203 protein-coding genes, 1 tRNA gene, 4 pseudogenes and 2 riboswitches (2 of these 210 only partly in view) are annotated in these 228,365 nt (G+C 68.9%); of the genes and pseudogenes, 115 read left to right on the top strand and 93 right to left on the bottom strand.

Annotation, left to right across the window (positions count from 1 at the left end; all coding sequences use genetic code 11):
• From ACQUSX_RS06225 to coaA, 4 genes are all read left to right on the top strand, one after another.
• Positions 1–3,319: the 3' portion of a SpaA isopeptide-forming pilin-related protein gene (locus ACQUSX_RS06225; RefSeq protein WP_428906085.1), read on the top strand. 119 nt of this gene lie to the left of the window's left edge; only the last 3,319 of its 3,438 coding nucleotides appear in the window; its start codon lies beyond the left edge, outside the window; it ends in the stop codon at positions 3,317–3,319.
• 88 nt (positions 3,320–3,407) lie between these two features.
• Entirely contained in the window at positions 3,408–4,931 is a 1,524-nt protein-coding gene (locus tag ACQUSX_RS06220) for a SpaH/EbpB family LPXTG-anchored major pilin (protein WP_428906084.1), read from the top strand.
• Between the two features lie 78 nt (positions 4,932–5,009).
• Positions 5,010–5,930 (top strand): class C sortase, encoded by a 921-nt coding sequence (locus ACQUSX_RS06215; protein ID WP_428906083.1) that lies wholly within the window; start codon positions 5,010–5,012, stop codon positions 5,928–5,930.
• A gap of 3 nt (positions 5,931–5,933) precedes the next feature.
• Positions 5,934–6,878, top strand: coding sequence for a type I pantothenate kinase (gene coaA, locus ACQUSX_RS06210; RefSeq protein ID WP_428906082.1), 945 nt, complete (start codon positions 5,934–5,936; stop codon positions 6,876–6,878).
• Between the two features lie 50 nt (positions 6,879–6,928).
• Here the strand turns inward: coaA and ACQUSX_RS15925 are convergent.
• Positions 6,929–7,240: pseudogene (locus tag ACQUSX_RS15925) on the bottom strand (LCP family protein); the annotation flags it as partial.
• A 265-nt stretch (positions 7,241–7,505) separates the two neighbouring features.
• On the opposite strand from ACQUSX_RS15925, the gene glmS reads away from it, so the two are divergent.
• The 10 genes and pseudogenes from glmS to ACQUSX_RS06155 all read left to right on the top strand — a co-directional run bounded on the left by glmS (position 7,506) and on the right by ACQUSX_RS06155 (position 16,699).
• Entirely contained in the window at positions 7,506–9,353 is a 1,848-nt protein-coding gene (glmS, locus tag ACQUSX_RS06200) for a glutamine--fructose-6-phosphate transaminase (isomerizing) (RefSeq protein WP_428906081.1), read from the top strand.
• 151 nt (positions 9,354–9,504) lie between these two features.
• Positions 9,505–10,683 carry an ROK family transcriptional regulator gene (locus ACQUSX_RS06195; RefSeq protein ID WP_428906080.1) on the top strand — a complete coding sequence of 393 codons (1,179 nt, stop codon included), beginning with the start codon at positions 9,505–9,507 and terminating at the stop codon, positions 10,681–10,683.
• A 54-nt stretch (positions 10,684–10,737) separates the two neighbouring features.
• The gene (locus ACQUSX_RS06190) at positions 10,738–11,100 is read left to right on the top strand and encodes a holo-ACP synthase (protein WP_428906079.1); all 363 of its coding nucleotides are present in this window, start codon (positions 10,738–10,740) and stop codon (positions 11,098–11,100) included.
• 112 nt (positions 11,101–11,212) lie between these two features.
• Positions 11,213–12,307, top strand: a complete 1,095-nt coding sequence (gene alr, locus ACQUSX_RS06185; protein ID WP_428906078.1) for an alanine racemase — start codon at positions 11,213–11,215, stop codon at positions 12,305–12,307.
• The gene (gene tsaE, locus ACQUSX_RS06180) at positions 12,304–12,783 is read left to right on the top strand and encodes a tRNA (adenosine(37)-N6)-threonylcarbamoyltransferase complex ATPase subunit type 1 TsaE (RefSeq protein ID WP_428906077.1); all 480 of its coding nucleotides are present in this window, start codon (positions 12,304–12,306) and stop codon (positions 12,781–12,783) included. Before alr ends, tsaE begins: the two co-directional genes overlap by 4 nt.
• A gap of 69 nt (positions 12,784–12,852) precedes the next feature.
• The gene (tsaB, locus tag ACQUSX_RS06175; RefSeq protein WP_428906076.1) at positions 12,853–13,434 is read left to right on the top strand and encodes a tRNA (adenosine(37)-N6)-threonylcarbamoyltransferase complex dimerization subunit type 1 TsaB; all 582 of its coding nucleotides are present in this window, start codon (positions 12,853–12,855) and stop codon (positions 13,432–13,434) included.
• Positions 13,434–13,850, top strand: a pseudogene (rimI, locus tag ACQUSX_RS06170) (ribosomal protein S18-alanine N-acetyltransferase); the annotation flags it as partial. The gene tsaB and the pseudogene rimI, both read left to right, overlap by 1 nt.
• 186 nt (positions 13,851–14,036) lie before the next feature.
• Positions 14,037–15,104, top strand: a complete 1,068-nt coding sequence (tsaD, locus tag ACQUSX_RS06165; RefSeq protein ID WP_428907602.1) for a tRNA (adenosine(37)-N6)-threonylcarbamoyltransferase complex transferase subunit TsaD — start codon at positions 14,037–14,039, stop codon at positions 15,102–15,104.
• On the top strand, positions 15,101–15,535 hold the full coding sequence (locus ACQUSX_RS06160; RefSeq protein ID WP_428906075.1) for a hypothetical protein: 435 nt from the start codon (positions 15,101–15,103) through the stop codon (positions 15,533–15,535). Before tsaD ends, ACQUSX_RS06160 begins: the two co-directional genes overlap by 4 nt.
• 3 nt (positions 15,536–15,538) lie before the next feature.
• On the top strand, positions 15,539–16,699 hold the full coding sequence (locus ACQUSX_RS06155) for a hypothetical protein (RefSeq protein WP_428906074.1): 1,161 nt from the start codon (positions 15,539–15,541) through the stop codon (positions 16,697–16,699).
• On the opposite strand, the gene ACQUSX_RS06150 is transcribed toward ACQUSX_RS06155, so the two are convergent.
• Positions 16,700–17,983: a class I SAM-dependent methyltransferase gene (locus tag ACQUSX_RS06150; RefSeq protein WP_428906073.1), complete on the bottom strand. Its 1,284-nt coding sequence runs from the start codon at positions 17,981–17,983 to the stop codon at positions 16,700–16,702. It lies immediately after the preceding gene.
• A 127-nt stretch (positions 17,984–18,110) separates the two neighbouring features.
• On the opposite strand from ACQUSX_RS06150, the gene groES reads away from it, so the two are divergent.
• From groES to ACQUSX_RS06125, 5 genes are all read left to right on the top strand, one after another.
• Positions 18,111–18,407, top strand: a complete 297-nt coding sequence (gene groES, locus ACQUSX_RS06145) for a co-chaperone GroES (RefSeq protein WP_067242196.1) — start codon at positions 18,111–18,113, stop codon at positions 18,405–18,407.
• A gap of 198 nt (positions 18,408–18,605) precedes the next feature.
• Positions 18,606–19,835: a hypothetical protein gene (locus tag ACQUSX_RS06140; protein WP_428906072.1), complete on the top strand. Its 1,230-nt coding sequence runs from the start codon at positions 18,606–18,608 to the stop codon at positions 19,833–19,835.
• A 112-nt stretch (positions 19,836–19,947) separates the two neighbouring features.
• Positions 19,948–20,172: a hypothetical protein gene (locus tag ACQUSX_RS06135; protein ID WP_428906071.1), complete on the top strand. Its 225-nt coding sequence runs from the start codon at positions 19,948–19,950 to the stop codon at positions 20,170–20,172.
• Positions 20,173–20,200: 28 nt separating this feature from the next.
• Positions 20,201–22,075 (top strand): dynamin family protein, encoded by a 1,875-nt coding sequence (locus ACQUSX_RS06130; RefSeq protein ID WP_428906070.1) that lies wholly within the window; start codon positions 20,201–20,203, stop codon positions 22,073–22,075.
• A complete protein-coding gene (locus ACQUSX_RS06125; RefSeq protein WP_428906069.1) occupies positions 22,072–23,703 on the top strand; it encodes a GTPase in 1,632 nt (543 codons plus the stop codon). Before ACQUSX_RS06130 ends, ACQUSX_RS06125 begins: the two co-directional genes overlap by 4 nt.
• 463 nt (positions 23,704–24,166) lie before the next feature.
• Here ACQUSX_RS06125 and ACQUSX_RS06120 read toward each other — a convergent pair whose 3' ends face one another.
• The 3 genes from ACQUSX_RS06120 to ACQUSX_RS06110 all read right to left on the bottom strand — a co-directional run bounded on the left by ACQUSX_RS06120 (position 24,167) and on the right by ACQUSX_RS06110 (position 29,615).
• Positions 24,167–25,012: an IniB N-terminal domain-containing protein gene (locus tag ACQUSX_RS06120; RefSeq protein ID WP_428906068.1), complete on the bottom strand. Its 846-nt coding sequence runs from the start codon at positions 25,010–25,012 to the stop codon at positions 24,167–24,169.
• A gap of 134 nt (positions 25,013–25,146) precedes the next feature.
• Positions 25,147–27,681, bottom strand: coding sequence for a LuxR C-terminal-related transcriptional regulator (locus ACQUSX_RS06115; protein ID WP_428906067.1), 2,535 nt, complete (start codon positions 27,679–27,681; stop codon positions 25,147–25,149).
• 23 nt (positions 27,682–27,704) lie between these two features.
• The gene (locus ACQUSX_RS06110; RefSeq protein WP_428906066.1) at positions 27,705–29,615 is read right to left on the bottom strand and encodes an Hsp70 family protein; all 1,911 of its coding nucleotides are present in this window, start codon (positions 29,613–29,615) and stop codon (positions 27,705–27,707) included.
• Between the two features lie 130 nt (positions 29,616–29,745).
• Here ACQUSX_RS06110 and rarD point away from each other — a divergent pair, with 130 nt between their 5' ends.
• The 3 genes and pseudogenes from rarD to ACQUSX_RS06095 all read left to right on the top strand — a co-directional run.
• The gene (rarD, locus tag ACQUSX_RS06105) at positions 29,746–30,711 is read left to right on the top strand and encodes an EamA family transporter RarD (protein ID WP_428906065.1); all 966 of its coding nucleotides are present in this window, start codon (positions 29,746–29,748) and stop codon (positions 30,709–30,711) included.
• Positions 30,712–30,764: 53 nt separating this feature from the next.
• Positions 30,765–32,003 carry an ABC transporter substrate-binding protein gene (locus ACQUSX_RS06100; protein WP_428929957.1) on the top strand — a complete coding sequence of 413 codons (1,239 nt, stop codon included), beginning with the start codon at positions 30,765–30,767 and terminating at the stop codon, positions 32,001–32,003.
• Positions 31,978–32,211, top strand: a pseudogene (locus tag ACQUSX_RS06095) (ABC transporter ATP-binding protein); the annotation flags it as partial. The gene ACQUSX_RS06100 and the pseudogene ACQUSX_RS06095, both read left to right, overlap by 26 nt.
• Positions 32,212–32,333: 122 nt before the next feature.
• Here the strand turns inward: ACQUSX_RS06095 and ACQUSX_RS06090 are convergent.
• Genes ACQUSX_RS06090 through ACQUSX_RS06075 form a run of 4 tightly spaced genes read right to left on the bottom strand, consistent with a single transcriptional unit; the run spans position 32,334 to position 36,365 of the window.
• Positions 32,334–33,098, bottom strand: coding sequence for an ABC transporter ATP-binding protein (locus ACQUSX_RS06090; RefSeq protein WP_428906063.1), 765 nt, complete (start codon positions 33,096–33,098; stop codon positions 32,334–32,336).
• Positions 33,095–34,087 carry an ABC transporter ATP-binding protein gene (locus ACQUSX_RS06085; protein WP_428906062.1) on the bottom strand — a complete coding sequence of 331 codons (993 nt, stop codon included), beginning with the start codon at positions 34,085–34,087 and terminating at the stop codon, positions 33,095–33,097. The genes ACQUSX_RS06090 and ACQUSX_RS06085 overlap by 4 nt, the downstream gene beginning before the upstream one ends.
• On the bottom strand, positions 34,077–35,054 hold the full coding sequence (locus tag ACQUSX_RS06080) for a branched-chain amino acid ABC transporter permease (protein WP_428906061.1): 978 nt from the start codon (positions 35,052–35,054) through the stop codon (positions 34,077–34,079). Before ACQUSX_RS06080 ends, ACQUSX_RS06085 begins: the two co-directional genes overlap by 11 nt.
• A gap of 3 nt (positions 35,055–35,057) precedes the next feature.
• Positions 35,058–36,365: an ABC transporter permease subunit gene (locus ACQUSX_RS06075; protein WP_428907601.1), complete on the bottom strand. Its 1,308-nt coding sequence runs from the start codon at positions 36,363–36,365 to the stop codon at positions 35,058–35,060.
• Positions 36,366–36,663: 298 nt separating this feature from the next.
• Here ACQUSX_RS06075 and guaB point away from each other — a divergent pair, with 298 nt between their 5' ends.
• The 6 genes from guaB (at position 36,664) to ACQUSX_RS06045 (ending at position 43,974) form a co-directional block, all read left to right on the top strand.
• Positions 36,664–38,166 (top strand): IMP dehydrogenase, encoded by a 1,503-nt coding sequence (guaB, locus tag ACQUSX_RS06070; RefSeq protein WP_428906060.1) that lies wholly within the window; start codon positions 36,664–36,666, stop codon positions 38,164–38,166.
• An 85-nt stretch (positions 38,167–38,251) separates the two neighbouring features.
• Positions 38,252–38,527, top strand: a complete 276-nt coding sequence (locus ACQUSX_RS06065; protein WP_428906059.1) for a DUF2277 domain-containing protein — start codon at positions 38,252–38,254, stop codon at positions 38,525–38,527.
• An 81-nt stretch (positions 38,528–38,608) separates the two neighbouring features.
• Complete coding sequence (locus tag ACQUSX_RS06060) at positions 38,609–39,160, top strand: OsmC family protein (RefSeq protein WP_428906058.1); 552 nt, start codon at positions 38,609–38,611, stop codon at positions 39,158–39,160.
• 65 nt (positions 39,161–39,225) lie between these two features.
• Positions 39,226–40,608, top strand: coding sequence for an MFS transporter (locus ACQUSX_RS06055; protein WP_428906057.1), 1,383 nt, complete (start codon positions 39,226–39,228; stop codon positions 40,606–40,608).
• Positions 40,605–42,080 (top strand): pyridoxal phosphate-dependent decarboxylase family protein, encoded by a 1,476-nt coding sequence (locus ACQUSX_RS06050; RefSeq protein WP_428906056.1) that lies wholly within the window; start codon positions 40,605–40,607, stop codon positions 42,078–42,080. The genes ACQUSX_RS06055 and ACQUSX_RS06050 overlap by 4 nt, the downstream gene beginning before the upstream one ends.
• 208 nt (positions 42,081–42,288) lie before the next feature.
• A complete protein-coding gene (locus ACQUSX_RS06045; protein WP_428907600.1) occupies positions 42,289–43,974 on the top strand; it encodes an ABC-F family ATP-binding cassette domain-containing protein in 1,686 nt (561 codons plus the stop codon).
• A 215-nt stretch (positions 43,975–44,189) separates the two neighbouring features.
• Here ACQUSX_RS06045 and ACQUSX_RS06040 read toward each other — a convergent pair whose 3' ends face one another.
• Positions 44,190–45,035: a DUF559 domain-containing protein gene (locus tag ACQUSX_RS06040; protein WP_428906055.1), complete on the bottom strand. Its 846-nt coding sequence runs from the start codon at positions 45,033–45,035 to the stop codon at positions 44,190–44,192.
• 256 nt (positions 45,036–45,291) lie between these two features.
• Between ACQUSX_RS06040 and ACQUSX_RS06035 the strand changes: the two genes are divergently transcribed.
• From ACQUSX_RS06035 to ACQUSX_RS06005, 7 genes are all read left to right on the top strand, one after another.
• Positions 45,292–46,410, top strand: coding sequence for a GuaB3 family IMP dehydrogenase-related protein (locus ACQUSX_RS06035; protein WP_428907599.1), 1,119 nt, complete (start codon positions 45,292–45,294; stop codon positions 46,408–46,410).
• Complete coding sequence (locus tag ACQUSX_RS06030; protein ID WP_428906054.1) at positions 46,407–47,219, top strand: SURF1 family protein; 813 nt, start codon at positions 46,407–46,409, stop codon at positions 47,217–47,219. Before ACQUSX_RS06035 ends, ACQUSX_RS06030 begins: the two co-directional genes overlap by 4 nt.
• A 174-nt stretch (positions 47,220–47,393) precedes the next feature.
• Positions 47,394–52,097: an ExeM/NucH family extracellular endonuclease gene (locus tag ACQUSX_RS06025; protein ID WP_428906053.1), complete on the top strand. Its 4,704-nt coding sequence runs from the start codon at positions 47,394–47,396 to the stop codon at positions 52,095–52,097.
• Positions 52,098–52,175: 78 nt separating this feature from the next.
• Positions 52,176–52,676: a DUF3817 domain-containing protein gene (locus ACQUSX_RS06020; protein ID WP_428906052.1), complete on the top strand. Its 501-nt coding sequence runs from the start codon at positions 52,176–52,178 to the stop codon at positions 52,674–52,676.
• Positions 52,673–54,259 carry a glutamine-hydrolyzing GMP synthase gene (gene guaA / locus ACQUSX_RS06015; protein ID WP_428906051.1) on the top strand — a complete coding sequence of 529 codons (1,587 nt, stop codon included), beginning with the start codon at positions 52,673–52,675 and terminating at the stop codon, positions 54,257–54,259. The genes ACQUSX_RS06020 and guaA overlap by 4 nt, the downstream gene beginning before the upstream one ends.
• A gap of 107 nt (positions 54,260–54,366) precedes the next feature.
• Positions 54,367–54,792, top strand: a complete 426-nt coding sequence (locus ACQUSX_RS06010) for a YciI family protein (RefSeq protein ID WP_428906050.1) — start codon at positions 54,367–54,369, stop codon at positions 54,790–54,792.
• Between the two features lies 1 nt (position 54,793).
• On the top strand, positions 54,794–56,068 hold the full coding sequence (locus ACQUSX_RS06005) for an RNA polymerase sigma factor (RefSeq protein WP_428906049.1): 1,275 nt from the start codon (positions 54,794–54,796) through the stop codon (positions 56,066–56,068).
• Between the two features lie 3 nt (positions 56,069–56,071).
• Here ACQUSX_RS06005 and ACQUSX_RS06000 read toward each other — a convergent pair whose 3' ends face one another.
• Positions 56,072–56,344, bottom strand: coding sequence for a GlsB/YeaQ/YmgE family stress response membrane protein (locus ACQUSX_RS06000; RefSeq protein WP_428906048.1), 273 nt, complete (start codon positions 56,342–56,344; stop codon positions 56,072–56,074).
• Positions 56,345–56,510: 166 nt separating this feature from the next.
• Positions 56,511–57,434 (bottom strand): Bax inhibitor-1/YccA family protein, encoded by a 924-nt coding sequence (locus ACQUSX_RS05995; RefSeq protein WP_428906047.1) that lies wholly within the window; start codon positions 57,432–57,434, stop codon positions 56,511–56,513.
• 88 nt (positions 57,435–57,522) lie between these two features.
• Here ACQUSX_RS05995 and ACQUSX_RS05990 point away from each other — a divergent pair, with 88 nt between their 5' ends.
• Positions 57,523–58,509, top strand: coding sequence for a glycerophosphodiester phosphodiesterase family protein (locus ACQUSX_RS05990; RefSeq protein WP_428906046.1), 987 nt, complete (start codon positions 57,523–57,525; stop codon positions 58,507–58,509).
• Between the two features lie 22 nt (positions 58,510–58,531).
• Here the strand turns inward: ACQUSX_RS05990 and ACQUSX_RS05985 are convergent, their stop codons facing one another.
• The gene (locus ACQUSX_RS05985; protein ID WP_428906045.1) at positions 58,532–58,909 is read right to left on the bottom strand and encodes a YccF domain-containing protein; all 378 of its coding nucleotides are present in this window, start codon (positions 58,907–58,909) and stop codon (positions 58,532–58,534) included.
• Between the two features lie 36 nt (positions 58,910–58,945).
• Here ACQUSX_RS05985 and ACQUSX_RS05980 point away from each other — a divergent pair, with 36 nt between their 5' ends.
• Together ACQUSX_RS05980 and ACQUSX_RS05975 are read left to right on the top strand one after the other, a co-directional pair.
• The gene (locus ACQUSX_RS05980; protein ID WP_428929956.1) at positions 58,946–59,950 is read left to right on the top strand and encodes an ABC transporter ATP-binding protein; all 1,005 of its coding nucleotides are present in this window, start codon (positions 58,946–58,948) and stop codon (positions 59,948–59,950) included.
• The gene (locus tag ACQUSX_RS05975) at positions 59,947–60,966 is read left to right on the top strand and encodes an ABC transporter permease (RefSeq protein WP_428906043.1); all 1,020 of its coding nucleotides are present in this window, start codon (positions 59,947–59,949) and stop codon (positions 60,964–60,966) included. Before ACQUSX_RS05980 ends, ACQUSX_RS05975 begins: the two co-directional genes overlap by 4 nt.
• 15 nt (positions 60,967–60,981) lie before the next feature.
• On the opposite strand, the gene ACQUSX_RS05970 is transcribed toward ACQUSX_RS05975, so the two are convergent.
• On the bottom strand, positions 60,982–61,377 hold the full coding sequence (locus ACQUSX_RS05970) for a pyridoxamine 5'-phosphate oxidase family protein (protein WP_428906042.1): 396 nt from the start codon (positions 61,375–61,377) through the stop codon (positions 60,982–60,984).
• A gap of 57 nt (positions 61,378–61,434) precedes the next feature.
• Between ACQUSX_RS05970 and ACQUSX_RS05965 the strand changes: the two genes are divergently transcribed.
• The 4 genes from ACQUSX_RS05965 (at position 61,435) to ACQUSX_RS05950 (ending at position 66,705) form a co-directional block, all read left to right on the top strand.
• The gene (locus ACQUSX_RS05965) at positions 61,435–63,897 is read left to right on the top strand and encodes an ATP-dependent helicase (RefSeq protein ID WP_428906041.1); all 2,463 of its coding nucleotides are present in this window, start codon (positions 61,435–61,437) and stop codon (positions 63,895–63,897) included.
• Between the two features lie 38 nt (positions 63,898–63,935).
• A complete protein-coding gene (locus ACQUSX_RS05960) occupies positions 63,936–65,081 on the top strand; it encodes an SseB family protein (RefSeq protein ID WP_428906040.1) in 1,146 nt (381 codons plus the stop codon).
• Between the two features lie 63 nt (positions 65,082–65,144).
• Positions 65,145–66,212, top strand: a complete 1,068-nt coding sequence (locus ACQUSX_RS05955; protein ID WP_428906039.1) for a DNA polymerase domain-containing protein — start codon at positions 65,145–65,147, stop codon at positions 66,210–66,212.
• A complete protein-coding gene (locus ACQUSX_RS05950; RefSeq protein WP_428906038.1) occupies positions 66,205–66,705 on the top strand; it encodes a nitroreductase family deazaflavin-dependent oxidoreductase in 501 nt (166 codons plus the stop codon). The genes ACQUSX_RS05955 and ACQUSX_RS05950 overlap by 8 nt, the downstream gene beginning before the upstream one ends.
• On the opposite strand, the gene ACQUSX_RS05945 is transcribed toward ACQUSX_RS05950, so the two are convergent.
• Together ACQUSX_RS05945 and ACQUSX_RS05940 are read right to left on the bottom strand one after the other, a co-directional pair.
• Complete coding sequence (locus tag ACQUSX_RS05945; RefSeq protein ID WP_428906037.1) at positions 66,678–67,718, bottom strand: ATP-dependent DNA ligase; 1,041 nt, start codon at positions 67,716–67,718, stop codon at positions 66,678–66,680. The two genes, ACQUSX_RS05950 and ACQUSX_RS05945, sit on opposite strands and share 28 nt — an antisense overlap.
• Entirely contained in the window at positions 67,715–69,166 is a 1,452-nt protein-coding gene (locus ACQUSX_RS05940; RefSeq protein ID WP_428906036.1) for a phytoene desaturase family protein, read from the bottom strand. Before ACQUSX_RS05940 ends, ACQUSX_RS05945 begins: the two co-directional genes overlap by 4 nt.
• Positions 69,167–69,247: 81 nt before the next feature.
• Between ACQUSX_RS05940 and ACQUSX_RS05935 the strand changes: the two genes are divergently transcribed.
• Entirely contained in the window at positions 69,248–69,754 is a 507-nt protein-coding gene (locus ACQUSX_RS05935; RefSeq protein WP_428906035.1) for a hypothetical protein, read from the top strand.
• Positions 69,755–69,756: 2 nt separating this feature from the next.
• Here the strand turns inward: ACQUSX_RS05935 and ACQUSX_RS05930 are convergent, their stop codons facing one another.
• The gene (locus ACQUSX_RS05930; RefSeq protein WP_428906034.1) at positions 69,757–70,416 is read right to left on the bottom strand and encodes a TetR/AcrR family transcriptional regulator; all 660 of its coding nucleotides are present in this window, start codon (positions 70,414–70,416) and stop codon (positions 69,757–69,759) included.
• 128 nt (positions 70,417–70,544) lie between these two features.
• Between ACQUSX_RS05930 and sucC the strand changes: the two genes are divergently transcribed.
• Complete coding sequence (gene sucC, locus ACQUSX_RS05925) at positions 70,545–71,711, top strand: ADP-forming succinate--CoA ligase subunit beta (protein WP_428906033.1); 1,167 nt, start codon at positions 70,545–70,547, stop codon at positions 71,709–71,711.
• Between the two features lie 19 nt (positions 71,712–71,730).
• On the top strand, positions 71,731–72,633 hold the full coding sequence (sucD, locus tag ACQUSX_RS05920) for a succinate--CoA ligase subunit alpha (protein WP_428906032.1): 903 nt from the start codon (positions 71,731–71,733) through the stop codon (positions 72,631–72,633).
• A 131-nt stretch (positions 72,634–72,764) separates the two neighbouring features.
• On the opposite strand, the gene ACQUSX_RS05915 is transcribed toward sucD, so the two are convergent.
• Complete coding sequence (locus ACQUSX_RS05915; RefSeq protein WP_428906031.1) at positions 72,765–74,243, bottom strand: NCS2 family permease; 1,479 nt, start codon at positions 74,241–74,243, stop codon at positions 72,765–72,767.
• Positions 74,244–74,332: 89 nt separating this feature from the next.
• Here ACQUSX_RS05915 and ACQUSX_RS05910 point away from each other — a divergent pair, with 89 nt between their 5' ends.
• The gene (locus ACQUSX_RS05910) at positions 74,333–75,607 is read left to right on the top strand and encodes a cell division protein PerM (protein ID WP_428906030.1); all 1,275 of its coding nucleotides are present in this window, start codon (positions 74,333–74,335) and stop codon (positions 75,605–75,607) included.
• 6 nt (positions 75,608–75,613) lie between these two features.
• Here the strand turns inward: ACQUSX_RS05910 and ACQUSX_RS05905 are convergent, their stop codons facing one another.
• Positions 75,614–76,543 (bottom strand): LLM class F420-dependent oxidoreductase, encoded by a 930-nt coding sequence (locus ACQUSX_RS05905; RefSeq protein ID WP_428906029.1) that lies wholly within the window; start codon positions 76,541–76,543, stop codon positions 75,614–75,616.
• Positions 76,544–76,642: 99 nt separating this feature from the next.
• On the opposite strand from ACQUSX_RS05905, the gene purN reads away from it, so the two are divergent.
• Together purN and purH are read left to right on the top strand one after the other, a co-directional pair.
• Positions 76,643–77,224: a phosphoribosylglycinamide formyltransferase gene (gene purN, locus ACQUSX_RS05900; RefSeq protein WP_428906028.1), complete on the top strand. Its 582-nt coding sequence runs from the start codon at positions 76,643–76,645 to the stop codon at positions 77,222–77,224.
• A 50-nt stretch (positions 77,225–77,274) separates the two neighbouring features.
• Positions 77,275–78,882, top strand: a complete 1,608-nt coding sequence (gene purH / locus ACQUSX_RS05895) for a bifunctional phosphoribosylaminoimidazolecarboxamide formyltransferase/IMP cyclohydrolase (protein ID WP_428906027.1) — start codon at positions 77,275–77,277, stop codon at positions 78,880–78,882.
• Positions 78,883–78,909: 27 nt separating this feature from the next.
• Here purH and ACQUSX_RS05890 read toward each other — a convergent pair whose 3' ends face one another.
• Positions 78,910–79,341 carry an Lrp/AsnC family transcriptional regulator gene (locus ACQUSX_RS05890; protein WP_428906026.1) on the bottom strand — a complete coding sequence of 144 codons (432 nt, stop codon included), beginning with the start codon at positions 79,339–79,341 and terminating at the stop codon, positions 78,910–78,912.
• A gap of 122 nt (positions 79,342–79,463) precedes the next feature.
• On the opposite strand from ACQUSX_RS05890, the gene ocd reads away from it, so the two are divergent.
• From ocd to ACQUSX_RS05870, 4 genes are all read left to right on the top strand, one after another.
• Positions 79,464–80,501 carry an ornithine cyclodeaminase gene (ocd, locus tag ACQUSX_RS05885; protein ID WP_428906025.1) on the top strand — a complete coding sequence of 346 codons (1,038 nt, stop codon included), beginning with the start codon at positions 79,464–79,466 and terminating at the stop codon, positions 80,499–80,501.
• Positions 80,498–81,415 (top strand): citrulline utilization hydrolase CtlX, encoded by a 918-nt coding sequence (ctlX, locus tag ACQUSX_RS05880; protein ID WP_428906024.1) that lies wholly within the window; start codon positions 80,498–80,500, stop codon positions 81,413–81,415. Before ocd ends, ctlX begins: the two co-directional genes overlap by 4 nt.
• A gap of 68 nt (positions 81,416–81,483) precedes the next feature.
• Positions 81,484–82,983 carry a DNA-3-methyladenine glycosylase 2 family protein gene (locus tag ACQUSX_RS05875; protein ID WP_428929955.1) on the top strand — a complete coding sequence of 500 codons (1,500 nt, stop codon included), beginning with the start codon at positions 81,484–81,486 and terminating at the stop codon, positions 82,981–82,983.
• Positions 82,980–83,480 (top strand): methylated-DNA--[protein]-cysteine S-methyltransferase, encoded by a 501-nt coding sequence (locus ACQUSX_RS05870; RefSeq protein WP_428906022.1) that lies wholly within the window; start codon positions 82,980–82,982, stop codon positions 83,478–83,480. The genes ACQUSX_RS05875 and ACQUSX_RS05870 overlap by 4 nt, the downstream gene beginning before the upstream one ends.
• Positions 83,481–83,486: 6 nt before the next feature.
• On the opposite strand, the gene ACQUSX_RS05865 is transcribed toward ACQUSX_RS05870, so the two are convergent.
• Positions 83,487–83,927 carry a hypothetical protein gene (locus ACQUSX_RS05865; RefSeq protein WP_428906021.1) on the bottom strand — a complete coding sequence of 147 codons (441 nt, stop codon included), beginning with the start codon at positions 83,925–83,927 and terminating at the stop codon, positions 83,487–83,489.
• A 273-nt stretch (positions 83,928–84,200) separates the two neighbouring features.
• On the opposite strand from ACQUSX_RS05865, the gene ACQUSX_RS05860 reads away from it, so the two are divergent.
• From ACQUSX_RS05860 to ACQUSX_RS05850, 3 genes are read left to right on the top strand one after another with little or no spacing between them, the layout of a single operon-like run.
• On the top strand, positions 84,201–86,069 hold the full coding sequence (locus tag ACQUSX_RS05860) for an ABC transporter ATP-binding protein (protein ID WP_428906020.1): 1,869 nt from the start codon (positions 84,201–84,203) through the stop codon (positions 86,067–86,069).
• Positions 86,066–87,874, top strand: a complete 1,809-nt coding sequence (locus ACQUSX_RS05855; RefSeq protein WP_428906019.1) for an ABC transporter ATP-binding protein — start codon at positions 86,066–86,068, stop codon at positions 87,872–87,874. Before ACQUSX_RS05860 ends, ACQUSX_RS05855 begins: the two co-directional genes overlap by 4 nt.
• A gap of 40 nt (positions 87,875–87,914) precedes the next feature.
• On the top strand, positions 87,915–88,718 hold the full coding sequence (locus tag ACQUSX_RS05850; protein ID WP_428906018.1) for a hypothetical protein: 804 nt from the start codon (positions 87,915–87,917) through the stop codon (positions 88,716–88,718).
• A 78-nt stretch (positions 88,719–88,796) separates the two neighbouring features.
• On the opposite strand, the gene ACQUSX_RS05845 is transcribed toward ACQUSX_RS05850, so the two are convergent.
• Entirely contained in the window at positions 88,797–89,657 is an 861-nt protein-coding gene (locus ACQUSX_RS05845) for an endonuclease domain-containing protein (protein WP_428906017.1), read from the bottom strand.
• Positions 89,658–89,904: 247 nt separating this feature from the next.
• Positions 89,905–90,363, bottom strand: a complete 459-nt coding sequence (locus ACQUSX_RS05840) for a GNAT family N-acetyltransferase (protein ID WP_428906016.1) — start codon at positions 90,361–90,363, stop codon at positions 89,905–89,907.
• A gap of 93 nt (positions 90,364–90,456) precedes the next feature.
• Between ACQUSX_RS05840 and ACQUSX_RS05835 the strand changes: the two genes are divergently transcribed.
• Entirely contained in the window at positions 90,457–92,676 is a 2,220-nt protein-coding gene (locus ACQUSX_RS05835; protein ID WP_428906015.1) for an NADP-dependent isocitrate dehydrogenase, read from the top strand.
• 85 nt (positions 92,677–92,761) lie between these two features.
• Here the strand turns inward: ACQUSX_RS05835 and ACQUSX_RS05830 are convergent, their stop codons facing one another.
• Positions 92,762–94,228, bottom strand: coding sequence for a L,D-transpeptidase family protein (locus tag ACQUSX_RS05830; RefSeq protein WP_428906014.1), 1,467 nt, complete (start codon positions 94,226–94,228; stop codon positions 92,762–92,764).
• A gap of 184 nt (positions 94,229–94,412) precedes the next feature.
• Between ACQUSX_RS05830 and ACQUSX_RS05825 the strand changes: the two genes are divergently transcribed.
• Positions 94,413–95,387 carry an ROK family protein gene (locus ACQUSX_RS05825; RefSeq protein ID WP_428906013.1) on the top strand — a complete coding sequence of 325 codons (975 nt, stop codon included), beginning with the start codon at positions 94,413–94,415 and terminating at the stop codon, positions 95,385–95,387.
• Positions 95,380–96,159, top strand: a complete 780-nt coding sequence (locus tag ACQUSX_RS05820; RefSeq protein WP_428906012.1) for a glucosamine-6-phosphate deaminase — start codon at positions 95,380–95,382, stop codon at positions 96,157–96,159. The genes ACQUSX_RS05825 and ACQUSX_RS05820 overlap by 8 nt, the downstream gene beginning before the upstream one ends.
• Before the next feature lie 28 nt (positions 96,160–96,187).
• Here ACQUSX_RS05820 and ACQUSX_RS05815 read toward each other — a convergent pair whose 3' ends face one another.
• The 6 genes from ACQUSX_RS05815 to ACQUSX_RS05790 form a co-directional block, all read right to left on the bottom strand.
• Complete coding sequence (locus ACQUSX_RS05815) at positions 96,188–96,583, bottom strand: NUDIX hydrolase (RefSeq protein ID WP_428906011.1); 396 nt, start codon at positions 96,581–96,583, stop codon at positions 96,188–96,190.
• A complete protein-coding gene (locus ACQUSX_RS05810; RefSeq protein ID WP_428906010.1) occupies positions 96,576–97,937 on the bottom strand; it encodes an FAD-binding oxidoreductase in 1,362 nt (453 codons plus the stop codon). The genes ACQUSX_RS05815 and ACQUSX_RS05810 overlap by 8 nt, the downstream gene beginning before the upstream one ends.
• Positions 97,938–97,947: 10 nt before the next feature.
• Positions 97,948–98,319 (bottom strand): DUF2568 domain-containing protein, encoded by a 372-nt coding sequence (locus ACQUSX_RS05805; protein WP_428906009.1) that lies wholly within the window; start codon positions 98,317–98,319, stop codon positions 97,948–97,950.
• 36 nt (positions 98,320–98,355) lie between these two features.
• Positions 98,356–100,158 (bottom strand): sigma-70 family RNA polymerase sigma factor, encoded by a 1,803-nt coding sequence (locus tag ACQUSX_RS05800; RefSeq protein ID WP_428906008.1) that lies wholly within the window; start codon positions 100,156–100,158, stop codon positions 98,356–98,358.
• 415 nt (positions 100,159–100,573) lie between these two features.
• The gene (gene nagA / locus ACQUSX_RS05795; RefSeq protein WP_428906007.1) at positions 100,574–101,758 is read right to left on the bottom strand and encodes an N-acetylglucosamine-6-phosphate deacetylase; all 1,185 of its coding nucleotides are present in this window, start codon (positions 101,756–101,758) and stop codon (positions 100,574–100,576) included.
• The gene (locus tag ACQUSX_RS05790; protein WP_428906006.1) at positions 101,755–103,284 is read right to left on the bottom strand and encodes a beta-N-acetylhexosaminidase; all 1,530 of its coding nucleotides are present in this window, start codon (positions 103,282–103,284) and stop codon (positions 101,755–101,757) included. The genes nagA and ACQUSX_RS05790 overlap by 4 nt, the downstream gene beginning before the upstream one ends.
• Positions 103,285–103,326: 42 nt before the next feature.
• Positions 103,327–103,409, top strand: a riboswitch (ZMP/ZTP riboswitch).
• 36 nt (positions 103,410–103,445) lie between these two features.
• Here ACQUSX_RS05790 and glyA point away from each other — a divergent pair.
• Together glyA and ACQUSX_RS05780 are read left to right on the top strand one after the other, a co-directional pair.
• Positions 103,446–104,720, top strand: a complete 1,275-nt coding sequence (gene glyA, locus ACQUSX_RS05785; RefSeq protein ID WP_428906005.1) for a serine hydroxymethyltransferase — start codon at positions 103,446–103,448, stop codon at positions 104,718–104,720.
• Positions 104,717–105,619: a bifunctional methylenetetrahydrofolate dehydrogenase/methenyltetrahydrofolate cyclohydrolase gene (locus tag ACQUSX_RS05780; protein ID WP_428906004.1), complete on the top strand. Its 903-nt coding sequence runs from the start codon at positions 104,717–104,719 to the stop codon at positions 105,617–105,619. Before glyA ends, ACQUSX_RS05780 begins: the two co-directional genes overlap by 4 nt.
• A gap of 9 nt (positions 105,620–105,628) precedes the next feature.
• Here ACQUSX_RS05780 and ACQUSX_RS05775 read toward each other — a convergent pair whose 3' ends face one another.
• The 3 genes from ACQUSX_RS05775 to ACQUSX_RS05765 form a co-directional block, all read right to left on the bottom strand.
• Complete coding sequence (locus tag ACQUSX_RS05775) at positions 105,629–106,180, bottom strand: phage holin family protein (protein WP_428906003.1); 552 nt, start codon at positions 106,178–106,180, stop codon at positions 105,629–105,631.
• 62 nt (positions 106,181–106,242) lie between these two features.
• Positions 106,243–106,962 (bottom strand): DUF6882 domain-containing protein, encoded by a 720-nt coding sequence (locus ACQUSX_RS05770; protein ID WP_428906002.1) that lies wholly within the window; start codon positions 106,960–106,962, stop codon positions 106,243–106,245.
• Between the two features lie 72 nt (positions 106,963–107,034).
• Positions 107,035–108,255 (bottom strand): MFS transporter, encoded by a 1,221-nt coding sequence (locus tag ACQUSX_RS05765; protein WP_428906001.1) that lies wholly within the window; start codon positions 108,253–108,255, stop codon positions 107,035–107,037.
• A gap of 61 nt (positions 108,256–108,316) precedes the next feature.
• Between ACQUSX_RS05765 and ACQUSX_RS05760 the strand changes: the two genes are divergently transcribed.
• Positions 108,317–109,234: an aldose 1-epimerase family protein gene (locus ACQUSX_RS05760; RefSeq protein WP_428906000.1), complete on the top strand. Its 918-nt coding sequence runs from the start codon at positions 108,317–108,319 to the stop codon at positions 109,232–109,234.
• Positions 109,235–109,265: 31 nt separating this feature from the next.
• Here the strand turns inward: ACQUSX_RS05760 and ACQUSX_RS05755 are convergent, their stop codons facing one another.
• From ACQUSX_RS05755 to ACQUSX_RS05730, 6 genes are read right to left on the bottom strand one after another with little or no spacing between them, the layout of a single operon-like run.
• Positions 109,266–110,075, bottom strand: a complete 810-nt coding sequence (locus tag ACQUSX_RS05755; protein WP_428905999.1) for an HpcH/HpaI aldolase family protein — start codon at positions 110,073–110,075, stop codon at positions 109,266–109,268.
• Positions 110,060–110,842: a fumarylacetoacetate hydrolase family protein gene (locus ACQUSX_RS05750; protein WP_428907598.1), complete on the bottom strand. Its 783-nt coding sequence runs from the start codon at positions 110,840–110,842 to the stop codon at positions 110,060–110,062. The genes ACQUSX_RS05755 and ACQUSX_RS05750 overlap by 16 nt, the downstream gene beginning before the upstream one ends.
• Positions 110,843–110,844: 2 nt before the next feature.
• On the bottom strand, positions 110,845–112,011 hold the full coding sequence (hpaD, locus tag ACQUSX_RS05745; RefSeq protein WP_428905998.1) for a 3,4-dihydroxyphenylacetate 2,3-dioxygenase: 1,167 nt from the start codon (positions 112,009–112,011) through the stop codon (positions 110,845–110,847).
• Positions 112,012–112,051: 40 nt separating this feature from the next.
• Positions 112,052–113,590 carry a 5-carboxymethyl-2-hydroxymuconate semialdehyde dehydrogenase gene (gene hpaE, locus ACQUSX_RS05740; RefSeq protein WP_428907597.1) on the bottom strand — a complete coding sequence of 513 codons (1,539 nt, stop codon included), beginning with the start codon at positions 113,588–113,590 and terminating at the stop codon, positions 112,052–112,054.
• A complete protein-coding gene (locus ACQUSX_RS05735; protein WP_428905997.1) occupies positions 113,590–114,267 on the bottom strand; it encodes a GntR family transcriptional regulator in 678 nt (225 codons plus the stop codon). Before ACQUSX_RS05735 ends, hpaE begins: the two co-directional genes overlap by 1 nt.
• Positions 114,264–115,730, bottom strand: coding sequence for a fumarylacetoacetate hydrolase family protein (locus tag ACQUSX_RS05730; protein ID WP_428907596.1), 1,467 nt, complete (start codon positions 115,728–115,730; stop codon positions 114,264–114,266). The genes ACQUSX_RS05735 and ACQUSX_RS05730 overlap by 4 nt, the downstream gene beginning before the upstream one ends.
• 154 nt (positions 115,731–115,884) lie before the next feature.
• On the opposite strand from ACQUSX_RS05730, the gene ACQUSX_RS05725 reads away from it, so the two are divergent.
• The 3 genes from ACQUSX_RS05725 to ACQUSX_RS05715 are packed head-to-tail and all read left to right on the top strand — an operon-like array spanning position 115,885 to position 119,582.
• The gene (locus tag ACQUSX_RS05725; RefSeq protein WP_428905996.1) at positions 115,885–117,270 is read left to right on the top strand and encodes an MFS transporter; all 1,386 of its coding nucleotides are present in this window, start codon (positions 115,885–115,887) and stop codon (positions 117,268–117,270) included.
• A gap of 52 nt (positions 117,271–117,322) precedes the next feature.
• Positions 117,323–119,191, top strand: a complete 1,869-nt coding sequence (locus tag ACQUSX_RS05720) for an FAD-dependent monooxygenase (protein WP_428905995.1) — start codon at positions 117,323–117,325, stop codon at positions 119,189–119,191.
• 28 nt (positions 119,192–119,219) lie between these two features.
• The gene (locus ACQUSX_RS05715) at positions 119,220–119,582 is read left to right on the top strand and encodes a hypothetical protein (protein WP_428905994.1); all 363 of its coding nucleotides are present in this window, start codon (positions 119,220–119,222) and stop codon (positions 119,580–119,582) included.
• Between the two features lie 106 nt (positions 119,583–119,688).
• Here the strand turns inward: ACQUSX_RS05715 and ACQUSX_RS05710 are convergent, their stop codons facing one another.
• Positions 119,689–121,212, bottom strand: coding sequence for an HNH endonuclease signature motif containing protein (locus tag ACQUSX_RS05710; RefSeq protein ID WP_428905993.1), 1,524 nt, complete (start codon positions 121,210–121,212; stop codon positions 119,689–119,691).
• 221 nt (positions 121,213–121,433) lie between these two features.
• Between ACQUSX_RS05710 and ACQUSX_RS05705 the strand changes: the two genes are divergently transcribed.
• The 5 genes from ACQUSX_RS05705 (at position 121,434) to ACQUSX_RS05685 (ending at position 125,411) form a co-directional block, all read left to right on the top strand.
• Positions 121,434–122,390: an ABC transporter ATP-binding protein gene (locus tag ACQUSX_RS05705; RefSeq protein WP_428905992.1), complete on the top strand. Its 957-nt coding sequence runs from the start codon at positions 121,434–121,436 to the stop codon at positions 122,388–122,390.
• Positions 122,391–122,392: 2 nt separating this feature from the next.
• Positions 122,393–123,154 (top strand): ABC transporter permease, encoded by a 762-nt coding sequence (locus ACQUSX_RS05700; RefSeq protein WP_428905991.1) that lies wholly within the window; start codon positions 122,393–122,395, stop codon positions 123,152–123,154.
• 10 nt (positions 123,155–123,164) lie between these two features.
• Positions 123,165–124,340 carry a sensor histidine kinase gene (locus ACQUSX_RS05695; protein WP_428905990.1) on the top strand — a complete coding sequence of 392 codons (1,176 nt, stop codon included), beginning with the start codon at positions 123,165–123,167 and terminating at the stop codon, positions 124,338–124,340.
• Positions 124,337–124,957, top strand: coding sequence for a response regulator (locus tag ACQUSX_RS05690; protein ID WP_428905989.1), 621 nt, complete (start codon positions 124,337–124,339; stop codon positions 124,955–124,957). The genes ACQUSX_RS05695 and ACQUSX_RS05690 overlap by 4 nt, the downstream gene beginning before the upstream one ends.
• A gap of 73 nt (positions 124,958–125,030) precedes the next feature.
• The gene (locus ACQUSX_RS05685; RefSeq protein ID WP_428905988.1) at positions 125,031–125,411 is read left to right on the top strand and encodes a VOC family protein; all 381 of its coding nucleotides are present in this window, start codon (positions 125,031–125,033) and stop codon (positions 125,409–125,411) included.
• A 19-nt stretch (positions 125,412–125,430) separates the two neighbouring features.
• On the opposite strand, the gene ACQUSX_RS05680 is transcribed toward ACQUSX_RS05685, so the two are convergent.
• The 9 genes from ACQUSX_RS05680 to paaA form a co-directional block, all read right to left on the bottom strand.
• Positions 125,431–127,155, bottom strand: a complete 1,725-nt coding sequence (locus ACQUSX_RS05680) for a thiamine pyrophosphate-binding protein (protein ID WP_428905987.1) — start codon at positions 127,153–127,155, stop codon at positions 125,431–125,433.
• A 141-nt stretch (positions 127,156–127,296) separates the two neighbouring features.
• The gene (locus tag ACQUSX_RS05675) at positions 127,297–128,112 is read right to left on the bottom strand and encodes a class II glutamine amidotransferase (RefSeq protein ID WP_428905986.1); all 816 of its coding nucleotides are present in this window, start codon (positions 128,110–128,112) and stop codon (positions 127,297–127,299) included.
• A gap of 67 nt (positions 128,113–128,179) precedes the next feature.
• Positions 128,180–129,703 carry an ATP-dependent DNA ligase gene (locus ACQUSX_RS05670; protein ID WP_428905985.1) on the bottom strand — a complete coding sequence of 508 codons (1,524 nt, stop codon included), beginning with the start codon at positions 129,701–129,703 and terminating at the stop codon, positions 128,180–128,182.
• 163 nt (positions 129,704–129,866) lie between these two features.
• Complete coding sequence (locus ACQUSX_RS05665) at positions 129,867–130,637, bottom strand: enoyl-CoA hydratase/isomerase family protein (protein WP_428905984.1); 771 nt, start codon at positions 130,635–130,637, stop codon at positions 129,867–129,869.
• Between the two features lie 30 nt (positions 130,638–130,667).
• Positions 130,668–131,828: a 1,2-phenylacetyl-CoA epoxidase subunit PaaE gene (paaE, locus tag ACQUSX_RS05660; RefSeq protein WP_428905983.1), complete on the bottom strand. Its 1,161-nt coding sequence runs from the start codon at positions 131,826–131,828 to the stop codon at positions 130,668–130,670.
• A complete protein-coding gene (gene paaD, locus ACQUSX_RS05655) occupies positions 131,828–132,328 on the bottom strand; it encodes a 1,2-phenylacetyl-CoA epoxidase subunit PaaD (protein ID WP_428905982.1) in 501 nt (166 codons plus the stop codon). Before paaD ends, paaE begins: the two co-directional genes overlap by 1 nt.
• On the bottom strand, positions 132,322–133,152 hold the full coding sequence (gene paaC / locus ACQUSX_RS05650; protein ID WP_428905981.1) for a 1,2-phenylacetyl-CoA epoxidase subunit PaaC: 831 nt from the start codon (positions 133,150–133,152) through the stop codon (positions 132,322–132,324). Before paaC ends, paaD begins: the two co-directional genes overlap by 7 nt.
• Positions 133,149–133,451: a 1,2-phenylacetyl-CoA epoxidase subunit PaaB gene (paaB, locus tag ACQUSX_RS05645; RefSeq protein WP_428905980.1), complete on the bottom strand. Its 303-nt coding sequence runs from the start codon at positions 133,449–133,451 to the stop codon at positions 133,149–133,151. Before paaB ends, paaC begins: the two co-directional genes overlap by 4 nt.
• A complete protein-coding gene (paaA, locus tag ACQUSX_RS05640; protein WP_428905979.1) occupies positions 133,451–134,425 on the bottom strand; it encodes a 1,2-phenylacetyl-CoA epoxidase subunit PaaA in 975 nt (324 codons plus the stop codon). The genes paaB and paaA overlap by 1 nt, the downstream gene beginning before the upstream one ends.
• A gap of 100 nt (positions 134,426–134,525) precedes the next feature.
• On the opposite strand from paaA, the gene ACQUSX_RS05635 reads away from it, so the two are divergent.
• Positions 134,526–136,655, top strand: a complete 2,130-nt coding sequence (locus ACQUSX_RS05635) for a RecQ family ATP-dependent DNA helicase (RefSeq protein ID WP_428905978.1) — start codon at positions 134,526–134,528, stop codon at positions 136,653–136,655.
• Positions 136,656–136,668: 13 nt separating this feature from the next.
• Here the strand turns inward: ACQUSX_RS05635 and ACQUSX_RS05630 are convergent, their stop codons facing one another.
• The 3 genes and pseudogenes from ACQUSX_RS05630 to ACQUSX_RS05620 form a co-directional block, all read right to left on the bottom strand.
• Positions 136,669–137,013, bottom strand: a complete 345-nt coding sequence (locus ACQUSX_RS05630) for a HepT-like ribonuclease domain-containing protein (protein ID WP_428905977.1) — start codon at positions 137,011–137,013, stop codon at positions 136,669–136,671.
• Positions 137,010–137,252, bottom strand: a complete 243-nt coding sequence (locus ACQUSX_RS05625; protein ID WP_428929980.1) for a nucleotidyltransferase family protein — start codon at positions 137,250–137,252, stop codon at positions 137,010–137,012. The genes ACQUSX_RS05630 and ACQUSX_RS05625 overlap by 4 nt, the downstream gene beginning before the upstream one ends.
• 81 nt (positions 137,253–137,333) lie before the next feature.
• Positions 137,334–137,504: pseudogene (locus ACQUSX_RS05620) on the bottom strand (helix-turn-helix domain-containing protein); the annotation flags it as partial.
• 81 nt (positions 137,505–137,585) lie between these two features.
• Between ACQUSX_RS05620 and ACQUSX_RS05615 the strand changes: the two are divergent.
• The 3 genes from ACQUSX_RS05615 to ACQUSX_RS05605 are packed head-to-tail and all read left to right on the top strand — an operon-like array spanning position 137,586 to position 139,492.
• Entirely contained in the window at positions 137,586–138,176 is a 591-nt protein-coding gene (locus tag ACQUSX_RS05615) for a GNAT family N-acetyltransferase (protein ID WP_428929954.1), read from the top strand.
• A 4-nt stretch (positions 138,177–138,180) separates the two neighbouring features.
• Positions 138,181–139,188 (top strand): arsenic resistance protein, encoded by a 1,008-nt coding sequence (locus ACQUSX_RS05610; protein WP_428905974.1) that lies wholly within the window; start codon positions 138,181–138,183, stop codon positions 139,186–139,188.
• Positions 139,189–139,207: 19 nt separating this feature from the next.
• Positions 139,208–139,492 (top strand): hypothetical protein, encoded by a 285-nt coding sequence (locus tag ACQUSX_RS05605; RefSeq protein WP_428905973.1) that lies wholly within the window; start codon positions 139,208–139,210, stop codon positions 139,490–139,492.
• Here ACQUSX_RS05605 and paaI read toward each other — a convergent pair whose 3' ends face one another.
• The 8 genes from paaI to pdhA all read right to left on the bottom strand — a co-directional run bounded on the left by paaI (position 139,493) and on the right by pdhA (position 148,606).
• Entirely contained in the window at positions 139,493–139,870 is a 378-nt protein-coding gene (gene paaI, locus ACQUSX_RS05600) for a hydroxyphenylacetyl-CoA thioesterase PaaI (RefSeq protein ID WP_428929953.1), read from the bottom strand.
• An 8-nt stretch (positions 139,871–139,878) separates the two neighbouring features.
• Positions 139,879–141,963: a phenylacetic acid degradation bifunctional protein PaaZ gene (gene paaZ, locus ACQUSX_RS05595; protein WP_428905971.1), complete on the bottom strand. Its 2,085-nt coding sequence runs from the start codon at positions 141,961–141,963 to the stop codon at positions 139,879–139,881.
• A complete protein-coding gene (locus tag ACQUSX_RS05590) occupies positions 141,960–142,814 on the bottom strand; it encodes a 3-hydroxyacyl-CoA dehydrogenase family protein (RefSeq protein ID WP_428905970.1) in 855 nt (284 codons plus the stop codon). The genes paaZ and ACQUSX_RS05590 overlap by 4 nt, the downstream gene beginning before the upstream one ends.
• Positions 142,811–143,566, bottom strand: a complete 756-nt coding sequence (locus tag ACQUSX_RS05585; protein WP_428905969.1) for an enoyl-CoA hydratase/isomerase family protein — start codon at positions 143,564–143,566, stop codon at positions 142,811–142,813. Before ACQUSX_RS05585 ends, ACQUSX_RS05590 begins: the two co-directional genes overlap by 4 nt.
• Before the next feature lie 142 nt (positions 143,567–143,708).
• Complete coding sequence (locus tag ACQUSX_RS05580; protein WP_428905968.1) at positions 143,709–144,896, bottom strand: thiolase family protein; 1,188 nt, start codon at positions 144,894–144,896, stop codon at positions 143,709–143,711.
• 1 nt (position 144,897) lies between these two features.
• Positions 144,898–146,421: a dihydrolipoamide acetyltransferase family protein gene (locus ACQUSX_RS05575; RefSeq protein ID WP_428905967.1), complete on the bottom strand. Its 1,524-nt coding sequence runs from the start codon at positions 146,419–146,421 to the stop codon at positions 144,898–144,900.
• On the bottom strand, positions 146,418–147,479 hold the full coding sequence (locus ACQUSX_RS05570; RefSeq protein WP_428905966.1) for an alpha-ketoacid dehydrogenase subunit beta: 1,062 nt from the start codon (positions 147,477–147,479) through the stop codon (positions 146,418–146,420). Before ACQUSX_RS05570 ends, ACQUSX_RS05575 begins: the two co-directional genes overlap by 4 nt.
• Positions 147,476–148,606: a pyruvate dehydrogenase (acetyl-transferring) E1 component subunit alpha gene (gene pdhA, locus ACQUSX_RS05565; RefSeq protein WP_428905965.1), complete on the bottom strand. Its 1,131-nt coding sequence runs from the start codon at positions 148,604–148,606 to the stop codon at positions 147,476–147,478. Before pdhA ends, ACQUSX_RS05570 begins: the two co-directional genes overlap by 4 nt.
• Before the next feature lie 149 nt (positions 148,607–148,755).
• On the opposite strand from pdhA, the gene ACQUSX_RS05560 reads away from it, so the two are divergent.
• On the top strand, positions 148,756–149,193 hold the full coding sequence (locus ACQUSX_RS05560) for an Lrp/AsnC family transcriptional regulator (RefSeq protein WP_428905964.1): 438 nt from the start codon (positions 148,756–148,758) through the stop codon (positions 149,191–149,193).
• 18 nt (positions 149,194–149,211) lie between these two features.
• On the opposite strand, the gene ACQUSX_RS05555 is transcribed toward ACQUSX_RS05560, so the two are convergent.
• The 3 genes from ACQUSX_RS05555 to ACQUSX_RS05545 are packed head-to-tail and all read right to left on the bottom strand — an operon-like array spanning position 149,212 to position 151,858.
• Positions 149,212–149,868 (bottom strand): HAD-IA family hydrolase, encoded by a 657-nt coding sequence (locus ACQUSX_RS05555; RefSeq protein ID WP_428905963.1) that lies wholly within the window; start codon positions 149,866–149,868, stop codon positions 149,212–149,214.
• A gap of 19 nt (positions 149,869–149,887) precedes the next feature.
• Positions 149,888–151,294, bottom strand: coding sequence for an amidase (locus ACQUSX_RS05550; RefSeq protein ID WP_428905962.1), 1,407 nt, complete (start codon positions 151,292–151,294; stop codon positions 149,888–149,890).
• A 9-nt stretch (positions 151,295–151,303) separates the two neighbouring features.
• Positions 151,304–151,858, bottom strand: coding sequence for a GNAT family N-acetyltransferase (locus ACQUSX_RS05545; RefSeq protein ID WP_428905961.1), 555 nt, complete (start codon positions 151,856–151,858; stop codon positions 151,304–151,306).
• Between the two features lie 198 nt (positions 151,859–152,056).
• Between ACQUSX_RS05545 and ACQUSX_RS05540 the strand changes: the two genes are divergently transcribed.
• The gene (locus tag ACQUSX_RS05540; RefSeq protein ID WP_428905960.1) at positions 152,057–153,505 is read left to right on the top strand and encodes a glyceraldehyde-3-phosphate dehydrogenase; all 1,449 of its coding nucleotides are present in this window, start codon (positions 152,057–152,059) and stop codon (positions 153,503–153,505) included.
• A 73-nt stretch (positions 153,506–153,578) separates the two neighbouring features.
• Positions 153,579–154,634, top strand: a complete 1,056-nt coding sequence (locus ACQUSX_RS05535) for a winged helix DNA-binding domain-containing protein (RefSeq protein WP_428905959.1) — start codon at positions 153,579–153,581, stop codon at positions 154,632–154,634.
• A 125-nt stretch (positions 154,635–154,759) separates the two neighbouring features.
• On the opposite strand, the gene ACQUSX_RS05530 is transcribed toward ACQUSX_RS05535, so the two are convergent.
• Positions 154,760–156,202, bottom strand: a complete 1,443-nt coding sequence (locus ACQUSX_RS05530; protein WP_428905958.1) for a helix-turn-helix domain-containing protein — start codon at positions 156,200–156,202, stop codon at positions 154,760–154,762.
• A 110-nt stretch (positions 156,203–156,312) separates the two neighbouring features.
• Here ACQUSX_RS05530 and ACQUSX_RS05525 point away from each other — a divergent pair, with 110 nt between their 5' ends.
• Positions 156,313–158,184: a phosphoenolpyruvate carboxykinase (GTP) gene (locus ACQUSX_RS05525; protein WP_428905957.1), complete on the top strand. Its 1,872-nt coding sequence runs from the start codon at positions 156,313–156,315 to the stop codon at positions 158,182–158,184.
• 196 nt (positions 158,185–158,380) lie between these two features.
• Here ACQUSX_RS05525 and ACQUSX_RS05520 read toward each other — a convergent pair whose 3' ends face one another.
• Both ACQUSX_RS05520 and ACQUSX_RS05515 read right to left on the bottom strand, forming a co-directional pair.
• Positions 158,381–160,264: an ABC transporter ATP-binding protein gene (locus ACQUSX_RS05520; RefSeq protein ID WP_428905956.1), complete on the bottom strand. Its 1,884-nt coding sequence runs from the start codon at positions 160,262–160,264 to the stop codon at positions 158,381–158,383.
• Between the two features lie 41 nt (positions 160,265–160,305).
• Complete coding sequence (locus ACQUSX_RS05515) at positions 160,306–160,512, bottom strand: AsnC family protein (protein ID WP_428905955.1); 207 nt, start codon at positions 160,510–160,512, stop codon at positions 160,306–160,308.
• An 88-nt stretch (positions 160,513–160,600) separates the two neighbouring features.
• Between ACQUSX_RS05515 and ACQUSX_RS05510 the strand changes: the two genes are divergently transcribed.
• Positions 160,601–161,638 (top strand): S66 family peptidase, encoded by a 1,038-nt coding sequence (locus tag ACQUSX_RS05510; protein ID WP_428905954.1) that lies wholly within the window; start codon positions 160,601–160,603, stop codon positions 161,636–161,638.
• Positions 161,639–161,710: 72 nt separating this feature from the next.
• Here the strand turns inward: ACQUSX_RS05510 and ACQUSX_RS05505 are convergent, their stop codons facing one another.
• From ACQUSX_RS05505 to ACQUSX_RS05470, 8 genes are all read right to left on the bottom strand, one after another.
• Positions 161,711–162,067 (bottom strand): Fe-S protein, encoded by a 357-nt coding sequence (locus tag ACQUSX_RS05505; protein WP_428905953.1) that lies wholly within the window; start codon positions 162,065–162,067, stop codon positions 161,711–161,713.
• A gap of 46 nt (positions 162,068–162,113) precedes the next feature.
• Entirely contained in the window at positions 162,114–162,590 is a 477-nt protein-coding gene (gene ribH / locus ACQUSX_RS05500; RefSeq protein WP_428905952.1) for a 6,7-dimethyl-8-ribityllumazine synthase, read from the bottom strand.
• Positions 162,587–163,852 carry a GTP cyclohydrolase II gene (gene ribA / locus ACQUSX_RS05495; RefSeq protein ID WP_428905951.1) on the bottom strand — a complete coding sequence of 422 codons (1,266 nt, stop codon included), beginning with the start codon at positions 163,850–163,852 and terminating at the stop codon, positions 162,587–162,589. The genes ribH and ribA overlap by 4 nt, the downstream gene beginning before the upstream one ends.
• Entirely contained in the window at positions 163,849–164,481 is a 633-nt protein-coding gene (locus tag ACQUSX_RS05490) for a riboflavin synthase (RefSeq protein ID WP_428905950.1), read from the bottom strand. The genes ribA and ACQUSX_RS05490 overlap by 4 nt, the downstream gene beginning before the upstream one ends.
• Positions 164,481–165,512 (bottom strand): bifunctional diaminohydroxyphosphoribosylaminopyrimidine deaminase/5-amino-6-(5-phosphoribosylamino)uracil reductase RibD, encoded by a 1,032-nt coding sequence (gene ribD / locus ACQUSX_RS05485; RefSeq protein ID WP_428905949.1) that lies wholly within the window; start codon positions 165,510–165,512, stop codon positions 164,481–164,483. The genes ACQUSX_RS05490 and ribD overlap by 1 nt, the downstream gene beginning before the upstream one ends.
• A 52-nt stretch (positions 165,513–165,564) precedes the next feature.
• Positions 165,565–165,705: riboswitch (FMN riboswitch) on the bottom strand.
• 57 nt (positions 165,706–165,762) lie between these two features.
• On the bottom strand, positions 165,763–166,626 hold the full coding sequence (locus ACQUSX_RS05480) for an Fpg/Nei family DNA glycosylase (protein WP_428905948.1): 864 nt from the start codon (positions 166,624–166,626) through the stop codon (positions 165,763–165,765).
• Positions 166,627–166,730: 104 nt separating this feature from the next.
• Positions 166,731–167,294 carry a GNAT family N-acetyltransferase gene (locus tag ACQUSX_RS05475; protein ID WP_428905947.1) on the bottom strand — a complete coding sequence of 188 codons (564 nt, stop codon included), beginning with the start codon at positions 167,292–167,294 and terminating at the stop codon, positions 166,731–166,733.
• 31 nt (positions 167,295–167,325) lie between these two features.
• Positions 167,326–168,027 (bottom strand): FadR/GntR family transcriptional regulator, encoded by a 702-nt coding sequence (locus ACQUSX_RS05470; RefSeq protein WP_428905946.1) that lies wholly within the window; start codon positions 168,025–168,027, stop codon positions 167,326–167,328.
• Between the two features lie 123 nt (positions 168,028–168,150).
• Between ACQUSX_RS05470 and ACQUSX_RS05465 the strand changes: the two genes are divergently transcribed.
• The 7 genes from ACQUSX_RS05465 to ACQUSX_RS05435 all read left to right on the top strand — a co-directional run bounded on the left by ACQUSX_RS05465 (position 168,151) and on the right by ACQUSX_RS05435 (position 175,633).
• Positions 168,151–169,449, top strand: a complete 1,299-nt coding sequence (locus tag ACQUSX_RS05465) for an ABC transporter substrate-binding protein (protein WP_428905945.1) — start codon at positions 168,151–168,153, stop codon at positions 169,447–169,449.
• A 71-nt stretch (positions 169,450–169,520) separates the two neighbouring features.
• Positions 169,521–170,444, top strand: coding sequence for a carbohydrate ABC transporter permease (locus ACQUSX_RS05460; protein ID WP_428905944.1), 924 nt, complete (start codon positions 169,521–169,523; stop codon positions 170,442–170,444).
• Entirely contained in the window at positions 170,441–171,337 is an 897-nt protein-coding gene (locus tag ACQUSX_RS05455) for a carbohydrate ABC transporter permease (RefSeq protein WP_428905943.1), read from the top strand. The genes ACQUSX_RS05460 and ACQUSX_RS05455 overlap by 4 nt, the downstream gene beginning before the upstream one ends.
• 8 nt (positions 171,338–171,345) lie before the next feature.
• On the top strand, positions 171,346–172,926 hold the full coding sequence (locus tag ACQUSX_RS05450) for an amidohydrolase (RefSeq protein WP_428905942.1): 1,581 nt from the start codon (positions 171,346–171,348) through the stop codon (positions 172,924–172,926).
• Positions 172,923–174,152 (top strand): M20 metallopeptidase family protein, encoded by a 1,230-nt coding sequence (locus tag ACQUSX_RS05445; RefSeq protein ID WP_428905941.1) that lies wholly within the window; start codon positions 172,923–172,925, stop codon positions 174,150–174,152. Before ACQUSX_RS05450 ends, ACQUSX_RS05445 begins: the two co-directional genes overlap by 4 nt.
• Positions 174,142–174,684, top strand: a complete 543-nt coding sequence (locus tag ACQUSX_RS05440) for a gluconokinase (protein WP_428905940.1) — start codon at positions 174,142–174,144, stop codon at positions 174,682–174,684. The genes ACQUSX_RS05445 and ACQUSX_RS05440 overlap by 11 nt, the downstream gene beginning before the upstream one ends.
• A gap of 40 nt (positions 174,685–174,724) precedes the next feature.
• A complete protein-coding gene (locus tag ACQUSX_RS05435) occupies positions 174,725–175,633 on the top strand; it encodes an EamA family transporter (RefSeq protein ID WP_428905939.1) in 909 nt (302 codons plus the stop codon).
• On the opposite strand, the gene ACQUSX_RS05430 is transcribed toward ACQUSX_RS05435, so the two are convergent.
• Positions 175,622–176,626, bottom strand: coding sequence for a LacI family DNA-binding transcriptional regulator (locus ACQUSX_RS05430; protein ID WP_428905938.1), 1,005 nt, complete (start codon positions 176,624–176,626; stop codon positions 175,622–175,624). The two genes, ACQUSX_RS05435 and ACQUSX_RS05430, sit on opposite strands and share 12 nt — an antisense overlap.
• Positions 176,627–176,763: 137 nt before the next feature.
• Here ACQUSX_RS05430 and ACQUSX_RS05425 point away from each other — a divergent pair, with 137 nt between their 5' ends.
• The 5 genes from ACQUSX_RS05425 to cydC are packed head-to-tail and all read left to right on the top strand — an operon-like array spanning position 176,764 to position 187,168.
• Entirely contained in the window at positions 176,764–177,921 is a 1,158-nt protein-coding gene (locus tag ACQUSX_RS05425) for a glycoside hydrolase family 2 protein (RefSeq protein WP_428905937.1), read from the top strand.
• 51 nt (positions 177,922–177,972) lie between these two features.
• A complete protein-coding gene (locus ACQUSX_RS05420) occupies positions 177,973–179,379 on the top strand; it encodes a hypothetical protein (RefSeq protein ID WP_428905936.1) in 1,407 nt (468 codons plus the stop codon).
• A 49-nt stretch (positions 179,380–179,428) separates the two neighbouring features.
• Entirely contained in the window at positions 179,429–182,962 is a 3,534-nt protein-coding gene (mfd, locus tag ACQUSX_RS05415) for a transcription-repair coupling factor (protein ID WP_428905935.1), read from the top strand.
• Positions 182,963–182,982: 20 nt separating this feature from the next.
• Entirely contained in the window at positions 182,983–183,789 is an 807-nt protein-coding gene (locus tag ACQUSX_RS05410; protein WP_428905934.1) for an alpha/beta fold hydrolase, read from the top strand.
• 25 nt (positions 183,790–183,814) lie between these two features.
• Positions 183,815–187,168, top strand: coding sequence for a thiol reductant ABC exporter subunit CydC (gene cydC / locus ACQUSX_RS05405; RefSeq protein ID WP_428905933.1), 3,354 nt, complete (start codon positions 183,815–183,817; stop codon positions 187,166–187,168).
• Positions 187,169–187,220: 52 nt separating this feature from the next.
• Here the strand turns inward: cydC and ACQUSX_RS05400 are convergent, their stop codons facing one another.
• Positions 187,221–188,033: a M56 family metallopeptidase gene (locus ACQUSX_RS05400; protein WP_428905932.1), complete on the bottom strand. Its 813-nt coding sequence runs from the start codon at positions 188,031–188,033 to the stop codon at positions 187,221–187,223.
• 19 nt (positions 188,034–188,052) lie between these two features.
• Positions 188,053–188,409, bottom strand: coding sequence for a BlaI/MecI/CopY family transcriptional regulator (locus ACQUSX_RS05395; RefSeq protein WP_428905931.1), 357 nt, complete (start codon positions 188,407–188,409; stop codon positions 188,053–188,055).
• Between the two features lie 144 nt (positions 188,410–188,553).
• Here ACQUSX_RS05395 and ACQUSX_RS05390 point away from each other — a divergent pair, with 144 nt between their 5' ends.
• From ACQUSX_RS05390 to ACQUSX_RS05380, 3 genes are read left to right on the top strand one after another with little or no spacing between them, the layout of a single operon-like run.
• Entirely contained in the window at positions 188,554–190,155 is a 1,602-nt protein-coding gene (locus ACQUSX_RS05390) for a cytochrome ubiquinol oxidase subunit I (RefSeq protein WP_428905930.1), read from the top strand.
• 22 nt (positions 190,156–190,177) lie between these two features.
• The gene (cydB, locus tag ACQUSX_RS05385; RefSeq protein ID WP_428905929.1) at positions 190,178–191,215 is read left to right on the top strand and encodes a cytochrome d ubiquinol oxidase subunit II; all 1,038 of its coding nucleotides are present in this window, start codon (positions 190,178–190,180) and stop codon (positions 191,213–191,215) included.
• A gap of 46 nt (positions 191,216–191,261) precedes the next feature.
• Positions 191,262–191,630, top strand: coding sequence for a nuclear transport factor 2 family protein (locus tag ACQUSX_RS05380; RefSeq protein WP_428905928.1), 369 nt, complete (start codon positions 191,262–191,264; stop codon positions 191,628–191,630).
• Positions 191,631–191,640: 10 nt separating this feature from the next.
• On the opposite strand, the gene ACQUSX_RS05375 is transcribed toward ACQUSX_RS05380, so the two are convergent.
• Positions 191,641–192,000, bottom strand: a complete 360-nt coding sequence (locus ACQUSX_RS05375; RefSeq protein WP_428905927.1) for a VOC family protein — start codon at positions 191,998–192,000, stop codon at positions 191,641–191,643.
• Between the two features lie 112 nt (positions 192,001–192,112).
• On the opposite strand from ACQUSX_RS05375, the gene ACQUSX_RS05370 reads away from it, so the two are divergent.
• Positions 192,113–192,709: a gamma carbonic anhydrase family protein gene (locus ACQUSX_RS05370; RefSeq protein WP_428905926.1), complete on the top strand. Its 597-nt coding sequence runs from the start codon at positions 192,113–192,115 to the stop codon at positions 192,707–192,709.
• 15 nt (positions 192,710–192,724) lie between these two features.
• On the opposite strand, the gene gdhA is transcribed toward ACQUSX_RS05370, so the two are convergent.
• Both gdhA and ACQUSX_RS05360 read right to left on the bottom strand, forming a co-directional pair.
• The gene (gdhA, locus tag ACQUSX_RS05365; RefSeq protein WP_428905925.1) at positions 192,725–194,092 is read right to left on the bottom strand and encodes an NADP-specific glutamate dehydrogenase; all 1,368 of its coding nucleotides are present in this window, start codon (positions 194,090–194,092) and stop codon (positions 192,725–192,727) included.
• Positions 194,093–194,221: 129 nt separating this feature from the next.
• Positions 194,222–196,882, bottom strand: coding sequence for a phosphoenolpyruvate carboxylase (locus tag ACQUSX_RS05360; protein WP_428929979.1), 2,661 nt, complete (start codon positions 196,880–196,882; stop codon positions 194,222–194,224).
• Positions 196,883–196,955: 73 nt separating this feature from the next.
• Between ACQUSX_RS05360 and ACQUSX_RS05355 the strand changes: the two genes are divergently transcribed.
• The 3 genes from ACQUSX_RS05355 (at position 196,956) to ACQUSX_RS05345 (ending at position 200,217) form a co-directional block, all read left to right on the top strand.
• Positions 196,956–198,125 (top strand): Na+/H+ antiporter NhaA, encoded by a 1,170-nt coding sequence (locus tag ACQUSX_RS05355; protein ID WP_428905923.1) that lies wholly within the window; start codon positions 196,956–196,958, stop codon positions 198,123–198,125.
• The gene (locus tag ACQUSX_RS05350; protein WP_428905922.1) at positions 198,125–198,784 is read left to right on the top strand and encodes a MazG family protein; all 660 of its coding nucleotides are present in this window, start codon (positions 198,125–198,127) and stop codon (positions 198,782–198,784) included. The genes ACQUSX_RS05355 and ACQUSX_RS05350 overlap by 1 nt, the downstream gene beginning before the upstream one ends.
• 167 nt (positions 198,785–198,951) lie before the next feature.
• On the top strand, positions 198,952–200,217 hold the full coding sequence (locus ACQUSX_RS05345; RefSeq protein ID WP_428907595.1) for a histidine--tRNA ligase: 1,266 nt from the start codon (positions 198,952–198,954) through the stop codon (positions 200,215–200,217).
• A gap of 99 nt (positions 200,218–200,316) precedes the next feature.
• On the opposite strand, the gene ACQUSX_RS05340 is transcribed toward ACQUSX_RS05345, so the two are convergent.
• Together ACQUSX_RS05340 and ACQUSX_RS05335 are read right to left on the bottom strand one after the other, a co-directional pair.
• Positions 200,317–201,546, bottom strand: coding sequence for an APC family permease (locus ACQUSX_RS05340; RefSeq protein ID WP_428905921.1), 1,230 nt, complete (start codon positions 201,544–201,546; stop codon positions 200,317–200,319).
• 38 nt (positions 201,547–201,584) lie between these two features.
• Entirely contained in the window at positions 201,585–202,058 is a 474-nt protein-coding gene (locus tag ACQUSX_RS05335) for a DUF4442 domain-containing protein (RefSeq protein ID WP_428905920.1), read from the bottom strand.
• Positions 202,059–202,174: 116 nt separating this feature from the next.
• Here ACQUSX_RS05335 and ACQUSX_RS05330 point away from each other — a divergent pair, with 116 nt between their 5' ends.
• From ACQUSX_RS05330 to ACQUSX_RS05270, 13 genes are all read left to right on the top strand, one after another.
• Positions 202,175–202,522: a GntR family transcriptional regulator gene (locus ACQUSX_RS05330; protein WP_428905919.1), complete on the top strand. Its 348-nt coding sequence runs from the start codon at positions 202,175–202,177 to the stop codon at positions 202,520–202,522.
• On the top strand, positions 202,519–203,568 hold the full coding sequence (locus ACQUSX_RS05325) for an SdpI family protein (RefSeq protein WP_428905918.1): 1,050 nt from the start codon (positions 202,519–202,521) through the stop codon (positions 203,566–203,568). Before ACQUSX_RS05330 ends, ACQUSX_RS05325 begins: the two co-directional genes overlap by 4 nt.
• Positions 203,569–203,588: 20 nt before the next feature.
• Positions 203,589–204,533, top strand: coding sequence for a CPBP family intramembrane glutamic endopeptidase (locus ACQUSX_RS05320; protein ID WP_428905917.1), 945 nt, complete (start codon positions 203,589–203,591; stop codon positions 204,531–204,533).
• A 31-nt stretch (positions 204,534–204,564) separates the two neighbouring features.
• The gene (locus ACQUSX_RS05315; RefSeq protein ID WP_428905916.1) at positions 204,565–205,227 is read left to right on the top strand and encodes an O-methyltransferase; all 663 of its coding nucleotides are present in this window, start codon (positions 204,565–204,567) and stop codon (positions 205,225–205,227) included.
• A 105-nt stretch (positions 205,228–205,332) separates the two neighbouring features.
• The gene (eno, locus tag ACQUSX_RS05310) at positions 205,333–206,613 is read left to right on the top strand and encodes a phosphopyruvate hydratase (RefSeq protein WP_428905915.1); all 1,281 of its coding nucleotides are present in this window, start codon (positions 205,333–205,335) and stop codon (positions 206,611–206,613) included.
• A gap of 34 nt (positions 206,614–206,647) precedes the next feature.
• Positions 206,648–207,190 carry an FtsB family cell division protein gene (locus ACQUSX_RS05305; RefSeq protein WP_428905914.1) on the top strand — a complete coding sequence of 181 codons (543 nt, stop codon included), beginning with the start codon at positions 206,648–206,650 and terminating at the stop codon, positions 207,188–207,190.
• Positions 207,191–207,245: 55 nt separating this feature from the next.
• Positions 207,246–207,779 (top strand): DUF501 domain-containing protein, encoded by a 534-nt coding sequence (locus ACQUSX_RS05300; RefSeq protein WP_428905913.1) that lies wholly within the window; start codon positions 207,246–207,248, stop codon positions 207,777–207,779.
• A gap of 11 nt (positions 207,780–207,790) precedes the next feature.
• Positions 207,791–209,128: a S8 family peptidase gene (locus tag ACQUSX_RS05295; protein WP_428905912.1), complete on the top strand. Its 1,338-nt coding sequence runs from the start codon at positions 207,791–207,793 to the stop codon at positions 209,126–209,128.
• A gap of 20 nt (positions 209,129–209,148) precedes the next feature.
• The gene (locus ACQUSX_RS05290) at positions 209,149–210,669 is read left to right on the top strand and encodes an NAD(P)/FAD-dependent oxidoreductase (RefSeq protein ID WP_428905911.1); all 1,521 of its coding nucleotides are present in this window, start codon (positions 209,149–209,151) and stop codon (positions 210,667–210,669) included.
• Between the two features lie 84 nt (positions 210,670–210,753).
• A tRNA-Leu gene (locus tag ACQUSX_RS05285) sits at positions 210,754–210,826 on the top strand.
• Positions 210,827–210,979: 153 nt separating this feature from the next.
• Positions 210,980–212,239 (top strand): type III PLP-dependent enzyme domain-containing protein, encoded by a 1,260-nt coding sequence (locus tag ACQUSX_RS05280; protein WP_428905910.1) that lies wholly within the window; start codon positions 210,980–210,982, stop codon positions 212,237–212,239.
• The gene (locus tag ACQUSX_RS05275; RefSeq protein WP_428905909.1) at positions 212,236–213,549 is read left to right on the top strand and encodes a D-arabinono-1,4-lactone oxidase; all 1,314 of its coding nucleotides are present in this window, start codon (positions 212,236–212,238) and stop codon (positions 213,547–213,549) included. Before ACQUSX_RS05280 ends, ACQUSX_RS05275 begins: the two co-directional genes overlap by 4 nt.
• A gap of 68 nt (positions 213,550–213,617) precedes the next feature.
• Positions 213,618–214,184, top strand: coding sequence for a LemA family protein (locus ACQUSX_RS05270; protein ID WP_428905908.1), 567 nt, complete (start codon positions 213,618–213,620; stop codon positions 214,182–214,184).
• Positions 214,185–214,230: 46 nt separating this feature from the next.
• Here the strand turns inward: ACQUSX_RS05270 and ACQUSX_RS05265 are convergent, their stop codons facing one another.
• Entirely contained in the window at positions 214,231–215,529 is a 1,299-nt protein-coding gene (locus tag ACQUSX_RS05265; protein ID WP_428905907.1) for a winged helix-turn-helix domain-containing protein, read from the bottom strand.
• A 69-nt stretch (positions 215,530–215,598) separates the two neighbouring features.
• Here ACQUSX_RS05265 and ACQUSX_RS05260 point away from each other — a divergent pair, with 69 nt between their 5' ends.
• Positions 215,599–216,795, top strand: a complete 1,197-nt coding sequence (locus ACQUSX_RS05260; RefSeq protein WP_428905906.1) for an AI-2E family transporter — start codon at positions 215,599–215,601, stop codon at positions 216,793–216,795.
• Positions 216,792–218,021, top strand: coding sequence for a threonine ammonia-lyase (gene ilvA, locus ACQUSX_RS05255; RefSeq protein ID WP_428905905.1), 1,230 nt, complete (start codon positions 216,792–216,794; stop codon positions 218,019–218,021). The genes ACQUSX_RS05260 and ilvA overlap by 4 nt, the downstream gene beginning before the upstream one ends.
• Positions 218,022–218,117: 96 nt before the next feature.
• Here the strand turns inward: ilvA and greA are convergent, their stop codons facing one another.
• A complete protein-coding gene (gene greA, locus ACQUSX_RS05250) occupies positions 218,118–218,606 on the bottom strand; it encodes a transcription elongation factor GreA (protein WP_428905904.1) in 489 nt (162 codons plus the stop codon).
• A gap of 121 nt (positions 218,607–218,727) precedes the next feature.
• Entirely contained in the window at positions 218,728–219,114 is a 387-nt protein-coding gene (locus ACQUSX_RS05245) for a DUF4307 domain-containing protein (protein WP_428905903.1), read from the bottom strand.
• A 74-nt stretch (positions 219,115–219,188) separates the two neighbouring features.
• Between ACQUSX_RS05245 and ACQUSX_RS05240 the strand changes: the two genes are divergently transcribed.
• Complete coding sequence (locus ACQUSX_RS05240; protein WP_428905902.1) at positions 219,189–219,482, top strand: hypothetical protein; 294 nt, start codon at positions 219,189–219,191, stop codon at positions 219,480–219,482.
• Positions 219,483–219,509: 27 nt separating this feature from the next.
• On the opposite strand, the gene ACQUSX_RS05235 is transcribed toward ACQUSX_RS05240, so the two are convergent.
• Both ACQUSX_RS05235 and trhA read right to left on the bottom strand, forming a co-directional pair.
• The gene (locus ACQUSX_RS05235) at positions 219,510–220,013 is read right to left on the bottom strand and encodes an S-ribosylhomocysteine lyase (RefSeq protein WP_428905901.1); all 504 of its coding nucleotides are present in this window, start codon (positions 220,011–220,013) and stop codon (positions 219,510–219,512) included.
• Between the two features lie 40 nt (positions 220,014–220,053).
• Complete coding sequence (gene trhA, locus ACQUSX_RS05230) at positions 220,054–220,740, bottom strand: PAQR family membrane homeostasis protein TrhA (RefSeq protein ID WP_428907594.1); 687 nt, start codon at positions 220,738–220,740, stop codon at positions 220,054–220,056.
• Between the two features lie 135 nt (positions 220,741–220,875).
• Between trhA and ACQUSX_RS05225 the strand changes: the two genes are divergently transcribed.
• Together ACQUSX_RS05225 and phoH2 are read left to right on the top strand one after the other, a co-directional pair.
• On the top strand, positions 220,876–221,658 hold the full coding sequence (locus tag ACQUSX_RS05225) for an isoprenyl transferase (protein WP_428905900.1): 783 nt from the start codon (positions 220,876–220,878) through the stop codon (positions 221,656–221,658).
• Positions 221,659–221,956: 298 nt separating this feature from the next.
• Positions 221,957–223,315: an RNA 5'-3' helicase PhoH2 gene (phoH2, locus tag ACQUSX_RS05220; protein WP_428905899.1), complete on the top strand. Its 1,359-nt coding sequence runs from the start codon at positions 221,957–221,959 to the stop codon at positions 223,313–223,315.
• A gap of 130 nt (positions 223,316–223,445) precedes the next feature.
• Here the strand turns inward: phoH2 and ACQUSX_RS05215 are convergent, their stop codons facing one another.
• The 6 genes from ACQUSX_RS05215 to ACQUSX_RS05190 form a co-directional block, all read right to left on the bottom strand.
• Positions 223,446–223,922, bottom strand: coding sequence for a hypothetical protein (locus ACQUSX_RS05215; protein ID WP_428905898.1), 477 nt, complete (start codon positions 223,920–223,922; stop codon positions 223,446–223,448).
• 365 nt (positions 223,923–224,287) lie between these two features.
• A complete protein-coding gene (locus ACQUSX_RS05210) occupies positions 224,288–224,848 on the bottom strand; it encodes a hypothetical protein (RefSeq protein ID WP_428905897.1) in 561 nt (186 codons plus the stop codon).
• A 55-nt stretch (positions 224,849–224,903) separates the two neighbouring features.
• A complete protein-coding gene (locus tag ACQUSX_RS05205) occupies positions 224,904–225,743 on the bottom strand; it encodes a DUF559 domain-containing protein (RefSeq protein WP_428905896.1) in 840 nt (279 codons plus the stop codon).
• A 192-nt stretch (positions 225,744–225,935) separates the two neighbouring features.
• Positions 225,936–227,330 (bottom strand): class II fumarate hydratase, encoded by a 1,395-nt coding sequence (locus ACQUSX_RS05200; protein ID WP_428905895.1) that lies wholly within the window; start codon positions 227,328–227,330, stop codon positions 225,936–225,938.
• Complete coding sequence (locus tag ACQUSX_RS05195; protein ID WP_428905894.1) at positions 227,327–228,001, bottom strand: carbonic anhydrase; 675 nt, start codon at positions 227,999–228,001, stop codon at positions 227,327–227,329. The genes ACQUSX_RS05200 and ACQUSX_RS05195 overlap by 4 nt, the downstream gene beginning before the upstream one ends.
• Positions 227,998–228,365, bottom strand: the 3' portion of a protein-coding gene (locus ACQUSX_RS05190; protein ID WP_428905893.1) for a DUF4245 family protein. It continues 274 nt past the right edge of the window; 368 of the gene's 642 nt are visible here — the last part of the coding sequence; the start codon falls outside the window, past its right edge; the stop codon is at positions 227,998–228,000. The genes ACQUSX_RS05195 and ACQUSX_RS05190 overlap by 4 nt, the downstream gene beginning before the upstream one ends.

Genomic DNA, 228,365 nt, shown 5'->3' with positions numbered 1-228,365 from the left:
GAAGGGCGACGCTCCTGCAGAGAAGCGTGATGCGCCGGCTGGCGATGAGCCGGTCGCCGAGCAGACAGGCGGCACGCCGCCGGCGACTGACGGTGGAGCGGTAGATGGGCAAGCTGACGGTCAGACGCCTGCCGATCTGCCGGCCGAGACGAAGTCCGCGGCCGAAGAAGGCCAGCCCGCTCAGAGCGAGGCGACGAAGCCGCTGGCGCCCCTCTCGCAGGGCAGCGCGGCGGAGAAGTCCGAGCTTGTCACTCCGATGGTGCTCGGCCCCGAACCAGGGGTCGGCTCGCCGTACCTGTACTGGGATGTGCGCGAAACCTCGAGTTCTTCGTCGGCGTTGATCGGCGGTGCGACGTTCCAAGTGGAGGGGCCCCGTTCCAGTTCGTCGAGCAACTGGGGCCAGACGTACTCGATCTCCGACTGCGTCACAGCTCCGTGCACCGGCGCCGATCGCGACCCTGACCCCGGCGAGTTCCAGGTGATCAGCGGCCAGGGCGGTGTCGGCACGATGACTACCTCGCAGCGGTGGCGCGTGCGCGCGGCGTCGACATCGACGAGTTGGGAGTACGACGGCTCGACATACTCGTTCTCCGCCAACAACTGGAACGAAATGTCGAGCGCGAACTGGGCGAACAGCGGTGGCGTGAGCAGCTACGACTTCGGGAACTTCGTGCCGCAGAAGCTGCTGACGACCCGCGACATCATCGTGACCAAGCGCATCTTCGCCGAGCCGACGACCACCAACGGTCCCGTCGGCAACAACTACTCCGACACCGTCGGGTCGAACTTCCGTCTGTACACGAATCAGAACAGTGCCCCTGGGCAGCCCACGGGCTTCCACTGCGAGATCACCGCGGGTGGGCAGTGCACGATCACCGTCACTGATGTGCAGAACGGTGGCTCGAACTACAACGACCGGTTCTGGGTCGTCGAAGAGGCTCCGACGCCTGGTTCCGTTGCCGGCGAGAACACCTACTCGAACCCGGAGCTTTACGTCGGCAGCTACTCCGGACCGCAGGACATTCGTCGGCTCGTGGGACTCACGAAGCGGTTGACGGCGGGTTCCACGGCTCTGACGATGCCGATGACCTCGTCCGACCTGAGCAGCAGCGATCTGCCCGGAACGAATGCCACGACGGCGGAGGCCGGCTCGTTCGGAGCGGTCGTCGGCTCGTACAACAACCCGAGCATTGTTCCTAAGTGTGAAGCAGCTCCGCTGCGGATCGGCATCATCATCGACCAGTCCGCATCGATCAGCTCGAACCAGTGGACGACTTTCCGCGAGGCGCTCGTGGGCAGCAGCAACGGCACCGCACCCAGCTCGGTGCTCGGACTTCTGCGCAGCGAGGGCGCATTGGTGTCGATCCTCGGCTTCGGCTCCAACATCGCCTCTCCGAACGGCTGGCACCACGGCAACGCCTCCACGCCGCAGACCCTGCCGACGAACAACTCGACTCTGCGCGACCTCATCCCGGGCACCCGTCCAGGAGGCTCGGGCAATGCGACGAACTGGGACTCCGCGCTGAGCGCGTTCCAGGGGAGCACCAGCTCATACGACATGGTCCTCTTCGTGACGGACGGCGCGCCGAACTACATCCTCAACGGCACGGGTCCGAGCAGTACCGCAGTGACTCTGCGCTCGCTGGAGGCTCCGATGTACGCCGCGAATGCACTTAAGCGCGACGGCGTGAGGGTGGTCGCTGTGGGCGTCGGCGCGGGTGCGTCCGGATCTGCCGTAGCGAAGAACCTTCGTGCCGTGTCGGGGCAGACTGCAGGCTCCGACTACCTGCAGGGCGATTGGGATGCACTAAAGCAGATTCTGTCGGACATCGTGACCGCGGCGACCTGCCAGGTGCCGGTCGATGTCTCGAAGACGCTGAAGCGTGCTGACAATACGACGACCACTCTGGCTGCCGGATGGGATTTCACCGCGTCACTCGAAGGGGGGACGAGTTCCGCCGTGTCGCTGACCGGAGCTGCGGAGCAGACCACGGCATCCGGCGATGCGGGCAAGGCGCGCTGGACCGTGAGGTTCACACAGCCGGCCGGGCAGACCGCGGTGCTGAAGCTCTCCGAAGACGCGCAGCCCGGCTGGACGCTCGACTCAGTGCAGTGCACGCTCGATGCCCAACCGTTGACCGTGACGGTGAGCGGAACCTCGGTGACGATCCCGGGCCTCAAGCCGAACTCGGGTGCACTCTCGTGCGTCTTCACCAACCGTGAGGCGACGCCCGCATCAGTCGTCGTCAACAAGCAGTGGGTCATCGACGGTGAGACCGTGGCGCACGGCAGCCAGCCCGATGGCATGGATGCCGCGCTCAGCCTCGACCCGGCGGGATCAGGCAGCGGCGACCTCGGCTGGGGCCAGACGCGCACCGGTTTCGTCATCGGCGACAAACTGAAGATCGGCGAGGCCACGACATTCGATCCGGCGCTTGTTCCCGGATGCGTCCTGACCGGCAGCACGATCGCAGGCACCGGCATCACCGGTTCGGTCGCGCTGGCATCCACCGGCTACGAGACCACGCTGGGTTCAGCATCCAACGCCTACATGGTCACCAACACCGTGCAGTGCCAGCGGCTCACGCTCGTGAAGAACGTGGAGAACAGCTTCGGCGGGTCGGCGACTTCGGACGACTGGAACGACGGACTGTTCGCACAGCTCGGCGCCAGCCCTCGGCTCGTATTCGACTCGGGCGACACGAAGTACGTGGCGACGGGCTCCTACGTGCTCAGCGAGGCGGACATCGACGGCTACTCGCAGGACGACCTGGCCTGCACCGGCGGAACGCTCAACAGCGGCACGGTCACGGTCGCCGCAGGGGCGAACGTGGTGTGCACGTTCACCAACGTCGACAACCCCGGCTCGGTCACGTGGACGAAGATCGCCGCTGACACGAGCGACCTGCTGGGCGGCTCGGAGTGGCTGCTGACCGGCCCGGGACTCGGGTCTGGTGTGACGGTCACGGACTGCATCGAGACAGATGCCGCAGACTGCACATCTCTCGACAAGGACCCGGCAGCGGGTGCGTTCCTCCTTGAGGGTCTCCACTGGGGCGAGTACACGCTCACCGAGACTTCGGCGCCGCTCGGCTACATGCTCGACTCCACGTCACATCAGTTCACGATCAGCGGCGCCGCGCTCGCCGTTTCCGTCGACCCGATCGAGAACACACTCGCGACAGCTCCGACGCTGCCGCTGACCGGCGGTCTTGGCGCCGACTTCTACAAGTTCGCAGGCCTCGGCATCCTGCTTCTCGGCGCAGCGCTCTTCATCGCAAGACGTGCGTGGATTCGCAAGCACGCCACGAACGCCTGACGACTCATCCACCCACAAGCTCGACCCGGGCTTGATTCAACCCACTCCTTCGCCGTGTGGGGCGGCGAAGCATAGAAAGAAGGAACAGATGGAAACCACGAGGAAGCCATTGCGGCGACTCGCTTCCGGTGCGGGCGTTCTCGCCCTCGTCGCGGCGGGTCTCATTGGGGGCGCAAGCATGGCGAGTGCCGCGGGCGTTGCGCCAGGGAACCCGGAGGCGCCTGAAACCGGCTCGCTGACGGTGCACAAGTACGCCGGCTCGAAAACTACCGACGTAGCGCACAACGGCACCAAGCAGGACGTGACTCGTCCGCCGCTCGGTGGCGTGGAGTTCACCGTCACCCCGGTTGGGCAGCTCGATGGCGGCGTCTGCGTCCCACTCGATCTCACAACCGCTGCGGGCTGGACAGCAGCACAGGGCGTCAACCAGAACGCGGCTCCAGAAGACCCGTACTGCCTGGTGACCGACGACGCCGAGTCCGCCGTGACAGATGCGACGACCGGTGAGGCCGTGTTCGCCGGCCTGCCCCTCGGCTTCTACTACGTCCAGGAGACCGACGCTCCGGACAGCGTGACCAGCGATGCCGTCGAGTTCTACGTCAGCATCCCGTACCCCAGCGTCAGCGGTGACACGACGACCTGGCTGTACGACGTGCACACCTACCCGAAGAACACTCTCGAGGGCAGCGGTGACAAGGTGGTCGGCGAACCGGTCTCGAACGGCCTCGGGACGACCGTCCCGTGGACCATCACGACTCTGCCGCTCGGATCGTTCGATGAGGGTGCACCGCTGCAGAGCTATTCGATCCTCGACACGCTCGACCCGCGGCTGACGTACACCGCGACGCCTGCTCCGACGCTGCAGTACACGACGCCGGGCAACCCTGCGACGACGGCCGACGTGCTGGCTGCGAACTACGACATCATTCCGCCGGCAGCGGCCGGAGGCACGCTTGAGGTCGAGTTCACTCCTGAGGGTATGACCTGGGCGAACACACTGCCGGCAGGCACGTTCTTCACGTTCTCGTTCAGCACGATGGTCACCTCCGTCGGCGACGGCGACATCAAGAACACCGCCTACCAGAACTCCGGTGGCGACGATGCGACTCTCGGCAATACCTACACGCTGTGGGGTCCGGCTGAGATCCTGAAGCACCAGACCGGCGACAAGAGCAAGACGCTCAAGGGTGCGGTGTTCTCGGTGTACGACTCGCTCGCAGGCGGAACGTGCCCCGCCGCAGCCTCCGACCTCGGCGACGCACTCGAGGTCAGCGGCGAGACCGAGTTCACCTCGAACGACGACGGCGTCGTCGCGATCCCAGGCCTGTACGTCGGCAACGAGACCAACGGTGCCACCGAACGTGTCTACTGCGTCGTCGAGATCGAGGCGCCTGCAGGCTACGTGACGGTTGACACACCCCGTGCGATCACCGTGGCCGCCGGTGAGACTGCGAGCATGACCCTCGAAGTCGCCAACTCTCCTGTTCCCGGACCGACGCTGCCTCTCACCGGCAGCAACGGCGCAGTGTGGTTCACCGTCGGTGGCATCGCACTCCTGGCAGTCGCCGCCGGTGGATTCCTGATGACGCGCCGCTCCCGCGTCGAGGAGTGATCCGCTGACGGGCTGATCTCCTGAAACGGAAGGTGGGAAGGCAATCGTCTTCCCACCTTCCGTGCTGAGAGGACTGAGATGACTTTGCTGGACGTGCGACCTGAACATCACGACGAGCCGGTCGCCAAGAGACGACGGTGGCGGATGCCATGGGGCATGCTCGCCGTGGTGCTCGTCATGCTGCTCGGGGTGGGGGTGCTCGAATACCCCCACGTCGCGAGCTGGCTGTCGCAGTACTACCAATCGCAGCTGATCGTCGATGTCGCAGGTGAGCAGCACGACGCAACGGACCTGCACGCCGAACTCGTGCGCGCCCATGCATACAACGACCTGCTCGAGAGCGGCGCACTGCTCGCGGCCAACGCGAACAAGCCGACCTCCGACTCCGACGCCGTCGAGCAGTACGACTACGATTCGCTGCTCAGCGCGACCCCTAGCGGTGTGATGGGGCGCCTGCGCGTGCCATCAGTCGACATCGATCTGCCGATCTACCACGGCACCGATGACGAGACTCTGACGCGAGGCGTCGGACACCTGGAGGGGACGTCGCTTCCAGTGGGCGGCAGCTCTCAGCACTCCGTGCTCACCGCCCATCGCGGACTCCCCGAAGCCACTCTGTTCGACAACCTTCCTGAGGTGAAGATGGGCGACCGCTTCACGATCGAGGTGTTCGGCGAGGTGCTCACATACGAGGTGGTCGACACTCAGGTGGTCGAGCCCGCCGACACCGGCACACTGCGCGCGGTGGAGGGCGAGGACCTGGTGACGCTGGTGACCTGCACGCCGCTCGGCATCAACTCGCATCGCTACCTGGTGACCGGCACGCGGGTCACGCCGACGCCGATCAAAGACATCGAGCAGGCGGGGGAGGTGCCGAACATTCCAGGATTCCCGTGGTGGGCCGTCATCCTGATAGGTGCGCTGCTGCTGGCTGTGGTGCTGATCGTGCTGGCCGGCTTCTCGCGACCACGCAGAAGCAAGCCCGTCGGTACGATGTAACCCGTGACCGCCGTCGACCCGACCCTCGCGCCCTCGCCGTATCGCGCCATCGAACGAGCTGATTGGGCGCGCCTCGCGGCAGGACTGGATCAGCCACTCAGCGAGACCGAGGTCGTCGAGATCCGCGGGATCGGAGACCGACTCGACCTCACCGAGGTGCGCGAGGTGTATCTGCCGCTGAGCCGACTGCTCAGCCTGTACGCCAGCTCGACCCGGCAGCTGGGCGCGGCCACCAGCGCGTTCTTGCAGGAAGAGGACACGACCACGCCGTTCGTCGTCGCCGTCGCCGGCTCGGTCGCCGTCGGCAAGTCGACCATCGCACGCCTGCTGCGCGAGCTGATGAGCCGCTGGCCCGGCACCCCGCGGGTCGAGCTGGTGACCACCGACGGGTTCCTCTACCCCAACGCCGAACTCGAGCGCCGCGGATTGATGGACCGCAAGGGCTTCCCGGAATCGTACGACCGCCGTGCCCTGCTGTCATTCCTCACCAGGGTCAAGAGCGGCGAGGCAGAGGTGCGGGCTCCGTTCTATTCCCACATGCGGTACGACATCGTTCCCGACGCGCACGTGGTGCTGCGCCGCCCCGACGTCGTCATCGTCGAGGGTCTGAACGTGCTGCAGCCGCCGCCCGCACCGCACGACCCGGCCGTCAGCGATTTCTTCGACTTCTCGATCTTCGTCGACGCCGACACCGAGCACATCGAACGGTGGTACACCGACAGGTTCCTCGCCCTGCGCAAGGGGGCTTTCAGCAACCCGTCGTCATACTTCAACGTGTTCGCGCACCTCACCGACGATGAGGCTGTCGCGACGGCGCTCGGCTACTGGAACGAGATCAACATGCCGAACCTGGTCGAGAACGTCATGCCCACCAAGCACCGGGCGACTCTGGTGCTGCGCAAGGGCGCTGACCACGCGGTGGAGACTGTGCAGCTGCGCAAGGTCTGACGCGCCCGGTCCAGCCTGAGAAAGACGATGTCGTCCTTCTTCAGATCGGTCATGCCCAGCGCCAGGGTGCCGATGGTTCCGGCATCCACCGTCAGGTACGGCGGGAACGCGTCCACCGACTCGGCGATGCGTCCCGGGTCGGTGAGCGTCTCGCGGCTGAGCAGCTTGTCGACGACGCCCTTGATGAACGCCTGCTGGTTGCGCACGCGCTGGTAGTCGCCGTCGGAGAACGACTTGCGCTCGCGCACATACGTCAGCGCGCGGTCGCCGCGCAGGTCGATAGTGCCCTGCGCGTACTGCTCACCGCCGCGACTGAAGTCGATCTGGTTGTTCACGGTCACGCCGTCGAGCGCATCCGTCAGGCCCGCGAAGCCCTCGAAGTCGGTGATCGCGACATGATCGATCGGCAGGGATGTGCATCAGCAGCATCGTGTCGGCGCGCTGACCGCGGATGCTGTCGAGATCGCCGTTCAGACCTGAGCGCGAATCCGATCTGAGCATCAGGATGTTCACGGCCTCGGGGTTCACAGCCTCGGACCGCTCGGTCGGGAAGACCTCTGCGACGGGGAGCGCCTCGACCCTTTTCGTTCAGATCCCTCGCAAAAAGCGCGGTTTACTCTGGAACCTATGTGTGGAATCGTCGGATACGTGGGCCCGCGGCCCAGCCAGGACATCCTTCTCGCGGGTCTCGCCCGCCTCGAATACCGCGGCTATGACTCGGCCGGCATCGCCGTCATCGACGACAACGGCGAGATGGACATGCGTAAGAAGGCCGGGAAGCTCGCCGTCCTGCGCGACTCCCTGGCGGAGACCGCGATGCCCGACGGGAAGACCGGCATCGGCCACACGCGCTGGGCGACACACGGCGGGCCAACCGACGTCAACGCCCACCCGCACCTCGCCGATGACGACAACCTCGCCGTCATCCACAACGGCATCATCGAGAACTTCGCCGCGCTGCGCGCCGAACTCGAGGCAGAGGGTACGACCTTCCGCAGCGAGACCGACACCGAGGTCGCCGCAGCACTTCTGGGGCGCGAGTACCGGGCATCCGGTGACCTTCAGACCGCGTTCCGCAACGTGGTATCCCGTCTCGAGGGCGCCTTCACACTTCTCGCCATGCACGAGAGCCAGCCCGGCCTCGTCGTCGGCGCGCGCCGCAACTCCCCGCTCGTGATCGGCCTCGGCGAGGGCGAGAACTTCCTCGGCTCCGACGTCGCCGCGTTCGTCGAGCACACCCGCAACGCCCTGGCCATCGGCCAGGACCAGATCGTAGCGATCACCCCGACGTCCGTCGCCGTCACCGACTTCGACGGCAACTCCGTCGAAGCGCAGCCGTTCGAGGTGTCGTGGGACGCCGCCGCCGCCGAGAAGGGCGGCTGGCCCTCGTTCATGGCCAAGGAGGTCGCCGAGCAGCCCGAGGCCGTCGCGAACACGATCCGCGGACGCGTTCAGGGCGACGCCGTCGTCATCCCCGAACTCGACGGCATGGATGCCCTGTTCACCGGCATCAATCGTGTCATCATCACCGCCTGCGGCACGGCCGCCTACGCAGCCCTCGTCGGCAAGTACGCGATCGAGCAGTGGGCTCGCGTTCCCGTCGACGTGGAGCTGGCCCACGAGTTCCGCTACCGCGACCCGGTGATCGGCGACGACACGCTGGTCGTCTCGATCAGCCAGTCCGGCGAGACGATGGACACCCTGATGGCCGTCAAGTACGCCAGCGAGCGCGGCGCGCGCACGCTGTCGATCTGCAACACGCAGGGCGCGACGATTCCCCGCGAGTCGGATGCCGTCGTGTACACCCACGCAGGACCCGAGGTCGCCGTCGCCTCGACCAAGGCGTTCTCGGCGCAGATCACCGCGCTGCTGCTGCTCGGCCTGCACATGGGTCGCGTCCGCGGCGTTCTGGCATCCGATGCCTCGGCCGACGTCGCCGAGCTGCGGGCGCTGCCGGAGAAGATCGCCCAGGTGCTGGCGGAGGAGAGCGAGCACGTCTCGCAGCTCGCCGGCTGGATGGCCGACACCCGGTCGGTGCTGTTCCTGGGTCGCCACGTCGGCTACCCGATCGCACTCGAGGGCGCGCTCAAGCTCAAGGAGATCTCGTACATCCACGCCGAGGGCTTCGCCGCCGGCGAGCTCAAGCACGGTCCGATCGCGCTGATCGAGCCGGGTCAGCCGGTGTTCGTGATTCTGCCGTCGCCGCGCCACTCCGCGCTGGTGCACTCGAAGGTCGTGTCGAACATCCAGGAGATCCGCGCCCGCGGTGCCCGCGTGATCGTCGTGGCGGAAGAGGGCGACGCGGCCGTGCTGCCCTACGCCGACGAGGTCATCCGTATCCCGCTCGCCGGGGCGATGTTCGAGCCGCTGCTGGCTGTCGTGCCGCTGCAGATCTTCGCGATGGCGCTCGCCACCGCGAAGGGCCTGGACGTCGACCAGCCGCGCAACCTCGCGAAGTCCGTCACCGTCGAGTAGGTCCGGTTCGTTCGCCGCAACTCCGGAGATGTGCCACCGCGCACTGAGGTGATCGCGCATCCGGCCCGGACGGTGCGTGATTCTCCGGAGTTCTGGCGAACCCGCACCGACCTGCTTGCCTGATCCGGGTTCGTACGGTGTACTGACAAACATGCCCGAGTCGGACGACGCTCAACCGCTGCAGAAGCGATCGGATGCCGCCGCGCGCGCGTTCGGACCGTCGCGGCGACTCCGCTCTCGAACCAAGGTGCTGCCCGAGCACGCTCGCAGTCACAACCGGGCACTTGTGCTGCAGACGCTGTACCACGAGGGTCCGATGAGCCGCGCCGACCTGGCGCGTGAGACGGGACTGACCCGCGTCACGATCTCGGATCTGGTGGCAGAGCTCATCGCCGACGAGATAGTCAAGGAGCTCGGCGTGCGTGAAGCGTCCGGCCCGGGCAAGCCCGCGACCCTGGTCGACGTCGACCGCACAGGCCACCGGATCGTCGGCATCGACATGTCCGGTACGACCCGCTTCGAGGGCGCACTGATGACACTCGACGGCGAGGTGACCGCACGCGAGACGATCGACCGGCCGGACGACGACGGAGAAGCGACCCTCACCGCGACGCTCGAGCTCGCACGTCGACTCATCGCCCTCGCGGCGCAGCCGATTCTGGGCGTCGGCATCGGCACCCAGGGCGTGGTCGGGGCCGACGGCGTCGTGCTCAGCTCGCCGAACCTGGGATGGCACGGGCTGCCGCTGCAGGCCACCGTGAGCCGGGAACTCGATCTGCCCGTCATCGTGCGCAACGACGCCAACGCCGCGGTGCTCGCCGAGTACACCTTCGGGACCGAGCGCAGCGACTTCATGCTCGTCAAGATCGGACGCGGCGTCGGCGCCGGCCTGATCTCGGGCGGTCAGCCACTCACGGGCAGCCGGTTCGCGGCCGGTGAGATCGGGCATGTCGTGGTCGGCGCCGGCCCCAGCCCGCGATGCGTCTGCGGGCGGAACGGATGCCTGGAGGCGTGGGTCAATGTGGGGCGGCTGACTGCGGCGATCGCCGAGTCGCCCGGCGCGCGAGACGACGTCCTCCGCGATGCCGGCGCGCGCCTGGGAATCGCCATCGCCCCGATCGTGGCGGCGCTCGACCTGTCGGACATCGTGCTGTCGGGGCCCGCCGACCTGCTGTCCGACGTGTTCGTCGCCGCGGCGACCGACGCACTGCACGCCCACACCCTGGAAGAGGTGTTCGACGACGTCGAGATCCGCTTCACGGCGCAGCCGGACATCGTGCTGCGCGGTGCCGCCGTGATGGTGCTGTCCGATCAGCTCGGAATCTCGTGACCACCCGGGCCACTCAGGCCCGTTCCCCGGATGCCCGCCGAGTAGGCTGATGACGTGATCATCGGCACCGGAATCGACCTCGTGGACGTTGCGCGGTTCGAGCGGTCGGTCACCCGCACACCGCGGCTGCTGGCCCGGCTGTTCACCCCGGCCGAGCAGCAGCTGAAGCTGCGCTCGCTCGCCGCCCGATACGCCGCGAAAGAGGCTCTGATCAAAGCGCTCGGCGGCAGTGACGGCGTGTACTGGACTGAGATCGAGATCGCCAGCGAAGCTTCCGGACGCCCGCACTTCGTGCTCAGCGGATCGACCGCCGCCGTCGTCGTCGAGCGCGACATCACCGCGCTGCACCTCACCATGACGCACGACGCCGGCCTCGCCGCGGCGTACGTCATCGCCGAGAGGACGGATGCCGCATGATCCGTGTCATTCCTGCCGACACCCCCACCTGCCGCCGACACCCCCAGGTGCGGGCGTCTGCAGCTGGGGGTATCGGCGGCACCTGGGGGTCTCGGCGGAGGAAAGAGGACGCATGAACCCCTTCCGGGAAGCAACCATCAGCCTCGATGCGATCGCCGACAACGTTCGACACTTCCGTGCACTCACCGGCGTGCAGGTGATCGGCGTCGTCAAGGCCAACGCCTACGGGCATGGCGCGGCAGCGGTCGCGATCGCCGCGCTCGCCGGTGGCGCCACCCGCCTCGGCACCGCAACGCTCGACGAGGCGCTCGCGCTTCGTCGCGCCGGGATCACCGCCCCGCTGATGGCCTGGCTGCACGAACCGGGGCGCCGCTTCGCCGACGCGGTCGAGGCCGGCATCGAGATCGGCGTCTCGTCCATGGGACAGCTCGCCGCAGCATCCGAATCGCCGACCGCGGCCGTGCACCTCAAGGTCGACACCGGCCTCTCGCGCAACGGCATCGCCACGCAGGACCTCGATCGCGTTCTCGCCGAGGCCGCACGGCTCGAGCGCATCGGTCGCATCCGCATCGTCGGCATCTTCAGCCATCTCTCCGGCACCAGCATCGACGACGATCGCGAGCAGCTCAGCCGCTACAACGCGGTGATCGAGCGGGCGGCGTCCTTCGGCATCCATCCCGAGATCCGCCACCTCGCCGCCACCGCCGGCGCCATCAGCATCCCCGAGGCGCGACTCGACGCGGTGCGCATCGGCATCGGCCTCTACGGGCTCTCGCCGTTCGCCGGAAGCTCCTCGTCCGACCTCGGGCTGCGCCCCGCGATGACGCTGCGGGCCTCGGTCGCGGCCGTCCGTCACGTCCCGGCCGGGTCCGGCGTCTCCTACGACTACGCCTACCGCTGCGAGCGCGACACCACGCTCGCGCTCGTGCCGCTGGGCTACGCCGACGGCATCCCGCGCCAGGCATCCGGCACCGGACCGGTGCTGGTCGGCGGCCGCCGGCACACCGTCGCCGGTCGCATCGCCATGGACCAGTTCGTCGTCGACGTGGGCGATCAGGCCGTGAAGGTCGGAGACGAGGTCGTCATCTTCGGCGACCCGACGCTGGGGGAGCCCTCTGCGACCGACTGGGCGGATGCCGCGGGCACCATCAACTACGAGATCGTCACCCGCATCGGCGACCGCGTGCCGCGAAGGACGGTCTCATGAGCATCGACCCGGCCTTCCTCGGACGGCACGAGATCACCACCTCGGATGCCATGGAGAACTTCGGTCTGCGCATAGGCGAGCAGCTGCAGGCGGGCGACCTGATCGTGCTCACCGGCCCACTCGGAGCCGGCAAGACCACCTTCACCCGCGGTCTGGCCGAAGGCCTCGGGGTGCGCGGGCCGGTGCAGAGCCCCACCTTCGTGATCGCCCGCACGCATCCGTCGCTCATCGAGGGACCGCCGCTCGTGCACGTGGACGCCTATCGACTGGGATCCGCTGCAGAGCTCGACGACCTGGACATCGACTTCTCCCGCTCGGTGGTCGTCATCGAGTGGGGACGGCCCATGGCATCCGCCATCGCCGACTCGTGGTGGGACATCGAGCTGGTGCGGCCCGTCGGAGGCGCCGACATCGCCGACGAGGACCTCGACGCCGACGCCCCGCGCGTCGTGACCGTCGAGCGCGTCACGGGGTGAATCCCTGGAACGAATGTAGGCGGTCACCTGTGATGGAGGTCTCTCGCCCGCGGCGACTAACCTGGAGGGGTGATCCTCGCCGTCGACACCTCCCTCGGAACGGCCGTCGCCGTCATCGATGCCGACGGGCGCACCGTCGCCGAGGCATCCACCCCTGACCCTCTCGGGCACGCCGAGGTCATCGGCGACCTGCTCGCCGCGGTCGCCCGTCCCGAGATTACCCACGTCGTCGCGGGCATGGGGCCCGGCCCCTTCACCGGGCTGCGCATCGGCATCGCGGCAGCCCGCGCGTTCGCGCTCGGCCGTGGCATCCCCGTCATCCCCGTCCCCAGCCACTTCGCGATCGCACTGACGGCGATCGACGCCGGGACCACCGAGCCGTTCTCGGTGATCACCGACGCGCGCCGGCGCGAGATCGCGGTGAGCCGGTTCCACGGGGTGGATGCCGATGGCATCCCGCATCTCCTCGAGCCGACGCACCTCGACGAGCGCGGCGCGGACACAGCCGTCGAGACCGCCCTGTCCGCCGCCGCCCTCGCGCGAGTCGGGGCTCGCGCTCTGGCCGCCGGGCGCACGCTCGCCGACACCGAGCCCCTGTACCTGCGCTCGCCGGATGTCGTCCAGCCCGGCGCACTGAAGCGGGTGAGCTGATGCCGCTGCGTCAGGCCGCGCTCGACGACCTCGCCGCCATCATGCGGCTCGAGCACCGCAACTTCCCCACCGACGCGTGGAGCGAGGAGACGATGGGAACAGAGGTGTCGAGCGCGCACAACCTCTACCTCGTCGACGAGGAGGGCGACCGCATCGTCGGTTACGGCGGACTGCGTGTGCTGCCCGGCGGATCGGATGCCGACATCCAGACCATCGCGTTCGACGCCGAGTTCCGAGGCAGGGGCAGGGGGCGGATGCTGCTGCGCGCCCTCATCGCCGAGGCGGTCACCCGTCAGGCGCGCGAGCTGTTCCTCGAGGTGCGCGCCGACAACCCGGTCGCCATGGGCCTGTACCTGTCGGAGGGCTTCGCCGAGCTCGCCCGCCGCCCTCGCTACTACCAGCCCGACGACGTGGATGCCGTGGTGATGCGCCTGGACCTGCGCGAATGGTCCGCGCGTGCCGCGGACGTTCCCGCGGCCGCGCCGGCTCCGGAGGAGAACTCAGGCTCGGGAGGAGAGATTCCTGCAGAAGCTCCTCCCGAGGGCGAGAACTCCTCCCTAACGGGTGAACCCGATACGACCGATGCCGCACAGGAGGCCGCCGTGCGAGAGCCCCTGGTGCTCGGCATCGAGACGAGCTGCGATGAGACCGGCATCGGGATCGTTCGCGGCCGCACGCTGCTGTCGAACACCATCGCGTCGAGCATGGACGAGCACGCCCGATACGGCGGCGTGGTGCCCGAAGTCGCCGCCCGTGCGCATCTCGAGGCCCTGCAGCCCTCGATCGAACTGGCGCTCGCCGAGGCGCAGGTGCGCCTGGAGGACCTCGACGCGATCGCCGTCACCAGCGGACCGGGACTCGCCGGCGCGCTCATGGTCGGAGTCGGCGCCGCGAAGGGCCTGGCGGTGTCGCTCGGCAAGCCCCTTTACGCCGTGAACCACCTGGTGGGGCATATCGCGGCCGACATCCTGGCATCCGACAGCGACGAATCCGCACCTCTCGAATACCCGACGATCGCGCTGCTCGTCTCTGGCGGCCACACGTCTCTGCTGCACGTGCGCGACCTGACCACCGACGTCGAACTGCTCGGCGAGACCCTCGACGACGCCGCGGGCGAGGCCTTCGACAAGGTCGCGCGCCTGCTCGGGCTGCCCTATCCGGGCGGACCGCAGATCGACACGGCCGCCGTCGGCGGCGACCCGAAGGCGATCCGCTTCCCGAGGGGGCTGTCGAAGGCATCCGACTTCGACAAGCACCGCTACGACTTCTCGTTCTCGGGGTTGAAGACCGCCGTCGCACGGTGGATGGAGCGCGCCGATGCGAACGGCGATGACATTCCGCTCGCCGACGTCGCGGCCAGCTTCCGCGAGGCCGTCGTCGACGTGCTTGTGACCAAAGCGCTCGCCGCCTGCAAGGACCTCGGCGTGCCGCGTCTGCTTCTCGGCGGCGGCGTGATCGCCAACAAGCGCCTGCGCGAAGTCGCCCTCGAGCGCGCCGCCGCCGCGGGGGTGGCGGTGCGCATCCCGCCGCTGTCGCTGTGCACCGACAACGGCGCGATGATCGCAGGCCTCGCGGCCGAGCTGATCGCCCAGGGGCGAACCCCGTCGACTCTCTCGTTCGGCGCCGACTCCACGCTGCCGGTGACCGAGATCCAGGTGAGCGCGTCATGACGGATCCGCGCATCGAGGGACCGACGCCCGAGGTCGAGAGGCCGGAGGGCAGCGCCTCGCTGCCCGGTGCGTCGAAGGGGTACGGCAGGCTGCCGACCGGACCGGTGCCGATCGACTCGACCGCGCAGGCGCCGGCAGCGGATCCCGTCGAGTTCGCTCCGCACGAGTGGACCCCGGACGACAGCGTCGATGACGCGCGGCTGGCACCCTGGGCACTGTTCGCCGCCATCGTCGCACTGGCGACCTCGATGTTCGTCGGATGGGGGATCCCGGTCGCGATCGTCGCGGTGATCGCCGCGATCATGTCGCTGCGCCGCCCGGTCGAGAACCGGGCCGTCTCGGTGTGGGCGCTGGTGCTGGGGCTCTGCGCGACTCTGTTCAGCACGGGGTGGCTGATCTGGGCGATGATGCAGTTCGAGAGGCTGGGGTGACGGATGCCGGACAGCGCGGACGGCTCACGACGACGTGAGCTGCAGCGGCGGGCCTATGCGCCCGGTGGTGGATTGACGGATGCTGAAGCTGCCGAGCTGCAGGCGCTGACCGACCGCGCCGGTGCGCGTCGACGCGAGCTGCAGCGGCGGGCATACGCTCCCGGTGGCGGGCTCACGGATGCGGAAGCCGAGGAACTGCGGGCGCTCTGCACCCCCGATGTCGTGCCAGCTCCGGTGGGCTCCGTGAACCCGTCCGAGAGCCCGTCCGAGGGGCCGGCCGAAGAGCGAGCCGACCCCGTTCCGAATGAGTCCCCGGGCGTGTCCGAAGACCCGGCCCCGGATCCCGACACCACAGATCCGGCCCCGGACCCCACGAACCCGGCCGACTCCCGGCCGACGCGCAGATGGCTCGCTCCACTCGCGGCAGCCGTCGCTCTGCTGCTGGGATTCGGCGCCGGCTGGCTGGCTTTCGGCCGCGACGACGGTCTCTCGATGACCGCGGAGCAGCGCGACACCTGGGTGCAGCTGGAGGGAGCGAACGATTACGACTCCGGCTCGGTCGAACTGATCGGCGCGCAGTACGGCGTGGACGCCTGGCATGCGACCAAGCAGGAGGGCGCGCACGAATGCCTGGTTCTCACCGGCGGAGAGCGCCGCCCGCAGGCGAACTGCCTGCGGGCCGACCGCGAGCGCAACCCGTACGACCTGCAGATGTCGACGAGTCTCGAGAAGGACGGCGACACGATCTCGATCTGGGCGATGCTCACCGAGGACGCGAAGGGCGACGCCGTCGTGATCATGCAGCGGCAGAACACGAGCGAGGGGTGGGACTGGCGATCGGCGTACTCCGAGGAGGAGCTCCCGATCGCGGAGTTCCTCGATGCCTCCGGATACGACGGGAATTCGCTGCAGCTTCTCGGCTACGACGGCGACCTGCCGGTCTGGCTGCATCAGTACGACCGGACGTGCCTCATCGTGGCGAGCGCCACCGAGTTGATCGCCGAGGCCTGCGGCGAGCTCGACGCGACGGCGAACATCGACCTCGCGTTGCCCGGCAGCATCTACAGCGTGCGCTGGACCGACATGCGCGGGCCCTCGCTGACGATCATCAGGGATGCGGCGGTGACGTCGATCGACGACAGGACCGGTGAGGTCGTCGACTGATCACACCCGGTCGGCGAGGATCGCCACCCGCCCCGCGGCCGTGCGCGCGAGGATCAGTGTCGCCTCGCCTGAGCCCTTCAGCGTGAGCTTCTTGCGGAATGCCGCAGGATCGACATCCATCCCGCGCTTCTTGATCTCGAGCCGTCCGATGCCGCCCGCGCGAAGCGCCGCGTTGATCGCCTTCACGTGCGCCGGCATCGTCTCGCGCACCCGGAACGACTGCACGAACGGGCAGGTCAGCGCAGCATCCCCCGTCAGGTAGGCGATCTGCTCGTCGAGCATCCCGGCATCCAGCATCCGCGCCACTTCGCCGATCAGCCGGGCGCGGATGACCGCGCCGTCCGGCTCGTGCAGGAAGGCGCCGAGCTCGCGGACCGGTGCGTCCTCGACGTCCGCCGGCGCGGTCAGCTCGTGCGTCTCGCCGTCGCGCACCACGAGCGCGGCACGTCGGATGCCCTCGCGCGCAAGCGCGCCGCTCCACAGCACCAGCTCGACGACGCTCCCGTCGGCGCTGACCCACTGCGCCTCGACGTCGTCCGGGATCAGGTCGCGGTCCAGGCCCGGCCCGAGCTTGATGCCGGTCGGATGCTGTCGCGCGACCTCGAAGCACCAGTCCAGCGACGGCGACCAGTCGGATGCCGATGTCCGGCGCGTCTCGGAGTGCCCGGCGGTGCGCCGGGCGGGATCCAGCCAGATCGCCGAGCGCTCTGCGGCATCCGAGCCTGTACCCGCGCCGCGGGAATGTGCGCTTCCCGCGGACGAATCGGCAGAAACTGTCCGCGCGAAGCGCACTTCTCCGCGGCTGGCGCTCATGAACTCCTCGGCGGTGCCATGCTGCACCGAGGCATCGCCGCCGAACGGAGCCAGGTTGTACGCGGCGATCGCGGCGGTGACCTCGTCGGCATCCACGGCCTGCACGCGCAGACCGGCGCCCGCGAAGGCGAGGCTGTCGCCGCCGATGCCGCAGCCGAGGTCTGAGACGTGAGTGATGCCAGCCTGCCGCATGCGTCCGGCGTGCAGCGCCGCGACATTCAACCGGGTGGCCTGTTCCAGGCCTGCGCGAGTGAACAGCATCCGCTGGGAGAACTCGCCGAACTTGGCCCGCGCCTTCACCCGCAGGCGCGCCTGTCCGACGACAGCCGAGACGAGGTCGGGGGAGTGGCCGGCCGCCCGCAGCCGCGACACCGTCTTCGCGACGTCGGCAGTCGATGAGATCGCGCCGGCCTCGTCGAGCAGCCGGAGGCCCTCGGGCGTGAGCATGGCGGTGAGCTCAGACATCTCCACCCGTCAAGCCTAAGCGCTGGCACTCGCATTGCGTGAGTGCCAGCCATCGGCATACACTGGAGTTAGCACCCTCGGCATGAGAGTGCTAACAGTCTTCTGAACTCAGTCACGAAAGAAGAGGTACACCGTGTCGGTTTCCATCAAGCCGCTCGAGGACCGCATCGTCATCCAGCAGGTCGAGGCAGAGCAGACCACCGCAAGCGGTCTGGTCATCCCCGACACCGCGAAGGAGAAGCCCCAGGAGGGCGAGGTCGTGGCCGTGGGCCCCGGCCGCATCGACGACAACGGCAACCGCGTTCCGCTGGATGTCGCCGTGGGCGACCGCGTGCTCTACAGCAAGTACGGCGGCACCGAGGTGAAGTTCGGTGCTGATGAGTACCTCGTGCTCTCGGCGCGCGACGTCCTGGCGGTCGTCGTCCGCTGACGCGTTCTGTTTCGAGAAGACCCGGTTGCCTCGGCAACCGGGTCTTCTTCTGTTTCCCCTATCGACCCCCATCCGCCCCCTATCGATCCCCGGTGCGGCGCCGACAACCCTCGGGACGACCCCCGATGCCGCTCTCGCGGCGAAGTCGCACACTCTTATCAAGCGCCAATTGGCACTCACGATGAAGGGGAATCAATCATGGCTTCGGAAGACAACGTCAACGTTCTCGGCACCCAGCTGAATCTCGGCCTCGATGTCGATGATTCGGGCAACGACTACTCTGACACGAACTCCAACAACGACTTCCTGTCGAACAACGATGTCGATGTCGATGACTCGGGGAACGACAACTCGGATCACAACTCGCACAACGACAACTCGGACAACTCGACGACCGACAATTCGGACAACTCCGACCACTCGGACAACCAGTCGAACAACGACTTCCTGTCGAACAACGACACCGACGTCCGTGACTCGGGCAACGACAACTCCGACAACTCGGACAACTCCGACAACTCGGACAACTCGGATAACTCGGACCACTCGGTGCACGACTCGGGCAACCAGACGCTGTACGACCACTCGATCAACACGGGCATCCGCCAGTACGACACCGGCATGGGTGATCTCAACATCGGTCTCGGCGGCGCCGGCGGCAGCAGCATGATGTCGGGCATGGGCGGCATGGGCCGTCTCGACCTCAACCTCGACGTGCGCAGCACGATCAACGACCAGTCCGTCAGCCAGAACATCTCGACGGCCTCCGGCAGCGGCGGCGCCGCGATCGCAGTCGGCGGAGACGCAGACGGTGGCTGGGGAGGGCCGGCGTTCTCGGGCGCAGGCGGCGGTGACACCGGTGACGGCGGCGCAGGCGGTGACGGCGGCGCAGGCGGTGGTGGCGACGGCGGGGACGGCATCCTCGGCAGCGGCGGAGACGGAGGCGCCGGCGATGGCGGTGCAGCGGGTGCCGGTGGGGGCTCCGGCGCCGGCGGCGGTGCCGGCTCGCTCGCCGGCGGCGGCAACGCCAACGGCGGATCGACCGGCGACGCAGGCGCGATGGGCGGAGGCGCGTACGGCGGCAACGTCAGCCAGTACTTCGGCCAGAGCAGCAACATCGCCTCGGGTGACAACTCGATCGCAGCCGGCGGCGACGTCGACGTCCGCAACATCGACACCGACATCTCGGTCGGGGACATCTCGATCGGGAACACGTGGAACACCGACTCCTTCAACGACGACTTCTCCGACAACTGGCGGATCAACGACTCGTTCCAGGACAACTCGGACAACTCCGACAACTGGAGCGTGAACGACTCGTTCCAGGACAACTCGTTCAACCCCGACCTGGACGTGGACGTCGACGTGGACAACTCCAACGTCGGCAGCCCGTTCGGAGACGCGAACGAGACCGACGTCGACTTCTGAGACTGACACGTCTGGGGACTGACGAAGTCGAAACACCTGCCCGGCCGTCCACTCTGGTGGACGGCCGGGCACACCACTAGAATCCTCAATCAACCGACCCGGGGCGAGAGCGATGTCTGACGCACACGAAGCTGTACCGGCTGACGACGGCATGCCGGATGCCGCGTGGTCCGACGGCGCGCTCTTCGACCCGCTCTCGACTGACGCCTTCAGCCAAGAGCTCGCGAACATCGACGAGTCGGATTGGGATGTGGACGCGGACCTCCTGTGGGGCGAGGACGCGACCGGCGAAGTCGAACCGGGCGGCGAAGCCCCCGGGTTCGACTTCTTCGGCTGAACACCACCCGGACGCAAGAGGGGGACTCGTGCCGGCGCAACGCAGCAACGCAGAGAATCAGATCGTCGATGTCATCCAGAACGTCGGCGATCTCGCCGCGTCAGCGGGCAGGCAGGATCTCGCCGTCCGGCTGGCCAACACGCGCGAGAGGCTGGGCGATCCCTCGATCCGGGTGATCGTCGTCGGCGAGTTCAAGCAGGGCAAGAGCAAGCTCATCAATGCGCTGGTGAACGCGCCGGCGTGCCCCGTCGACGATGACATAGCGACCAGCGTGCCCACCACCGTCGGCTACGCCGACACGCCCTCCGCATGGGTGATCGAGCGACCCGCCGAAGCCGGCGCCGAACCGCTGCGGCGCGAGATCCCGATCGACAGGCTCGCCGACTTCGTCTCCGAGCGGGGCAACCCCGGCAACGAGCGCGGTGTGCTCGCCGCCGAGGTGCTGCTGCCTCGGGAGATCCTGCGGGGCGGACTGAAGCTGGTGGACTCGCCGGGGGTCGGCGGCTTGGACTCCTCCAACTCGCTCGCCACACTCGCGGCGCTCTCATCCGCGCACGCCGTGCTGCTCGTGTCGGATGCCTCGCAGGAGTACACCCAGCCGGAGGTGCAGTTCCTGCAGCATGCGATGCGGATCTCGCCGAACGTCGCGGCCGTCCTCGCCAAGACCGATCTGTACCCCGAATGGCGCCGCATCGAGCAGATCGATCGCGGGCACTTGGAAGGGCATGATGACGTGCCGATCTTCTCGGTGTCGAGCGATCTGCGCCTGCTCGCGGCCGAACTGCAGGACCGCACTCTCAACGACGAGTCCGGCTTCCCCGCGCTCGTGGCGCACCTTCGCCGGGAGGTGCTCGGGCGAGCCGAGATCATCCATGAGCGCAGCGCGGTGCACGAGCTCACCTCTGTCGTCGATCAGCTCGAGATGTCGCTGCACGCCGAGCTGAACGCGCTGGTGAATCCCGAGGACACGCCGCGCATGATCGCCGAGCTCGAGAGCGCCAAGGAGAAGGCGGATGAGTTCCGTGGGCGCTCGGCGCGCTGGCAGGTGCTGCTGACCGACGGCATCGCCGACCTCGTCGCCGACATGGAGCACGACGTGCGCGACAGGCTGCGCAAGGTGCAGCGCGAGGCAGAGCGGGCGATCGATGACGGCGACCCTGGCCCGATCTGGGACCAGATCAGGGAGTGGCTCGATCAGCGGGTGACCGCCGCCGTATCGGAGACCTTCGTGTGGACGGATGAGCGCTCACGGTGGCTGGCTGAGGAGGTCGCCGAGCTGTTCAGCCAGGACGAATCCGACATCCCGATCCACGATGTGTCGGACATCGACGGCGTGCTCGATCCGGTGGACGGCATCTCGGGGCTGGATGCCGGTCAGCTCAGCGCCGGGGAGAAGATCTACATCGGCGTGCGCGGATCGTACGGCGGCGTGCTGATGGTCGGCCTCGCCACGGGGCTCATCGGCATGGCGCTGATCAACCCGCTGTCGCTGCTGGCCGGTGTGCTCGTGGGTCGTCGCGCCTACCGCGAGGACATGGGCAACCGGCTCAACCGGCGGCAGCAGGAGGCGAAGATCATCGTGCGCAAGTACATCGATGAGGTGACCTTCCAGGTCGGCAAGCAGCTCAAGGATCGACTGCGGATGGTGCAGCGCGCCACGCGCGACCACTTCGGCTCTCTCGCCGAGGAGCTGCACAGCTCGCTTGCCGATGCGCTGCAGCGGGCCAAGCAGGCGGCCACCGGCTACACCGCCACGCGGGACCAGAGAGTGGTCATGCTGAGGAACCGGATCGCCGAGCTCGAGCGGGTGCGCAAGGCGATCCCTGCACTTCCGCCGGCGCCCGTCCGCGCGCTGCCGGCCGGCGCACCGGGCGCGGCGATCGGCACGAAGGCGGCGTCATGACGGCGACGGTGATCGCCGAGACCGAGGATCTGCTGCGCACGGCACGCAGCGCATATGTGGGAGATCGCGACGCAACGGCGGTGATCGACCAGCTCGAGGTGCGGCTGCACGAGCCGCTGCGCCTGGCACTTGCGGGCATGGTCAAGGCGGGCAAGTCGACGCTGATGAACGCGCTGCTCGGAGAGCGGATCGCCGCCACCGACACCGCTGAGTGCACCCGCGTGGTCACCTGGTACCGCTACTCGCCGACGCCGAGGATCAGCGTGCATCTGCGAGACAGAACCACGACGAGGATGCCGATCAGACGCGACAGCGGTCTGCTCGTGTTCGATCTCGGCGGACGCACCGCCGAGGAGATCGAATGGATCGACGTCGGCTGGCCGCTGGACGGGCTGTCCTCGCTCATCCTCATCGACACACCGGGCATCGCCTCGCTCTCCGAAGAGACCTCCGCGCGGACCTCCCGGTTCCTGACACCGGAGGACGCCCCGTCGGCGGCGGATGCCGTCGTGTACCTCATGCGGCACCTGCACGGCTCCGACATGAAGTTCCTCGAGGCGTTCCGCGACACCGCCGCCGGTGCGTCCCAGAGCGTGTGCGCCGTCGCCGTCCTGTCTCGCTGCGACGAGATCGGTTCGGGCCGCATCGACTCGCTTCTCTCTGCCCGCCGCGTCGCCAAGCGGTACGAGCGTGACGGACATCTCGCCGCACTGGCGCTGGGCGTCGTGCCGGTCGCGGGGCTGCTCGCCGAAGGTGCGCGCACGCTGCGCGAGAGCGAGTACATCGCGCTGCGCGAGCTCGCCGGCCTGGAGCGCAGTGCACGCGAAGGGCTGCTCGTCTCCGCAGACCGATTCGTGCGCCCAAGCGACGCCACAGGTCTCAGCGTCTCGGTGCGCGAAGAGCTGCTCGCGCGGTTCGGGATCTTCGGCGTGCGCCTGGCGACCGCGATCATCCGCGGCGGAGTGAAGAGCTCGTCCGAGCTGTCGGATGCCATGGTGCAGCAGAGCGGCATGGTCGAACTGCAGGAGCTCGTGCAGACGCAGTTCCACCCTCGTGCCGACATCCTGAAGGCACGAGGCGTCGTGCTGCAGCTGCAGTCGCTGCTGGAGCGCGCACCGCGCGCGGGCACTGATCGCGTCCGCGCCGGCATCGAGCGCTTCGGCGCATCCGCCCACATGCTGCGCGAGCTCTCGCTGCTCGCCGAGTCGCGCTCGCGGGGGCTTCCACTTCCCCGAGAGGATGCCGCGGACGCCGCGCGCATCCTCGGAGCGGGCGGCATCGCGGCATCCGACCGCCTCGGTCTGCCCAGCCACGCTTCGGATCGCGAGATCGCGGGTCGCGCCGCGGCAGAGATCGATCGGTGGCGAGCACTCGCAGCCTCTCCCACGGCCGAGCGCGACGCGCTGGCCGTCTGCCAGGCCGTGCTGCGCAGTCTCGCCGAGATCGCGTCAGAGGTCGGGCTGTCCCGTCCCCTCCGGCCCGCGCCGGACATCGAATCGCCGGGCGGACCAGGCGATGGCCTTGGGCAGGATGCTGGCGAGCAGGGCGAGGAGCACCAGGGCGGCCTGCGCCGCAAGAAGCGACTGAAGTGGCGCGCCTTTCGCGCCGAGAGCCACCCACTCGGGTGAAAGCAGCACCAGAAGCCCCTGCAGCGCGAGAGTGAGCAGCTGCCACCAGCGGATCTGCGGACGCCGCCCCATGAATGACACGAACATCGTGATCTGTGCGAAAAGCAGCCCGACGACCATTCCGAACACCACCCAGAAGATGATGTCGGCGGCATTCTCGTAGGTGCGGTCCTCCCGCCCGTCGGTGACCGCCTTCGCGACGTCGGTGATCAGCGGCAGCAGATCCTGACGGATCACGAACATGTACACGATGGTGAAGGCGCCGACCGCGAAGCTGAGGATCCAGAAGAACTGGCTCGCGCGGATCGAGAACGGCGGTGTGGCCTTGACCAGCACGGGCGCCAGGTTCGGGTTGCTCAGTGAGGGTCGCGCCGGCAGCTCCCGGGCTCCATAGGGCACGACAGACCCGGCATCCCCCTCCCGGGACGAGGAGGGGGATGCCGGGTGTGCCTTGCGCGGTGTGTCAGTCATCCTCGAGCGGAACGTCGACAGGCTGCTCGTCGAGCGCGGCGTCGGCCGCGTCGGCATCGTACGAGTCGCCTCCGCCGGCGGCCATGTCGCCCTCGAGCAGATCGGCGGGCTCGGGGACATCTGCCGGCGGCGGGGGAGGTGCCGCCGGTTGCGCTGCGGCCGTGGCCGCATCGGCCGCGCTGTCGACCGCCGCATGGGACTCAGCAGCCGGCGTCGCGCCGTCCTCGGGAGCGGCGTCGCCGGCTGTGTCGTCAACCGCTGCGTCGCCCGACGCGTCTTCAGCGGCAGCGGCGTCGTCGTTCGTGCCGTCCACGCCGGTCTGGTTGAAGCTGCCGTCGTTGCTCTCATTGCCGATGGAGACGTCGCCCATCGAGACGTCGAGATCGGAGTCGACCACCGACACATCGTCGCCTGCTGCGATCGAGTGGTCGCCCGAGGCTACGACGGCCTCCTGGTCGAAGACCTGCGTGACGTCGCCGCCCTCCGTCCAGATGTTCTGGTTGACGGACTGATCCACGATCGTCGAGCGCGCATCCACGGTGGTGGTGAACTGCTGCACCATCCGGATGATCTCGCGCACGGTCTCATGGTCATCGCCGCCGCCCCCAGGGGTGGGAGGCGGAGGCGGAGGAGGCGTGTCGTTGTGGATCACGCGTGGATTGTCGATGATCACCGGTCGCACCGCAGCGACATCCGCCATGCACACGCCCTGAAGGCCGTTGTGGGCGAGTGTGGCGGCGGGAGCGGCGGCGAATTCGTCGACAGCGTCCGGATCCTTCAAGAGACTGAGAATGAACGCGATGAGCGCGTCCGCGATGGTCTCAACCGGTGAGGTCATCAGCTTCCCCCTTCAACTGCTGTGTTGTCTCCTGGCTCAAGCCCCTCAGCTGCCAGGTTGACGTCGTCACTCGGATCGTATGCGGACTGGGCCGCTCACAGCATCGGGGGTTTACCCGATACCGCATGGGGGGTTCACGGGGGTTCCTCCGTGCGCCCCGCGCCGACCCCGCCCTCGCCCAGAAGCAGGCGCAGTCTCGTCAGCACCTCCGACCGCGACGTGGCACCCAGGCGCCGCCGGATATGGGCGATGTGATGCTCCGCCGTGCGCGGTGAGATGAAGATCGTCTCGCCGATCTCGGCGTAGGTCTTGCCCTGCAGAACGAGTCGGGCGACCTCGATCTCGCGGTCGCTGAGCACCTCTTCCGGCGCCGCCTGCGTGTTGCTGTCGACGTCGTCGGTGGTGGTCGGTGTCGGGCGACGGGTGCCGTCGTTCGGGTGCAGTTCACGAGCACAGGCCAGCAGCTGCGCGGCGACCTTGCGATCGTCGGTTCGCCCGGCGCCGTGGCCGGCGAGACGCGCCGCGTCCCACATCAGTCCGATGGCGGCGAGTCCCTCGGCGGCGCTGATGACGGCATCCGGATCGACCGTGCCGGCCAGCACGTCGGTCCACACCCGGCCCGCCTTCGCCATTCGCGCCGCCACGCGACTGCGATGCGCCGCGGCGACGAGCGCCTTCGCGTGCGGCGCGAGAAGATCCGGCCGGCTCAGCAGGATGCCCCGCTGGATCCCCGCCCAGTGCACGTGCGCGGACCAGATCGGCGGATCCCCGAGATCGTCGATGATCTGCAGCGCGCGCGCCAGATGTGCCTCGACGCGTGCGGCATCGCCGGCCCGTGCGGCCGCGCTGATCAGCTCGGCAAGGGGATGCAGCAGGTACAGGTCGACGTCGGCGCGGAGCAGACTCGCGCGTGCATCATGCCAGGCTGCCTCCAGGCCGGAGGCGTCGTCGTAGCGCCGGGCGATCGCCACGCGCACGGCGTGCATCAGCACCGCGTCGCGGGTCGGAAGCGCAGCCATCGGCGACATGGCGAGAGCGCGATCCAGCAGCTCCCTGGCATCGACCGGATGGGCGCGCTGCACGGCGACCCAGGCGCTCCACAGCAGCAGGCGCGTACGCGCCCAGGCACCGCCGTGGTCCGCGGCGATCGCATCGTCGAGCACACCCTGTGCGGTGGCGAGCCGGCCGAGGTCGAGGGCGACGATGGCCGCGAGCACAGCGGGCACCTCGCACAGCGCATCCGCGCGGTGCGCACTGGAGTACATCTCCGCCGAGCGCACGAGGTCCGGCAGCGCGTTCTCGTCGCCGGCAGAACTGAGCGTCGCCCGCAGCCCCGACCGCAGCAGCTCCATCGAGACCCCGGCCGCAGAGGGGATGCCCTCGGCGAGCGCCGGTGATGCCGGCGGCTCTGAGACGCCGATGCCTAACGCGGCGATCGACGCGTTGGTCAGTGCGCTGTCGTCCTGCGGCGGTGCGAACCGATAGACCTCGTGCGCGCGGACCATCATCGCGCGAGCAGACCACATCGCCGCCGAGACGCCCGTCACGGCGGACCGGTCCTGGCCGCCCGTCGTGCTGATCACCTCGTCGACGAAGACAGCGGCGCGGTCCAGATCGCCGGACGACCAGGCGGCGAAGGCGCGGCGCTCGGCCAGCACGGCAGCATCCGTCCCGCTCTCCACAGCCGCGTCATAGAGGGCCCCGGCCTTCGTCGGCTCGGCGGTCAGCATCCGATCGGCGCTGGAGACGAGTGCGTCGGCGACCCGCTGATCGCGCACCGGACGCAGCCCCTCGCGGTGCTCGAGCGCCTCCGGGAAGCGCGTGCACAGGTCGATCAGTCGCTGGTTCGGCATGGCCTCGCGCACGGCGGTGCGCACGAGCGGCGCCGTGTCGCCGCTGCGCAGCAGCAGCCCCTGGGAGTAGCCCTGCAGCACCCAGTCGTCCTCCGTGGCTTCCGGCACCGGATGTGCCTGACCGGGGCCGGCGATGCAGACGTCCTCGATGGCGTCGCGCAGACGGTCATCGACTGTGTCGACTCGATGCAGGATCAGCTCGGCCAGCGATCGGTCGAGCTCCGCATGCGACTCGTCGTGGGCGCAGTCGCGCGAGTCATGGTGCTGCACGGCCTCGGTCACCAGCCACGAGATGCCGAGCGTGCTCCTCAGGATGTGCTCGACGCACGCGTCGGCCATCGTCAGCTCGAGCACGCTCAGGTGATCGAGCACATCGGAGCGCGACACGTGCCCGAGCACGGTGGCGGGCGTGTGCTGCTCGAGGCGCCGAGTGATCTTGCGTGCCGTGGGGCCCGCGGGCCAGGGCCGCCGGGCGATGATCAGCGAGGCGGTGGGATCATCCGCGCGCTCGCCGAGCCGGTGCAGCTGCTCGTCGGACAGCAGGTGCAGGTCATCGACCAGGAGCACCTGCTCGGCCGGCGCATCGTCGAGATCGACGGTGGCGTCGTTCACGAACTGCACGTCCCGGGAGTGCTGTGCGAACAGGTGGTGCAGGTGCTGCAGACCGGTCGACTTCCCCGAGCCGGCGGTGCCGACGAGGGCAGCACGGGGCGTGTGGTGGCCGATGACCTCGAGCGCAGGGCGCATCTGGCGCTCCCAGGTCAGCGGAACGGTCACCATCGGGCGCTCGGCGAGCGCGAGAGAGCTGTTTGACATGGCGTCGGGGGCCGCCTTCGAGGTCAGGGCGCCGAGGGATCGGCGGTCGGATCCGGCGCGGAAGGCGACGGCTGAGGACTCGGGTCGACCGGCGCGGACGTCGGTGTCGGGTCGGGAGCGGGCTCCGGCGCCGGATCCGGTGACGGCGAGGGATCCGCCGTCGGTGTCGGGTCGGGGCTCGGGTCCGGGGCGGGATCCGGTGTCGGGTCCGTCGTGGGGGTCGGATCCGGTGTGGGATCCGGTGTCGGGTCGGGAACGTCGGGCGTGGGATCGGTCGTCGGCACGGGTTCCGAGACGGGCGTGGGCGTGGGCGTGGGTGCCGGCGTCGGCGTCGGCGTGGGCGTCGGGTCGGGATTCTCCACCTTCGGCCCTGAACCGCTCGGCTGCGAACCGGATCCGCCGCTCGGAGTGGCGTTGGACCCGGAGCCCGCGTCGGGCGCCTCGACCTTCGGGCCGCCTCTGCCGCTGCGGGAGGGCGTGGCGTCGGAAGGGTCGGAGGAGCGATCGGACTCGTCGTCCTGGCGTCGTTCGCCGCGATCCGAGTCCGTGTCTTCCGTGTCGTCGTCTTCTTCGGCGATCCGTTCCGCGTCCTGCACGGAGTAGCCCGAGGCGTTGCGCCAGAACGCCATCGGATCGGATGTGTGGCTGCCTCCCCTGGTCGCGCCGTTCGCAGCATCCGTTCCGCTGCCCAAGGGCGTCGTCGAGGCGAAGACGATGCCGGCGGCGACGATCACGGCGCCGGCAGTGAGCGCGGCCGCTGCGCCGTACGGCACCTTGGTCTTGCCTCCGGTCGGTCGGAGCACCGCCAGCGCGACACGGCGCGGTCGCTCGACCTCTGGCGAAGCGGCCGTCATCGGAACGACCTCGGTCGAAGGGAGTTTCTTCATCCGCGCCCATGCCGCGTGCGCCGCGCCGATCGCCGCCGCGTACTGCGGGTTGTCGGGCACCGTGAGCGGACGATCGAGCCGTGCCGAGAGCACCTGGGCGATCAGCGGGATGCGCGCAGAGCCGCCGACCAGGATGATCTCGTCGACATCGGCGGAGTCGATCTGTGCGGCATCGAGCGCCCGTTCGAGGGCATCCGCCGTCGCGTCGATCACGGGCGTCGCCATCGTGTCGAGTTCGGAGCGGGTGACCCGGACGCTCGTCGTCTCGCCGCCGAGCGTGACGGGGATCGAGGCGTCTGCGCTGAAGGACAGCTGCTCCTTCGCGGTCGTGATGGCGCGACGCGTGGTCAGAAGCTCAGCGCGCGTGCTTTCGGTCGCCGCCTCGGCGCCGGCCAGAGGCAGGACATACCGCATCAGTGCGGCATCCACGTCGAACCCGCCGGTGTCGATCACGTGCGGCTCGGACAGCACATCTAAGCCGCGCAGGGCGCTCGCCTCGAAGGTGGCGCCGCCGAGGTCGTACACCGCCACGGTGTGTCCGCGGGACGAGCCGGTGGCGTATCGCTCCGTGACGACGACCGCCGACGGAACGAGCACCACGTCGGTGAGTCCGCTCTGGCTGAGGGCGGTGCGCAGGGCATCCATGCGGTAGCCGGTCCAGCCGGTGGGGTGCGTCATCGCGACCACGCCGGGTCGCGTTCCCTGTTCGGCCGCGACAGTGGCGACGATCCAGACCGCGAGTCGCGCGACCAGCTCTTCAGCGCGCATCGCGAACCCGGCGACGACGATGGGCACGCGGTCGCCCACCGAACGCGTGAAGTCGCGCACCAGACGCTCCGGGTGATCGCGCCCGCGTTCCACCGCCTCTGCGCCGAAGCACACGTCGCCTTCATCGGTGACATACGCGAGCACCGGAATATCGGCCCGCTCCCGCCCCACGGCAAGCGGCACCACCAGAAGATCTTCACGCTCAGCAGTGTTGGCAGTGACCGTTGTCACACTGGTCGTGCCTACGTCGAGCGCGAGTACGTATTTCGACTCGCCCATCACTTCCGCCGAATTCCCCAGTCATCCAGAACTTGGATGCCGCTCACTATAGGCCGATCCGAGCCGAATGGGAAGAGGTTTCTACGCGGGTAGCGCGCTGTTCATTCGGCGGACGCACTAGGGTTCTCTGGTGACCTCCGACCTCTCGGCGCAGGATGCTGCGCGCGGGCCCTCCCGCAGCGGCACCGCCTACACCGTGGGCGCCTACCTGCTGTGGGGTATGCTGCCGCTGTACTTCGTCGCGCTCGTGCCGACCGGGCCGTGGGAGGTGGTCGCCTGGCGGGTGCTGCTTTCGTTCGCGTTCTGCCTGATCCTGCTGACGATCATGCGCGGCTGGGCCGCGCTGGCGGCGATCATCCGCGATCCGCGCCTGCTCGGGTGGACAGCTCTTGCGGGCATCCTCATCTACGTCAACTGGCAGGTCTTCCTGATCGGGACGCTCAGCGACCGCGTCATCGAGACCAGCCTCGGATACTTCATCAATCCGATCTTCACGGTGGTGCTGGGCGTCGTCGTGCTGCGAGAGCGCATCAGACGACTGCAGTGGGTGGCGGTCGCGACCGCCGCAGTCGCCGTCATCGTCATCATCGTCGCGTACGGCTCCTTCCCCTGGGTGGCGATCTCGCTCACCGCCTCGTTCGGTCTCTACGGACTCGTCAAGAAGCGCATCGGCGCGGCGGTGGATGCTGTCAGCGGACTCACGCTCGAATCGTTCTGGCTGATACCCATCGCGGTCGTCACCCTCGTCATCGTCGGGCGGTCGGATGCCGGGATCACCTTCGGCGCCGTCTCGCCCCTGCACACCGCACTCGTCGCCGGCTCCGGGATCGCCACGGCGGTGCCGCTGCTGCTGTTCGCCGCAGGAACCAGGCGGATCGACCTGAGCCTGGTCGGGATGCTGCAGTTCATCACGCCGGTCATGCAGTTCCTCGTGGGATGGGCCCTGCTGGGCGAGCCGATGCCGGCGGAGCGCTGGGCCGGATTCGCGCTGGTGTGGGTCGCGATCATCGTGTTCGTCATCGATCTGCTGCTGCAGCGGCAGATCGTTAAGGGACCGAGATCGAACGGGAGTCGCCGCGCCCATCCGACGCCTTAGGGTAAGAGTCACCCGAAAGTGGTTATCCACGTTCAGTTACGCAAGGGAGCAACATGAACGCAATGAAGGGCTCGCGCCCCGCGAGGATCTTCGCGGTCGCTGCAATGGTCAGCGCGTCCGCACTCATCATCTCCGGCTGCAGCAGCACGCCGGCCGAAGAGCCCAGCGAGGCTCCCGACAAGCCGGCGGCCATCGATCTGACGCTCAAGCTCGGCTCGCTGCTGCCGGTCACCGGTCAGCTGGCGTTCCTCGGGGCGCCGATGGAAGCCGGCGTGCAGCTGGCCGTCTCGCAGGTCAACGAGGCAGACGCCGGTGTCACCATCGAGCTCAGCCAGGCAGACGAGGGCGACCTCGACAACAAGGCGTACGAGACCTCCATCACCAAGCTGCAGAGCGAGGGCATCACCGCCATGGTCGGCGCCGCGTCGTCCAGCGTGTCGAAGCTCATCCTCGACGGCAACGTCGGTGCGGGCATCGTCACGGTGTCGCCGTCGAACACGTCGGCCGACTTCACCGGCATCGACCCGATGTACTTCCGCACCGCTCCGAGCGACAACCTGCAGGGCGAGGTGCTCGGCAACCAGATCGCAGAGGACGGCAACACGACCCTCGGCATCATCTACCAGAACGACCCGTACGGCACCGGCCTTGCAGAGGCCATCGGCGCCACGTTCGAGGCCGCAGGCGGCGAGGTCGTCGCCGAGGCGTCGTACAACCAGGGTGACGGTCAGTACAACGCCCAGGTCCAGACGGTCGCCGCAGCCAAGCCCGACGCCGTCGCCATCGTCTCCTACGAGCAGTTCAAGACGATCGCGCCGCTGCTGGGCAACGCGGGTGTCGACACCGGCAAGCTGTACATGGTCGACGGCAACCTGTCGAACTACGCCAAGGACAACCTGCCGATCCAGCTCGAGGGCTCGAAGGGAACCCGTGCCGGCGCAGAGCTGCCGGAGGACTTCCTGGACCAGCTCAACGAGGCATGGACCGCCGAGGGCAACGACCCGATCAACGACGTCACCTACTCGGCTGAGGCCTACGACGCCACGATCCTGATCGCACTGGCAGCGCTCAAGGCGCAGTCCGTCGAGGGCAGCGACATCGCAGCCGCGATGCGCGAGGTCTCCGGCGGCGAGGGCGAGGGCGAGAAGTGCTCGACGTTCGCGGACTGCGCGGCGATCATCAACGACGGCGGCACCGCCGACTACGACGGTCTGTCCGGCGAGATCACCTTCGACGAGAACAACGACCCGAAGGGCGCAGCGATCNGGCCTCAGCCCGGTGCGCCAGGATGACGCGTTCATCCGGGTCTCCGACATCAACAAGGCTGGCGTGACGACCATCATGGTCGAGCAGAACGCCCGCCGCTGCCTGCAGATCTGCGACCGCGGCTACGTGCTCGACCAGGGTCGTGACGCCTACGAGGGCACCGGTCGCGAGCTGCTCGAGGACCCGAAGGTCATCGGACTGTACCTGGGCACACTGGGCCAGGACGCCGCCTGACGCGGACCCCGCCCCGGAACGCCGACACCCCCAGTTCCCGCCGAGACCCCTGGCTGCAGACGTCTGCAGCCAGGGGTCTCGACGGGAACTGGGGGTGTCGGCGTTCCGGGGCGGGGTCCGCGTCAGGCGGCGTCCTGGCCCAGTGTGCCCAGGTACAGTCCGATGACCTTCGGGTCCTCGAGCAGCTCGCGACCGGTGCCCTCGTAGGCGTCACGACCCTGGTCGAGCACGTAGCCGCGGTCGCAGATCTGCAGGCAGCGGCGGGCGTTCTGCTCGACCATGATGGTCGTCACGCCAGCCTTGTTGATGTCGGAGACCCGGATGAACGCGTCATCCTGGCGCACCGGGCTGAGGCCGGCCGAAGGCTCGTCGAGCAGCAGCACCGAGGGATCCATCATCAGCGCCCGCGACATCGCCACCATCTGGCGCTCGCCGCCCGAGAGCGACCCGGCGCGCTGATTCAGGCGCGTGCCGAGCTCGGCGAAGATGCCGGTGACGAACTCGAGGCGCTCCTTGTAGATCTTCGGGTTCTGGTACAGGCCCATCTGCAGGTTCTCGGCGATCGTCAGCGACGGGAAGACGTTGTTCGTCTGCGGGACGAAGCCGACGCCCTTCGCGACCAGCTTGTCGGCCTTCAGACCGAGGATGCTGTCGCCGTTGACCGTGATCTCGCCGTCGCGCACCTGCACCATGCCGAAGATCGACTTCAGCAGGGTGGACTTCCCGGCGCCGTTGGGGCCGATGATCCCGATCAGCTCGCCCTGGCGGGCCACGAGATTCGCGCCGTTGAGGATGTTCACGCCCGGGAGGTACCCGGCGTGCACGTTCTTCAGCTCGACCACGATGTCGCGGTCGTCCCTCGGCGTCTCGTTCGCGGCATCCGTCATTTCTGCTCCTCCTCGAGCTCAGCCTCGGCTTCCGCCTCGATCTTCTCGCGGACCCGGGCGGCGTCGGCCGCCGCCGCGGTGCCGGAGACGACCGGGATGCGGCCGGTGACCTCGCCGAGGTCGACATCCTGGTGCGCACCGAGGTACGCGTCCACGACTGCGGGATCCTCCATCACCTGATCCGGCGGACCCTCCGCGACCACACGGCCCTCTGCCATCACGACCACCCAGTCGGCGATGTGGCGGACCATGTGCATGTCGTGCTCGACGAAGAGCACCGTCATGCCGCGATCCTTCAGCCCGAGGATGTGATCCAGCAGCGACTGGGTCAGCGCCGGGTTGACACCGGCCATCGGCTCATCGAGCATCACCAGCTGCGGATCGCTCATCAGCGCGCGCGCCATCTCGAGCAGCTTGCGCTGCCCGCCGGAGAGCGCAGCGGCGAAGTCCTTCTCCTTGGCATCCAGTTTGAAGAGCGTCAGAAGCTCACGCGCCTTCTTCTCGATCTCGGCCTCCTGCTTGCGCCACAGAGGCGGGAACATGCTGACCCAGAATCTCTCTCCGGGCTGGTGCGGCGAGCCGAGCTTCATGTTCTCGAGCACGGTCAGCAACGACAGCGCCTTGGTCAGCTGGAACGTGCGCACCTGGCCCATCCTGGCGACCTTGAACGACGGGATGCCCGCCAGATTCTTGCCGTCGTACTGCCACGTGCCGCTGTTGGGGCGGTCGAAGCCGCACAGCAGATTGAACAGCGTCGTCTTGCCGGCGCCGTTCGGGCCGATCAGCGCGGTGATCGCCCCACGCGGGATCTCGAGATGCTCGACGTTGACAGCGGTCAGGCCGCCGAAGTGCCGTTCCACGCCGTCGACGACGAGGATGGGATCGACTTTGGGAACGCCGGGCTTCGCCGGACCCTTGGCGAGACCGGTCGACTTCTGCCGCCTGCCCGATACGGGCTGGTTCTCACTTGACTGCTGCTCACTTGACAAAGGTCATCTCCCTCTTGTCTCCGAGGATGCCCTGCGGGCGGTAGATCACGATGATCATCAGGGCGACACCGGCGAGGATCCAGCGGACCACCTCGGCCTGCGAGGCCGACATCGGCAGGTAACCCGCCGACGCCATCTGCGGCAGCAGGTTGCCGAGGAACGCGAAGAGCACCCAGAACAGCACGGCGCCGAGGGTGGGGCCGAACACGGTCGCAGCTCCACCGAGAAGCAGCACGGTCCACAGGAAGAACGTCAGCGAGGTCGAGTAGCTGCCCGGCACCACGGCCGAGGGGAGCACGAACACGATGCCGCCCGCCGCGCCCATCACGCCGCCGACGACGAGTGCCTGCATCTTGTACGCGAAGACGTTCTTGCCGAGCGAGCGCACGGCATCCTCGTCCTCGCGGATGCCCTTGAGCACGCGACCCCACGGGCTGCGCATCAGCGCCCAGACGAGCACGACGGCGATGATCAGCAGGATCAGTCCGAACACGCGGTCCCACAGCTCCGTCGCGCTGTACGTCCACGGGCCGAAGCCGTAGGTGCCGGGCGGGAACGGGTTCGCTGCGCGGAAGCCCGCGTGGTAGCCGGTGCGGCCGCCGGCAGCGCCGGTGACGTCCTCGAACAGCTGGGTGAGGAACAGCAGTCGCACGACCTCGGCCGTCGCGATCGTCGCGATGGCGAGGTAGTCGGCTCGCAGGCGGAGTGTCGGGATGCCCAGAAGCAGCGCGAACAGGGCACCGCCGAGCAGTCCGATCAGCATCGCGAGCCACCACGGGGCGCCGAAGACGAGAATCGGGATGGCGTAGCCGTACGCGCCGATGGCCATGAAGGCCGCCATGCCGAAGTTGAGCAGGCCCGCGTAGCCGAAATGCACGGCGAGCCCCGTCGCCGCCAGGGCGTAGGCGATGGTGACCGGGCTGAAGATGTATGCCGCGGTGTTGCCGAAGATCGATCCGAAGTCCATGCGTCAGCCCAGCCTTTCCCTGCGACCGAAGAGACCCTGTGGCCTCACCAGCAGGATCACGATGAGTGCGACCAGTGCCGTGGCGTACTTCAGGTCAGAGGGGACGCCGAGCAGGGTCGACACCTCGACCGCGATGCCGACGATGAGCGATCCGATCAGGGCGCCGATCGCCGAGCCCAGACCGCCGAGCGTGATGGCAGTGAAGATCAGCAGCAGCATCTGCATTCCCATGTCCCACTTCACACCGGGGCGGAAGTAGGCCCACAGGATGCCGGAGAGCGCGGCGAGCACGCCGGCGATGATCCAGACGATGCGCACGACCTTGTCGACGTCGATTCCGGATGCCGCCGCGAGCTGCGGGTTGTCGGAGATCGCCCTGGTCGCCTTGCCGATGCGGGTGCGGGTGAGGAACACCGCCATGCCGAGGATCACCGCGAGGCTGATGCCCATGCCGATCAGGTCGATGTACGACAGCGTGATCGGGCCGAGCTGCATCGGCGTGGGGCTCGCGCCGGGCAGCTGATGCGTGCCGCCGCCGACCATGTACTGCATCACGTAGCGCAATGCGAGCGAGAGGCCGATGCTGACGATCAGCAGCTGCACGATGCCGAGGCCGCGACGTCGCAGCGGACGCCAGAGCCCGGCATCCATCGCCCAGCCGAGCGCGCCGCCGGCGATGACAGCGGCGATCAGCCCCGCCCACAGCGGCAGCTGCCAGAACGAGGTGACCAGCACGACCGCCACACCGCCCCAGGTGACCATCTCACCGTGCGCGAAGTTCGAAAGTCGCGTGGTGCCGTAGATGAGCGCGGCGCCCATGGATGCCAGTCCCAGCAGCAGACCGAAGTTGATGCCGCCCACAGTGCGCGAGATCAGCTGGTCGAGGAACGAGACGGTGACCCGCTCGCCCTCGCCGAGGAAGAGGTTCACGATCTTCGTCCCGGTGAGGCCGAACTCGGCCTCGAACGAGCCGCTGGTTCCATCGACCGGGGTGACGCCCTCGGGAAGCAGTGCCGGGTCGACGATCACACCGTCGGGCAGCGTGTCCTCGTCGACGCTGAGCGTGTACTTCTCCTTCTCGGGAACGTACAGTCGCCACTTGCCCTCGGCATCCGTCTCGGTCTCGGCGTCGAAGCCGTTCCCGTCGACGGAGACGCCGACACCCTCGATCGGAGTTCCCTCGAAGGTGATGTTGCCCGCGAAGTAGAAGTCCGTCACCTCCTGGCCGTCGTCTGTCGTCTCGGCCAGTGCGGCCCCGGCGGGTACGCCGAGCACCAGGAAAGCGGCCAGCAGCGCTGTCAACAGCGCCATCAGCCCGGTTCGGGGGCGCCGAAGCGCCGTTGATCTCAGTCCCACGCATCCTCCACATCGAGTGCCTGCGAACGGCCTCGGGTGAGCCGCTCGTTCATGGACGTCGCACTGAGCGTAACGTGCGGCGGACGCATATCGCATCATCCGTGGCCGGATCGGAATGCCGGGAGCGTCGGCACTCGGAATATCTGCAGGTCTGCCGCGCTTAGAATCGGTATACGACGGAGTCGGGCCGTCCCGCTCCGCCTACGCGCATCTGCCACGATTGGCGCCGTCACGGCGCAGAGGAGCCAATTCCATGCCCCAGCACGATCCGTTCGGTTTCGTCGGACTCACCTACGATGATGTGCTGCTCCTGCCGGGGCATACCGACGTGATCCCCAGCGACGCCGACACCTCCTCGCGGATCACGCGGCGGATCTCGGTCGCGACGCCGCTGCTCTCCAGTGCGATGGACACCGTCACCGAGGCGCGGATGGCCATCGCCATGGCGCGCGAGGGCGGCATCGGCATCCTGCACCGCAATCTCTCGATCGCCGATCAGGCAGCCGACGTCGACCGCGTCAAGCGCAGCGAGTCCGGCATGATCACCGACCCGATCACGACCACGCCGGATGCCACGGTCGAAGAGGTCGACAGCCTGTGCGCCCGCTACCGCATCTCGGGTCTTCCGGTGATCGACGCCGACGCGCACCTGGTGGGCATCATCAGCAACCGCGACATGCGCTTCATCTCCGGTCGCGACCGCAAGACCACCTACGTCAAGGACGTCATGACGAGCGAGAACCTCGTCACCGCGAAGGTCGGCGTCGCCGCTGAGGACGTCATCGCGCTGTTCGCGAAGCACCGCGTCGAGAAGCTGCCGCTGATCGATGACGACGGCAAGCTCGCGGGCCTGATCACCATCAAGGACTTCGACAAGAGCGAGAAGTACCCCCTCGCCACCAAGGACGAGCAGGGCCGTCTGCGCGTGGGGGCCGCGATCGGCTTCTTCGGCGACGCCTGGGAGCGCGCCGAGGCGCTCCGCGACGCGGGTGTCGACGTGCTCGTCGTCGACACCGCCAACGGCCAGTCGCAGGGTGTGATCGATCTCGTCAAGCGGCTCAAGGCCGACCCGAGTTTCGCGCACATCGACGTCATCGGCGGCAACGTCGCGACCCGAGAGGGTGCGCAGGCGCTGGTGGATGCCGGTGTCGACGCCGTCAAGGTCGGTGTCGGGCCCGGATCGATCTGCACCACGCGCGTGGTCGCCGGAGTCGGCGTCCCGCAGGTCACCGCCGTGTATGAGGCGTCGCTGGCCGCCGCGCCCGCGGGCGTGCCCGTGATCGCGGACGGCGGACTGCAGTACTCGGGCGACATCGCGAAGGCACTCGTGGCGGGCGCGGACGCCGTCATGCTCGGCTCGCTGCTGGCGGGCACGGATGAGTCCCCGGGCGAGATCGTGTTCCAGTCGGGCAAGCAGTTCAAGCAGTACCGCGGCATGGGCTCGCTCGGTGCGATGCAGACCCGCGGCAAGCAGACCTCGTACTCGAAGGACCGCTACTTCCAGGCCGATGTGCCCAGCGATGACAAGCTCATCCCGGAAGGGATCGAGGGCCAGGTGCCGTATCGCGGCCCGCTCGCGGCGGTCGCCTATCAGCTCATCGGGGGTCTTCGTCAGTCGATGTTCTACGTCGGCGCCCGCACGATCGACGAGCTGAAGGCACGAGGCAAGTTCGTGCGCATCACCTCGGCCGGTCTGAAGGAGTCGCACCCGCACGACGTGCAGATCGTGGTCGAGGCGCCGAACTACAAGAAATGAGTCGGCAGCGGGTCACGGCCGCGCAGCGGGCTTGACGCGGGCACGAGCCCTTTCGCACGTCGGATGCCCGGCGTAGCGTGCCTGTATGTGCCGCAGCATCCACACCCTCCACAATTTCGAGCCCGCAGCGACCTCTGACGAGGTGCAGGCGGCCGCTCTGCAATACGTGCGCAAGATCGCGGGGACGACCAAGCCGTCCAAGGCGAACCAGGCGGCGTTCGATCACGCCGTCGCGGAGATCGCGCACGCGACCCAGCATCTGCTGAACGACCTGGTCGCGACGCGTCCACCGAAGAATCGTGAGGAGGAGGCGGCGAAGGCTCGTGCCAGAGCCGTCGCATCGGGGCGATACGCGGCCTGACTGTGTCGCCCTGTGACGGCCTGTTTCAGGGCATGACGACGCCGGATGCTCGGCATGGGCGCGCCCGGATACGGTCGCCGCATGACTCTTCTCAACGATCAGTTCACCGCCATCCCCGAGGTCACCGCCGACGAGCGCGCGCAGCGCCTGGCCGACGCAGGAGACGTCTGGGGAGAGCGCATCGCACGCGATGTCGCGAACGCTCAGCTCACTTACAAGGTCACCGGTCGCGGCGTCGGCTCGGTGGGCACCGAGGTCCGCGCGGGCAAGCACCGGTTCCTGGTCGATGAGCCGTCGGCCCTCGCCGGCGACGACGTGGCCGCGAGCCCGGTCGAGTACGCCCTCGGGGCGCTCATCTCGTGTCAGGTCGTCGTCTTCCGGCTGTACGCTCAGGCGCTCGGCCTGACGATCGACGACATCGAGGTGACCGCCGAGGGCGACCTCGATGTGCGCAAGCTCTTCGGCATCGACGAGTCCGGTCGCGCCGGCTTCCACGACGTGCGGGTGAAGGTCGCCATCACCGGCCCGAACACGCTCGAGGAGTACGACCGGCTGCGTGCCGTCGTCGAGGAGCGCTGCCCGGTGCTCGACCTGTTCGCCAACACGGTTCCGGTCACCGGCTCGCTCGCCTGAGGCATCCGCCTCGGCCCCTGCTCTCGCGATTCGACGGGTACCGGCCCGCCGATAGAGTGAGCCGTATGGATTCAGCGTCGAACCTGACTCGCGGGAGCCTGACTCGCGGACAAGTGACCCGGTACGCCATCGGGTCTCTGGGCACCGGCGGATTCGCCACCCTGCCCGGCCTCGTCCTCGTCTACTACCTCACCGACTCGCTCGGAGTCACCGCGCTGGCAGCCGGCGCGATCGTGACGGCGGCCAAGATCTGGGACGTGCTGATCGACCCCGTGATCGGCGGCCTCAGCGACAACGCGCTCGCCCGCTCGGGCACCCGGCGCGGGTTCATGATGATCGGCGCGATCGGCCTGCCCATCGCCTTCGTGCTGACCTTCGCGGTGCCCGCCGGCATCGGCGCCGTGCCGTCGGCGATCTGGGTGCTGCTCGCGTTCATGATCGCGGCGACCTGCTTCAGCCTGTTCCAGGTTCCGTACATCGCGCTTCCCGCCGAGCTGACAAACGACTACCGCGAGCGCACCCGTCTGCTGACCTGGCGCGTCGTGATGCTCACCATCGCGATCCTGCTGTTCGGCGCCGGCGGACCCGAGATCCGCGCGCTGTTCCCCGGCGACCCGCTGCTCGGCTACCTCGTCATGGCGGCGGTCGCCGCGGTGCTGCTCGGCGTCGGACTGTTCATCGCCTCGACGGTCGCGCCGCAGCGCCCGCTGCTGCCGGTGCGCCCCGGCACCTCGATCGGCGCGCATTACCGCGACGGCATCACCGTGCTGCGCGAATGCCAGCCGTTCCGCGCGCTGCTGGGCACCTTCATGCTGCAGGGGCTGGCGACCGGTCTGATGCTCGCCGCGGCGCAGTTCGTCGCCCGCTGGGTGCTGCACGACGAGAGCGCGGTGACGCAGTTGTTCGTCGCGCTGATCGCCCCTGCGCTGCTGATGGCACCGGTCTGGAAGGCCATCGCCGACCGCGTCGGCAAGGAGCGCGGCTTCCGCATGGCCAGCACGCTCTTCATGGTCGCGACGCTCGTGCTGACCGCGATGGTGTGGATGCCGGGCTGGTGGATCCTCGTGCCGGTGGCTCTCGCCGGCGCCGCATACGCGGGCATGCAGACCCTGCCCATGGCGATGCTTCCCGATGTCATCGCCCACGACCGCACAGCTCGCGAGGCGGAGAGCGCGGGCGCTGACAACCGCTCCGGAGTGTTCAGCGGCGTGTGGACGGCGGGGGAGACCACCGGCATGGCGCTCGGCGCGACGGTGCTATCGATCGTGCTCGCGCTCACCGGCTACATCGAGACCACTGCCAACGTCGAAGTGGCGCAGCCGGATGCCGCGGTGACCGGCATCGCCGTCGCATTCAGTCTGATCCCCGCGGTGCTGATGCTGCTCAGCCTGGTCACCCTCGCCCGCTACCGTCTTCGCGAACAGGACATCGTCGGGACATCCGCATGAGCAGCCGCGGGAACGACGTCCTCGACCGGCTGCGCCGCCTTCGGGCGGATGATGCCCCGACGCACGGCGGCCGGGTGCTGTCGTACGTGTACGACTCCGGTCTCGCTGAGCTCGACGAGCTGGCGGATGCCGCGGCGCGCCTGGCGCGTCCGCTGAACGGGCTCGACCCGACGGTCTTCCCCTCGATCGCCGCGATGGAGCGCGACGTCATCGGGTTCGCCAGACGGATGCTGCGCGGCGGACGCTCGGTGGTCGGATCTGTGACGAGCGGTGGCACGGAGAGCTGCCTGCTCGCGGTCAAGACCGCGCGCGAGCTGTGGCGGGCCAAGCACCCGGACGCCGTGGGGCGCCCACGACTGGTCGCGCCGGCCACGGCGCACGCGGCGTTCCAGAAGGCCGCCCTGCTCTTCGACCTCGACTACGACCCGGTGCCATGCGCGCCGGACGGCTCCGTCGATCCGGCCGACATGATCGCGAGGTTCGGCCCCGATGTCGCGCTGGTCGTCGTCTCGGCGCCGGCATACCCGACCGGCCTGCTCGACCCGGTCGGGGCCGTGGCGCCCGCGGCGGCCGATCGTGGCATCCCGTGCCATGTCGACGCGTGCTTCGGCGGATTCGTGCTGCCGTGGTGGCCGAAGCTGCCTGATTGGGATTTCCGGGTGCGCGGCGTCACCAGCATCTCCGCGGATCTGCACAAGTTCGGCTATGCGCCGAAGGGGGTCTCGGTGCTGCTGCACGGCGGTCGCGGACGGCAGGGCCGCCTCGGTCGCCGCGCCCAGTTCTTCGCGACCACGCGATGGGCCGGCTACCCCGTGGTGAACCCGACACTGCTCGGCTCGCGCTCGGCATCCCCCCTCGCGGCCGGCTGGGCGATCAGCCAGCACCTGGGAGATTCCGGCTACGCCGAGCTCACCGCCGCGATCCGTCGGACGGCGACGGCGGTGCGCCGCAGCGTCGATGGCATCCGAGGGCTCGTCGTCCTGGGCGACCCGGTGGGGCCCGCGATCGCCGTGGTAGCCGACGAGTCGGCGCCCGAGGCCGAGCGGGTCGATCCGCATCGGCTGGCGGATGCCCTCGTCGGGCGTGGCTGGAAGATTCAGCACCAGCCCGGCTTCACGCAGTCGGACGGGGTGCGGATCCCGCACAGCGCGCACCTGACGCTCACGCCCGCGCTCGAGCGGGGGATCGACGAGTTCACCGGCGCGCTCGCGACAGCATCCGATGAGGTGCGCGGAACTCCGCCGGCGGATGCCCGCGCGCTCGCCGCGGCCATGCGCGCACTGGGGTATGGCGAGGGCGGACGCGTGCCGGGCCCGCAAGCCGCTTGGGTGCTGCTGCGCCTTGCCGGCGCCGCCAAGGTCTCGGCCGATGCGCCGCTCGCGACGCTGATGGCGCTGATCGAGCGGCTGCCCGCCCCCGTCGCCGAGGCGCTGCTGTCGGAGCTGCTGGCGAGGCTGTCCGACCCGCGCTGAGCCCGCGGCACTGGCGCGCTCGCCAGGCGCGCCGGTACGTTGCACGAGCGCAGGTTCGTTGTCGAACGCAGGCTCGTTCTCGGGCATCCGGCCTGTTCTCGCGAACGAGCCGGTTCCGGCCGCGGCCGAGCGTCGGCGCGCGCCGGATCGGATGCCGGATGCTGATATTCTGATCGGCTCGCCGCATGGTGGGCGGAAGGACACCACCGTGGGCTACATCGATGTCAGCGCGATCTCGCTGACCCTCCCGGACGGCCGGCCCCTGCTCGACGAGGCGACGTTCCGCGTCGGCGCGGGGAAGACCAGCGCACTGATCGGTCCCAACGGGGCCGGGAAGACGACGATGCTGCGGATCATCCGCGGTGAGCTCGCTCCGGATGCCGGTGTGGTGACGATCGACGGAGCGCTCGGCGTCATGGATCAGTTCGTCGGTCACGGCGACGCCGGAACCGTGCATGATCTGCTCATCCAGGTGGCGCCCGCCCGCATCCGGGTCGCGGCCGTCGCGCTCGAGAAGGCGGAGAACACGCTGATCGAGGACGAGACTGAACGCACCCAGATGCAGTACGCCACCGCTCTCGCCGACTATGCCGACGCCGGCGGGTACGAACACGAGACGGTGTGGGATCAGTGCACCGTCGCGGCTCTCGGCGTGCCGTTCGAGCGGGCTCGGTTCCGCGGTCTCGATACGCTCTCCGGCGGTGAGCAGAAGCGGCTGGCGCTGGAGGCGCTGCTGCGCGGACCCGACGATGTGCTGCTGCTCGACGAGCCGGACAACTACCTCGACGTGCCGGGCAAGCGATGGCTCGAGCAGCGCCTGCGCGAGAGCGCCAAGACCGTCCTGCTCGTCTCGCACGATCGCGAGCTGCTGGCGCGCGCCGCCGACCGCATCATCACGCTGGAGCCGGGCGGAGCAGGTGCGAGCGCCTGGGTGCACGGCGGCGGCTTCGGCACCTATCACCAGGCGCGCATCGACCGGATGGACCGGCTCGACGAGCTGCGCCGCCGCTGGGATGAGCAGCACGAGAAGCTGAAGACGCTGGTGGCGAACCTCAAGGTCAAGGCCTCGGCCAACGACGGCTTCGCCTCTCGCTATCAGGCCGCGCAGACGCGGCTGCGGAAGTTCGAGGAGGCGGGCCCGCCGCAGGAGCGCCCGCCGGCACAGGACTTCGACATGCGGCTGCGCGGCGCCCGCACCGGCAAGCGCGCCGTCGTGTGCTCGAAGCTCGAGCTGACGGGGCTGATGAAGCCGTTCGACGCGGAGATCTGGTTCGGCGATCGCGTGGCCGTGCTCGGCTCGAACGGCTCGGGAAAGTCGCACTTCCTGCGGCTACTGGCGCGCGGGGGCAGCGACCCCGATCCGACGATGGGGCACCTCACGACGGCATCCGAAGCGCTGGCCGTGGTGCCGCACACCGGCACAGCCGCGCTCGGCGCGCGCGTCGTGCCCGGCCTGTTCGCGCAGACCCACGCGCACCCCGAGTTCGTCGGGCGCACGCTGCTCGAGATCCTGCACCGCGGCGACGATCGTCGTCCCGGGATGCCGAGGGACGCCGCGAGCTCGGCGCTGGACCGCTACGGGCTGGTGCGGCAGGCGCAGCAGGCGTTCGACCAGCTCTCGGGCGGTCAGCAGGCCCGGTTCCAGGTGCTGCTGCTCGAGCTCAGCGGAGCGACGCTGCTGCTGCTCGACGAGCCCACCGACAACCTCGACCTGGAGTCGGCCGAGGCGCTCGAGCAGGCCATCGCCCGCTTCGAGGGAACCGTGCTCGCCGTCACCCACGACCGATGGTTCGCCCGCTCGTTCGATCGCTTCCTGGTCTTCGGCGCGGACGGCGAGGTGTACGAGTCGGATGCGCCGGTGTGGGACGAGAAGCGGGTGGTGCGGGCGCGGTAGGCGGCGCCGGACGGTTCTGCTCGCCCTGGGACAGGCTCGTTGTCGAGGGCAGGCTGCTTTCTCAGCATCCGACCTGTTCTCGACAACCCGCCTGTTCTCGGTCACGTCGGATGCCGAAGAAGGATGCCGCCGTCGGATGCCGAAGAAGGATGCCGCCGTCGGATGCCGAAGAAGGATGCCACCGTCGGATGCCCGGTTCCCCCGCCCACGCCGCCTCACCGCGTGCGGGCGACGTGCAACCCCTGCGAGATCGCGTTGACGATGGTCTGCTGCACATACAGGTGGTCGTGCATGACCTGCTGATAATCGAAGCGCAGCACGGTGTATCCGAGCAGCGCCAGCCGTGTGTCCTGGCGCAGGTCGCGCCGCCGATCCTTCGCCTCGCGGTGGAATTCGAACCCGTCCAGCTGCACGACCAGGCTCTCGCCGATGAGGGCATCGACCGGATGCCCGTCGATGACCACTTGCTGCCGCACATCGACACCGCAGCTGCGGACGATGGCGAGGAAGCGCGTCTCCACTCCCGAATCCGACAGCGCGCCGACCGACCTGAGCACATGCTGCACGGCGGTGCTGTGCCACGCCGTTCGGCGCAGCTGCGGCAGAGTCACGAGGCCTTTGCGCAGTGCGGACTCCCAGACGGCGGTCGCGCCGGCGGGTTCGAGGCAGCGTCCGACCTGGTACAGCACGTTGAGGATCGGATCCTCGACGGTGTACCGGGCGACGGGCGCAGGACCGGGCGCCCAATGCAGCACGCGGCCGGGCGCTGTGACCCGAGCGGACGTCGAGGGCACGGCCAGGTGCATGCGGAGATCGTCGTTCGTCCACAGCCCCAGCTGCTTCGCGGCGGTCACGCAGGTCACGCGTCCGCTCACCTCGGCGGCGGCACGGCGTTCGGGCGAGCACCAGGGGGTGACCAGCCAGGACCGCCGAACCCGCTCGACCTGCCCCGCGTCGACAGCACGGCGCATCTCATGCTGTGTGTAGCCGGCGGCACGCAGTTCCCGAGTGTGCGCGATTCCGTTGCACTGCTGCATCCATGTCGTGATCGGAGCTCTCATGTCATGAAGATGCCCGCTCGGGGCATCCGCCGGGTGCCGCTTCGCGGCGGCTGGGGACAACCGGCGCCGAGACGACGGTTGTGCAGGAAGAGCGGCGTCGCCGAGAACAGGCTCGTTGCCGACGGCAGGTCGGATGCCCGGAATCCAGCCGGTTCTCGTCAACGAGCCTGTTCTGGGAGGCGGCGCCAGACCGGGCGCGCGATGACGGACGGCACACGGCCCCCATAACCCCGCCGGGTAGGGTGGAGGGGTGAGCATGGAGATCGAGATCGGCCGAGGCAAGCGCGCGCGTCGCGCATACACCTTCGATGACATCGCGGTCGTGCCGTCGCGGCGCACGCGCAACCCGTCGGATGTGTCCACCGCGTGGACGATCGATGCATTCTCGTTCGACATCCCGGTGATCGGCGCGCCGATGGACTCGGTGGTCAGCCCGCAGACCGCCATCATGCTCGGCCAGCTCGGCGGCCTCGGCGTGCTCGACCTCGAGGGTCTGTGGACCCGCTACGAGGACCCGCAGCCGATGCTCGACGAGATCGCATCCCTGCCGGCCGAGCGGGCGACGGTGCGGATGCAGCAGCTGTACAGCGAGCCGATCAAGGCGGAGCTCATCAAGCAGCGCCTCGCCGAGATCCGCGAGGCGGGCGTCACAGTCGCGGGCTCCCTGACCCCGCAGCGCACACAGGACCTCTACGAGACCGTCATCGACGCGGGCGTCGATCTGTTCGTGATCCGCGGCACCACAGTCTCGGCCGAGCACGTCTCCAGCGACATCGAGCCGCTCAACCTGAAGAAGTTCATCTACGACCTCGATGTGCCGGTGATCGTCGGCGGCGCCTCCACCTACACCGCAGCCCTCCACCTGATGCGCACCGGAGCGGCCGGCGTGCTCGTCGGCTTCGGCGGGGGAGCGGCATCCACCACCCGCGTCACCCTGGGCATCCACGCGCCGATGGCCACCGCCGTCTCCGACGTCGCAGCCGCGCGTCGCGACTACCTCGACGAGTCCGGCGGACGCTACGTGCACGTCATCGCCGACGGCGGCGTCGGTACCTCGGGCGACATGGTCAAGGCACTCGCGATGGGTGCGGATGCCGTGATGCTCGGTGTCACGCTGGCGCGTGCGACGGATGCCCCCGGCCAGGGCTTCCACTGGGGCGCCGAGGCCCACCACCCCCAGCTTCCGCGCGGCCGTCGGGTCGCCGTGGATCGCGTCGCCAACCTCGAGGAGATCCTGTACGGACCCGCGCCCGTCGCGGACGGCACGGCCAACCTCATCGGAGCGCTGCGCAAGTCGATGGCCACCACGGGGTACTCCGACCTGAAGGAGTTCCAGCGCGTCGAGGTCGTGCTCGCGCCCTACGAGCTGGGATGACGACCTCCGAACCGCTCGCCCCGCAGCAGTTCCCGCCGACGCTGCGCGAGGTCATGCTACGCAGACGCTGGATCGGGATGCTCGCGCTGTGCCTCGTCGTCGCCGGCGTGTTCGCCTGGCTGGGTCAGTGGCAGCTCGCCAGCGCCATCGACACCGACCCGCCGCCGCCCGGCGCGACCGAGCAGGTGCGCCCGCTGTCGGACGTCGTCCGACCCGGGCAGTACCTTGCTGAGACCTCGGGCGGTCAGCGCGTGGAGACCCGCGGCACCTGGATCCCAGAGGACTTCATCGTGGTCTCCTCGCGTGTCAACGACGGCGCCGAGGGCTACTGGGTCACCGGTCAGCTGCGAGTCGCCGAGCGCACGTCGATCGCCGTGGCGCTCGGCTGGGCCGCGACGCGCGAGCAGGCGGATGCCGCGATCGAGGCACTGACCGAGCAGGGCGCTGTCGAGGCGGAGATCACCGGCCGGATCATCGACGACGAGGGCGTCGAAGTCCCGCCCCGCACCGATCCCATGCGCCTGGATCGCATGTCGACCGCGGCACTGCTCAGCCGCTGGCACGACATCGAGCAGCTGAACGTGTATCGCCCGTATCTGGCATCCGTCTCCGCTCCCGACGGGCTGGTCGACATCAGCTCCCCGGCGCCCGAGACCAAGTCGCCGATCAACTGGCTGAACATCTTCTACGCTGCGGAATGGGCCATCTTCGCGGGCTTCGCCTTCTACCTCTGGTACCGGCTCGCACGCGACGCGTGGGAGCGCGAGGTCGAGGAGTTCGAGGACGCAGCCGGGGCCGGAACAGCCTGACGAGAATCACTCGTTCGGACGCTGTTCACCCGGGGTGACGGTTCCGTGACCGATCTCAGAACACTCTTGCCCGATGTCGGCGGAGCGCTCTATGGTCACTTTCATGCGCGTGCGTCGCGCTGGTCGCGGACCCACAAGATCCGCGACCGGACCTTGACCGAGGAGACCGCAACGATGTTTTCCGCCCCCCGAGACGAGAGCCGCAGGGCTCCCGTCCCAGTTCACCGCAGCGGGGGGCGCACCGGCGCTCTCGCGCTGACCACCGCATGCGCGATGGCGTTCGGAACGCTGATCGCCGCCCCCGCCTTCGCGAACACCTCCGGGACGGGGGTCGTCATCAATGAGGCGTACCTCTCCGGCGGCAGCTCCGGCGCCGCGTTCAAGAACAAGTTCGTCGAGCTGTACAACCCGACCGATCAGGACGTCGTCCTCGACGGCATGTCGCTGCAGTACCGATCCGCGACCGGCACCGGAAACTCGAGCGGCGTCGTCGCCCTCACCGGCACGATTCCCGCCGGTGGCCACTTCCTGGTGCAGGGTGGATCGAACGGGTCGAACGGTGCCGAGCTTCCGTCTTCGGATGCCAGCAGCGGCAACCTGAATTTCAGCGGCTCCGCCGGCACGATCGCCCTGGTGAACGGCACAGCGGCGGTCGCCCTGCCGACCGGCTCGCTCGTCGGCGACGCTGCGGTGAACGCGAATCTCATCGACCTGCTCGGCTACGGCACCTCGAACACCTACGAGGACACCGCGGCGACCGCGCCCGCCGGCAATACCGACGTCAAGTCGCTGAACCGCACCGATGGCGCAGACTCGGACGTCAACGCCGACGACTTCGCACTGTCGGCGACGATCTCGCCGACGAACGCCGACGGTGAGACCAGCGCCACTGACCCGGACCCTGACCCCGACCCCGATCCCGCCGTCGAGAAGACCATCGCCGAGGTGCAGGGCACCGCGGACGTCTCTCCGCTCAAGGGTGCGAACGTCACGGTCGAGGGCGTCATCACGGCCGACTACCGCGTCGGAGGGTACGACGGCATCGTGATCCAGACCGCCGGATCCGGCGGCGCGAGCGATGCCACCCCCGGCGCGTCGGACGGCATCTTCGTCTACCTCGGCGGCAAGAGCGTCCCCGGCGAGATCGGCGATCTCGTCTCCGTCACCGGTGTGGTCGATGAGTACTTCGGCCAGACGCAGATCAGCCCCGCATCGGCATCCGGGGTCGCCCTGGTCACGGCGGACGCCGGCGTGCCCGCGCCGACCGCGCTCGCGACCACTGTGGTGGGCGGCGACCGCGAGGCGTACGAGAGCATGCTCGTCGCGCCGACGGGCGACTACGCCGTCGCGTCCAGCCACCAGCTCTACAACTTCGGAACGCTCTGGCTGAACCCGGGCGAGCTGAACGTGAAGAGCACCGAGCTCGAGCGTCCAGGCGCCGCGGCCGATGCGATCGCCGCGGCCAACCGCGCCGATCGCATCCTGCTCGACGACGGCTACAGCATCCAGGTCGGCAACAGCGCACACCCGGGCGACCAGCCGTACTTCACCGAGGATGTCGTGGTCCGCGGCGGCGATCTCGTCGACTTCGGCGACAAGGGCTTCGTGCTGCAGTACGGCTTCGACGACTGGCGTCTGCAGCCGACGATTCCGCTGAGCAGCGAGTCGCCGGCCGAGGCGAAGGTCTCGTTCACCTCGGAGAACCCGCGCCCCGCAGACGCGCCCACCGTAGGCGGTGACGTGCAGGTCGCGTCGTTCAACGTCTACAACTACTTCACGACGCTGCGCGATGACGACGCTGACGCGCGCGGTGCGCGCGACGCAGCGCAATTCGAGATCCAGAAGTCCAAGATCGTCTCCGCGATCAACGGAATGGATGCCGAGATCGTCGCGCTCATGGAGATCGAGAACTCGATCAAGTTCGGAAAGCCGGCCGACACCGCGCTCGCCGACCTCGTCGACGGGCTCAACGACGACGCGGGCAGCGAGGTGTGGGACTACGTGCCGACGCCGGCCGCGCTGAACGATCCGGCGACGACCGACTTCATCACCAACGCGATCATCTACAAGAAGGATGACGTCTCCACCGTCGGCGACAGCGCCACGATCATCGACGAGAGCGTCTGGGACATCGCTCGCGAGCCGATCGCACAGGCATTCGACATCGAAGGGCGCACTGTCACGGTCGTGGCGAACCACTTCAAGTCGAAAGGCGGCGACGGTGCGGAGCCTGCCGACGGTCAGGGGCAGTTCAACGCCGAGCGCGTCGAGCAGGCCGAGTCGCTGCTGGCGTTCACCGGCGATCTGACGGACAGCACCGGCAGTGAGGACATGCTGCTGATCGGCGACTTCAACGCGTACAGCGAAGAGGACCCGATGAATGTGTTCACCTCGCAGGGCTGGAGCGACCTGGTCGCCGACAAGGCTGCGGGACAGTACACGTACACGTTCGACGGTGAGCTCGGCTCCCTCGACCACGTGATCGCGTCGCCGTCGCTGGCGGCATCGATCACGGGTGCCGCCGTCTGGTCGATCAACTCTCCCGAGTGGAGCGACCGCGGCTACGCCTTCGGCGCGGCCGAGACCGGCACGCCCTTCCGCTCCAGCGACCACGACCCGATCCTCGTCGGCGTCTCAAGCGAGATCCCGCCGGTGAGCATCGACATCGCGACGATCAACGACTTCCACGGTCGGATCGAAGCCGATGGCGCCAGCGCCGGTGCTGCGGTCCTGGCCGGGGCGGTTCAGGCGGTGCGCGACGAGAACCCGAACACGATCTTCGCCGCAGCCGGTGACCTGATCGGAGCGTCGACGTTCACGTCGTTCATCAACGACGACGTGCCGACCATCGACGCGCTCAACGCCGCCGGCCTCGAAGTGAGTGCCGCGGGCAACCACGAGTTCGATCAGGGCTGGGACGATCTCCGCGATCGCGTGCAGAGCCTCGCAGACTGGGAGTACATCTCGTCGAACGTGTTCGTGACCGAGACAGGAGAGCCCGCTCTGACGCCCGCATGGGTGAAGGAGCTGGACGGCGTGCGCGTCGGCTTCGTCGGCGCCGTCACCGAAGACCTCGACTCGCTCGTCTCGCCGGCCGGCATCGCCGACCTCGAGGTGCGCGACATCGTCACCTCGGTCAACGACGTCGCCGACGACCTGCGCGACGGGAACCCGTCCAACGGGGAGGCGGACGTCGTCATCCTGCTGGTGCACGAGGGCGCGACGACCGTCAGCGTCGACAGCATCACACCGGAGACCCCGCTCGGCGAGATCGTCTACGGAGTCGACGGGGATGTGGATGCCATCGTCTCGGCGCACACGCACCTGGCGTACAACCACGTCATCGACGGCCGTCCGGTCGTCTCGGCGGGCGAGTACGGCAAGAACCTCGGAGTCATGAACCTGCAGGTGGACCGCGAATCGAAGGAACTCCTCTCGATCGAGAACGAGATCCGTCCGCTCGCTCACGAGGAGACCGGTCCCGACGGCAAGAAGTTCTGGGTCGGCAACTACCCGGCAGACGCCGAGGTGCAGGCCATCGTCGACGCCGCCAAGAAGGAGGCCGATGTGCTCGGCGCCGTCAAGGTGGGCGACATCGCCGGTGACTTCAACCGCGCTCTGCAGAGCGACGGCACGACAGAGAACCGCGGCGGCGAGTCCACCGTCGGAAACTTCGTCGCCGACGTGCAGCAGTGGGCCACCGGGGCGGACCTCGCCCTGATGAACCCCGGCGGGCTCCGGGCCGACCTCACCTACGCATCTTCCGGCGCCGAGAGCGACCCGGACGGCAACGTGACCTACCGCGAGGCGGCCACGGTGCAGCCGTTCGCCAATACGCTGGTCACGCTGCAGCTCACGGGCGCGCAGCTGAAGGGCGTGCTGGAAGAGCAGTGGCAGCCGGCCGGCGCGAGTCGCCCGTTCCTGAAGCTGGGCGTGTCCGAGGGTCTGTCGTACACCTACGACCCGGCAGCCGCACAGGGCGAGCGCATCACCTCGATCACCCTGAACGGCGAGCCCGTCGATCCGGCGGCCTCGTACTCGGTCGCGGCGAACTCGTTCCTCGCCGGCGGGGGTGACAACTTCACGACCTTCAGCGAGGGGACCGACAAGAAGGACACCGGCAAGATCGACCTGCAGTCCATGGTCGACTGGTTCTCGGAGAACGGGCTGGCGACTCCGGACCTGACTCAGCGAGCGGTCGGTGCGACGGTCACGCCGACGCAGCCTGCCGACGGCGTCCAGGCCGGTGAGTCCGTCACGGTGGAGATCTCGTCCCTGGCATTCAGCAACGGGGAGCAGCAGCCCACCGAGGTGGCGTTCACGCTGGGCGACACGGCACTGGGCACTGCCCCGGTGGATGCCTCCATCGTCGACACCACCGACGAGACAGGGCGCGCCTCGTTCACGTTCACGGTGCCGGAGGGCGCTGCGGGTCAGACGCTCACGGCGACACCCGATGTCGGAGGTGCAGTCGCGCTGCCCCTGGTGTTCGCCGACGGCGGCGGTGAGCCGGGACCGTTCGAGGGAACGATCCAGCTCGGCTCCTCGAAGGTGGCCGCGGGCGGCAAGCTCGCGGTGACCGGCCAGGGCTACCAGCCGGGTGAGACCGTCACCGTCGAGCTCCGTCCGAAGAAGGGCGAGCCGATCCAGGTCGGCACCGTGCAGGTAGGAGGCGACGGCAGCTTCGCCACCCAGGTGATCGTGCCGAAGAGCACGCAACCCGGCAAGTACACTGTGGCCGTCACCCAGGCCGACGGCGATGAGGCGACCGCCACCGTCCACGTCAACCGCGCCGGCGGCATCGGCCACGGCGGAATCAAGCAGATCATCGAGCAGGTGATCGACTGGCTGTGGAACCTGTTCACCGGCTGGTGGTGAGCCCGCGCTGATGCAGAGGCCGTCGGGAGCGATCCCGGCGGCCTCTGCTCTGCCTGCAGCAGCGTCTAGAATGGGGACATGCCCGAGCCCAGAGTCGCCAGCTTTCCGGCGATCCGCGGAGCGCTGAAGTTCTATCAGATCGCCTCGATCATCACCGGCGTCATGCTGCTGCTGCTCGTCGCCGAGATGGTGCTGAAGTACACGCCGATCCGCCTCGAACTCTTCCTCGGAGGATCCGGCGGATTCCTCTGGTTCGCCGACGTCGTGGAGGGGCCTGAAGGGCTCGAATCGACCGGCGACGGTGTCAACCTGTCGCTCGGCATCCTCATCGTGCACGGCTGGTTCTACGTCGTGTACCTGTTCGCCTGCTTCCGCATGTGGAGCATGATGCGCTGGCCGTTCCTTCGCTTCATCCTGCTCGCGCTCGGCGGTGTCGTCCCGCTGCTGTCGTTCTTCATGGAGACGCGCGTCGCGCGCGATGTGAAGACGTACCTTGCGACGCGCGAGGCATCGGATGCCACGAGCAGCGCATCGCCCGGCGCAGGCCCTCAGATCACAACCCCGGAAGGTGCCCGTTGACCGAGCAGACCGAGACCCAGCAGCGCCCCGCGCTCGTCGTCGACTTCGGCGCGCAGTACGCCCAGCTGATCGCACGCCGCGTGCGCGAGGCCGGCGTCTACAGCGAGATCGTGCCGCACACGGCGACCGCCGACGAGATCGCCGCGAAGAACCCGGTCGCCCTCATCCTCTCCGGCGGGCCGTCCTCGGTGTACGAGGACGGTGCTCCCAAGCTCGACCCCGCCGTGTTCGATCTCGGCGTGCCGACTCTGGGCATCTGCTACGGCTTCCAGTACATGGCGCAGACCCTCGGCGGCGAGGTCGCCCACACCGGCCTGCGCGAGTACGGCGCCACCGACGCCAGCATCACCGGTGCCGAGAGCACACTGCTGGCCGGGCAGCCCGTCGAGCAGAACGTCTGGATGAGCCACGGCGACCAGGTCGCTCGCGCACCCGAGGGCTTCGAGGTGCTCGCGATCACGGCGGCGACCAAGGTCGCCGCGTTCGCCGATGAGGACCGCCGCTTCTACGGTGTGCAGTGGCACCCCGAGGTCAAGCACTCCGACCACGGCCAGGCGATCATCGAGAACTTCCTGCACAGGGGCGCGGGTCTTCCCGCCGACTGGAACAGCGACAACGTCATCGCCGAGCAGATCGAGCGCATCCGCGAGCAGGTCGGCGACGCCCGCGTCATCTCCGCACTGAGCGGCGGCGTCGACTCGGCCGTCTCCACGGCACTCGTGCACAAGGCCATCGGCGACCAGCTCACCGCGGTCTTCGTCGACCACGGACTGCTGCGCAAGGGCGAGCGCGAGCAGGTCGAGAAGGACTACGTCGAGTCCACCGGCGTCCGGCTGATCACGGTCGACGCGGTCGACACGTTCCTGGGCCACCTCGCCGGCGTCACCGACCCCGAGACGAAGCGCAAGATCATCGGTCGCGAGTTCATCCGCGCGTTCGAGAAGGTGCAGCTCGACCTCGTCGAAGAGGCCAAGGCGACCGGCGGCGCGCCGGTGAAGTTCCTCGTACAGGGCACCCTGTACCCCGACGTCGTCGAGTCCGGCGGCGGCGCCGGCACGGCGAACATCAAGTCCCACCACAATGTCGGCGGGCTCCCCGAGGATCTCGACTTCGAGCTCGTCGAGCCGCTGCGCGCGCTGTTCAAGGACGAGGTCCGTGCGATCGGCCGCGAACTGGGCATCCCCGAGGCCATCGTCGGACGCCAGCCGTTCCCCGGCCCCGGCCTCGGCATCCGGATCATCGGCGAGGTGACCCGCGAGCGTCTGGAGATCCTGCGCGAGGCCGACGCGATCGCCCGCGAAGAGCTCACGAAGGCGGGCCTGGATCAGACGATCTGGCAGTGCCCGGTCGTGCTGCTGGCCGACGTGCGCTCGGTGGGTGTGCAGGGCGACGGCCGCACCTACGGGCATCCGATCGTGCTGCGCCCCGTCTCGAGCGAAGACGCGATGACCGCGGACTGGACCCGTCTGCCGTACGACGTGCTGTCGAAGATCTCCAACCGCATCACCAACGAGGTGCGCGAGGTCAACCGGGTCGTGCTCGATGTCACGTCGAAGCCGCCGGCGACCATCGAGTGGGAGTGATCTGAATTTCTCTCCGGATGTCGATCTCGGTCTTTCCCGTTCGACGTCTGTGGTGAGAGGGTCGAACGACGGCCCTCCGATCATCACAATCACCAAGGAGAGAGATCATGAAGTTCATGCTGATCATGCGCGCGACCGATGAGGCCGTGAAGGCGTACGAGGAGATGCCCTTCGAGCAGGTCATCGAGGCGATGGGCAAGTACAACGAGTCGATGATGAAGGCGGGCGTCCTGCTGGCCGGCGAGGGGCTGACGGCTGCTGAAGAAGGCTTCGTCGTCGACTTCAGCGCCGAGAAGCCGCTCATCACGGACGGCCCCTACGGTGAGACCAAGGAGCTGTTCAACGGCTTCTGGATCATCGAGACCTCCACGCGTGAGGAGGCCGCTGAGTGGGCGAGCCGGGCGCCGCTCGGTCCGGGCAGCTTCCTCGAGGTGCGCCGCGTCACGGAGATGGAGGACTTCCCCGCTGACAACGAGTGGATCCAGAAGGAAGAGGGCTGGCGCGAAGAGCAGTCGCGTCGCGCTCAGGCCTGACATGGTCGACCGGAAGCGCGCGGGCGGCGGCGCAGAGGCCGCCGCCCGTGCCATCGCCGCGGTCTGGCGCATCGAATCGGCGAAGATCGTCGCGACGCTCACCCGCCTCACCGGCGACTTCGCACTGGCCGAGGACCTTGCTCAGGATGCCCTCGCCGAGGCGCTGGAGCAGTGGCCGGACGCCGGTGTGCCGACCAACCCGGCGGCGTGGCTCACCACGGTGGCCAAGCGGCGTGCCGTCGACTTCTGGCGCCGACGCGAACGCCTCGACGAGCGCGTCTCCGTGATCGCGCACGACCTCCGGCACGGGCAGGATGCGGCGACAGACGCGTTGCCTTGGGATCCGGATGCCATCGATGACGACGTGCTCCGCCTGATCTTCATCGCCTGTCACCCGGTGCTGTCCCGCGAGGCGCAGGTGGCGCTGACCCTGCGCGTCGTGGGCGGGCTGACCTCCGAGCAGATCGGCCGGGCGTTCCTCGTTCCGGTCGCGACCGTGCAGCAGCGCATCGTGCGCGCGAAGAAGACTCTGGGTGCGGCGCACGTGCCCTTCGAGCTGCCGCCGCGGGAGGAGCACCGGGAACGCCTCGCCGCCGTGCTCGGAGTGCTCTATCTGGTCTTCAACGAGGCGCATGCGGCGAGCTCGGGGGAGGACTGGATGCGCCCTGATCTCGCGCGCGAGGCCATCAGACTCACCCGCGTCGTCGCCGGGCTCCTGCCCCGCGAGGCCGAGGCGCACGGGCTGCTCGCGCTGATGGAGCTGACCGCCGCTCGCTTCCCTGCGCGCATCGACGCGAAGGGTGACCCCGTTCTGCTCGCCGATCAGGACCGCAGCCGCTGGGATCGCAGCGCGATCACCCGGGGACTCGCATCGCTCGCGCGCGTCGATGCGCTGAACCGAGGTCGTGGCGGGTATGCCCTGCAGGCGTCGATCGCCGAGTGCCATGCCATCGCGGCATCCGTCGATGACACGGACTGGGACCGCATCGTGCTGCTGTACGAGGCGCTGGGGAAGCTGACGCCCTCACCGGTGATCGAGCTGAACCGGGCGGCGGCCGTCGCAATGGCGACCGGGCCGGCATCCGCGCTGCAGATCGTCGATCGACTCGTGGCGTCCGGCGAGTTGCAGGGTTACCACCTGCTGCCGGCGACCCGGGGCGAGCTCCTTCTGCGCCTGGGACGCGAGGATGAGGCCAGAGACGAGTTCGCGGCCGCTGCCCGACTGTCGGGCAACGACCGCGAACGTGCTCTGCTGCAGCAGAAGGCGCGCAGCTGAGGGTCAGGTCCTGCTGCGGTCTCCGCGTCCGACGATGAGCCCGTAGATCAGGAGCACGACGATCGATCCGCCGATCGCGAGGAGCCAGGTCTGCAGGCTCCAGAACTCCTCTAGCGGAGCGTTGAACAGCACGCTGCCGAGCCAGCCGCCGAGCAGTGCGCCGACGACGCCGAGAAGCAGTGTGACGATCCATCCGCCACCCTGCTTGCCGGGCAGGATCAGCTTCGCGATCGCGCCGGCGATGAGTCCGAGGATGAGAAATGCGAGGAAGCCCATGATGTGGTCTCCGATCTGTTGTGCATGTCGGACGGGGCCGTCCGAGTGCATTCAGAATGCCCCATCGGCGGAAATAATGGAATGATCTTGCACCGCGAGTTCTTTCTGCGCTAATGCGAAAGGGCCGCTCTCCGAGGAGAGCGGCCCTTTCTGCGTTGATCTGAGATCAGTTGTTTCCGCGGAGGATGGCGATCATGCGGAGGATCTCGACGTACAGCCACACGACGGTGACCATGATGCCGAAGCCGCCGAGCCAGCCGTACTTGCGGGGAGCGCCGTTGCGGACGCCCTGCTGGATCTGGTCGAAGTCCAGCACCAGCGAGTACGCGGCCATGATGACGACCAGCACGCCGAGGATCAGACCGATCGGAATGCCGGCGATGGTCGCGCTGCGCATTCCGAACATCAGCTCGCCGGGCAGGATGCCCGTCCACATCAGAATGAGGTTCAGCACCGAGAACGCCAGGTAGCCGAACATCGCGATCATGAAGATCTTCGTCGCCTTCTTGGAGGCGCGGAGCTTGCCGCTGGCGAACAGCGCAAGGGTCACGCCGACGACCGCCACGGTTGCGAGCGTGGCCTGCATCACGATGCCGGGCCAGATCGTCTCGAAGTAGGCCGAGATTCCACCGACGAACAGGCCCTCGAAGGCTGCGTAGGCGAAGATCAGTGCCGGGCGGATCTTCTTGCGCGAGGTGAAGATGACGACCATGGCGAGGACGAAGCCGCCCAGCGCGCCGACGATCCACGGGGTGAGGTCGGCGGTCAGCTGGCCGGTGTTCGGGTCGATGGCGACGGTCGCTGCCGTCCAGACCCAGCCGACGACAGCCGTGACCAGGAGGATGGCGAACAGGCCGACGGTCTTCCAGATGGTGTCCTCGACACTCATCCGGTCGGTCTCGAGCGCACCGGCCGACGGGGATGCGTACATGCCCTCCAGCTGTGCGCTGGCCGCTGCGTCCACGGCTGCGTTCTGCGCGGTGGGCGGCGGCGGGGGCGCGTACTGGCCCTGCGGCGCGCCAGGATAGGTCGCGACGTTGCGCGGGTCCTGCTTCTGGAATGCAGGGTTGTTGAATGCGAAGTTGCTCATGGGTGGCCTCTACTCCCGAGGGATCGGTCAACGCTTTCTTCAACGATACCGGCGTATGGCTATGAGTGCGTTGCTTTACGCTGAGAACGTGCCCAGGAGATCTCCGCTCGTCATCGGGCATCGCGGCGCCCCCGGCTACCGGCCGGAGCACAGCCGGTCCTCGTACGAGCTCGCGCTCGCGATGGGAGTGGATGCCGTCGAGCCCGACGTCGTGGCGACGAAGGACGGCGTGCTGGTGCTGCGCCACGAGAACGAGATCTCCGGCACGACGGACGTCGCCGATCATCCGGAGTTCGCCGCACGACGCACGACGAAGAAGATCGACGGCGTCTCATTGACCGGCTGGTTCACCGAGGACTTCACGTGGCCGGAGCTGTCCACCCTGCGCACCAGGGAGCGCCTGCCGAAGATCCGTCGCTCCAGCGCGACCTTCGACGACGCTCAGCCGATCCTGCGGCTGGTCGACCTGCTGGATCTCGTGCGGGAGGGATCGAATGAGTACGGCCGCGAGATCGGCATCGTCCTCGAGATCAAGCACGCCACCTACTTCGAGCGCATCGGCCTCGATCTCGTCCCGCTCATCGAGCGCGACCTGCGTGCGGCGGGGTGGGCGGGCGGAGAGCTGCCGCTGATCATCGAGGCGTTCGAGTCGACGGTGCTGCTGCGCCTGAAGAAGGCCGGCATCGTGGCATCCTTCATTTATCTCATCGAGGCGACCGGCAGGCCGTTCGACCTCGTCGCGTCACTGGGGCGCGCCGCGCCCAGTTATGCGGAGGCCGTGACGCCGCGCGGGCTGGACCGGCTCGTCGGCGCCGTGGACGGCATCAGCGTGAACAAGAAGATGCTGCTGGCATCCGATTCCACTCTCGTCTCCGACGCGCACGCGTGCGGCCTGCGGGTGTTCACCTGGACGTGCCGGCCCGAGAACTCGTTCCTGTCGGCGCGCTTCCGCGGCGCCGGCGGCAAGGCGGCGTTCGGGGACTACGAGTCCGAGTGGGGTGTCATAGCCCGCACCGGCGTCGACGGAGTGTTCGTCGACCACCCCGACCTGGGAGTGGCGTTCTTCCGCGGCTGAGCACCGCGAGTTCAGCGCCGGCTCAGCGGCGGGACTTCACGATGTCCTTGCCGAGCGGCATCAGTGAGATCGGCACCATCTTGAAGTCGGCGATGCCCATCGGGATGCCGATGATCGTGATGCACAGCGCGATGCCCGACAGGATGTGCCCGATGGCGAGCCACCAGCCGGCGAGCACCACCCAGATGATGTTGCCGAGCATCGATCCGATGCCGGAGGTCGGTCGTTCGACGACCTCGCGCCCGAACGGCCAGAAGGCGTAGTTCGCGAGGCGGAACGACGCGATCGCCCACGGGATCGTGACGATGGGAATGCACAGCAGGATGCCCGCCAGAACGTAGCCCAGGAACAGGACCCAGCCCGCGAAGATGACCCAGATGATGTTGAGGATCGTGCGCATCCGTCGATTCTCGCACCTCTGCCCTAGGCTTCGGCCATGAGTGGAATCGTCGCGGAGCGCGTCAGACGGTCGTTCGGAGATGTGCATGCGGTGACGGATGCGACCTTCCGCGCGCAGCCGGGCCGGGTCACCGGCCTGGTGGGCCCGAACGGCTCGGGAAAGACGACCCTGCTGCTGATGCTCGCGTCGCTGCTCGCTCCGGATGCGGGAACGATCAGCGTCGGCGGCGTCGACCCGGTCGCCGATCCGGCCGCCGCGCGCCGGATACTCGGATGGATGCCCGATTCCCTCGGCGCCTGGCCATCGCTGACAGCACGCGAGAGCATCGTGACGACGGCACGCCTGCACGACATGTCGAAGGCGGACGCGGCGCAGCGCGCCGATGAGCTGCTGCGCGTCGTCGGCCTCGCCGAGCACGCCGCCTCGCCAGCCCGGGTGCTCTCGCGCGGGCAGAAGCAGAAGCTGGGCCTCGCCCGCGCGCTCGTGCACGACCCGCAGGTGCTGCTGCTCGACGAGCCGGCATCCGGTCTCGATCCCGAGGCGCGCGTGCAGCTGCGCGTGATGCTGCGCGGGCTCGCCGCGCAGGGCAGGACGGTGATCATCTCGAGCCACGTCCTCTCGGAGCTCGAGGAGGTCATCGACGACGCCGTGTTCCTGGTGGCCGGTGCGGTGGTCGACCCCGGTCGGGCGCCGTCGGCGCGGACGTACCGGGTGCGGCTGGCGGGGTCGGATGCCCGGGCATCCGTCACCCGCGCGCTGGGCCTGCCGGACGACAGGGTCGGGCACGACCGAGGGGACGCGCTCATCGCGTTCCCGGACGACGACGCGGCGGTCGACGGCCTGCGCCGCATGGTGGCCGCCGGACTCGCCGTGCTGGAGTTCTCGCCGGCGCAGAGCTCGCTGGAGGAATCGTTCCTCGCGCTTCGCCAGCAGCCCGCATCTCCATCCGACTCACCGGCACCATCCGCGCCGCTGGCACCACCCGCGCCGCCGGCGCCGCCCGCACCACCCGCCGCACCGCAGGAAGGAGCTGGAGCATGAGCCTCGCGCGCATCACCACCATCGCCCGACTCGAGCTGACGCAGCGTCTGCGCAGCGTCGGCTGGTACGTGCTGCTGGGAATCTTCGCCCTTCTGCTGATCGGGATCACGGCGCTGTCGTTCATGATCTTCTCGTTCCAGGATGAGCCGAACGCCGGCGTCTACTCGATCGTCGTCAACTTCGTGCTGCTGCTGGTCGTGCTGGTCTCGCCGACGCTCAGCGGCAACGCCATCAACGGCGACCGCGATGCGGCCACGCTCGCCCCGATCCAGGTGACGGCAGCCACCACCGGCGACATCATGCTCGGCAAGCTGCTCGCGGCGGTCGCCACCGGATCGGCGTTTCTGCTCGTCGCCGTGCCGTTCCTGCTGATCGGCATGATCGGCGGGGGAGTGACCGCCGGCATGCTCTTCGTCTCGATCGTCGTGCTGCTCGCCGAGATCATCATCGTCGCCGCGATCGGCGTCGGGCTGAGCGGACTGATCGCCCGGCCGCTGTTCTCTATCGCCGCGACCTACCTCGCCGTCGCCGCGCTCGTGATCGGCACGCTGATCGCCTTCGGCCTCGGCGGGGCCGCTATCCGCACGGAGGTGACGAACTACGAGCGGCCGTGGGACGAGACGACGGGTGAGCCGATCTGCGAGGGATGGGAGGAGTACAGCTACGAGCAGCCGCGCTTCGACCTGGTCTGGGGCTTCCTGGCGGCCAACCCGTTCGTCGTGCTCGCCGATGCGACGCCGACGACCTTCGTGCACGGATACCCGAACGACCTGTTCGGGCAGGTGAAGGTCGGGGTGCGCCTGACGCAGCTGCCGCCGGAGGGCGACCGCTGGGACGCCTGTGAGCAGGGCTGGGCCCAGGGGCCGACTCCCGAGGAGCAGGTCGAGGGCACGGTGCCGAGCTGGTTCGTCGGGCTGGGGCTGCAGGTGCTGATCGCCGGCGGGCTGTTCGCCGGTGCCTGGTCGCGCACCCGCACACCGGCGCGACGACTTCCTCCCGGGACCCGCATCGCCTGAACGCCGCAAGCCGCGTCAGCGCGGGTCGCGGCGAACGCTCCGACCGGAGACGCCGTCGACGTGCAGGCGCAGTCGCGTGGTGCGCTCGCTGCCGGCCCACGGCGAGACGCGACCGGATGCCTCCGGAAGCTCCCCATCGCCGAGGCCGCTCAGCCGGGCATCCATCAGCACGCTCCAGCCGGAGCCGGCGAGGTCATCGTGGTGATCGACTTCGAAGGCGACCCTGGCGCCTTCTTCTGCGAGGCGGCTCAGCACGCCTTCCTGCGAGGTTCGCACGACCAGATCGCGGCCCGAGACGGCGTAGTTCACCGGGAAGATGCAGATGCGCTCGTCGAGCACGAACCCGATGCGACCCACCGTCGTGGTGGTCAGCAGCTCGTAGCACTCCTGCTCTGGCAGTTCGCGGATCATGTCGGCCTCCTCCGGATCGCCGTCGGTGTCTGCGGCCCAGCCTAGACTCGAAGCGACATGACCGAAGCACCTCTCATCGTTTCCCCTGCGTCCGGCCCGCAGCCCTCCGGCGGGCATGACGAACTTCTCGCAGGATTGAACCCGCAGCAGCTCGAAGCCGTCACCTACCGTGGCAGCGCGCTGCTGATCGTCGCCGGCGCCGGGTCCGGCAAGACGAGCGTGCTGACCCGTCGCATCGCGCTGCTGCTGCGTCAGCGCGAAGCCTGGCCGAGTCAGATCCTGGCGATCACGTTCACCAACAAGGCCGCGGGCGAGATGCGCGAACGCGTGGCGGGCCTGGTCGGCGAGACCGCTCGCGGCATGTGGATCTCGACCTTCCACTCGGCGTGCGTGCGCATTCTGCGCCGCGAGGCCGAGCAGTTCGGCTTCACGAAGTCGTTCACCATCTACGACTCCGGCGACTCGCGTGCGCTGCTGAAGCGTCTGGTCAAGGAGCATGAGGCAGATGCCTACGGCTTCACGCCCAGCGCGGTGCAGTCGCGCATCTCGAAGCTGAAGAACGAGCTGACGGATGCTGAGGGCTACGCCCGCCAGGCGAACATGAACGACCCCGCCGAGCGCAAGTTCGTCGACATCTTCGGCGACTACCAGCGGGCGCTGCAGAAGGCGAACGCGTTCGACTTCGACGACCTGATCGCGCAGACGGTGTTCCTGTTCCGCGCGTTCCCGAAGGTCGCCGACACCTATCGCCGGCGCTTCCGGCACATCCTGGTCGACGAGTACCAGGACACGAACCACGCGCAGTACTCGCTGATCCACGAGCTCACCCGCCCCCCGCAGGGCGAGGTGCCCGATCCGTTCGAGTCCAACGGCATGATGATCTTCGAACCCGAGCCCGACACGGCGTCAGGGAGCCAGGAGGGCGCCTCGCTCACGGTGGTGGGCGACTCCGACCAGTCGATCTATGCCTTCCGCGGCGCCGACATCCGCAACATCTCCGAGTTCGAGCGCGACTTCCCCGGAGCGAAGGTCGTGCTGCTCGAGCAGAACTACCGCTCGACCCAGAACATCCTGTCGGCGGCGAACGCCGTGATCGGCAACAACTTCGACCGCAAGGCGAAGAACCTGTGGAGCGATCGTGGCGCGGGCGAGAAGATCGTCGGCTTCACGGGCTACTCGCAGCACGACGAGGCGCAGTTCGTGGCCGATGAGGTCGAGTCGCTGCGCCGGGCGGGCATGCCGTACTCCGAGATGGCGGTCTTCTATCGCACGAACTCCCAGTCGCGTGCGCTGGAGGAGATCTTCATCCGCTCGGCCGTCCCCTACAAGATCATGGGCGGCACGAAGTTCTACGAGCGCGCCGAGATCAAGGACGCCCTGGCGTACCTGGTCGCGGTGGCCAACCCCGCAGACGAGATGGCGGTCCGCCGCATCCTCAACAAGCCCCGCCGCGGCATCGGGGGTGTCACCGAGGCATCCATCGCCCACTTCGCCGAGCGGAACGGTCTGAGCTTCCGAGACGCGCTGCGCTCGCCGGACTCGCTCGGCGTCGGCCCGAAGATCCAGGCGGCGATCGTGCGCCTCGATCAGGTGCTGAACGAGGCGACCGAGATCCTGCTGCCGGCATCCGGCGAGGTCCCGCCGGCCACCTCGGTCGCCGAGGGGCTCACTGTGCTGCTCGACAAGGGCGGGTACTTCGAGTCGCTGCGCGCCAGCCGCGACCCGCAGGACGAGGCGCGGCTCGAGAACCTCGACGAGTTCGTCGCCGTTGCACGCGACTTCGCGCGCAACAACCCCGACGGCACGATCGTCGACTTCCTCACCGAGGTCGCGCTGGTGTCGGATGCCGACGACCTGGACGACGACTCCGGCGTCGTCTCACTGATGACGATGCACACGGCCAAGGGCCTCGAGTACGACGCCGTGTTCGTCACGGGCGTCGAGGAGGATCTCATTCCGCACCGCATCTCGGCGGGGGAGCCGGGCGGTCCGCAGGAGGAGCGCCGGCTGTTCTACGTCGGGCTGACCCGAGCGCGCAAGCGCCTGCACCTCTCGCTGGCGATGACGCGTGCGCAGTTCGGCGAGGTGACGGTGGCGATGCCCAGCCGCTTCCTGCAGGAGATCCCTGGAGATCTCATCGACTGGCGCCAGTCGCCAGGCGATGTGAACTCCCGGGGTGGAACCCAGTCCCGCGCTCTCAACGCGCGCCGTCCCGGTGGCTTCGGCGGGCGAAGCAGCGACCCGTTTGCGCCGCAGGCACTGCCCAAGAGCTCGTCGGGCGGCGGACTCAAGCCGCTGTCCACCGCGATGGACCGCTTCCCGAACAAGGTCACCGGGAAGGTTCGCGACAACGGCGATCTCGAGCTGACGGCCGGCGATCGCATCCGGCACGATGACTTCGGCGAGGGACGCGTGGAGGCGGTGACCGGCGAGGGTGCGAAGCGCATCGCGCATGTGCGCTTCGACAGTGCCGGGCAGAAGAAGCTGCTGATCAAGATCGCGCCGATCACCAAGCTCTGACCGACGCACGGCCGGTTCGGGCGGTTAGGCTGACAGATATGGCTCTCTTCCCCCGTCGCAAGAAGTCCGCTGACCAGCCGGCCGCCGAGTCCGCAGCATCCGCAGCCGAAGCCGAGCGGGTCGAGCAGCCGGCACAGGCCGAGGCGCCGACGCCGGACGCCCCGGCCGAGGCCGTGCCCGAGGTGAACATCTCGGTGCAGGCGTTCCGCGGCATGGGGGCGGACTCCGGGCCTGAGGTCAGCCTCCCGGGTGAGGACGCGCCGGCCGAGTCCGCGGCGAAGCCCGCGGCCGAGCGCCTGCGTGCGCGCCCCGCCACCGGTGTTCCCACCGGGGCGGATGCCGTGCCTCGCCTGCCGCTGGCGCCGGCGCTTCCGCCGAAGCAGACCAACTCGGTCGAGGGACTGAACGACAACGTGCTGCTGCGTGAGGCGCTCGCCGAGCTGGAGGAGGGCGCCACCAACGAGCAGCTCATCGGTGTGATGCGTCAGTCGCTGCAGGGGCACCTGTACCTGCGCGTGCACGGCGACGCGCGTGAGCAGCTGAGCTCGGGCAAGCCGCTGTCGGTCGGTGTCGTCCGTGACGGCGACCGGCAGTTCATGCTCGCCTACAGCTCGGGCAAGGCCCTGCGCGACTCGGTGCAGGGAGCGGAGGACGCAGCGTCGACCTCAGCGATCGCGCAGCCGGTCACGGCCGTCTACAAGCAGGTCGTCACCGGCGAGTTCGCCGGGATCATCATCGACAACTCTTCGGCCCCGCACCGCGCGGTCTTCCCCACGGAGCTGCTGGAGAGGGCGCTCGAGCAGGGCGACGAGAACATGTCGGTCAAGACGCTGCTGGCGGCTCCTCGCGAGGAGCAGACTCCGGTGAAGGTGGCGGAGGCGCTCGCGAAGGTCCGCAGCTGGGTGGCGGTGAACGACGGCAGCAACGGCCAGCCGGTGGGCATCGCTGAGGCGCGGGCCGCCGACGGCAGCCGCTTCCTGCAGGTGTTCTCGCACCCGCTCGAGGTCGTCGCGCTGGGACGCAAGGATCGGCCGATGCCGTTCTCGCCGGAGCAGCTCGCGAAGGTGCTGAGCGAGAACACCGACATCGCGGGGGTCCTGGTCGACATCGCCGGCCCGTCGATCGCGATCGGTCGCGATTCGCTGAGCGCTGTGCTGGTGCTCGCGATCAACGTCGACGACTGAGCACTGCGGCCACGCGGCGTCAGGGGCTGTCGCGCCACGGCGTCACCGCCTAGGGTCGTTTCCATGGCATCCGAGCGTGTGGACGTGACCGTGCAGGATCCCGATGGCGAGCGCACGATCTCGCTGTCGAGTCCGAACAAGGTCGTCTGGCCGGTGGACGGCGGCGACGACATCACCAAGGCCGAGTACGCCGATTACGCTCAGCAGGTGGCGGTGCCGTTCCTGGCATCCAGCGGTCACCGACCGGTCTCGCTGGAGAGATTCCGTGACGGCGTCGCGACCAGATCCGGCACACGTGCGGAGGGCTTCTTCTCGAAGAACCCGCCCAAGGGCACACCCGACTTCGTCGATGCCGTGACCGTCACCTACAACAGCGGTCGCAGCCACCCCCAGATCGTGCTGAACCGGCCCAGCGCGATCGTGTGGGCCGTGCAGATGAACACCATCGTGTTCCACCCGTGGGCGTCGCTGGCATCCGACACCGACAACCCCGTCGAGCTGCGCATCGATCTCGACCCGCAGCCGGGAACGGATATCGACGACGCCGTCGCCGCCGCGCACGCGCTGCGCGACGTGCTCGCCGAGGCGGGGCTGGAGGCCTTCATCAAGACCAGCGGCAATCGGGGGCTGCATGTGTTCTGCCCCATCGTTCCCGAGTGGGAGTTCCTCGTCGTGCGTCATGCGGTGATCGCGGCGGGACGCGAGCTGGAGCGGCGGATGCCCAGAGCCGTCACCATGAGCTGGTGGAAGGAGGAGCGTGGCGAGCGCATCTTCGTCGACTTCAACCAGGCCAACCGCGACCGCACCATCGCCGGAGCCTACAGCCCGCGCGCGATCCCGGGAGCACCGGTGTCGACGCCGATCCACTGGGACGAACTGGACGGCATCGATCCGCGGAGGTTCACGATCCGCAGCATCCCCGACCGTCTCGCCGACATCGGCGACCCTTGGGCCGATATGCAGCAGGCGCCAGGACGAATCGACACGCTGCTGGAGTGGTGGGACCGCGACGTCGAGAACGGGCTCGGAGAGCTGCCGTTCCCGCCGGAGTTCCCGAAGATGCCTGGCGAGCCGCCGCGGGTGCAGCCGAGCAAGAAGGTCGCCGCGAACTGGGAAGACGAGGATGCCTGAGCGCACCGGGTTCGCCGACCGACTCGCTGCGAAGCTGCTGGCGACGCCGAAGCTGATGCGGCTGCCGATCGGCGCCTACCGGTGCGGGTTCGGCTGGATCTTCGGCAGCAGGCTCGTGATGATCGAGCATCTCGGCCGCGTCTCGCACGAGCCGCGGTACGTGGTCGTCGAAGTCGTCGAGCGCGGGCACAACCTGATCCGCGTGGCCTCCGGATTCGGCACGAAGGCGCAGTGGTACCGCAATCTGCGCGCGAACGGCGTCGCCTTCCTCAGTACCGGTCGCGCCCGGCGCGTGCCGGCGAGCGTGCGGATGCTGGATGCCGACGAATCCGCCGAGCGGCTGAAGGTCTACGCCGCCGAGCACCCCGAAGCATGGAAGCACCTCAGCGCGGCGATGGACCACGCCGCGGGAGGTGCAGCCGACATCCGGCTCGTAGAGTTCACGCCGCCCGGCTCGCCGGCGTCTCAGGCAAGGACGTCCGCCAGGTCGTAACCCGCCACGGTGTCGAGCTGGTCGTAAGTGCACGAGCGGGCGTCCCGGTCGGGCCGCCAGCGTTCGAACTGCACCGTGTGCCGGAACCGCGCGCCCTCCAGCTGGTCGTAGCGCACCTCCAGCACGCGCTCCGGGCGCAGCCGCACGAACGACACGTCCTTCGCGCCGGTGAAGCGTGAGCGCTCGCCCTCTCCGGTCATCGCCGCACCTCCCGCGTCACGCTCGACCAGCGGCGCGAGGTCATCGACGAGCTGCTTGCGCATGGCATCCGTCCATGCGGCGACGCCGCCGACCTGCCGCAGCACGCCGTCGTCATCGTAGAGGCCGACCAGCAGCGAGCCGACGCCGGTGCCGCTCTTGTGCACCCGGTATCCGAGGGCGACCACGTCCGCGCTGCGCGCATGCTTGACCTTGATCAGCGCGCGCTTGCCGGGCGCGTACGGATCATCCAGCGGCTTCGCGACCACTCCGTCCAGGCCCGCACCCTCGAACTCCGCCAGCCATCGCCGAGCGAGGTCCGGGTCTTCGGTGGTCCGGGTGAGGTGCAGCGGATGCCGGGCATCCGACAGCATCCCCTCGAGCCTCGCTCGCCGCTCGCGGAACGGGATGCGCTGCAGGTCCTCGTCGCCGTCGGCGAGCAGGTCGAACGCGATGAACATCGCCGGAGTCTCGACGGCCAGCTTCGCGACGCGGGAGGCGGCGGGGTGGATGCGCTGGCTGAGCGCCTCCCAGTCCAGGCGCTGCGCGCCGGCCGGTCCGGTCGCGACGACGATCTCGCCGTCGAGCAGACACGGCCCCGGGAGGATCTCGGCGAGCTGCTCGACCAGCTCCGGAAAGTACCGGGTGAGCGGTTTCGCGCCACGCGACCCGATCTCGAGCGTCTCGCCATCCCACGCGATCAGCCCGCGGAACCCGTCCCACTTGGGTTCGTACAGCATCGGTCTCTTCGCCGGATCCGGCACGGACGCGGCGGCCCTGGCGAGCATGGGAGCGGGGATGTCGTAGGTGGTCATGCGAAGAGCTCCTCGAGAGAGGTGGGCATGCCGGCGTCGCGGAGTGCGGTGCGGGCGGCGTGCCAGCCCGGCATGCCGCTGACGCCGGGGCCCGGCGGAGTGGATGCCGACGCGAGGTAGACGCCGCGCATCGGGGTGCGCCACGGGACGGCCGAGAGCGCCGGGCGCCGGAACGCCTGGCGCATCGTGAAGGCGCCGCCGAACACATCACCGCCGATCTCGCTCGCGTTGAGCATCTCCCGGCCGGATGCCGGCACCGAGTGACTTGCCAGGATCCGATCCCGGAAGCCGGGGGCGAAGCGCTCGACCTGCCGCGTGACGAGCTCGGTGGCATCCAGGTCGCTCCCGGCGGGCACGTGGATGTACGACCACAGCACCCCGTGCCCCTCGGGCGCTCTGGTGTCATCGAGCACGGAGGGCTGCACGGCCAGCACGTACGGGTTGGCGCTCACCGTTCCGCGTGCGACGGCGTTCTCGCTCGCCGCGATCTCGTCCCGCGTGCCACCGAGATGCACGGTGGGGGAGCGGCCCACGAGTTCGTTCGCCCACGGTATCGGCCCGTCGAGCGCGAAGTCGACCTTCGCCGCGGCCGTTCCGTAGCGGTAGGAGCGCAGCGCACGCGCGTAGCGTCCCGGCACATCGGGCAGGGTGAGGACGAGCCTCGGCGAGCTGTTCAGCACCAGCAGATCGCCGCGGGTCGGATCGCCCCAGTCGAGGCTGCGCAGATCGCGCACGTGCTCGCCGGTGCGGACGCTGCCGCCGTGCGCCCCGAGATCTTCCTGCAGGGCATCCGCGATGCGCTGGGCGCCACCTCGCGGGTATCCCCACCCTCCCGCGTGAGCGTGTGCGGCCAGCAGCAGCCCGGCCGCCGCGCTGCTCAGCGAAGGCAGGGGAGCGTTGGCGTGGGCGAGCACACCGGAGAGCAGCGCCGCGCCCTCCCGCGTCCGCAGGACGCGCCGCGCCAGCGGGGTGCCCTGTTCCAGCATCCGGAGTCCGAAGCGCACCGCGGCGATCGGATCCGACGGCATCCGCAGCAGGGCGCTGCCGGTGAAGTCCACCACGCCCTCGAGGCGGCGCACGAGGGGACGCAGCAGGCTGCGCCAGGCGCGGCCGTCGGAGCCGAGGGCATCCGCCGTCCGTTCGAGATCGCGCCACGCGATCGCCGCATCGCCGCCGTCGAGGGGGTGCGCGTACGAGATCTCGGGAACGATCCAGTCGAGGCGCTCGCCGAGCCCGAACGCGCGGAAGAACGGCGAGGCGATGGCTGCCGGATGCACGGCTGCACAGACGTCCCAGCGGAAGCCCGGCAGCGCGGCGGGCGTGGTCCGCACCCCTCCGCCGATCGTGTCGGCTGCCTCGAGCACCTCCACGCCGTATCCGGCTCGGGCCAGCGCGACCGCAGCGGCGAGCCCGTTCGGCCCGCTGCCGATCACCGTCGCCCGCGCCATGGGTTCAGTGTGTCACGTCGCAGCAGCGCCGGGCAGGGGACCGGCAGCAGAAGGTCCGCGCGAGTGAGAGAATCGAAAGCGATGAATGAAGTCCAAGGGCCCACGCCCGCAGGAACCTCCCGCCCGTACCGAAACCTCGCGGATGCGCTGCGCGCGCACCGCATGCCCGACGAGAACGTCGCGTTCATCGTCTCGCTCACGGATGCCGTCGGCATCACCACCTACATCGACCGCGGCCGCTACATCGAGGCTCTGCGCCGAGGCGATGGCGCCGCCCTGCACATCGGCCGCACCTACACCAACGGCTTCACCGAGGACGAGCAGGTCCTGGTCGGCGGCCGCGCGCTTCCCCTGCTGCCCAGCGAGGGCCGCGCGCCGTACTTCTACGTGAACCACCCCAGCGTCCTGCCGGCACCCCCGAACATCGCGCGGCGTCCGGCGGGCGCACGCCGCGCTCCGGCAGCACCGCGCGCCGCGAGTGCGTCGCGCACGCCCAAGGCCACACCGACGAGCGAACGCGACTACGGCGTGTGCGAGGTGTGCTTCATGGTGAAGAACGCCTCCGGCAAGTGCGGCTGCGACGACTGACGTCAGGAGAGCTCGGCCTGCACCCGGCGTGAGATCTCCGCGATCGGCATCGATCGGGGGAATACCGCGACGACCACATCGTCGGATGCCGGCTCCGCGGCATCCGGGAGCACGCCGTAGCGCCGCCGGACGTCGTCGAGGGCGGTGTGCAGCGTCGACACCGGCACGCTCTCGCCGCGCAGCAGCCGGCGCAGCACGTGATTGTGCACAGCCGTGACCAGTGCGGAGAAGCCGACCGCGTCGATCGGCGCCAGACCGGGCAGCGCGCCGCGCAGGTACTCATCGAAGAGCCGCTCATAGCGGAACACTGTGACGATCTCGCGCTCGCGCAGCACGGGCACCTCGCGGACCACCTCGTAGCGGCGTCGCGCGAGCTCCGGATCGCGCACGAAGTGGTCGAACACCTGCTCCGATGCCTCGCACACCGCGGCCCACGGGTCATCGTGCGGCTGAGCGAGGAAGGTGCGCAGCGAATCCAGCATCTCCTCGTGGTCGGTGAAGACGACGTCCTCCTTGCCGCCGAACTGGCGGAAGAAGGTCGAGCGCGACACCCCAGCGGCCTTCGCGATCTGCTCGACGGAGGTCGCCTCGAACCCCTGCTGCGAGAACAGGTCGAGTGCTGCCGCGACCACGCCGGTGCGGAGCTGAGTCGGATGCTGCATACCGAGAGCCTAAACCGCGCGTACGGCCGGTGGCGTCAGCGGTAGTAGGCTGGGGGATCGGGTCGACTCATTTCGACACCCGACAAGACTGTCGGTCCCAACCGCCGCAACCAGCGAAGGACTGCACTGTGGATCTCTACGAGTACCAGGCACGTGACCTTTTCGAATCGTACGGGGTGCCGGTTCTCGCCGGCATCGTCGCCGACACCCCCGAGGAGGTGAAGGCAGCGGCGGAGAAGCTCGGTGGAGTGGTCGTCGTCAAGGCTCAGGTCAAGACCGGCGGTCGCGGCAAGGCGGGCGGCGTCAAGGTCGCCAAGAACCCCGATGAGGCGTACGAGGCGGCCAAGGCGATCCTCGGTCTCGACATCAAGGGCCACATCGTCAAGCGCGTCATGGTCGCCGCAGGCGCCCGCATCGCTGAGGAGTTCTACTTCTCGGTGCTGCTCGACCGCGCGAACCGCTCCTACCTCTCCCTCTGCTCCGTCGAGGGCGGCATGGAGATCGAGCAGCTCGCCGTCGAGAAGCCGGAGGCACTTGCCCGCATCGAGGTCAACCCGCTCACCGGCATCGACAAGGCGAAGGCCCTCGAGATCGCCAAGGCGGCCAACTTCCGCGACGAGCTGCTGGAGCCGGTCTCCGACGTGTTCGTCAAGCTCTACGAGGTCTACAAGGGCGAGGACGCCACGCTCGTCGAGGTGAACCCGCTGGTTCTCACCGAGGAGGGCGACGTCATCGCTCTCGACGGCAAGGTCACTCTCGACGAGAACGCCTCAGAGATCCGCCACCCCGAGCACGAGGCGCTCGAGGACAAGGATGCAGCAGACCCGCTCGAGGCGAAGGCCAAAGAAGCAGGTCTCAACTACGTCAAGCTCGACGGCGAGGTCGGCATCATCGGCAACGGCGCGGGACTGGTCATGTCGACCCTCGACGTCGTCGCCTACGCCGGCGAGAACCACGGTGGCGTGAAGCCCGCCAACTTCCTCGACATCGGCGGCGGCGCCAACGCGCAGGTCATGGCAGCCGGTCTCGATGTCATCCTCGGCGACGAGCAGGTCAAGAGCGTGTTCGTCAACGTGTTCGGCGGCATCACCTCATGCGTCGCCGTCGCTGACGGCATCGTCAAGGCTCTGGAGATCCTCGGCGACGCGGCCACCAAGCCGCTCGTCGTGCGACTGGACGGCAACCAGGTGGAGGAGGGCCGCGCGATCCTCGCCGAGGCCAACCACCCGCTGGTCACGCTCGCGGCCACCATGGACGAGGGCGCCGACAAGGCCGCCGAGCTGGCGCACGCCTGAGACGTAAAGGACTAGAGAAATGTCGATCTACCTCAACAAGGACTCCAAGGTCATCGTCCAGGGCATCACCGGCGGCGAGGGCACCAAGCACACCGCCCTCATGCTGAAGGCGGGCACCAACATCGTCGGCGGCGTGAACGCGCGCAAGGCCGGCACCACAGTCACGCACGAGAAGCCGCACGAGGGCGAGGTCGAACTCCCCGTCTTCGGCTCGGTCGCCGAGGCCATGGAGAAGACCGGCGCAGACGTGTCGATCGCGTTCGTGCCCGGTGCGTTCACGAAGGATGCGATGATCGAGGCCATCGACGCCGAGATCCCGCTGCTCGTGGTCATCACCGAGGGCGTGCCGGTCGGCGACAGCGCTGAGGCGTGGGCGTACGCCACCAGCAAGGGCAACAAGACCCGCATCATCGGGCCGAACTGCCCCGGTATCATCACCCCCGGCGAGGCGCTCGCAGGCATCACCCCGGCGAACATCACCGGCAAGGGACCGATCGGACTCGTCTCGAAGTCGGGCACGCTGACCTACCAGATGATGTTCGAGCTGCGCGACCTGGGCTTCTCGACCGCCATCGGCATCGGCGGCGACCCGGTCATCGGCACCACGCACATCGACGCGCTCGCCGCGTTCGAGGCCGACCCCGAGACCAAGGCGATCGTCATGATCGGCGAGATCGGCGGCGACGCCGAGGAGCGCGCGGCCGAGTACATCAAGGCGAACGTCACCAAGCCGGTCGTCGGCTACGTGGCGGGCTTCACCGCACCCGAGGGCAAGACGATGGGCCACGCAGGCGCGATCGTCTCGGGCTCGGCGGGCACCGCACAGGCGAAGAAGGAGGCCCTCGAGGCCGCCGGCGTCAAGGTGGGCAAGACGCCCTCCGAGACGGCTGAGCTGATGCGCGCCATTGTCGAAGCACTGTAGTCGCGCCGCGACTTCGGCCCGGTTGCTGAGCGAGGAGCGCAGCGACGAGTCGAAGTACGAGGCGCTCTGATCTGAGCTAGACTGTACGACGAAGGCCCCGGGCTCCACCCCGGGGCCTTCGTCATGTCCGGTCAGATGCTGGCGCCGAAGAGCAGCTCGATCGGTCCGCGGGCGAAGAAGATCAGGAAGCCGGCGCCGACGAGCCACAGCAGCGGACTGATCTGCTTGGCGCGGCCCGAGAATGCGTGGATGACGACCCAGCTGACGAATCCTGCGCCGATGCCGTTCGCGATCGAGTAGGTCAGCGGCATGACGGTCACCGTGAGGAAGACCGGCAGCAGCACCCGGAAGTCCGCGAAGTCGATGTGCCGGATCTGCGCCATCATCATGGCGCCGACGATGATCAGCGCCGCGGCCGCGATCTCGGTCGGCACGATCGAGGTCAGCGGCGTGAGGAACATCGCGACCAGGAACATGCCGCCGGTGATCAGATTCGCGAAGCCGGTGCGAGCTCCCTCGCCGATGCCGGCGCCCGACTCGATGAACACGGTGCTCGACGATGACGAGGTCGCACCGCCGGCGATGGCGCCGACGCCCTCGACGATCAGCGCCGACTTGATGCGGGGGAAGTCGCCCTTCGCGTCGGCGAGCTCTGCTTCCTTCGCCAGGCCCGTCATCGTGCCCATGGCGTCGAAGAAGTTCGTGAACAGCAGGGTGAAGACGATCATCACCAGCGCCACCGAGCTGACCTTGCCGAGGTCGAATGTGAAGTCGACCGCGCCGATCAGGCTGAGGTCGGGAACGCTGACGGGCGAACCCTGCAGCGCCGGAACAGTCAGGCCCCAGCCGCCGGGGTTGACGACATTGCCCTCGGCGTCGAAGCCGCGCGGACCGATCTTCCAGATGGCCTCGACGATGACGGCCAGCACGGTGCCGGCGACCAGGCCGATGAGCATGCCGCCTTTGACGCGCAGCGCGACGAGGACACCCGTGACGATGAGCGTCACAACGAACAGCAGCGTCGGGATGGTGGCGACCGAGCCGTTCACACCCAGGCCGACCGGAGGCGACGACGCGCCGGTCGCGGTCACGAAGCCGGAGTTGACGAAGCCGATGAAGGCGATGAACAGGCCGATGCCGACCGTGATGGCGATCTTCAGCTGGAACGGAACCGCGTCGAAGATGGCCTTGCGAAGGCCGGTCGCAGCCAGCAGCACGATCAGCGCGCCGTTGATCATCACGAGTGCCATCGCCTCGGGCCAGGTGACCTGACCGACGACGCTGAAGGCGACGAAGGCGTTGATGCCGAGACCGGCGGCGAAGCCGAACGGCAGACGGCTGACCAGCCCGAACAGGATGGTCATCACACCCGCGGTCAGAGCGGTGGCCGCGCCGACGGCGTTGAACTCGAGGACGTTGCCCGCGACGTCGGGCTTTCCGGCGAGGATGATCGGGTTGAGGATGACGATGTACGCCATCGTCACGAAGGTGACGAGACCGCCGCGGATCTCTGCGCCGAAGCTGGACCCCCGCTTCGTGATCTCGAAATACCGGTCGAGCGTGCCAGTAGGCTTCCGCTCGGTGTCAGGGCGGGCAGGGGCAGTTGTCATCGGGAACCTCCGGAGAGAATCTATCGTGTCCGGCATGTCTCGCGTGGCCGCGGCGGGCACGCGAGTGCACGACGTAGGCTCGATGAGTCATGCAACGTCTCATCGTCGTGCTCCTCGCCGCCCTGGACGCCGCCATCGCGGCCGCTGTCGGGCTCGCGACCGTGCTCGCCCCGCTCACGCTGCTCTGGGTGCTGGCGTTCGGCTTGAGCGCCGATTGGGGCTCGCTGTGGCCGGTCAGCGGAACGCTGTGGCAGTTCGCGCACGGAGTGCCGATCGAGGTGGTGCTGCCGGATACCCTGCTGTCGAACCTCGCCATCTCGAAGGAGGCCGCGCAGTTCGGCCTCTCGGTTCCGCCGCTGGCCATCCTCGTGTTCACCCTGCTGTTCGGCGCGCGCTCGGGCCGTCGAGCCGCCGTCGCCGGCACCTGGTACACCGGCGTCGCCTCCGGCGCCGTGACGTTCACGCTGATCACGGTGCTGGTGGCGCTCACCGCGCAGGCCGACATCCTTCGGACGACCCTGTGGACGGCTGTCGTCGTCCCGGCATCCGTCTACCTCTTCGGCCTTCTTGCCGGCGCCGTCGCGTACGCCTGGGCAGAGGGGGACAGCGGGCCGATCGATCGCATCCACGACGTGGTCGACGGCTGGGGCGAGTGGACGCCGGTGCCGACGGAAGCGGTCCGCGGCGCGGCCATCGCGATGGCCGCGATGATGGGGGCAGCCGCCGTCGGCGTCGCCGCGATGACGCTCCTGCGCGGAGGGGAGGTCGTCGCCCTGTTCGAGCGGCTCGGTGTCGATGCGCTCGGGGCGACCATGCTCACCCTCGCGCATCTGCTCTACCTGCCGACGCTGCTCATATGGGGCGCGAGCTGGCTGGCGGGTCCCGGCTTCGCTCTGGGAACCGGCACGGCGGTGTCTCCAGCCGGCACCGAGCTCGGTGTCGTCCCCGGCATCCCGGTTCTCGGGCTGATCCCCGAGGATTCGACGATGTGGATGCTGGTGTCGGTGCTCGTGCCGATCGCCTGCGGTGCACTCGCCGGATGGATGGTGCGCTCGAGACTGGTGTGGGAGCGCACCGCGAACGGCTACGCGCCCCGCGCCGCCATCGCCGTCGGGATCGCCGCGCTGTCGGCCGGTGCCGCTGCCATCGCCGCGACGCTCGCCGCAGGATCGATCGGTCCGGGGCGGCTGTCGCAGGTGGGGCCAGTGGCAGGCCCGCTCGCTCTGGCGGTCGGCATAGAGGTGCTCATCGGCAGCGCGATCCTGCTGCTCGCGCCGCGCCACCGGGATGAGCTCGCGGAGGAGCGCACCGACCGCTGGCGTGAGGAGATGGCGGAGTGGGAAGGCGCGTCGGGCACCGACTGATTCGCGTCACTCACGCAGCAGCGGCAGCACCTCGGCGCCGACGTACTCCAGGTGATCGAGGTCGCGCAGGTCGAGCAGCTGGAAGTGCACGCGGTCGACGCCGAGGTCGCGCAGCCGATCGACCTTCTCTGCGATGGCATCCGCCGACCCGACGATGCTCGCTCCGTCGTCTACGTCGTCGGCGGCACGCCCGACTGCCTCGGCACGCCGTGCGACCTCGGCATCCGTCCGGCCGGCGAAGGTCGTCATGGCGACCGAGAACTTCAGGCTCGCGGGATCACGGCCGATCGTCTCGCACGCGGCCCGAACGACCGCGATCCGCTCGGCGACGGCGGACTCGGGCTGGAACCCGATGTTGAACTCCGTCGCGAACCGCGCGGCGATCGCCGGCGTGCGTCGCGGACCGTTGCCGCCGACGATGACGGGAACACGATCCTGCACCGGCTTGGGCAGTGCAGGCGAGTCCGTCAGCGTGTAGTGCTCGCCCTGGAACGAGAACGTCTCGCCGACGGGCGTCTGCCACAGACCGGTGATGATCGCGAGCTGCTCTTCGAGGATCGTGAAGCGTCGCGCGGGGAAGGGGATGCCATACGCCCGGTGCTCCTGCTCGAACCAACCTGTGCCGAGGCCGAACTCGACCCGCCCTGACGACATCGCGTCGACCTGGGCGACCTGGATGGCCAGCACGGCGGGCATCCGATGCGTCGCCGACGACACGAGTGTGCCGAGGCGGATGCGCGTGGTCTCGCGGGCGAGGCCGGCGAGCGTCGTCCAGGCGTCGGTCGGACCGGGAAGCGGATCGCCCGCACCCATGCGCATGTAGTGGTCGGATCGGAAGAACGCGTCGAATCCGTGACGTTCGGCGCTCAGCGCGAAGGCGAGCTGATCGTCGTAGCTGAAGCCCTGCTGCGGTTCGGTGAAGACGGTGAACTCCATGGGCTCAGTCTGTCGTGCCCGTCGTCGATGCGCGCGGAGCGGACCCGGACGGTCGGAATGAAGAGATGGCGGCAGCCGGAGCCCCGGTAGACTGACCGGGTGCTGACGCTCGCGGTCCTCATCTCCGGTACCGGCTCGAATCTCCGAGCCCTGCTCGAAGCCGCCAGCCACCCCGATTTCCCGGCGCGCGTCGTCGTCGTGGGCGCCGATCGCGAGGCGGACGGCCTCGCGCATGCCGAGGAGTTCGGCATCCCGACTTTCACGGTGCCGTATTCCGCGCACCCCAGCCGGGAGGCATGGGGAGACGAGCTGGCCGCACAGTTGGATGTCTGGCAGCCGGACCTCATCGTGCTGAGCGGGCTGATGCGGCTGCTGCCGAGTGCGGTCGTCGCCCGCTATGCCCCCAACATCATCAACACCCATCCGGCGTACCTGCCGGAGTTCCCCGGCGCGCACGGCGTGCGCGACGCCCTGGCGGCGGGCGTCGAGCAGACCGGCGCGAGTGTCATCGTGATCGACGAAGGAGTCGACAGCGGTCCGATCCTCGCCCAGGAGCGCATCCCCGTGCTTCCAGGCGACACCGAGTCCACCCTGCACGAGCGCATCAAGCCTGTCGAGCGGCGTCTGCTCGTCGACGTCGTGCAGCGCATCGCGGCGGGCAGCCTCACGCTCACCTCCTGACCTGCGCATCCTGAAACCCCGCACGCTCACCCGAACGAAGGAGCATCACCATGGCCGGCCCCCGTCTCGACCCCTCGCTGTACCGTGACCGCGACCTGGTGCCGATCCGGCGCGCTCTCGTGTCGGTCAGCGACAAGTCCGGTCTGCTCGAGCTGGCCGGCGCCCTCGTGGCGGCCGGCGTCGAGATCGTCTCGACCGGGTCGACCGCGCAGACGATCCGGGATGCCGGTCACGACGTGACCGATGTCGCCGCCGTCACGGGTGTCGCCGAGATGCTCGACGGACGCGTCAAGACGCTGCACCCGAAGGTGCACGGCGGTCTGCTCGCCGATCTGCGCCTGGAGGATCACGAGCGTCAGCTCGCCGACCTCGGCATCGAGCCGTTCGAGCTCGTGGTGGTGAACCTGTACCCGTTCGTCGAGACCGTGGCCTCCGGCGCCGAGCCCGACGCGATCGTCGAGCAGATCGACATCGGCGGACCGGCGATGGTGCGCGCTGCGGCGAAGAACCACGCCAACGTCGCGATCGTCGTGTCGCCCGAGTCGTACCCGGCCATCATCGAGTCGGTCCGCGACGGCGGCACGAACCTCGTGCAGCGCCGCGAACTCGCCGGACGCGCCTTCGCGCATACCGCGAACTACGACTCGGCGGTCGCGCAGTGGTTCACCGAAGGCAGCCTCGCCGAGGAGGGCGACCTTCCCGCGCACCTCACCGTGAAGGCCGAGCGGCTCGCCACGCTGCGCTACGGCGAGAACTCTCACCAGCGCGGCGCGATCTACACCCGCGCCGGCGGGCACGGCATCGCCCAGGCCGTGCAGCTGCAGGGCAAGGAGATGTCGTACAACAACTACGTCGACGCGGATGCCGCGCTGCGCGCTGCCTACGACATGGTGCTGCCCGCGGTCGCGATCATCAAGCACGCGAACCCCTGCGGCATCGCCACGACCGCGCCCAACGCACTCGACCCGATCGCCAGCGCGCACCTGCGAGCCCACGAGTGCGACCCGGTCTCGGCATACGGCGGCGTGATCGCCACCAACGGCACCGTCACGCTGAAGATGGCGGAGAACCTGAAGGACATCTTCACCGAGGTCATCGTCGCGCCCGACTTCGAGCCGGCGGCTCTCGAGGTGTTCAAGGCCAAGAAGAACCTGCGTCTGCTGCAGCTGCCGGCGGACTGGCGCCAGGAGCGGATGGACATCCGCCTGGTGTCGGGCGGCCTGCTGCTGCAGGATGCCGACCGGTTCCCGGACGACATCGTCTCGGTCGCCAAGGACTGGGAGCTCGTCTCGGGTGAGCGGCCTGATGACGCCGAGATGGAGAACCTCATCTTCGCGTGGAAGGCGTGCCGCGCGGTGAAGTCGAATGCGATCGTGCTCGCGAAGGGCAACGCTACGGTCGGCGTCGGCATGGGGCAGGTCAACCGGGTCGACTCGTGCCGCCTCGCGGTCGAGCGCGCGGGCGATCGTGCGGCCGGCTCCGTCGCGGCATCCGATGCGTTCTTCCCGTTCGCCGACGGACCGCAGGTGCTGCTGGATGCCGGCATCTCGGCGATCGTGCAGCCGGGTGGTTCGGTGCGCGACGGGGAGGTCATCGATGCCGCGCGCAAGGCCGGCGTGACGATGTTCTTCACCGGCGAGCGCCACTTCTTCCACTGACGCGGAGCGTCAGCGGGCCCCCGCCGTTCAGATCGTCGCGGAGCTCAGCAGGATGCTGGTCTCGCTGTCGCGGATGCCGTCGATCCCACGGATGACGCTCAGCGTCTCGTCGAAGGATGCCAGGCTGTCGCAGCTGATGTCCGCGACGAGATCCCAGCGGCCGTTGGTGGTGTGCAGCGAGGCGATCTGGGGGACGCCGCGCAGACTGCGGATCACGTCGCGGGTGTTTCGCCCCTCGACGGCGATCAGCATGATCGCGCGCACGATGGAGGTCTCGGCGGGGTCGTGCACGCGCACCGAGAAGCCGACGATGACGCCGCTCTCGACGAGTCGCTTCAGCCGGCTGTCGACGGTGGCGCGGGTGACGCCCAGCCGCCGGGCGAGGTTCACGACCGACTCGCGGCTGTTGGCGCGCAGCAGCGACAGCAGACGGCGATCGAGATCATCGAGTGAGGTCATGAGCACAATGTAAGTCAACGGTGCGCAGAATGCCATCTCCCTGTCGCAAATGACTCACCTTGTTGATTGAAAGTGCCATCGGCCGCTCGTAGATTGGGACTCTCTGAGTGAAAGGGTGGACGATGGTCCGTTTCGTCGATGTTCCGAACATGCGCCGCTGGCTGATCGACACCGGCATCGAGCCGGCGATCTCGGGCATCGCAGAGACCATCGCCTCGGACTTCATCCGCTGGCAGGACTTCGACAAGACGGCCCGCGTCGCCAGCCACTCCGACATCGGCGTGATCGAGCTGATGCCGGCCAGCGACGGCCGCCAGTACGGGTTCAAGTACGTCAACGGCCACCCGAGCAACCCCGCCCGCGGAATGCAGACCGTCACGGCGTTCGGCGTGCTCGCCGACGTCGACAGCGGCTATCCGACGCTGTGGACCGAGATGACCATTCTCACGGCGCTGCGCACGGCGGCGACCTCCGCGATGGTCGCGCGGGTGCTCGCACCGGCGGATGCCACGACGATGGCGATGATCGGCACGGGCAGCCAGGCCGAGTTCCAGGCACTGGCGTTCCGCGCGCTGCTGGGCATCGATCGGCTTCGCGTATGGGACACCGATCCCCGCGCACTCGACGTCTTCGAAGAGAACATGCGCCCCCTCGGCTTCGACATCCTCCGCGCGAACAGCGCTGCGGAGGCCGTCGCCGGCGCGCACATCATCACCACCTGCACAGCGGACAAGGCCAACGCCACCGTGCTGACCGACGACATGGTCGTACCCGGCGTGCACATCAACGCGATCGGCGGCGACTGCCCCGGCAAGACCGAGCTCGACGCGCGCATCCTGCCCCGCGGCGACATCTTCGTCGAGTACCCGCCGCAGACGCGCATCGAGGGCGAGATCCAGCAGCTCGACGCCGAGCATCCGATCACCGAGCTGTGGCAGGTGCTCCGCGGCGAGGCCGCCGGACGCACCTCCGACGAGCAGATCACCGTCTTCGACTCGGTCGGCTTCGCGATCGAGGATTTCTCGGCGCTGCGCTATCTGGCCGCGGCGATCGACGGCACCGACTACTTCACCGAGGTCGACATCATCGCAGAGCCTGCGGACCCGAAGAACCTGTTCGCGCTGGTGGCGCAGGGCGCCGCGGCGCCGAGCCTGGCGTGAGAGCGGCGTCCGCGCAGGCGCCGGGCGCCGTGGTGCTGATCAGGCCGCACCACTTCCGCCCGAACCCGCAGACCGCGGCCGACAACAACTTCCAGCGCCCCGCCGACCACGACGTCTCACGCGAGGCGTACGACGTGTGCACGCGGGTCGCCGAGCAGCTGCGAGAAGCCGGCGTGCGCGTGCACGTGTTCGAGGACGAATCCCACGAGTACCCCGACAGCGTCTTCCCGAACAACTGGTTCTCCACGCACGCCGGCGGTCGCGTCGCGGTCTACCCGATGTACGCGGCGAACCGCCGGGGAGAGCGCCGTGCCGACATCATCGAGATGCTCAAGGCCGAGTACCGGGTGCAGGAGGTCATCGACTACTCGGGGCTCGAGCCAGACGACCTGTTCCTCGAGGGCACCGGAGCCATGGTGCTCGATCACGTCTCGCGCATCGCGTACGCGGTGCGCTCGAAGCGCTGCGATCCGGTGCTCGTCGAGCGCTTCTGCACCGTGTTCGGGTACGAGCCGGTCGTCTTCGACGCCGTCGACCCCGAAGGCGTGCCGATCTATCACACCAACGTGATGATGTGCATCGGCACGGACATCGCCCTGATCGGCCTGGACGCCGTCGTCGGCGATGCGCGGCGTGAAGAGATCGCGCGGCGCATCCGTGAGACGGGGCGCACGCTGATCCCGCTGACGGCGGCGCAGGTGGCGGCTTTCGCCGGCAACGCGATAGAGCTGCGCGGACACGGTGGAGAGCGGCTCCTGGTGATCTCCGAGACCGCCCGACGCCGCCTCACCGAAGAGCAGCTGACCACGCTGTCCGCGTCGTGCCGGATCCTGTCGCTGGATGTCGCACCGATCGAGCTGGCCGGCGGATCGGTGCGGTGCATGATCGCGGGCATCCACCTCGATCCGCGCTGATCGGGCATCCGCACAGCTGTGTCCGATTTCCGCCAGCCGGAGGGCCCTCCAGGTGGCAGAGTGGAGGCATGAGCTTCCCGACGATGACCTTCGACGAGCGGTATCGCGCGATCAGCGCGCGCGACACGCGCTTCGACGGACAGTTCGTCACCGCCGTGCGCTCCACCGGGATCTACTGCCGGCCGAGCTGCCCCGCCCGCACACCGAAGACGGCGAACGTCACGTTCTATCCGACCAGCGCCGCAGCCCACGAGGCCGGCTACCGGGCGTGCAAGCGGTGCCTTCCGGAGGCTACGCCGGGCTCGCCGGCATGGAACCTGCGCGGGGATGCCGCGGCGCGCGCCATGCGCCTGATCGCCGCGGGCGTCGTCGAGCAGGAGGGGGTGCCAGGTCTCGCCCGCAGGCTCGGCTACTCGCCGCGGCACCTCACCCGGCTGCTCACCTCCGGGCTCGGCGCAGGCCCGCTCGCCCTCGCCAGGGCGCATCGTGCGCACACTGCTCGCATGCTGCTGGTGGGCACCGACATGCCGATCTCGGAGGTCGCGTTCTCGGCCGGGTTCGCCAGCATCCGTCAATGCAACGACACGATCCGAGAGGTGTTCGCGATGGCGCCGGGGCAGCTGCGTGCCACCCGCCGGGCGTCGACGGTGGATGCCGACGCGCAGGGGACCATCGATCTCCTGCTCCCGCACCGGACCCCGATGGATGCCGCGGGCATCTTCGCCTGGATGGCCGCCCGTGCCCTGCCGGGCATGGAGACGGCGACGGAGTCGTCGTTCGCGCGCCACCTGCGGATGCCCGGTGGCCCCGCACACTTCCAGATCCGGCAGGATCCGGTCGGCCGCCTGCGGCTGCGCGCACGGGTCACCCGGCTCGGCGACCTCGCCCCGCTGGTCGCGACCGCGCGACGGCTGTTCGACCTGGACGCGGATCCCGAGGGGGTGGATGCGATCCTCTCCGCACACGCAGAGCTGGCGCCGCTCGTCGCGGCGATCCCGGGCATCCGCGTTCCGGGCGCCGCCGACCCGCACGAGATGCTCATCCGCGCCATGGTCGGCCAGCAGATCACCGTCGTCGCGGCCAGGACTGCGCTGACCGCACTCGCCGACCAACTGGGGGAGCGCACGCCCGACGGCGGACTGCTCTTTCCCACCATGGCAGCGATAGCCGAGCACGGCGCCGAGGTGCTGCGCGGGCCCGCGGCCCGCATCCGCGCCATCACCGGGGCGGCCGCGGCACTGGCATCCGAAGATCTGACGCTCACCGTCGGCGATGACGCGGCCGAGCAGCGAGAGCGGCTGCTCGCGATGCCGGGCATCGGTCCGTGGACGGCCGACTACGTGCGGATGCGGGTGCTCGGCGACCCGGATGTCTTCCTGCCGGGAGACGTCGCGATGCGCGCCGGGGCCGCGGCGTCCGGCCTGCCGGGAGAGCCCAGGCCACTCGCCGCGTGGGCCGAGCGCCTCGCCCCGTGGCGCAGCTATCTCACCGCACATCTGTGGCGTGCCGCGCCCGTGCGGCCGGCGCGCGCAGCGCGCACCAAGACCATCACGAAGGAGCCCGCATGACCGCCCTCATCCAGACCATCGACACCCCCGACGGCGCGCTGACGATCCTCACTGACGCGCAGCAGCGCGTGCTCGCCTCGGGCTGGAGCGCGGATCACGCCGAGATCATCGCGCGCGTGCACCCGACCCTGCGCCCCGAGCAGGTCGCCGAAGGCGAGTCGGATGCCGCAGGAGCCGCCCGCGCGTACTATGCGGGCGATCTGGCGGCGATCGACACGGTCGCCGTGCACCAGCGCGGCACCGAGCTGCAGCGGATCGGCTGGGCGGCGCTGCGCCGGATCGCTCCGGGGAAGCCGCTGACCTACAGTGAGTTCGCGGAGGAGCTCGGCAGCCCGCAGGCGGTGAGGGCTGCGGCGTCCATCTGCGCGCGCAATGCGCCGGCGCTGTTCGTGCCCTGCCACCGCGTGCTGCGCTCGGACGGGTCGCTAGGCGGCTTCGCCTGGGGCCTGGAGGTCAAGCAGAGCCTGCTCGCCCGCGAAGCGCTCGCCGCTCGGTGACGCGGCTCAGACGGCCGGGGTCTCGTCGTCGATGTCCGAGATGAAGGCAACGGCGGCGTAGACCGTCTTCTTGAAGTCGAGCACCTCGTCGCGCAGCGCCGTGTTGTCGATCACGTAAGCGAGCATCACGGGGAAGTCCTTCATCCCGGCGTGCGGCGTCTCGCCGGCGATGCGCGCCGCGAAGACGATGCCGAAGACGCGCAGATCGACCGAGCCGTCGTCGTCGATCCGGATCAGCTGCGGATCGGCCGCATCCGGATCGACACCCTGCTCCTTCAGCGCGGTCAGCGTGGTGCGATACGCGATCGCCTCGTCGAGGACGGCGAAGAAGTAGTCAGGCCGGTCCGGGCCGGCGATCTGCCGCAGCAGCCGCGCGTCGGCCGGCAGCTGGGCTGGGAGGTCGGCGGGGCCGACATCGACCGATTCGATGCGCAGACGGGAGCTCATGGGATCAGCGTACGGGCTGTCGATTTCCACTTGCGCGGAATGCGCTTTCAGGAATAGGCTCAAAGGCTGTCGCGCCGACCGGACGACCAAGCCGAGCCTGAGGAGAACACCATGGCCACGACGACCGTCAAGACGTTCATCGCCCTCGGCTCGCACACAGCGCGCCCGCGTGATTGACGGCGGCTCACCGCCTCTCACGCCCCTCCGCGCACAGCGGATGCACTCGGACATCCGCTCTCCTTCTTCGTCTCCCACGCAACTCATCTGAGAGTCATGTCTGCCACAACGTCATCGTCGTCCCTGTCCACCTTCGCCGCACTCTGGCGGCTAAAGCCCTTCGTGCAGCCGATCTTCGGCCGCCTCGTCGGCGGTGCGCTCAGCGCGCTCGGCGCTGCCGTCATCGCGCTGATGATCCCGATCGTGCTCGAGCAGATCGTGCAGGGACCGATCGCCTCGGGCGTCACCGGCCTCATCGCGGTCGGCGCCTTCGGCGTGCTCGCCCTCGCACTCGGCGAGGCCGCGATGGTGTGGCTGCGGCGCTGGTTCGTGCTCACTCCGGCCACCGAGGTCGAGTACCAGATGCGCGCCGAGCTGTACTCGCGCCTGCAGAATCTGCCGGTGGCCTTCCACGACCGGTGGCAGTCGGGTCAGCTGCTCAGCCGCATGATGCAGGACATCAACATCATCCGTCGCTGGCTGGCGTTCGGTCTCATCCTGCTCGTGGTCAACATCCTCACCATCGTGATCGGCGCCGTGCTGCTGTTCCGCTGGCACTGGCTGCTGGGGGCGATCTTCCTCATCACCGGCATCCCGATGTGGATCCAGGGATACCTGTTCGAGAAGCGCTACGGCGCGCTCGCCCGTCGCAGCCAGGACCAGGCCGGCGACCTCGCCACCAGCGTCGAGGAGAGCGTCCACGGCATCCGCGTCCTCAAGGCCTTCGGCCGTGGCAAGCACGCGCTGAGCCGCTTCAGCCGCCAGGCCGAGACCCTGCGCGAGACCGAGCTGAGCAAGGCGCGCGCCGTCGGCGAGATCTGGTTCTGGCTCGACCTCATGCCGCAGATCGCCTTCGGCCTCAGCCTCATCACCGGCATCTGGCTGATCGCCGACGGCGCGATCGACGTGCCGCAGCTGTTCGCGTTCTTCGCGATGGCGACGGTGCTGCGCTGGCCGATCGAGTCGATCGGCTTCCTGTTCTCGTTCATGCTGGATGCCCGCACCGCTACCGACCGCGTGTTCGACATCTTCCAGGAGACGAACTCGATCACCGACCCGGAGAACCCGGTGCGCATCGACGAGCCGCGAGGCGAGCTCGCATTCGAAGGCGCGCACTTCCGGTATCAGGACGCGGGGGCTGCCGAGCGCGACCTGCTCGACGGCATCGACCTGGTGCTGCGGCCCGGCGAGACGATGGCGCTGGTCGGTCTGACCGGCAGCGGCAAGACCACCCTCACCACGCTTCCCGCGCGCCTGTACGACGTCACGGGAGGACGCGTCACGCTCGACGGCGTCGACATCCGCGACCTCGAGCTGAGCGAGCTGCGCCGGCACGTGGCCATGGCGTTCGAGGACGCGACGCTGTTCTCGGCATCCGTTCGCGAGAACGTGCTGCTGGGGCGCGCGGACCTCGATCTGCACAGCGAAGAGGCCGATCGCGTGCTGCACGAGGCGCTCGACGTCGCCCAGGCCGGCTTCGCCGAGCAGCTTCCCGAAGGCCTTGAGACGATCATCGGCGAGGAGGGACTGAGCCTGTCCGGCGGACAGCGTCAGCGCCTTGCGCTGGCGCGCGCCGTCGCCGCGGCGCCCAAGGTGCTCGTGCTCGATGACCCGCTGTCGGCGCTCGACGTCGACACCGAGGCTCTGGTGGAGGAGGCGCTGCGCCACGTGCTCGCCGAGACCACCGCGTTGATCGTCGCGCACCGGCCGTCGACTGTCGCACTCGCCGACCGGGTGGCGCTGCTCGAGCGAGGCCGCATCACCGCCGTCGGCACGCACTCCGAGCTGCTGCGCACCAGTGCGCACTACCGGCACGTGATCTCGAGCCTCGAGGCCGAGGAGGCCGCGCGCACCGGCGCGATCCCGATCATCACCGACGAGCAGGCGCAGGAAGCGCAAGCACAGGAAGAGGAGGTGCAGGCATGAGCGTCACCGGAACCCAGGGCGAAGACCGCTCCGACTACACCAATGCCGAGAGCCGCGCCATCCGACAGCGCTCGCTGCGGCTGCTCGGCTCGCTGATCGAGCCGCTGCGCCTGCGCATCGTGATCGCCGCGCTCGTGCTCGTCGTCTCGACGGCGCTGCAGGTCGCGGGCCCGATCCTGATCGGATTCGCGCTCGACAACGCACTGCCGCAGCTGCTCGAGAACGCCGACTGGATGCCGGCGATCACCGTCACCATCGTGTACCTGTTCGCGGGCATCACCGGTTCGGCGCTCATCGGCCTCTACGTCGTGCTCGCCGCCCGCATCACGCAGGCGGTGCTGCTGGATCTGCGCAAGCGCATCTTCCTGCACACGCAGCGTCTGAGCCTCGAATTCCACGAGTCGTACACCTCCGGCCGGATCATCTCCCGCCAGACCAGCGATCTCGACTCGATCCGCGAGCTGCTCGACGGCGGATTGAACAACCTCGTCTCGGGTGTGCTGTTCGGCCTGTTCACCTTCATCGCGCTGGTGATCGCCGACTGGCAGTCCGGCGTGATCCTCGCTCTCGCGGGCATCCCGCTCCTGCTGCTGATGCGGTGGTTCTACAAGCGCTCGCAGCTCGTCTACCGCGAGTCGCGGGTGATCAGCGCCAAGGTGATCGTGCAGTTCGTCGAGACGATGACGGGCATCCGGGCGGTGAAGTCGTTCCGCAAGGAGCCGCGCAACGACAAGACGTTCCGCAAGGTCGCCGGCGACTACCGCGACGTGAACCGCCGCTCGATGGTGCTGTTCGGCACGTTCGAGCCGGGACTCATGGCAGTCTCGGCGCTCACCATCGCCCTGGTCGTGCTGTGGGGCGGCATCCGCGTCTCCGACGGCGTTCTCGGCGTCGGAGTGCTGCTGGCGACCGTGCTGTACGTGCGCAACTTCTTCGCGCCCATGCAGGAGATCGCGATGTTCCTGAACTCCTACCAGTCCGCCACCGCGGCACTGGAGAAGGTCTCCGGCGTGCTGGACGAGGTGCCGACGGTGCCGGATCCCGCGAAGCCCGTCGACCTCTGGGAGTCGCGCGGTGCGATCCGCTTCGACGAGGTCACCTTCGGGTACAACGGCGAGAAGACGATCCTGCCGAACTTCACGCTCGACATCCCCGCCGGGCAGACGATCGCCCTCGTCGGCACGACGGGCGCCGGCAAGTCGACGCTCGCGAAGCTGATCTCGCGCTTCTACGACCCGACGGTCGGCTCGGTCACGCTCGACGGCGTCGACCTCCGGATGCTGCATCCGAAGGATCTGCGCAGGGCGATCGTCATGGTGACGCAGGAGGCGTACCTGTTCAGCGGCACCGTCGCAGACAACATCGCCCTCGGAAAGCCGGATGCCACGATGGACGAGATCCGAGCGGCGGCACGCGCTGTCGGCGCGGACGAATTCATCTCGGCGCTCCCGGACGGATACAACTCCGACGTGAACAAGCGCGGTGGGCGCGTGTCCGCGGGGCAGCGCCAGCTGATCTCGTTCGCGCGCGCATTCCTCGCCGACCCGGCGGTGCTGATCCTCGACGAGGCGACGGCCTCGCTGGACATCCCGTCGGAGCGGCTGATCCAGGACGCGCTGCAGACGCTGCTCGCCGACCGCACGGCGATCATCATCGCGCACCGCCTGTCGACGGTCGCGATCGCCGACCGGGTGCTCGTCATGGAGCACGGACGGATCATCGAGGATGACACCCCCGAGGCGCTGATCGGCGGCACGGGCAAGTTCGCCCAGCTGCACGCGGCCTGGCAGGAGACTCTGGTCTGAGGCTGTCCGCAGCGGGCCATCACGTGGTTAGGTTGAAGGTGTGGATCCGTTCTGGGCGATGGCAGCCGAAGTGTGGTGGGTCACGCCTGTCGTCATGGGCGGCGCAGCGGCCGGTTTCATCGCGAAGCGGAGGCGTGACATGGTGAGCGGCAAGAGGCTCGGCTACGAGGCTGCGCGGCTCGATCTGCGTCAGGCGCAGCACGAGGCCAAGGTGGCCGCCGACAACGCGCGCATCGCGCGCGCCGAGGCGACCAGGGTCAACGCCGAGCGTGCCGCAGGGCGCGCGGACTCCGGCGCGGTGTCCGCGGCGCGGCGCACCCTGCGCGAGGCTCAGCTGGCGTCCAAGGCGGCCGCCGCCCACATGCGTGCCGCCAGGGCGCGGCTGACCGCCGAGCGGACGGCACTGACCACTGGGGGCGTGGTTCCCCTCGACCGGCTCCGCACACGTCACGACGTCGTGCTCGCCCGTTGGATGGAGTACGAGACCGATCCGGCCAAGGTGCTCGCCTTCCCGGCGATGAGCGACGCCACGGTGCCCGCCACCGCCGCGTTCCTCGCCGCGCTGCAGGACGCCCGCGAACGGCGCCCGCACGCCGAGGGGGCGCGGTTCACAGCATCCGACTACGCCGCCTACCGCGACGCGGTCGAGCGACTGGAGCGCACGTTCGACACCGCTGAGCGCTCGGTGCGCGGCGAGACGCGACAGGGCGAGCTGCCCGAGTCGCTGCGCGACGCCGCCCGCACGCTCGTGGAGCGCACCACCGACGTGATCAACCGCACGTCTGATGTGATCGGCTCGTGGGGGCGCCCCCACGACGACGACCCGCCGCGCGAGCGCCGCTGACGGGAGCTCGACTTCACAGGGCGACTGCAATTGTGCAGGATGCCGGTGGGCACAATCTCCTACGGAAGTGGAGTCGTCCTAGATCCGTGCCCGATTCTGAGTGGTCGGAGCGAGGTGCAGGCCTCGACTGACAGCGGCAGCGAGGGTGCGCTCGACGTAGTCCCAGCCGTAGATGACCTGCGAGTACGAGAACCGCAGCACCGTGTACCCGCGCAACCGCAGTTGAGCGTCGTGCGCGATGTCTCGCGTGCGGTCGGCAGATGACGAGTGATGCGCCCAGCCGTCGATCTGCACGATGAGATGCGTGCCGATGAGGAAGTCGACGTCGTGGCCGGCCAGATTCACCTGCATGCGAAGGCGCACTCCCCAGGCGCTCAGCCGCACATGGAACACGGTCTCCAGCGATGACCCGGCGCCCGGGCGCACATGCTCAAGGCAGCGGCGGGCAGCCGCGCTTCGCCAGCGCACGCTGCGCAACGCCTCCAGGGTCGTTGCCTCGACGCGGATCGCCGATTCCCAGATCGCCACAGCCTGATCCAGCGGATGGCATTGTGCAGCATCGGACAACGCATCCTCGACGGACGCCTCGAGCACCCGCGGCCGTCGTGGTCCGAGCGGAGCGGCCCAGTGGGCGTGCACATTCTCGGCGCGCAGCGACTCGTGCGAAGGCAGGTGCAGATGCACCGTCGCATCGGCGTCCGGAGGCACCCACCAGCCGCGTCGCCTCGCGAGCGTTGTGCAGGTCACCGTCCCGCCGCTGAAGGCCGCCGTGACCAGCTCGGCTGGCGCCGACGGCAGAGCGATCCATTTCGCTCGGATTCGACGCACTGCGCCCGCGCGAATGGCCGCGCGCACATGGGACGGCGCGTATCCGGCATCCGAGGCGTCATCTCGATGCCCGATGCCACCGCGTTCGCCGAGCCAGGCTGTCAATCTCATCCGGCCAGCATGGGCGAGTCATCCGTCCGCCGGATGCTGCGCACCGTGACCTGTGGAGAAGACGCCGCCTGCCGCAAATGTGGAGAATGAGTCGCGGAGTCAACTTCACAGGACGACTGCAAATCCGGAGGAGGCCGGCACGCGGGTCATCCTGTGGAACTGGATTCGTCCTGAATTGCCGCGGATGTTCAGGAAGAGCGGCGACGGGACCCCGATGGGGGAGGGGATTCGAGACCCCGCCGCCGGTTCAGGACGTTATGCGGATCTGCGCGATGACCTCGGAGTACTCGGTTTCGCCGACCGGCTCGAAGCCCACGCGGCGGAAGAACGCCTCCGGGCCGCCTTCTCCGGCCTCATAGATCACGTTCACATGATCGACGCCGCGTGAGCGGGCCTCGTCGATCAAAGACTCCACAGCGAAGCGCCCGACGCCGCGACCCTGATCGTCGGCGTCGACGTTGATGCGCCACAGGACGCTGCGGAAGTTCTCTTCGAGAGCATCGGGGTCGAAGCTCGCGCTGACGAATCCCACGACCTCGTCGCCATCGAGCACGACGCGCTGCCAGGACGTCTGCGGGTTGACGACGGTATCGGCGATCCCGTACGAGACCGGCGCGAGGAACTGCTCCTGCCCGGGCTTCAGGGACAGCTTGTTGACAGCGACGATCGTCGCCGCGGAGAGTTCGACCACGCGCAGTTCCGACATGAACCCAGGCTAGCCCCTCGACGGCAGTCGTGGAGGAAATACAACTCAGGTATCTTGGTATCGAGATAAATTGCCCTCGCGAACGGAGATCCGGTGACCGACGACGCCATCATCTACACCTACACAGACGAGGCGCCGGCACTGGCGACCGCGTCCTTCCTGCCGATCATCAAGGCCTACACCGGCCAGGCGGGCATCGAGGTGGAGACGCGTGACATCTCGCTGGCGGGACGCATCCTCGCGGCCTTCCCGCAGAAGCTCTCCCCGGAGCAGCAGGTCGGCGACGCTCTCGCCGAGCTCGGCGGACTCGCCACGCTGGCCGAGGCGAACATCATCAAGCTGCCGAACATCTCGGCATCCATCCCGCAGCTGAAGGCTGCGATCGCCGAGCTGCAGGAGCAGGGCTACGACGTCCCGGACTACCCGGATGAGCCCGCGACTCTTGAAGAGCGCGACGTGCGCGCCCGCTACGACCGCATCAAGGGATCGGCAGTCAACCCGGTGCTGCGCGAGGGCAACAGCGACCGTCGCGCGCCGCTGGCGGTGAAGAACTACGCCAAGAAGCACCCGCACCGCAACAAGCCGTTCGCCGACGGCTCGAAGACCCGTGTCGCCACGATGGGTCACGACGACTTCAAGTCGAACGAGCGCTCCTGGGTCGCCGCCAGCGACGACGTCCTCAGCATTCAGCACATCGCCGCAGACGGCACCGTGACGGTGCTCAAGGAGGGGCTGAAGGTCCTGCCGCGCGAGATCATCGACGCGACGTTCCTGTCGGCCGCGCACCTCGACGCCTTCCTCGCCGAGACGCTCGCGGCTGCGAAGAACGACGACGTGCTCTACTCGGTGCACCTCAAGGCCACCATGATGAAGGTCAGCGACCCGATCATCTTCGGCCACGTCGTGAAGGCGTTCTTCGCCGACGTGTTCACGCAGTACGGCGACAGGCTCGCCGAGGCGGGTCTCAGCGCGAACGACGGATTGGGCTCGATCCTGTCGGGACTGGCATCCATCGCCGGTGGCGACGAGATCAAGGCCGCATTCGACAAGGCGATCGCCGAGGGCCCGCGCCTGTCCTACGTCAACTCCGACAAGGGCATCACCAACCTGCACGTGCCCAGCGATGTCATCGTCGACGCGTCGATGCCCGCGCTGGTGCGCAACGGCGGCAAGCTCTGGGGCGCCGACGGCGGAGAGGGCGACACGCTCGCCGTCATCCCCGATTCGTCATACGCAGGCGTCTACCAGACGGTGATCGACGACGTCATCGCCAACGGCCCGCTCGACCCGGCCACCATCGGCACCGTTCCGAACGTGGGCCTGATGGCTCAAGCCGCCGAGGAGTACGGCAGCCACGACAAGACGTTCGAGATCGCCACGGAAGGCGTCGTGCAGATCCTCGACGGCGAGGGCACCGTCCTCATCGAGCACCACGTCGGCGCAGGCGACATCTGGCGCGCCACGCAGACCAAGCACATCGCGGTCATGGACTGGGTGAAGCTCGCCGTCACCCGCGCCCGCGCGACCGGCGACCCGGCCGTCTTCTGGCTGGACGCCAACCGCTCGCACGACGCGCAGATCATCGCCAAGGTGCACCAGGGACTCGCCCTGCTCGACACCAAGGGTCTGACGATCACGATCCTCGCCCCCGAGGAGGCGACGCGCTACACGCTCGCGCGCATGCGCCACGGCCTGGACACCATCTCGGTCACCGGCAACGTGCTGCGCGACTACCTCACCGACCTGTTCCCGATCCTCGAGGTCGGCACCAGCGCCAAGATGCTCAGCATCGTGCCGCTGCTCGCCGGCGGCGGACTGTTCGAGACCGGTGCGGGTGGTTCCGCACCGAAGCACGTGCAGCAGCTGGTCGAGGAGAACTACCTGCGCTGGGACTCGCTGGGCGAGTTCTTCGCGCTGGCCGCATCGCTCGAGCACTTCGCTGACCGCGCGGGCAACGAGAAGGCGCGCGTCCTCGCCGAGACGCTGGATGCCGCCACCGGCACCTTCCTCGAGGAGGACCGCTCACCGGGTCGCAAGCTCGGCACGATCGACAACCGCGGCAGCCACTTCTATCTCGCGCTGTACTGGGCGCAGGAGCTGGCGAAGCAGACGAAGGACTCCGAGCTGGCGGACGCGTTCGCGCCCGTCGCAGCCGCGCTCACCGAGCAGGAGGAGAAGATCGTCTCCGAGCTGAACGCGGTGCAGGGCTCGCCTGTCGAGATCGGCGGCTACTACCGCCCCGACGCCGCGAAGGTCGCCGAGGCGATGCGCCCGTCGCGGACGCTGAACGGCGTCATCGACGCGCTGATCTGATCCAGACGGACGAAAGGGGGCGGATGCTGCGCACGCAGCATCCGCCCCCTTTCCGCACCCGTCGCGGCGGTGAGCGCATCGGCCGCTACGCGCGCACCCAGACCTCGAGGCCGACCGGCGAGAGATTGTAGATCGTCTCGGCGGCGTCGAAGGTCATGTTCACGCAGCCGTGGCTCATCCGAGTGCCGTAGTTGTTGTGCCAGTACGTGCCGTGGAAGGCCTCGTCGCCGTTGAAGTAGGTGACCCAGGGCACGTCTTCGGTGACGTACTTCGAGCCGTCCGCGTTGGTGCCCCGCATGTCCTGGATCCGCACGTGCGCGTTGACGCGGAAGTGACCGAGGTCGGTGTCCGTGCCGGGGCGACCGGTCGAGACGAGCCAGGATCGGACGACCTTGCCGTTCTCGATCAGGTAGGTGCGCTGGTCGCTGATGTCGACGGTGAGACTGCGCGTGACGGCGACGGTCTCGAACGGCGTCTCCGACACCGGCAGCGCGAAGGCGGCCTCGCCCTTCTCCAGCGCATCGGCGAAACCGGACGCGACGTCCGAGGTGTCGCCCAATTCGCGCCCGACCACGCCTTCGGTCTCGGTGCGCAGCACCTGTCCGCCGGAGTCGACGATCGTCTTCGCGCTGACGGGCGCCCGGTTGACGGCCCCGGCCAGCGTGTCGACGGTCGTCTGGATCGCTGCCTGGTCGGCCGTGATCTCGAGCTCGCCGTCGACGGCATCCACTGTCAGCCACGTCGCCGCCACCGCGGGCGCGACGGGCACGGTGCGCTCATCGCCCACGTAGAAGCCGATCCGCGTGAGCATGCCGTTGAGCTGCTCGACTGCCGCGGCCGCCTTCTCATCGGTGATCTGAGGCGTGACCTCGGTCGCGTCGCCGGAGAACGAGAAGCTGCTCTCGCCGTTGTCGACGGCAGTGTTGAAAGCCGTGGTGAGCTCGTCGACCGAGATGCCGGTGCCGGATTCCGCTGGCGTCGCAGTGTACTTGGCGGCGTCCTTGTCGAAGACGACGGTGGCGTCGGTCGGCTCGACGAAGCTGGTGGGCACTGCGGTGCGCAGCGCGCGCTCGGCGGCGTCGGCGTCGAGCGCGAGACCGGCGCCGACCGGATCGCCCATCCACGTGCCGAGGTTCCACATCGGCCGCTCGGCGAAGGCCTGCTCGGCCAGGACGCCCGCATCCACGCTGGCGCCGAGATCGGCGCCGCTCAGCCGGGTGTCGTCTCCGGCGCCGGTCAGCTGCACCTCGGTGGCTGCCACGCGGCTGCTGATGGCGTCCGCTGCCATGCCCGGAGTCATCCATCCGACAGACACCCCGGCGACGGTCGTTCCGGGTGCGATCAGGATGAGCGAGGCGCCTACGGCGGCCAGGGTGAGCGCACCGGCTCCGAGGCCGATCCACAGACCGAGGCGGCGCCTCTTCGGCTGCGGTTCCATCGGAGCCCACTCCACCGGCTGCTCGCCGTCGATCGGAGGCTGCACCACGGTGGGTGAGTCAGACGAGAGCACCGCAGTGGCATCCGTGTTGCGTCCGGAGATCAGATCGGTCACGGACTCACCCCCCAAGGACAGCGTGACGTATGGATTCATGGTATGCGACAGGGAACGCGCAGGGGTGCCCGCTGCTGCCTTCAGGCAGTCGAAGCCGTAACGTTTCGGTAACCGGTCGGCCCAGAGACGTCACGTCATGCGCCCGCCTTGCATGGTGGACGGTTCGTAAGGTCTACTAACAAACATGAATGCGTCGCCCGCGCCCACTCTGTCATCCGGTGTGCGCATCGGCCTCGATGTCGGCGGCAGCAAGATCGCCGGGGTCGCCATCGACGCCGACGGGGAAGTGATCGCCCGCGTTCGCCGTGCGACGGGGTGGGGCGGTGAGGCCGTGCTCGAGGTCATCCTCGAGGCCACCCGCGCCCTGCTGGCGGAGCCGTTCGCGCAGCACGCGCGGCCGCGATCGATCGGCATCGGCATCCCGGGCCTCGTCGACGCGCAGAGCGGGCGGGTGCTGCACGCCGTGAACCTCGGCATCGAGTCGCTCGAGCTCGCAGCACGCGTGCGCGATGCCATCGATGTCGACTGCTTCGTCGAGAACGATGTGAAGGCCGCTGCGCTGGGGGCTGCTGCGCTCCGAGACGACCGCGCGCCGCTCGCGTATCTCAACCTCGGGACGGGAGTGGCCGCCGGCATCATCATCGACGGGCGGATCTGGCACGGGGCGCGTGGAACGGCGGGCGAGGTCGGTCACCTGACCGTCGATCCGCTCGGCAGGGTCTGCGGGTGCGGGCAGCGCGGCTGCATCGAGACGCTGTGCGGCGGCGGCGCCCTGGCCCGCGCCTGGGGACGCGCGGGCGAGCTGCCGGTGAAGGACATGCTGGATGCCGCCGAGACCGGCGACCCGCTGGCGGAATCGCTGCGTGACGACCTGTTCCGCGGTGCCGCGGCCGCCGTGCGAGCACTGGTGCTCGCCACCGACGTGCAGACGGTGGTGATCGGCGGCGGGCTGATGGCGCTCGCGGATCGAATCCTTCCCGGCATCCGCGCCGCCCTCCGTGTCGACGCCGCAGCGTCACCGTTTCTGCGATCCCTGCGTCTCGATGAGAGAATCGAAGTGCTTCCGGCCGAATCGCCGGTGGCGGCCATCGGAGCCGCCTTGCTGGGTTCCGCGTCTGCGGACACCATCGCCCTCGACAAGGAGAACGTCCATGGCTGAAGTCGTCATCGTGAAGAACAGAGCCGCGGCCGGTGCGCTGGTCGCTGACGAGATCGTCAGGCTGGTCGACACGATCGCCGAGCCCGTGCTGGGGCTGGCCACCGGCTCGACCCCGCTGCCGGTGTACGAGGCGCTGCGCGAACGGCTCGGAGGACACGACGTGTCGCACCTGCGCGGCTTCGCGCTGGACGAGTACGTCGGCATCGACCCCGCACACCCCGAGAGCTACCGCTCTGTGATCACGCGAGAGGTCATCGAGCCGCTCGGTCTCGACCCCGAGCTGATCCGGGTGCCGAACGGGGCCGTCGAGACGATCGAGCACGCCGGCGACGACTACGAGCGGGCCATCGCTGCGGCCGGCGGCGTCGACCTGCAGATCCTCGGCATCGGCACCGACGGTCACATCGGCTTCAACGAGCCAGGCTCGTCGTTCGCCTCCACCACCCGCATCAAGACGCTGACCGAGCGCACCCGTGAGGACAACGCACGCTTCTTCGACTCGATCGACGATGTGCCGCGGCACTGCATCACCCAGGGGCTCGGCACGATCCTGCGCGCGCGCCACCTGGTGCTGCTCGCCTTCGGCGAGGGCAAGGCGCGCGCGGTGGCCGGTGCCGTCGAGGGACCGGTCAGCGCGATGCTGCCGGCGTCGGCCATCCAGCTGCACCCGCACGTGACCGTCGTGGTCGACGAGGCCGCGGCCAGTGAGCTTCGTCTCGCCGACTACTACCGGTACAGCTACGAGAACAAGCCGGCCTGGCAGGGTATCTGACCCAGCAGGCCCGGCACCTGAGCACGGCTCAGGACCACGCGAGCGGCAGCAGGTGCTCGGTGCTGAGGGGTGCGAGGGGGACGCTCGTCCAGTCGCCGGGGGAGAGCCAGCGCAGCTCGTCGATCTCGGCCTGCACGACGACCTCGTGGGGCTCGGCGCGAAGCGCGAAGGCGTCCGCGACCACCCGATGATCGGGCTCGTTCGCGGCGGCCGACACGAACGTGCCCAGGGGGCGCAGCGCGGTCTCGTCGACCCGCAGCGACAGCTCTTCCGCGAGCTCGCGGATCAGCGTCTGCGCGGGACTCTCGCCGATCTCGGGCTTGCCGCCGGGCTGCATGAACCTGGTCGTGCCGCGCTTGCGGACGACCAGGGCGCGCCCATCGCGATCGACGATCACCGCCGCGCTCACATGGATGTCAGGCATCGAAGACCTTCCCGGGGTTCAGGATGCCCTGCGGGTCGAACACGCGCACGATGTCGCGCTGGACCTGCCACTGATCCTCGCCGAGCTCCTCGGCCAGCCACCGGCTCTTCAGCATGCCGATCCCGTGCTCGCCGGTGAGGGTGCCGCCGAGGCGGATGGCGGCGCGGAACAGCTCGTCGGCGGCGGCCCAGATGTGCGAGGGCACCTCGACGCCGTCGAAGATGAAGTTCGGATGCAGATTGCCGTCACCGGCATGTGCGACGGTCGGGATGCTGACGCCGTACTCCCGCTCGATGCGAGCGATCTCGTCGAACATCGCGGGCATCGCGCTGCGCGGGACGGCCACGTCCTCGATGAGCGTGGTTCCCAGCGAGGCCATAGCCGGATGCATCGAGCGGCGCACCTGCAGCAGACGCTCGCCCTCGGCGGGGTCATCGGTGAGGGCGACCGCGCCGCCTGCGGCCCGCAACACCGCCGCGACGCGCTCGGCCTCCTCGCGAGACGCGGGACCATCGGTCTGGATCGTGAGCTGAGCGGTTCCTTCGACAGGGGCGGGCAGACGCAGCAGAGCGTGCACGGCGGCCAGCGACCGGGCATCCATCAGCTCCATGATCGCTGGCTGCACGCCCGCGGCGGTGACGGCGGCAGCGGCCGCGGCGGCGTCGCGCACGGTGCGGAACGAGGCGGTCAGCGTGCACACGACGCCGGGAACGAGTCGGCGCAGCTTCAGCGTCGCGCCGACGACGATGCCGAGCCGCCCCTCCGAGCCGATGACGAGCGAGGTCAGGTCGAGCCCGGTGACGCCCTTCACCGTGCGGTGGCCGAGCCGCAGCATCCGACCGTCGGCGAGCACGAGGTCCACGCCGAGTACGGCGTCGCGGACGACGCCGTACTTCGCGCACAGCAGTCCGCCGGCGCCGGTGGCGATGTTGCCTCCTACGGTGGAGATGTCACGGCTCGCGGGGTCGGGCGCCCACCAGAGACCGAGCGTCGCGAGGTGCGCGTTCAGGTCGGCGTTGAGGATGCCGGGTTCGACGACGGCGATCAGGTCATCCGGCCGCACCTCGAGGATGCCGGTCATCGCCGCGGTCGACAGGACGATCTCGCCCGGACCGGCGTTGGCCGCGCCGGCGAGTCCCGTGCCGGCGCCGCGGACGACGACCGGCGCCATCGTGCGCGATGCGATGCGCATCGTGGTCTGCACATCCTCGACCGTGCGCGCATGGACTACGGCGAGCGGATGCCCGGGGGAGCGATGTCCGCTGCGATCGGCGCGGGCGGCCTCGAGCGATGCCGGCGTCGTGTCGACGATGTCGCCGAGCTCGCGGCGCAGCAGCTCGAGGGGATCCGTCACGGTCTGCGGCTCAGCCCAGGCTGCGGCGGCCCGCGATCACACCCGCGGCGATGGCGACGACGGCGAAGGCGATGCCGATCCAGGCGGAGCCCATCGACCACCAGGCGAGCGTGACGCCGACGTAGATCAGCAGTTCGACGAATGCGCGCAGGAACGGATGCAGGCGCAGCACCGGCCTGCTCGAGAGCACGAGCGCCCACACGATCAGCACGACAACGGGGGTGCCTATGCCGACGACGATGTTCCACGGCAGCGGCCACGTCGCGAAGCCCCACAGCGCGAGGGTGGCAAGCGCCGCCAGCAGAACCAGCACGCGGACGATGTCGAGCGGCGTGACGGATGGGCGGTTCACACCGGGTTCGATGACGGAATCCTGGGGCATGCTCCCAGTCTATTCGGCGTCGCCGCAGGCGGTGCGTCAGCCGAGCAGCTGGTGCAGCGTCGTCGTCTTCCATTCGCCGGGCACGCCGTCGATCACGTAGCGGAAGCTCACGGTGCGGTCGAACACGAGATCGGGGAGGTATGCCCGGATCAACGCCGTCCCACTTCCGGCGCCATCCAGGGTGACCTCGGCATCGCGTGCCGGGCTCCCGCTGAATTGCACCTGCACAGTGGCACCGGGCGTGCCGCTCACGGGGATCGAGTACCGCAACGCGTCCCAGTCGACGGTGGCCATGCCCCACGTCAGTTCGGCCTCGGGCGCCGGGTTCGGCTCCTCCTCGGGATCAGGGTCCGTTGTGCCGGGGTCCGTTCCCGGCTCGGGGTCGGGGTCGGGAGTCGGTGTCGGTGTCGGTGTCGGTGTCGGCGTCGGTGTGGGTGTCGGATCCGGAGTCGGGCTCGGCGTAGGCGTCGGAGTCGGGCTCGGCGTCGGAGTCGGACTCGGTGACGGTGACGGAGTGGTTTCCGGCGCCGGAGACGACGGAGCCGGAGACGGCATCGGAGCCGGAGGCTCGGATGCTTCGGTCTCCGCCACGGGCGGCGCGGCGATGGCATCCGCCGGCGGCGCATCGGGAACGTCGGTGTCGGGCTGCGGCGCCGGGACGTTCGGCGCCGGATCGTCCACCTCGATCACCATCGGGTTGTTCTGCGACATCGACGTGTCCGGGTTGACCTCGGTCGCGATGGACGAGGAATCGGATTCCGACGCGTTCGGCTGGGAGGTGGCGGTGCCGGCGTCCATGATCGAAGGCACGACGGCGGCTGCCGCGACGACGCCGGCGACCACGAGCGCCGCAGAGCCGACGCCGACAAGTGCGCCGATGCCGCTCACGGAGCCGGCGCCGGAGCCGGCGCCCGATCCCGTGGAAGCACCGGTGCTCGCACCTGCACTCGCACCGGCGAGCGCTGCACCACCGGTGGTCGTGATGGCCAGGCCGCCGTCGACGACGCCGGGTGGCATGGCTGCGAGCGCGACGATCGGAGCGCCGCCGCCCTGCAGTGTGGCGAGGTAGCCGGAAGCGCCGCTCACGCCGAGCACGAGCGGGAGCATGACGATGGCGAGGCGACCGGACACGTCCTTGGCCTCAGCAGCGACGATCATGCAGCGTGTGCAGTCCTCGAGGTGGGCATCCGCGCGCTGCTGAGCGCGGATGCCGAGGTTGCCGCGCGAGTGGGCGCCGAGATGCTCGATGGTCCACTGACACTCGGAGCCCTCGCCCGCGCTGCGCAGGTGAGCCTGGATCCAGGCTTCCCGAAGACCCTCGCGTGCCCGGAAGATCAGCTGGGAGACGGCGCCGGCGGTCATTCCGAGCAGTGGAGCGATCTGCGCGGGCTTCATCTGCTCGATCTCGGAGTACCAGAGCACCTCCTGCCAGCGCGACGGCAGCGAGCGGAATGCCTGGGCGGTCAGCCCGCGATCCAGTGCCTCGTCTGCGGCGGACTCGGTGCTGTCCGGATCGACGACGGTCTCGAGCTCGTCGATGGCCGTCTCACGGCGGGCGCGTCCCCATGCTGCGGCCGTGTTCCTGATGCTGGTGAACAGATAGGCGCGGAACGAGCCGTTCGGTCCGCCGCCTTTGAGGATCGCCTGGTAGATGCGGGCGTACGCCTCCTGCACCAGATCATCGGGATCGATGGACGAGGTGATCGATCGTGCGACCGTCAAGCCGGAGGGGTAGTGGCGTCGCCAGAGCTCTGCGAACGCCTCAGTGTCACCGGACCGGGTGCGCAACACGAGGTTGGCGTCGGCGGACGCAACGGTGTCGCTGGTCTGGTCGGTCACGTGAAATCCTCACCCCGTGCGTGCGGGAAACGAGCTCTTACAGGAAGAGACGCGTGAGAGCTCGTTTCATCACGCGTCTTATCCATTCTGAACCCAATTCGCCTTCTGAGCCACCCCACTGGGGAATTCTCAGAACCCCCGTGGAACCTTCGCGGAAAAATTTGTCAGAACCCGCGTAATGAATCGCGTGGTGCTTCGTCTCTTCTTGTAGAGCAATCCTGAACCGCCACCGGGGGGCGGCGGCGAGGGATCGGCGCCAGGGGTAACGCGCCGAGAACTTGGTCGGGTCGGAGACCTCGGGGGAGGAGCCTTCGACCCGGCCAGCTCACGGGGGATCGAGGGCCGTCGCACTGGGGACTTGCGGCGGCCCCTCGCCATTCCAGGGAGACTCCTCGGCGGCCCGGGGGGCGTCCGCTCATCGAGTCGGCGCGGCCCCGACCCACACGCCGTGAACGACGTGGTCGGCGCTCAGCAGCACCGCGTCCGCGACGAAACCGGACTGCAGCAGCCCGAGCGACGCGCCGTATCCGACCGCTTTCGCAGGCGTCGTCGTGAGGGCGCGCACCGCTTCGCCCAGCGGCACGCCGGCCTCGACCGCGCGGCGCAGCGCGACGTCCTGCGTCAGGGTGGAGCCGGCGATGGATCCGGTGTCGTCGGTGCGCGCGATGCCGTCCTTGACCGTCACCTTCACCGCGCCCAGGTCGTAGTGCCCGTCGGCGCTGCCCGCGGCGGCCATGGCGTCGGTGATTAGCGCGACGCGCCCCGGCGCGACGTCGAAGAGCAGCTTGATGATGTGCGGATGGAGGTGGATGTTGTCGGCGATCCCCTCCAGCACGACGCGGTGGTCGGCCGCGGCGGTCACGACGGGGCCGGGAGCGCGGTGATGGATGCCGTTCATGGCATTGAAGGCGTGCGTGAGGATCGACGCGCCGGCCTCGAAGGCGGCGCGCGCGGCATCCGCATCGGCGTCCGTGTGCCCTACCGCGGCCGCAGCGCCCGACGCGACGATCTGGCGGACGGCGTCCAGACCGCCGGGCAGCTCGGGGGCGATGGTCACCTGCCGGACGGTACCGCGGCCGGCATCCAGCAGGCGTGCGATGTCGTCGGTGTGCGGATGCCGCAGCAGCGACGGCTCGTGCGCTCCCTGGTGTCCGGGGTCGAGGAACGGACCCTCCAGGTGGCTGCCGAGGATCTCGGCATCCGATTCGGCGAGGTCCGCGATGACCGCCGCCTGACGGGCGAGGTCATCCACCGACGCAGTGACCAGCGAGATCACCGCGCGGGTGGTGCCGTGCGAGCGGTGCATCTCGCGACCGATGCGGATCGCCTCGGCACCGTCGTCGTAGGCCGCGCCTGCGCCGCCGTGACCGTGGATGTCGATGAAGCCGGGCGTGAGCAGGGCCTCCGGGCCCGCGACGGCGACCGCGTCGACGACGTCATCGGCATCGGCCCAGTCCGAGCCGGTGCCGCGAGCTGCGACCAGGCCGTCCTCGAAGCGCACCCAGGCGTTCTCCGTGACCGTTCCGTCGCCGTCGGCGAGGCGCGCCGAGTGGATGACCCGTGATCCGCTGAATCCGGTGGTGGGGGTGCTGGCGGTCATCGCGTGCTCCAGTCGATCTCGGCGGTGGGATGGAATCGGATGCCGTCAGCCTGCCACAGCGGAGCAAGCGCGCCCAGCCTGGCGCGGAAGGACTCCCAGGTGCGCTCTGGCGTCTCCGGCGAGGTCCACGCCTGTTCGGCGATCGCGGCGATCCGCGGGTACATCAGCTGCTCCGCATCGCTCAGGTCGCGCACCGTCTCGGCCCACAGCGGCGCCTCGACGCCGGCGATCGCCTCGGTCGGGACGTCGATCACCTCGGCCGCATCCCAGTCGTACGCGCGGCGCAGATCGACCAGGCCCGCCCAGGCGAGTCCGAGCGGGAAGTCCGCGTCGTACTTCATGTCGAGGTACGCGGCATCCGACGGCGAGAGGATCAGCGCGCCGCCGCGCTCGACGAAGTGCGCGGCCTCGGCGGCGTGCGCATCGGTCGGCTTCAGGCTGCCCCAGAACTGTCCGATGGTTCCGGCGGCGATGTCCTTCACCGCGCCGGCCTCGTGCCATGCGATCGGCGTCTTGCCGAGCTCCTGCACCATGGCGCTGACGCGCGCGACGAAGTAGGCGAAGTCCTCTGCCGAGGTGCCATGCGACTCGTCTCCGCCGATGTGCAGGTACGGGCCGGGGGTGAGCTCGCTCAGCTCGGTGAGCACGTCCCGGACGAAGTCGTAGGTGCGCTCCTGGCGGATGCGCACGCTCGAGTGACCGACGCCCCAGCCGGTGAACGGAACGCCCGCGACGGGAAGGTCCTGCCCGAGCTCGGCCTGGCTCTGCGCGAGCGCATCGCTGATCACCGGATCCTCGACCAGATCGGGGTAGGCGACGCCGATCGCGTGCGTGTGGCCCGGCAGGTCGATCTCGGGAACGATCGTGATGTGCCGGGATGCCGCGTGCGCGACGATCTCGCGGTAGTCGTCCTTCGTGTAGAAGCCGCCCGCATCGCCGCCTGCCGACGTCGTCGAAGCCTTCTCGGTCAGCAGCGGCCACGAGTCGATCTGCAGGCGCCACCCCTGGTCGTCGGTGAGGTGCAGGTGCAGGTGGTTGAACTTCAGGGCGGCGGCGCGGTCGATGACCGTCTTCACCTCGCTCACCGGGTAGAAGCGCCGGACGACGTCGAGCATCACGCCGCGGTAGGAGAAGCGCGGTGCATCCGAGATCTCGGCGCGCTGCCAGCCCCAGCCCTCCTCGCCCTCGCCGAGGAGCTGCAGCAGCGTGTGGATGCCGTAGAACAGACCGGCATCGTCGGCGCCGACGATCTCGACGCCGTCGGCGACGCTGAGCGTATACCCGCCCGTCTCGGCGACGCCGGCGTCGATGCGCAGCGCGATGTCGCCCGGCTGCGGCTGGTCGGACGTGATCTCGGGTCGGATGCCGCAGCGGCCGGCGACCGCATCGATCAGCACCGGTGCATCCGTCGCCTCTCCGACGATGCGCGTCATGGAGGTGAGGGGCAGCCGGCCCTCACCGCGCTGCGCGGAAGCCGGCGTCGGGACGAGGGGCAGCGGGGCATGCGAAGGATCAGGAAAGACCATGAACAAAACGTATCGCGTTCCGCTCTCGGGCATCCGCTAAACTTCTTGCGTCGCGACTGGCGTCTGGGTGGGTCACCACCGGGGAGCGGCCTCATTGCATTCGACCGCGCGCCTGGGCCGATGAGGAACACCCCCTTTTCCCGTGTGAGCAGGAGACCGCTATGACCGACCGTTACTTCGACGCCCCTCTCTCAGAGGTCGACCCCGAGATCGCCGAGGTCCTCGAGCGCGAGCTGAACCGCCAGCGCACGTATCTCGAGATGATCGCCTCCGAGAACTTCGTGCCCGTCTCGGTGCTGCAGTCGCAGGGCTCCGTGCTCACCAACAAGTACGCCGAGGGCTACCCGGGTCGCCGCTACTACGGCGGTTGCGAAGAGGTCGACGTCGCGGAGTCGCTGGCCATCGCCCGCGCCAAGGAGCTGTTCGGCTCGGAGTTCGCCAACGTCCAGCCGCACTCGGGCGCGACGGCCAACGCTGCCGTCCTGCACGCCATCGCACGCCCCGGCGACACTCTGCTCGGGCTCTCGCTCGACCAGGGCGGTCACCTGACTCACGGCATGAAGATCAACTTCTCGGGCCGCCTGTACGACATCGTCGCCTACGGCGTCGACCCCGAGACCTCGCAGATCGACATGGACGAAGTGCGCGCTCTCGCGATCGAGCACAAGCCGAAGGTCATCATCGCCGGCTGGTCGGCGTACCCGCGGACGCTCGACTTCGCCGCGTTCCGCGCCATCGCCGACGAGGTCGGAGCGCTGCTCTGGGTCGACATGGCGCACTTCGCCGGCCTGGTCGCCGCGGGACTCCACCCGAACCCGGTTCCGCACGCGCACGTCGTCTCCTCGACTGTGCACAAGACCATCGGCGGCCCCCGCTCGGGCTTCATCCTCACCAATGACGCCGACATCGCGAAGAAGATCAACTCGGCCGTCTTCCCCGGTCAGCAGGGTGGCCCGCTCATGCACGTGATCGCCGCGAAGGCGACCGCGTTCAAGATCGCCGGCACCCCGGAGTTCAAGGAGCGCCAGGAGCGAGTGCTGCGCGGCGCCTCGATCATCGCCGACCGCCTCTCTCAGCAGGATGTCAAGGATGCCGGCATCGCCGTGCGCTCCGGAGGCACCGACGTGCACCTCGTGCTCGTCGACCTGCGCGACGCCGAGATCGATGGCAAGCAGGCCGAGGATCTGCTGCACGAGATCCACATCACGGTGAACCGCAACGCCGTTCCGAACGACCCTCGTCCGCCGATGGTCACCTCGGGTCTGCGCATCGGCACGCCTGCGCTCGCCACCCGCGGCTTCGGAGACGAGGAGTTCACCGAGGTCGCCGATGTCATCGCCCTCGCGCTGCTGCCGAACGCCGACGTGGAGGCGCTGCGCGCCCGCGTGGACGCGCTGGCGACGGCCTTCCCGCTCTACCCGGACCTGCAGCAGTGACCGCTGTCGTCCTCGACGGCAGGGCCGCCGCGGCGGCGATCCGCAGCGAGCTCACCGGGCGGGTCGCGGCGCTGCGCGAGCGCGGCATCGTGCCCGGGATCGCCACCGTGCTGGTGGGTGCCGACCCGGCATCCCAGCTGTACGTCGGGATGAAGCACCGTCAGTCCGAGGCCATCGGCATGAACTCGATCCAGCGCGAGCTGCCGGCCGATGCCACGCAGGAGCAGGTCGAGTCGCTGATCGATGAGCTCAACGCGGACGACGCCTGTCACGGCTACATCGTGCAGCTGCCGCTGCCGAAGCACCTCGACACGGCGGCGATCCTCGAGCGGATCGACCCGGCGAAGGATGCCGACGGTCTGCATCCGACCAACCTCGGCCGTCTGGTGCTGAACGTCAACGAACCGATCGAGACGCCGCTGCCCTGCACGCCGCGCGGTGTGATCGAGCTGCTGCTCCGCAACGACTACGACCTGAAGGGCAAGCATGTCGTCGTTGTCGGCCGCGGCGTCACCATCGGGCGCCCGATGGGCCTGCTGCTGACACGTCGAGACATCAACGCGACGGTCACCCAGGTGCACACCGGCACGCCGGACATGTCGCCCTACCTGCGCACGGCGGACGTCATCGTCGCCGGCGCAGGGGTCAAGCACCTCATCCGTGCCGAGGACGTCAAGCCCGGCGCCGCGGTGCTCGATGTGGGCGTGACCCGCGAGGACGACCCGGAGACCGGCAAGTCGAGGGTGTTCGGCGACGTGCATCCCGACGTCGCGGACGTGGCCGGCTGGATCTCGCCGAACCCCGGCGGCGTCGGCCCGATGACCGTCGCGCTGCTGATGACGAACGTCGTCGAGGCGGCGGAGCGAGCGCAGCGAGACGGAGTGCGCAGCGTCTCCTGAGCCGGCTCGTCAGAGCTCGTCGAGCATGCGACGCTGCTCGGGGGTCAGACCGTCCTCGAGCTCGTCGCGGCCCGCCTCGGCGGCGGGCGACGGGGCGGTCGTCGCAGAGCGGCCGGATGCCGAGGACCGGCCGATCTTCGCCGACGCAGCGTCATAGATCTCGCCTGCCTTGGCGCGCAGTCGATCGTCGACGCGGTCGTAGATCATCCAGCCGATGAGCAGCAGCACCGGCGGCAGCACCCAGCCCCAGAGCACTCCGCTGACCCGCACGCCGCTGAACACCACCGTCAGCACCCAGATGATCAGCTCGACGAGGAAGACGCTGCCGTACTGCACGACCTTCTCGCCCAGCCTGGTGCGGTCGGCGGCCGACTTCGCGGTGCCCTTGCGGAAGGCCTTGGTGAGCAGCGGCTTAATCAGCAGCGCGGCCGCCGTGAGGATGACGGATGCCCAGAGAGCGTGCCATCCGACGCTCACGTTCGGCAGCAGCATGCCCACCAGCAGGAGCACGATCGCGTTGAAGACGTAGAGGGCGCCGAAGCGGACGATCGCATTTCGCATGCGTCAAGATTCGCACACGTCGGCGCGAGGCGACAGACGGAGCGTCGGGCGCGGAGATGCGGTCAGGCGCCGGTGAGCGTGCTCTCGATGCCGGCGATGCGGGCCTGCTCGTCGAACCGGAAGGTCGCGGTGCCCGTGGCATCCGACACCACCGCGGCCGAGAAGGCCTCGTCGACCCACTCGAGCCTCCATCCGGCGAGGCGCGAGAGATCCCAGACCGAGGCGCGAGGGTCGCGCATCTCGAGGCCCGACAGCGCACGCGGCAGGGCCGTGACGGCAGCGCTCACGGTCAGCGCGGGCAGCGGGACGTCCACCTGCATCACCGCACGCGATTCGCCGACCTGCGCCACGTAGTAGGGCGAGAGTCCTGCGATCTCGGCGGTCGCGCCACCGACCACGTGGGCGAGATCCACGAGCCACTGGTCGTGCTCTCCGCCGGTGTCGTCGCCGAAGGGCACCTCTCCGTCGGTGAGCTCGGCGATGCCGTGCTGCTCGCCGTACGCGCGCAGCTTCTCCGCAGTCGTCGAGTCATGCTTCTCGGGCAGTGCCCATGCCCACATCAGAGACCGCGGACCCGGCGCGATCGATGCGATGAGGTGCGGCTTCCCCTGCAGCGTGCGCGACGGATCGGCCTCGGCCGCGAACGTGAGGAGCCCGGCTGACAGGTCAACCTCCCAGCGGTGCTCGCCCAGTGCATCGACGGCGGCGATGAGCTGATCCTGGCGGAGAGCCGTGGCGAGGGCGGCGCGGTCGGCGAGCGATCGGAGGGTCTCGAAGGTCATGACTCCAGTGTGCTCGCCCGCGCTGTGCGATGCCAAAGCCTGAGCCGTGAAATGGCTATGCGGCGGAGGGACTCAGCTCCGTGCGGTCGCCGCCTGGACGCGTCCCATCTTCCAGACGCTGGGCACGAACAGCGTGGCGAGCGCGATGGCGGCGTAGACGATCCCCGAGGTCGTCAGCACGACGGCCGGGTCCGCGCGGGTGATCAGCCAGCCGTAGACGAGGGTGCCGATCGGCATGACGACGAAGCTCCCCAGCATGTCGTAGCTCGAGACGCGGCTGAGTTTCTCGGTGGAGATGTTCTCCATCATCGCGACGTTCCAGCCCGTGCTGAAGACCTCGGCGCCCGCGCCGGCGAGGAAGGCCGCAATGGCGACGAGGACGACGGCCGGATTAAGCCCGAGCATGGTCAGCGGGATCGCGAACAGACTGATGCCGATCATGCCCATGCGAAGAGGGCGCTTGAGCGGGACCCACATCAGCACGAGCGTCATCAGCAGCACGCCGACGCCCTCGGCGCTGACCACCCAGCCCCATCCGGCGATGCCAAGGCGCTCGTCGTTCTTGGCGATGTACGGGCCGACGACTCCCCATGCGCCGACGTGGATCGCGTTCATGACCATGAAGGCGAGCACGACCGCGACCAGCCACGAGCGGCTCCAGAACTCGGTCCACCCGGTGCGCAGGTCGGCGAACAGAGAGAACCGTCCGTCGCCGACGGGAGGCGGCAGCTTCACCATGGCGAGGATCGGAATCGCGGCCATCCATCCGACGACCTGCACCACCATCGCCCACGCCGGTCCCGCCGTGGTGACCAGGATGCCCGCGATCACCGGCCCGCCGATGGTGACCGCCGAGCGGACGAACGACAGCATCGCGTTGGCCTGCTGCAGGTTCTCCGGTCGGGTCAGCTGCGGGATGATCCCCTGCATCGCGGGCAGCACGAACGCCGTGGATGCCCCGTTCACGGCAGCGAGCGCGACAAGAAGCGGAATCGTTGCGGTGTGGGTGAACAGCAGAACGGCGACGGCGCCCATCGAGAGGATGTCGAGCACGTAACAGCTCTGGATGATCAGCGCACGCGGAAGGCGGTCGGCGACCACGCCGCCGAACAGCACGAACACGATGTTCGCGATGGTGAACGCGGCGAGCACGTAGGAGAGGGAGCTCGCTTCATTGTCGACCTGCAGCACGGCGAACGCGAGCGCGATCGACGACATCGAACCGGTGACCAGCGTGATCGCGCGTGCGACGAAGAACCATCGGAACCCTCGGTCCTGCATCGCGCTGAGCATCACGCAATCCTCGCATGCGCGGTGCCCGTGCCGGGACGCCGCGAGCGTAGACTTCGAGTCGATGAAGACACCTCGCTCCGGACGGCAGATCACCCTTTCCCACAACGGCTATCAGGCGGTGATCGCCAGCGTCGGAGCGACACTGCGGGTGCTGCGGCACGAGCAGCGCGACCTGGTCGTCCCGTTCGACGCCGATCAGGTGCGGCCCGCATATCGCGGCGCGACGCTGGCGCCCTGGCCGAACCGCATCGTCGACGGTCGCCACCGCTTCGGGGGCGCCGAGCACCAGCTCGCGCTCACCGAACCCGAAAGGGGGCACGCCCTGCACGGCCTGCTGGCGTGGGCGGAGTTCGCCGACCGGTCCGTCTCAGAGGACCGCGCCGTGATGGTCGCGGTGATCGAGCCGCAGGCGGGCTATCCGTTCCGCGTCGAGGTCGAGGTCGAGTACCGTGTCGCCGATGACGGACTCACGCAGACCGTCACCGCCCGCAATCTCGGATCGGATGCTGCGCCCTGGGGCACCGGCCCGCACCCGTACCTGGTGGCGGGGCCCGGCCGCGTCGACGACTGGACGCTCTCGCTGCCGGCATCCGAGGTGCTGACGGTCACCGAGGACCGGCTGAGCCCGGTCGCGGTGGAGAGCGTCGACGCGCACGCGGAGTGGGACTTCCGCGCGGCGCACGCCATCGGCGACGTGTTCATCGACCACGCGTTCACTGATCTCTCGCAGGACGGCGGACTCACCGAGGTGACCGTGACCGACTCCGATGGCACCGGCGTCGCGATCAGCTGGGACGAGCGCTGCCCGTGGGTGCAGATTCACACAGCAGACACTCCGGGCGTCGACGCCACGCACAGGATCGGGCTCGCCGTCGAACCGATGACCTGCCCGCCGGATGCCTTCAACTCGGGCGTCGACCTCATCACGCTCGCGCCGGGCGACGCGCACTCCGCCGCGTGGCGGATCAGCGCGGTCTGAGCCCTGCTCTCTGGAGCTGTGGCAGCAGCGATCAGTAGCCGGCGCGCTCCGTGTTGTCGGCGTCGGGGATCCAGTCGGCCGCGAGCTTCTCGGTGGCGCGCGCGAGGATCGACACGTCGGCGGCGACGAGCGCGAACGACGCGCCGGCGTCGATGTAGCGCCGTGCGGTCGCCGGATTGAAGGCGTTCACCCCGACCGGTTTGCCGGTGGAGCGCACCTCGGCGATGGTCCGCTCGACAGCGGCGACCACGTCCGGGTGCTCCTGCTGACCGAGCAGTCCCATGGAGGCTGCCAGGTCGCTGGGGCCGATGAAGACCGCGTCCACTCCGTCGACCTCGGCGATCGCGCGGGCGTTCTGCACCGCGGCATCCGACTCGATCTGCACGCTCAGCGAAGTGATCTCGTGCGCGCGCTGCAGGTAGTCCTCGATGCGATTGAACTGCCCGGCGCGCGCGAGCGCGCTGCCCACACCGCGGATGCCACGGGGCGGGTACCTGGTGGCCGCGACCGCGGCCTCGGCATCCGTCGCGGAATCGACCATCGGCACCAGCAGGTTCTGCGCTCCGACGTCGAGCACCTGCTTGATCCATGCCGGGTGCGCCGACGGAACCCGCACCAGCGGGGTGATCGGATACGGGGCGACGGCCTGCAGCAGCGCGAGGATCGACTCCAGTCCGATCGGACTGTGCTCGCCGTCGATGAGGGTCCAGTCGAGACCGGAGCCCGCGACGATCTCCGCGGCGATGGGACTGCCAGAGCAGATCCAGGCGCCGATCAGCGGGCGATCGGCGGCGGTCAGGCACTCGCGGAACGACGGAGCCGGCTCTACACGAAACGACATCTGATGGTCCCCATCTCGCGGTAGTCGCACAGCACCTCATCGCCGCGCTCGACCCACATCGGCCGTGTGAACGATCCTGCCAGGATGATCTCGCCGGCCTCCAGTCGCTGCCCGTGCTGGTGGAACTTGTTCGCCAGCCAGGCGACCCCGGTCGCGGGATGCCCGAGCACGCCGGCAGCGACACCGGTCTCTTCGATCTGCCCGTTGCGCGAGAGCACTCCGGGAACCCAGCGCAGGTCGATCTCGTCCGGGCGCATGCGCACATCGCCGAGGACCATGGCGCCATACGCGGCGTTGTCGCTGATCGTGTCGACGATCGTGCGGCCCTCCAGCTCGATGTGCGAGTTGAGCACCTCGAGCGCGGGAACCGCGTAGTCGATCGCGGCGAGGGCGTCCTCAAGCGTGCAATCCGGGCCCTCGAGTGAAGCCTTCAGCACGAACGCCAGCTCGACCTCGATGCGCACGTTCGAGAAGTGATCGAACGGGATGTCGGCGCCGGACTCGTAGACGGTGTCGTCGAACATCACGCCGTAGTCCGGCTCGGTGATCCCCGTCGCCTGCTGCATCGCCTTCGAGGTCAGACCGATCTTGCGCCCCACCAGGCGGCGGCCCGCAGCGAGCTGCGAGTCGCGCCAGACACCCTGGATGGCGTAGGAGTCCTCGATCGTGGCATCCGGGTACCGAGCGGTGATGCGCGGCATCACGCCGCGGGTCCGCTCGGCCTCCGCCAGTTCGGCGGCGAGCTGCGCGATCGTCTCGGCGGGCAGGGTCACAGCTGGTGACCCAGCTTGTACTCGCCCTGCTTCCACTCCGGCATCGACTCCTCGCCCTCCTCCGGACGGGTGTACGAGAAGCCGTCGGCGCCGATGGTCACCGCCATCTCGCTCGAGTCGGTGCGAGCGACGACGGGCTGCGGATTGCCGTCCAGGTCGAGCACCAGCGAACCGTCGGTGTACCAGGACGGCACGACCGGGTTGCCCCACCAGTCGCGGCGCTGATTGTCGTGCACGTCCCAGGTGACGACCGGGTTGTCCGGGTCACCGGTGTAGTAGTCCTGCGTGTAGATCTCGACGCGGTGGCCGTCCGGATCGCGCAGGTACAGGTAGAACGCGTTCGATACGCCGTGGCGGCCAGGACCGCGCTCGATGGCATCCGAGCGGCGGAGCGCCCCCAGCTTGTCGCAGATGGCGAGGATGTTGTGCTTCTCGTGCGTCGCGAAGCAGACGTGGTGCATGCGCGGGCCGTCGCCGCCGGTCATCGCGGTGTCGTGCACGGTGGGCTTGCGACGCATCCACGCGGCGTAGACCGTGCCCTGCTCGTCCTGGATGTCCTCCGTGACGCGGAAGCCGAGGTCCTGCATGTACTTCACCGCGCGCGGCACATCAGGGGTGATCTGGTTGAAGTGATCCAGGCGCACCAGCTCACCGGGGATGTGCAGGTCGTAGCGCCATGACATCCGCTCGACGTGCTCGGTCTGGTAGAAGAACTCGTACGGGAAGCCGAGCGGATCGATGACGCGCACCGAGTCGCCGATGCCCTTCACGAAGCCGTCCTCCTTGCGGCGCACCTCGCAGCCGAGTTCGGTGAAGAACGCCACGGCCTTGTCGAGGTCCTCGCTGGCGCGCACCCGGTAGCTGAACGCCGCGACCGCCGCGATCTCGCCCTTGCGCAGCACGAGGTTGTGGTGGATGAACTCCTCGGTGGAGCGCAGGTAGATCGCCTCGTCGTCCTCTTCGGTCACGTACAGCCCGAGGATGTCCACGTAGAACTTCCGCGACAGCTCGAGGTCGGTGACGACGAGCTCCATGTACGCGCAGCGGAGGATGTCCGGCGCCGGCGACGTCGGGGTCGGAGTCGGATCGTCGCAGGTGATCGGCACCTCCTGGCTCACGAAGAAGCCGGAGGAAGTCAGTGTCATCTCTTTGCGGTCGGTCATGTCAGCGTCCTTGCTCTGTATGCGTCCCTGATGCGTCGGGTCAGCGGGGGTCCGGGTCGTCGAGATCGGTCCGGTGCGGGGGATCCTGCTTGCCGAACGTGGGGTTGTGCGGTTCGCCGAGCGTGATGTGCACGCTCTGCTGGTCGGTGTAGAAGTCGATCGAGCGGTAGCCGCCCTCGTGTCCCAGACCGGATGCCTTCACGCCGCCGAACGGGGTGCGGAGGTCTCGCACGTTGTTCGAGTTCAGCCACACCATGCCGGCCTCGACGGACTGGGCGAAGTTGTGCCCGCCCTTGAGGTCGTTGGTCCAGACGTACGCGGCCAGGCCGTACTTGGTGTTGTTGGCGAGCTCGAGCGCCTCGTCCCACGTGTCGAAGGGGGTGATCGCGACGACCGGCCCGAAGATCTCCTCCTGGAAGATGCGCGCGTCGGCGGGCACGTCGGCGAAGACGGTGGGCTGCACGAAATTGCCCTCAGGGAACTCGTCGGGTCGGCCGCCGCCGGCGACCAGGCGCCCCTCGCTCTTTCCGAGCGCGACGTAGCTCATCACCTTGTCGTAGTGCTCCGGATGCACGAGTGCGCCGACCTCGGTGGTGGGATCGTGCGGCATGCCGACCTTCACGCGCTTCGCCTGCGCGGCGTAGCGCTCGACGAACTCGTCGTACACCGAGCGCTGCACGAGGATGCGCGATCCCGCCGTGCAGCGCTCGCCGTTGAGGGAGAAGACGCCGAAGATGCAGGCGTCGATCGCCAGGTCGAGATCGGCGTCCTCGAAGACGATCGCCGGGCTCTTGCCGCCCAGCTCCATCGACAGGCCCTTGAGGAACGGCGCGGCGTTGCCGAAGATCAGCTGGCCGGTGCTGCTCTCGCCCGTGAACGAGATCAGCGGCACGTCGGGGTGCTTCACGAGCGCGTCACCGGCGTCTTCGCCGAGTCCGTTGACCAGGTTGAAGACGCCCTTGGGGAGTCCAGCCTCTTCGAAGATGCCTGCCCACAGCGACGCCGACAGCGGGGTGAACTCGGCCGGCTTGAGGACGACGGTGTTGCCGGTCGCCAGTGCCGGACCGAGCTTCCACGACTCGAGCATGAACGGCGTGTTCCACGGCGTGATCAGGCCTGCGACGCCGATCGGCTTGCGGTTGACGTAGTTGAGCTGCTTGCCGGGGACCTTGAACGCGTCGTCGGCCTGGGCGACGATCAGGTCGGCGAAGAACCGGAAGTTCTCGGCGGCGCGGCGTGCCTGCCCGAGCGCCTGGGTGATCGGCAGGCCGGAGTCGAAGGACTCCAGCTCGGCGAGGCGGGCGTCGCGCGACTCGACGATGTCGGCGATGCGATGCAGCACCCGGGATCGCTCGCGCGGCAGCATCCGCGGCCACGGTCCCTCGGTGAACGCGCGACGTGCGGCGGCGACGGCGCGGTCGATGTCGGCCTTCTTGCCCGCAGCGGCGTGCACGTACGTCTCGTTCGTGACGGGATTGAGCACCTCGAACGTGTCGCCGTCGACGGAGTCGACGAACTCGCCATCGATGTAGTGCTGGATCTTCGCCGGCAGATCGGCCGGGGTGTACACGTCGGTCATCATCGTCCTTCTTCGGTGGGATGCGGATGCCGGGCGTCCAGGAACGCGTCCATGGTGCGCCAGCGGTGGTTTCGGGCGGCGAGCTCGATCTCGAGCGGATCGGCGCCGGTGCGGATGAGCTCGAGGATCTGCGTGTGCTCCTCGACGGAGTGCGTGGCACGGCCCGGCACGAAGGCGAAGGTCGTGTCGCGGATGCCCGAGAGCCGACCCCAGCCGCGGTGCACCAGAACGAGGATGTGCGGGTTGGGGCACGGCTCGAACAGCACCGAGTGGAAGTCGCGGTTCAGCTGCGTGAAGCGGTGCGCATCGAAGTGCTCGAGCAGGCGCAGCATCCGCTCATTGATCTCCTCCGCGCGCGCCAGCGCGGCCTCGTCGAGCAGCGGAGCGGACAGGGCGGTGGCAGCGCCCTCGACCAGGCCGAGGGTCTGCATGGTGTGCGCGTACTCGCTCTCGTCGACGAGTGAGACGTGCGCGCCGACGTTGCGCTGGAAGGTGACCAGGCCCTCGGCCTCGAGGCGGCGGATCGCCTCGCGCACCGGGACGACGCTCATGTGCAGCTCGTCCGCGATGGAGCCCAGCACCAGTCGGTAGCCCGGGCCATAGGCGTGCGAGGAGATGCGTCCGCGCAGCCAGGTGTAGGCCTGCTCGGACTTGCTCCCCTCGCGGACGGTGCTCACTTCGTCTCGCTCCGCTCGCTCAGTGCACCGGATGCGCGGCCCTCGGAGTCGTATTTCGCGCGCCACTCGGCGTTCATCGGAAACAGCCCGTCGACCGGATGGCCCGCGGCGACCTGCTCGGCGATCCAGGCATCCTCGTCCTCCTGGGCGAGTGCGGCGTCGGCGACCTCCTCGGCGAGGGCGGCGGGAATGACGATCACGCCGTCGCCGTCGCCGACGATGACGTCGCCGGGCTGCACGGTCGCGCCGCCGCAGCCGATCGTCACGTCGAACTCCCACGGGACGTGCTTGCGGCCCAGCACCGAGGGGTGGGCGCCCTGTGAGAACACGGGCAGTCCGATCTCGGCGACCGCGTCGAAGTCGCGGACCCCGCCGTCGGTGACGACGCCCGCGGCTCCGCGCGTCTTGGCGCGCAGCGCGAGGATGTCGCCGAGCGTGCCGGTGCTCGCATCCCCCCGCGCCTCGATGACGATGATCTCGCCCTCGTCGACCGCGTCGAAGGCGCGCTTCTGGGCGTTGTAACCGCCGCCGTGGCTCTTGAAGAGGTCCTCGCGGGCAGGCACGAAGCGCAGCGTCTTCGCAGTGCCGACGATCTTGGTGCCGGGGATGTTCGCCGTCAGCCCGTCGATGAAGCAGGAGTGCAGGCCGCGCTTGCGGAGCTGGCTGGACAGGCCTGCCGTGGGCGCCTCGAGCAGCTTCGCCCGCAGGGCAGGGTCGAGTCCGGGCTCGGGCGGCAGGCCGGCGGCCTCGCGCGATCCCCAGGCCTCGGTGCGCTGGAGGTCGTCGACCGAGGGGAGGGATCCGATCGTCTCATCGAACGCGCGCTCGCCCTGGGTGACGGTGGTCGTCAGGCGGCCCGACGTGGCGCCCGTTGCAGGTACGTCGACCTCGACCTCGACGACATCGCCGGGAACGATGACCGAGGACCCTGCTGGTGTGCCGGTGAGGATCACATCGCCGGTCTCCAGCGTGAAGTGCTGAGAGAGGTCGGCGACCAGCTGCGACAGCGAGAAGAACATCCCGGCGCTCGAGTCGTCCTGGCGCAGCTCGCCGTTGACCCAGGTGCGGACGCGGATGCCCTCGGGGTCGACGTCCGCCGCGTCGATGAGCTCGGGGCCCAGCGGGGTGTAGCCGTCGCCGCCCTTGTTGCGGACGTTGGATCCCTTGTCGGCTGCGCGCAGGTCGTACAGGCCCAGATCGTTCGCGGCCGTGACGGCGGCGACGTGGCTCCAGGCGTCATCGATGCCGACCCATCGGGCAGGCGTCCCGATCACGACTGCGATCTCGCCCTCGAAGGCGAGCAGTTCGGTGCCGGCGGGACGCTCGACCGTGCCGCCCGATGCGGCGAGCGAGCTCAGGGGCTTGAAGAAGTACGACGGATGCGCGGGCTTGCGGCCGCGCTGAGCCGCGCGGGACTCGTAGCTCAGGTGCACGGCGATGATCTTGCCGGGGGTGACGGGCATTGCCACGGATGCGCCTCCTCGCGCTCGGTCGCACTGCCGAAGCTCTCGGCGAAAGCGAAGTCTTGTGCGTCGTATTTGAAATCGTATATGATCATGGCACCGCGTGGCAAGCATCATCCTCCGCCACACATGACAACGACGTCCAAGGAGCATCATGAGCGATCAGCTCGGTTCACCCGGATTCACGCCGACCGGCACCATCGCCAGTCCGCAGGATCGCCGCCGCGTGGTCTTCGCCACGGTGGTGGGCACCACGGTCGAGTGGTACGACTTCTTCATCTACGCGTTCGCCGCGGCCACCGTGTTCGCGACGCTGTTCTTCGAGCCGATGGGGTCGGAGTTCGCGCAGATCGTCTCGTTCTTCACAGTCGGTGTGAGCTTCCTCTTCCGTCCGCTCGGCGCCTTCCTCGCCGGTCACTACGGAGACAAGATCGGCCGTCGGCCGATGCTGGTCATCACGCTGCTGCTGATGGGGATCGCGACCACCCTTGTGGGCCTGCTGCCCACCCACGCCGTCATCGGCGTGTGGGCGCCGATCCTGCTGATCTTCCTGCGCGTCGTGCAGGGCATCTCGGCCGGCGGCGAATGGGGCGGCGCGGTGCTGATGGCTGTCGAGCACGCTCCCCGCGCCAAGCGCGGACTGTTCGGCGCCTCGCCGCAGATCGGCGTTCCGATCGGGCTGCTGATGGCGTCCATGATGCTGGCGCTGATGGCGCAGATCGCCCCGGGCGACGCGTTCCTCGAGTGGGGCTGGCGCGTGCCGTTCCTGCTGTCGATCGTGCTGATCGGCGTCGGGTACTGGGTGCGGCGCACGGTCTCGGAGAGTCCCGTGTTCACCGAGATCGCCGAGCGCAAGGAGGAGTCGAAGATGCCCATCCTGCAGCTCCTGCGCCACCACCTGCCGCTGGTGATCATCGCGGCACTCGTCTTCGCCGGCAACAACGCGGTGGGCTACATGACGACCGGCGGATACGTGCAGCGCTATGCGACGGCTTCGCCCGGTCCGATCGAGCTCGACACCTCTGCAGTGTTCTGGGTCGTCGCGCTCTCGGGCGTCACCTGGCTGATCTCGACCTGGTTCGGCGGCTGGATCTCCGACAAGCTGGGCCGGCGCACCACCTACATCGTGGGCTGGGTGCTGCAGCTGATCGGCGTCTTCCTGCTGTTCCCGCTGACGAACGTCGGCACCATCATGTCGCTCACGTGGGCGCTGGTGATCCTCACGATCGGCCTCGGCTTCACCTACGGGCCGCAGGCGGCGCTCTACTCCGAGCTGTTCCCGGCATCCATCCGGTTCTCCGGAGTGTCGATCTCGTACGCGATCGGCGCGATCCTCGGCGGCGCGTTCTCGCCGATGATCGCGCAGGCGATCTTCCAGGCGACCGGCGACACCGCCGGGATCACCTGGTACCTCGCGGGCATGACGGTGATCGGTCTGATCGCCACGCTGCTGCTGCGCGACCGCACGGGCATCCCGCTCGGTCCCGAGCACGAGGCCGAGCAGGCGAAGAGTCCGATCTACGGCCTGTCGAAGGCCTGACCACCTGAGGGGCGGATGCTGACGAGCATCCACCCCGCACGAAGGAGCGAAGATGCAATTCCACCACCACGGCTACGTCTCCCACGACCCGCGAGTGCTCCCTGCCGAAGGCCTCGGCATCGACCGTCCCGCCGACCTGCCCGATGAGATGGACGTGCTCATCGTCGGCTCAGGGCCTGCCGGCATGCTGCTGGCGGCGCAGATGTCGCAGTATCCGCACGTGAACACGCGCATCATCGAGAAGCGTGACGGGCGTCTCGTGCTCGGGCAGGCCGATGGCATCCAGCCGCGCAGTGTCGAGACGTTCCAGGCTTTCGGGTTCGCGGAGCGCATCATCGCCGAGGCGTACAACATCGGGTGGATGAACTTCTGGGGGCCCGACCCGGAGAACCCGCAGAACATCGTGCGCACCGCGCGCACAGCCGACTACGGGTACGACATCTGCGAGTTCCCGCACCTGATCGTGAACCAGGCGCGCGTGCTCGACTACTTCGCCGAGGCCGCGGCCGACGGGCCGGGGCGGATCGTCCCCGACTACGGCATCGAGTTCCTCGGGCTCACCGTCCGCGAGGGCGACGAGTATCCGGTCGAGGTGCGGGTGCGTCACGTGGTCGCGGAGCGGGAGGGGGAGGAGCGCACGATCCGTGCGAAGTACGTCGTCGGATGCGACGGTGCGCGCAGCCGGGTGCGCGAGGCCATCGGACGAAAGCACGTCGGCGGCGTCTCGGCGCACGCCTGGGGCGTGATGGACGTGCTCGTGAACACCGACTTCCCGGACTGGCGCACCAAGTGCGCGATCAACGCGGAGGCGGGGAACATCCTGCACATCCCGAGGGAGGGCGGGTACCTCAGCCGCATGTACATCGATCTCGGCGCAGTGGCCGAGGATGACGACCGTCGTGTGCGGCAGACGCCGATCGAGGAGATCATCCGCAAGGCGAACGAGATCCTGCATCCGTACTCGATCGATGTGAAGGACGTCGCCTGGCACAGCGTCTATGAGGTCGGCCACCGCGTCACCGACGGATTCGACGACGTGATCGACGGGTCGGGACGCACGCCGCGCGTCTTCCTGACGGGGGATGCCTGCCACACGCACAGCGCCAAGGCGGGCCAGGGCATGAATGTGTCGATGCAGGACGGCTTCAACCTCGGCTGGAAGCTCGGATCGGTGCTCACCGGTCGCAGCCCCGAGTCGCTGCTGGCGACGTACGGGGCCGAGCGACGGCCCGTGGCGCAGCAGCTGATCGACTTCGATCGCGAATGGTCCACCCTGATGGCGCGCAAGCCCGAGGAGATCTCCGACCCGAACGAGCTCGCGACCTTCTACCTCGGAACGGCCGAGTTCCCCTCCGGGTTCATGACGCAGTACACCTCGTCGATGATCACCGGCACCGACGTGCATCAGGCGCTGGCGGCGGGCTTCCCGCTCGGCAAGCGCTTCAAGTCCGCGGAGGTTGTGAGGGTGTGCGACGGCAATGTCGTCCACCTCGGGCATCACGCGCGCGCGGACGGACGCTGGCGGGTCTACGCCTTCGGCGATCGCACCGGCGCGGCGCTGGACGCCTGGGCCGCACAAGCCGCGCCGCTGTTCGCGCGGCACACGCCGTCGGATGCCGATGCCGATGCGATCTTCGATGTGAAGGCGATCTACCAGCAGCCCTTCGAGGAGCTCGAGGTCACCTCGGCGCCGGAGTTGTTCACACCGAAATCGGGTCCGCTGCAGCTCACCGACTGGGAGAAGGTCTACGCGGCGGGGCCGAGCAAGTGGACCGAGATCGATATCTTCGAAGCCCGCGAACTGTCGCGCGACGGCGTCGTGATCGTCGTGCGGCCGGACCAGTACGTGTCGGCGATTCTGCCGCTGGATGCCGTGGACGAACTGGCCGCGTACCTCGAGGGGATGCTGCTGCCGGCGTGACGCGCCCATCACCTGCCAGGATGGAGCGGTGCGAACCGTCAGCAGTGTGTCCCTCGTGGTCGCAGCGACGCTTCTCGGGCTCTTCGGGAATCTCATGTTCGGCGCAGCCGGTCTAACCTTGGCGGGTCCGGGCCTAACGGTCATCGAGTACGCAGATTCGGATGACAGCGAGCGGTCGATCGGTATCGGGATGGGCGTCATCGCTCTCGTGGCCTGGCTCGTGCTGCTGCTGTCTGCCGCGCTGGTAGGGCTGCGTGACGGCCCGCCGACGCGCGCGCGGCGTGCAACGGTGAGGATCGTCGTTGGACTGAGCGCAGTCCTCGTGCTGGGGACTCTGGTCGCAGTGCTGGCTACGCCGCCGCCCCTCAGCGAGTACCCGCTACCGGAGTAGAACCGCGCCTAGCCCGCCTCCGGAACTCACCCCGCCAGACTCATCGGCAGGACGTTCTCGGCAACGCGTCTGCACTGCTCTGCGGCGCCGTCGGCACCGGATCACGTCAGAACGGCGCGTCCCCACCTGTCGCGGGCGCAGCGCGAGCCGCCCGCTCGTCGATATCGGTGAACGTGACGTGCGCGGATGCGCCGGGCGGACGATCGACATGACGACGCCCGGTCGGACTGGTCCACTCCAGCACGCCGCCGCTGCGCTGCCGAACCTTCCACGGCGTGTGATGCTTCGTCATGTGATGGCGTCGACACTTCCCGGCGAGGTTCTCGACATCGGTCGCACCCCCGAGAGCGTGATCGACGGAATGATCGTCGTCGCACTTGCGCGCCGTGATGCGGCATCCGGGGAACCGACAACGTCGATCACGCGCCCGCAGATGTCGACGCATCTCTTCGCTGGGGCGATACCGATCGACTGCGAGCACCGCAGCCGAAACAGGATCGGTCATGACCCGATCCCAGCCTGCCGCGGTTCCGGCGAGAATGCGCGCCGTCTCGGGATCGACCGGACCGATGCCCTCCAACTGCGCAGGAGGCGATTCGTCGATCGGGTCGGTCAGCGCCGTGACCGGGATGGTGACTTCGATGAAACCCTGGATCCGGCCCAGCAGCCCGTCGACCGTGTCATGTCCGGTAGGGACGCCGGTCAGCAGCAGGTCGGCGACCAGGTCAGCCCGAATCTCGTTCAGCGTCCGCTCATCGAGTGCTGACGTGTCAGACGCTTCAGACGCTTCAGACGCTTCAGACGCTTCAGACGCCCCGGACGCCTCAGACGCCTCAGACGCTTCAGACACCCCAGGCGCCCCGGACGCCCCGGACGCCCCAGACGCTTCAGACGCCCCAGACGCTTCAGACACCCCAGACGCCTCGTACGCCCCAGACACCTCAGACACCCGAGACGTGGACTTCGCGGTCTTCGCGGCCCTGTCGTTCTCGGTCTTCACCGCGAACCCCATCTGTGTGACGCGCTCGAAGATCCCATGAATGATCGCGGACGGCCCGCTGACCCCGAACTCGCTCTGGCCGTCTTCGAGATCGCGCACCCACGCGCTCCGCTTCTTGCGCGCCTCATCGTTGCGCTGCTGGAACGAGACCTCGCGGAACCGCTCGGACAGCTGCTTCGCGAACGGCCGCAGCCGGTTCGGCGACTCCGTCAGCGCCCTCTCGAGGACGATCCGCTCAAAGCTCGCCCGGCGATCAGCATCCGTGATGCCAAGCCCGGCCTCGGTGATCACCCGCACGTGCGCGGCGGAGAGAGCGCCACGCTCGAACGCCTCAGCCGTCGCGGGGAAGTCGCGTCGCATCACGAACGCGTCGCCCATCTGACGCTCGATGGTCCGATCGGATATGCGCAGCGCCGCGCCCAGCTCGGTCGCGACGGCGCGGTGAGCCATCTCGCGCGATCGGACATCTTCGATGTCGGGATTCTCGTCGGCGATCAGATGCGCTGTGGCCAGCAGCGACGATCGCAGCGCCTGCAGCTGATTCAACGTCTGATCGAGCGCGACCATTGTGCTCACGACGTCGCTCAGCAGCTCCGGCTGCTGCGGCGGCTCGAGCACGGTTTCGGTCATGAGTCCATTCAAGCGGCGCCCACCGACATTCGAACGAAGATTCGGCCGCAACCTTCAACTAGAGGTTGAGATGAGTTTCCGCGCCACCCGTCCGCACCACCCGTCCGCGCCACCCATCCGGGCCGCCCAGGCACAGATCCCGACGACGCATGACACCTGTCATGCCGATCCCATGACATCGTCCTCCGGACTCTCGAGCCCCACGCGGCCAGGCTGGAGGCATGAGCACAGCACTGGACGCACGGACTTCCACAAGATCCGCTGACACAGCATCCGACACGGCCGTCGCCGTCTCGGGCCTGCAGCGGCACTTCGGCCTAGGCGAGCGGACAGTCAAGGCCGTCGACGGCCTCGATCTCAGCATCCGACGCGGTGAGGTCGTCGCCCTGCTCGGCCCGAACGGGGCCGGCAAGACGACCACCCTCGACATGCTGCTCGGGCTCACCGATCCGAGCGGCGGCACGCTTTCGGTCTTCGGCGAAGCGCCCGCGAAGGCGGCGAAGGCGGGCGTGATCGCGGGCGTGCTGCAGACCGGTGGGCTGCTGTCGGACCTCACCGTTCGTGAGACGGTGGAGGTCATCGCCTCCCTGCACGGACGCGACGCGCTCGCCAGGGTGCCCGAAGTGCTCGCTGCCACGGAGCTCGAGGCCATCTCCCGCCGTCGCATCTCGAAGTGCTCCGGCGGCGAACAGCAGCGCGTCAAATTCGCCCTCGCGCTGGTCGCCGATCCGGACATCCTCGTGCTCGACGAGCCCACCGCAGGCATGGATGTCACCGCACGCCGCCATTTCTGGGACGTCATGCGCGCCGACGCCGATGCCGGACGCACCATCATCTTCGCCACGCACTACCTCGAGGAGGCCGAGCAGTTCGCCCGGCGGACAGTGGTGATGCACCGCGGCGTCATCGTCGCCGACGCACCGACCGCGCAGCTGCGCGCGAACCTCGGCGGTCGCACGCTCGCGGCGACCCTTCCCGAATCCGGCCGCGACGGTCTTCTGCGGCAGCTCGCCGACACTGACGGCATCGCCGAGCTGCGAATCGACGCGGGTCGCGTGAGCCTTCGCGCCCTGGATTCGGATGCCGCGGCATCCGCCCTTCTGAACGCGGGTGCGCACGATCTGGAGATCACCGCGCCCACCCTTGAGACCGCCTTCACGGCACTCACGGAGAACTGATCATGACCATGTCGATCTCACCCACCATGATGCGCATCGAGGCGATGCGCCAGATCCGCAACCCGTACACGCTCGCGTTCACCCTCGGGATGCCCGTGGCCATGTACCTGCTGTTCGGGGCCAGCATGGACTACGGCGCGATGTCGGCCGGCCACGGCAACGTCAAGTTCTACGTGATGGTCTCGATGGCCGCATACGGCACGGCGGTCGCGATGAGCTCGCTGACGTCGCTCGCCGCGACCGAGGCCAAGCAGGGGTGGGGGCGCCAGCTCGCCATGACCCCGCTCGGCACCGCCGGCTACGCGGTGACCAAACTGCTCACCGCGGTCGCGTTCGCAGCCCTCGCCGTGCTGCTCGTCTTCGCGGCGGGCCTCGCCACGGGCGCGGAGGCCAGTGACGCGTGGCGCTGGTGGGCCTCGGCGGGGATCATCCTCGGCATCGGGCTCATCTACGGGCTGTACGGGCTCGGCGTCGGGCTGTTCTTCAACTCCGACACGGCCGCGGCACTGGCATCCATCTCGATGACCTTCTTCGCCTTCTTCGGCAACGTGTTCATCCCGCTGGACGGCGTCATGCTCGACATCGCCCGTTTCACTCCGCTGTACGGGTTCGTCTCGCTGAGCCGCTGGCCGCTGAACGAAGGCCTGCTCACCACCGGGCAGACCGACGAGCTGTGGATGTCGGGGCTGAACGTGATCGTCTGGCTCGCGGTGTTCGCCGTGCTCGTGGTCGTGGGCGTCAAGCGATCGCGCACTCGCCGATAGGGTCGACACGATGACCGATGATCTGACTCGGGATGCGGCGGCGGCCTCTGCCGCCGGCGCCGTCCCCGCCGCGTGGGCTTCGCCCGGCACCCAGCGCAGCCCCCATCGCGGAGCAGGCTCGCCCTGGGAGCGGTTCGGCTGGGTCATGGCCGCCGTCTGGCTCGTGTTCCTGATCTACCCGGTGCTGGCGCTGCTGCGATCGGATGCCGCGCAGGGATGGATCATGACGGGCTGGATCGCCCTGGGCGCCTTCATCGTCATCTACGTCGCAGGCTTCATGAACGGCATGAGATTCGGCGGCGGCGGACTGACCACGCCGCCGAAGCCGATCCAATGGGTGGCGTTCGGCGGCATGATCGCATGCGCGGCGCTCACGGTGCCGGGCGTGGGCGGCACGGCGCTGGGCTTTCTGCCCTTCATCATGTCGTTCGCCTCGTACGGCCTCACCCGGCTCGCGCACTGGGTCACTTTCGCGGGGAGCGTCTCGATCACCGCGCTCGTGGTCTTCCTGACGCCGGACGGGCTGCGCTTTCTGTCGATCCTCGCGATCATCGCGCTGCTGGGCGTGGTCAACACGGTGTCGACCACGCTGATCATCCGCTCGGCCGAAGCCGAGAGGCTCGGGCTTGAACTGGCGACGAGCGAAGGGCGCGAGGCGGTCGCTCGGGACGTGCACGATCTCGTCGGTCACTCGCTGACGGTGGTGAGCCTGAAGGCGCAGCTGGTCAGGCGCCTTATCGACAGCGACCCGGAGCGGGCGAAGGCCGAGCTCGCCGACATCGAGTCGCTCACCGCAGAGGCCATCGCCGGGGTTCGCGCCACCGTGGCCGGTGTGCGCAGCGCCGCGCTCATCGAGCAGCTCGCCTCGTGCCGCGAGGCGCTGCGGGCCGCCGACGTCTCGATGAGGGTCGAGGGGGAGGCATCGGCGCTCTCACCGGCGCAGTCGCTGACGGCGAGCTGGATTCTGCGCGAGGCGACCACGAACGTGCTGCGTCATGCGGATGCCGGCGAGGTCGTCGTGCGCATCGCGCCGGGCGGCTTCTCGGTGGCCGACGACGGCAGGGGCATGTCCGGCTCCGAGGGCAACGGCATGCGGGGAATGCGCGAGCGTGCGACGACGGGCGGCGCGATGCTCACGGTCGGTGCGGCAGCCGGCGGCGGCACCCGGGTGGAGGTGACGTGGTGACGGATGCTGGACACATCAGCCTGGTGATCGTGGACGACCAGGCGATGCTGCGCGGAGCACTCGCGGCGCTGCTTGAGCTCGAGTCAGATCTGACCGTCGTCGGCGTCGCCGGCAACGGCGAGGAGGCCGTGCAGGTGGTGTCGCAGACATCGCCCGACGTCTGCCTGATGGACATTCAGATGCCCGGCGTGGACGGCATCGAGGCGACCAGGCGGGTGCGTGCCGCGCATCCGGGCACACGGGTGCTGATCGTCACGACCTTCGCGCGGCCCGGGTATCTGCGCGCGGCGCTGGACGCCGGAGCGAGCGGGTTCGTGGTGAAAGATGCCCCGGCTGAGCAGCTCGCCGACGCGGTCCGTCGCGTGCACGCCGGCCTTCGCGTCGTGGATCCCGCGCTCGCCGAGGCGAGTCTGTTCGAGGGTGCGAATCCGCTCAGCGAGCGCGAGCAGCAGGTGCTGCGGCTGGCTGCTGACGGGCGCAGTGCTCCGGCCATAGCATCCGAGGTCTTCCTCTCGGCCGGCACCGTGCGCAACCACCTCTCGGCGGCGATCGGCAAGGTCGGCGCCGCCAACCGCGCACAGGCCGTGCGAGTCGCACAGGACAAGGGCTGGATCTGACAGCCGCGATGTCGGTGGCCCGGCGTAGCGTTGACCGCAGTCGGGCGCCGACGCCTGCCAGGAGGAGTGCACGATGGACTGGAAGATCGAGCTCATCTTCGTCCCGGTCTCAGATGTGGATCGGGCGAAGGACTTCTACGTGAAGATCGGCTTCAACGCCGACCACGATCACGTGCCGTACGAGGGGCTGCGCTTCGTGCAGATGACCCCGCCCGGATCCGCCTGTTCGATCGCCTTCGGAGAGGGTCTGGGCGGCAGGCTCGCTCCGGGTCAGCAGGACTCGATCCAGGTCGTCGTCCCGGACGCGGACGCTGCACTGGCTCAGCTCCGCGACGCCGGAGTCGAGGCGAACGGCGTCGACGAGCAGGACTGGGGGCGCTTCGTCACCTTCGACGACCCCGATGGCAACTCGTGGACGCTGCAGCAGCTGCCCGACTACAGCGCCGCCGGCTGACCGGCGACTCTGTCAGAAGTCAGGAGTTCACCCGGATGATCTCCTGCTGATACGGCGCGATGACCTTGCCGGAGATGCGCAGATCCAGCACCAGGAACCGGCGCGACATGGGGTCTTCGTCGTTCCAGTCGCGCAGCCGGTCGAGGTCGGCGAGCGAGCGCACGACCACGCCCTCGGCGCCCACGGCACCGGCGAAGGCCGCGAAGTCGACCTCGGGGATCAGCATCGGGCCCTCGGCGAGACCCTTCAGACCGTACAGGTTCACCTCGGCGCCGTAGGCGGCGTCGTTCCAGATGACCGCGATGCCGTGGCCGGCGGCCGCGCGCACCGCCGATTCGAGGTCGGCGATCGCCATCAGCCCGCCGCCGTCGCCCGAGGTCAGCACCACCGTCGACTCCGGGCGGGCGCGGGTCGCGCCGACGACGCTCGGCCACCCCTGTCCGATGGACTGGAAGGCTGTGCCGACCATCATCATGCGGTCCGGCGATGCGATCGGCCAGTACATGTTCGCCCAGCCGATGAAGTGCCCGCCGTCCGAGACGACGACTCGATCGGTCGGCAGCAGCTCGGCGAGGCGGCGGGCCGCGGCGCGCGGATCGAGCCGCCCGTCGGTCGCGAACTCGTCCGCGTCGTCGTAGGCGCGGGCGGCCGCCACGTCGACGCTCTCGCGCCACGGCGCCGCCGCAACTCCGGAGCTCTGTGTCGCGGCGGGCCCGTTGGTCGGCGTGTCGGTGCCTGTGGGCGCCGGTTCTCCGGAGTTCTGGCGACCGGCCAGCCGCGTGACGAGTTCGGATGCCACGACGCGGGCATCCCCGCGCACGAAACCGCTCACGTGCGCGTGTGTGGCGGCGGGTGCGACGTCGACCTGGAACACACGGGTTCCAGGGGCGAACAGCTCGCCGAAGCGCATCGTGAACTGGTTCAGCGCTGCTCCGAACACGACCGCGACGTCGGCCTCGCGCACGAGGGCCATGGCGCCGTCGGCCCCGAATCCGCCCGTCACGCCGAGGTCGTAGCGTGTGTCGGGAAAGACACCGCGGCCGAGAGCGGTCGATGCCGTGAGGGCGCCGGTGGCCTCGGCGAGCTCTCCGAGCGCATCGCCGGCGCCGGCGAGCCAGGCTCCGCGCCCTGCCAGCAGGAGCGGGCGCTTCGCCGTGCGGAGCGCGTCGGCGATCTCGGTCAGCATGCCCTCGGCGAATTCGCCCCGCGGTGCGAGCGGCGCCGAGATGCGGGGTGCAGGTGCTTCGGGCACCGGGCCCGCCTCGAGCGCGGCGACATCGTAGGGAATCGCGAGCACGACGGGGACGCGATAGGTGAGGGCGTGCTCGATCGCGATGACGGTTGTGGCCGCGGCATCGGCGCGACCGGTCGTATAGGTGCGCGCGCCCACAGCCGATGCGAGTGCGACCTGGTCGACATCCCACGGGCGCGGGCCGGACGTGGGCTCGTCGCCGACGATGAGGACGAGCGGCACGTGCGCCTGCACGGCTTCGGCCAGCGCCGTCAGCGTGTTGGTGAACCCGGCACCGTACGTCGACGTCGCGGCCGCGATGCGACCGGATGCCCGGAAGTGCGCGTCGGCCGCGACGACGGCGCCCTGCTCGTGGCGGACGGCGGTGAAGGTGGCATCCGTCTGCTTCTCGAGTGCGTCCAGAAGGTAGGCGTTGCCGTTTCCCATCACGCCGAAGACGTGGTCGATGTGCTGGGCGATGGTGAGGGCGACGTGCGCGGAGACGGTGGGCATGGTGGTGCCTTTCAAGACAGGGACGGAGAGGGATCCGTATGTGTCTCGCCGCTCACGCGTCTGCGCGGAGTGCTTCGTGCCCCTTTTTCGGGCATCGGCCGAAGAGGCCGGACCCTTCGATATTAGCCGTGCGCGAAGGCGTCAGCGGCGACCGACCGTGGCGGTGGCCAGCTCGATCGTCTCGTGCGAGCGGTCGTCGAGACGGATGGCCGTGACGGACTCGGCGGGCAGCGCCGCCCAGTCTGTGCCCGCGACGCCGGTGGAGCTGACCGCGACCGTGCCGTCGGCAGAGCGCCGCCAGCGCAGCGCGAAGTAGTCCTCGTTGTGTGCCGACGGCAGCTCCGCCGCCAGCGGTCCCATCCGGCCCCGGTCGTCGGCGGTGAGGACACTGGTCGCGCTGGCGTGCACGACGATGAGCTCCTCGCCGTCGATCAGCAGGGCGTTCAGGCTCGCGGCGGGGAAGTGCTCGCGCAGCCTCCCCACGACGCGCACCGTTGCCTCGTGCACGCTCAGCCCCAGAGCGACCTGCTCGCGGATCAGCGCGAAGTACATCTCGCTGTCGGTGGTGCCCTTGAGCGTGGCGATGCTGGTGGGGGACAACAGCGCACGGATCTCGTCGAGCGGCTTGATCGTGCCGTTGTGGGCGAAGGCCATGCCGTCGGCCTGGAACGGGTGGGCGTTGTTCATGTTGACCGGCAGACCGGCGGTCGCCCAGCGCAGGTGCACCAGGGCCGCGTGGCTCGGGGTGTCGATCGCGGTCTCGAAATCAGCATCCGACACGGCGGAGAGCGCTGACTTGCGCACCTCGGGTGCTGCGCCGATGGCGTCGATGCCGGCCCAGCCCCAGCCGTCGCCGTGCAGGCGCGCGAGCGAGAGCAGGCTCTCGAGCCCGGCTCCGCGCAGCTCGTTTCGCGCGGTGGAGCGCTCGGGAGAGACGAAGGCGAACAGGCGACACATGATGTCTCTACCGTACGCCGCATCGCGCGCAGGCCGGAATCGCATGCCATCCGGCGTCATCCAGGTCTCAGCCGCGCAGCAGCGTGCGGAGCGTCTGTATCGTGTCGGCCTCCGCCGCACCCTTGTCGTCGCGATAGGTCTTCACCCGGGCGAAGCGCAGGGCGATCCCGCCCGGATAGCGGGGTGAGCGCTGCACGCCGTCGATAGCGATCTCGACGACGATCTCGGGACGCATGAAGACGGCGCCGGCCGTGCGTCGTGTCTCGATGCCCGGGAACGTCTCGGTCTGCCAGCGCAGCAGCTCGTCCGTGAGCCCCTTGAACGTCTTGCCGACCATGACGAAGCCTCCCGGTTCGACGAACTCGCCGTCCGGATCTCGAGCGCCCAGATGCAGGTTCGACAGCCAGCCGCGTCGCCGTCCCGAGCCCCACTCGGCACCGAGCACGACGAGGTCGAACGTGAGCACCGGCTTGACCTTCACCCACGCCTTGCCGCGCCGCCCGGCCGTATACGTGGAGTCGACCGACTTCACCAGGACCCCCTCATGTCCGGCGGCGAGTGCCTCGCGTGAGAGCTGTTCGGCGGCTTCGGCGTCGGAAGTGACGATCCCGGGCATCCGCCATTCGCCCACGATCCGCTCGAGCTCCTGCAATCGCGCCGTCAGCGGCTCGTCGATGAGGTCCCGGCCGTCGACGTGCAGCACGTCGAAGAACCACGGGCGCAGCGCCACCGCGCGCGCGACGTCCGCGCCGAAACGCGACATCGTCTCCTGGAACGGCCGCGGCCCGCCGTCCTCGTCGAGTGAAAGCGTCTCGCCGTCGAGGATGAGGTCCTGCGCTGGAAGCCCACGTACGATCTCGACGATCTCGGGCACTCGATGTGTGATGTCGGCCAGGTTGCGCGTGTACACGCCGACCTCGTCGCCGCGCCGGTGCACCTGGATGCGCGCGCCGTCGAGCTTGTACTCCACGGAAGCCTCGCCCGTCGTCTCGAGGGCCGCGGTCGGCGTGGCCGCGGTGGATGCGAGCATCGGCAGCACCGGGCGGCCGACCTGCAGGCCGACGGCGTCGAGTTCTTCGGCTGTGCCGGTCAGGGCGATCAGCGCCGTCTCACCGAGATCACCCGAGAGCATCGCGGCTCGGCGCACTGCGGCGATGGGCCGGTCGGCGGCGCGGGCGATCGCGTCCTGCAGCACGCCGGAGAGTGCCCCCGTGCGCAACTCGCCGATCATCGCTCGCACGAGCAGATCCCACTCCGGCGCTGTCGCACGCGAGGCAAGCCCGGTCAGCAGGTCATGGCGGGTGGCGGTCGAGCCGGATCCGGATGCCCGTGCGATGGCATCCAGCGCGTGATCGACGTCCGTGATCGTCAGCTCTGCGGCATCCGCGTGCGTCGCTTCGAGCGACGAGAGAGTGCGCCATCCGACGCCTAATCTGCCCTGTCTCGGTCTGGCGAGCAGCAAGCCGACCAGCGGTGTGATCTCGTCGGAGTCGGCGCGCGCGAGCAGCAGCGCGAGCGCGTCGATCTTGGCGAGCCGCGACGACGTCGCCGCGACCTGCTCGGTGATGTCGACCAGCTCCGAGAGCATCATCACCGCATTCTCGCACCTTGCGACTGCCGAATGGCCGGTGCGAGGTCAATAGTGCAGCGCGAACACGCGGTCCAGGTGCACTTTTGACCCCGCAGCGGGCGGGCGGCGCACGGCGGGCGGCGTACGGCGGGCGGCGCACGGCGGGGCGGCGCACCGCGGGCGCTCAGCGGCCAGTGAACTGTGGCTTGCGCTTCTGCTGGAACGCGGCGAATCCCTCGCGGTAGTCGTCCGTGTCGCACAGCGCCGCCTGCGCGGCGTTCTCGATGTCGACCGATTCCCACAGTGCCAGACGCTCGTCGCGGATGCGCGCGATGAGCTGCTTGCTCGCAAGGAACGCGGCGGTCGCGCCTCGTGCGGCGGCCGCGGCGGCATCCTCGGTCGCAGCACGCACCTCGTCGTCGGGGAAGGCGCGCGAGAACAGTCCGGATGCCACGGCCTCGGCACCCGACATGAGCCGCCCGGTGTAGATGAGATCGAGTGTCTTGTGCGCACCGAGTCGCTCGGCGAACAGGGCGTGCCCACCGGAGTCGAGGGTTGCGCCGAGCGCCGCGAACGGCGAGCCGATCTTCGCGCTCTCCGCGACGTAGACCACGTCGGTGGCTATCAGCAGGCCGAGGCCGACACCCAGGCACGCGCCGTGCGCGACGGCGAACGTCGGCGCGGGGAATGCCGACATCCGCTTCAGCAGCGGTGTGACGACGTCGCCCAGGTAGCCCTGCACATCGTCGTCCCGCGGGTCGACGCCCGAGATGTCGCGTCCGGCGCAGAACGCGCGGCCCTCGCCGCGCAGCACGAGCGCGCGCACACCGGCATCCGATGCTTCGGAGTATGCGCTGTCGAGGCCATGCAGCGCCTGCTCATCGAGGGCGTTCAGCCTGTCGGGCGCGTTCAGCGTCACGTGCGCGACGTCGTCGGCGATGGTGAGGTCGATCATTGCGGCTCCTTGCTTCTCGCGAGGTGTCGGTCACACGTCGTAGTCGACCACGAGGCGGTCGCTGGTGGGGTGGGACTGGCAGGTGAGCACGTAGCCGCGCTCGAGTTCGTCGGGCTCCAGCGCGTAGTTCTCGGTCATGGTCACGCTGCCGTCGAGCACGCGCGCACGGCATGTGCCGCACACGCCGCCGGAGCACGCGAACGGGGCATCCGGCCGCACGCGCAGCGCGGCGTTGAGCACCGATTCGTGAGCATCGACAGGACTCTCGACGGTGGACGAGACGCCGTCGAGATTGATCTCGATGCGCACCGTCTTCTCGCCGGCGTGCACCTCGACCCGGCGTGGCCCGCGCTCGGCGGGTTCGTCGCCGGTGGTGAACAGCTCGAAGCGCACGTGCTCCCGCGGCACGCCGAGGTCGGCGAGAACCTCGCGGCACAGGTCGACCAGGGCGAGCGGCCCGCACAGGAACCACTCATCGACCGTCGCCGGCAGGATCAGCCCGTCGAGGATAGTCCGCAGCCGCGCCTCGTCGATGCGCCCCGACAGCACGGGCGCCGTGCGCTGCTCGCGCGAGAGCACGTGGTGCAGCACGAGGCGCGAGGGGTAGCGGTCCTTGAGATCGGCGAGATCCTCGAGGAACATCACATCGCTGGTCGCCTTGTTCGTGTACAGCAGCGTGAAGCGGGTGGAGTCGGATGCTGTCAGCAGACTCCTGGCGAGCGCCATCATCGGGGTGATGCCGGAACCCGCGGCGATCCCGACGACGTGCGTGCCCTGGAGCTCGGCGAGTCCGGTCGTGAATGTGCCCTGCGGACTCATCACGTCGATCTCGAAGCCCGGCGTGAGCTCGCTCTGCGCCCAGGTCGAGAACAGGCCGCCCTCATCGCGTTTGACGGCGACGCTGAGGGTCGTGCCGCCTTCGTCGGCTGGAGTGGGGGGCCTGCACAGCGAGTACGACCGCCGCACCTCGACGCCGTCCAGGTGCACGCGCAGCGCCACGTACTGGCCCGGCAGGTAGGCGTAGTCATCGACGAGCTCGGGCGGCACGGAGAAACTGACCTCAACGGCGTCCTTGGTGAGGGGGCGCACGTCTGAAACCTTGAGGGTGTGGAAGCGGGTTCGATGGCGGGCGGCGACGCGCACGCGTTCTGCGATGGGCGGCGGTGCGGTCGGGAGCCGGAAGAGCGCCATCAGATCACCTTGAAGTGGTCGAAAGGCTCGAGGCACGCGCGGCACTCGTAGAGCGCCTTGCACGAGGTGGAGCCGAAGCGCGACACCTCGCGGGTGTCGAGAGAGCCGCAGTGCGGGCATCGGATGCTGAGCGCGAGGCGCACCGGACCCTGGCGGTGCGAGGCGCGTCCGCTCGGTGGGGCGATGCCGTACTCCGTGAGCTTGCGCTTGCCCTCATCGCTCATCCAGTCCGTGGTCCACGCGGGCGAGAGCACGGTGCGCACTCCGACATCGGTGAAGCCGCCGGCGGTCAGCGCGAGGACGATGTCGTCGCGGATGGCGTCCATCGCCGGGCATCCGCTGTAGGTGGGCGTGATCTCGACGGTGACGCGCCCGGTCTCGTCGACGTGGACTGCGCGCAGCACGCCGAGGTCTTCGATGGTCAGCACGGGAACCTCGGGGTCGGCGACGGTCGCCGCGATCCGCCACGCGTGTTGCTCTCGTGTCGTGAGGGTCACCATGTCGCCCCCGGATGCCGTCGTGCCAGCACCTGCATCTCGGCGAGCAGGTGTCCCATCGGTGTGGCGTGCGAGCCGTTCCGGCCGCCCCCGCGGGAGGATTTGATGTCGGGGATCTCCAGCTCCGCTTCGCGGAAGACCTCGGCGATCACGGCGTCGAAGCCGGCGCGCAGGGTGGATGGTCGCGCGGCGGCGTCGCCCAATCGGTCGATCAGCGGCTCGTCGCGAAACAGCTCCTCCAAGTACGGCCACACGTCGCGGATCGCCCTGATGATGCGCTCGCGCGACAACTGTGTGCCACCTGCCAGCCGCAGCACCCACTGCACGGCGTGGTCGCGGTGGTAGTCGACCTCTTTCAGCGACTTCGCCGCGATGGCGGCCAGCGTCTCGTCGCTCGACATGCGCAGCGCGGAATACAGCTCGAACATGTACGCCGAGGCGAACAGCTGCCGGGCGATGGTCTGCGCGAAGTCGCCGTTGGGCTGCTCCATCAGCCAGGCGCTGCGGAACTCGGGCTCGTCGCGGAAGTAGGCGAGGTCGTCTTCGCTGCGCCCGTCCCACGTGCCGGCGTAGTGCAGCAGCGAGCGGGCGTGCCCGAGCAGGTCGAGCGCGATGTTCGCCAGCGCCACATCCTCTTCCAGTTCGGGGGCCCGCGAGATCCAGGCGCCCAGCTGCTGGGACAGGATCAGCGCGTCATCGCCCAGCCACAGCGCGTACTCCGCGATGTCGGCGGACGCCGCGCGCGCGTCGCCGCCGGAGAGCTCGGATGCCAGGTTGAGCTGGTCGACCGAGACGGTGACGTTCTTGCTCTTGACGGGGGAGCTCACAGGTGCGGCACCCCCTCGGAGGCGGTGTAGTAGACCGCGTGCCGGTAGTTCTTTCCCGCCGCGCTCTCGAAGAACGCGTCCTTGTCGTCCGGATCGCTCGTGGTGATGGCATCCGTCGGCACCACCCAGATCGAGACGCCCTCGCCGCGACGGGTGTACAGATCGCGGGCGTTGCGCACCGCCATCTCGGAATCGGGCGCGTGCAGCGAACCCACGTGCACATGGTTCAGTCCGCGGTTCGCGCGGACGAACACCTCCCACAGCGGCCAGGTCTCAGCATCCGACACTGGGTTCAACATCAGGCCACCTCCGTCGCGCGCAGCGCCTGCTTCCGCGCGTATTCGGCCGCCGCCTCCCGCACCCACGCACCGTCTTCGTGCGCCGTGCGACGGCGCTCGAGGCGCTCGGCGTTGCACGGGCCGTTGCCGCGCAGCACCTCGTAGAACTCGTCCCAGTCGATCTCGCCCATGTCGTAGGCGCCGGTGTCGTCGTTCCACCGAAGTTTCGGATCCGGCAGGGTGATGCCGAGGATCTTGGCTTGCGGCACGAGCATCCCGACGAAACGCTGGCGCAGCGCGTCGTTCGAGAACCGCTTGATCTTCCACTTCATCGACTGCGCCGAGTTCGGCGACTCGTCATCGGGCGGACCGAACATGGCCAGACTCGGCCAGTACCACCGGTTGACGGCATCCTGTGCCATCTCGCGCTGCTCATCGGTGCCCTGCATCAGTGTCAGCAGGATCTCGAATCCCTGCCGCTGATGGAACGACTCCTCCTTGCAGATGCGCACCATCGCGCGTCCGTAGGGGCCGTACGAGGCGCGGCACAGCGGCACCTGATTGACGATCGCGGCGCCGTCGACCAGCCAGCCTATCGCACCCATATCGGCCCAGGTGGGCGTGGGGTAGTTGAAGATCGACGAGTACTTGGCCTTGCCGTCGATGAGCTGCTGCGTCATCGTGTCGCGGGTGATCCCGAGGGTCTGCGCTGCGGAGTAGAGGTAGAGCCCGTGGCCGGCCTCGTCCTGCACCTTCGCCATCAGGATGGCCTTGCGCTTCAGGCTCGGGGCGCGGGTGATCCAGTTGCCCTCGGGCTGCATGCCCATGATCTCGGAGTGCGCGTGCTGCGAGATCTGCCGGATCAGCGTCTTGCGATACGCCTCTGGCATCCAATCGCGCGGCTCGATGCGCTGCTCGTGCGCGACGAGCTCGTCGAAGCGTGCCAGCGCTTCGGTGTCGTCGTCGACGACGGAGAGATCTGCGGGGCTGGTCATCATCGACTCCTGTTTACTGACCGATCGTGCAGTAATTCTCGCACGCGCGCGGTGGAGGTGCAAGGGATGCTCTGTCGGCGGCGTGCGGCAGAGTGGAGGCATGGCTGATCTCGAGACCCGAACTGCGGCGCTGGGAGCGCTTCGCGAACTCGTCGGTCGCGCGGATGCCGAGTTCCACGACGGTCAGTACGAGGCCATCGAGGCGCTCGTCGAACAGCGGCGGCGTGCGCTCGTCGTGCAGCGCACGGGATGGGGCAAGTCGGCGGTGTACTTCGTCGCGACGCTGCTGCTGCGCCGCCAGGGCGCAGGGCCGACCGTGCTCGTCTCGCCGCTGCTGGCGCTGATGCGCGACCAGATCTCCGCCGCTGAGCGCGCGGGCGTGCGGGCGGTCGCGATCAACTCCACGAATGCGCACGAGTGGCAGGATGTGCTCGCCCGGCTCGACCGCGACGAGGTCGACGTGCTGCTCGTCTCGCCGGAGCGGCTCAACAATCCGGCCTTCCGCGAGCAGCAGCTGCCGGCGCTCGTGCAGCGTCTCGGGATGCTCGTGGTCGACGAGGCGCACTGCATCAGCGACTGGGGCCACGACTTCCGCCCTGACTACCGGCGCCTGCGCGACCTGATCGCCGGCATGCCGTCCGGCGTTCCCGTGCTCGCGACGACGGCGACCGCGAACAGCCGCGTCGTCGCGGATGTCGCTGAGCAGCTGGGTGCGGGGGAGTCGGATGCTGTCGCCGGTTCTGCTGCTGCCGATCGTTCTGGAGTGCTGACGATCCGCGGGCCGCTCGCACGGGCATCCCTGCGGTTGGGTGTGCTGCGCCTGCCGGGCTCGACGCAGCGTCTGGCCTGGCTGCTCAGCCACCTTAACGACCTGCCGGGATCGGGAATCATCTACACGCTCACGGTGGCTGCTGCCGTCGACACCGCCCGGCTGCTGCGCGAGCACGGGCACGAGGTGCACGCGTACACCGGACAGACGGACGCCGATGAGCGGGCCGACCTCGAGGCACGGCTCAAGCGCAACGACGTGAAGGCGCTGGTCGCCACGAGTGCGCTGGGGATGGGCTTCGACAAACCGGATCTCGGCTTCGTCCTGCATCTGGGTGCTCCGTCGTCGCCCGTGGCGTACTACCAGCAGGTGGGCCGTGCTGGCCGTGCGAGCGAGAGTGCGGATGTGCTGCTGCTGCCGGGCGTGGAAGACCGCGACATCTGGCACTACTTCGCGACGGCATCCATGCCCGATCAAGAGCGCGCCGAGCGGGTGATCGCCGCGCTCGGCGACGCACCGATCTCCACACCGGCGCTGGAGTCGATGGTCGACATCCGCCGCACTCCGCTCGAACTGCTGCTGAAGGTGCTCGACGTCGACGGCGCGGTGCGCCGCGTGCAGGGCGGCTGGGTCGCGACTGGGCAGCCCTGGACGTACGACGCCGAGCGGTACGAGCGAATCGCGGCCGAACGCCGCGCCGAGCAGCAGCACATGATCGAGTACGAGCAGACCGACGGGTGCCGGATGGAGTTCCTGCAGCGCTCGCTCGACGACGACACCGCGGCGCCCTGCGGGCGGTGCGACAACTGTGCGGGCGTGTGGTTCCCGACCGAGTTCGGTGGGGAGGCGGCGGATGCTGCTGGTCATTCGCTCGATCGCGTCGGCGTGCTGATCGAGCCGCGCAAGCAATGGCCCACCGGTGCCGATCGGGTCGGCGTGCCTGTGAAGGGGCGCATCACGGCCGAGGAGCAGGCGGGGGAGGGCCGGGCGCTGGCGCGCCTCACCGACCTCGGCTGGGGCGGCACGCTGCGCGAGCTGTTCGCCGTGGGGACGCCGGATGCGCCGGTGTCACCCCAGGTGCTCGGCGCCTGCGTGCGGGTGCTCGCGGACTGGGGCTGGGAGCGTCGGCCGGTCGCCGTCATCGGGATGCCGTCGCGTTCACATCCGCTGCTTGTCGACTCTCTGGCGCGGGGCATCGCCGAGATCGGCCGGCTGCCTTACCTGGGTTCCCTCGGTTTTTCGAACGGAGGACCGACCGGTCAGCCTGGCGGCAACAGCGTCTTCCGACTCGCCGGCCTGTGGGATCGGTTCACGGCTGACGGGCTCGACGTGCCGGACGGGCCCGTGCTGCTCGTCGACGACCTGTCTGACAGTCGCTGGACGCTCACCGTCGCCGCGCGCGAGCTGCGGAAGGCAGGCGCGAGCGAGGTGCTGCCGTTCGTGCTCGCGTTGCGGGGCTGACGTGGCGGCTCAGTCACACTTCGTCAGCATCGCCAGACGCAGCGAGTAGCCGCTGGGCGGCCTTCCGCAGAAGCGGGATGTCCTTTCGCGCTGTGGCGTCGACGATCGCGTGGGTCGTGTCGAAGTGCCGGTGGGCGAGATGATCGCGCATTCGGGTGACGTCCGCCCACGGGATGCCGGGCTCGGCCGCGGTGACTGACGAATTGAGATCCTTGACGGCTTCACCGATCTCGATGAGCCGCACTCGGATCGCATCGAACACGATCTCATCGTCGGCATCACCGCGAGAAAGGTGACGCGCGATGGCATCGCACGCCGCCACGATGTCGAGGAGGCGGGCGGTGGATGCGCGAGTCACAGGCGTACGGCCTCTCGGGCCAGAGAAAGGGCGACGGCTGGCTTGAGCCCGTCGCGGGGGACCAGATCGACTTTGCGTCCGAGGAGCTTCTCTGCCTCGCGCTGCATGCGCAGCAGGTCGAACATACTGATGTTCGGAGCGACATCGACGACGAGGTCGATGTCGCTGTCGGCAGTGTCATCGCCGCGGGCGACGCTGCCGAAGAGGGTGATCTCTCGCGCGCCGAGTGGCTCAAGCACGCGGTGCAACTCCGCAGAGTGTTCGAGTACCCGCTCTCGCAACGCTGAACCAGGTCGCGCGCGTGGTGTCACTTCGACGGCGAGGCCAGCCGCGCTGATCAGATGATCCAGCGCGCCGAACGATGGTTCTCGCCGACCATTCTCGTAGGCGCTGATGACGCTCTGCGGTACGCCGGACACAGCAGCAAGAGCAGTCTGCGTCAGACCGCTCTCGCGACGCGCCTTACGAAGAACTTCCGCAGCTCGACCCATGCATCAAGATTATCGCGTTTTCGACATATTGCGAATACGCGATAATCCTTCGCCGAACCTGTGGCTCTGAGCACGGAATGAATGTCAGAGGCCAGGAGGACAATCGGCAGTACGGAACGGAATCGAGGCAGCATGCTCGTACTTCGAAAGTGGCGCGACGACGATCATCCCGTCGCGATGCGGAGCAATTCACCGGAGTTCATGACGTACCTCGGCGGGCCCGAGGCACCCGAGAAGGTCGAGTCACGTGCCGCGAAGTATGCGGACGGATGGCGCACCGGCGCCAATGCGATGTTCGTGCTGACCAGCGATGATCCTCTGATCGATGGTGGCGTCACCGGTGATCCGCGTGCCGTCGGCGTGATCGGATATTGGCCGGTCGAGGAGGACGGAGAACCCGTGCTCGAAGCCGGGTGGACGATCTTCGTCCCAGGACGCGGCTTCGCCACAGAGGGTGTGCGACTCGTGCTGCGGCATGCGGCCGCTCACAGCGACAGAGACTCGGTCCACGCGTATCCCCGCACCGACAACGAGGCATCGAACGCGCTGTGCCGCCGCGTCGGGTTCGAACTGCTCGGCGAGGTGAACATGGAGTATCCGCCAGGGAATCCCATCATCAGCCGCAATTGGCGCTACGACCTGCGGCAGCTGAGAGCAGCGTTGCGAGAATAGGAGCATGCGAGCGACCGTCGAGTGGATGGAGCGCGCTCAGATCTGGCTCTACCTTGCAGCGCTCGTGATCGGCGCCGCGGTGGGGCTGGTCGTGCCTGCGGTTGCGCATCAGGCACAGTTCGCGATCAACCCGGCGCTCGGGCTGCTGCTCTACTCGACCTTCCTGGGCGTGCCGTTCGTCCAGATCAGACAGTCCTTCCGCGACTGGCGGTTCCTGTGCACGGTTCTCGTCGTCAACTTCGTCCTCGTCCCGATCGTGGTGTTCCTGCTTTCGCGGATCGTCGCACACGACCACGTGCTCCTCGTCGGTGTGCTGTTCGTGCTGTTGACCCCGTGCGTGGACTACGTCATCGTCTTCACCGGCTTAGCCGGAGGCGCCAAGGAGCGACTGCTCGCGGCCGCGCCGCTGCTGATGCTCGTCCAGATGCTTCTGCTGCCGTTCTACCTCTGGTTGTTCGTCGGCACGGAGCTTGTCGAGATGATCGACCCTGCCCCATTCGTCGAGGCATTCCTGCTGCTCATCGTCTTGCCCCTTGTCGCGGCCGGAATCACCCAGTTCGCTGCCGCCCGAGCCCGATGGGGAGCGGTCATGCAGGCCACCGTGCTTAATGCGATGGTCCCGCTCATGATGGTCACGCTCGCCTTCGTGGTCGCGTCTCAGATCGCGGACGTCGGCGGGCACCTCGGGCTGCTCCTGCTTGCGATCCTCGTCTACGTCCTTTTCGCGGCGGTCATGGTTCCGCTCGGCGCAGTGGCCGGTCGGGTCGCCGGTCTCGACATGCCGGCGCGTCGGGCCATCGTGTTCAGCGGCGCGACCCGCAACTCTCTCGTCGTCCTGCCGCTCGTGCTCGCACTGCCGTCCGCCTTCGACCTCGCGCCGCTGGTGGTGGTGACCCAGACCCTCGTAGAGCTGCTGGTCATGGTCGTCTTCGTTCGCCTCATCCCGCAGTTGCTGCCGTCGCGTTCAGCGTCCACGGATCGCACTCGCGCGGTAATGCGCGACAGCCGTTGAGTCGCCTAGCGTTGAGGCTGTGCGCAACCACGACGACACACTCACGGCCATACGCGCGGCTATCGCTGAACTCCGGGCTGCGGCGCAGCACGACGGTGACGCCCGCAGGGGTGAGGTCGCCGACCGGCTCGACGAGCTTTTCGGCGGCGTCCGAACGCGGGCAGACCTGAGGGCTGCGATCAAGAGCGCTGACCGCTATTACCGTGGCGGGATGGGCTCGTTTCAAGACGTCGGCACCTCAGTCATGCACGAAGCCGTGGAGCGGCTGCGTCGCTCGCTGCGCCGTACCCTCCTGCCCTGGTGATCATCCCGATGACCGATTCGTCGTCATCGATCTGCCCCGGAACTCCGCCACGACATCGCCGGTCTCATCGCGCACCGTGACGTCGTACAGCCCGGTGCGTCCGCTGACGACCCGTCGCACCGCGGTCGCCGTCAGCACCTGACCGGCACCCGTCGACTTCAGGAAGGCGATGTCGGCGCCGGACGCCACGGTGACGCGCTCGTCCTCGTTGCAGGCGATCGCGAACGCCGTGTCGGCGAGGGCGAACACCAGCCCTCCGTGCGTGATCGCGAAGCCGTTGAGCATGTCGTCGCGCACCGTCATCGACACGACCGCGCGCCCCGGCTCGTCGACATCGACAGTCATGCCGAGCATCGCCGAGGCCGCGTCGCGGCGCATCATCTCCCTCATGCCGTCACGACCTCGGCCGCCGCCTCCTTGCTCACCAGCGTCAGCACGTCGTACGTCGCGACGATCTCATCGTCCTGATTGCGGATGACGGCATCCCAGCGCACTTCGCCGTACTCGTCGGTCTCGCGCGGCGTGATCTGCGTCGCCGTCAGGTCGACGCGGATGCTGTCGCCGGGCGAGACAGGGGTGACGAAGCGCAGGTTCTCGAGCCCGTAGTTCGCGAGCACGGGCCCGGGTTCGGGGTCGACGAACAGGCCCGCCGCCCACGACACCAGCAGATAGCCGTGCGCGACGCGGCCAGGGAAGAACGGGTTGGCCGCGGCGGATTCCTCGTCCATGTGCGCGTAGAAGGTGTCGCCGGTGAAGTGCGCGAACGTCTCGATGTCGTCGAGCGTAACCTCGCGGGCATCCGACGAGATGCGGTCGCCGATGCGCAGCTCCGCGAGCGACTTGCGGAACGGATGCCGGTCGCCGGCGTTCGCGCTGGCGCCGGCGTGCCAGATGCCGGTCAGCGCCGTGAGCATCTCAGGCGAACCCTGCACGGCGGTGCGCTGCATGTGGTGCAGCACCGCGCGGATGCCACCGAGCTCCTCGCCGCCGCCGGCTCGGCCGGGACCGCCGTGCACGAGTCCAGGCATCGGAGACCCGTGCCCGGTGGAGGCCCGCGCGCCGTCGCGGTCGAGCAGCAGCATCCGACCGTTGAACGGCGCGATGCGCGTCGCGAGGGCGACGGCCTGCGCCGGATCATGTGTGGCGATGCTGGTGACCAGCGAGCCCCCGCCGCGCGCGACGATGTCGGCGGCCTCTGCGATCGTGTCGTAGGTGATCAGCGATGACACGGGACCGAACGCCTCGACAGTGTTGACGGCGTCGGCATCCGCGTCGTCGAAGCGCAGCAGCACGGGCGAGACGAACGCGCCGTCGGGCGCGGTCCCGGTCGTGCCGTCCGCCTGCACGACCGACGGCGCCTCTGTGCCGCCGATCACGATCCGCCCGCCGCCGTCGACGAGTTTCTGCACCTGCCGGCGCACCTCGTCGCGCTGCGCGACCGAGGCGAGCGGCCCCATCGTGACGCCCTCGGCGCGCGGGTCGCCGACGACGGTCTTCGCCTCGAGCCGGGCGCGGACGGCGTCGACGACGGCGTCGGCGGATGCCGTGGGCACGATCGCCCGGCGGATCGCGGTGCACTTCTGACCGGCCTTTGTGGTCATCTCGATCACCAGCTGTCGCACATATGCGTCGAACTCCGGGGTGCCCTGGGTGGCGTCCGTGCCCAGCACCGAGGCGTTGATCGAGTCGGTCTCGGCGGTGAAGCGCACGCCACCGGTCTGCACGGCGGGGTGCTTGCGCAGCATCTCGGCGGTCGATGCGCTGCCCGTGAACCCGACCACGTCTCCCAGGCGGAGGTGGTCGAACAGCGTGGGGACGCTGCCGCTGATCAGCTGCAGCGAGCCGTCGGGCAGCAGCTCCGATTCGACGAGGATGCGCACCATCGCCTCGGTGAGGTACCCGGTCGGCGTCGCCGGCTTGATGACTGTCGGCATGCCGGCCAGGAACGCCGGGGCGAACTTCTCGAGCGGCCCCCACACCGGGAAGTTGAATGCGTTGATCTGCACGGCGACGCCCGGAAGCGTCGTGTACACGTGGCGTCCGAGGAAGGAGCCGTCCTTCGACAGCGGCTCGACCGGACCGTCGACGTACACCTGACTGTTCGGCAGCTCGCGGCGCCCCTTGCCCGAGTACGCGAACAGCACGCCGATGCCGCCGTCGATGTCGACCCACGAATCGGTCTTCGTCGCTCCCGTGCGGGCCGAGACCGCGTACAGCTCGTCCTTGCGCTCGGTCAGCGCGAGGGCGAACTGCTTCAGCAGCAGCGCGCGCTGGTGGAACGTCAGCTCGGCGAGGCTTCGCTGGCCGACCGTGCGGGCGTAATCGAGCGCGCCCGCCAGATCGAGGCCCTCGGTCGAGACGTGGGTGATCACCTCGCCGGTGGACGCGTCGCGCACCTCGGTTCCGCCTGTGTCGGAAGAGGGCGTCCACCACTCGCCCTGGACGTAGCTGGGCAGGATGTCGGTCGTCATCGTTCCTCGTTCCAGTTGTAGAAGCCTTCGCCGCTCTTGCGGCCCAGTCTGCCCTCGGCGACCATCGTGCGCAGCAGCGCCGGCGGTGCGAAACGCTCGCCGAGTTCGCGGGCGAGTTCTTCGGCGATGCCGAGTCGCACATCGAGCCCGACGATATCGGTCGTGCGCAGCGGTCCCATCGGATGCCGGTAGCCGAGGGTCATGGCGGCGTCGATGTCCTCGGCGGTGGCGACGCCCTCTTCCAGCATCCGAATCGCCTCGAGGCCGAGCATCACGCCGAGCCGCGAGGACGCGAACCCGGGGGAGTCGCGCACGACAATCGGAGTCTTGCGGAGCGAGGCGACCCACCCACGCGCGAGGTCGATGACGGCGGCGTCCGTCGCTGAACCGCGCACGATCTCGACGAGTGCCGAGGCGGGCACGGGGTTGAAGAAGTGCAGCCCCAGGAAGCGGCTGTGATCGCGCACCGCAGCCGCGAGGTCGTCGATCGAGATCGAAGAGGTGTTGGATGCCAGTACCGCGCTCCCACCGAGCACGGCATCCACGCGGGCAAGCGACTCGTGCTTCAGCATCCGATCCTCCGGTACGGCCTCGATCACGAGCGACGCATCGGCCAAGTCCGCTACATCGACGCCGACCCGCAATCGCGACGCGGCCTCGGCTGAGTCGAGGTCGGGGTCGCGTTCGGCCGAGCGCCGGATGCTGTCGCCGATGCGCTGGGCGGCAGCATCCGCCGCTCCGGCGTCGCGCTCGACGACCGTCACCTGCGCGCCCGCCAGCAGGAAGGCGTGCGCGATGCCCGCGCCCATCCGGCCGCCGCCGAGGACGCCGATCTGCTCGGCACCGTTCATGTCCGTGCCCTCCTGTCCTCGGAGCGATTGAGGAACGCCGTCATCCGACGCACCTTCTCGTCGCTCTCGAACAGCTCGGCCTGCAGCTCGCGCTCGATGTCGGGGTGCTCGTGCCGCGGGGCGCGCAGGGCCCGCTTCGTATGCCGGGTGGCGAGTGCGTCGTTGCCGGCGATGCGGTCGGCGAGCGCGTGTGCGGCGGCGAGCAGCTCGTCGAACGGATGGATGCTCGAGACCAGCCCCCAGGTGATCGCCTCGTCGGCGTCGAGCACGCGCCCGGTCAGCAGCAGTTCGCTCGCGCGGGCGTGGCCCGCGATCTCGGGCAGCCGCCAAGTCGCTCCTGCGGCCGCCATGATCCCGAGTCCGGTCTCGGGGTTGCCGATCTTCAGGCTCGGAGAGGCGATGCGCAGGTCTGCGGCGTAGGCGAGCTCCGCGCCGCCGCCCAGCGCGTGGCCGCTGAGCGCGGCGATGACCGGCATCGGCAGTTCGTTGATGCGAATGAACGCGGTCGCGTTGATCGCTCTGCGCGCGTCCTCGGCGCGGCGCTCGCGCAGCTGGGCGATGTCAGCGCCGGCGGCGAACACGCGCTCGCTGCCGGTGATGATCAGCGTGCGCGGCTCGGCCTCGAGTTCGGCGCACAGCCCATGCAGCGCGTCGATCATCTCCTGGTCGATCGCATTGCGCTTCTCAGGTCGGTTCAGCGTGGCGACGATGCGGTCGTCGCCACGCTCGATCAGCAGGGCTTCGGCGCTCATGTGCACCACCTCGATCGTCCAGGTCGCACTCGTTGCCGCTTCGACGTCGGAATAGCGGCAACGGTTGCGACCTGAAGATCGTCCCGGGGCCGGATAGCGGCAACCGTTGCGACCTGAAGACGCACAGAGCGCCGGGTGCCACTCATGCGACCCGCTCCAGGATCATCGCGCTGCCCTGACCGACTCCGACGCACATCGTGGCAAGGCCGAGGCCGGAGCCCTCGCGCTCCATGCGTCCCATGAGCGTGATCACGATGCGGCTGCCGCTCGAACCCAGCGGATGCCCGAGCGCGATCGCCCCGCCGTCGCGGTTGACGATGTCGGGATCGAGCCCGAGGCGACGGATGGATGCCAGCGACTGCGTCGCGAAGGCCTCATTGAGCTCCACCGCGCCGAGCGCCGACACGTCGAGCCCGGTGCGCTTCAGCGCCTTCTCGGTGGCGGGCACCGGCCCGAGCCCCATGATCTCAGGCGCGAGTGCGGCGGTCGTCGCCACGACGATCCGAGCCCGCGGAGTCAGACCGTACCGGCGCACGGCCTCGCCGCTTGCGACGACCACCGCGGAGGCGCCGTCGTTGAGTGAGCTGGCATTGCCCGCGGTCACGACGCTGCCGCCCGGCACGACCGGTCGCAGCGCAGCGAGGGCCTCAAGGCTTGTGTCGCGACGCGGACCCTCATCGACCGAGAACTCGCCGTCACGCGTGGGAACGCCCACGATCTCGTCGACGAAGCGCCCGGCATCCACCGCCGCTGCGGCCTTGCGCTGGCTGGCCAGGGCGAAGGCATCCGCGTCCTCTCGGGTGATGCTGTCTCGGCGCGCGACTTCTTCGGCGGTCTCGGGCATCGAATACGTCGCCTTGTCGCGGGCCACCAGTTTCGGGTTCGCGAACCGCCACCCGATGGAGGTGTCGAACGCGGCGCCGGGCTTCGCCCAGGCGCGCTCGGGCTTTGCCTGCACCCACGGTGCGCGCGTCATCGATTCGACGCCGCCGGCGATCATCAGATCGGCGTCGCCGGCGCGGATCGCCTGTGCGGCCATCGCGATCGCCGACATCCCCGAGGCGCACAGCCGGTTCACGGTGATGCCCGGAACCTCATCGGGAAGGCCGGCCAGCAGCACGGCCATGCGCGCCACGTTGCGGTTGTCCTCGCCTGCCTGGTTCGCAGCGCCGAGGATCACCTCTTCGATCGCGTCGTCCGGAACCCCTGCGCGATCGACTGCCGCGCGCACGACGATCGCCGCGAGGTCGTCCGGTCGCACGCCGGCGAGCGAACCACCGTAGCGGCCGACCGCCGTGCGAGCGCCGCCGATGAGAAAGGCCTCTGGCATCTCAGACCCTCCCGTACGCGCGCAGCGGATGCTCGATGAGCTCGACCACGCGCCGCAGGAACCCTGCCGCGTAGCCGCCGTCGCACACCCGGTGATCGAACACCAGCGACAGCTGAGCGATCCGACGCGCGACGATCTCGCCGCTCGCCACCCAGGGGCGCTCGATCACGCGGCCGATGCCGAGGATCGCCACCTCGGGGTGGTTGATGATCGCCGCGGATCCGTCGACGCCGAGGCTGCCGTAGTTGTTGAGCGTGAAGGTCGACCCGCGCAGTCGCTCGGGTGGCAGGCCGTCCGAGCGCGCAGTCTCGGCCAGCTCGCGCAGCTGCGCGTCGAGGTCCTCGACCGACAGTTCGTGCGCCCGCGGGATGACCGGAACCATCAGACCGCGGCTCGTGTCGGCAGCGACGCCGAGGTTCACCCCGTCGAAGGTGATGATCTCGCTCGCGTCGTCGCTGAGCCGTGAAGCCAGCAGCGGATAATCGGCCAGCGCCAGCACGGCGAACCGGGCGACCAGAGCGGTCAGCGATGGAGCGCGCTCGCCGTCGGATGCCATCTCGCCGCGCAGCTGCCACAGCCGCGTCGCGTCGACGTCGACCCAGACGGTGGCCTCCGGGATCTCACCGCGGCTGCGCGACAGCTTCGCGCTGACCGCCTTGCGCAGTGGGCTCAGCTTCTCGCGGGAGGTCACGGTGAGGGCATCCGGAGTCGACTCGATTGCTGCGGGCGCTGCGGGTGCGTTCGAGACGGACGCCGTCGCGGTCACCCCGTCGACCGCCCCGTCCACGGCGGCGCGCAGCACGTCGGCCCGCGTGATCGCCCCGTCAGCCCCCGTACCGGCGATCTCGTGCACGTCGATCCCCAGATCACGCGCCAGCCGCCGCACCAGCGGCGAGCGCACCGCGACCGTCCGGCGTGCGCCCGCATCCCGTGCTCTCGACGGAGCGGGGGCGGGCGCGGAGGCGGAGGCGGGAGCGGGGGAGCTGGATGCCCGGGGGCGGCGGCGGCCGGAACCAGCTCGCGCGGTGGTGCCGTAGCCGATCAGCACGTTGCCGGAACCCGCGCCGTCACCCGCCCCGCCGGCTTCTGTCCCGCCCGCGCGCTCCTCAACGCGGTACGCCTCCTTCTCAGCATCCGGCGCCTCCGCCCCTGCTCCCTGCGACGAGGGGCCGGAAAGTGCGGGGGCGATGCCCGCGGACTCCGCAGTTCTTGGCACCTCGTGGGTTGGAAGGGCGGCACTCTCGTGGATTGGAGGGGCGGCACTCTCGTGGGTGACAGGGTCCGCGACTTCGAGCACTGCCGCGCCGACGGCGATCGTCTCGCCGGGCTCGCCGTGCAGGGCCGTCACGACACCGGCGAACGGCGAGGGCAGCTCGACAACGCTCTTGGCGGTCTCGACCTCGGCGATCGCCTGGTCGATGCGGATCTCATCGCCGACCTTCACGAGCCACTGCACGAGTCCCGCCTCGGTGAGGCCCTCGCCGAGGTCGGGCAGGTGGAAGACCCGTGCCGTCGCGGTCGTCATCGCACGGTCCCCTCTGCCTGATCCTCGTCGCTCAGCTCGTCATCGAAGTGCAGCGAGTCGATGGCATCGAGGATGCGGTCGGCGTCGGGCAGGTAGAAGTGCTCGAGCTTCGGCGGGGCGAAGGGCGTGTCGAACCCAGTCACCCGCCGCACCGGCGCCTCGAGGTACTCGAAGCATCGCTCGAACACCCTGGCCTGGATCTCACCGGCCACACTGACGTATCCGGGTGCCTCGGCGACCACGACGGCGCGGCCGGTCGCGCGCACGGCCGCCGTGACCAGCTGGTCATCGAACGGCGACAGCGAGCGCACGTCGATCACCTGCACGCTGCGTCCCTCCGAGGCGGCGATCTCGGCCGCCTCCAGTGCGACGGGCACCATGGCCGCGTACGCGAGCACCGTGACGTCCGTGCCCTCGCGGGCGATGCGGGCCGTCCCCAGATGGGCGGGGAGCGAGGGGTCGACCTCGCCCTTCGACCAGTACAGCTTCTTCGGCTCCAGGAAGATCACCGGGTCTGGTGACGCGATCGCCGCGCGCAGCATGGAGTAGGCGTCCTGCGCAGTGGACGGCGCCACCACGGTGAGGCCGGGCGTGTGCGCGTAGTACGCCTCGGAGGAGTCGCAGTGGTGCTCGACGCCGCCGATGCCGCCGCCGAACGGAACGCGGATCACCAGGGGCATCCGCATCGAACCGCGCGTGCGATTGCGGAACTTCGCGACGTGGCTGACGATCTGCTCGAAGGCGGGCAGCGCGAACGCGTCGAACTGCATCTCGACCACGGGGCGCATGCCGTTCATGGCCATGCCGACTGCGGTGCCGATGATGCCGGACTCGGCGAGCGGGGTGTCGAAGCACCGCTCCTCGCCGAAGCGCTCGGTGAGCCCGTCGGTGATGCGGAAGACCCCGCCGAGCGCGCCGACATCCTCACCGAAGACGACGACGTCCGGATCCTCGCGCAGCGCATCCGCGAGAGCGAGGTTGAGTGCCGCCGCCATGGTCATGGTCTGCACGGTGGGAGCGTCGGCGTCGAGACGGATGTCGTGATGCGCGATCGTCATCGGGTGCCTCCTGAGGTCGTCGCGATGTCGGATGCCGCTGAGCGGGCGATCTCGTCTCGCAGCAGCGCCCACTGCTCGTCGAGCTGTGGCGAGCGCTTCGCGGTGACGAAGCGGAACAGGTCCTCGGGGTTCGGTTCGACGTCGGCGTTCAGGGCGGTGCGAAGTGCGGCGGCGATCTGCTCGGCGCTTGCGGCGATCTGCTCTTCGGCGCTCTCATCGAGCGCACCCTGCGCCACCAGATAGGCGCGCATCCGGGTGAGCGGGTCGCGGTCGATCCACGCCCGCACCTCCTCGCGCTCGCGGTAGCGGGTGTCGTCGTCCGCGTTGGTATGCGCCTGCATGCGGTAAGTGTGCGCCTCGACCAGCGACGGGCCGCCGCCCGCGCGTGCACGGTCGACGGCTTCGCCCAGCACCGCGAGCACCGCGGCGACGTCATTCCCGTCGACTCGCTGCCCTGGCATCCCGTATCCGATCGCCTTGTGCGCGAGAGAAGGCGCGGCGCTCTGCCGCGAGAGGGGCACCGAGATGGCGAACTCGTTGTTCTGCACGAAGAACACCACAGGTACGCGGAACACGGCGGCGAAGTTCATCGCCTCGTGGAAATCGCCCTCGCTGGTGGCTCCGTCGCCGCACAGCGCCAGCACGACGGTGTCGTCACCGCGGTGCTTCGCGGCGTGCGCGAACCCGACGGCATGCAGCAGCTGGGTCGCCAGCGGAGTGGCCTGCGGTGCCACGCGGTGCTCGCCGGGGTCGTAGCCGGAGTGCCAGTCACCGGCGAGCAGCACCATGGCATCCGCCGGTCTGACGCCGCGCCCGATCACGGCCACCGAGTCGCGATAGGTGGGAAACAGCCAGTCGCGCTCGCCGAGCACCAGCGAGGCGGCGACCTGGCACGCCTCCTGTCCGTGGGACGAGGGATACACCGCAAGGCGGCCCTGGCGCACGAGCGCGCTTGCCTGGTCATTGATGCGGCGCGCTTCGACGAGCGAGCGGTATGCGTCGCGCAGCCGATCGACCTCCGGCAGGGCGTACCGCTCGTCCTCGACCCGGGTGCCGTCCTGATCGATCAGGCGCACGGGCTCGGCACGGGGGAGCAGGGTGTCGCGGGGGAGCAGCTCGTCGTCCATATTCGCCTTCCTCGCCGAACAGATGGCTCCAGCATCCATGCTGAGATGCAATCGTCCAAGCGTTCCGACTGATCTTCGAACGACTGGTCAGCTATTGCGGTTGCTGCGCTCAAAGTGTCAGGATTCGGTGACGGAATGAAGGGGATCGCATGAGCGACATGGATGCCACGGATCATGCGATCCTGGCCGAGCTGCGTCGCGACGCGCGGGCCTCGATGACGGCTATCGCCGAGGCGGTGCACATCTCGCGCGCCGGTGCACACGCCCGGATCAAGCGGCTCACCGACGCCGGCGTCATCACCGGCTACACCGTGCGCACCGACCCGGTGCAGCTCGGCCACCACGCCTCGGCCTACGTGATGCTCGCCATCGAGCAGGCGACCTGGCAGGACGTGCAGGCACGTCTTCGCGCGATCCGCGAGGTCGAGCACATGGCACTCGTCGGCGGCGATTTTGACGTCATCCTGCTCGTACGGGCGACGGATGCCCGCGATCTGCGGCGCATCGTGCTGGAGGACATCCAGGCGATCCCGTCGATCCGCTCGACGCGCACCACGCTGATCTTCGAGGATTTCACCCGCGATTGAGCGCGATCGCCAGGGCGGTCAGTCCTCGGTGATCTCCAGTGTGAATCCGCCGGGACTCTCGGTGATCGTCACGTGAGTCAGATCGGCTACCGCGTGTGTCGGGCCGTGCCCCGCCGCAGCAGAGCCGACGCCGATCACGGTCATTCCGGCGGCGAGCCCGGCCTGTATGCCCGCTTCGGAATCTTCGAAGACGATGCAGTCCGCCGGGTCGATGCCCAGCAGAGACGCGGCCTTGAGGAATCCCTCCGGATGCGGTTTGGACGCCGACACGCTTTCCGCGGTGACCCGCAGCTCCGGGATCGACAGTCCCGCGGCATCCATTCGGGCGGTCATCAGCGCGACGTCGGCCGAGGTCACGATCGCGTGCGGATGCTGCTGGAGCGCGTCGAGCAGGCGCTGCGCCCCGCCGATCGCGATGACGCCCTCGACGTCGCCGGTCTCGCGCTCGAGCATCTGCTGGTTCTCGATGAGGTTGATCGCGTGATCGCGCTCGGGCAGCATGATGGCCATGCTCTGGTGCCCCTGACGGCCGTGCACGACCTCGAGCACGAAGTCGGGGTCCAGGCCATGCGGCTTCGCCCACTCGAGCCAGAGCCGCTCCACCACGGCCGTCGAGTCGACGAGGGTGCCGTCCATGTCGAGCAGAACGGCGCGGGCGAGCAGCGTGGTGGTCATCACCCCAGGGTAGGACGTTTCAGAGGTCCCAGATGGCAGGTCTCGGCATCCGCCCCGCCTGCTTCTCCAGCCCCGCAGCGAGGGCGATGAGCGTCGCCTCGCCGCCCGGTCTGCCGATCAGCTGCACGCTCACCGGATGGCCGGAATCGTCGACCGTCACCGGCAGCACCAGGGCCGGCAGCCCCGCCACATTCACGAAGCTGCTGTACGGCGCGTAGCGCACCTGCTGCGAGAAGTTGCGCGCCGCGTCCTCCCGATCGAACCACCCGACCGGCTGCGGCGGAAGCGCGAGCGCCGGGGTGAGCACGGCGTCGTACGGAGCGAAGGCGGTGATCGTCGCGCGCTCGAAGACGGATGCCGCGGCGAGCGCCTCCAGCACCTGAGCGCCGCTGAGCGCGCGACCCTCCTGGATCAGCCACGCGGTGATCGGCTCGACGAGTTGCAGCTCGGCATCGGTCAGCGCCATGCGGGCGGCGCTCGTGCGCCAGATCGTGGTGAACATCTCGGCATAGCCCCGTGGCCGCCAGCCGAATGCGTCGACGCCATGCCCGGCGTCCGACAGCAGCGCGGCCGCGACCTCCACGGCGCGTGCCGCATCGGCGTCGAGCTCGATGTCGTCGGCGTCATCCCAGGGGGACACGGTCGTCACGCCGATATGCGCGAAGGGCGCGGGCCGGTTCGCCGCATCGAGGAACGGCCCGCCGCCCGGTGCGCCGGTGGCATACGGATAGGCGCGGCCGCCGGTCTGCACATCCAGCAGCAGCGCCGCATCGGAGACGGTGCGCGCGATCGGACCTGCCACCGGAAGGCCCCCGGGGCTGTCCAGGCCCGAGGCGTACGGCACGCGGCCGCGCGAGGGCTTGATGCCGACGACGCCGACCGTCGCCGCAGGGATGCGGATCGAACCGCCGCCGTCGGATGCCGGTGCCAGCGGCAGCAGACCCGCCGCCACCGCCGCTGCGGCGCCCCCGCTGGAGCCGCCGGCACCGTTCTCGGGGTTCCACGGGTCACGCGTCGGCGGGCCGATCAGCGTCTCGGTGTAGCCGGTGAGCCCGAATTCGGGGGTCGCGGTCTTGCCGAGGCTGATTGCGCCGGCCTCGTCGAGCACCGCGGCGGCATCGGCGGTGGCATCAGGCACGAAATCGCGGTGCAGGCGCGAGCCGAATCGAGTGGGCACACCCGCGCGCGGGACGAGATCCTTGTCGGCGAAGGGCAATCCCCACAGTGCGCCATCCGGGCCGCTGCGGGTCAGATGCTCTGCACTGGCCATCGCGGCATCCGCCGTGATCTCGACGAACGCGCCGACGCGGCCGTCGAGGCGCGAGATGCGCGTCAGGTAGTGACCGACGACCTGCACGGGGGAGATCTCACGACGCCGCAGCGCCGCGAGCTGTTCGATCGCGGAGAGGTCGTGCAGCTCGGGCATAGGCCGAGCCTACGTCTGGGGCAGATCGCGCGCGAGCATGCCGAACACGAACGTGTCGGTGTATTCGCCCTTGCAGTAGAGGTCTTCGATCATGTGTCCCTCGAGGCGGAAGCCCAGCCGACGGGCGAGCGCAGCGCTGGCGTCATTGCGGGCGTCCATCTCTGCCGCGACGCGGTGCACGTCGAGCCGCGTGAACGCGAGCCTCAGCAGCGCCGACGCGGCCTCGGTCGCGTAACCGCGGCCGGCGTGCGCGGGATCGAGCACCCAGCCGATCTCGGCCTGCCGATGCTCGACATCGGTGAGCCATAGAGCCAGGTCGCCGGCATAGCGCCCCTGCGCGTCTTCGATGATCAGCGACAGCGAGTGCGGCTCGTCGAACAGCGTGCGCCGTGTGATGCGCTTCGCGAGGCGCTCGGTGGTCTGCTCACGTGTCCACGGCTCTTCGAGCAGGTACCGAGCCACATCCTCGCGGCGATACACCCGAAGCAGATCGTCGTGGTCACGCGGTTCGTGAAAGCGCAGCGCCAGCCGTTCGGTGCGATGGGGGAAGAGCGCGTCGGCCATGCGAAGACTCTAAGTCATCGCGATATTCGGGCATCCGAATCGCCGAAGTTAACACCATCAGCGCAAAGCACCGATCTTGACACCTGGATTCGCCGGGGTCGGCTCCCGCCGTCGACGTACCCTTTATTCGGGCACATCCGCCCGCACTCCGCCCGCGTCGACACCCCCATCGGCGCGCCCGCACCCGCAAGGACGCACATGTACGACATCGCGACGCATCGCGACGAATGGCAGGCAGAAGAAGAACTCGCCGAGCGGATGATCCCGCTCATCGGCAGGCTGAACCGCACCCGCGACGTCGTCACGTCGCTGCACGGGCACCGCCTGCTCGGGCTGTCGACCGCTGGCATCCTCGAGGTGCACGAGCGCGTCGCCGCACTCGGTCACGGCCGGCTCGAACTCGAAGACACCCTCGCCGTGCTCGAGGCGCTGTGCGAGATCCAGCCCGGGGCGTCGTCGCTCGACGTCGCGCGGCTCATCGAAGAGCACGCCGCCAGCGGCCGCGACCTCGAGGAGTTCCTGCGCGAGGCGCTCGCCCCCGCGCTGGGCGCCGAGCTCGCAGAGCCCGTCGACGTGGTGCTGTACGGCTTCGGGCGCATCGGGCGGCTGCTCGCCCGCATCCTCATCGCCCACACCGGCGGCGGCAGCGGGCTGCGCCTGCGTGCGATCGTGGTGCGCCGCGGTGCGGAGAACGACCTCGTCAAGCGCGCGTCGCTGCTGCTGCGCGACTCGGTGCACGGCCGGTTCGAGGGCTCCGTCGACGTCGACGAGCAGAACTCGCAGATCATCGCCAACGGCAACCGCATCCAGGTCATCTACTCCGACGACCCGGCCACCGTCGACTACACCGCACACGGCATCCGCGACGCGATCGTCGTCGACAACACGGGCCGCTGGCGCGATGAAGAAGGGCTCAGCCGGCACCTGCAGGCGAAGGGCGCGGCGCGCGTGCTGCTCACGGCGCCGGGCAAGGGCGAGCTGAAGAACATCGTGCACGGCATCAACGACTCCACGATCACGGACGACGACCGCATCGTCTCCGCGGCATCGTGCACCACCAACGCCATCACGCCCGTGCTGAAGGCGATGGACGAGGCGTACGGCATCGTGCGCGGGCACGTCGAGACCGTGCACTCCTTCACGAACGACCAGAACCTCATCGACAACTTCCACAAGGGCGACCGCCGCGGCCGCAGCGCCGTGCTCAACATGGTGATCACCGAGACCGGTGCAGCCAAGGCCGTCGCGCGCGCTCTGCCCGAGCTCGCCGGCAAGCTCACCGGATCGGCGATCCGCGTGCCCACGCCCGACGTGTCGCTCGCCGTGCTGCATCTCACTCTTGAGAACCCAGCCACGAAGGAAGAGCTCAACGACTACCTGCGCCGCGTGTCGCTGCACTCGAAGCTGCGTCAGCAGATCGACTACATCGAGAGCCCCGAGGTCGTCTCCACCGACTTCGTCGGCTCGCACCGCGCCGGCATCGTCGACGGCCTGGCCACCATCGCGAACGACCGCGACGTGGTGCTGTACGTCTGGTACGACAACGAGTACGGATACTCGTGCCAGGTGGTGCGGGTGCTCGAGGTCATGGCCGGGGCCCACCCGGTGGTGCTTCCGGTGCGCCGCGAGGTGACGCTGCGGGGCTGAGCGCCGGTCGGCCGGGTCGGAAGTTCGCGAGTCGGGCGTTCGCGTGCCGGGCGGCCACCGGCATGATGGGACGATGAGCGAGCTGCGCAGTCACCGCCTTCGATCGCACCGCCTTCGATCGCACCGCCTCACCGCGCCCGCGCGGTCGGTGTCGGATGCTGCGGCACACATGCTCGCCGTGCAGGCGCAGGACTTCATCGCCGGGCGCTGGGCGCTGGGCGTGCGCACCCGCGGTGCGCCGACCCTCGCCGACGTCGATGCCGCCTTCGCGCGCGGCGACCTCGTGCGTGCCTGGACGATGCGCGGCACGCTGCACATCATCCCGGCACGCGATCTGGGCTGGGTGCTCTCGGTCACGGCGCCGCGTCAGCGGCAGCAGGCCGCAGGCAGGCACCGCGATCTGGGCATCGACGACGAGATGGTCGCGGCCGCGACCAGCGCGCTGCGTCCTGCGCTCTCCGATGGCGGATGCACGCGTGCCGAGGCCTTCGCCCGATTCGAGAGCGTCGGCATCGATCCGTCGGGACAGCGCGGCATCCACCTGCTCTTCACTCTCACGATCGACGGTCTGATCTGTCAGGGCCCGGTCGTGTCGGCGGATGGCATCGCGCGCGAGCAGCGCTTCGTCGCAGTCTCCGAGTGGGTGAGCGAGTCCGCACAGCCCGATGACCCGCTGGCCGAGCTGTTCGCACGGTACATCGAGGGGCACGGTTCGGCGGGAGTGCGCGATTTCGCGTGGTGGTCAGGCCTCACGCTCACCGCGGCACGTGAGGCCGCTGAGCGGGCGCAGGGCCGCGTGCGCGAGACGGATGCCGGCGTGTACGCCGCCCTGCGCGCACCCCGGCGCACGGTCGAAGAGTCGGCGGCCTTCGCGCTGCCGGCGTTCGACGAGTACTACATCTCGTACGCCGACCGCACGACCGTGTGCCATCCGGGCCACCTGGATGCTGTCGGCCCGGGCAAGAACGGGATGGTGCGGCCCACGATCGTCGAATACGGGCGTGTGAGCGGCACCTGGTCGCACGCCGCAGCTACGCGGCACGAGCTTCCGCAGCTGTTCGACGGCCGCGCGACGACGGCGCCCGTGGCATCCGCTCTGGCGCGCTTCGCGCGATTCGTCGACGGCTGATGCGGGAGGTCGAGGCTGTGACCTGCCACTTCGTCAACCGGAACAGGCTCGTTACCCGATGCAGGCTGATTTCGCGCAGAACGGCCTGTCCCGGCGAACGGGCCTGTTCTCGGTGACCGTCGCGTTCACTCGGCCGCGTGCCGGTCGAGGAACGCATACACTTCGCTGTCGTCGACGCCGGGGAACGCGCCGCGCGGCAGCGGGCGGAACATGTGCGTGTGCACGCGAGCGCTCGGCCACGCTCGGCCCTCCCAGCGCTGGCTGATGGTCGCCGATGCGCGGCGGCAGCACGTCTCGTCGGGACATGTCGACTGCGCGCGGTGCTGCGTCTCGCGTCCGCGCCACCAGCGGGCGTCGTCGAAGGGCACGCCGACGGTGATCGAGAAGCCGCCGTCGCTGGCGGAGCCGGTCTGCGTCGCGCACCAGAACGTGCCGGACGGGGTGTCGGTGTACTGGTAGTGCTCCGTCGTGCGGTTGCGCTGCTCGAAGGCCCGACGTGCCGAGAACTTGCGGCAGGCGGGTTGGCCCTCCACAGCCCCGGTCACATCCATCGGCAGCGGCAGGTCGTCGTTCTCGTAGACGCGGGTGATGGCGCCGTTCTCGTCGACGCGCAGGAAGTGCAGGCGCATGTCGAGGTGGTGCGTCATCAGGTTGGTCATGCGCATGCCGGCGGCTTCGTGCGTGACTCCGAACGCGTCGCGGAAGTCCTCGACGGCGAGGTTGCGGTCCTTCTTCGCCTGCTGCAGGAAGGCGACGCCCGCGGTCTCCGGGATCAGGCAGCACGCGGCGAAGTAGTTGATCTCGAGGCGCTGCTGCAGGAAGTCCGCGTAGTCGGTCGGGGGAGTGTGACCGAGCAGCCGGTGCGCCATCGCCTGCAGCGCCATCGAGCGCAGGCCGTGGCCGCCGGGGATGGATGCCGGTGGCAGGTAGATCCGGCCGTTCTCCAAATCGGTGATGGAGCGCGTCGAGTGAGGCAGGTCATCGACGTAGATGAGCTCGAATCCGAGCTTGTCGGCCATGAGGCTGACGGTGCGGTGCGTCAGCGCGCCGGAGACGTGCCCCGCCGCCTTGAGCTGCTTCTCGGCCAGCGCCTCGATCTCGGGCAGGTAGTTGCCCTTCGCCCGCATCGTCAGTCGCATCTCCGTGTTGGCGCGGCGCGCCTCCTCGGGCGTCGCGATGGCCTCGCTCTCGCGGCGGTGCAGCTCGTGGTGCAGCCCGAGCACCGCTTCGATCGTCTCGTCGCTGATGCCCTTCGTCACCCGCACCGGCGCGATGCCGAGCTGGCGGAACACCGGGCTCGCCTGCACTCGATCGAGCTCGATCTCCAGCGCCGCCCGGCGGTTCGGCGGCTCACCGGAGATGAGATCGGCGACGTCGGTCGTGCAGGCCTCGGCGATCGCCTGCAGCAGCGACAGCTTCGGCTCGCGCTTGCCGTTCTCGATGAGGCTGAGCTGCGATCCGGCGATCCCGACACGGGCGCCGAGTTCGTCGAGGGTGAAACCCCGCGAGGTGCGGTGGTGTCGGATGCGGTGTCCGAGGGTGCTGAGTTCGAGTCCACTTGCGGCCATTCCTTGAGCATAGTGGAAAGATTGGAGATTCTTTCAGCTGATCGCTCCCGAAATTGAGCGAGAATCTCACGGAAGATTGATTCACAGCATCCCTCTTCAAAGGAGCAGCCATGGCACTCGCTGAGACGTACGCACCGCGCATCCCCTCCGTCGCACCCCTGCGCAGCTTCGGGGCGGCACCCGCGTACAACACTCCCGCCATGGCGGAGCTGCGCGAGTGGGTCGACGGCATCGCCGCGCTGACCAAGCCCGACCGCATCCACTGGGTCGAGGGCTCGCGTGCAGAGAACGACGCGATGCTTCGCACCCTCGTCGACGAGGGCAAGCTCATCAAGCTCAACCCCGAATGGCGGCCCGGCTCGTACCTGGCACGCTCGCACCCGAGTGACGTCGCACGCACCGAAGGACGCACCTTCATCGCATCCGAGCATGAGCGCGACGCCGGCCCGACGAACAACTGGACCGAGCCGGCGGCGATGCGCGAGAAGCTCGACGGCCTGTTCGAGGGGTCCATGCGCGGCCGCACGATGTACGTCGTGCCGTTCTCGATGGGCCCGATCGGCGGAAAGCTCTCGCACATCGGAGTGCAGGTCACCGACAGCGCCTACGCGGTGGCATCCATCGGCATCATGACCCGCGTCGGCGACGCGGTCACCCGCCGCATCGCCGAAGGCGCGCCGTGGGTCAAGACGGTGCACTCGGTGGGAGCGCCCCTGGAGCCCGGCCAGTCCGACGTGGAATGGCCGTGCAACGACGAGAAGTACATCGTGCACTTCCCCGAGACGCTCGAGGTGTACTCGTACGGCTCGGGCTACGGCGGAAACGCGATCCTCGCCAAGAAGTGCTTCGCGCTGCGCATCGCCTCGGTGATCGCCCGTGACGAGGGCTGGCTCGCCGAGCACATGCTGCTCATCCGCGTCACCGACCCACAGGGCAAGGCGCACCACATCACTGCGGCCTTCCCGTCGGCGTGCGGCAAGACGAACCTCGCCATGCTGCGGCCGACCATCCCCGGCTGGACCGTCGAGACGCTCGGTGACGACATCGTCTGGATCCGCCCCGGTGAGGACGGCCGGATGTACGCGATGAACCCCGAGGCGGGTTTCTTCGGCGTCGCGCCAGGCACGGGCGAGTCGACCAATGTCACCGCCGTCGAGACGCTGTGGGGCAATACGATCTTCACGAATGTCGCGCTGCGCCCCGATGGCGATGTGTGGTGGGAGGGGCTCACCGACACCCCGCCGGCGAACCTCATCGACTGGGAGGGCAACGCGTGGACGCCCGACTCCGGTCGCCCGGCCGCACACCCGAACTCGCGCTTCACCGTGTCGGCCGCGCAGTGCCCGCAGATCTCCGAGGACTGGGAAGCGCCCGAGGGCGTGCCGCTCGACGTCATCCTGTTCGGCGGTCGTCGCGCCAGCAACGTGCCGCTGGTCGTGGAGGCGACCGACTGGACGCACGGCGTCTTCCTCGGCTCGACGATCTCGTCGGAGCGCACAGCCGCGGCCGAGGGCAAGGTCGGCGAACTGCGCCGCGACCCGTTCGCCATGCTGCCCTTCTGCGGCTACAACATGGGCGACTACTTCGCGCACTGGCTGAAGGTCGGCCGCACCCTGCGCTTCGACCGCGCTCCGCGCATCTTCCAGGTGAACTGGTTCCGCCGTGGTGAGGACGGCCGGTTCCTGTGGCCCGGATTCGGCGACAATTCGCGCGTCATCGACTGGATCGTCCGCCGGATCTCGGGCGAGGTCGACGCCGTCGACAGCCCGATCGGCCGCCTGCCGCGTCGCGAGGACCTCAACCTCGAGGGCCTCGAGATCACGGATGCCGACCTCGATGAGCTGTTCGACGTCGATGTGGATGCCTGGACGGCGGAGGCCGACTCGACCGAGGAGTTCTACGCGATCTTCGGCGACAGCCTGCCGCCCGCGCTGCGCAGCGAGCTCGAGGCGCTGCGCTACCGCCTGAACGCGGCGCGCTGACGCGGCGCGGCCGCGCCTGGCGGCGTGACAGACCCGCGACGGCGGGATGCTGGAGACGACCCATGGCTGAGTGGTCTCTGGTGTCCCTCCGTCGCGTACTTGCCGACACCCCCAGCAATCGCCGAGACCCCGTCGTACGGACGTCCGTACGACGGGGTCTCGGCGACACGTAGGGGTGTCGGCGGACGACAGGGACTCAGGGCGTCAGCAGCTGGTGCCGCGCCAGATCGCGGTACAGCGGCGTCGACTCCACGAGCTCGTCGTGCGTGCCGTGGCCGACGACCATGCCGTCCTCCAGCACGACGATCACGTCGCTGTCGACCACGGTCGACAGCCGGTGCGCGATCACCAGCAGCGTGCGGTCTTCGGCCGCGGCATCGATGGCCTCGCGCATGCGCTGCTCGTTGACTCCGTCGAGCGACGAGGTCGACTCGTCCAGCAGCAGGATCGGCGCCTCGGTGAGCAGCGCCCTGGCGATCGCGAGCCGCTGACGCTCGCCGCCCGAGAGCATGACGCCGTCCTCGCCGACGGGGGCCTCAAGACCCAGCGGGCTCCGCTCGAGCACGTCGCCGAGGTTCACCGAGCGCAGCACCTGCTCGCAGGCGTCGTCCGTGGCATCCGGAGCGGCGAGACGCAGATTCTCGGCCAGCGTTCCGGCGAGGGTCGGGGCATCCTGCTCGACATACCCGAACTGCCCGCGCAGCTGCTCGCGCGGATAGGCGCGCACATCGTGACCCGCGAGACGGATCGATCCGCCCGTCGGGTCGTAGAAGCGCTCGATCAGCGCAAGGATGGTGCTCTTTCCGGCACCGCTGGGGCCGACCAGCGCCACACGCGAGCCGCGCGGCACCGAGAACGAGACGCCCTTCAGCACGTCGCGGTCGACGTCCGCCACCACCTCGTCGGAGACGCGCTCCAAGTGAGCATCGACGAGCAGCGTCTGCGCCTCCCTGGCGGCGGCCTCGCGTGCCGCGATGACGTTGTCGGGATAGCGGAATCGCACATCGCGGAATTCGATCGCGGGCGCCCCGACGACCGGAGCGGCTGTGGTCATGGCATCCGATTCGTCGTTCGCGGTCTCGGTCGGCAGGTCCAGGACCTCCTGGATCCGGCCCAGAGCGCCGAGCGCCTGGTTGACGGACGTGATCGCGCCGAACGCCTGCCCCAGCGGCATCACCAGCATGAACAGGAACATGATGAACGTCACCAGCGAGGCGATGGTGAGGGCCCCGGATGCCACGCGGAAGCCGCCCACGCCGAGCACCACCAGCAGCGACAGCTGCAGGGCGATGCCGGCGATCGGCACGACCATCGACGAGATCCTGGCGATGCGGACGCCCAGTCCGTAGGCCTCTCCCGCCAGACCCTCGACGGCGGCGGTCTCGCGCTCGGTGGCGCCCGAGGCGCGGACGGTGCGGATCGACGAGATGCCGCGCTCGATGCCGGATGCCAGTTCGCCGACCTTCTGCTGCTGCGCAGCGGATGCCGTGCGGATCCGACCGCTGAGCGCGACGACCACGACGACCGAGACGCCGATGACCACGACGATGAGCACCAGCAGCAGCGGATCGATGATGAGCATCGCGATGAGGGCGCCGATGAAGAGAATGGCGCTGCCGACGGCATCCGCCAGGCCCTGCGTCAGCACCGCGTACAGCAGGGTGGTGTCGGTGCCGACGCGCGAGACGAGGTCGCCGGTGCGGCGGGCGTCGAACTCGCTGATCGGCAGATGCAGGATGCGCGCGATGAGCTTGCGCCGGCTGGAGTACACGACGGCCGTGCCGGTGCGCTGCAGCAGGTAGTGCTGGTAACCCGAGATGACTGAGGCGATGATCACGAAGCCGATCAGGACCCATACCAGCATGCCGAGGGCTTCGTTCTTCTGCACGCGGTCGATGACCTGCCCCACCAGCAGCGGCTGCACGAGCGATGCCGCAGCGCCCACGATGCTGAGCACTGCGACGGCGGCGAGCACCTTCTTGTGCTCGAAGAGGAAGGGGAGGAGCTGGCGGAACGTGGCGCGCGGGCCGTCCTGCTGCGCACGGCGTCCGCGTCGGCGTGCTGGCGCCGTGCGAGACATGGAGACCTCGATCTTGAGGAGTTGCTGCGGAGGGGGTGCTTCTATTGTCTGCCGTACTTCTTATGTGCGGCCTGTCTGGTTACGCCGAGTGCGGATGCGATCGCCTGCCAGGAGTATCCGGCCAGTCGCGCCCGGCGCACCTGGGTCTCCTCCGCGCGGGCGAGTTCGCGGCGGATGCCGGCGAGGTGGTGCAACTCGGCGAGCGGCTCGCCCGCCGGGTCGGTCGCGAGTGCGGTATGGCGATTCATGCGTGTCAGCATAGGTTGACACGACTCCGATGTCAATGTCGGTTGACGTCGGAGCGGTCGCGGGACGTGCGAATGCCAGGATGGACGGATGCTGATTCCCCCGAAAGCCCGGCCCGGTGACCGCATCGCGATCCTCTCGCCCGCCTTCGCAGCGCCCGCCGTGGCACCGGAGCTGCATGATCAGGCGATGCGGCGGTTCGCGAAGCTGACCGGGCTCGTGCCCGTCGAGTATCCGACGACCCGCGTTCTCGATGCCAGCGCCGAAGCGCGCGCCGCCGACGTCAACGCGGCCTTCGCCGACCCGGGCATCCGCGGCATCCTGGCGACCATCGGCGGAGACGATCAGATCCTCGTCACCCGCCACCTCGACCCCGCGCTCACGCAGGCCGATCCCAAGCCGTTCATCGGGCACAGCGACAACACGAACATCCTGAACTGGCTCTGGCGACACGGCATCGCCGGATACTACGGCGGCTCCACCCAGGTGCATCTCGGGCCCGGGCCCGCGGTGGACGACATCCAGCTGCGCTCACTGCGCGCGGCCCTGCTCGACGGCGGCGAGATCGAGCTCACCGAACCGGGGGAGTCCGAGGACTTCGGGCGCCGCTGGGAGAGCCCCGAGGCGCTGACCGAGTTCGGCGACCGGGAGCCGACCGAGCAATGGACGTGGGCGGGGCCCGCCAAGACCGTCACCGGACGCACGTGGGGCGGATGCGTCGAGGTGATGGCGCAGCTCGCGCTGGCGGATCAGATGCCATCGACCAGCGACCTGGCCGGTGGGATCCTGCTGCTGGAGACGAGCGAGCGGCTGTCACCGGCAGAGGTCGTGGAGGAGCAGCTTCGGGCGTACGGCGAACGCGGGCTGCTGGGTGCCGTCGCGGGCGTGGTCGTCGCGCGGCCGGTCGTGAGCTCGTTCGATGTGATGCCGTCGGCTGCAGAGAGGGCGGCTCTGCGCGCCGCGCAGCGCGACGTCGTCATCGAGCAGGTCAGCAGGTACAACCCGGAGGCCGTCGTATGCGTCGGCGTGCCCTTCGGCCACACGCGACCGCAATGGATCGTGCCCTACGGCGGGGAAATGACCCTGGACGGGGAGGCTCAGCGGGTGACGGCCCGGTATGCCGAATGACCCGCTGGGTGCCGTTCTGCATCGGCGGTGTGCTCGAGGTCGTCGACACCAGGAGGCGCTCGGCTGCGCCTCTCACCAGAGGACGGCGATGCCCGCGTTCACCAGGGTCAGCACGCCGATTCCCCAGAACAGCGCCGGCGGGACGGCCCCGGCCTTGCGCTGGCGCGCCTGACCGATGCCGAGCAGCGCGCCGATGACCAGCAGGATGATGAGCTTCGTGCCGATCTTGGCGTAGTTCATCTCCACGCCCTCGGGCAGCCCCCACGGAGCTGCGAGGGCGAGACCGGCGACGGCGGCGATCGAGATGCCGATGTGCATCAGGCGCGTGATCTCACGCTTGCCGCCGAAGGCCTGCACAGCCCAGGCGCCGAAGAGCACGGCGAAGCCGATCAGGTGGACGAGAAGTACGATGTGGCGCAGGGTCTCCATGACCCCAGGCTAGCCATCTTCGCATCCACTTGGGATCTGATACGCCTCAGCCGCGCAGCTCGCGCACGACCAGAGCCGTGCGCACGGCGGCATCCGCCGCTTCTGCGCCCTTGTCCTCCGTCGAACCGGGCAGTCCCGCGCGATCGAGGCCCTGCTGCTCGTCGTCGAGGGTGAGCAGCCCGAACCCGACCGGCTTTCCGGCGTCCAGCGACACACGCGTGAGGCCGTCGGTTGTGGCAGCCGACACGTACTCGAAGTGCGGGGTGCCGCCGCGGATGATCACGCCGAGCGCGACGACCGCGTCGGCGCCTCCCGCGAAGGCGGCCTGCGCGGCCACGGCGAGCTCGAACGAGCCGGGCACGCGCACCAGCGAGTGCGCCGCGCCGGCGGCATCGAGCACGCGCTGCGCACCCGCGATCAGGCCGTTCGAGATCGTCTCGTGCCAGGTGCCGGCGATGACGACGACTCGCAGGCCGCTGCCGTCGATCGGGGAGGAGGGGGTGGGGGCTCCGGCGCCGCTCATGCGTGGTCCTTTCCGCTCGCGAGGGCCTCGGCGAGCTCTGCTTCGCCGATGATGTGGCCCATGCGATCGCGCTTGGTCTCGAGGTACTGGTGGTTGTTGGGGCCGACGCCGACGAGCAGCGGCACCTGCTCGACGACGTCGAGTCCGAGTCCTCGCAGCTTGGCCACCTTGTCGGTGTTGTTCGTCAGCAGACGGACCTTGGAGATGCCGAGGTCGGTGAGGATGCCAGCGGCGGCCGCATAGTCGCGGGCATCCGCCGGCAGCCCGAGTGCGAGGTTCGCGTCGACGGTGTCGAGCCCGTCCTCCTGCAGGCTGTACGCGCGGAGCTTGTTGATCAGGCCGATCCCGCGACCCTCGTGCCCGCGCATGTAGATGACGACGCCGCCCTCCTTCTCGATCAGGTCGAGCGCCGTCTGCAGCTGCGGACCGCACTCGCACTTCAGCGAGCCGAACGCCTCTCCGGTGAGGCACTCCGAGTGCACGCGCACGAGCGCGGTCTCGCCCACCGTGCCGGAGACGATCGCGAGGTGATCGGTGCCCGTGACGCGGTCCTTGTAGGCCAGCATGCGGAACGAGCCGTGCGTGGTCGGCACGGTGGAGTCGGCACGAAGGCTCACCCGACGGTGCGCCTTCTTGCCGGACGCATCGATCGGCTCGTGCTCGTTCAGGTGCGCGATCATCTGCTCGATGGTGATGACCGGCACGTTCTCGGCCGCACCGAGCTCGAGCAGTGCGGGCAGTCGCATCATGCTGCCGTCATCTGCGACCACCTCGGCGATCGCGCCGACCGGCTGCAGGCCCGCCATCCGCATCAGCTCCACAGCGGCCTCGGTGTGGCCGGCGCGCTCGCGCACGCCGCCGTCCACCGCGCGCAGCGGCAGGATGTGACCGGGGCGGATGACGCTGGAGGGCGTCGACTCCGGGTTCGCGAGCACGTTGAGCGTGAGCGCGCGGTCGCGCGCGCTGATGCCGGTGGTGACACCCTGCGCGGCGTCCACGCTGACGGTGTACGCGGTCGAGCGGGCATCCTCGTTCGCTTCGACCATCGGCGGCAGGTTGAGCTTGTCCGCCAGATCCGAAGGCATCGGCGCGCAGATGAGACCGGAGGTCCAGCGCACCATCCACGCCATGACCTCGGGTGTCGCGAGCTCGGCGGAGATGATGATGTCTCCCTCGTTCTCGCGGTTCTCATCGTCCGCGACGATGACGGGGCGCCCGGCGCGCAGCGCGTCCAGAGCGTCGGCAATGGTGTCAAGGCTCATCGCGAGCCTCCTTCCGAGGGAGAGCTGAATGCCAGCAGGCGCTGCACGTGGCGGGCCAGGATGTCGGTCTCGAGATTGAGGACGTCACCGGGCGCGAGCGCGCCGAGGATGGTCGCCTCGAGGGTCTCGGGGATGAGTGAGACCTCGAACCAGTGCTGGTTCCCCGAGCCGGGTGCGGAGACGGCGCTGACCGTGAGCGAGGTGCCCGCGACGCTGATGGAGCCCTTGTCGACGACGAGCGGTGCGAGATCGGCGGGCAGGCTGATGCGCAGCACGCTCCACTGCGCCCCGGGGCGCACCTCGAGCACGGTGCCGGTGCCGTCGACGTGACCCTGCACGATGTGCCCGCCCAGTCGTGCGCCGACGGGCATCGCCTTCTCGATGTTCACCCGAGAGCCGACCCGAACCGCGCCGAGCGCCGACACGTCGAGGGTCTGCTTCATGACATCGGCGTCGAACGTGTCGGCGGTGGATGCCACGACGGTCAGGCAGACGCCGCTCACGGCGATGGACTCGCCGTGCACAGCATCCGATGCCGCCTTCGGCGCACGGACGGTGAGCCGCCAGCCGTCTCCTGAGGGCGAGATCGCGGCGATCTCGCCGATCTCCTCGATGATTCCGGTGAACATCAGCTTCCTTCCGGTGGTGAGACGACGGGCTGGGCGATGGCGAGCAGATCGGCGCCGAGGGGCACCCACTCCTGCACCTGCAGGCGACGGGCGTCGTCGATCGTGCCGACGCCGATGTCGGTGAGAGCGAGGCGGTCGCCGCCGAGCAGCACCGGCGCGATGTAGGCGAGCACTGTGTCTGCGAAGCCGGCGGCGATGAAGGCGCTCGCGAGGGTCGGCCCGCCCTCGACGAAGACGCGCTGCACGCCGCGCGCACCGAGATCGGCCATGACGTCGGCGAGATCGTGCGAGTCGTAGAAGAGCGGCGCGTGCGGATGCCGGTGCACCGCGGCATCCGGGGGAGTGGGGCGCGACCCGATCACGACCGGGGTCGGCTGACGCGGGTGCAGGGTGTCGCCGTCGCGGGCGGTGAGGGCCGGATCATCGGCGAGCACCGTGCCGGTGCCGACGACGATCGCGTCGGCTTCGGCGCGCCTGCGGTGCACGTCCGCGCGCGCGTCCGGTCCGGTGATCCACTGGCTGGTGCCGTCGGATGCCGCGGCACGGCCGTCCAGGCTCTGCGCCCACTTCACGGTGACGTGGGGACGGCCGAGTCGATGCGCGACCAGCCAGTCCGCGACGAGCTCATGGGCCCGATCGCTCTGCACGCCTGAGACGACGTCGATGCCGGCGGCGCGCATCCGGTCGGCACCGCCGCTGGATTCGGCGCCCGGATCGTCCAGCGCGTAGATCACGCGCGTCACACCGGCGTCGATCAGCGCCTGCGCGCAGGGGCCGGTGCGTCCGGTGTGGTTGCACGGCTCGAGGGTGACGATCGCGGTCGCGCCGCGCGTGGCATCCGACGTCAGCTTCGACAGCGCATCCACCTCGGCGTGCGGGGTGCCCGCACCGCGATGCCAGCCCTCGGCGAGGACGACGCCTGCGGGGGAGAGGATGACGGCGCCGACCTGCGGGTTGATGCCGCGGGGACCGTTCGCCGCGATCGAGAGAGCGCGTCGCATCGCGCTGCGCTCGGTCTCGGTCACTGCCATCGGTCATCCTTCTCTGGGACGTCCGGGGATGGCGGCGAGCGCGTTCGCGTCGCTCGTGCTGCCTCTCTTCCGGACTAGCGAGCTCTCGCTCGCATCACCGTCGGTTCCGGATTTCCACCGGATCGGCGCCTGTGGCCAGGCGTTCGCGGACTGTCACCGCCGGTTCGGATTCACACCGACCCCGGAGCACGTTGATGCTTCTGAGTGTACTCAACGCCGGCGTCGCGGTTTCATTCCCCGATGTCCGGCGTCATTTCAGCAGGCGCGAGAGTCGCCGATCGGCGAGCACCTTTCCGCCGGTCTGACAGGTGGGGCAGTACTCCAGGCTGCGATCGGCGAAGAAGACGCTGCGGATCTCGTCGCCGCACACCGGGCACACCTGGCCGCGTCGGGCGTGCACCTGCATCCCGCGCCGCTTGGCGTCTTTCAGATCCGCCGGCGGCTTGCCGGATGCCTCGACGACCGCTTCGCGGAGCGTCGCCTGCATCGCGTCGTACAGCTGATCGATCGCCGTGTCGTCGAGGTTCGTCGCGGGAGCGTACGGCGACATCTTCGCGGCGTGCAGGATCTCATCGCTGTAGGCGTTGCCGATGCCGGCGATCAGCGACTGATCGCGCAGCAGTCCCTTGATCTGCGTCCGGCGACCAGCGAGCAGAGCGGCGAAGGCGTCGCGGGTGAAGGCCTCATCGAGCGGATCGGGGCCGAGCCGGGCGATGCCGGGAACGTCCTGCGGATCGCGAACGACGTACACCGCGAGCGATTTCTTCGTGCCGGCCTCGGTCAGATCGAACCCGCTGTCGTCGTCGAGGGCGACGCGCAGCGCGATCGAGCTCTTGCCAGGCCGGATCAGCGTCGTCGGCAGCAGGTCGTACCAGCGCAGCCATCCCGCCTTCGCGAGATGGAACACGAGGTGAAGGTCGTCGCCGAGAACCAGATCGATGAACTTGCCGTACCGGGCGGCCCGCGTGATCGTCGCGTCCTGCAGCGCCGTGATCGGCGGATCGAAGGTCTTCAGCGCGGCGATCGCGCCGACGCTGGTGCGCGTGATCGAGCGCCCCACGGCGCGCTCGCCGAGGAAGTCGACCAGACCCTGCACCTCAGGCATCTCGGGCATGCCGACATCCTTTCACGTCCCACCCGCATTTCCGAGGGGTCAAGAAATGCCGGGTCGCGCCCACGGGATGCGGCAGTTTCGGACCCCTCGTGGGGTGAGGGGCGTCAGAGGACGGGCCAGTCCACAGGCGTTCGGTCGTCGGATGACAGCAGGCCGGCGATCCAGCCGTCGTCGCGGCCGCGGGCGCTGGTCAGGCCCTGCCGCAGCATCCCCTCGTAGCGGAAGCCGAGGGTGCGCGCGGTGCGGGCCGACGGGACGTTGCCGGCCACCGCCCGCCAGCTCAGGCGCACCAGCTTCAGCTCGTCGAAGGCGTAGTCGACGACCGCACGGGAGGCCTCGCCCATCACGCCCTGCCCTCGGAACTCCGCTGTGCCCCAGAAGCCGATCTCGGCCTCGCCGCCGTGCGGATGCGAGGCGATCTTGTGCAGCCCGATCATCCCGGCCAGCACATCGTCCTTGCGGATCGCCCACACGGTCTCCACGCCGTCCGCCCACCACCCGGCGACGAGGTCGACGAAGTCCAGTGCGTGCTGACGCGTGTAGGGGCTCGGCACGGTGGTCCAGCGAGGCACCTCCGGATCCTGGCAGGCGCTCGTGATGGCATCCGCATCCGCCACGGTCGGGATGCTGAGGACGAGTCGTTCTGTGCGCAGGGTCACCGGTTCCATCGGTTTAGCGTAGTCGGCCTGTGGCGGGTGACTAGCGCGGTGCGGCGACCTCAGCCACGGCGCTGCGCACCTCGGAGAGGATATCGCGCATCGCGTGCTCGGCGGTTGTCGCGTCGCGCTCCACGATCGCCTCAGCGACCGTGTGGTGCAGCTGGATCGCATCCGCGACGGGATGGTCTGGCATGAGTCCCACCTCGGAACGACCGTTAATCGCCGCGAGCACGGGCGTCGAGAGCGCAGCGTAAAGCTCGTTGCCGGAGTTCGTCAGGATCAGTTCGTGGAAGCGGGCATCGAGCTCGATGAACTCGGCGCGGCGTCCTGCCTGCCCGTGCTCCGCCATCCGCAGCGAGAGGTCGCGCAGCTCCAGAGCCGTCGACCCGTCGATGTGTTGCGCGGTAGAGGCGGCGGCGATTGGCTCGACGCCGAGCCGCAGCAGTGTCAGAGCCTCTAGCTGCCGGTCTCGATCCGGGCCGTTCAGGCGCCAGCGGATGACCTGCGAGTTCAGCACGTCCCACCGATTCATGGGCAGCACGATGATGCCGACGCGACGCCGCGACTCCAGCATTCCCAACGCCTCCAGCGACCCGACGGCATCGCGAGCCACGGAGCGAGATACGCTGTGGCGCACGCACACCTCGTCAAGGGTGAGCACGCGACTTGGGTTCAATTCGCCGTTTGCGATCGACTGTCCGAGCGTCTGCAGTAGCGCGCTGTGAAGAGGTGCTGTGGCCACATTCACTCCTTAGATCGGATCTAATGATTGCATAGATCGGATTTATTGTGCTACCATCGCCATCACGCGACCAGGTCGCACCCCCCGCACGTCCCCACATCGGTGTGAGAAATGGAGTCCTTAATGGCACGGATACTACGGCATGGCGTTCTCAGCGTGATGGCGGCGGGCATCGCCGCCATCACCCTCACGGCATGCGCCGCAGGCGGCGGCAGCGCCGGGGCCGGCGGCGGAGACGGGGGCGGGACGCTGCGCCTCACGCTCGCAAACCACGGCTGGACCGAGTTGGTCTCCGACCGCATCGACGAGTTCGAGAAGAAGACCGGCGTCAACGTGGAGATCACCACCTACGGCGAGGAACAGTTGACGGAGCAGTACAACGTCAAACTCAACGCGGGCGACAGCAGCATCGACGTCATGATGTACCGGCCGCCGTCGGAGACGCGTCTGTTCGCTCAGAACGGCTGGCTCGAAGACATCACTGACCGCGCGCAGTCCTCGAATGCGCTGGACTGGGGAGACTTCTACGACTCCAGCGTGCAGAACGTCTCGGTCGACGACCGCGTGTACGGCGTTCCCCTCGTCACTGAGCAGCAGGTGCTCTACTACCGCAAGGACCTCCTGGAAGCGGCCGGCATCGCTGTGCCGAAGACGCTGGACGAACTCGAGAAGGCTGCTGCCGCTCTGAACAAGGACGGCGTCTATGGATTCGTCGCGCGCGGCAAGCAGACTTCCCAGACGGCGCCCTACCTGCACACGTTCGGCGCCGACTGGACCGCAGACGACAAGGCGACCCTGGACACCCCCGAAGCGATCGAAGCCGTCGAGTACTACGGCAGGATGCTCCGCGAGTACGGCCCGCCCGGCGTCACCAACATGGCATGGCCCGAGGCGATCGCGATCTTCGCGCAGGGCAAGGCGGCGTTCTACACCGATGCCAACGTGCTCTATACGAACATCACGGACCCGGCAAAGTCGACTGTCGCTGACACGACCGGCTTCGCCGTGATCCCGGGCGGACCAGAGGGGCCACAGCCGTATAACGTCACCTCCTGGGGCCTAGCGATCAACCCGAACTCGCAGCAGAAGGACAACGCCTGGAAGTTCATTGAGTGGGCGACCTCTGCGGACATGGTGCTGGCCGCACAGCAGGAGGGTCTACTCGGAGCACGCAAGTCGGTGTGGGAGAACCCGGAGAGCCTCACCGGCGTGCCGGCTGACCTCGCCGAAGTCACCAAGGAGTCCATCGCGATTGACGGCGGCCGTGATCGTCCGGACGTGGTGCAGGTCAAGAAGGCCTCGGACATCTATCTGGCGATGGTCACGGCAGGCATCCTCGGCGAGGACGTGAAGTCTGCCGCGAAGAAGGCGAACACCGAACTCCAGCAGCTGCTGGACGAGGAAGCGTCACGCGCACGATGAAGGAACTGGAGCGGCGGCCCTGCGCCGCCGCTCTGGCATCCGCGGAACCGATCGAGAGCTGAGAGAACCGAATGACCACCGCCTCCGCTACGAACCCGGGGACCCGGCTCTGGGCCTGGGCTAACCGGCACACGAAATGGGTGCTGTCGCTGCCGGCCGCCGTCTTCGTCCTGCTGATGCTGATCGTCCCACTGGGATACACGATCTATCTCAGCTTCATGGACGCTTTCGGATCCGTGCGCAAGCCGCTGAAGTTCGTCGGATTCGACAATTACGTCTACATCTTCACCAACGGCGAGCGGTTCTGGCCCGCTGTCTGGCGCACCTTCATCTATTCAGTTGCGACGGTCGGCATCGAGCTGGTGCTGGGCCTGGCGATCGCGCTGCTGCTGCGGCAGGCATTCCGCGGCCAGTCGTTCGTGCGCTCTGTGATCCTGCTGCCACTCGTCGCCACGCCGGTGGCGGTGGGCATGGCCTGGCTACTCATCTTCGAACCGACTATCGGGGTCGCGAACCAGTTCATGCGGATGCTCGGACTGCCCGCACAGGACTGGCTCGCTTCTCCGAGCCAGGCGCTGCCGACGCTGATCTTCATAGACGTCTGGCAGTGGACGCCGATCATGGTCGTCATCCTGCTGTCAGGGCTGGTCGTCCTCCCGGAGGAGCCCTACGAGGCCGCACAGGTCGACGGCGCAGGGCCGGTCCAGGTGTTCCGCTTCATCACGCTGCCGATGCTCGCGCCCGCGATCATCACGGCGGTGTTGCTGCGGTCGATCGACGCGATCAAGACGTTCGACATGATCTACGCGACCAAGGGGCCCGGCGGCGGCACCCAGCACGAGGCCGAGACGCTGAACATCCTCGCCTACGACCTGAGCTTCAACTACAGCGAGTACGGCCGGGGATCGGCCTTGCTCGTCTTCTTCTTCATCGTCATCCTGTTCATCGTCTATCTGCTCGCGAAGCTGCGTGAGCGCTGGGGGGCCGTCCTGTGAGCACCATCGTCGCCGAGCCGAGCACCCGCGCCGTCGTCGCGCCCGGCGCCCCCGGGCCGCAACGCGGTCTGTCCCGCAAGAGCCGCCGCCGCGCGTGGGGCGCTGTCCGCGGCGTCCTCATCGCGCTGGTCACCGTCGCCTTCGGCTTCCCGCTGGTGTGGATGCTGATCGCGTCATTCCAGCCCAGCATCGTGATCACGTCTCCGGACTCGATCTCGAAGTTCCAGTTCACCGTTGAGAACTTCGTCAACGTGTTCGCGAAACAGCAGTTTGCGTTCTTCGCGTGGAACAGCTTCTTCATCGCCGCGTCCACGACGGTCCTGTCCTTGGTCATCGGAGTCCCAGCGGCGTATGCGATCGCCCGCTGGAGCATGAACAGGTCCTCGTTCGTGGTGCTGATCGCTCGCATCGTGCCCGGGATCAGCCTGCTCGTGCCGTGGTACTACATCTTCGCCCAGATCGGCCTGGTGGACAGCTACGCGGCGCTCATCCTCACGCACATGTTCGTCGGTCTTCCGCTCGTCGTGTGGATCATGATGAACACCTTCGAGGCACTCCCTGCCGAGTTGGAGGAGGCGGGGCAGATCGATGGCCTGTCGCAGATCGGGGCTTTCGTGCGCGTCGCGGTGCCTCTCGCGGCGCCGGGAATCGCCACCGCGACCGTCCTCAGTATGATCTTCAGCTGGAACAACTTCCTCTTCGCGCTCGTGCTCTCCGGGGCGACGACGAAGACGCTGCCGGCCGCGATCTTCAACTTCATCTCGTACGCCTCGATCGACTGGGGCGGGCTGATGGCAGCGGCGGTCGTGATCACGGTTCCCGTGATGCTCATCTCGCTGTTCATGCAGCGCTACATCGTGAGCGGCCTCACCGGCGGTGCGACAAAGGGATGAGCAGTCTCATGCGCATCGAGGACTGGACGCCGGCAGGCGGCGGGGATTCGATGCGAATCGACATCACGCACGGACGGATCTCGGCTATCGAGCCGATGCAGATGCCTTCGGTCGGCCGACCCGACCGGACCGTCGACGCAGCAGGCCGCCTGCTGTTGCCGGGTTTCGTCGATGCGCACGCGCATGTCGTCGAAGCTGGTGTGGAGATGCTCCGGTGTGACATGACCGGATGCTCAGACGCCGACGAGACGTTACGCGCGGTGGCAGAGTTCGCCGGGCGGAACAGCAGCGACTGGATCATCGGCCGCGGTTGGGAGCTCGCCCACCTGCCCGCAGAAGTTCGCTCGCTCAACCTGATCGATAGCCTCACCGGCGCGGTGCCGGCATATCTGAACAATGCCAACGGGCACTGCGCGTGGGTCAACAGCGCGGCACTGCGCATTGCAGGGATCGACCGCGCCACGCCGGATCCGGCCGGCGGCGTGGTCGGTCGTGACGTGCACGGGGATCCGGACGGGATGCTGTACGAGAGCGCGATGAATCTCGTCGCCGACCTGCTGCCGACGCTCTCCGCCGTCGAGAAAAGAGCGGGGCTCCGCGCCGCGGAGTCTCTGCTGCACAGCTACGGCGTCACCGCCTGGCAGGAGGCGATCGTCGGCGACTACGTGCCGACCACCGACGTGCTCGATACGTTGCGCGAGGGCGTGCGGTCGGGCGAGGTGCGCAGCCGGGTCAACGGCGCCCTGTGGTGGCCGCGCGGGGTCGGTGAGGAGGCTCTGGACGAGGTGCTTGCTCAGCGCGCGCTCGCGGGCGAAGACCCGCGCTTCCGCTGCGATGCGGTCAAAATCATGTACGACGGCACGGCCTCCAGCAGAACGGCGGCGACGATCGCCCCCTATCTCGATGCAAAGCAGCCGGAGACCTTCTTCACCCCGGCGCAGCTGAGCCGGATCGTCGCTGCAGCGGACGGCGCAGGGCTTGACGTGCACATTCACGCCAATGGCGATCGCGCAGTGCGAGACGCCGTCGACGCGATCGCGCAGCTCGGCCCGGAGATGCGGCGGGACCGGCGGCATCAGATCGCGCACCTGAACCTCGTTCGCGACGAAGAGATCCGCCGCATGGCGGCGCTGGGCGTGATCGCCGTCGTGCAGCCGCTCTGGGCACACTGTTCTGCCAAGATCGTCGACCATGTGCTCGCTGGCCTTGCTGCGGGCGATGCCGGGCGCCTGTACCGGTTCGGCTCGATGGCGGTCGCCGGCGTGCCACTGGCTTCCTCTAGCGATTGGCCGGTGTCGACGCCGAATCCCTGGCCGGCAATGCACACCGCGGTGCATCGCACGGCATACGGGGCAGAGCACGAACCGCTGGTTGCCGACGAGGGGCTGGGGCTGTTTGCCGCCCTGCGCGCGGCCACGGCTGGCGGGGCACGGGCGCTGCGTCGTGAGGCGGAGATTGGGAGCATCAGGGCGGGTGCGGCCGCCGACCTCGTGCTGCTGGACCGCGGCTGGACCGAGCTGGAAGAAGACATCGGGGGCGCGGTCCCCGACATGACGATGATCGACGGGGAAGTGGTGTTCGAGCGATGAGTGCGGATGCGAGACTGGACGAGACGGCGATCGCCGCTGCGGTGGAACGTGCGATCGTGCTGCGACGCCGGATGCACCGGCACCCGGAGACCGGGTTGCGGCTTCCGCGCACGCAGACGCTGGTCGCTGATGAGTTGCGCGCCTTGGACATACCATTGGTCCTCGGCCGGTCGTCGGACTCGGTCGTCGGCCTCATCCGGGGAGGTCGCCCGGGACCGACGGTGCTGCTGCGCGCCGACATGGACGCGCTGCCGATTGATGAGGAGACGGACCTTCCGTTCTCCTCAGAGACGCCGGGTGCGATGCACGCCTGCGGTCACGACCTGCACACAGCAGGCCTGCTCGGCGCGGCGGCGCTGCTCCGCCGTGCTGCCGAGGAACTCGCAGGCGCCGTGGTGCTGATGTTCCAGCCCGGAGAGGAAGGCTGGTTCGGTGCAAGGCACATGATCGATGAGGGCGTGACCGGTCCTCCCTCCAACGGCCTGCCTGCGCCGTCGCGGGCGTTCGCCCTGCATGTGAACCCCTGGTATCCGCTGGGGACGGTCAACATGCGGGGAGGTGCGATCCTGGCTGCCGCGGACACGTTCCGGATCGTGCTGACGGGTGCCGCAGGCCATGGCAGCGCGCCGCACGCCGCGGTGGACCCGATCCCCGCCGCGTGCGAGCTTGTCGGCGCGATCCAAACGATGGTCGCACGCACCAACCCGCCGTTCGACCCGGCGGTGGTCTCAGTCACCGGTCTGGCTGCCGGCAGCGCTGAGGCCCGTTCGGCGATACCGGGGAGCGCGGAGATCACCGGAACTTTCCGGACCCACTCCGTGGCACGTCGTGTCGCGACCGAAGCGGGATTGCGCGGACGCGCAGCCGGCATCGCCGCGGCGCACGGGCTCGATGTCGAAGTGGAGATCCATCGCGGGTATCCTGCGACGCTGAACGATCCTGCCGTCGTCGACGCACTGCGCCCCGTGCTCGAACTCCGGATCCCAGCGGGGGTGAACATCTTGGCCGACCCGCTCATGGGCAGCGAGGACTTCTCGTACGTGCTCGAGCAGATCCCCGGCGTCCTCGCTTTCGTCGGCACGACGCCGGTCGAGAAGCTGGCAGAAGGGTGGCCGGCCGACAATCACTCGGCACGGGTGGATTACGACGAGCGTGCGGTCGATGCCTTCATCCGGGCGCATCTCGCGTTCGTGGCGGCGCATCAGACGGGCGAGCATGCGGCTTGAGCGGGGTGCGGCGCCGCGTGCGGTCGTTGTCTTCGGGGTGGCTGGTGTTGGCAAGACCAGCGCGGCGCGGCGTCTGGCTGAGCGGATGGGCGCCGCGTTCGCGGACGCGGACGACTACCACGACCGGAGACTGATCGCGCAGATGAGTGCCGGCATACCTCTCGAGGATGAGGACCGCTGGGAATGGCTGTGGCGCTTGCGCGGGCTTACGGATGCCGCGCTGCAGCGCGGGGAATCGATCGTTCTCGCGTGTTCGGCGCTGAAGACCGCCTATCGCGACATCCTCCGCGGCGACGGCGCGGACACGATTTTCGTCGAACTCGCGCTGCCCAGAGTCGCATTACAGCGACGCATCGCTGCGCGCACCGGCCATTTCATGCCGGCGTCGATGCTCGACTCACAGTTGATGTCGTTCGAGCCGCTTACCGAAGCTGAGCGGGCTGGCGGGTCATTCGTCGTGTCGGCAGCGTCGGGGGTCGACGACGTCGCCGACGAGATCATCGCGCATCTCGACGCGGGCATCCGCCGATAGTCTGAGGCGGTGGCACGGTGCCGCCGGGACGGAGTGGAACGTGTCGGCGCACCGATCTTCGCCGAGAGGCGTGCTGTTCTCGCTGCTCGCGTCGACGCTGTTCGCGGGCATGTTCTACCTCGCGGGGATCGTCAGCTCATCGGCCGAGGTCGTCTTCGCCTGGCGGGTGCTGCTCACGATCCTCTGCTACGCCGCGGCGCTGCTGCACCCGGCCGCGAGACTGGCTCTGGCCGTGCTGTGGCGGCGGCTGCGCGCCCGGTGGTGGATGCCGCTGCTGAGCCTGCTGCTGACCGGGATCGTCGGCGTGCAGCTGTGGCTGTTCATGTGGGCGCCGATGCACGGCCACGGGCTCGACACAGCGCTGGGCTACCTGCTGCTGCCGATCTGCCTGGTGCTCGGCGGGCGATTCCTGATGAAGGCGCACGTCAGCCGGATGCAGTGGCTTGTCGTGGCCCTCGCCGCGGTCGCGGTGGCGGTGAAGCTGGCGGCCACGCCGCAGCTGTCGTGGGTCACGCTCGTGATCTGCATCCCGTACACGGTCTATTTCGTGCTTCGCCAGCGCTTCGGACTCGACGGCGCGATCGTCTTCGGCTTCGAGATGGCGGTGCTCGCTCCGCTCGCCGTGCTGCTGCTGGTGATCGCGGTGCCCGTGCATCCGACGCCTCTCGAGATCACGGCACTGGCCGGCATCGGCTTCGCCAGCGCGCTGGCGATGACGCTCTACCTGGGCGCCTCGTCACTGCTGTCCATGCCGGTGTTCGGGCTGCTCGGCTACGCCGAGCCGGTGATGCTCGTCGGGATCTCGCTGCTGCTGGGGGAGCGGATGCAGGGAGCGGACGGCCTGGTCTACGGCATCCTGGCCGTCGCACTGACACTGCTGGCGGTGGAGGGGTTCCGTGCCGCGAGGCGGCCGCGCAGCGGGCCGGACCGGGGCGCGTCAGCGGCCTGAGCTCTCCCGGGTGATCAGTCGGTAGGAGACGTCGATGTTCTCGGGCTCGCGGTCGGCGTCGTCGAGCAGCGCGAGGACGTTGTCGACGGCCTGCGCGGCGATCGCCTGCTTGTCCGGCGCGATCGTGGTCAGCGACGGCACCGAGTACTCCGCCTCCTGCACATCGTCGATCGAGACCGTCGCGACCTCCTCGGGCACGCGGACGCCCCGGTCGGCGAAGGCGCGGATCGCTCCGAACGCGAGCAGGTCGGTGAAGCACACCAGCGCATCGAAGCGGATGCCGTCGTCCCAGGCCTGGGCGATGCCGTCGAGCCCCGCCTTGCGGCCGAACCGGTCGGTGTAGAGCACCAGCTCCGGATCGAACGCGATGCCGGCCTCGTCGAGCGCCAGGCGGTAGCCGTCCAGGCGCAGCCGCGAACTGCGGTACTTGTCGGAGTGGTAGGCGCCGAGCGTGGCGATGCGCCGGTGTCCCCGCTCGATCAGGTGGCGCGTGATGTCCGCGGTCGCGCGGATGTTGTCGATGGCCACGCTCGTGTAGCGGGAACTCGAGATCTGTTCGCCGATCAGCACGGTCGGCACGGTGGGCGGCGTCTCGTACAGTTCGTCCTTCGTCATCGACATCGGCGAGAAGATGAGGCCGTCGACGATGTGGGAGCCGAGGTCGCGCAGCACGCGGACCTCGTTCTCGCGCACCCCGCCGGTCTGCGTGGCGATCACGGTGTACCCGCGCTCCTGCGCGGCGAGCTCGACCAGCTCGCTGAGCTCGGCGAAGTACGGCTGCGACAACTCGGGCACGGCGAAGCCGAGGATCCGCGTCCTGCCCTGGCGAAGGCGGCGCGCCGAGATGTTCGGCCGGTATCCGAGCTCCTCGATCGCGGCCAGTACGCGCTTGCGGGTCGAATCGCGCACGTGCACGAAGTCGTTGACGACGTTCGAGACCGTGCGCGGCGAGACGCCGGCAAGTTCGGCGACATCGTTCAGGCTCGCGCCCATCTGCACCCCCTTCGGTTCGCTCCCATCCTGGCAGAACCGCTTGACATCGCATATGCAACGTGGCAAGAAAGTAACCCCAGCACCTGAGGGGTGGGGTCGCACCGCCCCACCCCTCTCTCCCTCGGAAGCAGGCCCCCATGTCGACCGCCCCTCGTCCCGTCCTCAGCCTCGACGGCGTCTGGCAGCTGCACGTCCCCAGCGACGCCGCGACCCACGAGGTCGTCGTGCCGGGTGCGTGGACTGCACAGCTCCCCGGCTTCGGGGACTCGCACGAGAGCGTGCGCTACGAGCGCTCGTTCCACGCGGATGTCGAGCCGGCTCGCAGGCTGTTCCTGTGCTTCGGCGCGGTCAATCACACGGCTCACGTGCAGGTCAACGGGATGCACGTGGGGTCGCATGAGGGGGCGTGGGAGCCGTTCGAGTGCGACATCACGGATGCCGTGACGCCAGGTGCCAACACGGTGGAGGTCACCGTGTCGTATCCACCGCGCTACGGCACAGCGCACGAGCCGGGATTCCTCGAGCACCCGACCGGCAAGCAGTCCTGGTACGGCACCACCGCTGGCATCTGGCAGTCGGTGACGCTCGAGGAGCGTCACGCGGCGCACGTCACCGAGCTGACGGTGAAGTCGGATGCCACGAGCGGGGCCATCGCGATCGGTGCCGGCGTGTCCGATGCATCGGCCGATGCCGCCGTCGTGCGGGTGCTGCGCGCCGGCGTCGAAGCGGCCGCCGCAGAGCTGCCCGTTCAGGACGGGCGGATCGCGGGTCGGATCGTGGTGAGCGAACCCGCGCTGTGGGACATCGACGCACCGCAGCTGTACACCGTCGAGGTGTCGCTGCGCGCCGCGGGGAAGACGGTCGACGTCGTCTCCCGCGAGACGGGCTTTCGCACCTTCGCCGCGCAGGACGGCAAGTTCCTGCTCAACGGGCGCGAGCTGTACCTGCGCGCCGTGCTCGATCAGGACTATCACCCGGGCGGCACATCGGTGGTGGACGACTTCGACGCGTGGGAGCAGATGCTCCGCGAGACGAAGGCCCTCGGGTTCAACATGCTCAGGGTGCACATCAAGCGACCCGATCCGCGGTACTACGAGATCGCCGACCGACTCGGCCTCCTCGTCTGGACCGAGCTGCCCAGCTGGATGACGTGGACTCCCGACGGCGCAGCCGCCGGTCATGCGCTGCTGAAGCGGCTCATCGACCGTGACGGCCACCACCCCAGCATCGTCATCTGGACGATCATGAACGAGTCGTGGGGAATCGACCTGGCCAGCGCCACCCAGCGGGAATAGCTGCGCGAGGTCTTCGACGACATCGAGCGGCACGCATCCGGCTCGCTGGTCGTGGACAACTCCGCGTGCGAGCCGAACTTCCATGTGCGCACGCACATCGACGACTACCACGTCTACCGCGGCATCCCCGAAGCCCGCCGTGTCTGGGATGCGAAGATCGCCGACTTCGCAACGCGGCCGGACTGGACCTTCTCACCGCACGGTGACGCGGAGCGCACCGGTCGCGAGCCGCTCGTGCTGAGCGAGTTCGGCAACTGGGGTCTGCCGCACGCCCTCGACCAGTACGACGCCGACGGCTCCGAGCCGTGGTGGTTCGCGCTCGGAGCGGACTGGGCGTTCGGCGCAGCCGAGGGCACCGGACTCATCGAGCGGTTCCGCGCGCTCGGTCTCGAGGACGTCTTCGGCTCGTGGGAGGCACTGGTCGGTCAGCTGCACCGCGCACAGCTCATCGCGAATCGATACCAGACCACCAGCATCCGACTGCACGACGACATCAGCGGCTACGTCCTCACGCAGCTCAGCGACGTGCAGTGGGAGGCGAACGGCCTGTTCGACATGAACCGCGCGCTCAAGACCGGCACCAGGGAGTACGCGCTGGCGAACGGCGAGCACGCGATCGCCCTCCGTCCCGAGGCGTACAGCGTGTTCGCCGGCGACCAGCTCGCGGTGCGCGTCGACTCGCTGCCGTCGCCGCAGGGGCTGCCGGCCGGGTCAGTGCTGCGCCTCGTGCTGGACGGTCGCACGGTGCACGAGGAACCGCTCGGCGCGCAGCGCGAGCAGCGGATGCTGCGCATCGAGCTGCCGGCCACGACTGCCCAGGTGCTGGTCGAGGCAGAGCTGCACGCCGATGGCGAGTTGATCGCCCGCGACGCCGCCGACGTGCTCGTCATCGAGCGTGCGGCGTGGGGCGGCGAGGCGGTGCGCGCCGGTGACGCGCAGGTCGCCGAGTGGCTGACCGCTCTGGATGTTCCGGTCGCCGATGAGGCCGGGCTCCTGGTCGTTCGCGTCTTCGGGCCCGAGGCCCAGCAGCACGCCCGCTCCGGCGGTCGGGTCCTGGTGCTCGCGGAGGACGCCGGCGCTCTCGGCGGCGCCTTCGACTACCTGCCGTCGGCGCGACTGACATCCCGTGCCGGAGACGGCGACTGGGTGCCGCGGACGGAATGGCTCGATCGCCGCGGAGCGTTCGCCGGCGTGCCGGGCGACACCGTGCTCGGCATCGCCTTCGAGGATCTGCTCGGGTCGCTCGTGATCAGCGGCATCCCCGGTCCGCTGCGCCCGGCGATCGTGCACTCGGCCATCTTCTCCGGCTGGCTGCGCGGCGCCGCAACGAGCACGGCGACCGTGCGATGGAGCCAGGGCGCTGTCACGATCAGCACCCTGCGGGCGCGTGAGGCGCTCGCCCTCGCCCCCGTTGCGCGAGCGGTGGGAATCGGGCTGCTGCGCGCGGCACTGGCCTGATGCCACGCTCGAGAGCCGGAGTGTCCGAGCCCGGCAGTAGACTTCTCCGGTGACTGTTCCGGGGATTCTGCGCGCCTTGGAAGAGGCGAACCTGTACCGCGACGCCCTCACCTGGGCGCAGACCGATGCCGACATCTCGGCGGTCGACGGGCTCGACGTCCCGATCGTCGCCGGGCTGCTGAACAAGCGCGCAGCGGCCGGGCATCCGGCATCCGCTCTCGTGGTCACCCCCACCGGGCGCCGTGCGGAGTCGGTCGCCGCCGCGCTCGGCTCGTACCTGCCGGATGCTGAGATCCTGACGTTCCCCGCGTGGGAGACACTGCCGCATGAACGGCTGAGTCCGAGCCCGGACACGGTCGGCCGGCGACTGAGCACGCTGCGCCGGATCACCACCTGGAACGGCGAGAAGCCGCTGGTGATCGTCGCCTCGGTGCGCGCCGCCCTGCAGCCGCTGGCTGCCAACCTGGGTGCGGCCGCTCCGCTCGAACTGAAGATCGGCGGTCGGGGGATCGAGCTCGAGCAGGCGGTCGAGCAGCTCGTCGAGCGCGCGTACACCCGCGTCGACATGGTCTCGCGCCGTGGTGAGTTCGCCGTCAGAGGTGGCATCCTCGATGTCTTCCCGCCCACGGCCGACCACCCGCTGCGCGTGGAGTTCTTCGGCGACGAGATCGATCAGATCCGCGCGTTCTCGGTCGCCGACCAGCGCTCGCTGCCCGGGGACGTCGAAGGTGTCGAGCTGCCCGCCAGCCGCGAGCTGCTGCTGACGGCGGACGTTCGCGAGCGCGCCGCGGCTCTCGTCGGCGGGTTCCCGGCGCTTGCCGGGATGCTCGAGAAGATGTCCGAGGGCATCCCCGTCGAGGGCATGGAGTCGCTGCTTCCCGCGGTGTCCGGCCCCCTGATGACCCTCGCCGAATACCTGCCGGAGGGGTCGGCGACGGCGGTCATCGACCCCGAGCGCGCCAGCGGACGCGCGCAGAATCTCGGCGAGACCAACCGCGAGTTCCTCGACGCCGCGTGGAGCGCGGCGACCTCCGGGGCATCCGCCCCCATCGACCTCGGCGCCGGCGACTTCATCTCGCTCGCGCGACTGCGCGAGATCGTGCGCGACCGGGACGGCGTGTGGTGGCGACTCAGCCCCTTCGCGACCGACGATGAGGATGCCGCGAACCTCGACTCCTCGGTGATCCCGTCCTTCCACGGCAACGTCGACGGTGCGATCGCATTCGTCGAGGCCCGCCTGGGGGAGGGCTGGCGCGTCGTCGTCCTCGCCTCCGGACAGGGGCTCGTCGAGCGAGCGCGTGACGTGCTCAGCGACCGCGGACTGGCCGCCCGCATCGTGGCGGACCTCACCGAGGTTCCCGAGGGCGGCGTCGCGAGCCTGGTCGCGGCGACGGTCGAGTCGGGTTTCCAGGTGCCGGATGCCCGGATCGCGGTCCTCACCGACAACGAGTTCTACGGCCGCACCATCGGCGGCGACCAGCGGATGGTCAAGAAGCTCGCCTCCCGTCGCCGGAACGTCGTCGATCCGCTGCAGCTGAAGCCGGGCGACTTCGTGGTGCACACCACGCACGGCATCGGCCGCTTCGTCGAGATGACCAAGCGCGAGGTGTCCTCCGGCGGGCGCAACGCGGTCAAGACCACCCGCGAGTACCTGGTGCTGGAGTACGCGCCGTCCAAGCGCGGCTATCCCGGCGACAAGCTGTTCGTGCCCACCGACCAGCTCGACCTGCTCTCGAAGTACGTCGGCGGCGAGGCGCCGACCCTGTCGAAGATGGGCGGCAGCGACTGGTCGGCGGCCAAGGGCAAGGCGCGCCGGGCCGTGCGCGACATCGCCGTCGAGCTCGTCAAGCTGTACTCGGCGCGGATGAGCTCGAAGGGGCACGCCTTCGGACCGGACACGCCCTGGCAGCGCGAGCTGGAAGAGGCGTTCCCCTTCGCCGAGACGCCCGATCAGCTGCAGACGATCGACGAGATCAAGGCTGACATGGAGCGGCCGATCCCGATGGACCGGCTGCTCAGTGGCGACGTCGGATTCGGCAAGACCGAGGTCGCCGTGCGCGCGGCGTTCAAGGCTATCCAGGAGGGCAAGCAGGTCGCAATGCTGGTGCCCACCACCCTGCTGGTCAAGCAGCATCTCGAGACGTTCACCGAGCGCTTCGCCGGTTTCCCCGTGAAGGTGCGCCCTCTCTCGCGGTTCCAGACCGACAAGGAGGCGCGGCTCACCCTGCAGGGACTGCTCGACGGATCCGTCGACATGGTCATCGGCACGCACCGCATCCTCACCGACCAGGTGATCTTCAAGGACCTCGGTCTGATGATCATCGACGAGGAGCAGCGCTTCGGCGTCGAGCACAAGGACGCGCTGAAGAAGATGAAGACGAACGTCGACATCCTCGCCATGAGCGCCACGCCCATCCCGCGCACGCTCGAGATGGCCGTCACGGGCATCCGCGAGATGTCGACCCTGCAGACCCCGCCGGAGGACCGGCATCCGATCCTCTCCTTCGTCGGTCCCCGCAGCGACAAGCAGATCGGCGCGGCGATCCGCCGCGAGATCCTACGCGAAGGCCAGGTGTTCTTCGTGCACAACCGGGTGCAGTCGATCCAGCGGGTGGCGGCCGAGCTCGCCGAGCTGGTTCCCGAAGCGCGCATCGCCGTCGCGCACGGCAAGATGGGCGAGCACCAGCTCGAGCAGGTCGTCGACGACTTCTGGGAGCGCAAGTACGACGTGCTCGTCTCGACCACGATCATCGAGACCGGCCTCGACATCTCGAACGCGAACACGATCATCATCGACCGGGCCGACAAGTACGGTCTGTCGCAGCTGCACCAGCTCCGCGGGCGCGTCGGCCGTGGCCGCGAGCGCGCCTATGCGTACTTCCTCTACGACGAGATGAAGCCGCTCAGCGAGACCGCCGCCGATCGACTGCAGACCATCGCCGTGAACAACGACCTCGGCTCGGGCATGCAGGTCGCGCTGAAAGACCTCGAGCTGCGCGGCGCGGGCAACCTGCTCGGCGCGGAGCAGGCCGGTCACATCGCCGGCGTCGGCTTCGACCTGTACCTGCGCATGATCGGCGAGGCCGTGGCGACGTTCCGGGGCGAGGACACGAGTTCCGAAGTCGAGCTGCGCCTCGAACTGCCGGTGGATGCCCGCATCCCCGAGCACTACATCGACAGCGAGCGACTGCGGCTGGAGGCGTATCAGAAGCTCTCCGCCGCGGCGGGCGCGGGCGCCGCCGACGACGCCATCGACCTCGTGGTCGAGGAGCTCGTCGACCGGTACGGCGCCTTCCCCGATGAGGTGACCACGCTCGTGCAGATCGCGCGCCTGCGCCGCCGCGCCGCGAAGGCGGGACTGAGCGATGTCGTCGCGATGGGTTCGAACCTGCGCATCGCGCCGGCTCGCTTCGAGGACTCGATGAAGGTGCGCCTGCAGCGGCTGTATCCGAAGGCGAAGATCCTCGGCGGTTCAGAGGCGCTGATCGTGCCGATGCCCGTCGACGCCGACCTGATCGAGTGGGTGGGCAGCCTGTTCACCGCCATGTTCCCGGAGCCGGTAAAGGCCGCCGCCGGGGTCTGAGCTGGGTTACGGTCGAGGACATGGCCACTCCCGATCGCACGCTCCATCGTCCCGGCGCGAGCATCCGCTTCCACGACGGCGGCGGAACAGGGCGGCCGGTCGTCTTCCTGCATGGTGCGGGCATGGATCACACCATGTTCCTGGCACAGGCCGAAGCGGTGCAGGCCGCCGGATTCCGGCCGGTGCTCTGCGACCTGCGCGGGCACGGTCGGTCGGAGATGAACACGGGCATCCGATTCACCGCCGACGATGCGCTCGCCGACGTCACTGCGCTGCTGGACGCCCTCGAACTGCATCGGCCCGTCCTCATCGGACATTCCCTGGGCGGGAACCTCGCGCAGGCCTGCGTGCGGAGGCATCCGCAGCGGACCGGCGGGCTGGTCGTCATCGACTCGACGTGGAACGCGGGCCCTCTGAACGCCCTGGAGCGCTTCGCACTGCGGCTCGCCGCACCGACGCTCGCGCTGATCCCCGCCTCCAGGCTGCCGATGCTGATGGCGAGGGCCTCGGCGGTCGATCCCGACGCGATCGCAGCGACCGCGGATGTGTTCGCGCGGATGCCGAAGAAGGTCTTCCTGGATGTCTGGCGCGCCACCGCCTCGCTGGTCGATCCGGATCCGGAATACCGTACTCCCGTTCCGCTTGGACTGATCCGCGGCGCGGAGGATCGCACCGGCAACATCGCGTCGGCCATGCCCGCCTGGGCGGATGCCGAGGGTGTCGTCGAGCGGATCATCGAGGGGGCGGGGCACGTGGTGACTCTGGATGCCCCTGAGAAGACCACCCTCGCCATCCTGGAGCTGCTCGAGGGCTTCGCGTCGACCTGACTTCTACGCGATGTAGAATTATGGGGTGAGCGCATCCCCGACACCGAACGATCCATGGGTGCTCGAGGCCGCCCGCGTCGCGCAGGCGCCCGCCGCTCGCCGTCCTGACCTCAGTGCCGTCCCCCGACGTGCGCTGTACGCGCTCGGCGTGCTCGCGGCGTCCAGGGCGGTGGGACTCGTGCTCATCGCCGAAGCGGTCGCCCGAGGCATCGCCGCGCTCGCCGATGGATCCCTGACTCCGCCCGTCGTGCAGCTCAGCCTCATCCTGGGCCTTGCCGGCGCGCTGCTGCGCGCGGGTGGCGAGTGGGCGTCGTCGGTGATCGCCCGCCGCGTCGCCACGAGCGTCAAACGAGATCTGCGCAGCAGGCTCTGGCGCCGCATCGCTTCGGGGGACCGCTCCGGCGGCGGCACGGCGGTGCTGGCATCCGACGCTCTGGACGACCTCGACGACTACTTCATCCAGTCCCTGCCCGCGTTCGTCTCAGCTGCCGTGGTGCCGCTGCTGATCGGCATCCGCATCCTCGGCGCGGACTGGCTCAGCGCGCTGGTCATCGTGCTCACCGTGCCGCTGGTGCCGCTGTTCATGACCCTCATCGGCAAGCACACGCAGCAGCGCACCGATGAGGCTCTTAGCGCGCTCACCCGGCTCGCCGACCACCTCACCGAGCTCGCCCGCGGGCTCCCTGTGCTCGTCGGGCTGGGTCGCGTCGACGAGCAGACCCGTGCACTCGACGGCGTGCAGAGCCGCTATCGGGCACGCACCGAGGAGACGCTGCGCTGGGCGTTCCTGTCCGCTCTCGCGCTCGAGCTGATCGCGACGATCTCGGTGGCCGTCGTGGCTGTGTTCCTCGGGCTGCGGCTGCTGAACGGCACCATGGCGCTCGAAGCGGCGCTGATCGCGCTGATCCTCGCACCGGAGTGCTTTCAGGCGCTGCGCGATGTGGGCTCGGCCTTCCACGCCTCGCAGGACGGGCTCTCCGCCCTCGACCGGGCGAAGGCGCTGCTGGCCCGGCCACTCGCGCGCGACACCCGCCGGCGCGATATCGCACCCGCCGGCGTGGTCCGCCTGGACGAGCTCAGCGTGCGCTACGACGGACGAGCGCGACCGGCCCTGCGCGCGCTCACCGCCGAGGTGAGCGGCATCACCGCGATCACGGGTCCCAGTGGCGCGGGCAAGTCCACCCTGCTCGGCGCGCTGGCCGGCGTCCTGCCCGCGGACGCCGAGATCTCCGGAACGATCAGCGGCATCGAATCGGATGCCGTCGCCTGGGCACCGCAGGCACCCCGCGCCTTCGCCCAGACGCCTCGTGCGGAGCTCGCTGTGTACGGTGCGGGTGTCGAGGCGCTCGACGAGCTCGGTCTCGCGGATCGGGCAGATGCGGCCGTCGCCGAGCTCAGCCCCGGTGAGCTGCGCCGTCTCGCCGTCGCCCGCGCCCTCGCCCGAGTGGACGCCGGAGCGGGGCTGCTCGTGCTGGATGAGCCCACGGCCCACCTCGACCCCGTCGCCGCGCAGCGCGTGCGCGACGCCGTGCGTCGACGCGCGGATCGCTGTGTGATCGTGCTCGCCAGCCACGAACCCGAGACGCTCGCACTCGCGGACCGGCTGATTCCGGTGCAGGAGACGCCGCAGCATTCGCCAGGAATCCAGGTCGATTCCACTTCCACAGGACAACCCGCCGCCAGACAGCCTGTGGAATCGCATTCGCCCGGCGAAATTGCCGCGCGTGATGACATCCGTCGCCTCACTCTCACCTCGCTGCTGCGACCGCAGGGCTGGCTGTGGGCTGCGTCCATCGCGCTCGCCGCGCTGGCGGCGGGCCTGGCGGTGTCGCTGACCGCGGTCTCCGGTTGGCTGATCGTGCGCGCCAGCGTCGAGGAGTACATCATGTACCTGCTCGTCGCGATCGTCGGCGTGCGCGCGTTCGGCGTCGGCCGCGCCGCCGGCCGGTATGCGGAGCGGCTCGTGACGCACCGTGCGGCGTTCCAGACCGTAGATGCCCTGCGCCTGCGGCTGTGGCGGGCGATCGCCGCGCGAGGAGCGGGTTCGCGTCGCCTCCTGGAGGGCGGCGCGCCCCTCGACTACCTCGTCACCCTGGCCGATGACCTGCGCGATCAGCTGCCGCGGGTGATCCCGCCGCTCGGCGCCGGTCTGCTCGTCATCGCCGGGACGACTGTGACCGCGGCGTACGTCACGCCCCATCTCGCCGTGCTCATCGGCGTCGTCCTGATCGCTGCGACGGCCCTGGGGTCGATCCTGGCGATCGTCTCGGAGAAGGGCGCCGGCACCGCGCGCATCACGGCACGGTCGGAGATAGTGCGGGGCACATCAGCCCTGGCATCCGCCGCTGAAGACCTGCGCGCCAACGGCGTAGCCGACGCGGCGCTCGGCGAACTCAATGCCGCCGCCGGACGTCTCGCCGACGCCGAGCGGCGAGCGGCATGGTCGGCGGGGCTGGGAACGGCGGTCATCACGGTGGCCACCTCGGGTCTCGCCGTGCTCGTGCCGCTGCTGTCCGGCGCGCTCCCGGCCGAGTCCGCATCGGTGCTCGCTCTGCTGTGCCTCGCCCTGCTCGAACCGCTCGCCGCCTTCGTCGCGGCGGTGCATCGGATGCCCTCGCTGCGCGCACTGCTGCGCCGGCTCGATCCGATCCTGCAGCCCGCGCCCACGGCGCGATGGGGGAGTGATCGGCCGGACGCCACCGAGCGGCTCGACCTGGATGCCGTCACGATCCGCTACCCCGGCGCACGCGTTCCCGCAGTCGAGGGCGTGAACGGCCATGCCGTGCGCGGACGCTGGCTGGTGCTGGACGGGCCCTCGGGCTCAGGCAAGTCCACCCTGCTGTCCGCTGTGATGGGCGCCGTCCCCGTCGAGAAGGGGGCGATCAGGGCGGATGGAAGCGCGCTGACCACCCTCGATGAACGAAGCTGGCGCAGCCGGGTCGCCTGGTGCCCGCAGGACGCGTACGTGTTCGATTCCACGCTGCGGGGCAACCTCATGCTCGTCCGTTCGCGGGACGACGCGCCGGATGACGCGGCGATGCGCAGCGCCCTCGCGCGCGCGGGACTGACGGATCTGCTCGCCGGTCTCGCGGATGGACTTGACACGCCCGTCGGCGCCGGCGGGTCGGCGCTGTCGGGTGGGGAGCGTCAGCGCCTGGCCGTCGCCCGTGCGCTGCTGACCCGGTCGGAGGTCATCCTGCTGGACGAGCCGACCGCGCATCTCGACGAGCCCACCGCGGCGGCCATGATGGCCGACGTCCGCGCGGCCACGGCCGACCGGATCGTGATGCTCGTCTCGCACCGTGCGGCCGATCGGCAGCCGGACGACGACGTCGTGCGGCTGCGCGCCACGGCGGTCGGCGAGCTCGCGCTGCGCTGAGCCGGGGCGGTCGTGCCAGTGCCAGTGCCAGTGCCAGTGCCAGGGCGCCGCGTCAGGCCGCGAGGCGGCGGAACCGGTCGCTCACGCGGGTCGAGCCCGACACCGGCTGCTCGGCCCCCGCAGCAGAGAGTCCGCCGGCACCCACCTGCAGGATCGCCCGCGCGAGCACCTCGTCACGCACTTCGCGGCGCGCGTGATCGTCGGCGAGCATCTCCACGAGGGCTGCGACCTCCACCTCGGCTCGCGCGGCGATCGGGAACCAGGGGAGCGCGGATCGCCACGCCCGGAACGCGAGCAGCAGCAGATCGTGGCGCTGCTCGACGTGCGCACGCTCGTGGGCGATCACTGCGACCAGCTCATCCGCGTCCAGGCGGTCGAGCAGGCCCTGCGAGAGCACGGTCACCGACCGGGCGCCGTTGGGCAGGCAGTACGCGACGGGCACGGCATCATCGATCACCCGGGTGCGAGCACGGGTCGGATGCGGGGATGTGAGCAGCTCGAGCAGGGCGAGGTGGCGATGGCGCTGCCGCGTGACCTGCACGATCGTCACACTCAGGTGGGCGAGCAGGTACACCGCGAACGCCGCCGCGGGGATCAAGGCCAGCCAGGGGTGATCCGGCGCCGCCGAGTACCCCGCCAGTGCCAGCGCGCCGATCATCGACAGTCCGCCGGCGAGACCGATGGCCTGCCACAGCAGCAGTGCCATGACGGGCGTGCGCATCGGCCACGAGGCGCGCGAGAGCATCACGGGCACCGGCCAGGCGAGGGCGAGTGCGATCGCGCCGAGGACGACGGCGGCGGCGATCACCACGCCGTGCGGGATGACGAGGGCACCGGCCATCGCGGAATCGACGTCCGTCAGCATCCCGATCATCGGCGGCGAATCAGCTCGTGCGTCCGAGCAGCTGTCTCAGGATCGCGGCGTCTTCCGGCGAGACACCGCCGACGAAGCGCTCCAGCACGGCCGTGCGATCGGCGGAGTCGCCCAGCACGGAGTGCATCAGCTCGGCCACATGTTCGGCGCGCGAGGCGACCGCGGTGTAGCGGTGCGGCCGCGACGAGCGCTCCGAGGTGACGAAGCCCTTCTTCTCCAGACGCGACAGCACGGTCAGCAGGGTGGTCGCGGCGAGGGAGCGGCCGGCGGATTCGAGCCGGTGCTGCACGTCGTAGGCGCTCAGCGAGCCGTCAGCGTCCCAGAGCGCGTCCATGACCGCGCGCTCAAGCTCTCCGAGCGTTCCCATGTCGCCTCCTCCGTGGTGTGCTCCTGCGGTTCTGATTCTACCATCCGTCGAAATTGTTCTATGCTCCGTCGAAGTAGTTCTACATGACGTAGAATTCAGATGGCGGCGGCGTGAGCCGGCGCCCGCACCGAGAGGAGATTCTGCGTGGACGTGCTCGACATCGCCAGGTGGCAGTTCGGAATCACCACCGTCTACCACTTCCTGATGGTTCCGCTCACGATCGGGCTGGGCATGATGGTCGCCATCATGCAGACCCGCTGGGTGCGCACGGGGGATGAGAAGTTCCTGCGCATGACGAAGTTCTGGGGCAAGGTCTACCTGATCAACTTCATCGTCGGCGTCGCCACCGGTCTCGTGCAGGAGTTCCAGTTCGGCATGGCCTGGAGCGAGTACTCGCGCTTCGTCGGCGACGTCTTCGGCGCACCGCTGGCGATGGAGGGCCTGCTGGCCTTCTTCGTCGAATCGACCTTCCTCGGCATCTGGATCTTCGGGTGGGGGCGCCTGCGCAAGGGGCTGCACCTCGCGGCGCTCTGGTGCGCCGTCATCGGCTCGTGGATCTCCGCCTACTTCATCATCGTCGCCAACTCCTGGATGCAGCACCCTGTCGGCGTCGAACTGGGCGCCGACGGACGCCCGGTGATGACCGACATCTGGGCCGTCCTCACCAACAGCACCGCGATCGCGGCCTACACGCACACCATCCTCGGCGCCCTGGTCGTCGCCGGGATGTTCCTGATCGGCATCTCGTGGTACCACCTGTGGCGGCGCCGTCACGACGGGATCGACACCGTCGACGACGCCGGTCACGTCGTGGTGGGGGAGTCGGGTGCTGCGCCCGGGCGCGACCGGAAGGACCACGGCGTCTGGATCTGGTCGCTGCGCATGGGCGCGATCGTCGCGATCCTCGGGTTCATGGGCACGGTCGTCACCGGCGACATCCAGGGCAAGCTGATGTACGAGCAGCAGCCGATGAAGATGGCTGCCGCCGAGGCCGCCTGTCACACCGGCTCGTCGTTCTCGGTGCTCTCGCTGGGCGATCCCGGCTCGACCGACTGCGGCGACGTCGTCACGCTCATCGAGATCCCCGGTGTGCTGGGCTTCCTGGGAACCGGCGAGTGGGGTGCCGACATGCCGGGCATCCGTGATCTGGAGCCGCAGTACGTCGACCAGTACGGCGAGACGATCCCGGATGATGCGCTCTACGGCGCGCACGCCGGCGCCGAGGTGAACTACGTCCCCGTCATGTGGGTGACCTACTGGGGATTCCGGCTGATGATCGGCCTGGGCGGCATCGTCGCCTTCGGCGCCGTGGTCGCGCTCTGGCTGACCCGCAGAGGCACTGTGCCGCGCTCGCCGTGGATCATGCGGCTCGCACTGCTCGGCATGGTCGCGCCTTTCGCGGCGAACATCGCAGGCTGGATCTTCACCGAACTCGGACGACAGCCCTTCGTCGTGGCGCCCAACCCCGACCCGTCCGGGATCGACGGCGTCTTCATGTTCACCGCCGCGGCAGTCTCACCGGGCGTGACCGCCGGCGAGATGCTCTTCTCGGTGATCACGCTGAGCGTCGTCTACGGAATCATGCTCGTGATCGAGGGGTACCTGATGGTCAAGTACGTCCGCGGCGGCGTCGCGGCATCCATGCCCGAGCTGACCGCACCCGCCGCTGACGACCCCGGCTCCGGCGGCGACGGCGGCGACTCCGACCCCGACAAGCGCGACGATGTGCTCGCGTTCGCGTACTGAGCCGATCGAGAGGAACTGAGAAATGGAAACCCTTCCCGTCGTCTGGTTCATCGCGATCGCCGTGCTGTGGATCGGCTATCTGCTGCTCGAGGGCTTCGACCTCGGCGTCGGCATGCACATGATCTTCTCCACGCGCTCCGAGCGCGACCGTCGCGTGATGCTCAACACGATCGGCCCCGTCTGGGACGGCAACGAAGTGTGGCTGATCACGGCGGGTGCCGCGATGTTCGCAGCCTTCCCCGCGTGGTACGCCTCGCTGTTCTCGACGCTGTACGTACCGCTGACGATCGCCCTGGTGGGACTGATCGTCCGCGCGGTCGGCATCGAGTACCGCGGCAAGATCCACACCGAGCGCTGGCGCACCTTCTGGACCCGGATGATCGGCCTCGGCTCGCTCATCGTCGCCTTCTGCATCGGCGCCGCGCTCGCGCTGACCTCCACCGGCCTGCCGATCGACGCGAACGGCGACCGCGTGGGCGGACCGTTCGTCTGGCTCACCCCGGCCGCCGTGCTGGGCGGGCTGGCCGTGGTCGGCTTCGCACTGGCGCACGCTGCGACCTTCCTCGGGCTCAAGGCCGACGGTCCGGTGCGCGAACGCGCGGGTCGCTTCGCCGCTCGCTGGGCACCGCTGTGCCTGGTGCCGGCGGCGCTCTGGGCGCTCTGGGTGCAGCTCGCCCACGGCGGCAGCGTGCTGTCGTGGACGTTCATCGTGCTCGCCGTGGCAGCGGCGGCGTTGGGCTGGCGAGCCGCGCGCAGGCGCAGCGAGGGGCGCGCGTTCATCGGGTACGCCGGATTCGGGCTGTTCGGTGCGGGCGCGATCTTCGCCGGGATGTTCCCGCTGCTGCTGCCCTCGACGATCGACTCCGCCTTCGACCTCACGATCTGGAACGCCGCGAACGGGTCGTACACGCTCGGTGTGATGACGATCGTCGCCGCGGTCTCGCTGCCGGTGATCCTGCTGTACCAGGCGTGGAGCTACTGGATCTTCCGCAAGCGGGTGACGCCGGGCATGATCCCGGAGGTGCACATCGTCCTCCCGGCGGTCCTCCGCGCGCGGTGAGGCAGCGGGCGTTCACAGCGAACGGGCACGCCGTTATCGTCGAGGCATGACTTTCGAACTCGACGACCTGCTCGCCCTGGAGCGCGAGGGGTGGGATGCCCTGTGCGGCTCGACCGGCGGCGCGTTCTACGGCGATCTGATGTCGGCCGACGCGGTGATGATCCTGGTGAACGGCATGGTGCTCGATCGTGACGCCGTGGCCGCCTCGCTGGGCGGCGCGCCGCCGTGGGACCGGTACGAGCTGTCGGATGCCCGCAGCATCCCGATCGGTGCGGAATCCGCCGCCCTCGTCTACCGCGCCCGCGCGGAGCGCGACGGAGAAGTGCCATTCGATGCCCTGATGACCAGCGTCTACACCCGCGACGAGGACCGCATCCGCCTCGCCCTGTATCAGCAGACGACGATCCCTCGCTGATCCCCGCTCGTCATCCCTGAAAGCCGAGGTACAGCAGCGTGCCGTCGGGATCGCGAACCTGCGCGACCCTCTCGCCCCACGGCTTGTCGTTCGGCGCCTCCACCGAGACCGCGCCCGCCTCGACCGCGGCAGAATAGGCGCTGTCGACGTCATCCACGTACAGCCAGATCGCCAGCGAATCGCCGCTTTCGGCATCCGGCTCCAGACCGATGCCGATCAGGCCTCCGCCGACCGTGAGCGCAACATAGACCTCCCGGCCTTCGTGCTCGAAGCGATAGTGCACGGATGCCGAGAACGCGCGCTGGTAGAAGTCGACCAGTCGCGGCAGGTCTGTCGTGCGGAGAATCGGGAACAGCCTGGTCACTGTCATGCCGCGAACGTATCGCCGCGCCAGGGGCAACACAAGGGGATCAGCGGATCATGGCGCGGCCCATCCGGCACATCAACCCGCGGCGACGCGGACCGAGGGCTATCCTGGCGGCATGATGTACGAGCACCTCGGGGCTCGGCCCCGCATCCACGACACCGCCGTCGTGGCGCCGACCGCTGTGATCTCGGGCGACGTCGAGATCGGACCGAACTGCCAGGTGCTGCATGGCGCCGTGATCACGGCCGAGGGCGGCCCGATCACCCTGGGCGAGCACGTGATCGTGATGGAGAACGCGCTGATCCGCGCGACGGCCGCCAATGCGGTTCACATCGGCGATCACACGCTCATCGGAACCCTGGCGAGCATCGCCGGGGCGACGGTCGGCGAGGAGGTGTTCTTCGCATCCGGCGCGCGCGTGTTCAACGGGGCACTCGTCGGCTCGCACTGCGAGATCCGCGTGAACGCGATCGTCCAGCGCAAGGCCGTGCTGCCCGAGGGCACAGTGCTACCGATCGGATGGGTCGCCAGTGGAGACCCCGTACAGCTGTTCTCACCGGACCGGGCCGAGGAGATCGCCGCCGCGATGCCCGACCTGGACTTTCCCGGCCACGTCTTCGGCGTCGACCGCGACACCCCGGATCTGATGGTGCAGCTCACCGAGCGCTACGCCAGCTCGCTGGCCCGCCACGCCGACGACCGCCGGCTCTGATGGAACCGATTCAGATCAGATGACGCCCTGTGCGAGCATCGCGTCAGCCACGCGCTCGAAGCCGACGATGTTGGCGCCCGCGACGTAGTCGCCCGGGGTGCCGTAGCGCTCTGCGGCGCGGAACGATGCGTCGTGGATGTCGGCCATGATGTCGCGCAGCTTCTGCTCGCTGTCTGCGAAGTTCCAGCGCTGACGCGCGGCGTTCTGGCTCATCTCCAGCGCCGAGGTGGCCACACCGCCGGCGTTCGCGGCCTTGCCGGGGGCGAAGAGCACCTCGGAGTCCTGGAACGCACCCACGGCCTCGGGAGTCGAGGGCATGTTCGCCCCTTCCGCGACGGCGCGCACGCCGTTCGCGATCAGCATCTGCGCAGACTCGAGGCTCAGCTCGTTCTGCGTCGCCGAGGGGATCGCGACGTCGACCGGGATCTCCCAGACGTTGCCGCCCTCGACGAAGCGCGCTCCGGGGCGGCGGTTCGCGTACTCGACGATGCGGCCGCGCTCGACCTCCTTGATCTGGCGCAGCAGACTGAGGTCGATGCCGGCGTCGTCGACGATGTACCCGGAGGAGTCGGATGCCGTGACGGCGCGCGCACCGAGCTGGGTGGCCTTCTCGATCGCGTAGATGGCGACGTTGCCCGAGCCGGAGACGGCGACGCGCTTGCCCTCGAGGCTCTCGCCGTGCACCGCGAGCATCTCCTGCACGAAGAAGACGGCGCCGTAGCCGGTCGCCTCGGTGCGCACCTGCGCGCCGCCCCAGCCGATGCCCTTGCCGGTGAGGATGCCCGATTCGTGACGGTTCGTGATCTTGCGGTACATGCCGAACATGTAGCCGATCTCGCGGCCGCCGACGCCGATGTCACCGGCGGGGACGTCGGTGTGCTCGCCGATGTGGCGGTACAGCTCGTTCATGAACGACTGGCAGAAGCGCATCACCTCGGCTTCGCTCTTGCCGTGCGGGTCGAAGTTCGATCCGCCCTTGCCTCCGCCGATGCCCTGTCCGGTGAGCGCGTTCTTGAAGATCTGCTCGAAGCCGAGGAACTTGATGATCGAGATGTTCACCGAGGGGTGGAAGCGCAGTCCGCCCTTGTACGGGCCGAGCGCCGAGTTGTACTGCACGCGGTAGCCGCGGTTGACCTGCAGCTTTCCGGAGTCGTCGATCCACGGCACACGGAAGATGATCTGGCGCTCCGGCTCGACCAGACGCTCGAGCACGCCGTTGTCCATGTACTCCGAGTGGCGCTCGAGCACGGGTCCGATCGAGTGCAGCACTTCGTGCACTGCCTGGTGGTACTCCGGCTCATTCGGGTTGAGCGAGACGACCGCGTCGAACACGGGCTGTGCGGTGACGCTGAGCGGATGGAAGGTGGCAGTGGTATCGGTCACGCGGGGAAGCTTTCTGGAAGTGGGCATGGTGATGCGATCGTGTCGCGAGATGCTTCGCCGGATCAGGCAGGAGACTTCACTTTAGCGTGCGAGTTCCTGAACAAAACACGGTGAGTCGGTCGGATGCCGTCAGCCGGTGTTCTGCAGGCCTGCGGCCACACCGCTGACGGAGAGCAGCAGCAGACGCTGCACGTCGGGGTCCGCCGCTGGTGCCTGGGTGTCCGAGCGCAGGGTCCGCAGAGCGCGCAGCTGCAGCAGCGAGAGGGCGTCGACGTACGGAGTGCGCAGCTGCACCGCGCGCTGCAGGATCGGCTTGTTCTCGAGGAGGTTCTCGCCACCGGTGAGGCGGATGACCCAGTCGCGGGTCAGACGCAGCTCGTCGAGGACGATCTCGGCCAGGTCGTCGCGGTCGCCGAGCGAGAGGTACTCGCGGGCGATGCGCTCGTCGGTCTTGGCCAGGCTCATCGCGACGTTGTCCACCATCGTGTGCAGCAGCGGCCATTCGCGGTACGCGGCGGTGAGCGCCTGCTCGTCGCCGACGGCCTCGAGCGCCGAACCGAGCCCGAACCAGCCGGCGAGGTTGATGCGGGCCTGCGTCCACGCGAACACCCATGGGATCGCGCGCAGGTCTTCCAGCGACTCCACGGACAGGCCGCGGCGCGCGGGGCGGGAGCCGAGCGCGAGCAGCCCGATCTCCTCCATCGGGGTGACAGTCGCGAACCACGGTGCGAAGCCGTCGGCGCCGACGAGCGAGAAGAACCGCTCGCGGGATGCCACATCCATCACGCTCGCGATGTCGGCGAACCGCTCGGCGGCGCCGCTGGTGCGCTGCTCGACGGTGGGCGAGGAGGCCAGCAGGGTGGCTGCGGCGACCTGGTCGATGTGCCGCATCGCGATCGCGGGCTCGCCGTAGCGGGCGAAGATGACCTCGCCCTGCTCGGTGAGCTTGAACCGGCCGTCGACCGAGTGCGGCGGCTGCGCGAGGATCGCCGAGTTGGCGGGACCGCCGCCGCGACCGAGGGCGCCGCCCCGACCGTGGAAGAGAGTGAGTCGGATGCCCGATTCCACCGCCCACTGCGCGATGTCGCGCTGCGCCTCGTATAGGGCGAGGTTCGCCGCGACCGGACCGACGTCCTTGGACGAGTCGGAGTAGCCGAGCATGACCTCCAGGCGGTTGCCGGTGGCCTCCAGACGGGCGCGGAACTCGGGGTGCTGCACGACCTCGGCGAGGATGCCGGGGGCCGCCTGCAGGTCGGCGAAGGTCTCGAAGAGGGGCACGACGTCGAGCACAGGGGCGTCGTCACCGAGTGCGTACCGGGCGAGGCGGCGCACGGCGATGAGGTCATCGGCCGAGCGCGTGAACGAGACGACGTAGCGACCGGCCGCGCGCAGTCCGTAGCGGCGCTGGATGTCGGCGACCGCGCGGAACACCTCGAGCACCTCCTGCGTCCGCTCGCTGAGCTCCGCGCCGGCGTCGAGCTCGGCCAGCGCCTCGGCATGCACCTGGGAGTGCTGGCGCACCTCGAGTTCGGTGAGGTGGAAGCCGTAGGTCTCCACCTGCCAGATCAGGTGCTGCAGACCGCCGAACGCGTGGCGGCGCGCACCGGCATCCGCCAGGGAGCCCTGCACGGCGCGCAGGTCGGCGAGCAGCTGCTCCGGAGCGGTGTACGCCCCCTCCTCCTCTGTGCGCGTGGCGTGCACCCGGTGCACGATCGCGAGCATGGTGCGGCGGTGGGGCTCGTCTGGCGAGCGCTTGGCGATCTCGGCGGCGAGCTGCGGATGCTGCTGTGCGAAGCCCTCCCAGATGGCGGTGACGCCGGCGCTCGGGGGAGTGTCGTCGGCGTCGAGGGTGAGCGTGCGTCCGATGCGCTCGATGGCGCGCTCGAGTCCTCGCAGCACGTGCTCGGCGGCGATGTCGGCCGCCTCGCGGGTGACCGAGGCGGTGACGAACGGATTGCCGTCGCGGTCACCGCCGACCCACGAGCCGATGCGCACGAACGCGGGCACGACCGGGGTGCTGGTGCCTGACTCGTCGCCCCGAAGCGCGTCGTCGATGCGGCGGTACACGTGCGGGACGGTGGTGAACAGCGTCTCGTCGAACACGCCCATGACCGTGCGCACCTCGTCGGTGGGGGTGGGCTTCTCGGCCCGCAGCGGGGCGGTGCGCCACAGCGTGTCGATCTCTTCCAGCATCCGACGCACGGCACGGCGCGCCTCGGCCCCGTCGGGGCTGGCGAGGTCGTGCTGCTCGAGCAGCTCGGACAGACGACGGATGCTGCCGGACACGGCCCGACGGCGCGCCTCGGTCGGGTGGGCGGTGAAGACGGGGTGGAAGCGCAGGTCTGCCAGACGTTCGCGAGCAGCATCCTCACCGATCTCCTCGCGCAGCTTCGCGAAGGCGGTCGCGACGGTGTCGGCAGCGTCCTCCCGGCCGGGCTGCCCGGCGCGCTCTCGCAGCACGCGCACGCGCTGGTGCTCCTCGGCGAGGTTCACCAGGTGGAAGTAGCAGGTGAAGGCGCGGGCGACCTCGTCGGCGCGCTCGATCGTGAACGAGTCGGCGATGGAGGCGGCGCGCTCGAAGGCCTCGCGACTGTCGGCATCCGATGCCTGAATCGTCGCGAGTCGCAGACGTTCGACGTCCTCGTACAGTCCGGGCGTTCCGGACTCCCGCAGCACCTGACCGAGCAGCCCGCCGAGCATGCGGACGTCGGCGCGCATCGCTTCGGGAATGCCGTTCGATGCCTCGAACCGGGTGATAACGCGAATGGCTTCGGTGTTCGTGGGCTCCATGGACATTCTTCGAGCGTATCCCCGTGGCGAGAGCCTCCCGTGCCACGTGACGGGCACCCATACGATGGAGGGGATGCGCATCTCGGACAATCCCCTCCGCGGCCAGCAGTTCCCCGCGGCACTCCTTCTCATCGCGGCAGGCCTGGGTCTGCTGCTGGCGAATCTGCCCACTCACGATGCGATCGCGGCCGTTCTCGACGCGCACATCGCCGTGCCGGGCACGACCCTCGACCTGTCCGTCGCGCACTGGGTCTCCGACGGACTTCTCGCCATCTTCTTCCTCGTCGTCGCCATCGAGCTGCGCCACGAGCTGACCCACGGTGAGCTCGACTCACCGCGCAAGGCTGTGCAGCCTGCGATCGCCGCAGCCGGTGGTGTGCTCGTCCCGATCGCGGTCTACCTGCTCATCGCGGGCGCGGATCCCCTGACGGCCGGTGGCTGGCCGATCCCGACCGCGACCGACATCGCCTTCGCGCTCGGCGTGCTCGCCATGTTCGGCAAGGGGCTGCCGCCGGCGGTGCGGGTGTTCCTGCTCGCGCTCGCCATCCTCGACGACATCATCGGCATCATCTTCATCGCGGTGCTGTTCGCACACGACATGGACTGGCTGATGTTCGCGCTCGCCGCAGCAGGGGTCGTCGTCTTCGCGCTGCTGAGCAGGGTCGTGGCGAAGAACGGCTCCGCCGGGGTCGGCGTGCTCATGGGCGTGATCGGCGTCCTCACCTGGGGGCTGATGGCGGCATCCGGCATCCACGCGACCATCGCCGGCGTGCTGCTGGGACTGTTCATGTCGCCCGCACCGGCCGAGAAGGTTCGCCACGGCCTGGAACCGGCCGTCAACGGCGTCATCCTGCCGGTTTTCGCGTTCGTCGCGGCGTTCGTCGTCATCCCGCAGGTGGCTCCGAGCCAGCTGTCGCCGGCGTTCTGGGCCATTCTCATCGCGCTGCCGGTCGGCAAGATCATCGGCATCGGCCTGTTCGGCTGGATCGCCATGCGCATCCGGCCGAAGGGAGCAGTGCCGGCGATCGTGTTCCCGGACCTGCTCGCCGCGGGAGCGCTCGGCGGCATCGGGTTCACGGTGTCGCTGCTGCTGGCGAACCTCGCCTTCGCCGGCGACAAGCTGCTGCGCGACGAGGCGATTCTCGGTGTGCTCGGCGGCTCGCTGATCGCCCTCGTGCTGTCGGGCATCGTCGTGTCGATGCGCGCGCGGCACTACCGGGCGCTTGAGAAGACCGCCTCCTGATGGACCCCCTCGAGCTCGAGGATCCGCTGCGCGCCGCCGCCGAGACCATGCGACGCGTGCGGACGGAGTGCCCATGGTCGCAGCGCATCACGCATCGTGACCTGGTGCCGTACCTGATCGAGGAGGCGCACGAGGTCATCGACGCCGTCGAGAGCGGATCGCCGGAAGAGCTGCGCGAAGAACTGGGCGATCTGCTCTGGCAGGTGCTGTTCCACGCGGCGATCGCCGCCGAGGCCGGCGAGTTCGACGTCGATGAGGTCGCACGCGGCCTGACCGAGAAGATGGTGCGCCGGCATCCGCACGTGTTCGGCGACGCGGTGGCGACGACACCGGAAGAGGTGCTCGTGCACTGGAACGCTGCGAAGGCGGCCGAGAAGCGCGAGCGGCGCAGCGTGCTCGACGGCGTGCCCCGCGGGATGCCCGCGCTTGCCCTCGCGCAGAAACTGCTCGGGCGCAGCGCCCGCGTCGTGGGGGACTCCCCGGTCGTTGACCGAGCCGAAGGCCAGACGAAACGCCCGGCATCCGAGTCCGACCTCGGCGACGCGCTGCTCACTCTCGTCGCGCATGCCCGCGCCAACGGCTGGGATGCCGAGCGCGCGCTGCGCGAGCGGATCCGCGCGCTCGAGGCCGAGGTGCGCGCCGCCGAATCCGGCGCCTGAGCCGCGTCCACCTCGCCGTCCCGCCCCGGCCGCTGCTGTGGCGGGGAGCCAGATGTCGGTCATGGGTCACCTTTGGCCAGCATTTGGCTCCCCGCTTGGGGCGGGAGCGGGCGGTCGTGCCGACCTGGAAAGATGGATGCGTGGCAAACGTGAACCCGCCGCGCGGAATGCGCGATTTCCTCCCCGCCGACAAGGCCCGTCGTGAGCGCGTGCTCGCCGTCATCCGCGAGCGCTACCGCGCGCACGGCTTCGACGAGATCGAGACTCCCGTCGTCGAGGAGCACGGTCGGCTGCATGCCGGAATGGGTGGCGACAACGAGAAGCTGTCGTACAGCATCCTCCGCCGCGGACTGGATGCCGACGGCATCCGCGCCGCCGCCGACGACCCCGCCGCTCTCAGCGACCTCGGTCTGCGCTACGACCTGACCGTCCCGCTTGCGCGCTTCTACGCCACCAACCGGGGGCAGCTGCCCGCGGTGTTCCGGGCGATCCAGATCGGGCCGGTGTGGCGCGCCGAGCGACCGCAGAAGGGACGCTACCGCCAGTTCGTGCAGTGCGACATCGACATCATGGGCGATGACTCCGCGCGCGCGGAGGCCGAGCTGATCGTCGCCTCACTCGACACGATCGACGCCCTCGGACTCGAGGGCGGCAGCGTCCGCGTGAACGATCGACGGGCGCTGGAGTGGATGCTTGATGCATTCGGCTTCACTGAGGAAGAGCGCCCTGGCGTGCTCATCACGATCGACAAGCTCGACAAGATCGGACCCTCGGGCGTCGCGGCAGAGCTGCGCGGTCGGAGCGTCACGCCGAGTGCGGTGGACGCCTTCGAGGCATTCCTGAACCGTCCGCAGACGCTGGAGTACAACCCATACGGCGAGCGGCAGATCCGCAAGGCGCTTCCCGAGGGCGCGCCGGACGACATCGTCGCGCACCTCGTCTCGCTGGGCGAGGCGGTCGTGGCCGCCCGACCGGATGCCGGTGACCCGCCGCTCGTCTACGACCCCTTCCTCGTGCGGGGCATGGGGTATTACACGGGCACGATCTTCGAGCTCGCGCACCCCTCGGTCGACTACTCGCTCGGCGGCGGCGGCCGCTACGACGGCATGATCGGCCGCTTCCTCGGCCAGCAGGTGCCGGCCGTCGGCTTCTCGATCGGCTTCGAGCGCATCGTCGACCTGGTCGCCGAGGTCGAGGCCGAGGCGGCACAGGCGGTCGTGCTCGTGCACGACGCCGACGTCCCGGTGGCCGAGCTCATCGCACACAAGACGGCGCTGCTGCGTGACGGGGGCGCGGCGCGCGTGCGCCTGGAGCGCCGGGCGAAGAACATGAAGGCGCTGCTGGAGCGCGCGACCGCCGACGGCTACACCGGTTTCGCGAGTGTGCGCGCCGGAGACCGCGTCGGTGGTCTCGAGGTCAAGCCGCTGTCCTGACTGTTCCGGTTCTGCTGCACTTTCCTGCAACTGCGGCATCGATCGATGGCGCAGTTGCAGGCGGCGCGGTTGCTCGGAGTGCGGATGCCGGGGTGCCGCCTAACGGCGCGCGACGCGCAGGCGCAGCATCCGATACCAGACGCCGAGCAGGACCACGCCCGTACCGATCAGCGAGGCCAGCAGCGGCAGGGTGTTCACCAGCAGCAGGCATCCGAGTGCGCCGACGACCTGCAGGAAGCGCGGGTAGCGGCGGACGTCGCCGCGCTGGCGGAACGCCGCCGCGTTGGCGATCAGGTAGTACAGCAGCACGCCGAACGACGAGAACCCGATCGCTCCGCGCAGATCGGCGACCAGCACGATCCCGATGACGATCACGCCGACCGTGATCTCGGCCCGCTGCGGAACGCGCCAGCGGCCGTCGATGACAGCGAGCCAGCGCGGCAGGTCGGATTCCCTCGCCATCGCGAGCGTGGTGCGCCCGATGCCGGTGAGCAGCGCGAGCAGCGCGCCGAGCGACGCGGTGGCCGCGGCGACCCGCACGACGGGGCCCGCCCAGTTCCAGCCCGCCGCGGTGACGACATCGACGACCGGATGGGCGCTGCCGATGGCATCCGATCCCAGCGTCAGCATGACGGCCAGCGCGACCAGCACGTAGACGACGACCGCGCCGCCGAGCGCCAGAACGATGGCGCGAGGGATGCTGCGCGCCGGATCGAGCACCTCTTCGCCCAAGGTCGCGATGCGCGCGTAGCCGGCGAACGCGAAGAAGAGCAGCCCCGCGCCCTGGAGGATGCCGTAAGCGGTGGCATCCGGCAGGGGAGCGGGAGTCGCAGTCTGCGCCGCGCCGAATCCCGCGGCCACAACGATCGCCAAGCCGAGCAGCGACAGCACCACGAGTATGCGCGTGAGCAGCGCCGTGCGGGTGACCCCGAAGCAGTTCACGGCCGCCAGCGCCGCAACCGCCGCGACGGCGATCGGGGTGCGCCACGACTCGGGTGCCGCGTAGGCGGCGAAGGTCATCGCCATCGCGGCGCAGCTGGCGATCTTGCCGATGACGAAGCACCATCCTGCGATGAACCCGGACCACGGTCCGATCTCGGCGCGTGCGTACGCGAAGGTGCCGCCGGCGACCGGATGGACGGCCGCGAGCTGCGCCGACGAGGTCGCGTTGCAGAACGCGACGACGGCGGCGACGGCCAGCGCGATGAGGATGCCCGACCCTGCCACGCCGAGAGCCGGCGCCCACACGGCGAAGACTCCGGCGCCGACCATCGAGCCCAGGCCGATGGCCACGGCATCGACGAGAGTCAGTCGGCGGGCGAGCGGCATCCGCTCATCATGGCATCGGATCGTGAACGGGCGGTGTCCTACCCCTCGCGCGCCTGCGTCACCCTCCGCTTCTCGCGCACGTAGACCTCGCGGCGCACGCGCGCGACGGTGTCTCCGTCGGCATCGGTGATCTCGGTCTCGAACCACTGCAGCACTTTGGCGCCGCCGCGGGCGCGCTCGCGCAGATCCTGCGCCTGCTCCGGCGACACGTGGAAGTGCGCGGTCAGCACCCCGCGGCCCGGTTTGATGAACTCGATCTCGCCGCGCGTGTCCCAGACGACGTAGTCGCGGCCGAGCTGATGCATCACCAGCATGAAGTAGTAGGGGTCGGTCATCGCCGACATCGATCCGCCGAACGCGGTCTTGACGTAATTGCGGGTGATCGGATTCACGTGCAGCTCGACGGTGGCGTGCGTCCAGTCGTCCGCGAAGCGGCGGATGCGGATGCCGCTGCACAGGTTCGGGATCCAGAGGCTCATGCCGATGGCGAGGCGACGAGGTGTGATGCGCATGCCGCCAGTCTGGCGGCCGGGATCGGGCTCTCCGCATCGACTGGTGGCCGTCGACAATTGATCTAGTTGTACTAGATGATCTAGTGCGACTAGAATAATTGCGCAAGGAGGTGACCATGCTCATCCGCATCGATCCAGACAGCACCAGGCCGCTGTTCGAGCAGATCGCCGCGTCGGTCCGCGGTGACGTGCTCGCCGGGCGGCTGCGTCCCGGCGACCGGCTGCCCGCGGCGCGAGAGCTCGCCGATGCCGCCGACGTGAACGTCCACACGGCGCTGCGCGCCTACCAGGAGCTGCGCGACGAAGGTCTGATCGACCTGCGCCGGGGGCGTGGCGCGGTGGTGTCCGCATCCGCCGCTCCGCTGGCCGCCCTCGCCGACGACATCGCCGCGCTCGTGCGCCGCGGCTCCGAACTCGGGGTGACTCCCGCCTCCATCGCCGCCCTCATCAAGGAGATGACATGAACGACCGCGCCCCCTTCCGCGCCCAGGCCTCCGAGCAGTCCGTCACGGCTGTCGCCGACGGCGACCTGCGGCGAGCCCGCCGTGGGCTGATCGTCGTCGGTCTCGTCCTCCCGGTCGTCGCGACCGCGATCGTCGTGACGCTGATCGCTGTGTGGATGCCCGAGCTGCCCGATCCCGCGGCGACGCACTGGGGAGTCGGCGGTGTCGACGGCTTCGGGCCCGCGGCCACGTACCTGTGGCTTGCGATCGGTGTCGGGCTCGGGCTGCCGCTGCTGATGGTCATCAGCGTCCTGTCGATGGCGAGGCAGCAGTGGGGCGCGACCGCGCGGTTCCTCGGTGCGATGTCGCTGGGTCTGTCGGGCTTCAGCGCCGTGATCAACGCCGGCTCCGTCGCCGTGCAGCGCGGATTGGAGGATGCCGCGCAGGCCGGGCCGATCTGGCCGGTGATGGTCGGCGCGTTCTGCGCCCTGCTGGTGCTGTCGGCCGCCGGCTGGATGCTTCAGCCCGACGTGCATCCGACACCCTCCGCGCCTCTCAAGCCGGCGCACCTCGCATCCATCTCAGCGGGGGAGCGCGTGGTCTGGATGGGCACAGCGTCGATGTCGCGTGGGGGCATCATCGTGCTCGCCATCGCCGGAGTGCTGCTGGTCGGAACGGTGGCGCTGATGATCTTCCAGGCACCGGGAATGGTGTGGATTCCCCTGCTCGTGCTGGTCGTGGTCGGCCTCGCGATGGCTGCGACGATGTCGTTCCGCGTGCGCGCCGCGGCCGACGGGCTCACCGTCCGCTCCCAGCTCGGGTTCCCGCGCATCCACGTGCCGCTCGACGAGATGGCTGCCGTCCGCGCCATCACCTGCCACCCGTTCGCCGAATTCGGCGGTTTCGGCTGGCGCATGGGTCTCGACGGCCGCACCGGGATCGTGCTGCGCACGGGCGCCGCGATCGAGATCGAGCGGCGGGGCAAGGGTGCGCTCGTCGTCACCGTGGACGGTGCCGAGGTCGGCGTCGCGACACTGCGGGCGTACCTCGACCGGAAGAGCGCGTGAGAAGAATGGATGCTGCGAACATGACGACACACGAAAGTACTGAGACGTCGGCCCCCGTCATCCCGCTCCGGGCGATCATCGCCTTCATCGTGCTGGCCATGGGACTCGCCTGGGCTCTCGCTCTGCCGCTGTGGCTCGGCGACGGGCTGGCGACGCCGCTCGCCGTGCTGCTGCTGCCCGTGCTGATGTACACCCCCGCCGTGGCGCTGCTGATCGTGCTGTTCGGGATGCGGCCGATCCCGAAGGGTCAGCGACTGCGCTTCCTCGGAATGTGGCCCCTGCGACCGGCCAAGCAGGTCGTCTGGCTGTGCGTGATCGGCCTGTTCGGCTCGGTCGCTGTGATCGTGGCAGCCATGCTCCTGTCTGTGGCCCTCGGGTGGCTGAGTGCCGACTTCGTCGGCCTGTCCGGCTTTCAGCAGCAGGTGAGCGCGAGCCTGCCGGCCGGCGCGCCGGTGCCGTCGCCGTGGCTGCTCGTGGGTATCCAGCTCGCAATGGTCCCGGTCGCGGCGGCGACGGTCAACGCCGTCGCGGCCTTCGGCGAGGAGGTCGGCTGGCGCGGCTTCCTCGTGCCCGCTCTGCGTCGCTACGGCACGTGGCCCGCGCTGCTGATCAGCGGAGCGATCTGGGGACTGTGGCACTCGCCGATCATCCTGCTCGGCTACAACTTCGGCCGCACCGACATCACCGGGGTGCTGCTGATGACGGGCGGATGCGTCGTGTGGGGCGTACTGCTCGGCTGGCTGCGTCTGCGCAGCGCCTCCATGTGGCCGGCGGTGTTCGCGCACGGGGCGATCAACGCCTCCATCGGCCTGCCGACGCTGTTCATCGCCGCGGGGGCGACGTTCGATCCGGCGCTGGCATATGCGCTCGGCGTCTCGGGATGGATCGTCGGTGTCGTCGTGATCGCCGTGCTGCTGGTGACGGGACAGTTCCGCCGTCAGCCGGAGCTCGCCCTGAGGTCTTGACCGTCCGCGGTGCGCGCGGTTGGCTGAGAGTATGGCCGAATCCACACCGCAGAACTGGCGTGCCGCCGACGACTACCTCGCCCGCACGCTCGTCGGGCGCGATCCCGCCCTCGAGGCAGCCCTCGCCGCGCAGCAGGAGGCGGGGATGCCCGAGATCGAGGTCGCTCCTGTCGCGGGCAAGCTGCTCAGCCTGCTGGTGCGCATCAGCGGTGCCAAGCGCGTGCTCGAGATCGGCACGCTCGGCGGGTACTCCACGATCTGGATGGCCAGGGCCGTCGGGGTCGACGGACGCGTGACCACGATCGAGGCCGAGGCAGGCAACGCCGCAGTGGCCCGCGCGAGCATCGATGCGGCAGGGGTGGGCGAGCGCGTCGACATCCGCATCGGCCGTGCGGCTGACGTGCTGCCCACTCTCGTCGGCGGGTTCGACCTGGTCTTCATCGACGCCGACAAGGAGTCCAACACGGTCTACCTCGACTGGGCGGCGAAGCTCGGGCATCCCGGCACGGTCATCGTGCTCGACAACATCGGTCGCAGCGGCGACATCATCGACGCAGACAGCACCGATTCGATGGTCGTCGGCACCAGGGATGCGCTTCGGATGCTGGGGGAGGACCCCCGCTTCGACGCCACCGCGCTGCAGACCGTGGGCATGAAGGGCTGGGACGGATTCGCGCTCGCGACGGTCATCTGAGCCGGACGCCGTTTCGCGGAAACCCGCGAAACCGCGCAGGTTAGACTGGGCCGCGGATCGACGTCGCTCCAGACACCCTTTCCTCTCTGACCAAGGAGCACACCTGTGGCACTAATCGAGGCAGTAGGCGCACGCGAGATTCTCGACTCGCGCGGAAACCCGACCGTCGAGGTGGAGGTGCTCCTCGACGACGGAATCGTGCAGCGCGCCGCCGTCCCGTCCGGCGCGTCCACCGGCGCGTTCGAGGCGTACGAGCTGCGCGACGGCGACAAGGGCCGGTACGGCGGCAAGGGTGTTCTGAAGGCCGTCGAGGCGGTCCTCGATGAGCTGGGTCCCGCCATCGAGGGCGTCGAGGCCAGCGAGCAGCGCATCGTCGACGAGATCCTCAACGAGGTCGACGGCACCGACAACAAGAAGCGCGTCGGCGCCAACGCCATCCTCGGCGTCAGCCTGGCGGTCGCCAAGGCCGCAGCGGACTCGGCTGACCTGCCGCTGTACCGCTACCTGGGCGGACCGAACGCGCACCTGCTGCCCGTCCCGCTGTTCAACGTCATCAACGGCGGCGAGCACGCAGACAACGGCATCGACATGCAGGAGTTCTTCCTCGCCCCGATCGGCGCCGACACCTACTCGGAGTCGCTGCGCTGGGGCGTCGAGACCTACCACGTGCTGCGCAGCGAGCTCAAGGCCGCCGGCTACGCCACGGGGCTCGGCGACGAGGGCGGTTTCGCGCCCGACCTGCCCAGCAACCGCGAGGGCCTCGAGTTCCTCATCAAGGCCATCGAGAAGGCCGGTTTCACCCCGGGCAAGGACATCGCTCTCGGCCTCGACGTCGCCGCCACCGAGTTCTTCAGCGACGGCGTCTACCGCCTCGACAACAAGGACTGGAACGGCCCCGAGCTGATCGAGTACTACCAGGGTCTGGTCGACGACTTCCCGATCGTCACCATCGAGGACGCGCTCGCCGAGGACGACTGGGACAACTGGAAGCTCCTCACGGAGGCACTCGGCAGCAAGGTGCAGCTGGTCGGCGACGACCTGTTCGTCACCAACCCCGAGCGCCTCGCCGACGGCATCCACCGCGGTGTCGCCAACTCGCTGCTGGTGAAGGTGAACCAGATCGGCACGCTCACCGAGACCTTCGACGCCGTCAGCCTCGCACAGCGCTCGGGCTACACCGCGATGCTCTCGCACCGCTCCGGTGAGACCGAGGACACCACGATCGCCGATCTCGCCGTCGCGACCAACGCCGGCCAGATCAAGACCGGTGCGCCCGCCCGCAGCGAGCGCGTCGCGAAGTACAATCAGCTTCTGCGCATCGAGGAGGACCTGGGCGATGCCGCAGTCTTCGCGGGCGCTTCGGCCTTCCCGCGTTTCAAGGGCTGATGAGCTGAACTGACATACACGAAGGAGGGGGAGCATGGCACGACGACCGGCTCCCCCTTCGCCGTTCCCGGAGCGCGGCGACAGCGCCGGCGCTCGCGGTGAGACCGCTCGCCGGGGCGGCGGCGGGGCACCGTCGCGGGGCGTCGATGTGCGGGAGTGGGCCAGTGGCATCCGACTCTCGGCATTCGCCGCGATCATGCTCTCGCTCGTGATCCTGGGAACCTGGGTGCTGGTGCCGACGATCGGCACCTACCTCGGGCAACGCCAGAAGATCGACGCGCTCGAGCACTCCGTCCAGGTGACGAAGGAGCAGATCCAGGAGCTGCAGCGCGAGCGCGCACGCTGGGACGACCCGGCCTACATCACGACCCAGGCGCGCGAGCGCCTCTACTACGTGAAGCCCGGCGAGGTGCCGTACCTCATCGACTTCGATCTCGACCCCGCCGACCTGCCGCCGGAGCAGGAGGAGGTCAGCGACGAGCTGCAGGAGCGTCCCTCCGAGTGGATGCCTCAGCTGCTGCGCAGCATCACGTCCGCCGGGCTCGCGAAGACGGCCGTCGAAGCGCCGGCGAGGTGATCGGCACGCGGCCGCACTGAGTCCGCGCACAGCCTCGCTCCCGTAATCTGGGCAGGTGACGACACCTCCCTTCGATACGCCCACCGCCGCAGAGATCGACGTGGTCTCCGGCCAGCTCGGTCGCCCCGCCCGCGGTGTGCTGGGCATCGCCGCTCGCTGCGTCTGCGGCAATCCGACGGTCGTCGCCACGGCTCCGCGTCTGGATGACGGCACCCCGTTCCCGACGCTGTACTACCTCACCCACCCGGCCGCCACGGCCGCAATGTCGACCCTCGAGGCCACCCAGGTGATGCCTGAGCTGACGCAGCTGCTCGCCGAGGACGCCGACGTCGCAGCGGGCTACCTCCGCGCCCACGAGGCGTACCTCGCGGATCGCGCGCAGTTCGGCGACGTCCCCGAGATCGACGGCATCTCCGCCGGCGGCATGCCCACGCGTGTGAAATGCCTGCACGCCCTCGCCGGGCACGCGCTGGCCGCGGGGCCCGGCGTGAACCCGATCGGCGACGCGGCTCTGGAGCGCTCGAGCTGGTCGCCGGCGAAGTGCGCGTGCGTCGATCCCGGTGCGGCTCTCGGGAGCGCGGCGGGATGAATCGTCGTCGGATGCTGTCGGGCGTCGCCGTGACCACGGCGATGGCGGCATCCGTGATCCTCGGCGCAGCGCCGGCAGCGGCTGTGACCGTCCCGCTCACGCGCGCTGCGACCGAGACCGCGAAACCGGAGCCGCTGCCGATCCCCGACGACCCCACGGACCCGATCCGCGCGCAGGAGTACTGGCTGGACGGCGCGAAGGTGCGCGACGCGTGGCGGGTGACGCGCGGCGAGGGCGTGACGATCGCGGTCATCGACACGGGCATCGGCAAGCCGCCCGGCGTGTTCGATCGCGCCGTGACGGACGGCATCGACGTGTCCGGTGCGGGCAGCCCGGACGGGCGGACGCCGGTGGGCACGCTCGACCCCAATCACGGCACGCGCGTCGCGTCCTTGGCTGCGGGGCGCGGCAACGCCGACGGCACCGGGATGATCGGAGTGGCGCCCGCGGCGAAGCTGCTCTCGGTCTCGCTCGGCTTCGGCGCATCCGCGACGGTGCCGTTCAGTGAGCAGGTCGCCAAGGGCATGAAGTGGGCCGTCGACAAGGGCGCCGATGTCATCAACCTCTCCTTCACGACGAACACCCTCGACTGGGACCAGAGCTGGGACGACGCGTTCCTGTACGCCTTCGAGCACGACGTGGTGGTTGTGGTCGCAGCGGGAAACCGCGGCAGCGGGACCTCGATCGTCGGTGCGCCGGCCACGATTCCCGGAGTGCTCACGGTCGGGGGAGTGGACCCGACCGGCGTCGCCAGTCGCGGCGCCTCGACGCAGGGCATCACCATCGGCATCTCCGCGCCGAGCGAGTCGCTGCTCGGCTACTCGGCGAGCGGACAGCTGGTGCAGTGGGATGGCACGAGCGGCGCGGCTCCGATCGTCGCCGGCGCGGCGGCGCTCGTGCGCGCCGCACACCCCGAGCTGGATGCCGCGAACGTGATCAACCGGATCATCAAGACCGCGGTCCCGGTCCCTGAGATGAGCAGCGCGCCGGATCCGCTCTACGGCTACGGTCTGCTCGACGTGGGGGCCGCCGTGACGGCATCCGTCCCCGCGGTCAAGGAGAACCCGATGGGCGACCTCAAGGAGTGGGTCCGGGTGTACCGACGCGCTGACTCCCCGGTGCAGCCCACCCCTGGGCCGAGCGCAGAGCCGGTCACGGTGTCGCCTCTTCCCGCGGCCGAGCCTCCGACCGAACCCGGCTCCCCGCTGCTGCCGACGTCGGAATCGCTGCTGTACGGTACCCTGCCGCTTCTGGCGGTCACAGTGCCTGGTATCCTTGTAGCGCTTGGCGTCACCGCAGCTGCCCGGCGCATCCGATTGGAGCGCGGTCGACGCACTCCCACACCCTGACGACGAGGAGTTGTCCCCCTGTGCCTCAGAACAGCACTGCACCCCGCATTCTGATTGTCGGTGGAGGCTACGCAGGTTTCTACACCGCATGGAAGCTCGAGAAGCACCTTCGCAAGGGTGAAGCTGATGTGACGATGGTGGATCCGCTGCCGTACATGACGTACCAGCCGTTCCTGCCCGAGGTCGCGGCCGGCTCCATCGAGCCCCGCCACGCAGTGGTCGCGCACCGTCGGCACCTCAAGCGCACGAACGTCATCACCGCGAAGATCACCGGCATCGATCACGCACGCAAGGTCGCCACGATCACCCCGCCGGTCGGAGAGCCGTACGAGTTCGCATACGACCAGATCGTCGTCACCGCGGGCGCCGTCTCGCGCACCTTCCCGATCCCCGGCATCGCCGACAACGCGATCGGGCTCAAGACCATCGAAGAGGCCGTTGCCGTCCGCGATCGCCTGATCTCGAACTTCGACAAGGCGGCCTCCGTGCCGGCCGGTCCCGAGCGCGACCGCCTGCTGACGGTCGTCGTGGTCGGCGGCGGCTTCGCCGGCATCGAGGCGTTCGCCGAGCTGCGCTCGCTCGCCTCGTCGCTCGTGTCGAAGTACCCGCAGCTGACCTTCGAGGACACGCACTTCCACCTCATCGAGGCCATGGGTCGCATCATGCCCGAGGTCTCGCTGAAGACCAGCGAGTGGGTGCTGAAGGACCTTGCCAAGCGCGGCGCGAACGTCCACCTCGACACCCAGGTCACCGGTGCGGTCGGCGGCGACGTCGAGCTCTCCACCGGCGAGGTCATCCCGACCGACCTGATCGTCTGGACCGCCGGTGTCATGGCGAACCCGACCGTCGTGCGCGGCGGCGACCTGCCCGTCGAGGAGCGCGGTCGCATTCAGACCCGCGCCGACCTGCGCGTGGGCACCGCCGACGAGTTCGTCGAGGGCGCCTGGGCCGCCGGTGACGTCTCGGCCGTGCCCGACCTGTCCGGTGGCGGGGTCGGCGGCTACTGCGTGCCGAACGCCCAGCACGCTGTGCGTCAGGCGAAGCTGCTCGCGAAGAACCTCGTCGCCGTGCTGCGCGGTGAGGGCACCAAGGAGTACTTCCACAAGAACCTCGGCGCCGTCGCCGGACTCGGCCTCTACAACGGCGTCTTCCAGTCCGGCAAGCTCGCTCTGAAGGGCTTCGTCGCCTGGGTGGCCCACCGTGGCTACCACGGCCTCGCGATGCCCACGTGGGAGCGCAAGTGGCGCGTCCTGTGGGGCTGGTGGAACAACCTGTGGCTCGGCCGCGACATCGTCAACCTCGAGACCGTGCAGCAGCCCCGTGCCGCGTTCGAGGAGTTCGCCGCGCGTCCGCGTCCGGCTGCCGCCGTGGCTCCCGCGGCGCCCGCCGCTGCGGCGAAGGCCGAGCCGGCGAAGGCCGAGACGAAGTCGGATGCTGTGAAGCCTGCCGCGAAGGCCGACGCCGCCAAGCCCACCGCGAAGGCTCCCGCCAAGGCGAAGGCACCCGTGACGAAGAAGGAGTCGGTCAAGACCGACGCCTGATCGCTGACTGCCGACAGAACCCGTGCGATGATCGTGCGGGTTCTGTCGCGTCCGGGCATTGCGACGTCGGTAGGCTGACCCGAGGCCCCTATAGCCCAACGGCAGAGGCAGGCGACTTAAAATCGCTTCAGTCTGGGTTCGAATCCCAGTGGGGGCACGCAGTGACGCCACTGGGTGAGACCCAGACTCGGGCCCACGCCGGCGGAGGCTCCGCGCGACGCGCAGCGGCGTATGGAGGGCCGGTGGGGCGGGTTCGAATCCCAGTGGGGGCACGCAGTGACGCGCGAAGCCGAGCAAGTAGGGTGGAGTCGTGCTCGACCTCACTGCTGACCAGAGCCCGAAGGCCGATGTGGGCTCGGATTCCCCTTCACGTGCCGACGCCTGGCACTCTCCGGAGCGCTATTGGACGTCCCTTACCGAGGCCACCGCGCATCTGCCCGCGCCCCTGGCTGTCATCGAGCGCGACGCGCTGCGTCACAACGCGATGGATCTGCTGGTGCGCTCGGGTGGCATCCCGATCCGCGTGGCGACGAAGTCGGTGCGCGTGCGCGCGGTGCTGGACGCTGTGCTCGCGATTCCCGGATACCGGGGCATCCTCGCATTCACCCTCGCCGAGGCGCTGTGGCTGGCCGAGGACCACGACGACATCGTGCTCGGCTATCCCACCGTCGATCGCGCAGGTCTGACCGCGCTGCTCGCCGATGAAAACCTGGCCTCGCGCATCACGCTCATGATCGACGACCTCGCGCACCTCGACCTCATCGACTCGCTCGCGGCGCCCGGCTCTCGTCCCGAGATCCGCGTCGCGATCGACGTCGACGCCTCACTGCGCTCGGCAGCGCTGGGACACATCGGCGTGCGACGCTCATCGCTCTACACGGCGGCGGACGTGGCGGGCTTCGCGCGCCAGGTCGTACGCCGCCCCGGCTTTCGGCTTGTGGGCCTGCAGATGTACGAAGCCCAGATCGCCGGTCAGGGGGATGCCGCCGGCGCCGATGCGCCGGTCATCCGCATGGTTCAGGCGCGATCTCGCGACGAGCTGCGCCGTCGACGCGCAGAGATCGCGGATGCCATGTTCGACATCGCCCCGCTCGAGTTCCTCAACGGCGGAGGCACCGGCTCGCTGGAGTTCACCGGCAGCGATGAGTCGCTCACCGAGGCCACCGCGGGCAGCGGGCTGCTCGCAGGCCACCTTTTCGACGGCTACCGGTCCTTCACCCCGGCCCCGGCCACCGCATTCGCCTTCGACGTGGTGCGCAAGCCCGAGCCCGACATCGCCACCGTGCTCGGCGGCGGATGGATCGCCTCCGGCCCCGCCGTGGCATCCCGTCAGCCCGCGCCGGTGTGGCCACCGAGACTGCACGCGCTGCCGCGCGAGGCGGCCGGCGAGGTGCAGACGCCGTTGCGAGGCGATGCCGCTCGTGATCTCGGGGTCGGCGACCGCGTCTGGTTCCGCCACGCGAAGAGCGGCGAGCCCGCCGAACGGATCGACAGCTATCACCTCGTCGTCGACGGCACAGTCGTCGATGAGCTGCCCACGTACCGAGGCGAAGGAAGGGCCTTCCTATGACACGACCGGGTGGGACCTGGCAGAACTGGGGACGCTCGGCCGCGGTGCGACCTGTCCGCGTCGAGCGTCCGCGCTCACCGGAGGGCGTGCAGCGGGCCGTCAAGGCCGCCGCCGCGCAGGGGCTGACGGTGAAGGCGGTCGGCGCCGGACACAGTTTCACGGGGATCGCCGTCGCGCCCGGCGTGCTGCTCGAGCTCGACGATCTTCAGGGACTCGTCTCCGCGGATGCCGAGACAGGGCTGGTCACGCTGCTCGGCGGCACCCGGCTGCATCGCATCCCCGGCCTGCTGCGCCCGCACGGCCTGGCCATGGAGAACCTCGGCGACATCGACCGCCAGTCGATCAGCGGCGCGATCTCGACCGGCACCCATGGCACAGGCGCAGGCTTCGGCGGCATCGCGACGCAGGTCCGCGGGCTGACCCTGATCACGGCCGACGGCGAGTTCCTGCGCATCGACGAGACCCACAACAGCGAGATGCTGCCGGGCGCCGCGCTCGGTCTGGGCGCGCTCGGGATCATCGTCGAGGTCACGCTGCAGTGCGTGCCCGCGTTCATCCTGCACGCCGTCGACGAGCCTGCGCCGCTGGACGAGGTGCTCGACACTGTGCATGAGCGCGCACGGGCATCCGATCATTTCGAGTTCTACTGGTTCCCGCACACCGAGGTGGCGCTCACCAAGCGGCAGACGCGTCTGCCCGAGTCGACGCGGCGCAGACCGCTGCCGCCCGTGGGCCGGTGGGTCGACGAGACGCTGCTGTCGAACGGCGTGTATCGCGCGGTGTGCGCCGCGTCGGTGGCGGCCCCCGCCGTCACCCCGCCATTCAACCGGCTCGCCGTGCGGTTGACCGGCGACCGCGAGTACACCGACCGGTCGCACACCGTGCTGACGCAGAGGCGCACCGTGCGCTTCCGCGAGAGCGAGTACGCGATCCCCGCCGAGCACGTGGTGCCGGCCTTCCGTGAGCTGCAGGCGCTGATCATCGAGCGGGGCTGGTCGATCGAGTTCCCCGTCGAGGTCCGCTTCGCGGCATCCGACGACATCTGGCTCTCGACCGCATCCGGACGCGACAGCGCCTACATCGCTGTGCACCGCTACTGGCGCAGGGACCCGCGGAAGTACTTCGACGCGTTCGAGCAGATCATGCTGCGGCACGGCGGACGCCCGCACTGGGGCAAGCTGCACGGACTGGCGGCCGAGCAGCTGCGCGAGCGCTATCCCAGGTTCGACGACTTCGCGGCGCTGCGCGACCGACTCGATCCGGAACGACTCTTCGGGAACCGGCACCTGGAGCGCGTCCTCGGGGTGTGAAACCGCCGTCCAGCCGTTGCGCAGAGATGGCGACATAGGATGGTTCTCGATCCAAGAGGGGGCTCCGCATGGAATGGCTCTGGCCGGTACTGATCGTCGTCGGCGTGCTGGTGCTCGTCGGCATCTATCTGTGGTCGACGTACAACTCGCTGGTGCAGCTGAACGTGCGCGTCGATGAGGCGTGGAGCGGCATCACCGTGCAGCTGAAGCGCCGAGCCGACCTCATCCCGAATCTCATCGAGACCGTGCGCGGCTACGCCGCCCACGAGAAGGCGGTCTTCGAGGGCGTCACGCGCGCTCGCGCAGAGACGCTCTCGGCCACCGGTCCCGCCGAGGCGGGAGTTGCGGAAGGGCACCTGCAGCAGGCGCTTCGCAGCCTGTTCGCAGTGGCGGAGGCCTATCCGCAGCTGCAGGCGAGCCAGAACTACCTGCAGCTGCAGCACTCGCTGGTCGACACCGAGGACAAGATCCAGGCGGCACGCCGTTTCTACAACGGCGGCGTCCGCGAACTCAACACCAAGATCAAGGTGTTCCCCAACAACATGTTCGCCCGCGGACTCGGCTTCACCGAGCGCGAGTTCTTCGAGGTTGCCGATGACGGCGCCATCTCGGAGCCGCCACGCGTGCAGTTCTGACACGAGAAGGCTCAATGCGACGCAGGAGCGTTGAGCCTTCTGCGTGTCAGGGTTGAGCGAGCGCGCGAGTCGAAACCTCTACCGTGCTCTCGCGGTCGTGCAGGTGGCGGTCGACCGTCGTCTCGTGTCCGTGCAGCGCGTGCGCGACAGCATCCGACGCATCACCCCATCCGGACACGCTGATGCGCCCCAGGCCCTGCCAGCGCGCTGCGCGCACGAGCTCCTCGGCGATGCGAGGGGCGTCGCGCTGCGCGACCGCATGCGGCTCCCACCAGGCCGACTGAACCAGCAGGGCGGATGCCCGCCGATCGGCCTTCAGATCGACGCGCGCCACGACGCGATCGCCGACCAGCACCGGCAGCGAGTAGTACCCGTAGCGGCGCTTCGCCGCGGGGACGTAGATCTCGATCCGGTAGTCGAAGTCGAATACGCGCAGCGCGCGGTCGCGGAACCATACCACCGGGTCGAACGGGGTCAGCAGGGCAGCGCGGTCGATCCGGCGGGGGAGCGCGGCCTCGTGATGGCGCCATGCCGGGGTGCTCTTGCCGCCGCGCTCCCAGCCGCGCACCGTCACCGGCTCGAGTTCACCGGCATCCACCAGATCTGCGACGGCCGATCGCACCGCCCCTTGATCGCGAAGCCGGTAGTAGTCGTTGAGGTCGGCGACGGTCGACACCCCGTATGAGCGCGCTGCGCGCCGCACGAGCTCGCGGACCGCGTCCTGCTGCGATATCGACACGGCCAGCACCTCGGCGGGCACGACGTCCTCCGCCAGTCCGTAGCGGCGCTCGAACCCGATGCGCCCAGCGACCGCGACCTCGCCGGTCCGCCACAGCAGCTCCAGCGCCAGCTTCGCCTCGTCCCAGTCCCACCACGAGCCGCGATCACGCGGAGCGTCCTCGCGCAGGTCCGCCGGCCGCAGCGGTCCGCGATCACGCAGCTCGTCGCGCACCCAGTCAAGAGTCCGCGGTGTGACGTAGCCCCACCCACCAGGCGACGGTTCGCGGCGTCGCCACGCGTCCATCCGGAAGCGCCAGAGCGGCCAGTCGGCCACGGGCATGAAGGTCGCTTCATGCGCGAGGTACTCGACGTAGTGCGTCGTCCTCGAGACGAAGGTGCGATCCAGCATCGCGGGATCGTAGTCGCCGAGCCGCGAGAACATCGGCATGTAGTGCGAGCGCGCGAACACGTTCACCGAGTCGATCTGCAGAACGCCGAGGCGCTGCATGGCCCGGTGCAGATGCCGTGGCGCCACAGCATCCGGCATCCGCCTGGAGAACCCCTGCGCGGCGAGTGTCATCCGGCGAGCCTCGGCGGCGCTCAACGTCGGTGTCTTGGGAGCCATCCGGTCAGATTATCCGCCACCGCCGACATCGGGCATGGCCGCCTCCGCGTGCGTACGTAGAATTGCACAATGAGCGACAACCCCAAGCCGAGGTTCCGCAATCCTTTCCGCTACGACCCGCCGTCCACGCACCGCACGGTCCAGATCGAGACCGACGAAGCCGTGCCGAGGCCGCTCAGAGTGACCGCCGCCTACTCCTGGCGCCTGCTGGTGATCGCCGGTGCCGTGGCACTGTTCATCTGGCTGGTCATGCTGCTCAAGCTCCTGGTCATCCCGCTGATGGTCGGCATCCTCATCACCGCGCTGCTGTGGCCCGGATTCCAGCTCATGCTGCGCGGCCGCTTTCCGCGCTGGCTGGCGATCACGATCGCGATCGGCGGCACCCTCGGAGTCGTGACCGGGCTGTTCTGGCTGGTGATCTGGCAGATCCGCATGCAGCTTCCGGATGTGCAGGCAAAGACGCAGCTGGCGATCGAGCAGCTGCGCACCTTCCTGCTCGACGGACCGCTGCACCTCAGCGAGAAGCAGATCGACGGCTTCATCCAGCAGGGCCTCGACCTGCTGTCGGAGCAGGCCGCACTCCTGTGGAACGCGGCCGGAGCGGTCACGGGCACGGCAGCGCACATCGTCACCGGTGCGCTGCTGGCGCTGTTCATCCTGATCTGCCTGCTCGCCGACGGCGCCGGCATCTGGCGGTGGACGCTCAAGCTCTTCCCGCGCCGGGCGCGGCCCGCCGTCAACGCCGCCGCCAACAACGGCTGGGACACGGTCGTCAACTACGCCCGCACGCAGCTGTTCGTCGCGGCCATCGACGCGATCGGCATCGGCATCGGCGCCGCACTGCTCGGCGTGCCATTGGCCATCCCGGTGGCGGTGCTGGTCTTCCTCGGCTCGTTCATCCCCATCGTGGGTGCCGTGCTCACCGGAGCGGTCGCCGTGTTCCTGGCCCTTGTGTACAACGGACCGTGGATCGCGCTCGCCATGCTCGGTGTCGTGCTGCTGGTGCAGCAGGTCGAGGGTCACATCCTGCAGCCCATCATGATGGGGGCCGCGGTGAAGGTGCATCCGCTGGCCGTCGTGCTCGTCGTCGCCGGCGGTGCCATGATCGCAGGCATCCCCGGTGCTCTGTTCGCCGTGCCGCTGGCAGCCTTCATCAACGTCGCGGCAGTCACGATCAGCACCGGCGCCTGGCGGACGGGAGAAGAGCCGCACGCAGATCTCATCTGGAGCACAGTGCCGCGTGAGCGGCCGAGGAGGAATCGATGACCGCAGCCCCGACCCTGGCGGAGTTCCGCGCCGCAGCGAAGAGCCTCGCCGGTGTGATCTCGCACACGCCGACCGAGCTGTCGCGGGCGCTCGGCGATGTGCTGAACGCTCCGGTGCTGCTGAAGATGGAGAATCTGCAGCGCACCGGATCGTTCAAGATCCGCGGCGCGACCTACCGACTCGCGCAGCTGACCGACGATGAGCGCCGCCGCGGTGTCGTCGCGGCATCCGCCGGCAACCACGCCCAGGGCGTGGCGCTGGCCGCTCAGTCACTGGGCATCCCGGCGACGATCTTCATGCCGCTGGGCGTGCCGGTGCCGAAGCTGCTCGCCACCCGCGGTTACGGAGCCGAGGTGATCCTCGAGGGGGAGACCGTCGCGACCTCGCTGCGACTGGCCGCGGAGTTCGCCGAGCGCACCGGCGCCGTGCTGATCCACCCGTTCGACCATAGAGACATCGTGATCGGTCAGGGAACCCTCGGCCTCGAGGTCATCGAGGACGTCCCCGACGTCGACACGGTGATCATGGGCATCGGCGGCGGGGGACTGATCGCCGGCGTGGCCTCGGCCATCAAGCAGGCGGCCGCAGAGGCGGGCCGCACCGTCCGGGTGATCGGCGTGCAGGCCGAGAACGCCGCGGCGGTGCCGCCGTCGCTCGAAGCCGGGCATCCGGTCGAGATCCGCACTCAGCCCACCATCGCGGACGGCATTCTCGTCGCCCAGCCCGGGGACGTGCCCTTCGAGCTCATCCGCGACCTGGTCGACGAGGTCGTCACGGTCTCGGAGGACGATATCGCGCGAGCGCTGCTCGTGCTGCTCGAGCACGCCAAGGTCGTCGTCGAGCCTGCCGGTGCGGTCGGCGTCGCGGCGATCCTCGCCGGCAAGGTGCGATCGGCCGGGACCACCGTCCCGATCCTGTCGGGCGGGAACATCGACCCCATGCTGCTGCAGCGCGTCGTCGCGCACGGCCTGGCGGCCTCGGGCCGGTACGCCACCGTGCGCATCCCGCTGCCCGACCGCCCTGGTCAGCTGGCCAAGATCTCTGAGATCCTGGCCCAGGTCGGCGCAAACGTGATGGAGGTGCTGCACACCAGGCACGGGCACGGTCTGCAGATCAGCGACATGATCCTGCAGCTCTCGATCGAGACCCGTGGCCCCGAGCACACCCAGCTGGCACTCGACGAGCTCCGCGCATCCGGTTACGATCCGCAGGTCGTGCAGGACTGAGGCCAGCGTGCGGCACGCTGCGCCTCAGCACCGCGCACAGAAAGCAGCGGCGGGATGCTCCATCAGGAGCATCCCGCCGCTTGCGTCTGAGTCGGGTCAGCCGGTGAAGGTCTCGACGCCGGTGATCTCGACAGAGATCGAGCGGCCGTTGGGCGCCTCGTACTTGGACTTCGCGCCGACCTTGAGGCCGATGATGGCCTGGCCGAGCGGGCTCGCCTCGCTGTAGACGTCGAGGTCGGTGCCTGCGGCGATCTCGCGGCTGCCGAGCAGGAAGACCTCCTCGTCGCCGGCGACCAGAGCCGTCACGACGGTTCCCGGCTCGACGATGCCGCGGCTGGCGGGAGCCTCGCCGACCTTCGCGGTCTTCAGGAGCTGCTGGAGCGTGCGGATGCGCGCCTCCTGCTTGCCCTGTTCGTCCTTGGCTGCGTGATAACCGCCGTTCTCCTTGAGATCGCCCTCTTCACGCGCGGCTTCGATGCGGGCTGCGATCTCGTCGCGGCCGACGGTGGAGAGGGTCTCGAGCTCTTCGACCAGCCGGTCGTAGGCCTCCTGCGTGAGGAAAGGTACCTGAGCGTCTGTGGACACAGCGTGCTCCTTCGTGCGGGCCCCCGCAGGGGCTTGGGAGAGCCGGGACATCAACCGATGCCCGGGGATATGCCAAGACGCCCCGGCACAGGCCGGGGCGTCGGTCATCTTGCGGATGAGTCTAAGCGACCCAGCAGCTCTTCACCAAACCCGTGGTCGCCTCGGCGACGGTCGGGATGCTCACGTGGACGCCTTGAGTGTGCTTCTCACTGGCGGGGATCTCGACGATCTTCCACCCGACGACGCCGAATTCGACGTCGAGGGCCTCCACCGCGCAGACCACGTCGGTGCCGCGGGGCGCCGTGAACTGGAACTGCAGGTCGACGCTGTGGGCGTCCACGACGGTGAAGCCGAGGTCATCGGCATCCACCGCGTTCATCTGCGTCGCAACGGTCATCCAGCCGAAGGCGATGATGACGGCCGCGACGACGGCCCCGCCCATGATCCAGGGCGCGCGGCGGCGACCGGTGCGGCCGTAGCGCTCATCGAGCTCGCGTGCGGTGGTCACAGGTCTCCCGTATCTCGGACGGCGGATAGGCTGGTACTCCCAGGGTATTCGACCTGCGGAGATAAGGCGGACTCATGATCCTGTTCGGCGAGAACACCCCGATGCCGACGCCGACGATGACCGTCGATCCGGACTCGGTGACGCCCGGGTTCGCCGGCTTCGCGTTCATGGTGGTGATCGCCATCGCAGTGATCCTGCTCATCTGGGACATGAACCGTCGCATCCGCCGGGTGCGGTACCGCGAGGAAGTGCGCGAGGAGCTGGATGCCGAAGAGGCGTCCCTCGAGGATTCCGCACGTGCCACCGGGGCAGACGACACCGGCGCAGACGCCGAAGGCGGCGACGCGCCAGACGAGAAGTCGCGCTGACCGGCTTCTGACGCGGGTATCCGGGGGTCAGACGCCGACGCGCGTGAACGCGTCGAGGCTGATGCCCTGCTCGAGGATGCGCTTGGACCACTCCTTCGCCGAGTGCAGGCTGTGGTCTCGGTAGTTGCCGCACTCCACGGCGGAGACGCCGGGGACGTCGTCCCACTCGGCGGGACCCGCGATGAACTCCAGGCCCGCACGGATCGCCGCGACGACGTCGGCGATCTCGGGCTCGCCCCACATGATCAGATGGAAGCCGGTGCGGCATCCGAACGGCGAGATGTCGATGACGCCGTCGATGCGGTCACGCAGCACACTGGCCAGCGTGTGCTCGATCGTGTGCAGACCCGCGGTCGGGATCTCGCCCTCGTTGGGCTGCACGAAGCGGACGTCGAAGTTCGAGATCGCATCGCCCTTCGGGCCGTGCTCGACGCCGATCAGGCGCACGTAGGGCGCGATGACAGCGGTGTGATCCAGGGTGAAGCTCTCGACGTCGGCCATGGGATGCTGCTCCTTGCTCGGGGTGCTCATTCGAGCGTATCGCCGCAGGCGACCGGGGCGCGCCGGACGGTTACGCCGGAAGGCCGAGCGAAGGCGAGTACGGCGCAAGCGAGATGAGCAGGCAGGCGGTCCAGTGGCACAGGAACGCGAGCACGGTGCAGACGTGGAAGATCTCGTGGAAGCCGAAGTGCCCGGGCCAGGGGTTGGGCTTCTTCATGGCGTAGACGACCGCGCCGGCCGTGTACAGCAGGCCACCCACGCACACCAGCACCATCATCGCGACGTTGGCGATGACCAGATCGACCATGTACATGACGGCTGCCCAGCCCAGCACCAGATACAGCGCGACGTACAGCCAGCGCGGCGCGTTGATCCAGAAGACGCGGAACAGGATGCCAAGGATCGTGCCGCCCCACACCAGACTGAGCAGCAGGATGCCCTTCTGCGGCGGCAGGGCCAGCACGGCGATCGGAGTGTACGTCCCCGCGATGAGCAGCAGGATGTTCGCGTGATCGATGCGCTTGAGCACGATCTTCGTCTTCGGGCCCCAGTCGAAGCGGTGGTACAGCGCGGAGTTGCCGAACAGCAGCAGCGACGTGGTCATGAACACCGCGGCCGCCCACTTCGCCGGCGCGCCCTGCGCGAGCACGATGAGCACGATGCCCGCGACGATCGCGACGGGGAACGTGGCAGCGTGGATCCAGCCGCGCCACGTCGGCCTGATCTCGACCTCGGCGTCGTGTTTCGCCGCCTCCATGAGGGGCAGCTGGGGTACGTCGTCGCCTGCGGCTCGGGTGCTCACGTGCTCACTCTAAGCTCGTGCGCATTCCCTCAGCAGTACATATCCTGTGCAGTCACAGGTCAGGCCGTCCGGTGGCGGTAGCGTAGGCACGTGACTGCACGCGAGAGCTCGGGGCGGGGGCCCCTCTATCGGCTCTACGGGAATCGTCTTCGCCGACGCATCGATCCGGCATCCGTTCCGCATCATGTCGCGATGATGATCGACGGCAACCGGCGCTGGGCACGTCAGCTGGGCTATGACTCGGCGGCGGAGGGGCATCGAGCCGGCGCCGCCAAGATGCGCGAGTTCCTCGGCTGGTGCGACGAGCTCGGTGTCGCGGTCGTGTCGCTGTACCTGCTCTCGGCTGACAATCTGAACAAGCGCGACTCGAAGGAGATCGGCGATCTCATCGAGATCATCGCCGAGCTCGCCGACACCCTCTCGCAGCAGGGCGACTGGCGCGTGCAGCACGTCGGCCGCTCCGACATCCTGCCGCCGGAGCTGTCGCGCGTGCTCGATGAGGCGCAGCACCGGACGCGCGAGAACACCGGTCTGCACGTGAACCTCGCGGTCGGCTACGGCGGGCGCAACGAGATCGTGGATGCCGTGCGCAGCATCATCGGCCAGCACAACGCCTCGGGCGGGACGCTGGACGACCTGGCCGCGCACCTCACGCCGGAGATGATCGGGGAGCATCTCTACACCGGCGGCCAGCCGGATCCGGACCTCGTCATCCGCACCAGCGGCGAGCAGCGGCTGAGTGACTTCCTGCTGTGGCAGAGCGCGCACAGCGAGTTCTATTTCGTCGAGGCGCTCGGCCCCGACCTGCGCGAGGTGGACTTCCTGCGCGCGATCCGCGACTTCGCGGACCGCGACAGGCGCTTCGGTCGCTGAAGCGCCTGTTTACGTTTTGGGGGCCGACACGCCAGATGTCGGACCGGATGCCCGGATTCGGCCGACATCTGGCGTGTCGGCCCCCGATGTGTAACGCGTCACCGGTGCCGGTCGTTCACTTGCACGCCATCGACACGTCACCTCGGTGCGCGTGTCGATCACGAATCCGGGCGCTCCGCGTCGTACCTTCAAGGCATCGGGCACCGTGCCCGGTCGAGTCGGCCTCAAGGTTCGCGACTCGTGGCCCCTGGTCGACTCGCTGCAGAGCCGGGATCATCCCGGAAAGTAGGAGTGGATCGTGACCACACGTACAGCGCAGCAGCAGTCCACCCGCAGGGCAGCCGGAGCCGTGTCACAGGATGACACGGCTCTTCGCACATATGTGCTCGACACATCGGTGCTGCTCAGCGACCCGCAGGCGATGTTCCGTTTCGCGGAGCATTCGATCGTCCTGCCGGTCGTGGTGATCTCCGAGCTCGAGAGCAAGCGTCACGATCCCGAGCTGGGGTATTTCGCCCGCCGGGCGCTGCGTCACCTCGACGAGCTGCGGATCGAGCACGGTCGGCTCGATTTCCCGGTCGAGGTCGGCGAGGGCGGCACGCTGCGTGTCGAGCTCGGCAACGCCGACCTGTCGGTGCTGCCCGCGGGCATCCGACTGAGTGACAACGACAGCCGCATCCTCGCCACGGCCGCGCAGCTCGCGCAGGACGGGCAGCAGGTCACGATCGTCTCGAAGGACCTTCCGATGCGGGTCAAGGCGGCGTCACTCGGACTGGCGGCCGAGGAGTACCTCGCCGAGCAGGCGGTGGATTCGGGATGGACCGGCATCTCGACGCTCGACCTGTCGGGCGATGAGATGAGTGATCTGTACGAGAGTGAGGTCGGGCTCAGCGAGGAGGTGCGCGGCGTACCCGTGAACACGGGGCTGATCATCCACTCCGAGCGCGGTTCGGCGCTCGGCCGGGTGGTCGCCGACGGCGAGTTCCGTCTGGTGCGCGGCGACCGCGAGCTGTTCGGGATGCACGGGCGCTCGGCCGAGCAGAGGATCGCGATCGACCTGCTGCTCGACCCGGAGGTCGGCATCGTCTCGCTCGGCGGGCGAGCGGGCACGGGCAAGTCGGCCCTGGCGCTGTGCGCGGGGCTCGAGTCGGTGCTCGAGCGGCAGCACCAGAAGAAGATCATCGTGTTCCGGCCGCTGTTCGCCGTCGGCGGGCAGGAGCTCGGTTACCTGCCGGGCGATCAGGGCGAGAAGATGAACCCGTGGGGACAGGCGGTGTTCGACACGCTCGGCTCGGTCGTCTCCGGCAACGTCCTCGATGAGGTGGTCGAGCGGGGGATGCTGGAGGTGCTGCCGCTCACGCACATCCGGGGTCGATCGCTGCATGACGCATTCGTGATCGTCGACGAGGCGCAGTCGCTGGAGCGGAACGTGCTGCTGACGGTGCTCAGCCGGATCGGCCAGAACTCACGGGTGGTGCTGACCCACGACGTCGGTCAGCGCGACAACCTGCGCGTCGGGCGCCATGACGGCGTCGCCAGCGTCATCGAGACGCTCAAGGGACACGACCTGTTCGGGCACGTGACGCTGCAGCGCTCGGAGCGCTCGGCGATCGCGGCCCTGGTGACAGACCTGCTGGAGGGAAGCGAGCTCAGCTGAGGGGGTTTCAGCAGAGCTCGCCACCGCGCCCGGCCGCTCAGCGGCCGGGCGCGGTGTCGACCGTCCCTAGTTCCTAAGCGTTTGACGGCCGGCGAGCCCGGACGGTGGGCCGGTCCGGCGCATGAGGGGATCAGCAGCCGGGGGCGGTGGGGCGTTCGTCGCAGGTGTGGGCGACGAGGGCGGTGTGCGCCTCGTAGATGCGGATGGTTTGCGGGGCGCCGTCGATCGTGAGTTCTCCGGCGATCGGGAACCATCCGACACCGAGGTCGATCTCTGCGGTGTACGCGATATCGACACGGGCGTCGTATGTGCCGCGCTGGGCGTAGCTGTGACTCGTATCGGTGGGAGTGAACTGGGGGAGGTCGAGGTCGTCCCAGCTCTCGCCGGCGGTGTCGGATGCCCGTGACTCGCCATCTCCGTAATGGAACGTGAACATGATGGGCGTGAATCGCACCTGGATCGGGAACCCGAACAGTTCACCGCTCTGGGTGTGGGTGGTGGCGTCGGTCGTGAAGTTGGTGGGCAGGCCGGCGACGCCGAGATTGTTCGGCTCGCCGACAAGGGTGCCGGCGTCGGGGACGAAGGACGCGAGATCAGTGATGGTCACCGGTGGCATCGCCGGCGTGGAATCGCCTTCTTCTTCTTCGGTGTCTTCGGATGGCTGCTGGAGCTCCCAGCACGAGATCATCGCGTCCCAGTTGACGCGGCACTCTTCGGGTGTCGGAGGCTCCTTTGGGGTGTACCCGGTCTGCTGCGTGCCACCTTCTTGATTGCCGCCTTGCCCGCTTTGCGCACCGTCGTGTCCCTCAGTCGTCTGGGTGCCATGCGCGTTCGCGGCGCCGTCCGCAATCGAAGTGGCTGGGCAGAATCCGAGTGTCTGCAGGACTTCCTTCGTGCATAAGGGGCCTGTGGCGGCATGCGCAGGAATAGCTCCGAGGGAGAACAAGGCGATTCCTATAAGCGCGGCGGCTCCTAAGCGGCGCATGACGAGGCGTCTCCTTCCTGCTCCTCGGAAACGAGGTAGACACCATCCACCCATATCATTTGCACGAGTTGCGCAACCGTCGTAGGTCGAGCTGGTAGGACGGCTTCAGTGCCGTCTTCGAGAAGGACACGCGTTCCTGAGAGGTCGAGACAGACGACGGCTGACAGTTGCGCCCCATTGTCCTGATACGAGTCTTCCACGGGAAGGAAATCAGCGACTTGTACGTCACCTGCGAGTGACAGGCCGGCGTCGCGCAGTTCCGTCCGTCCATCGATGGCGGCCTCAAGAGCGGTTCCGATCAGGTAGTCGTCAGGTTTCGCACCCTTATCGCCCTTCCGATGCGAGTTACCGGCATCGTTGTACGCCCGGTACGTCTCTTCCGCGGCGGCGAAGGCCTCTTCCTCGCTCGCGAACAGGGCAGTCTTCGTCGGGGTCGGCTCCGGTTCGGGCGAGCAGGCGGACAGCATCCCGAGCACGATCCCGGCGGCGGCGATCGCCGCACCGGCGCGCAGGGTCACGGTCATCACGGGCGCGCTGCTCATCGTCACCAGATCACGCTAACCCGAACCGTGAAACGCGCGCTGAAGTTATCCACAGGCCCGTTCATGCGTGCTCCCGCAGCCTCTTCAGAGCACCCAGCACAGCGGACTGTACGGACGGCCAGTCGTGCACGAGCTGCGCGTAGTCGAAGCGCAGCGTCTCATAGCCGAGATGTGAGGCCGCAGCATCCCGTCGCAGATCCTTGTGCCGCTTGCCGGGCTCCTCATGGTTCTCTTTGCCGTCTGCCTCGAGGATCAGGCGTCCGCCGATCACGAAGTCGACCTTGCCCACGCCCTTGATGACGACTTGACAGTCCAGGCTGATGCCCAGGACATGCAGCCGAAGCCGAAGCAAGGACTCCAGTCCGCTGTCGGCGTCGTGGCGTGCGATGTCGATCAGCCATCGTGCATATGCAGGCAGGGCGTCGCGGATGCGTGTGCGCGCCGCACGCGACAATTTGCCCAGCCGCCATGCCGATTCAAAAGAGGCGAAGAACGACTCGTCGCCTTCGCAACGGTGCAGATGCACCAACGCTGTCTCCACGTCGACCGTGCCGAACACGGTACGCCCGCGAAAGTAGTGGCTGGTGCACCGGCATCCGACGTGCGTGTGCGCACGGCCTCGGCGCCCGAGCCATACGTGTGGCGGACCATCCTGCTCTGCTATCACCCACACGCCATGCTGGCGAAGTGCCTCGGCGCATGTCAGCGCACCACCGTGCCGAACCGCCTCGCGCGCCGCATTGCCAAGGCCGGCGGATGCGAACACTCCCGGCCGCAGTCGCTCGATGCTTCCCGATCGCACTGCCTTGCTGAGCTGCATCCGGCTCACGCCGTACTCCTGCAGACGAGCCCCTCGTGCCAGACCACCGAGCCGTGTGACGAGCACCTCTGGATTGAACATGTTCCCAGCATCCGACCGACGAGGGACACCCGACGTACCGAACCCCGACGACTGGGGACAACCGGCCGTCGGCAGCAGACTGTGGACAGTTACAGAACGGGGGCCGACACGCCATCCGTCGGACCGAAACGAGCGTTTCGTCCGACATCTGGCGTGTCGGCCCCCGAAGTGTAAACGAGGAACCGCGGGACCTCAGCCGGCGTGGGTCATGCTCAGCAGATCGAGCTTCTCGTCGAGCACCTCTTCGGTGATCTCGCCGCGCTCGACGTAGCCGAGCTCGATCACGGCCTCGCGCACCGTGATGCCCTTGGCGACGGCGTGCTTGGCGATCTTCGCGGCGGCCTCGTAGCCGATGACCTTGTTCAGCGGAGTCACGATCGACGGGCTCATGCCCGCGAAGGCGGCGGCGCGCTCGACGTTGGCCTCAAGGCCGTCGATGGTCTTGTCGGCCAGCACGCGCACGGCGTTGGAGAGCAGGCGGATCGACTCCAGCAGTGCCGTCCCCATGACCGGGATCGCCACGTTCAGCTCGAACGCACCGGATGCCCCGCCCCAGGCCACGGTCGCGTCGTTGCCGATCACACGGGCGCACACCATCAGCACGGCCTCCGGCACGACCGGGTTGACCTTGCCCGGCATGATCGACGAGCCGGGCTGCAGGTCGGGGATGTGCAGTTCGCCGAGGCCCGTGTTCGGGCCCGAGCCCATCCAGCGCAGGTCGTTGTTGATCTTGGTCAGCGACACGGCGATGGTGCGCAGAGCACCGGATGCCTCGACCAGGCCGTCGCGGTTGGCCTGCGCCTCGAAGTGATCCTTCGCCTCGGTGATCGGCAGCTCGGTCTCGGCGGCGAGCAGCTCGATGACCTTCTGCGGGAAGCCGAGGGGAGTGTTGATGCCGGTGCCGACGGCGGTGCCGCCCAGCGGGACCTCGGCGACGCGCGGCAGCGCGGACTGCACCCGCTCGATGCCCAGGCGGATCTGGCGCGCGTAACCGCCGAACTCCTGGCCGAGGGTGACGGGCGTCGCATCCATGAGGTGCGTGCGACCCGACTTCACGACGCTCTTCCACAGCTCGGCCTTCGCCTCGAGGGCGACGGCGAGGTGGTCGAGCGACGGGATCAGGGTGTCGATCAGCGCCTGCGTGACGGCGATGTGCACCGAGGTCGGGAAGACGTCGTTCGACGACTGCGACGCGTTGACGTGGTCGTTCGGGTGCACGGCTGAGCCGAGGATGCTGGATGCCAGGTTCGCCAGCACCTCGTTCATGTTCATGTTCGACGAGGTGCCCGAGCCGGTCTGGTACGTGTCGACGGGGAACTCGCCGTCGTGCTTGCCGGAAGCCACCTGGTCGGCGGCCGCGGCGATCGCGTCGGCGATGGCTCCGTCGAGGGTGCCGAGCTCCTTGTTCGCGAGGGCCGCGGCCTTCTTGATGCGGGCGAGCGCGGCAATCTGGGTGGATTCCAGGCCGGAGCCCGAGATCGGGAAGTTCTCGACGGCGCGCTGGGTCTGTGCGCTGTACAGCGCGTTCAACGGCACCCGCACTTCGCCCATGGTGTCGTGCTCGATGCGGTACTGCTGTTCGGTCATTCCGATCCCTCCTTGGATTCGGGGTCGATCCCCTCGGTGTCGATGCCCACAGTGACGACGGGCACGGCGCTGCCCTCTGCGAGTCGGTAGTTGGCGCCCACGATGCCCAGGCGGCCTTCGGCGACGGCGTTGCTGATCATCTCCGACGAGTGCAGCAGGTCGGCGACGGTGTTGCGCAGGTGCTCGCGGCCGACGAGCTCGGCGTCGATGTCGGCGGGCGTGGTGCCCTCGGTCTCGGCGAACACCTTGCGTGCGGCGGGCACGATCGGGGCGATGAGCTTCCAGATGCCCGCCGGCAGCGGTTCGGCGTCGATCGCCGTGCCGTCGATGGCGGCGCGCACGGCGCCGCACGAGTCATGGGCGAGCACGACGATCAGCGGCACGTTCAGGATGCCGACGGCGTACTCCAGGCTGGCGACGATCGACTCGCCGATGACCTGACCGGCGTTGCGCACCACGAACAGATCGCCGAGGCCCTTGTCGAAGATGATCTCGGCCGCCAGGCGCGAGTCCGAGCACCCGAACAGCGTCGCGATCGGGGCCTGGCCTTCTGCGAGCTCGTGCCGCTTGTCGATGTCCTGGTGGGGGTGCCTCAGATCGCCGGCGACGAACCTTCGGTTGCCGTCGAGCATCTCCTGCCAGGCTTCGGCGGGTGTGAGTGTCGCAGTCATTCGGCCTCCTCCAGGTCGTTCAATTGTGCGGACAGGGATTCGGCGAGTTCGGCGGTGGACTCGGCGGAGCGTGAGCCGTACAGAAGCACGTAATCGGGACCGGCCTGGGTGCCGACGGCGTACGAGATGTTGGCGTCGCCGCCGCTGCCCAGCTCGAACTCGTCCCACTGGCGACCGTCGATCGTGATCTCGCCGGTGGGGGCCTTGCCGCTCAGCACCTGCGGTGCCCACGACACGTCGGTTCCGAACGCCTGGGCAATGCGGATGAAGCCGCGCTCATCGTCGGCTGCAGGAGCGAGGGTGATGTCCCAGACCGGCACGGCGCCGCCTTCCAGCTTCGCGGCGTTCACCCGCCAGAAGTCGT

The organism is Microbacterium alcoholitolerans (assembly GCF_050408615.1).
Taxonomy (GTDB): Bacteria; Actinomycetota; Actinomycetes; order Actinomycetales; family Microbacteriaceae; genus Microbacterium.
The sequence above is the reverse complement of the archived record's forward strand: the minus strand, read 5'-3'. Positions and strand labels throughout refer to the sequence as shown.

Coding starts and splice junctions, on each gene's coding strand:
- ACQUSX_RS06220 (WP_428906084.1), top strand. CDS start 3,408: ATGGAAACCACGAGGAAGCCATTGCGGCGACTCGCTTCCGGTGCGGGC.
- ACQUSX_RS06215 (WP_428906083.1), top strand. CDS start 5,010: ATGACTTTGCTGGACGTGCGACCTGAACATCACGACGAGCCGGTCGCC.
- glmS (WP_428906081.1), top strand. CDS start 7,506: ATGTGTGGAATCGTCGGATACGTGGGCCCGCGGCCCAGCCAGGACATC.
- ACQUSX_RS06195 (WP_428906080.1), top strand. CDS start 9,505: ATGCCCGAGTCGGACGACGCTCAACCGCTGCAGAAGCGATCGGATGCC.
- alr (WP_428906078.1), top strand. CDS start 11,213: ATGAACCCCTTCCGGGAAGCAACCATCAGCCTCGATGCGATCGCCGAC.
- tsaE (WP_428906077.1), top strand. CDS start 12,304: ATGAGCATCGACCCGGCCTTCCTCGGACGGCACGAGATCACCACCTCG.
- ACQUSX_RS06160 (WP_428906075.1), top strand. CDS start 15,101: ATGACGGATCCGCGCATCGAGGGACCGACGCCCGAGGTCGAGAGGCCG.
- ACQUSX_RS06155 (WP_428906074.1), top strand. CDS start 15,539: ATGCCGGACAGCGCGGACGGCTCACGACGACGTGAGCTGCAGCGGCGG.
- ACQUSX_RS06140 (WP_428906072.1), top strand. CDS start 18,606: ATGGCTTCGGAAGACAACGTCAACGTTCTCGGCACCCAGCTGAATCTC.
- ACQUSX_RS06135 (WP_428906071.1), top strand. CDS start 19,948: ATGTCTGACGCACACGAAGCTGTACCGGCTGACGACGGCATGCCGGAT.
- ACQUSX_RS06125 (WP_428906069.1), top strand. CDS start 22,072: ATGACGGCGACGGTGATCGCCGAGACCGAGGATCTGCTGCGCACGGCA.
- ACQUSX_RS06120 (WP_428906068.1), bottom strand. CDS start 25,012: ATGACCTCACCGGTTGAGACCATCGCGGACGCGCTCATCGCGTTCATT.
- ACQUSX_RS06115 (WP_428906067.1), bottom strand. CDS start 27,681: ATGTCAAACAGCTCTCTCGCGCTCGCCGAGCGCCCGATGGTGACCGTT.
- ACQUSX_RS06110 (WP_428906066.1), bottom strand. CDS start 29,615: ATGGGCGAGTCGAAATACGTACTCGCGCTCGACGTAGGCACGACCAGT.
- ACQUSX_RS06090 (WP_428906063.1), bottom strand. CDS start 33,098: ATGACGGATGCCGCGAACGAGACGCCGAGGGACGACCGCGACATCGTG.
- ACQUSX_RS06080 (WP_428906061.1), bottom strand. CDS start 35,054: ATGGACTTCGGATCGATCTTCGGCAACACCGCGGCATACATCTTCAGC.
- ACQUSX_RS06075 (WP_428907601.1), bottom strand. CDS start 36,365: ATGGCGCTGTTGACAGCGCTGCTGGCCGCTTTCCTGGTGCTCGGCGTA.
- guaB (WP_428906060.1), top strand. CDS start 36,664: ATGCCCCAGCACGATCCGTTCGGTTTCGTCGGACTCACCTACGATGAT.
- ACQUSX_RS06065 (WP_428906059.1), top strand. CDS start 38,252: ATGTGCCGCAGCATCCACACCCTCCACAATTTCGAGCCCGCAGCGACC.
- ACQUSX_RS06060 (WP_428906058.1), top strand. CDS start 38,609: ATGACTCTTCTCAACGATCAGTTCACCGCCATCCCCGAGGTCACCGCC.
- ACQUSX_RS06055 (WP_428906057.1), top strand. CDS start 39,226: ATGGATTCAGCGTCGAACCTGACTCGCGGGAGCCTGACTCGCGGACAA.
- ACQUSX_RS06050 (WP_428906056.1), top strand. CDS start 40,605: ATGAGCAGCCGCGGGAACGACGTCCTCGACCGGCTGCGCCGCCTTCGG.
- ACQUSX_RS06040 (WP_428906055.1), bottom strand. CDS start 45,035: ATGAGAGCTCCGATCACGACATGGATGCAGCAGTGCAACGGAATCGCG.
- ACQUSX_RS06035 (WP_428907599.1), top strand. CDS start 45,292: ATGGAGATCGAGATCGGCCGAGGCAAGCGCGCGCGTCGCGCATACACC.
- ACQUSX_RS06030 (WP_428906054.1), top strand. CDS start 46,407: ATGACGACCTCCGAACCGCTCGCCCCGCAGCAGTTCCCGCCGACGCTG.
- ACQUSX_RS06025 (WP_428906053.1), top strand. CDS start 47,394: ATGTTTTCCGCCCCCCGAGACGAGAGCCGCAGGGCTCCCGTCCCAGTT.
- ACQUSX_RS06020 (WP_428906052.1), top strand. CDS start 52,176: ATGCCCGAGCCCAGAGTCGCCAGCTTTCCGGCGATCCGCGGAGCGCTG.
- ACQUSX_RS06010 (WP_428906050.1), top strand. CDS start 54,367: ATGAAGTTCATGCTGATCATGCGCGCGACCGATGAGGCCGTGAAGGCG.
- ACQUSX_RS06005 (WP_428906049.1), top strand. CDS start 54,794: ATGGTCGACCGGAAGCGCGCGGGCGGCGGCGCAGAGGCCGCCGCCCGT.
- ACQUSX_RS06000 (WP_428906048.1), bottom strand. CDS start 56,344: ATGGGCTTCCTCGCATTTCTCATCCTCGGACTCATCGCCGGCGCGATC.
- ACQUSX_RS05995 (WP_428906047.1), bottom strand. CDS start 57,434: ATGAGCAACTTCGCATTCAACAACCCTGCATTCCAGAAGCAGGACCCG.
- ACQUSX_RS05985 (WP_428906045.1), bottom strand. CDS start 58,909: ATGCGCACGATCCTCAACATCATCTGGGTCATCTTCGCGGGCTGGGTC.
- ACQUSX_RS05980 (WP_428929956.1), top strand. CDS start 58,946: ATGAGTGGAATCGTCGCGGAGCGCGTCAGACGGTCGTTCGGAGATGTG.
- ACQUSX_RS05975 (WP_428906043.1), top strand. CDS start 59,947: ATGAGCCTCGCGCGCATCACCACCATCGCCCGACTCGAGCTGACGCAG.
- ACQUSX_RS05970 (WP_428906042.1), bottom strand. CDS start 61,377: ATGATCCGCGAACTGCCAGAGCAGGAGTGCTACGAGCTGCTGACCACC.
- ACQUSX_RS05965 (WP_428906041.1), top strand. CDS start 61,435: ATGACCGAAGCACCTCTCATCGTTTCCCCTGCGTCCGGCCCGCAGCCC.
- ACQUSX_RS05960 (WP_428906040.1), top strand. CDS start 63,936: ATGGCTCTCTTCCCCCGTCGCAAGAAGTCCGCTGACCAGCCGGCCGCC.
- ACQUSX_RS05955 (WP_428906039.1), top strand. CDS start 65,145: ATGGCATCCGAGCGTGTGGACGTGACCGTGCAGGATCCCGATGGCGAG.
- ACQUSX_RS05950 (WP_428906038.1), top strand. CDS start 66,205: ATGCCTGAGCGCACCGGGTTCGCCGACCGACTCGCTGCGAAGCTGCTG.
- ACQUSX_RS05945 (WP_428906037.1), bottom strand. CDS start 67,718: ATGACCACCTACGACATCCCCGCTCCCATGCTCGCCAGGGCCGCCGCG.
- ACQUSX_RS05940 (WP_428906036.1), bottom strand. CDS start 69,166: ATGGCGCGGGCGACGGTGATCGGCAGCGGGCCGAACGGGCTCGCCGCT.
- ACQUSX_RS05935 (WP_428906035.1), top strand. CDS start 69,248: ATGAATGAAGTCCAAGGGCCCACGCCCGCAGGAACCTCCCGCCCGTAC.
- ACQUSX_RS05930 (WP_428906034.1), bottom strand. CDS start 70,416: ATGCAGCATCCGACTCAGCTCCGCACCGGCGTGGTCGCGGCAGCACTC.
- sucD (WP_428906032.1), top strand. CDS start 71,731: ATGTCGATCTACCTCAACAAGGACTCCAAGGTCATCGTCCAGGGCATC.
- ACQUSX_RS05915 (WP_428906031.1), bottom strand. CDS start 74,243: ATGACAACTGCCCCTGCCCGCCCTGACACCGAGCGGAAGCCTACTGGC.
- ACQUSX_RS05910 (WP_428906030.1), top strand. CDS start 74,333: ATGCAACGTCTCATCGTCGTGCTCCTCGCCGCCCTGGACGCCGCCATC.
- ACQUSX_RS05905 (WP_428906029.1), bottom strand. CDS start 76,543: ATGGAGTTCACCGTCTTCACCGAACCGCAGCAGGGCTTCAGCTACGAC.
- purH (WP_428906027.1), top strand. CDS start 77,275: ATGGCCGGCCCCCGTCTCGACCCCTCGCTGTACCGTGACCGCGACCTG.
- ACQUSX_RS05890 (WP_428906026.1), bottom strand. CDS start 79,341: ATGACCTCACTCGATGATCTCGATCGCCGTCTGCTGTCGCTGCTGCGC.
- ocd (WP_428906025.1), top strand. CDS start 79,464: ATGGTCCGTTTCGTCGATGTTCCGAACATGCGCCGCTGGCTGATCGAC.
- ACQUSX_RS05875 (WP_428929955.1), top strand. CDS start 81,484: ATGAGCTTCCCGACGATGACCTTCGACGAGCGGTATCGCGCGATCAGC.
- ACQUSX_RS05870 (WP_428906022.1), top strand. CDS start 82,980: ATGACCGCCCTCATCCAGACCATCGACACCCCCGACGGCGCGCTGACG.
- ACQUSX_RS05865 (WP_428906021.1), bottom strand. CDS start 83,927: ATGAGCTCCCGTCTGCGCATCGAATCGGTCGATGTCGGCCCCGCCGAC.
- ACQUSX_RS05860 (WP_428906020.1), top strand. CDS start 84,201: ATGTCTGCCACAACGTCATCGTCGTCCCTGTCCACCTTCGCCGCACTC.
- ACQUSX_RS05855 (WP_428906019.1), top strand. CDS start 86,066: ATGAGCGTCACCGGAACCCAGGGCGAAGACCGCTCCGACTACACCAAT.
- ACQUSX_RS05845 (WP_428906017.1), bottom strand. CDS start 89,657: ATGAGATTGACAGCCTGGCTCGGCGAACGCGGTGGCATCGGGCATCGA.
- ACQUSX_RS05840 (WP_428906016.1), bottom strand. CDS start 90,363: ATGTCGGAACTGCGCGTGGTCGAACTCTCCGCGGCGACGATCGTCGCT.
- ACQUSX_RS05825 (WP_428906013.1), top strand. CDS start 94,413: ATGAATGCGTCGCCCGCGCCCACTCTGTCATCCGGTGTGCGCATCGGC.
- ACQUSX_RS05820 (WP_428906012.1), top strand. CDS start 95,380: ATGGCTGAAGTCGTCATCGTGAAGAACAGAGCCGCGGCCGGTGCGCTG.
- ACQUSX_RS05815 (WP_428906011.1), bottom strand. CDS start 96,583: ATGCCTGACATCCATGTGAGCGCGGCGGTGATCGTCGATCGCGATGGG.
- ACQUSX_RS05805 (WP_428906009.1), bottom strand. CDS start 98,319: ATGCCCCAGGATTCCGTCATCGAACCCGGTGTGAACCGCCCATCCGTC.
- nagA (WP_428906007.1), bottom strand. CDS start 101,758: ATGACCGCCAGCACCCCCACCACCGGATTCAGCGGATCACGGGTCATC.
- ACQUSX_RS05790 (WP_428906006.1), bottom strand. CDS start 103,284: ATGGTCTTTCCTGATCCTTCGCATGCCCCGCTGCCCCTCGTCCCGACG.
- glyA (WP_428906005.1), top strand. CDS start 103,446: ATGACCGACCGTTACTTCGACGCCCCTCTCTCAGAGGTCGACCCCGAG.
- ACQUSX_RS05775 (WP_428906003.1), bottom strand. CDS start 106,180: ATGCGAAATGCGATCGTCCGCTTCGGCGCCCTCTACGTCTTCAACGCG.
- ACQUSX_RS05770 (WP_428906002.1), bottom strand. CDS start 106,962: ATGACCTTCGAGACCCTCCGATCGCTCGCCGACCGCGCCGCCCTCGCC.
- ACQUSX_RS05765 (WP_428906001.1), bottom strand. CDS start 108,255: ATGCTCAGCGCGATGCAGGACCGAGGGTTCCGATGGTTCTTCGTCGCA.
- ACQUSX_RS05760 (WP_428906000.1), top strand. CDS start 108,317: ATGAAGACACCTCGCTCCGGACGGCAGATCACCCTTTCCCACAACGGC.
- ACQUSX_RS05755 (WP_428905999.1), bottom strand. CDS start 110,075: ATGTCGTTTCGTGTAGAGCCGGCTCCGTCGTTCCGCGAGTGCCTGACC.
- hpaD (WP_428905998.1), bottom strand. CDS start 112,011: ATGACCGACCGCAAAGAGATGACACTGACTTCCTCCGGCTTCTTCGTG.
- hpaE (WP_428907597.1), bottom strand. CDS start 113,590: ATGACCGACGTGTACACCCCGGCCGATCTGCCGGCGAAGATCCAGCAC.
- ACQUSX_RS05730 (WP_428907596.1), bottom strand. CDS start 115,730: ATGCCCGTCACCCCCGGCAAGATCATCGCCGTGCACCTGAGCTACGAG.
- ACQUSX_RS05725 (WP_428905996.1), top strand. CDS start 115,885: ATGAGCGATCAGCTCGGTTCACCCGGATTCACGCCGACCGGCACCATC.
- ACQUSX_RS05720 (WP_428905995.1), top strand. CDS start 117,323: ATGCAATTCCACCACCACGGCTACGTCTCCCACGACCCGCGAGTGCTC.
- ACQUSX_RS05710 (WP_428905993.1), bottom strand. CDS start 121,212: ATGACCGAAACCGTGCTCGAGCCGCCGCAGCAGCCGGAGCTGCTGAGC.
- ACQUSX_RS05705 (WP_428905992.1), top strand. CDS start 121,434: ATGAGCACAGCACTGGACGCACGGACTTCCACAAGATCCGCTGACACA.
- ACQUSX_RS05700 (WP_428905991.1), top strand. CDS start 122,393: ATGACCATGTCGATCTCACCCACCATGATGCGCATCGAGGCGATGCGC.
- ACQUSX_RS05695 (WP_428905990.1), top strand. CDS start 123,165: ATGACCGATGATCTGACTCGGGATGCGGCGGCGGCCTCTGCCGCCGGC.
- ACQUSX_RS05685 (WP_428905988.1), top strand. CDS start 125,031: ATGGACTGGAAGATCGAGCTCATCTTCGTCCCGGTCTCAGATGTGGAT.
- ACQUSX_RS05680 (WP_428905987.1), bottom strand. CDS start 127,155: ATGCCCACCGTCTCCGCGCACGTCGCCCTCACCATCGCCCAGCACATC.
- ACQUSX_RS05675 (WP_428905986.1), bottom strand. CDS start 128,112: ATGTGTCGCCTGTTCGCCTTCGTCTCTCCCGAGCGCTCCACCGCGCGA.
- ACQUSX_RS05670 (WP_428905985.1), bottom strand. CDS start 129,703: ATGATGCTCTCGGAGCTGGTCGACATCACCGAGCAGGTCGCGGCGACG.
- ACQUSX_RS05665 (WP_428905984.1), bottom strand. CDS start 130,637: ATGATCGACCTCACCATCGCCGACGACGTCGCGCACGTGACGCTGAAC.
- paaE (WP_428905983.1), bottom strand. CDS start 131,828: ATGGCGCTCTTCCGGCTCCCGACCGCACCGCCGCCCATCGCAGAACGC.
- paaD (WP_428905982.1), bottom strand. CDS start 132,328: ATGGTGACCCTCACGACACGAGAGCAACACGCGTGGCGGATCGCGGCG.
- paaB (WP_428905980.1), bottom strand. CDS start 133,451: ATGTTGAACCCAGTGTCGGATGCTGAGACCTGGCCGCTGTGGGAGGTG.
- paaA (WP_428905979.1), bottom strand. CDS start 134,425: ATGACCAGCCCCGCAGATCTCTCCGTCGTCGACGACGACACCGAAGCG.
- ACQUSX_RS05635 (WP_428905978.1), top strand. CDS start 134,526: ATGGCTGATCTCGAGACCCGAACTGCGGCGCTGGGAGCGCTTCGCGAA.
- ACQUSX_RS05615 (WP_428929954.1), top strand. CDS start 137,586: ATGTCAGAGGCCAGGAGGACAATCGGCAGTACGGAACGGAATCGAGGC.
- ACQUSX_RS05610 (WP_428905974.1), top strand. CDS start 138,181: ATGCGAGCGACCGTCGAGTGGATGGAGCGCGCTCAGATCTGGCTCTAC.
- paaI (WP_428929953.1), bottom strand. CDS start 139,870: ATGCGCCGCGACGCGGCCTCGGCGATGCTCGGCATGACTGTCGATGTC.
- paaZ (WP_428905971.1), bottom strand. CDS start 141,963: ATGACGACCGACATCCTGCCCAGCTACGTCCAGGGCGAGTGGTGGACG.
- ACQUSX_RS05590 (WP_428905970.1), bottom strand. CDS start 142,814: ATGAACGGTGCCGAGCAGATCGGCGTCCTCGGCGGCGGCCGGATGGGC.
- ACQUSX_RS05585 (WP_428905969.1), bottom strand. CDS start 143,566: ATGAGCGCCGAAGCCCTGCTGATCGAGCGTGGCGACGACCGCATCGTC.
- ACQUSX_RS05580 (WP_428905968.1), bottom strand. CDS start 144,896: ATGCCAGAGGCCTTTCTCATCGGCGGCGCTCGCACGGCGGTCGGCCGC.
- ACQUSX_RS05575 (WP_428905967.1), bottom strand. CDS start 146,421: ATGACGACCGCGACGGCACGGGTCTTCCACCTGCCCGACCTCGGCGAG.
- ACQUSX_RS05570 (WP_428905966.1), bottom strand. CDS start 147,479: ATGACGATCGCGCATCACGACATCCGTCTCGACGCCGACGCTCCCACC.
- pdhA (WP_428905965.1), bottom strand. CDS start 148,606: ATGGACGACGAGCTGCTCCCCCGCGACACCCTGCTCCCCCGTGCCGAG.
- ACQUSX_RS05560 (WP_428905964.1), top strand. CDS start 148,756: ATGAGCGACATGGATGCCACGGATCATGCGATCCTGGCCGAGCTGCGT.
- ACQUSX_RS05555 (WP_428905963.1), bottom strand. CDS start 149,868: ATGACCACCACGCTGCTCGCCCGCGCCGTTCTGCTCGACATGGACGGC.
- ACQUSX_RS05550 (WP_428905962.1), bottom strand. CDS start 151,294: ATGCCCGAGCTGCACGACCTCTCCGCGATCGAACAGCTCGCGGCGCTG.
- ACQUSX_RS05545 (WP_428905961.1), bottom strand. CDS start 151,858: ATGGCCGACGCGCTCTTCCCCCATCGCACCGAACGGCTGGCGCTGCGC.
- ACQUSX_RS05540 (WP_428905960.1), top strand. CDS start 152,057: ATGTACGACATCGCGACGCATCGCGACGAATGGCAGGCAGAAGAAGAA.
- ACQUSX_RS05535 (WP_428905959.1), top strand. CDS start 153,579: ATGAGCGAGCTGCGCAGTCACCGCCTTCGATCGCACCGCCTTCGATCG.
- ACQUSX_RS05530 (WP_428905958.1), bottom strand. CDS start 156,202: ATGGCCGCAAGTGGACTCGAACTCAGCACCCTCGGACACCGCATCCGA.
- ACQUSX_RS05525 (WP_428905957.1), top strand. CDS start 156,313: ATGGCACTCGCTGAGACGTACGCACCGCGCATCCCCTCCGTCGCACCC.
- ACQUSX_RS05520 (WP_428905956.1), bottom strand. CDS start 160,264: ATGTCTCGCACGGCGCCAGCACGCCGACGCGGACGCCGTGCGCAGCAG.
- ACQUSX_RS05515 (WP_428905955.1), bottom strand. CDS start 160,512: ATGAATCGCCATACCGCACTCGCGACCGACCCGGCGGGCGAGCCGCTC.
- ACQUSX_RS05510 (WP_428905954.1), top strand. CDS start 160,601: ATGCTGATTCCCCCGAAAGCCCGGCCCGGTGACCGCATCGCGATCCTC.
- ACQUSX_RS05505 (WP_428905953.1), bottom strand. CDS start 162,067: ATGGAGACCCTGCGCCACATCGTACTTCTCGTCCACCTGATCGGCTTC.
- ribH (WP_428905952.1), bottom strand. CDS start 162,590: ATGAGCGGCGCCGGAGCCCCCACCCCCTCCTCCCCGATCGACGGCAGC.
- ribA (WP_428905951.1), bottom strand. CDS start 163,852: ATGAGCCTTGACACCATTGCCGACGCTCTGGACGCGCTGCGCGCCGGG.
- ACQUSX_RS05490 (WP_428905950.1), bottom strand. CDS start 164,481: ATGTTCACCGGAATCATCGAGGAGATCGGCGAGATCGCCGCGATCTCG.
- ribD (WP_428905949.1), bottom strand. CDS start 165,512: ATGGCAGTGACCGAGACCGAGCGCAGCGCGATGCGACGCGCTCTCTCG.
- ACQUSX_RS05480 (WP_428905948.1), bottom strand. CDS start 166,626: ATGCCCGAGATGCCTGAGGTGCAGGGTCTGGTCGACTTCCTCGGCGAG.
- ACQUSX_RS05475 (WP_428905947.1), bottom strand. CDS start 167,294: ATGGAACCGGTGACCCTGCGCACAGAACGACTCGTCCTCAGCATCCCG.
- ACQUSX_RS05465 (WP_428905945.1), top strand. CDS start 168,151: ATGGCACGGATACTACGGCATGGCGTTCTCAGCGTGATGGCGGCGGGC.
- ACQUSX_RS05460 (WP_428905944.1), top strand. CDS start 169,521: ATGACCACCGCCTCCGCTACGAACCCGGGGACCCGGCTCTGGGCCTGG.
- ACQUSX_RS05450 (WP_428905942.1), top strand. CDS start 171,346: ATGCGCATCGAGGACTGGACGCCGGCAGGCGGCGGGGATTCGATGCGA.
- ACQUSX_RS05445 (WP_428905941.1), top strand. CDS start 172,923: ATGAGTGCGGATGCGAGACTGGACGAGACGGCGATCGCCGCTGCGGTG.
- ACQUSX_RS05440 (WP_428905940.1), top strand. CDS start 174,142: ATGCGGCTTGAGCGGGGTGCGGCGCCGCGTGCGGTCGTTGTCTTCGGG.
- ACQUSX_RS05430 (WP_428905938.1), bottom strand. CDS start 176,626: ATGGGCGCGAGCCTGAACGATGTCGCCGAACTTGCCGGCGTCTCGCCG.
- ACQUSX_RS05425 (WP_428905937.1), top strand. CDS start 176,764: ATGTCGACCGCCCCTCGTCCCGTCCTCAGCCTCGACGGCGTCTGGCAG.
- ACQUSX_RS05410 (WP_428905934.1), top strand. CDS start 182,983: ATGGCCACTCCCGATCGCACGCTCCATCGTCCCGGCGCGAGCATCCGC.
- ACQUSX_RS05400 (WP_428905932.1), bottom strand. CDS start 188,033: ATGCTGACGGACGTCGATTCCGCGATGGCCGGTGCCCTCGTCATCCCG.
- ACQUSX_RS05395 (WP_428905931.1), bottom strand. CDS start 188,409: ATGGGAACGCTCGGAGAGCTTGAGCGCGCGGTCATGGACGCGCTCTGG.
- cydB (WP_428905929.1), top strand. CDS start 190,178: ATGGAAACCCTTCCCGTCGTCTGGTTCATCGCGATCGCCGTGCTGTGG.
- ACQUSX_RS05380 (WP_428905928.1), top strand. CDS start 191,262: ATGACTTTCGAACTCGACGACCTGCTCGCCCTGGAGCGCGAGGGGTGG.
- ACQUSX_RS05375 (WP_428905927.1), bottom strand. CDS start 192,000: ATGACAGTGACCAGGCTGTTCCCGATTCTCCGCACGACAGACCTGCCG.
- ACQUSX_RS05370 (WP_428905926.1), top strand. CDS start 192,113: ATGATGTACGAGCACCTCGGGGCTCGGCCCCGCATCCACGACACCGCC.
- ACQUSX_RS05360 (WP_428929979.1), bottom strand. CDS start 196,882: ATGGAGCCCACGAACACCGAAGCCATTCGCGTTATCACCCGGTTCGAG.
- ACQUSX_RS05355 (WP_428905923.1), top strand. CDS start 196,956: ATGCGCATCTCGGACAATCCCCTCCGCGGCCAGCAGTTCCCCGCGGCA.
- ACQUSX_RS05350 (WP_428905922.1), top strand. CDS start 198,125: ATGGACCCCCTCGAGCTCGAGGATCCGCTGCGCGCCGCCGCCGAGACC.
- ACQUSX_RS05345 (WP_428907595.1), top strand. CDS start 198,952: ATGCGCGATTTCCTCCCCGCCGACAAGGCCCGTCGTGAGCGCGTGCTC.
- ACQUSX_RS05340 (WP_428905921.1), bottom strand. CDS start 201,546: ATGCCGCTCGCCCGCCGACTGACTCTCGTCGATGCCGTGGCCATCGGC.
- ACQUSX_RS05335 (WP_428905920.1), bottom strand. CDS start 202,058: ATGCGCATCACACCTCGTCGCCTCGCCATCGGCATGAGCCTCTGGATC.
- ACQUSX_RS05330 (WP_428905919.1), top strand. CDS start 202,175: ATGCTCATCCGCATCGATCCAGACAGCACCAGGCCGCTGTTCGAGCAG.
- ACQUSX_RS05325 (WP_428905918.1), top strand. CDS start 202,519: ATGAACGACCGCGCCCCCTTCCGCGCCCAGGCCTCCGAGCAGTCCGTC.
- ACQUSX_RS05320 (WP_428905917.1), top strand. CDS start 203,589: ATGACGACACACGAAAGTACTGAGACGTCGGCCCCCGTCATCCCGCTC.
- ACQUSX_RS05315 (WP_428905916.1), top strand. CDS start 204,565: ATGGCCGAATCCACACCGCAGAACTGGCGTGCCGCCGACGACTACCTC.
- ACQUSX_RS05305 (WP_428905914.1), top strand. CDS start 206,648: ATGGCACGACGACCGGCTCCCCCTTCGCCGTTCCCGGAGCGCGGCGAC.
- ACQUSX_RS05295 (WP_428905912.1), top strand. CDS start 207,791: ATGCTGTCGGGCGTCGCCGTGACCACGGCGATGGCGGCATCCGTGATC.
- ACQUSX_RS05275 (WP_428905909.1), top strand. CDS start 212,236: ATGACACGACCGGGTGGGACCTGGCAGAACTGGGGACGCTCGGCCGCG.
- ACQUSX_RS05270 (WP_428905908.1), top strand. CDS start 213,618: ATGGAATGGCTCTGGCCGGTACTGATCGTCGTCGGCGTGCTGGTGCTC.
- ACQUSX_RS05265 (WP_428905907.1), bottom strand. CDS start 215,529: ATGGCTCCCAAGACACCGACGTTGAGCGCCGCCGAGGCTCGCCGGATG.
- ACQUSX_RS05260 (WP_428905906.1), top strand. CDS start 215,599: ATGAGCGACAACCCCAAGCCGAGGTTCCGCAATCCTTTCCGCTACGAC.
- ilvA (WP_428905905.1), top strand. CDS start 216,792: ATGACCGCAGCCCCGACCCTGGCGGAGTTCCGCGCCGCAGCGAAGAGC.
- ACQUSX_RS05240 (WP_428905902.1), top strand. CDS start 219,189: ATGATCCTGTTCGGCGAGAACACCCCGATGCCGACGCCGACGATGACC.
- ACQUSX_RS05235 (WP_428905901.1), bottom strand. CDS start 220,013: ATGAGCACCCCGAGCAAGGAGCAGCATCCCATGGCCGACGTCGAGAGC.
- trhA (WP_428907594.1), bottom strand. CDS start 220,740: ATGGAGGCGGCGAAACACGACGCCGAGGTCGAGATCAGGCCGACGTGG.
- ACQUSX_RS05205 (WP_428905896.1), bottom strand. CDS start 225,743: ATGTTCAATCCAGAGGTGCTCGTCACACGGCTCGGTGGTCTGGCACGA.
- ACQUSX_RS05200 (WP_428905895.1), bottom strand. CDS start 227,330: ATGACCGAACAGCAGTACCGCATCGAGCACGACACCATGGGCGAAGTG.
- ACQUSX_RS05195 (WP_428905894.1), bottom strand. CDS start 228,001: ATGACTGCGACACTCACACCCGCCGAAGCCTGGCAGGAGATGCTCGAC.